This window comes from Chryseobacterium gotjawalense, from assembly GCF_030012525.1.
Taxonomy (GTDB): Bacteria; Bacteroidota; Bacteroidia; order Flavobacteriales; family Weeksellaceae; genus Kaistella; species Kaistella gotjawalense.
This window is the reverse complement of sequence record NZ_CP124855.1, coordinates 1,556,785-1,787,470: the sequence shown is the minus strand read 5'-3', so window position 1 is coordinate 1,787,470 and position 230,686 is coordinate 1,556,785. Positions and strand designations below refer to the sequence as shown.

Below are 230,686 nucleotides of genomic sequence, written 5' to 3'. Positions count from 1 at the left end.
TTTGCCGGATCGCTGTAATATTCTGAACTAGTATTGGAAGGATTGTTTTTAAAGGTTCGGTCTGTGAGATAGAAATTTATTTTCTCTGTATTCTTCGCCGGATAAGTACTGAATTCTTTCCATTCCATTTTCCCGGTGTCAAACATTGTTGCTTCCGGTAAACCTGCGTCAACTTTTGAATTTCCTTTTAAATAATGTTTAAAAAACGGAGTTTCTAATTTGGTTTGATAATAAGTCGCAATACTGTCTCCGAAATAAATGTCATTATGAAAGTGATGTCCGGCTTCCCTTGACCAGCCGCCATGTGAGAAAGGTCCCATCACAATTGTATTCTTCGCTTTTGGACTTGTTTTCTCGATTGTTTTATAAATATTCAAAGGGCCTGATAAATCTTCGGCATCGAGCCAGCCACCAACGGTCATCACGGCATGGTTGATATTTTTCAAATGTGGAAGTATGCTTCTCTTCTGCCAATAGTCGTCATAATTTGGATGATTCATAATTTCAGTCATAAAGAAATTATCATTATAGTATTTTTCATAACCATCTTTCAAAGTTCCCATGTCGCGGTAAAATTTTAATCCATCCTCAGAAGTCTGCTTTACGGAAGTATCCATATACCAGGCTTTATTTTCGGCTTTGGTTTTCTGAACTCCGAATACAGGAAATGTTCTGAAATAGCCAAGCATGAATTTTCCGTTATGAAGAAAATCATCATTCCAAAAATCAGAAATCGGCGCTTGCGGAGAAGATGCCACCAAAGCTGGATGTTCCGAAAGTGTTCCGGCAGCGGTATAAAATCCCGGATAAGAAGTTCCATATTGGCCTACTTTTCCATTATTGTTTTTAATGTTCTTTAGTAACCAGTCAATGGTATCGTAAGTATCTGTACTTTCATCGACATCTTTTTTGGTTTTATGTGCAACCTGAGGTGTCATATTGGTAAATGTTCCTTCACTCATATATCTTCCGCGAACATCCTGATAAACAAAGATGTACTGATCTTTCATTAAATATGGATTCGGACCAAGCGAAGATTTATATTCATTTTCACCATAAGGAGCGACACTATAGCAAGTTCGCTGCATCAGGAAAGGGTATTTCTGGGATTTAGAAATATCCTTTGGGATATAAACTGAAGTAAACAGTTTAACGCCGTCCCGCATCGGGATATAAACTTCTTTTTTGGTATAATGTTCTTTGACAAAACTATTGTCAGCTCTGTTTTGAGCTATTCCTAAGACAAAATAGAACGCAAAGAAAATCTGAAGGTATTTTTTCATGAAAATTATTTTTAACGAATTTATGAAAAAAAATGTAGAAATTTGAAGGAGAAAATGAAACGATGGAATTATTTGAATACCTGCCGGATCCCGATTTTAATTTACTCCCGCAAGATGGGACAGTCAATTATTACGGCAAAATTTTTAATCAGGAACAGGCAGATTATTTTTATCAAAAGCTTTTACAAACAATCGACTGGAAAAATGATGAAGCCATCATTTTTGAAAAAAAAATTTTAACCAAAAGAAAAGTGGCTTGGTACGGCGAGGAGAATTTCGAGTACACTTATTCCAAAACGACAAAAAACGCACTTCCATGGACTGTCGAATTAGTACAACTAAAACAATTGGTTGAAGAAAAAACCGGTGAGCAGTTCAATTCCTGCTTGCTTAACCTTTATCATGACGGCAGCGAAGGAATGGCTTATCACAGCGATGGTGAAAAAGATTTAAAGAAAAACGGAGCAATTGCTTCCTTAAGTTTCGGAGCTGAAAGAAAATTTTCATTTAAACATAAAACAACTAAAGACAAAATTGAACTCGTTTTAGAAAATGGCAGTTTATTAGTTATGAAAGCTCAGACGCAAAGTTTTTGGCTGCACAGGTTGCCGCCAACTAAAAAAATATTCTCGCCGAGAATCAATTTAACTTTCAGAACAATTGACAAAAGCGAAAAATTAATTTAATTTTTAATCGCTATATTTGAGGTGAATGCTTGCCGATTTTGGCAATGAATTCAATTAATATTATCGAAATTTTATAAAAAATTATATTTTATTATGAAAGCGGCATGCTATTTATTATTACATTTGAATAGAATTTTTAACATTAAACAAAATCAATTATGAAAAAAACAATCGCAATGGCTGCCTTGGCAGTCGCAGTATCTTTCGGGTCAATCGCCTGTAAAAAGAAAGTTTCAGATGCAGAACTGCAAACCCAGGCAACAACAATAGTAACTTCTAATCAGAATGCTTCAGTTGAAGTTAAAGATGGCCAGGCTCATCTGAGCGGAACATTCACGGATCAAGCTGCGAGAGACGAAATGATTGCTTCTTTAAAAGCAATCCCAGGGATTAAAGATGTTCATGATATGTCAACAATACAAGCTCCTGTCGTGGTAGAGACCGTTTCAGTTATCGATCCCGTAGTTCAGCAAAAAGTTGCTGATGCTGTGAAAGATTTCCCTTCTGTGAAAGTGGAGGTTGTAAACGGTGAATTAACTTTAACCGGCAACGTTTCTTCGGAGCAGGCAAAAAAAATCAAAATGTCTGTAGATGCTTTAAAAGTTGGGAAAGTTAACTATAATTATACTGTAAAATAATAGAATATGAGTGCTTTACAAGATAAATACGCAAGTGTAATTTCTGCGGCAAATTCAGCCGGAGTGTCCAATTTACAAGTTACTGAAAAAGAAGGAATTCTTTATATTTCAGGTAATACCACTACTACGGCAGCGAAAGATGCAGTATGGAACGCTCTCGGAGCTATCGATTCTACGTATTCCGCTTCTGACATCAATGTAGATGTGCAGGTTGCGGGCTTGGCAGCTGGCGCTTCTCTGACGGTAGCTACGGAGTCTACAAGCCTTAATATGAGACAACAACCTTCTACAGATGCCGCCGTGGTTGGTAAAGCTGAAAAAGGCTCCACTGTAACTTTGATAGAACAAAGTTCAGATGATTGGTGGAAAGTAAGAAATTCTGATGGTGAAGAAGGATATGCTTATGCAAGATATTTGCAGGCGTAGTTTTTAACACTGTAAAAATACGGAACCTCTGATTATTCAGGGGTTTTTATTTATGGTCCTCCCATCAAAAGATTGGCCTGATGCCACTCCAGTGAAAAAATCTCATGACAAAACTGCGGTCTTAATTTCAATCTTTTTATTGCATTTCCCCTTCTAAAAGAAAGGATTTCCATTTCAATTGCTTGTGCAGAGTTTAAATTTTAACCATTTTTTAACAAAATACCATATATTTGTAAATCTTACAAGAAAAAAATCACATGAAAGGTCAAAACAAACTATTCGTCTTCATCATTATCGCTCTCGTAGTAGGTGTAATCATGGGTGGCGTCGTGCATACGCGATATCCTGAGAGTTCCGAAGGATTTTCAAAAAACATAAAACTTCTTGGAACCGTCTTTATCCGTTTGGTGCAGATGATTATTGCGCCCCTGGTATTTACCACCTTGGTCGTAGGAATTGCCAAGATGAGCGATGTCAAGATGATCGGGCGGGTAGGAACCAAAGCCATGCTTTGGTTTATTACTGCTTCATTAGTCTCTTTAATGATTGGGTTGATTTTCGTGAACTGGTTAGAGCCAGGCCGTGTAATGCAGCTTCCTAAACCTGCTGCAGATGCCGCCGGCGAAATGGTTGCACACAGTCAGGGTCTTTCTATGGAGCAGTTTGTGACTCATATTATTCCGAAAAGTTTATTCGAAGCTTTTGCGACCAATGAGGTTTTGCAAATCGTAGTATTCTCTATTATGTTCGGCGTTGCATTAGCCAATATGGGCGAAGAATATACAAAACCTATTGTTAGAGGTTTGGATATTTGTGCCCACGCTATTTTAAAGATGGTGGGATACATCATGTGGTTTGCGCCGCTTGGAGTATTAGGTGCAATTGCTGCGGTTGTTGCTACCAACGGATTTGATATATTCAAGGTATATGCGATTTATCTCCGGGATTTCTTCTTTGCTTTGGCAATCTTGTGGTTGGTGCTTTGTATCGTAGGGTATATGATTTTGGGAAATCGGTTATTCGAATTATTAAGGAGAATCAAAGAACCGTTATTGATCGCATTTTCTACAACAAGTTCAGAAGCGGTTTTCCCAAAATTGGTTGAAGAACTCGAAAGATTCGGATGTAATAATAGAATTGTATCGTTCATTTTACCTTTAGGTTATTCCTTTAATCTGGATGGGAGTATGATGTATATGACATTCGCAGCAATTTTTATCGCTCAGATTTACGGGATTGATATGACTTTAGGACAACAGGTCATTATGCTTTTGGTTTTAATGTTAACCTCCAAGGGAATCGCGGGAGTTCCAAGGGCGAGTCTGGTAATCATTGTAGCAACCTGTACCATGTTTGGAATTCCACCGGAAGGAATTGCTTTGATTTTACCTATTGACCATTTCTGCGATATGGGAAGAAGTATGACCAATGTTTTAGGAAATGCTTTAGCAACTTCTGCAGTTTCGAAATGGGAAGGACAACTGGAAAATCACGGTGGAGATTTGTAAACAAATCGAGTTTTATTAAATAACTCTATTTATTAAGCAACAAAGAAATTAAAGAAGCCGTCTCAAAATAAAATTTGAGGCGGTTTTTAATTTTCTTTTTTAAGACGTTAAATTTTTAGATGATAATGTGGTTTTTCAGAATAGTCTAAAAAAGTGCTCCATTTAAGCACTTTTCTTTCTTAGATTATGTGCTAAAGCGTGTAATCCGAACTCCAGTTCTGCTTTTTCTATTCCGATGTGCGTAAAACGCTTGAAGTTCCGGTTGGATTTGATATGCGCGAATACAGGCTCTACATCGGCAGTGCGTTGTCTGCGTTTTATTTCACCTAGTTCACTTAAGAGATTTTCCCGAACTCTGTCCTTATGCCGTTCTAAATTTTGGTTCCGTTCTATTACTCTGTTTCCCTGGGCTTTATGGCAAGTCCCTCGCAGCGGGCAACCATTGCAGTTTTGAGCTTGGTAAAGTGAGCTTGTCTGAGCATAGCCGCTTTTGGTTTTTCGATTTCGGTTGGTGATTTTGTTCATTGGTTGTCCCATCGGACAGATGTATTGATCTTTCTCTTCGTTATAATAGAGTTTATCGCGATGGAAGTCCTCGTTGATTTTCTTTCTTTTCGATTTTAAAATCCCCTGTTCCTTATCGAAGGTGTTGTATTTTACGAAGGTTTCTATATTTTTTTCTTCCAGAAAATCATAGTTTTCTTCACTGCCGTAACCTGCATCAGCGGTGAGTTCTTCCGGTAAAAACTGATAAAGATCTTCAAAAGTATTAAGGTGTGGTTTGAGCGTATTTAAATCGTTGGTGGTTTGGTGCAAACTATAATGAATGACGAACTGGGATTCGGAACTTACCTGCACATTGTAGGCGGGTTTAAGCTGCCCATTCTGCATATGATCATCTTTCATGCGCATAAAGGTAGCGTCGGGATCGGTCTTGCTGTAGCTGCCACGACCTGCTAAAAGTTTTTCCTGCTCCTCGTATTTATCCAGGTTCTGAGAAAAATTCTTTTGAATGTATCTCAGTTTTGCCTTTGCTTTAGTAGAAGCCTTCGGGTTTTTGCTGATAATCTCTTCTATTTTCTTGGCGGTCTTCTCTATTTTATCTTTATCGATGGTTTTAAACTCCGGTGGCGTAGGATCGCTGTCTTCTTCATCAGCAATGCTTTGAGCATAGTTCCACATTTGCTCAAGTTGCTCTGCCATCTTTTCTTTTCTGGTTTTAATGGCATTGCCCCAAACAAAGGTGTACCTCCCGGCAATAGACTCTATCTTGGTGCCATCGGTAAAAACTTCTTTCAAACTAACGAGTCCTTCCTCGGCTAATAACAGGACGACCTGTTTAAAAATATCTTTGAAAATAGTCTTGAGTTTCTTGCTCCGAAAACGGGCAATAGTATTATGGTCTGCAACCTGTTGAGCCGATAGCCACATGAAATTAATATTCTCGCGCATCGCTTTTTCGATCTTCCTGCTGGAATACGTATTATCCATATAAGCGTAAACCATCACCTTAAGCATCATCTTGGGATGAAAGCTTGGTTTGCCATCTTTGCTGTATTCTTCAATGAGCAATTTCAGATCCAGTTGCTCAATTATTCCATTGACAATCCGAACCGGATGACTCTCAGGAATCAACTCTTCGATTGATGGCGGGAATAACCAGTTTTGTTGTTGGTTATAATCCTTAAATTTAATATTCATGTCATTGATTATCAATACTTAAAGATAATAAAATCTAATAATTTCACCAAAAAAAATGTAGAAAAAAAACAAAAAAAACCGTCTCAGTATTGAGACGGCTTCTTGTTTTATATAGAGATATTATTTCAATGCTTTTTTTGCTTCTTCCGCTTTCATTAGATGATGTTCTAATGTTGGGACAGTGGCAGAAGCAAAGGATTTTAAAGAAGCTTCGGTTCCATTGGATATTTCTTTTTTAAATTCTGCGATATCCATTTTGTGATCGCTGATCATCAGCTCAGTATAAGCTTTGTCAAAATCCATCCCTTTTTTCATTTTTAAATCGTCGACTTTTTTCTGGTGGCTGGCATCCAAAACGGTAGGCAGTTCGTAACTGACTTTGGAAGCCCAATTTTTCAATTCATTATCAATTTTGGTATGATCATCAACCATCAATTTTCCAAGTGCTTTCACGTGCTCATTAGAAGCGTTTGTTTCAGCAATTTTTCCAAGCATTACTTCCATCATTCCGCCTTTTGCGGCGGCTTCAGCGAACTGTTTATCTTGATCGGTCATCGGACTCATATGTTCTTTGGTTCCTGACATATTTGCAGGTTCTCCTGGCGTGGTAGTATGCTCAGCTGGAGCCATCATAGAGGTACTGTCCGCAGAGTGATCAATTGTTGTCGTTTTACTCTTTTTACAAGCGACCAATGTAGTGATAGCGAGAACCGTTAAAATTGAATTTTTCATAATAGTGATTTTAAAAATGTTAATAAATATTATATTTTTATCTTTCTGTATTTCAGCAATTTATTTGCCAAAAAAGGAGTTGCATGATGGGGATGCTTATTTTAAATTTTTAAAATGATTGAGATTTTGCAGTATTGAAAGAAGGCAAAAACGCTTTACTATTCGTTGTTTGCTCTTCGTGATATATAAAATAAAAGACAGCGGGTTACATGTTTTTTATTTTTATTTATATAAATCATTAAAGTAACCGAAAGCAGCATTGAGATTTTTTTCTTTTCTCCATCTTTTGCTTAAAAACAGCTTTATGGGTATTTTAACGGTGATGAATTTCGATGTAAATCTTTGATTTCGTGTTGATGCAGGTAGGTTCAAAATTTATGATCTTAAATTAAACCTTTTTATGAGCCGCTTGCTAAAGTATTCATCCGATATCTGTTAAAACGATGGAGATGTCTTCAAGTTAAATTAAGATAGAAATGTTTATCTTTGCAAAATTATTTTTCTCACTTAACCCGTTTATAGCATGCAACTGTACAACACCTTAAGCGCAGAAGAAAGAGCTCAACTTATTGATGAAGCCGGTAAGCAGCGTCTTACTTTGTCTTTCTATGCGTACGCCAAAATCGAAAACCCCAAAAAATTTCGCGACGAATTATTTATAGCCTGGAACGCCCTCGATGCGCTCGGCCGTATTTATGTTGCCCATGAAGGAATTAATGCTCAGATGAGTATCCCTGCAGAAAATATAGACGGTTTCCGCGAGACGCTGGAAGTTTACGATTTTATGAAAGGAATCCGTTTGAATGTTGCTGTGGAACAAGACGATCATTCGTTTTTAAAACTCACCATTAAAGTCAGACACAAAATTGTTGCCGACGGTTTGAATGATGAAACTTTTGATGTGACCAATAAAGGAATTCACTTAAAAGCACAGGAATTTAATAATTTGCTGGAAGATCCAAATACGATTGTAGTCGATTTTAGAAATCATTACGAAAGTGAAGTCGGCCATTTTGAAGGCGCAATCACTCCCGATGTAGAAACTTTTCGAGAAAGTTTGCCCATTATTAATGAACAGTTACAGGATTTTAAAGAAGATAAAAACCTATTGATGTACTGTACAGGCGGAATCCGTTGCGAAAAAGCCAGCGCTTATTTTAAACATCAGGGTTTTAAAAACGTTTACCAGCTGGAAGGCGGAATTATCGAATATACCCGTCAAATCAAGGAAGAAAATATTGAAAGTAAATTCATCGGTAAAAACTTTGTATTTGATCACCGCCTAGGCGAAAGAATTACCGACGATATTGTTTCGCAATGCCATCAGTGTGGCAAACCTTGTGACAATCATACGAACTGCGCGAATGATGCCTGTCATTTATTGTTTATTCAATGTGACGATTGCAAAGGTGCGATGGAAAACTGCTGTTCTACCGAATGTTTAGAAATAACCCATTTGCCTTTAGCTGACCAGGTAAAACTAAGAAAGGGAAAAGAAGTAGGAAATAAAGTTTTCCGAAAAGGAAAGTCAGATGCTTTGACTTTTAAAAATTCCGGTGATTTACCTGCAAAACCTTTAGCAAAAGCAGAAACGAAAAATATCCGTCAAAAAATATCCGTTAAGAAAGTATTGGTTGGAAAGGCAGAACATTATTACACCAAATCGAAAATTGCCCAGTTTTTAATTGAAAATAAAGAACTTTCAGTAGGAGACAAGGTTCTGATTTCTGGTCCGACAACGGGAGATCAGGAACTGACAATCACTGAAATGTTCGCCAATGGAGGTTCTTGTGAAAACGCTAAAGAAGGCGATCAAGTCACTTTTGAAACTCCGTTTAGAATCCGTTTGTCTGACAAATTATATAAAATTTTAGGATCATGACAAAAAGTGGAAAAATGGAATTAATGTCACCGGCCGGTGATTTTACTTCCATGCAGGCAGCGATTGATAACGGAGCAGATTCCATTTATTTCGGTGTGGAGCAGTTGAATATGAGAGCGAGAGCTTCGATGAATTTCACTTTAGATGATTTGCCGGAAATCTCTAGAAGATGCTCAGAAAAAGGCGTACGCACTTATCTTACTTTAAATACGATTATTTACGACCACGATTTATCTTTAATCAAGGCCCTTTTAGATAAGGCAAAAGCCGCTGATCTTACTGCAGTGATTGCGATGGATCAGGCGGTGATTTCATATGCAAGACAGATTGGGCTTGAAGTTCATATTTCGACCCAAATTAATATAACGAATATTGAAACCGTAAAATTCTACGCGCTTTTCGCCGATACCATGGTGATGAGCCGTGAACTGAGCATGACTCAAATTAAAAAAATCTGTGATCAGATTGTGAAGGATCAGGTCAAAGGTCCTTCCGGAAACTTGGTCGAAGTCGAGATTTTTGGTCACGGTGCGCTTTGTATGGCGGTTTCGGGCAAATGTTATTTGAGTCTGCATTCCTCGAATTCTTCTGCAAACCGTGGAGCCTGCAAACAGAACTGCCGTAAAAAATACACCGTCATCGATCAGGAAACCGGTTTTGAAATCGAGCTGGACAACGAATATATGATGTCGCCAAAAGATTTGTGTACCATCAGTTTTTTAGATCAAATTGTGGACGCAGGAGTCAGCGTTCTCAAAATCGAAGGTCGCGGAAGAGCACCGGAATACGTTGCAACCGTGACAAAATGTTACCGCGAAGCCATCGATGCCATTGCAGATGGAACTTTCAACCAGGTAAAAGTAGCAGACTGGATGAAACAACTTGAAACTGTTTATAACAGAGGTTTTTGGGGAGGTTATTATTTGGGACAAGAACTAGGCGAATGGTCTGTAGACAACGGTTCCGCCGCCACCCAGAAAAAAGTCTATATCGGAAAAGGCAGGCATTTTTATCCAAAATCAAATGTCGCAGAATTTTTAATTGAAGCATACGATTTAAAAGTTGGTGACAAAGTTTTGATTCAGGGACCTACAACAGGTTCCCGGGAAATGATTTTGGAAACAATGAGAGTAGAAGAAAAACCCGAAGCAGAAAAAGCTGCGAAATCCGATGTGGTTACTTTTAAAACGGACTTTAAAGTAAGACCTTCTGATAAATTGTATAAAATTGTGCAGGCTAATTAATGAAGGTGTTTTATATTTGAGGATTTAAGTAAATATTTTCAACTCTGAAATACCCAAATACTCAAATACCCAATTACTCAAAAATGATCATCGTAACGCTTCAACGGGAGAAATGTATCGGCTGTAATTACTGCGCGGAATTTGCGCCGGAGTATTTTCGGATGTCAAAAAAAGATGGGAAATCAGTTTTATTAAAAACGGAAAACAAGAAAGGGTTTTACACTTTGAAAATTCGAAATCCAGAAGCATTTGAACCTTGTGAAAAAGCAGCAAAAGCCTGTCCGGTGAAAATTATTTCGGTGAAAGAAATTTAAATATCAGATAAATAATCAATGGCGTTTCGCAGGAGCGCAATTTTTTTTACTATTTTTGAATATGAAAAAAGCGGAAATCAGAAAAATATATTTAGCGAAAAAGGAGAAATTAAGTAAAGTCGAGATTGAAGCCTTCTCTAAGAAAATATTTACCCGTTTTATGTCTGAATTCCCACTGAAGGAAAATCAGAAAGTGCATTGTTTCCTGTCTATTCCGGAGAAAGGTGAAGTTGATACGAATGAGTTTCTCAACTATTTTTATGAAAATAAAATCCGTGTTTTTGTACCGAAAATGATAAAAACGGAATTAATCGCGCTTGAAATCACAAAAGAAACGCCGTTAATTAAGAATTCCTGGGGAATAAAAGAACCCGCTGGCGAAGTAGATTCTGGAGTCAAAGATTTTGATTTCATCATTACGCCACTTTTATATTCCGATCATTTTGGAAACAGAGTAGGTTACGGAAAAGGGTTCTATGACCGGTTTTTTTCAGAAGTCAATCCGAATGCTGTTAAAGTGGGCGTGAGTTTTTTTCCTCCCCAAGAACAGGTGGAAGATATTGCAGAGTTTGATGTCCCGTTGGATTATTTGGTTACCCCAACAGAAGTACTGTCTTTCGGCAATTTGGAATCAAAATCGACGAAGTAAAATTTAAATTCCTTCTTAAATTTGATGGGTGAAGGCTTTAGTACGTACTGCGCATTTTTTTCAAATGACCCAATTAAGCGGTTTTTGAAATCGAAATATTCGACATAGAATTTTGCAAGATCCAAAGTGTCATTCCCTCTGATTTCTTTGGTCACAGAAATATCGCCGACTTTTGCTGTTTGTACTTTCAAGCTGTCGAGCTGCAGGAGCAGTGGTTTTAATTTATTGGAGTCAGGATCTACGAAATAGCTGTTCATCTGAGCGTAAATTACAGAATCAATTTCGGTATCCCGGTTTCCGGCAGTGTATAAAGTAGAGAGATCGAGCAACTCCTGAATCTTTTGTTTCGTGATAAACGTAATTGCTTGCGCGCTGTCCATTTTGGTAACAGGATAGGATTTTTTATTATTATTGTTTCTAACGATCTCTAAATCAGATATTTGTTTGCTTTCTTTGTTGCAGGAAAAAGTCATTAAAAGTAAACTGATGAGGAGAAGAACAATTTTATTTTGGTTTTTCATCGGTGGCAATTTTAAATTTAATCATTATTATTTTGTTGTTTTTATCGTTCTTTGTGTCGATGACCTGCAGGTTTTCCAGTGAGGTCGAAGGCAGGGTGACCAGGTTGATGTACCGTTGCTTGTCCATCGTTTCTACGCCGTAAGTTTCATTGTCATACACCTGGTAAATCAGAGCATCGTCACTGATAAGATAATTTAATGATTCTCTTTTCTTCTTTAAATCTTTGATCGATTTTGAATAGTAGAAAAGCATAATCGCATAATCATTTGGTTTCAGCTCGATGGTTTCGGCCTCGGGCGCGGTTTCCAAATTCCGTCGTATGGTGTCTGTTTTATAGTAGGGTGAAGATACGACCATCGTCAGGTTTTTCGATTTGGTGGTATATACAAACGCTTCGTTGGGTTTGGCATTATATAAAATAGGAGATTCGTTTTCTTTGAGAATTTGAACTTGCAATTCTGCATTGATGGTGGTATTCCGATCTGCATCAACAAAACTATAATAGAATTTCTTACTGAAGAGTTCCTCTTTGAATACTAAAAGTCCGACCAGAACTGCTAAAATAGCAGAGATTCCCAACCAGATATACTTTTTTACAATTGATATTGTTGATTTTTGTTCAGTGGTATCGTACGTGGTGAATACACCTTTGTTTTCTTTAATGCCTTGACTGTCAGGTGAGGATAATTGTAAATCAGATTCTTCAGCCGCGGTTTCTCCTGGTTTTAGACTTGAAATATCCTGTTTCCGGATAATTCTGGTTTGCTGTTCCGTATTTTCTGCTTTTTCAGGATTATTTTCCAATTCAGCTTCTGGATTGTCGTCATTATCTTCTAATTCCTGTAAGATTTCATGGGCAAAAAGGTGCTTCTTTTTAAAGTCGTACCATGAGACGTAACCCGCATAAATGCTGAGAATGTTCAGCATGTCAATTCTGGGAAGTCGGGTAACCGGCGAGTTTTTAAAATAAGTATAAAACGATTTTTCGCTGATGTTTCCTTTGGCGATTTTCCGCAAATCTTCTTGAAAATAGATGATATCGATTCCTTTCCATTTTGATATATCATCATAGGAAGGAGTGTGATGGTCTAAATATTGAGATTGAACCTCATTTTTTAGCTGTTCGAAGTGTAATAAATCTAAATCGCTCAATTGCTATTTTTATGTAATTTATTGATTTTCAGTCGTATTGTTTTGTAAAACGATTTTACAAAGATATTACAATTAATTTTCGAATGCAAATTTATTTCTCACCCTATCTTTGTCCTGTTCGAAATGATAAATGAGAACAAACAAATTTTAAAATAACAAAACAATTAAATTTAATTTATTATGAAAAAGTCATTATTCGTAGCTGCTATCGCTGCTTTAGCTCTTGTAGCTTGTAACAAAACTGAAACTGTAGAAACTGCTAACGCAACTGATTCTGCTGCTGCTGTAGTTGATTCTGCTGCTGCTGTTGTTGATTCTGCTGCTTCTGTTGTAGATTCTGCTGCTACTGTTACTGCTGATGCTGCTAACGCAACTGTAGAAGGAGCTGCTGATGCTGCTAAAGGTGCTGCTAATGCTGCAACTGATGCTGCTAAAGACGCTAAAGATGCTACTAAATAATTAGTAACTGATTTACAAATTAACCGTTTCTCTTTGAGAAGCGGTTTTTTTATGCCATTTTTTGTCTTAAAATCTCATAACAGGTGATGGCAACGGCATTGCTCAAATTCAAAGAGTCGATACTTCCCGACATGGGAATAACCGTGTTCTTTCCTTTGCCTACCCAGAAATCGGTGAGTCCGGAATGTTCTGTCCCAAAGAGTATAGCGCTCTTTTCTTTTAAATTTCGGACTTGAATATTTTCAGACGCTTTATCCATGATGGTCGTATAAACTGCATAACCGTTTTCAGTGAGAAATTCGTACACTTCATCATTGCTGGAAGAGAAAATGTTCATCCCAAAAAGACAACCTACACTGGAGCGGATCACATTTGGATTATAGAAATCAACTTTCGTATCGGTTACAATTAAAGCATCAATCCCAAACGCTTCGCAACTCCGCAATATGGCGCCCAGATTTCCGGGTTTCTCAATACTTTCTACGATAATCACCGATGAGTTTTTTTTAGGTTTGAAATCCTTTAGATCAGATTTTTTCGTGTGGTAAATTCCTAGGATTCCTTCCGATGAACCCCGATAAGCGATTTTATCGTAGATTTTTTCTGTGACCAAATGTACTCTTCCTTCCGGTAAATTTTCATTAAAAATACTTTCGGCGATATAGAATTCCTGAGCATTAAAACCGAATTGTAACGCTCTTTCATTCTCCTGCTTTCCCTCGATTACGAAAACATTTTCTTTTTTTCGGAAACGATTGTCCGATATCAAACGGGTAATATATTTTATTTTTTCGTTCTGAGTGCTTTCTATAATCATTTTGCAAATGTAGTTAAAAGGTAAATCTCTATAAAGAGGAAGTGAAAAACTTTTGAGAGTTCAATTTTACTCTTTGTTATTCAGTGAGTTCTCCGAGGATTCTTCTAAACTTTGAGGAAGCGATTTTTTATTCTTAATTCCTAAAGATTTAAGCTTTTTTGTTTGGGTAATCAGATTGTCATTTCCAGTAGAAAGTTGTTTAAACGCTTCATTATAAACAGTTTTAGTCTGATCAATATTTTTCCCCAGTTTTTCTAAATTTTCTACGAAGCCTACGAATTTATCATATAATTTAGCACCGCGTTCTGCAATTTCCATGGCGTTTTTGTTTTGATATTCGCGCTTCCAGAGGTCTGACACCAATTTCAGTGAGGTGATGAGATTACTTGGATTAAGCAATAATATTCTTTTGTCATAGGCGAAATTCCATAGATTATGATCTGCCTGCATCGCTGCAATATAAGCTGGTTCACTTGGAATAAACATCATTACAAAATCCAGAGATTTGTCATAATCATCGTAGGCTTTGTCGCTCAGTTGTTTGATATGGTTTTTCACGGAACTCAAATGTTGATTGAGTTTCATTTGATAAAGTTCAGCGTCATTTTCATCGACCAATTCTATAAATGCAGTGAGTGAAACTTTCGAATCGATAATTACATTTCGTTCATCCGGATATTTTACAACCGCATCCGGACGCATTTTTTTTCCTGAATATTCTGAAAAAAGAGCTTTGTTGTCTTCATCCCGAAGTTCATGTTCCAGAAAATATTCTCTTCCTTTTACCAGACCAGATTTCTCAAGAATACTTTCTAAAATCATTTCGCCCCAGTTTCCCTGCGTTTTACTTTCTCCTTTTAAAGCGCGGGTTAATTTTTTGGCATCTTCAGAAATTTGTTGGTTTAGGAGTGCAAGTTCTTTTACTTTTTCACCCAAAGAAAAACGTTCCTTCGATTCTTTATCATAGGTTTCGCCGACTTTATTTCTAAGTTCGGTTATTTTTTCCTGAAAGGGTTCCAAAATGTTTTTAAGATTATTTTGGTTGAGGATGGTGAATTTTTCAGATTTTTCTTCTAAAATTTGATGGGCTAAATTTTGAAATTCATTTTTTGCCAACTCCTGCATTTTTGTAATTTCCTCTTTTTGGTTTTCCCTGAGAATTTGTAGATTTTCATTCTGTGCCGAAAGTTGCGATTTGAGTGCAATTAAATCCTGCCTTTCATTTTGTAAATTTTTTATTTCTGAATTTGCCTCGGAATTGAGTGCGATGAGTTCTCCGATTTTAGCATTTGAATTCTCTAGATCAGAATTTGTTTTAATGAAACTTTCATTCAAATCATCGAATTTCTGTCGGGGAATATGAGAAGCTTTTAATATGAAATACAGAATAACCGCACCGAAAATAGCGCCGAACATTAAGCCGGTGAAAATAGAGATGAAATCCATTTTTCAAAAATACAAAAGTTAATTTCAGTAATGCAGAAAGAAATTAATTCTCTTAGTTTTTAATGCGCAGAAATTCCTTGGCAAGATCGATCATTTTTGGGTCTCCAGTATATTTTCCGTGTTCATCAGAAAGTTTCACTGTTGGAATCCAGTCGCCATTAATAGATTGTGCGGCAATGAGTTTCATGACGATATTCATTGGTTTTAAGCCGACATCGTTTGTTAAATTCGTTCCGATTCCGAAAGAAATTCCGATTCTGCCTTTGCAGGCTTTCGTGATTTCTTCCACTTTTTCCAGATTCAGTCCGTCGGAAAAAATAATGTATTTGAATAAAGGATTGATTCCATTTTTCCGGTAATGTTCGATGGTTTTATTGGCAAATTCGATTGGATCTCCGCTGTCGTGACGAACGCCATCAAATAATTTTGCGAATTTTTTATCAAACTGCTGAAAGAAAACTTCAGTCGTATAAGTATCTGAAAGGGCAACTCCCAAATCACCGCGGTACACATCCACCCAATGTTCCAGCGAAAGCGCATTGGCCATCTTGAATCCGTATTCTGCAGCGTGAAACATAAACCATTCGTGCGCATGGGTTCCAATGGGTTTTATGCCATATTTCATCGCAAAGTGAACATTTGAACTGCCGATGAAATTTCCGGATCGATTGTTGTTTACCAGGGAATCCACCACCAAATCGTGTACTTTATAGGAATGTCTTCTGCGAGTGCCAAATTCGGCGAAAGTAACGCCAAGAATATTGAGTTGATCGGCCTTTTCTAAAGTTGTTTGAATAACTGCTTCATTAGAATTACGCTCCATGTGATTCATCTCATAATGTAATTCTGAAATCAAAGACAAAATAGGCACTTCCCACAGAATAGTCCTGTACCATTCGCCTTCCACGGTAACTTCTAAAGAATCTTCGGTCTGTATAATCTGTACTTCTGAGGGATCGTAATGATAACCTGCTAAAAAATCTAAATAGGGAAGGTCTAAATAAGGACAGGTTTCCTTTAAGAATTGCTTTTCATCTTTGCTTAATTTCAGCTCTGCCATTGCGTTGACAGATTTTCTAAGTTCTTCGGCAAATCCCGGTGGGAAGTTATGATTACCGCGATTGATGAATTGGTATTTTACTTTCTCGTTCGGAAAAAGTTTAATCACCGCATTTTGCATCGTGATTTTATAGAAATCATTATCGAGAATTGACTTTAGACGGACTTCAATCATGGTTTATTATATATTCAAACAAATGTAAAAATTCAAAAACAAAAATCGCCTTTAAAAAGACGATTTCTTCGGTTGGTAATTTTTTTAACCGTTATTTTCCGAGATAGGAGTTGTACATCCACACTTCTTTTTCCTGCTCCGTAATATAATCACTCATCTGGGAATTGGTTCCTTCATCACCCGCTTTTTCAGTAAGATCTAAGAGTTCCCTTTGCAAATCAATAACAGTTTTAAAGGAGGCTAAAATGTTTTCTACTGCTTTATCAGCATCGGAAACTTCTTTACTTTCTTTAATCGTAGAAAGCGTTAAATAATCCGAATAATTATGGTTGGGTGTAGATCCCAGCGTAAGAATTCTTTCTGCGATTTCATCTATTTTTAAAACCAGATTATTGTAGAGTTCTTCAAATTTGGGATGAAGGGTAAAAAACTTATCTCCTTTAATATTCCAGTGTGCGCCCCTCGTATTTTGATAAAAAACAGAATAATCGGCTAAAAGAACATTTAATTTTTCTGAAATTTTTTTACAGTCGGTTTCGTCTAAACCGATAATTTTTGAATTGTTCATAATCTTTATTTAAACTCAAATATACTGATTGTAAAAGGGTTTTCCTATTTCTGGCGATTTACAAAAACTATCGTGTTTATTTTATCAATTGTGGCTTTCTATTAAAGTTTAATGAATTTAAACGATTTCAAGCCATCAGAAGTTTTAATTGAAATGATATAAGTTGCCGATGGTAAAAGGCTGATGTCGATTCTTTTCGATTTGTCAGTTATAATTAATTTTCCGCTTAAATCAAAAATAAATACTTTTTCAATTTCGAGCTTGGTGGTTTTGATGTTAATGAAATCTTTCGCCGGATTCGGGAAAACGGTTAAATCTGTTTTAACTTCGGCGGTGGACAGTTCTATTGCCAAAGTGACTGGTTCCCGAAAGAAAGAAATTTCCATCAGTTCTTTTGGAAGGACTTCGAAAAAATAGGCTTCGCAAGTATAATCCGTAAAATCTTCCTTTGCAACATTGCTAATGAAATATTTTTCTGAATTAAGCAGAGTTTTCTGATCTAAGTTTTTAAACCAGGAATATTGGTAATCATTTCCTGAAAGCGATTGCGGTAAAGCCGCTGCATTTCCAATGCCTGCAAAAACAGTTTTCGCCTCGTCATATCTTTGTGGTGAATAGCTGAAATCTGCCAGTGATTTATTTTTCAATAAAAATGTTCTGATATCCTGCTTTGTAAATCGGTTGTTGTCTATAAAAGTGAGTGCGGGAATAGTTTCCGGTATTTCACCCGACAGCTGATTGTTATTGAGCGACAGCATTTGCAGTTTTTTTAACTGAAGAAGCGCACTTGGGAATGTGCCCGAAATAAGATTTTTATCCAGATAAATCTGTTCTAAGTTTTGCAAACCTGCTAAATTTTCGAATCCGCCCGAAATTTTATTATCAGAGAAATTCAAATGAATTAACTGTGTTAATTGTGAAAGTTGCGCTGGGAAATTCATCATCTGGTTTCCTGCAAAAGACAACCATTCTAAATTTTCTAATTGCGCTAAAGCCGCGGTGAAATTAGGTGAGATGGTATTGTTGCTTAAATCCAGACTGTTTAATTGATTAAGCGTGGATAATTCTGTGGGTATTTTCGTTAACTGATTTCCTGAAAGATTTAATTCTTTTAAAGTGATTAATGTTGAAAGATAATTGAATTTTTGAGAAATCGAATTGTTGCTTAAATTCAAAGATTTGAGCTTCGTTAAAGTGGAAATCTTTTGTGGAACTGCGTTTAAACCAATATGTGCTAAATCCAGAATTTCCACATCCTGAAAATTTTGCAGGAACGTTTCGATATCTGCAAAAACAAATGTATTGTTTCCGAGTGACATTTCCTGAAGTTGCGAAAGTGGTAAAAGAGCCGCAGTCGGATCCCCGGAAAAACGGTTATTGCTTATATCCAGACGGGTTAAAGTAGTTAATCCTGAAACCGCCGTAGAAATTTCGCCAGATAATTGATTAGAACTCAGATCGAGTTTCTCGAGTTTTGATAAACCCGAAACCGCAACCGGGAAATTTCCTTTCAAGGCATTTCCACGAAGATTAATTTCGCTTACGTTTCCTTTTTTGATTTTAATGCCGTACCAAAATTTAGGATCTTTGGTTAAATCCCATTTTATACTCCAGTTTTCGCCGTGAGTACTGTTAAACACGTTGATCAGCGACGATCTTTCAGCAAAAGAAATACTCCAGTTTTGTCCAAAGCAAAAGCTGGAGAAAAGAAAAAAGAATAGAATTTTTTTCACTCAATTTTTAGTTTTTATGCAATACAAATATATACTAAAAGTTGATTTGTGAAATTTTTTTAAATTAAATAGACTTCTTCCTTTTAAATTTCGATAATTAAAAGCTATGAGATTCTTGTGTCAATCTGCATTTGAAAGTTTGATGCCGTCTTCTTCCAGTTTGTTTTTCAGTATCCGTAATGCGTTACTCTTTATTTTCATAATGTTTTCGCCACTTTTCATGAAAAATCGGGCATGAAAATAGAAAATACCCAAGGACTGTTTTAAGATGATAACCTGCGATTCTTCAATATGGTCTGTGAAATCAAAACTTTTGATTTGATCTAGAATAATCTCTCTTGTTTTTTCTAAGTCCTGACTGCCGGCCACCTGCAATTCCAGAAAAACTTTTCGCTGTCCGGAAGATGAATAATTGGTAAAGGGTGCACTGAAAATTAATTGGTTAGGCACGAAGACTTTTTTCCCATCGTCTGTAATAATCTTCGTAGTCAAAAATCCGATTTTTTCTACCACACCGGTTACGTCTTTAATGGAAACATAGTCGCCATCGGCAAAAGATTTATCGATCCCGACCAGCGCTCCGGAAAACATGGAGGATACTAAATCTTTCAAAGCAACACCGGCCACAACACCCGCAACTCCCAAACTCCCGATGAATTTTAGAATAAATCCGCCCAATCCCATTATTTCAAAAGAGATAAATGCACCCGAAAGAATAATTAAAAATTTAAAGACTTTAATTAAAGTAACAATTGAACTGTTGTTGTTTTTTGGGAAGAACTTCTGAAAAATCCTTACCGATATCTTGCTCAGGTAGGTGCTCAGCGCTAAAAAGAGCAGGAATACTAAAATTCCGACCGCAAGTTTAGGGGTCGCCTGTGCAAAGCTTGTGTACCAGCGATCGAGCACAGACATAATGATTTCATAATAATTCATAATTCAAATATACCAATAATTCAAGGTGTCGTAATAGCAAATTTCTTTCCAAAAAAATGTTACTGTAAATTTTCAACTTTATGTATCTTTGTTGCCCACAAGAAAAACGGCTTGTTGATTCCCGATTCGTTGGGGGTAGGAAAGTCCGGACACCATAGAGCAGCAAAGCGGATAACATCCGTCGGTCGCGAGATCAGGACCAGTGCAACAGAAAGTATGTATATTAATTTATAGTGAAACCAGGTAAACTCTTTGCGGTGCAATGTTAAGTATATCGGATTTTTTCAGCAATGAAAATAGGAGTGGCTCGCTCCAAAAACCGAGGGGTAAACAGCAAAAGTTTTGCAGCAATGTAAAGCGTAGATAAATAACAGGCATTTTGACTTCGGTCAAAGTACAGAATCCGGCTTATAGTTTTTCTTGTGGGTTTTTTAAAAATTGAAAAAGCAGAAGTTGAGGTTTCTGCTTTTTTCATTTTGTTTTCATTTTTCAAAACAAATATGAAAACAACTATTTAAAAATTCACCGGTTTAAAATGGATCCTGTATTTTTCGATAAATTCACCATTCACCATTCACCATTCACCATTCACCATTCACTATTCACCATTGACACCATTGCTATTCACTTTTCATCTGCTTCTTCGCATCTGCTAACTCGGTTGTTTGATTTTCTGAAAGGGTGGGATATTGTAAATTCATTTTTTCCATTGCATCGATAATAATCTGAATGGCAGCCACTCTTGTAAACCATTTGTGGTCAGCCGGAAGCACGTACCATGGCGCATAATCTTTTGAGGTTTCGTTGATGGCTTCTTCGTATGCAGACATGTAATTATTCCACAGGGCGCGTTCGGGTAAATCTCCTGCGGCGAATTTCCAGTTTTTGGTGGGATTGTCAATCCGTTCGAGGAATCTTTTTTTCTGTTCTTTTTGGGAAACGTTCAAAAATATTTTAATAATCGTCGTTCCGTTTTCGGCTAAAGTTTTTTCAAAGTTTCTAATGCTTCTGTAGCGGTTTTCCCAGAATTCGTTATCAAAATCATCCACTGATTTCCAGACTTTTTCACTCAGATTATATTCGGGATGAACTTTGCAGACCAAGACACTTTCGTAATGGCTTCTGTTGAAAATGCCGATTTTTCCTTTTTCGGGCAGTGCGATATAATGTCTCCACAGGAAATCATGGGCATATTCTTTATCGTTTGGCGTTTTGAAACTGGTTACTGTACAACCCTGCGGATTTACGCCACCAAAAACATGCTTGATCAGCGAATCTTTTCCGGCTGCATCCATCGCTTGCAAAACAATCAGTATAGATTTGCTGCCATCACTATACAACCGTTCCTGAAGTTCGCGGAGCTTTTCTTTCTCCTTTGCCAGCATTTTTTTTGCAGCGTCTTTCGAGAGTTTTCCCTCGTATTCTGTTGGAAAATCTTTGAGAGAGAATTTTCCGTTCACGATGAAATTATCAGTAAAATCTAAATCCATTGTTGTAATATTTCCACTAAAATAAAAAAAATCATTTCAATGCTGAAATGATTTTAGATTTTTATTTGTTAGCACAAATTACAGTGCCTGTAATTTTCTGGCCGTTGCTTTTTTGGCTGCAGGAACAACTTTCATCGTTTGTGGAGCACTCATCAATTTAGCTTCTGCTTTAATCGCTGTTTGCGGAGCAATCGTAGCTGATGCCTCACCTACATTTCCTTTAATGGTGATTACAGATCTGCTGTTTTCAGCATCATTGGAATATACTTCAATGATTTTTGTGAAAGGTCCTACGATTTTGGTGTCGTAACCTACTTTTAATTCAGCGGTTTTTCCCGGCATGATTGGGTCTTTTGTGACCTCAGGAGTTGTACAGCCACAAGATGCCTGCGTTCTCGAAATAATAAGAGGTTTGTCTCCTGTGTTTTTAATGATGAAAACTCTGTGGCCGTCAGCGCCAACTGGAACATTCCCATATTCGTAAACTGTTTTGTCAAAAGAAATAGTTTGTGCTGATGCCAATGCAAAAGTTACGGCTAAAAATACGCCTGCGAAGATTTTTTTCATTTTTTAATTTTTTAGTAATTGGTTTTTTGATTAAATTTAACAAACAAAGTTAAAAATTATTTTAATAGTACGGTCAATTTTCTTTATTTCCCTATTTTTGCAACTATTAAGCCAAAGATTTTATATATGCAGATTTCAGAGAAATATACGCCCCAGGAAACAGAACAGAAATGGTATGATTTCTGGCTAAAACATAATTATTTTCATTCCGAACCAAACGAAAAACCTCCTTACACGATTGTGATTCCGCCACCCAATGTCACAGGGATTCTTCACATGGGTCACATGCTGAACAATACCATTCAGGATATTTTGATTCGAAGAGCCAGAATGCAGGGGTTTAATGCATGCTGGGTTCCGGGAACTGACCATGCATCGATTGCGACGGAAGCGAAGGTAGTGGCGAAACTGAAAGAAGAAGGAATCAATAAAGCAGATATTTCCCGCGAAGAATTTCTAAAACATGCGTGGGACTGGACTGACAAATATGGCGGAACCATTTTGGAGCAGTTGAAAAAATTAGGTTGTTCCTGTGATTGGGAGCGCACCCGTTTCACGATGGAGCCAAAACTTTCACAGCAGGTGGTGAAGTCGTTTGTCGATTTGTATAATAAAGGATTGATTTACAGAGGATACCGAATGGTAAACTGGGATCCTGAAGCGAAGACCAATATTTCTGATGAAGAGGTTATTTTCAAAGAGCAAAACGGAAAACTGTTTTATTTAAAATATAAAATCGAGGGCACAGAAGATTTCCTTTCTGTTGCGACCACACGTCCGGAAACGATTTTCGGTGATACTGCAGTTTGTATCAATCCTAATGATGAAAGATATGCACATTTAAAAGGGAAGAATGTAATTGTTCCGATCGTAAACCGCGTGATTCCGATTATTGAAGATGATTATGTGGATATCGAATTCGGAACCGGAGCGTTGAAAATTACACCGGCTCATGATACCAATGACTATGAAATCGGAAAGCGTCATCAGTTACCAATGATCGATTCTTTGGATGATGATGCCAATTTGAATGAACATGGTTTGCATTACGCTGGTAAAAACAGATTCGTCGTTCGTAAAGAAATCGTAAAAGAATTAGAGCAAAATGATCTTTTGTTAAAAGCAGAAGATTACGTAAATAAAGTAGGAACATCTGAAAGAACAGGAGCGGTTATCGAACCGAAAGTTTCTGTTCAGTGGTTTTTGAAAATGTCGGAAATGGCAAAACCCGCTTTGGAGGTAGTGATGAATGATGAGGTGAAATTTCACCCGGAAAAATTCAAAAATACCTACAAACACTGGATGGAAAATATCCGCGACTGGAATATTTCAAGACAGCTTTGGTGGGGACAACAGATTCCGGCTTATTTTTATGGTCAGGGTGAAAATGATTTCGTCGTGGCAGAAACCATCGAAGATGCTTTATCTCTTGCCAAAGAAAAGTCTCAAATCTCAAATCTTCAAATATCAGATCTTCGTCAGGATGAAGACGCGCTCGACACCTGGTTCTCTTCCTGGTTGTGGCCAATGTCGGTTTTCGACGGACTTACGGATCCTGAAAATAAAGATATCAATTATTATTATCCAACTTCTGATTTGGTGACCGGTCCGGATATTATCTTTTTCTGGGTCGCCCGGATGATTATGGCGGGAATTGAATATAGAAAAGAGGTTCCCTTTAAAAATGTTTATTTCACTGGAATTGTCCGTGATAAGCAAAGACGCAAAATGTCAAAATCACTCGGGAATTCTCCAGATCCAATTGAGCTGATGGAGAAATACGGAGCAGACGGTGTTCGGGTCGGGATTTTGTTGAGTTCGGCTGCAGGAAACGATTTGCTTTTTGATGAGGATTTAATGTTGCAGGGAAGGAATTTTGCCACCAAAATCTGGAATTCAAATAAATTAATTCAAGGCTGGAAAAAAGAGGATTCGATAAAAGCGAATGAGGCAGATCAACAGGCAATCGCCTGGTTCGGAAATCAAATGGATAAAACCATTGCTGAAATTGCAGATCAATTTGAAAAATTCCGTATTTCTGATGCTTTGCATTTGGTGTATAAATTAATCTGGGACGATTTCTGTTCCTGGTATTTAGAAGCCATTAAACCTAATTTTGGTGAACCGATTTCTACGGAAGTTTATGATCAGACGATTCAGTATTTTGAAGAATTAATGAAATTACTGCACCCGTTCATGCCATTTTTATCCGAAGAATTATGGCAGAATATTTCTGAAAGAACGGTAGAAAATGCGTTGGTAATTGCGCAGCAAAGAAAAGTACAGTCTTATAATTCAGAGGTGATCAAACAGTTTGAAGTTTCGAAAGAATTGATTTCCGGCGTTAGAAATTACCGTCAGAGCAAAGGGATTTCGCCACGTGAAAGTGTTGAAGTTTTCACCAATGCCGCTTCTTTTGACAATGTGAATTTAGTAAAGAAACTGGCGAATATTGAACAAATCCATTTTGCTGAAAAAACAGATAAACCTACTTTCTCATTCTTAATCGGAGGAACAGAAGTTTCAATTCCGTTAAGTGAAAACTTAGATTTAGGAGAAGAGAAAATAAAAACAGAAGAAGAAATCAAATATCTGAAAGGATTCATGATGTCTGTAGATAAAAAATTATCCAACGAAAAATTCATGGCAGGAGCGCCGCAGCAGGTGGTAGATAATGAATTGAAAAAGAAAAAAGATGCGCAGGATAAATTAATCCTCCTCGAAGAAAAACTGAAAACACTATCATGAACCACATCGAAAATATCAAAAAACTTTTCACCAGAAATTTTATAGAAAGTCCTTTGATTGAGACTTTCGACGCAGGAAATATTACGCTTACAAGTGGGAAGCTGGTGATTTGCGATCCTTTGATTACCAGCGAAATGCCGGTTTTTACCACGGATTTTCCTAAAGGGGATTTTTCGGTTTTGGTTCATAAAGAGATCGAAAGCAGTTGCATCGCTTATGTAGAAATCGTTTTCAGTGATTCAGAAATTACAGATTGGAAGCTCGCAACTTCTGAAGGTCAGAATATAGATGATTTACAGGAAGAAGAAATCTTTGGTTTTCCCGTAGAAAGTGGGATGGGATGTTTAATGGATTTCGAAACCCAGCAAAATCTGAATCTTCTGGAACAGCATTTGTTCAAAAGAAAAGGAGACGATTTTATGGGGATTTATGAAGAGTTTTTTCATGAGCATTTTTTTCAGGAAGAAGGCGCTGTCAATCAGTACGCTTTTCTAAAGCCAAACGAAAAAAAACCGGGAAATCTGTTCGCTTTTGAAACGGGTTATGGTGAAGGTTTTTATGCAAGTTATATAGGATTTGACCGAAATAACAATCCTGTAAAAGTCGTTTCTGAATTTGTAGAAATTAATTAGGATGTAATATTTCCTAATCATTCTATATTTAAGTACATTTGAAAGATAAGTTATCAGCACAATGAATATCACTTCCGAGCAACCGAAAATTATTGTAATTGGCAGTTCATCTATCGATTTAGTTTTGAACACCGCACATATTCCACAGCCTAATGAAACGGTTATGGCTGAAAAATCAGAAAGTTTTTTTGGTGGAAAAGGAGCCAATCAGGCAGTCGCAACTTCCAGATTGGGAGCCAGCGTTTATTTTATTGGAGCAGTCGGAATGGATCCATTTGGCCAGCAGATTTTCCGCAATTTAGTGGATGAAGGGGTAAATGTCAGCTATGTTGTCGAAATTGAAGACGCTCCGACAGGAACCGCTTACGTCGTTGCAGCTAAAGGAATTAATTCCATTGTCGTTGTTCCCGCATCGAATTATTGCTTACAGCCAAAACACGTTCAGGAAGCTGAAAAGCTTTTTACTACCGCCGATCTGGTTTTAATTCAGCTTGAAATTCCGATGGACGTTGTAGAGTACACTGCGCAATTGGTGAAGAAAAATGATAAGAAATTGGGGATTTACGCTTCTCCTGCCAAACACCTTTCTTCTGAAGTGATTGAGACCGCCTCTTTCATCGTTGCCAAAAGCAGTGAATTATCAATTATTTTTGGTGATGAGCCTAGAGAACAGATTTTAAGAAAATATCCGAATAAATTATTTGTCCGCGATGATACCAATTCCACAACCTATTTCAATGGTACAGAAATGAAGTATTACCGGAATGATCACGATTCTGTATCTCACAAAATGGGTATGGGCGATGCCTTTACCGCAGGTTTTGCGGTCGCGCTTTGTCACCGGAATAATATCGACGACTGCGTGAAATTCGGAAATGATGTTTCTTTGAAAGTAACCAAAAACAGAGGTTCCCAAAGCGGACTTCCGTACCTGAAAGATATAATTGAAGGATAATTTGCTATATTGAGCATATCGGTTTTTCCTTTTATTACATTTAAAATTTATATTTTTAAAAAACAATTCCACTTATTGAAAGGTGGAATTTTCATTAAATGAAAGAACTTACTTTAAATACTCTGGATGAAATCCACCTTTCCGTAAAGATTTTCGAACCGGAATCTTCAAACGGAAAATTATTGCTCATTAATTCTGCAACTGGAGTGAAACAGCAGATTTATTTTTCCTTTGCAAAATATTTGGCAGAAAACGGATTTGTCGTCATCACCTACGATTATCGGGGAATCGGCGAGTCTAAACCAGAGAAAATGAGCGGTTTCAAAGCCTCAATGAGAATATGGGGAACTTTAGATTTTAAAGCGGTTACTGATTTTATTCAAAAGGAATATCCGGATTATACCAAGTTTTGTTTAGGCCATTCCGTTGGTGCTTTAATTCTTGGGATGAACGAGTATTCGATTAATTTCAAGAAGTTTATTTTTGTAGGAACGCAGGACGCTTATATTGGAAATTTAAATTTCAGCGTTGCGGTTACCGCTTTGCTGGGCTTCGGAATCGCACTTCCGGTGATGACTCATTTTTTTGGATATTTCCCGGCACACCGCTTCGGTTTGGGAGAATCTTTACCCAAAGGAGTTGCTTTCGACTGGCAAACTTTAATTTTAAATAAAAAATCCACAAGTAGACTTTATGAAAAAATTAAAGAAAATCATGCTCTGGAATTAAAACAGGAAACCTTTATTATCCACGCCGAAGATGACACTTGGGTGACTCAAAAAGGAATGAAAAATCTGCTGAAGAATGTTTATCCAAATTTAAAAACAACATTCAGAGAAGTTAAAGTTTACGAGTCTGAAAAAGGCGAAATCGGACACATCAATTTTTTCAGAAGTTTCAATAAAAGCCTTTGGAAGATTGCATTAGATGAACTTTGAAAAAAATCCGGAAGTTTTAGCTCCCGGAATTATTTAAATTAGTGAAATTGATTTTCGAGATTTTTCAGCTCCGAAATGATGTTGTCTAATTTTGCATCCTGTTTTTTAATTTCCTTTTTACCGAGATAAAAATAAGCAAAAAGCATCCATGAATAAGTGATCGCAAAAGCGAGAATCATCTTCCATAAATCTATACTTTTTAGTAATTCATAGAGATAAACTCCCAGTGCAATACTTAGTAAAGTGTAATAAACAGGCATGTTCCAAGATCTCTGTTTTTTCTGAAAAGCTCTGAAATTCTGCCATTGTTTCAAATGAAAACCAGGTGTTTGAGTTTCATCAATTTTACTGATTTCATTTGCTGTGAAAAGCATTAATAACGCTTGAAGAAAACAAGTTGATGAAATAATGACCATTGATGAAATAATAGGAGTGGTTTGTAATTTGGCGTCTAAAAAAAACATTAAAACCAAGATTAAAATCCCTATAAACATCAGTAATATTGCTCCTTTTGTGTAAGTGTTTTTCAGTTTCATACGATTGTTTTTTATTTTTGAAATGTTTGCGTTTTTTGTTGGAACCTTGGTTTCTGATTGTTTCCAAAGGTTTTCCAGTTCGTTAAATTCTTCCATAATTCATATATGTTTCCTGAAGTTCTTTTTTTATTCTGTGAATTTTCACACGCAGATTATTCTCGGTAATTCCGGTGATTTCTGCGATTTCTTCGTAAGGCTTTTCTTCCAAAACCAAAGTGATAATAATTCTCTCACTTTCTTTTAATTTGCTGATGCATTCATACAATCGGCTGATTTCCGTAGAGTTGTCATAAGTTTCTTCATGAACGAGTTTTGATAAAATCACTTCAGAATTCTCCGCTTTGTTTTTTTGCTTTTTAATTCCAACCAAGCAAGTGTTGATGGCGATTCTGTAAATCCAAGTGCTAATTTTGCTTTCGTTCCGGAATTTGGGCAAACTGTTCCAAACTGAAATCCACGTTTCCTGGTGAAGATCGTCCGCAAATAATTTTTCACCCGAGTAACTCAAACATAATTTGTATATTCTGGCAGAAAACTCTTTATAAAGTTGATCAAAATCGTAAGTCATCTTTTGAATATTTTGTAAAGGTCAATTTTGAATTTGTGATTTTTCATTAGAAATGTTTTGGTGTTAATAAAATCAAATTTTCTGGGTTCTGTACATTGGATACAAATATTCTAAAATTATTACAAAAATGGGTGAAAAAAAATTGACCGTGTCAAATAATTAAATTCTTTATTACGGCAACTCTTTTAAAATCATTAAATTTACAACAAAGTAAATCCAATGAAAATCTACACCAAAACCGGTGACAAAGGCGAAACTGCACTGTATGGCGGAACCCGCGTTTCCAAAGCGTCCGCAAGAGTAGAATCTTACGGAACGATCGATGAACTCAACTCTTTTATCGGTGTTGCGAAATGTGAAATTATAGAAGAGGAAATTTTAAATCAACTCAAAAAAATTCAGTTTGACTTATTTACAGTTGGTTCAGAATCGGCAACTCCTACCGATAAATTAACTTTAGCAAACGGTAAATCACGCCTGGCTTTAATGATTACCGATACCGAAATTGAAGAACTCGAACATTGGATGGATGCTTTTGAGAAAGAACTGGCGCCTTTGCAATATTTTATTCTTCCGGGTGGCGGAAAATCTGCCACGGCACTTCATGTTTGCAGAACTGTTTGCAGGCGTGCAGAACGCAGTTTGGTTTTCCTCAATGAATCTGAAGAAGTTCGCCCGGAACTCATCAAATACCTGAACCGGCTTTCCGATTATTTATTCGTTTTGGCACGTTATGTTTCAAAAATAAATGGGGAAACTGAAGAATACTGGAATCCAAATGACCGATAAAGCACTCCTTTTCATCAACGGAATCCCGCCAAAAAATCTTCCGCAAACAGAAGGTTATTCATTAATTGCCTGTTCCGATGGAGCGTTTCATTATTTGAAAGAGATGGATTTCCCATTTGAAAAACTCGATTTTATTTCAGGGGATTTCGATTCGCATTCCGGAAAAGACGAAAAAATTTATCACGATAAATTTATTTACACACCGGATCAGGATAAAACCGATTTTGAAAAATCACTCGAGATTATCAAAGGAAAAGGATTTAAAACGATCGATGTTTACGGTGGAAGTGGCGGTGAAATGGATCATTTTTTAGGGAATCTAACCGTGGCATTTTTATTTAAAGATGATTTAAAGATTACTTTTTTTGATGAATTTTCCACCTATTTTTTTGCACCGAAAAAATTAGTCTTAGAAAACTGTAAGAATTGCATGATTTCGTTATATCCGTATCCTCTGGCAGAAAAGGTGATGACAAAAGGTCTGAACTGGCCTTTAAATAACGAAAATTTAGATATTACCTCCCGAGTTGGAACGCGAAATTTCGCTATAGAAGAGGAGGTGACCATTGAATTTGAAAGCGGAAATTTAGTCGTCTTTGTGGGAAAAACAGACGAACGCTAATTTTTAAGGAATTTTAAAATAAAAACCCAACTTTTTTCCTCAACTTTGCATTTTTAAAACTGTAAAATTTCAGCAACAAAATGAAAATTAAATATTCAGAACTTATCGATCAAACTTTGTATTTTCCAACCGAAGAATTTAACGTCGCGGATAATACTCTTCAATTTCATGACATTCCTTTGATGGAGGTTATTGAACAGTTCGGTACGCCTTTGAAGTTTAATTATCTGCCAAAAATATCTACCAATATTCAGCGTGCAAAAGCCTGGTTCAAAGAAGCTTTTGAAATCAATGATTACAAAAAAAAATACCGCTATTGCTACTGCACCAAATCCAGCCACTTTGCTTTTGTACTGGAAGAAGCACTGAAAAATGATATTTCTCTGGAAACTTCTTCAGCCTACGATATTGATATCGTACGGTCGCTTTATGAAAAAGGAAAATTTGACAAGAGCGTAGAAGTGATTTGCAACGGTTTTAAAACCGATGATTATTTAGCAAAAATCTCTGATTTAATTAATAAAGGTTTTCACAATATTACACCGATTCTCGATAACTATCGGGAACTCGACAAACTGACGGAAAGTATTGATTCTACCTTCAATATCGGGATCCGTATCGCTTCAGAAGAGGAACCGAAATTCGAATTTTATACTTCCAGATTAGGAATTGGATACAAAGATATTATTCCTTATTACAGCCAGAAAATTGCAGACCATCCCAATGCGCGGTTGAAAATGCTGCACTTTTTCATCAATACAGGAATCAAGGATACGGCTTACTATTGGAATGAACTTTATAAATGTCTGCGCGTTTATGCACGTTTGAAAAAAATCGCTCCCGAAGTGGATTCTTTGAATATCGGCGGTGGTTTTCCCATAAAAACTTCTTTGAATTTCGATTACGATTACCAATATATGGTGAATGAAATCGTGTCGCAAATCAAAAAATTCTGTGAAGAAGAAGGCGTAGAAGAGCCAAACATCTACACCGAATTCGGCAGTTTTACCGTTGGCGAAAGTGGCGGACATCTCTATAAAATTATCTCTCAAAAACGCCAGAATGACCGGGAAAAATGGGATATGATCGACTCCTCTTTTATGACCACTTTGCCCGATACCTGGGCGATTTCCCGCAAATTCATTATGCTTCCGCTCAACCGTTGGGAAGATACCTATGAACGTGTTTTCTTAGGCGGATTAACTTGTGATTCAGACGATTACTATAATTCCGAGCAGCATACCAATGCGATTTACTTACCGACTTTCAGCGACACAAAACCTTTATATATCGGTTTTTTCAATACCGGTGCCTATCAGGAAACCATCGGCGGTTACGGCGGCGTTCACCACTGTTTGATGCCTCAGCCGAAACATATTTTGATCGATAAAGATGAAGAAGGCAATTTTTTATATACCGTTTTCCGGGAAGAGCAAAAACCGGAAGATGTTTTAAAATTATTAGGATATTAAAATAAATAAGGAGCATCCAGATTGGTGCTCCTTTTTATTTTTCGGTCCCGCTGTCCACTATATCTTTTTCTTTCACTGTCGTGAAAAGAAAAAGGATGCCGTTTCCATCGGGGCTAAAACAACTTTCAGGTTTTTTTTCAAAGGCAACCTCTCTAAAAATACTTTGCGCCGCTTATGTCTTTAGATTAAAAAAAATAAAATCAACTTTCCGTTAAAAGTATTTAATAATTTTTTCAAACTCAATCTCTGAAAAATCAGAAATCAACAGATTGGCTTTGTCATAATTCTGATTGATGGAATGTTCACTTTTATAGGCGGTACAGAAAATCCCGGCGGAGTGAGCTGCCACGATTCCGTTGGTAGAATCTTCAATGACCATGCAACTTTCTCTTTTTTCGCCAGCGATTTCAGAGGCTAAAAGAAAGATTTCAGGATAAGGTTTCGATTCCTTTAAATCGGCACCACTGATTTTTCCAAGAAAATATTTCCCCAAATCAAATTTTTCAAAAACCATATCAATCGTGGTCATGCTGGCGGACGAAGCCAAAACAAGTTTTATATTATTTTCAAAATAATTTTCAATCAGATTTTTGACACCCGGAATTAAATTAAAATCTGCATCGCTGTAAAAATACTGTTTAAAATATTTTCTTTTAATAACCGCTAATTCTTCGGGAGTATTCTCAAGTCTGAACCTTTCGATAAGCGTATTGGAAACTTTTTTTGTAGATGCACCGGTGAAGGTCGTGTATAACTCTTCGGAAACTTCAATTCCCAAATCGTCGAACATCTGGTAGTAGGCTTTCCTGTGAAGCGGTTCGGTATCAACGATAACACCGTCCATGTCGAATAAAACTGCTTTTAATGGCATTGATTGTTTTTTGTAAAAATAAGGGTTTTTGCAGAGTTTCCGGAATTTTTCACTAAAGATTTAGATGACGGTAATAAATAGCATCAGGCATTTTCTTATCTTTGAAAATCGAAAACTTATCATTTAAAATTTAAAAACTCATGAAAACCTACGCCGATATTCCAGAAGAAAATGCTCAGTTAGAAACCTCGAAAGTAATGCTGGTAACCGTTCCTTATGACGGAACTTCTACATGGGGAAAAGGTGCTGACAAAGGCCCGGAACTTTTTTTAGACGCTTCTGAAAATATGGAATTGTACGACATCGAAACCAGTACAGAACCTTATTTGGAAGGCGTTTTTCTCGCAGGGGAAATCACCGAGAAATCTTCTCCGGAAGCGATGACGGCAGCGGTTTATAATAAAACCAAAGAACTTCTCAACCACGACGGAAAATTATTTACCCTTTTCGGCGGCGAACATTCTGTATCGATTGGCTCCATTCGCGCAGTGGGTGAAAAATATGAAAACCTGACGGTTTTGCAATTGGATGCGCATACCGATTTGCGTCCGGAGTTTCACGGATCTACGTCTAATCATGCCTGCGCGGTTTATGAAGCCAGCCAAAAACATAATTTAGTTCAGGTCGGGATCCGTTCCATGGATATTGAAGAAATGGAATATGTGAACAAAGAGCAGTGTTTTTGGGCGCACCAAATCGCCAATAACGAAAACTGGATTAATGACGTTTTAGAAAAAGTTTCAGGGAATGTTTATATCACGATTGATTTGGATGCTTTTGATCCTTCCATTGCGCCATCAACAGGAACTCCGGAACCAGGCGGTTTGCAATGGTATCCAACTTTGGAGTTACTGAGAAAAGTATTTGAAAAATGCAATGTGGTTGCTTTTGATATCGTAGAATTAATGGATTCTCCGATGCCAAAACCTACGGCGTTCTTAGCTGCAAAGCTGTATTACAAAATGTTGGCGTATTATCATATCAGCAAGAATTAAAAAATTAAACCCCGATAAACATAAAACCCATAGATTTTCTATGGGTTTTGTTTTTTAACGTTCCAGCAGAATGTCATCCACATCTTTCATCCTTTTCATTACCGAACGGGCATAGGAACAGTGTGGATATACTTTCCAGTCGTTTTCCCTGGCGAATTTGATGCCCTCTTCAACTAAATATTTTCCCATTCCGCGACCTTCGAATTTTGGATGAACCAGAACAAAGGAGATGATTAATTTATTTTCTTCTGGAAAAATCGTGTAGGTCAGTCTTCCTACTTCGTCGTCTTCATTGCTTAAAATCAGTACGCCGCCGTTTCCGGATCTGTTATTTTCGTATTTCATGATAATCGATTTTGTTCTTTAAATTTAAGGAAAATAAATTAAAAGACGTTTTTCTGCTTAAATACAGTTTTTCGTTTTGATAAAATCGCTGCACCATAAGGTTTAGATTAAAGATCTTTTCCCGTGTAGAAATTATAATCTTTGATGATGACATTGATGAATTGTCGCTCCGTCATTTTCGTTGGATCTATTTCTAATTTCAGGATTTCTTTAATTTTAGTAGAAAGTTTTGAAACCACTTGTCTGTCGTCTATTTTCAGTGCTTTTTGATAATTTTCTTTAATGATTCTCACGTCGTTATCGGTCAGGGCAATGACTTGTGGAAAAAGGGGGACGTAGTCTTCTTTGAGGTTTTCAAGAATCGTGTGAGAGATATTCACTACATTTTTTAAAGAAATAACTGCCGTTCCGGAAGCGATATCTCCCAACCGCTGGTTGTTTTTTGAAACAATCATGCTGATTAATCCGACCACGCCGGAGTTGGAAAAAACATCGATCAGACGGAAAAACCAGCGCATCAGATAATCGCCAAAGCCGGCCTGAAATCCGTCGATTTTCACCACTTTTATTTTAACGATTTTTTTGCCGAAAGTTTGCCCTTCCATGAGACTTTCGCATACCAAAGTGTAAATATAAATCGGAAAAGTGATGATGAGAATAACCGCCATTCTTGACCAATTGTCCATACCATCGAGGACTGAACCGAGATTTAAGATGCGGAAAAACACTAAAAAAAGAACAAATAAATAGGCTGCTTTTATTAATATATCAATAAAGAAAGCCAGGATTCTTTCACCAATACTTGCCGTATTGAAATTAATATTTACATTTTGTGAAGTATTTATAGCAATCAGCGACATATTTTTATTATTTTAGCCTCGCATGAGAGAGGTTGCATTTATCAAACAAAATAAAGAAAAATGGTTGGGAATCGAGCAGGTTATCGCGGGAAAAGTTAAAAAAAATCCGGATGATCTCTCTTCGCTGTACATTAATTTGGTGAATGATTTGTCGTTTGCACAGACTTACTATCCCAAAAGCAAAACCACGGTTTACCTGAACCATCTTTCTTCCCTTATTTTCCAAAGAATTTATAAAACAAAAAGAGCCGAACAAAACCGCCTGTTTGAGTTTTTCAAAACCGAAGTTCCGCTTTTGGTTCATCAGTACCGACGGTATTTGTTTTATGCGTTCGGGTTTTTTATTTTGTTTACGTTAATCGGTTTTATTTCAGCGTATTACGATAAAGAATTTGTCAGAGTTATTTTGGGTGATGAATATGTCAATACAACGATTGAGAATATTGAAAAGGGAAATGCGGTAGGCGTTTATCAGCAAGGTTCGGATTGGGGAAGTTCCATCGCGATTATTTTTAATAACCTAAAAGTTGGGGCGGTTCTTTTTATTTATGGCGTTTTCGGTGGCGTGGGCACTTTGTATGCTTTGTTGCAGAACAGTATTATGCTCGGCTCATTTCAGTATTTTTTTCACGAACACGGAGCATTGAAAGAAAGTGCGAGTGGAATCTGGCTTCACGGCGTTTTCGAAATTTTCAGCATGGTTGTAGAGGCGATGGCAGGATTGATTTTAGGCGCTTCCATTTTATTTCCGAAAACCTATTCGCGTTTTAATTCCTTTAAATTAGGTTTTAAAGATGCCTTTAAAATATTTTTAAGTACCGTTCCCTTTACGATTGTCGCGGGAATTATCGAAGGTTATGTAACAAGATACGCCCTGCTAATGCCGGGGATTATTAATGGACTTATCATTTTCGGCACGCTTTCATTGGTCGGTTATTATTATTTTATTTATCCATATTCAGTAGCAAAAAAAACAAGAATACATGATGCAGTTTTATCAGAAACGGGACTTCGGAACCTTTATTAGCGACACGTTTGCCTTTTTTAAAGAACACGGAAAAAACTACTTTAAAAATTATCTTTTAATCAATGGGATTTTATTAATTCTAATGGTTCTGATTTTTGTTTTGGGGTATCGTGAATTATTCTCACAAATGATGGGTTCCAATACCAGCGGACAGAATTATTATTTTGAGGCTTATTTTCAGGAAAACCAGGCGATGCTTATTTTCGTTTCCACTATCGTATTTATTCTGTTTTTGGCCGTCACCATGGTTTCCTATTCTTACCCGATTCTGTATCTGAAAAGACTGAGTGAAACCGGTGATAAAAACATTAAAGCCGACGATATTTTAAGTGATTTGAAAAGCAATATCGGACGGTTTCTGAAATTGTTTCTCGGACTGCTTTTTATCGTAACGCCATTGGCAATGATCGTTTTCGGGCTCTCGGTGATGTTGATGTTTATCCTGATCGGATTTTTGCTGATATTTTTAGTCGGACCAGCTTTGATGAACGTCGTTAATTTTTTAATGTTCGATTATTTCAATACCAGAAAAGGTTTTTTTGAATCTTTGAGTTATGCCGTAAGAGCGCAGTTCTCTTATCGAAACGGCAGAGAAAAATCTCCTTTTTGGAAATATTGGGGTTCCACCGTCGTGATGTATTTAATCATTCAAACAGTTTCGTCCATTTTCACGATGATACCGATGATGTTTATTTTTGGCGGGATGATGACCGTTCCGCAATCGGGAGAACTGCAGCAAAACCCTTTTGAAGGTCCGATGGGAATTTTTATTTTTATCATTTACGGAATTTCCCTTCTGTTTTCTTTTTTAATGATCAACGTTATTTTTGTAAACTCCGGGTTGCAGTATTATGACAGCCGCACAGACCTTCACCGGAATATAGATTTATCAGAAATCGATACCATTGGCACTAATGAAATTTAGGATTCTTCTTTTCTTTTTTATAATACAATTTATATCCGGAAATTCTCAGGAACTTCCGCCACCGCCGATTACTCATTTTTCAGATTCTATCACAACCCCTTCTAATGATCAGTATTACAGTGATTCTATATTGCTTGAAAAACCTACAACCAATAATATTGTTTTTCCAAAAAGTTTTGATCAAAAATTTCAGTCCAAATATAAAGGTTCAGATTATGATTACACGACGGTAAAACCCAGAGAATCGCTGTGGCAAAAAATTCAGAAAAGGATTCGTAAAATTCTGGAAGCTGTTTTTGGAAAAGTCGATCCGAACAAATCCGAAAAGTATGCAGAAAATTTGATGCGGATTTTTGCTGTTATTATCAGTGGTTTTGTCCTCTATTTTTTAATTAAATTTTTGCTGGGCAAAGACGGCAATTTCTTTTTCAGCAAAAAGAAAACAAAAATTAAGATTGAAAATCAGGATCTTCACGAGAATATCCATGAAATAAATTTTAGTGAAAGCATTGAAAAATTCGAAAGACAGAAAGAGTACCGTTCCGCGATCCGTTATCAGTTTTTATTGGTTTTAAAGAAACTGGCCGATAAAAAACTGATTACCTGGAATCCCGAAAAAACCAATAAAGATTATCTTTCAGAATTAAAAGTAAAAGATCTAAAAGCAGGTTTTAAAGAACTGGCTTACGTTTTTGAGTATGTCTGGTATGGCGAATTTGAGGTTAATGAAGAGAATTATCTTTATTTTAAACAGAAATTTTTAAATTTTAAGATATAGAAAATCTCAACGGGATCTATTGAAACATGAATAAAACATTCAAATTATATGGCTTGATTTTCATCATCGTGATGGCGGTTTTGGCGTTGCTGGAACTGACGAAATCCGACGTTACCGATTGGCGCAAGAATTTTGATGTTAATGAAAAATCGCCTTTTGGTTTGTTTATCTTTAGCAAAGAAGTGGATCACCTTTTAAAAAATAAAGTACAGCGAACCGATCTTTCACCTTATGATTTCTATAAAACGCAAAAATTAAAACCTCATAATATTTTAATCGTCCAGTCAGAAATCGATTCGGAATCCTGGAATAAAATTCTGCAGAACATCGAAAACGGATCCGATGCATTGATCATTTCAGGTTCTTTCAATAAAAAAGTGGCGGACTCGCTCGGGTTTTCACCTTCAAGAATAAGTTACGAAGGTTCTAACCTGTTATTGTTGACCGACGAAAAATTCGCTCAGGATTCTTTGAAAGTCGATAAATTACCGTCTGGAAAAGGATTTGAACTTATTCTTAAACGCGATGAAATCTTAGGGAAAGAAGAAAGTGACAGCAAAATGGCAAATTTTATTAAAGTCCGTCACGGCAAAGGAAATCTTTATTTACATGCAGAACCATTGATTTTAACTAATTATTATTTGCTAAAGCCCGGGAATGAAAAATATGTTCAGGATGTATTTTCTTATCTTCCGGACCGGGAAACGGTTTGGTTTTCTGGAGCCAATAAAAACAGAACAGAATCCCGGTCGCCACTGCGTTTTATTTTGTCGAAACCCGCACTGCGTTATGCATGGTGGTTGTTTTTAGGCGGACTTTTATTATTTATCATTTTCAATGCAAAACGCAAACAGAGAATTGTTCCCATTATTGAACCCAAGAAAAATAAGTCGGTCGAATTTGTAAAAAGCATCGGGAATTTATATTTACAGGAAGGAGATTTCCATGATATGATGGCAAAAAAAGCGCAGTATTTTCTCAATCGGGTGAGAATGGATCTGTTAATCGATACCAAAGATTTAGATGAGAAATTCATTCATCTTCTCCATCTGAAAACCGGGAAAAGTGTAGAGGAAATTACAGAAGCCACCGAATTGATTAAGAAAGGACAGGATCCTTACGCCAGCGTGATGAAAGAGGATTTAATAAAAATGAATACATTGTTAGACGGAATTTTACAATAAAATGCATCGACTTTAATAAAAAAAAAGACCATTCAACCCAAAATAATTATGGAAAATTTTGTAACTCAAAATCAAGAAAATCTAAATACCGAATTTCAACCGCGATTGGATATGACCGAACTTCAACAAAGTTTGGAACGTGTAAAAACCGAAATAGGGAAAGTGATTATCGGTCAGGAATCGATGATCGAACATTTATTGGTCGCACTTTTATCCAACGGTCACGTTTTGATTGAAGGCGTTCCGGGAGTTGCAAAAACCATTACGGCAAAATTATTGGCGAAAACGGTAGAGGTCGGTTTCAGCAGAATTCAGTTTACACCGGATTTGATGCCGTCTGATATTTTGGGAACCTCAATTTTTAATGTTAAAAATTCTGAATTTGAATTCAAAAAAGGACCGATATTCTCCAGTTTTATTTTGATTGATGAAATTAACCGTTCGCCGGCGAAAACCCAAGCCGCTTTATTTGAAGTGATGGAAGAACGCCAGATCACGATGGATGGGAAACAGTACGAAATGCAGGAACCTTTTTTGGTCGTCGCCACTCAGAATCCAATTGAGCATGAAGGAACGTATCGCCTTCCGGAAGCCCAACTCGACCGTTTTTTATTTAAAATTAATGTTGGTTACCCGAATCTTTCACAAGAAATAGAAATCATTAAAAATCAGCATGAAAATAAACTGGAAGATAAAACCGATGCCGTACAGAAAGTGATTACCGGAGCGCAGTTGAAGTCCTATCAGCAATTGGTAAAAGACGTTGTTGTAGAAACTCAGCTGTTGGAATATATTGCAAAAATTATTGTGAATACAAGAGAAAATCAATTCCTTTATTTGGGTGCGTCGCCTAGAGCGAGTTTGGCCTTGCTGACGGCTTCGAAATCATTTGCAGCAGTTCGCGGACGAGATTTTGTAACGCCGGAAGATATCAAAGAAGCAAGTTATGCCGTTCTTCGCCACCGCGTGATGGTTTCCCCGGAACGTGAAATGGAAGGTTTAACGGCTGACGAAATTATCCGCCAGATTTTGGAGGCGATTGAAATTCCGAGGTAATATATTTTGTGGTGAAAATATTAAAACAGTAAAAAATGAAAAACCTATACCTTAACAACCGTCTTTTCTACGCGCTTTTCGCTGTGGGAATTACTTACGTTCTGGCATTTTTCTTTCCTGTTTTAATGTGGGTTGCGCATGGGATTTTGGTGTTAATTCTCATCGTATTTATCGTTGATTATATGCTTTTATTTAATCAAAAAAATGCCGTTCAAGCGCAAAGAATTTTACCTGAAAAGTTATCAAACGGCGATCAGAATTCTATAAAAGTAGATTTAAAAAACAATTATCCGTTTACCATTAAAACGAAAGTGATTGATGAAATTCCTTTTCAGTTTCAGAAGAGAGATTTCAATATTGAAAGAATCATTAAACCAAATAAAAATATTCTTTTTGAATATCTGCTCGAACCGAAAGAACGCGGTGAATACAATTTTGGAAACCTCAATGTTTTTGTAGAATCGCCTTTGGGATTGGTTTCCAGAAGATTTACTTATCAGAAAGATGCCGTGTTGCCGAGTTATCCGTCTTTTATTCATTTAAGAAAATATGAACTGATGGCGCTTCAGAACGAATTTCTTTTAGGTGGAATTAAAAAGATCCGGAAATTGGGTCACACGATGGAATTTGAACAAATCAAAGAATATGTGCCCGGCGATGACGTGCGAACAATTAACTGGAAAGCGACTTCGAAAAGAAATCAGTTGATGGTGAATCAGTTTCAGGACGAGAAATCGCAACGGATTTTCATGTTGATCGATAATGGCAGAACGATGCAAATGCCTTTTAATGGATTAAGTTTACTCGATTATTCCATCAATGCAACCATGGCTTTAAGTCATATTATTCTCAAAAAAAATGACCGCGCCGGAATGATGACTTTCTCCAAAAAAACGGAACATAAAGTTGCTGCCGACAATAAATCCGGACAGTTGAAAAAGATTTCGGAAGCGCTTTATAATATTCAAACTAATTTTTTCGAAAGTGATTTCAGTAGATTGTATCAGGATGTGAAATATACGGTTGGGCAAAGAAGTTTGATCCTTCTTTTTACCAATTTTGAAACTTTGGATGCGGTAAACCGACAGATGAAATACCTCCGCGGAATTGCGAAAAATCATTTGTTGGTGATTGTTTTCTTTAAAAATGCTGAACTTCAGAGTTTAATCAATACCAATCCGGAAAACATTCAGGAAGTGTATGATGAGATCATCGCTGAAAAATTTGAGTACGAAAAGAAATTAATTATTCAGGAACTTCGGAAGTATGGAATTTACACGGTTTATACTTTACCTGAAAATTTGAATATCGAAGTCATCAATAAATATTTGGAAATTAAAGCGAGAGGGATTTTGTGATTTTTTTAAACATGATATATTTTACCGCAAAAGAGACCAAAGTTTCAGTGTGAAAAACGAGCAAATCGCTTTTGTGTACTGGCTTTTTTATAGAAATCCAATAAAGTTTTAATAAATTTGAGATATGAAAATTACCCTTAATAGAATCAACGACGATTATTTGTTCGAATGTACCAATTCGCTAGGCAACAAAATTCTTTTAGACAATACGTCGCAATCTGAAGGAACGAAAGGCGTTTCTCCTATGGAAACTCTTTTAATGGCTGTTGCCGGTTGCAGCGGAATCGACATGGTTTCGATTTTGAAAAAGCAAAGACAGGAAATTACCAAATTTTCTGCAGAAGTGGTTGGTGAAAGAATTCAGGTTGACGAAGCGAAACCATTTAAAACCATTTTGGTGAAGTTTTTTGTTGACGGAAACATCGAGCCGAAAAAAGCAGAACGCGCCGCTGCATTATCTTTCGAAAAATACTGTTCGGTTTCTAAGACTCTGGAACCCAATGTGACGGTGAATTACGAGGTTTTTGTGAATGGAGAAAAAGTGGGTTTATAATATTTTACCGCAAAAAAGGAATTCTGAAAGATATTAAATCAAAATTTTGTAAAAATGAAATAAGTGTTCACTCTTGCAAACTTTTGGATAACTTAATACCTACTGTATTCTTTTGTTGCTTTTGCGGTAAAAATTTTTCTTTTCTAAAATTTATCTCGGCCTGGAGCCCATTCTTGGCTGTATTAATTTTGCAATCGTCGCCGTCCAGCCGGTTTGGTGAGAAGCGCCGATTCCTTCGCCCGTATCACCGTTGAAATATTCGTGAAACATAATGTAGTTTTTGAAAAATTCATTGTGGTTCAACAGATCATTTCCACCATTGAAAGGTCGGTTTCCGTTTTCATCTTTACTGAAAATAGAATAGAGCCGTTTGCTCAAATCAGTCGCCACAAAATCAAGATTGCGGCTTTGTCCGCTGTTGGTCGGATATTCAATTTGCAAACTGTCGCCATAATAATAATGAAAACGCTGTAAACTTTCCACAATCAGGAAGTTAATCGGGAACCAAATCGGACCGCGCCAGTTGCTGTTTCCGCCGAACATACTGCTGTCACTTTCGGCTGCGGTATATTTAACTTTAAAATCTTTGCCGTCGACAGTAAATAAATAAGGCTCATTTTCATAAACTTTCGACATCGACCGAATTCCGTAATCAGACAGGAATTCATTTTCATCGACCATTCTGCTCAAAACCCTTTTCAGTCTTGTTTTCCGCAGAATACTCATCATGTGTTTACCATCTTTTCCTTCCATTTCCCAATGCGAAACCAAATCTGCCAAATGCGGTTTGTTTTTAAGAATCCACTGCATTCTATCCAGGAAATTCGGAAGTTTTAGCAACATGCTGTGTTCTACAATTTCTACGGCAAACAAAGGAATTAACCCAACGATACTTCTCAGCTTTAATGAAATAGAATCGCCATTGTTTAACTGTAAAAGATCATAGAAAAAACCGTCTTCGTCATTCCATAAACCGTTTTTCGTTTCGCCGATATTTTCCATGGCTTCGGCGATATATAAATAATGCTCAAAGAATTTAATGGCCATATCTTCATAAATCGGATTGTACTGTGCCAATTCCATAGCGATGCGCATCATATTCAAGGCAAACATCGCCATCCAGCTTGTTCCGTCGGCCTGCTCTAAATGGTCGCCATTTTTGAATTCCATATTCCGGTCAAAAGCACCGATATTATCCAAGCCTAAAAAGCCGCCGCCAAAGACATTGTTTCCTTTTTTGTCTTTTCGGTTGACCCACCAGGTAAAATTCAATAATAATTTTTGAAAAACACTTTCCAGAAAAGGAACATCGGGTTTTCCGTTAATCATCTGGTCAATTTTAAAAACCCGGAAAGTCGACCACGCATGAACAGGCGGATTGACGTCGCTGAAATCCCACTCGTAAGCCGGCAATTGTCCGTTCGGGTGAATATACCATTCTTTCGTGAGTAGCCTTAACTGTTGTTTCGCAAAACCTGAATCCAGAATGGCAAACGGGACGCAGTGAAATGCCAAATCCCACGTCGCAAACCACGGATATTCCCATTTGTCGGGCATCGAAATGATATCCTTATTCTGCATGTGTTCCCATTCTTTATTTCTCACATGATGGTTGAAATTTCGTGGGGCATTCTGTTTTGGATTTCCTTTCAGCCATTTAGAAACATTATAATGGTAGAATTGCTTGTTCCATAATAATCCTGCAAATGCCTGTCTTTGAATCAGTTTTTCTTCTTCATCGGTAATCTCTTTTTGGATTACTTCGTAATATTCGTCGGCTTCTTTTTTTCTTAAACTAAAAACGTCGTCGAAGTCAAAGAAAGCATTTTTCATATCATGCGGACTCAATCGGAAATCGAATGTTTTGCTTTCTCCGGCTTCAATTTCTGTATCGATTACGAAACAGGCTTTAGTTCCCGCTTGGTCAGGATTTACTGAATTTCTGTCATTATGGATCAAAAAATTATTGATGCCGTCTTTGTAGTATTTTGGTTCACTGCTCGCACCATGAATTTTAGCCGGATTACTTTCGTTATTGCAAAAAAGGGCTTCTGTATTTTGGTCCCGGGAATATAGTTTTATTACGGGTAAAGATTCATGATGAATCTCAATGTCGCCAGTCGCCGAAGATTTTAGCTGAGGTTCATAATCGCCGTAATCCCAGTTCCAATTGTTTCTAAACCAGATGGTTGGCAAAATAACAAGCGGTGCTTTGTTACCGCTCCGGTTTACTGCAGTGACACGGATCAGATAATCATCATGATTTATTTTAGCATATTCAATGAATAAATCAAAGTAATTATTGTCATTAAATATTCCGGTATCGATCAACTCAAATTCCGGATCATGCTTAGATCTTCTTCCGTTTTCTGCAATTAAATGGTCGTAAGGGAATTCCCTGATTGGATATTTATACACCATTTTCATATAGGAATGGGTCGGTGTATTGTCAAGATAATAGTAGAGTTCTTTTAAATCCTCGCCATGATTTCCTTCATGATTACTCAATCCAAAGAAACGTTCTTTGATCATTTTGTCTTTGCGGTTCCAAAATGAAAAAGCAAAACATAAGCGCTGCTTCGAGTCACAGATTCCTGCGATCCCGTCTTCACTCCAGCGATAAGCTCTGCTGATGGCCTGGTTGTAAGTTGTATATCCCCAGGCATTTCCATCATTGCTGTAATCTTCCCGAACCGTCCCCCATTGTCTGTTACTTACGTAAGGTCCCCACGTTTTCCAGTTCTCATCGAGCATTCTTTCTTTCTCCGTCATCTTTCTAAAATAATTTCTGGTGCGAAATTAAGGAATAAAATAGATTCCTAAAATTTGTGAGGTTATATTTTAATGCTTTCCTTTGCACTGAAATAAGTTCATTTACATATTTGAAAATGTTATTAAGAAAGGTGGAGAGATTAGACTCGATGAAACCTTGGCAACCCTTCGGAAACGGAGAAGGTGCTACATTCTATCCCGATTTGGGAAGAGATAACAGAATCCTATTTTACCTTTCTCAGGTAGCATTTTCAATTTTAATTTTAAGAAAAATTGAAAACTTCGCTACAACATCTCAAACTCAAAAACCACCAGTTAGTATCAGGAAAAATCCTTGATGTCGATTTGTCGTATCAATTATTTGGTAAAGATTTATATTCTGCCCCAATCGTTTTAGTCAACCATGCTTTAACCGGAAATTCTAATGTTGCCGGTGAAAATGGTTGGTGGAATTCTTTAATCGGAGTGGATAAAATTATTGATACGAATATTTATTCTGTCATCTGTTTTAATATTCCAGGAAATGGATTCGACGGAAATTTAGTTGAAAATGAGCAGAATTTTACACCAAAAGATATTGCCGCTATTTTCCTTAAAGGTTTATCATTTTTAAATATTTCCAGACTTCATACTTTAATTGGAGGATCCTTAGGCGGTGCGATCGGTTGGGAAATGTTAGCATTAAAACCCAACTTGGCCGAAAATTTCATTCCGGTTGCGTGTGATTATAAAACCGCCGACTGGTTGCATGCGCAGTGTTTGGTTCAGCAATTTTTATTGAATCAGCCTGATCGACCTTTGCAAAAAGCCAGAATCCACGCCATGTTGTGTTACCGGACGCCGGCATCTTTAAATGAAAGATTTAAAAATGAAATGCATGCAGAAAAGCAGATTCTTAAATCCCACGATTGGCTCAATTTCCACGGTGAAAAATTAAACGAAAGATTTAGTCTAAATGCTTATCGGTTAATGAATCATCTGCTGATGACCATTAATACAGATGAAAAAAAACTAAAGGAAATTACAGCCAATATTCATCTCATCGCTGTCGATTCCGATTTGTTTTTTCCTGCTTTTGAAATGCAAAAATGTTATGAATTTTTACACGAGTCAAAATCAAATACTTACTATCACGAAATAAAATCCATTCATGGTCACGATGCCTTTTTAATGGAATACGATCAACTTAATCAAATTTTAAATACCATCATTCATGAAAAATAAAACCGAAATAAAGATTTTAAAAAACAGATCCATCATCAAATTTGAAGGAAAAGATTTCTCAGGCGAAGTCGGTATCGACGGCAGAATATTCAAAGCACTGACTTACGCGAGAATCAGCGTGGGCGTTATTTCCCAGCAGGCAATAGAAAACGGGATTTCAGTTTTGGTGAACGAAAGTGATTCCGAAAAAGCGGTGAACTGTTTGATCGATGAATTTGAAAAAGAAAGAAAATCCGGAAAAGTAAGTCAGATTTTCAGCATTAATAATGTTTCTGTTTTAGGATTTGTCGCGCAGGATTTTAATAAGATCATGTCGGAATTGGCGCGGAATAATATTTTCCCTTTGATTCTCAATCAGATTGCGGCTGAAAATAGAGTAAATATCGTGGTCACTTCTTTGCAGGACGAGAAAGCGAAAAACATCATCGAAGCCGAAATTAATTTAAAACCTAAAACGGTTCATTTAGCGGTGATCGGACATGGCAAAGTGGGATCGACATTAATTGAGCAGGTTTTAAAAAATTCAAAAGAAATTCGAAGTCGTAAAAATCTCGATTTAAAAATTATTGCGGTGGCAAATTCCCGAAAAATTGCTTTTAATAAAAGTGGATTTAATGAAAACTGGGAACAGGATGTTTTAGTCGCGGAACATGAATCGAACATGGATTCTTTAATACAGTTTTCACAAGTTAATCAACTCGAAAATCTAATCGTCGTCGATAATACCGCAAGTGCCGATTTTGTAAAAAACTATACGCTCTTGGCAGAAAACGGTTTCGATCTGGTTTCATCCAACAAGATTTTCAACACTTTATCGATTTCTGAATACCGGGATTTCCGACGTATTTTAAATAAGAGAAATAAAAAATATTTATATGAAACAAATGTTGGAGCTGGATTGCCGTTAATTGATACGATTAAATTACTGCATTTGTCGGGAGAAAATATTACCAGGATTAAAGGCGTTTTCTCCGGTTCTCTCAGTTATATTTTTAATAATTTTTCAGTTCGGGATGAGAAATTTTCTACGATTTTAAAAGAAGCAATGGAGCAAGGATTCACAGAGCCCGATCCACGTGAAGACCTTTCAGGAAATGATGTCGCCCGAAAATTATTAATTCTGGCCAGAGAGCTCGATTTAAGTAATGAATTTAGCGACATCCATGTTGAAAGTCTAATTCCTGAACATTTGTCAAAGATTGATCAACGTGAATTTCTTAACAATTTAAATCTTTTAGATGCGCATTTTGAAGAATTGAAAAAGAATCAGAAGGAAAATCATGTTCTGCGTTTCGTCGGCGATTTGCATGGCGATTTGCAGCAGGAAAAAGGCGAGCTCGATGTTCAGTTGATTTCTGTTCCTGCCCATTCTGCTCTTGGACAGTTAAAAGGTTCAGATTCTATATTTGAAATCTATACTGAAAGTTATGGCGATAATCCCATTGTCATTATGGGAGCCGGCGCAGGTGCAAAAGTAACTGCTCGGGGCGTTTTCGGAGATATTTTAAGATTGTCGGAAAACAAATAGGTTCCTTTTTTATTTATTTAAACTTAACAAGTCGCAGCGCGACGAACGATATATTAACCTATGAATTCATTCATAGGAAAAAGAAAAAAGATGAAAAATACAACATCACTTTATAAAGCTTTAAACGAAAGAATTCTCGTGCTCGATGGTGCGATGGGAACGATGCTGCAGCGCTATAAATTTTCAGAAGAAGATTACCGCGGCGAAAGATTCATAAATTGGGAACATCCTTTAAAGGGAAACAATGATTTGCTTTCCCTTACGCAGCCTCAGGCGATCGAAGAAGTTCACCGCAAATATCTGGAAGCCGGAGCCGACATTATCGAAACCAACACCTTTTCCGGAACGACCATCGCGATGGCTGATTACCATATGGAGGATTTAGTTTACGACCTCAATTATGAATCTGCAAAAATTGCAAGAAAAGTATGCGACGAATTCACCACAAAAAATCCCGAAAAACCAAGATTTGTCGCCGGATCAATCGGTCCAACCAATAAAACCGCAAGTTTAAGTCCGGATGTTAATGATCCGGGTTTTCGTGCAATTACTTTTGATGAATTAAGAATTGCTTATAAACAGCAGTCAGAAGCACTTTTAGACGGCGGTTCAGATATTCTTTTAGTAGAAACTGTTTTCGATACGCTGAATGCAAAAGCAGCACTTTTCGCGATTGATGAAATTCAGGAAGAAAGAAACATAAAAATTCCAATTATGGTTTCCGGAACGATTACTGACGCTTCCGGACGGACACTAAGCGGACAAACTGCGGAAGCATTTCTCATCTCAGTTTCACATTTAAATCTTTTAAGTGTTGGTTTCAACTGCGCGCTTGGTGCAGAGCAGCTCACCCCATATTTGGAAACACTTTCCAATAATTCTGATTTTTATATTTCGGCCTATCCAAATGCAGGACTTCCGAACGCTTTCGGGCAATACGACGAATCCCCGGAATTTATGGCCGAACAAATCAGAGAATATGCTGAGAAAGGTTTAATCAATATCATCGGTGGTTGCTGCGGAACAACGCCGCCTCACATCAAAGCCATCGCTGATTTGGTGAAAGATTATCTGCCTCGTAAAATTAGTGTAAAATCTTAGATCAATAATTATTGAATGTGATCATAGAGCCACGAAGTGGCGAAATCAAAAGCATTGGGTAAGCGGAGCGCCGCCCAATGAAAATTAGAGAAAATGACTAGAAGAGGTCTGAAAGACCGAAATCTAACGTCACCGATGAAATGGTTAATTAAAAAATATACACAATGGGGCAATCTTTAAATAAAATTTATGTGCATTTGGTTTTTTCAACCAAACACAGAAATCCTATGATAACGGATGCAATACAGGAAGAACTGTTTAAATATTTAGGAGGTATTTGTAAAGGTCTGGAATGCGATCCAGTTCAAGTTGGAGGTTATAGAGATCACGTGCATATCTTATGTTTATTATCGAAAAAAATTACACTAATGAAATTATTAGAAGAGGTAAAATCACATTCTTCAAAATGGATTAAAACAAAAGGTAGTGATTTCCAAAACTTTTATTGGCAAAATGGCTACGGAGCATTTTCTGTAAATCCAAAGGAAATTGAAATTGTGAAAAATTATATAATTAACCAAGAAGAACATCACAAAACGAAATCATTTCAGGACGAATTTTTAGCATTTTTAAAGAAATATAATGTTGAATATGATGAGAGATATATTTGGGATTGAGAGGGAGAAAGGATTGCGCCACTTCGTGGCTTTGATTCCACCTCATATCGATTTCATTGGGCTGCACCCAATGTTGATGATTACGCCACTTCGTGGCTTTTAAATAGATTAAAAAAAAATGAAATATCTAAAACTCTCAGGTCTCGAACCTTTAATTATAACTCCCGAATCCAATTTTATTAACGTTGGGGAAAGAACCAATGTAGCCGGTTCCAAAAAATTTCTCCGTTTAATAAAAGAAGAAAAATTTTCCGAAGCGCTGGATATTGCCCGACATCAGGTTGAAGGCGGCGCTCTGGTGCTTGACGTTAATTTTGATGACGGACTTTTAGACGGAAAAGCATCCATGGTTAAGTTTTTAAATTTAATTGCTTCTGAACCTGATATTTCGCGGATCCCAATCATGATCGATTCTTCAAAATGGGAAATTCTGGAAGCCGGTTTACAGGTCGTTCAGGGAAAATGTGTGGTGAATTCCATCAGTTTGAAAGAAGGGGAGGAAGAATTTAAAAATCACGCAAAAAAAGTAAAACGTTACGGAGCTGCGGTAATTGTAATGGCTTTTGATGAAAATGGGCAGGCTGATAATTACGACAGACGTATTGAAATATGCAGACGGTCCTACGATATTTTGTTCAACGAAATAGGTTTTCCTTCGGAGGATATTATTTTCGATCTCAATATTTTTCCTGTTGCCACCGGAATGGAAGAGCACCGAAGAAATGCGCTGGATTTTATTGAAGCCACAAAATGGGTTAAAGAAAACCTTCCGAATGTTTCAGTAAGCGGTGGAGTTTCCAATGTTTCCTTCTCTTTCAGAGGGAATGATAATGTTCGGGAAGCAATGCATTCGGTTTTTCTGTATCACGCCATCAAAGCGGGAATGAATATGGGAATCGTAAATCCATCAATGCTCGAAGTGTATGATGAAATCCCAAAGGAACTTCTCGACCTCGTAGAAGATGTGATGCTTGACCGGAGAGACGATGCTACAGAAAGGCTTCTCGATTATTCCGAAAGGGTAAAATCAACCAAAAAAGAACTCGTTGAGGAACTGGAATGGCGAAAAGAACCCTTACAAAATAGGATTACTCACGCTTTGGTAAAAGGAACCGACCGTTTTATCATCGAAGATGTTGAAGAAGCGCGGCAACTTTCGTCAAGACCTTTGGATGTTATTGAAATTAATTTGATGACCGGAATGGGCGTTGTAGGCGATCTTTTCGGGAGTGGAAAAATGTTCCTTCCGCAGGTAGTGAAATCGGCGAGAGTCATGAAAAAAGCCGTGGCTTATCTGCAGCCTTTTATTGAAGCTCAAAAAGATCAAACCCAAAAGACTAACGGAAAAATACTGATGGCGACCGTAAAAGGCGACGTTCACGATATTGGGAAAAATATTGTAAGCGTAGTTTTGGGTTGTAATAATTATGAAATTATCGATTTGGGTGTGATGGTTCCGGCCGAAAAAATTATTCAGGCAGCCATTGATAACAATGTGGATGTGATTGGTTTAAGTGGATTAATTACGCCAAGTTTAGACGAAATGGTTCATGTTGCTGACGAACTCCAAAGAAAAAATCTTCATTTTCCTTTAATGATTGGCGGTGCAACTACTTCGAAAGCACATACGGCGGTGAAAATTGCGCCTAAATATGGAAATACTGTGGTTCACGTAAATGACGCTTCAAGAGCGGTTGGAGTGGTGAGTCAGTTGCTTGACAGGAATTCTGAAAAATATCAGGAAGAATTAAAACTCGATTATGACGATTTCAGAGAAAAATTTCTCAACCGGCAGACCGACAAAGAATATGTTTCAATTGAAGAAGCAAGGAATCAAAAATTCAAAATAGATTGGGAAAACGAAGAAATTAAAACTCCTGAAAATATGGGAATTCACATCATCGAAAATCAGGATTTAAATGAACTGCTTGATTTTGTTGACTGGACGCCTTTTTTCAGAAGTTGGGAACTTTTCGGGAAATATCCGCAGATTTTAACCGATGAGGTTGTTGGTGAACACGCCACAGAACTTTTCAGTGATGCACAGAAAATATTAAAGAAAATATTAGATGAAAAACTGTTTACGGCGAAAGGAATTTTCGGAATTTTCCCCGCAAATTCCAGTGAAAATGATGATGTTGAGGTGAAAGATGAACGCGGAAATGAATTGGCAATCTTCCGGACACTTCGTCAGCAACACAAAAAATCTGAAGGAAAAGAATATCTGGCTTTAAGCGATTTCATTGCCCCGAAGACTTCCGGAAAACAGGATTATGTCGGTGCTTTTTGTGTCACCACTGGTTTCGGAACGGAAGAATTGGCCCAGAAATATTACGATGATCAGGATGATTATAACGCGATTATTGTAAAAGCTTTGGCAGACAGGCTTGCAGAAGCTTTTGCTGAATTCTTACATTATAAGGTCCGAACCGAGTTTTGGGGTTATGACAAAGAAGAAAACCTGAGAAACGAAGATTTAATTGCTGAGAAATATTTGGGAATCCGTCCGGCTCCGGGTTACCCTGCTTGTCCCGATCATTTGGAGAAACTGACCATTTGGGATTTATTGAAAGTGAAAGAAAATATTGGAGTAGAACTCACCGAAAGCTTGGCGATGTTTCCCACCGCTGCGGTTTCAGGATATTATTTTGGCAACCCGAAAGCAAAATATTTCGGAGTAGGAAAAATTGCTGAGGATCAACTGAAAGATTTTGCAGAAAGGAAAAATATCGATTTGGAATTTGCCAGAAAATGGCTGAGCCCGAATTTGGCTTAGAAGGAGAGCTGCAAAAAATAAAATTATTACTATTAAGAATGAAAATTACAGAACACATAAAAAACGCCAACGGAAAAACTTTGTTTTCCATCGAAATTGTGCCGCCCACAAAAGGAACGGGGATCGAAGATCTCTATAAAAATATTGATCCTTTAATGGAATTCAAACCACCATTCATCGACGTCACGACTTCCCGGGAAGAATATATTTATCTGGATAAAGGAAACGGCTTGATGGAGCGTAAAATAACCAGAATGCGTCCCGGAACGTTGGGAATCTGTTCTGCTATTCAGCACAAATATAATGTAGATACTGTTCCACATGTTTTGTGCGGCGGATTTACCAGAGAGGAAACCGAGTATCTTCTGGTCGACTGTATGTATCTGGGAATCGAAAATATTATGGCTTTAAGAGGCGATGCGATGAAAGGCCAGCAGTATTTTGAACCAACACAAGGCGGTCATAAAAATGCAGTGGATTTAGTTCATCAAATGAACGATTTGGGACGCGGGAAATATCTTCATGACGAAAAGATCTGTGACGGAAACAACAAATTCTGTATTGGCGTTGCGGGTTATCCCGAAAAACATATTGAAGCACCGTCGATGAATTACGACTTGAAATGGCTCAGGCAAAAAGTGGAGGCCGGCGCAGATTATGTGGTAACACAAATGTTCTTTGACAATAAAAAATTTATCGACTTTGTAAAAAGTGCCCGGGAAATAGGAATTGATGTTCCGATTATTCCGGGAATTAAGCCGATCGCAACAAAGAAGCAGCTGCAGCTTTTGCCACAGGTTTTTAAAATTGATTTACCGGAAGATTTGATTTCTGCCGTAGAAAATGCAAAAGACAATGCTGCTGTAAAGCAAATCGGAATTGAATGGACCATCAATCAATGCAGGGAATTGTTGGCATTTGATGTTCCTGTTTTGCATTTTTACTCGATGGGAAAAAGCGATAATATTAAAAAAATTGCGCGCGAACTTTTTTAATAAATTTACAGGATGAATTTTTATTTTTTCAAAGGTCGGTCGCCTAAAATGATATTGTCAATCTTTATGGTTTTTGGCGCAGTCGTATTATTTGCGTCCATCATTCATGAAATTTTTTTAGAAAAGGAACAGGAAGACGATTTACTGATTTTCGAGTTTTTCAGAACCAATATCATCCGTTCCGGACTTACCCGTTATATGATCGATGTTACCAATCTCTGTTCGCCGGTTTTTGTGAAGATTGCTTTTCCGGTATTGATTGCTGTACTTTTGATTTTTAAATATTACAGAAAAGCTGCTTTTACTTTTTTGGCAGGAATCGGGGGCTTGGTTTTGATTGGTCTGGCGAAGGTTTTGTTTCGCAGGCCAAGACCGCACTATCCTTTAGAATTCCCGGAAACGGGATATAGTTTCCCCAGTGGTCATGCCACTTTCAGTTTTATATTTTACGGGACTTTAGCCTATTTCGTTTGGTTAAGTCGTATCCCGAAAGCATTAAAATTGTTTCTGATGTTTTTTTTAATGTTACTTTCTTTAAGTATCGGAATCAGCAGAATTTACTTACGGGTACATTATCCGAGCGACGTTGCAGCTGGATTCTGCCTCGGGTATTCATGGTTGTTTTTATTGATTTATTATTTCAGATTGAAATATCCTATCGGTTAAAAACCGAATTTGTGGGATGCTTAGAAGTATTTTTGCGATAATTTACAAATTAATCCATTTTGTTGTATTTCCTCATTAAATTCTCATAAAAATTCTGCGCCAGAATCCATTTTAGGGGTATCCCAATTTTCTGTCCGAATTTCCCAAAATAAAAATGAGCTTTCCAGGATTTTTTTTCTAAAAGTTTTTCAATATACGCTGCAACTTCCAGAGGTTCTGTACCTTCATCAACATGAGAATTCATGATGGCATAAATCTTCTCAAATGTTTTTTGATAAGGTTCAGAAACTTTGGTTCTTACTCTGTTTTCAGCAATATTTGTTTTAATGTCTCCTAAATGCAAAGCACAAACCTGAATATTCCAGGGAGAAACTTCGTAGCGAATTGATTCTGTCACTTTATCTAAAGCCGATTTTGAAGCCGAATAAAATCCACGGAACGGCAATCCCATTTCACTGCCGATACTGGAAATATTAATGATTTTTCCGGATTTCTGCTCCCGCATTTTTGGCAGAACAGCGGACATCATTTGAACTGAACCCACTAAATTCAAATTAAATAATTTCAGGATTTCTTCCTGCGTAGAATCTTCAACCGCGCCCACCATTCCCATTCCTGCATTGTTGATCAGAACGTCGATTCGGTTTTCGGTTTTTAAAATTTCCTTCACCGCATTCTGAACCTGAGCATTGTCTGTAATATCGGTCGCTATTGTTTTAAAATAGGTAGAGTCCGCATTTTTTCTGCTTAATCCGTAAACGGTATGTCCTTTCTTTCCGAGATAATTAGCCAGGGTAAAACCAATTCCGGCAGAAGTTCCGGTGATAAGTATTGTCATTTTTGTAATTTAATGTTGTTCAAGAACTTGCGCAAAATCGTCCCAAAACTGCGGATAGGATTTTTCGACCACCTGTTCGTTTTCAATTGTTAGCGGGGTGATGAGGCAAAATGGCGCGAAACTCATGGCCATTCGGTGATCATTATAGGTTTCAATCAAAATATTTTCATTCGGCTCGAAGAATTTTACTGAGTAGATGGAATCCTCGGTGATTTCAGAAATACAACCGATTTTGAAAAGTTCATTTTTTAAAGCGACCAAACGGTCGGTTTCTTTAACTTTTAAAGTTGATAATCCTGTAATTTCAAAAGGGATTTGTAAAGCTGTCGCCGTCACACAAAGCGTTTGCGCAATATCCGGACAGTCATTCATATCCAAAGAAATATGGTCTGGAAAAACAAATGTGCTTTCCGGCATCAGCGAAATCTTACTTTCTGAACCTTGAGAAATCGTGTTGACTCCGAAGAACTTCCAATAAATTTCCTTGATTAGAGAATCGCCCTGAAGCGAGTGTGGCCGAAAACTTTTAAGGTTAATAGACTTTCTGCCGATGGCCGCTAAAGAATAAAAGTAAGAAGCAGAACTCCAATCGCTTTCACAAATACATTTGGTGATCTGCGAACTTTTATCGCTGTGAATATTTGGGAAAATCTTAATCACCTGACCTTCCCATTGCGTTAAAATTCCTATGTTTTTAAGAATTTTCAAAGTCATTTCAAGATAAGGTCTCGATGTTATTTTCCCCACCAAATTAATTTCTAAACCGTTTTCTAATTTCGATCCGATTAACATTAAGGAAGAAATAAACTGACTCGAAATATTCGCAGGAATCGCTACCGAACTTTTTTCTAGTTTTTTTCCGACAATCTTTAGTGGAGGAAAACCTTCTTTTTCAACATAAGAAATATCAGCTCCCAAATCCCGCAAAGCATCGACCAGAAATTGAATCGGTCTCTGTTTCATCCGCTCAGATCCCGTTACAACAGTCGTCTTACCTTCCTGAATTGCAAAGTAAGAGGTGAGGAACCGCATCGCCGTTCCCGCATGATGAATGTCGATAAGGTCGGCATTGCTTTCCAGAGCTTTGTGTAAAAGTTGAGTGTCTTGAGAATTAGAAAGGTTTTCAATTTTCAGGTTTTCAAAAAGAGAGCTTAAAATTAAAAGACGATTCGAAATACTTTTCGAACCGCTTATTTCAATGGTTTCATTGTCTTTTAAGGTTGATTTTTCCAGCCTCATATTCATACTTTTATCGAATTAAATTTTGAATTCTATGATTCTTATTTCAGTTTGTCGTTATTCTGATGGCGGTCTTTGTCTCGGACAGTTTTAACTTTCATTTTCCGGTCAAACGCTTCCTGCAGGTTAGTTCCGGTTTGATTCGCCAAGCATAAAGTTACAAATAAAACATCGGCTAATTCTTCACCGAGATCTTTGGTTTTGTCAGTTTCTTTTTCGCTCTGTTCGCCATATCTTCTGGCGATAATTCTCGCCACTTCGCCCACTTCCTCTGTAAGCATTGCCATATTGGTGAGTTCGTTAAAATAGCGCACGCCTATGGTTTTTATCCATTGATCAACTTCTTCCTGGAGTTTAGTTATTTCCATATTTCTTTTATTTGGGCAGACCTGAATTATTGATAAGCGCCCATACTTGGATTTACCAATCGGGAAATTTTCACAATATCCAAAGGCGCCGTCGCGGCTGTCGCCGTATTTCCTTTTCCTTTTGCCGGAGAATCAGCTTTCAATCTCAGATTCATTTTCTGGGTAAAATAATTCTGGAATTTCGGGTCTTGATTCTTAACCGAACCGGCATCCAAAGTGTAATTTGCGGAACTTCCGTATTTCAGTAATGAAGTCTGGAAACTGTAATTAAAAGTCTGTCCGGCTGTTGGCTTAAAAAGAACTGCGTTATCATTATCGGTATAAATAATCGAATTTTTAACATTTAAAGTTAAAGCTCCCTGTTCAACAGAAGTTCCGTTGTCATACTCATTGGTTGCGTACAATCCAAGTCCCGGAAGCGCTGAATTTAGATTCCAATAATTCGCCAAAGTAGAATGGATGATGTTATAAGTTCCGCCTTTAAAAATGGCAAAGTCAGCATTCCCACAATTATTCATCACCAGATTTTTCGCAGTAACAACCGAGTTGATTGCCATAATTCCAAATTCCTGATGCGTATGGAAAATAGAATTATCAATCATTGCAGTCGTCTGGTTCATTTCTAAACCAACGGTTCCGCCGAAAACTTTCGCATAATTCATATTTAAAATAGAGTTCGCCTCCATTGAAATTCCCTGCCAGTTTTTAGGAATCGTGTCATAGCGCGTATCATTTCGGTCGCCACGGAAAATTACTTCTTCTCCTAAATCACCATTAATATTGAGTTTGGCATTTTTAGAAATCTTCAGTCCACTGTTTTTGTGGAAATAAATTTTAGTTCCTTTTTCAATATTTAAAATTTTTCCTTCCGCCAAAGTCAAATCTCCGAAAATGATTTTCGCCTTATTGTTTTTCCATGATGTATTTGAACTTAAAATATTCGGGTTTGTTTTACTTTCGATATAAAATTCAGCATCCTGAACGACTGAAAACAAAGTCACATGTTGATTTCCGGCCGGCGTTTGAAAATTAATCCGATCTTCGGCAATCGCTTCCGGCGCGTTGGCAATCGGTGCAATTTCTACAAAAATATACAGACTGTCTTTTTTCCGCAAAGGAATATTACTGAAATCTGTCCCTGCTTTGCCATCAACATTGATTCGGTATAAAGAGCCGGCTCCTTTTTCAAGAGAGATTTTGGGAATCATAACGTCCTTGTCTTCGTTGTTGTAAATTTTCACAGCGTAAGTTTCCGAACGGACCTGATTATAAACCGTGTCCAGGAAAAGGGTGTCTTGCGAAAAACGAAGCAGTTGAGTGGGAGATTCAAAGTTGATATCGTCTCTGTTACAGCTTATTGCCGTTATAAGAATCCAAAAAGAAAAAGCAAGAATAAGTTTAAATTTGTTCATTTATGTAGGAATAGATGTAGGTTTCAAATTTAATTAAAATTGTTGAACATAAAAATTATTAATTAAGTTGATATACTATTTGGAGATAAGAAAATTATTTGTACTTTTGCGGTCTAAAATTTAGCAGAGAAATACCATTACTATTTCGAAAGCAAAGCTTTAATTATTAATAATAAAATAAGTTATGAAAAACGGAATCCACCCAGAAAATTATAGACTTGTTGTTTTCAAAGATATGAGTAACGACGAGATGTTTCTTTGCAAATCTACTGCAGATACAAAAGATACAATTGAATATGAAGGTTCAACTTACCCATTGATCAAAATGGAAATCTCTTCAACTTCTCACCCTTTCTATACCGGAAAAGTGAAATTAGTTGATACTGCAGGTAGAGTTGACAAATTCATGAACAAGTACAAAAAATTCGCAAAGTAATTTTTGAATTTTAATGATAATTAAAGTCTTTCAAGTTTTTTGAAAGACTTTTTTTAGTGTAAATTTGATTCACTTTGTCAAACTTTAAATCTTTGATAAAGTTTTTAATAAAAATTGAACTTTAAACTTAAGCCGATATGCAGCTCGTATTTTCAGATGCCCAGTTTTGGGAAGATTTTTTACCGCTTACTTTTACCAAACCTGTCGCAGAAATGCGTTGCGGGATTTTGACTTTTTCGGAAAGATGGCAGAAATTATTGGAATCGTCAGATGTTTCTTATCTTACAGAAGATTATTTGCAGGAAAAATTTAAAAAATACGACCTGAAAGAAAGCCTTTTCATTGTTCCTAATTTTCTGCCAAGTGACAATCTTTTAGCCCAGATCAAGGATTTGCAATTGGGAGAAGCGTTGGTTTACAAAGATGAATTACTCGCGGTTAGAATTAATATGGATAATTTTTCCTTAAGTCACATTAATAAAATGACTGATATTGAGGAAGAAGTTTTGTTTTTTAATCAGCCAACCGATTTGTTTTCATTTAATGAAAAAGCAATCGATTTTGATTTTGAACTTCTTACAAAAGGGCGAACTTCGGCGCCACTTTCTGAAACCAATGGTTTTTTGGGAGACGAAAAAGATTTGTTTATCGAAGAAGGTGCAGAAATTGAGTTCTCTACTTTAAATACCAAAACCGGAAAAATCTACATCGGGAAAAATGCAGAAGTAATGGAAGGCTGTAATCTCCGCGGTCCGATCGCACTTTGCGATGATTCTAAATTTAATTTAGGCGCGAAAATTTACGGTGCGACAACGATTGGTCCGCATTGCAAAGTCGGTGGCGAAGTGAATAATGTCGTCATTTTTGGATATACCAATAAAGGTCATGATGGTTTCATTGGCAATTCGGTCATTGGCGAATGGTGCAATCTCGGCGCTGATACCAATTCTTCGAATCTTAAAAATAATTACGCGATGGTAAAACTGTGGAATTATAAGGCGAAAAAATTTGTGAATACCGGATTGCAATTTGTAGGTTTGATTATGGGTGATCATTCGAAATCGGCGATCAATACACAGTTTAATACCGGAACAGTGGTAGGAGTTGCTGCTAATATTTTCAAAAGCGGCTTTCCGCCAAACTTAATCGAAAGTTTTTCCTGGGGCGGAATGAAAGGCGATGAAAAATTCAAATTGGAAAAAGCCTATGAAGTCGCAGAATTGGCCATGGCTCGGAGAAAAGTTCCTTTTACTGAAATGGATCAGAAAATTCTGAAAACGATTTATGAAATTTTTTAATGTCCAGGTATCAAAATATAAATCAGGATAATTTTTTTGGTCTGTAGCACTACAAAAGCCCGCTCAGTGTATTCGACAAAAAGAATGTTAATTAATTCAACGACAATTCTACCATAACCGGACAATGATCAGAATGAACGGCTTCTTTTAAAATCGCAGCACGCGAAAGCTGCTGCTTCAAGGAGTAAGACACGAAATTATAATCTAATCTCCACCCTTTATTTCTGGCTCTGGAATTTTGTCGGTAACTCCACCAGGTGTAATTATCGGATTGATCATTGAAAAACCTGAAGCTGTCGATTAACTCACATTCTTCGATGAATAGTGTCATCCATTCTCTTTCCATCGGCAGAAATCCGGAAGTGTTCTTTAAGCCTTCAGGATTGTGAATGTCAATCGCGTGATGACAGATATTGAAATCACCAGATATAACCAGGTTAGGGATTGTTTTTTTTAATTCTTTAATATAAGTCAGGAAATCGTAACAGAACTTCATTTTAAAATCGAGTCTTTCGATATTCGACGCGGACGGAACATACACCGAAATCACCGAAAAACCTTCGAAATCTGCGCGCATAATTCTACCTTCGGAATCATAGTCTTCAATACCGCAGCCATATTCAATGTGCTTGGGTTTTACTTTTGAAGCGATCCCAACGCCGGAATAGCCTTTTTTCTGGGCAGAATGCCAATAGCTGAAATAGCCGTTTTTTTCTAAACTTTCGATATCGATTTGGTCATTGCCGGCTTTGCTTTCCTGAATGCAGATTACATCAGGATCGGCAACATTCAGCCAGCCTAAAAAATCTTTGGTAAAAGCCGCCCGAATTCCATTGACATTATAAGAGATGATTTTCATAAAATTGTTTAATGCCCAAAAATACAAATTAGGATCTGTAACTTGTAATGAAAATGAGTTATTCAAAAGAAAATACAGAGATCTCAAAAAATTTTGATTGCTTTATCACGGGTTTATCCAATTGTTTTTACTTTATATTTATATACCTTTGAGACCTGGTTGTTACAGAATTGTTATGGTAAAAGGCTTGATTTTGATGCTCTTGTTTAATTTGGGAACTCTTTCAGAACACTTTCAATCTACGAAAAGCGGTGAAGATTTGTTGTACACCCAGCTAGAAAAAAGGCAGGGAGGCGACAGTTATTTATGGACTTCTTTTTTTAATCAGAAAAGCAATGCTTATTTAATGGCTTTACTAAAGGAATGGAATATCAAAACTCTTTTTCTTTCTGTGAATCCAACGATGGATTTGGCAAAACTGCGTTCTTTTAAAATTCTTGCTTCACAAAATGGAATTAAAGTCGATTTTTTAATCGGAGAAAATTCTTATCTGGAAGAAGCTGATGGATTTACCGCCCTGAAAAAAGTAATGATTGAAGGTAGAGATCTGGGATTTGCAGGAATCCATCTGGATATTGAGCCACATACTTTTGATGATTACCACGACAATATAAAGGTTTATTCGAAAAGGCAAATCAAATTATACACCCAGGCAAAAAAATGGTGTAGCGATAACGGCATGGATCTGAGTACAAGTGTTCCGATGCATTTACCAATTGAGGTGGCAAAAAACTTGCGCAGAAATAATATAACAACCTATATTATGGCCTATGACCACTTGAGTTTAGAAAAAAAGATGGACAAAACAGAAGCCATCAGAAAAATTTTAAAAAATAATTACCGCTGGGTATTTGAGATTGATGATTTTTCGGATTATACCAGCTTGCAGAAAACTGAAAATCGATTAATTGAAAAAGGAATCAGAGATTTTGCCTATCATGATTTGTCTCAGATGAATTTATTTAAAAAATAACGGAAATCTTTAGATCATGTTTATAAAGATTATGCGCGCGAAAATTGCGGTCAATAAAAAAGCGGAAAGAATCTAAAATTCTCTCCGCCCTAGAGCCCAAAATCAAATAAACTATGAAAAAAACTATTTGGGTTCTAATATACTGATCGGAATAATGCATTCCTCCAAAGAAATCCCGCCGTGTTGGTAGGTTTCTTTGTAATAGTTTACAAAATGATTATAATTTTTCGGATAAGCCAAAAACGTATTATTCTTTGCAAAGATGTATTTGGAACTTAAATTTCCTTTCGGTAAAAATAATTTCTCTGGATTGGAAATTGCCCATACATCATTGTTTTCGTAGGTTAAACTTCTACCCGTTTTATACCGGATATTTGTTGAAGTTTCTCTGTCGCCAACCACTTTACTGGGTTTCTTTACATAAATAGTTCCGTGGTCAGTCGTGATGACTAGTTTGAAACCATTTTCTGCGGCCTGTTTAATAATCTTTAATAATGATGAGTTTTCAAACCAGTTATACGTCAATGACCGGAAGGTTTTGTCATCTCTGATCAGTTGATTGACAATGACATTGTCTGTTTTGGCATGAGATAATATATCGATGAAATTATAGACAATGACCAACAAATCGTTGTTTTTATGCTGGTTGAAATCTTCTAAAATTTTGCGTTCGAAATCTGCATTGAGTATTTTCAAATACTTCATCGACTTTCCGGATAAGCCGAGGCGTTTCATTTGATCTTCTAAAAAATCACGTTCGTGCTCATTTTTATTACCGTCTTCGTTATCATTAATCCAATATTGCGGAAATCTCTTTTCGATTTCCGATGGCATTAATCCGGCGAAGAAGGCATTTCTCGCGTACTGGGTTGCCGTGGGCAGAATACTGTAATAATAATCTTCAGACGTTTTCTGGTAAAATTTGGTAAATAACGGCTCGATGACTTTCCACTGGTCGTAGCGCAGATTATCAATCATTAATAAAAGAACTTTGTCTTTTTCTACTTCCGGCTTTATTTTATCTTTAAACAAAGTATGACTCATCATCGGTTTGTCTGATGAATTCAACCAATCTTCGTAATTTTTTTCAATGAATTTTCCGAACTGAATATTGGCTTCCTCTTTTTGAGATTGCAGCAAATCTGAAAACTCACTGTCGAAAACTTTATCAAATTTAATTTCCCAGTTCAGGATTTTCTTATAATATTCTGCCCATTCCTGATAGGTTTTCAAATAAGACAGCTCCATCGAAAGATTTCGGAATTCCTGCTGATATTCGAGTATGGTTTTTTGCTCGATTAAGGTTTCCTCCTGCAAATTCTTTTTTAATGAAAGTAAAATCTGGTTCGGATTTACCGGTTTCAAAATATAATCTGCAATCTGTGAACCAATTGCCTGTTCCATAATCAGTTCTTCTTCGTTTTTGGTAACCATTACGATTTTAATGGCGGAGTCGATATTTTTAATCATCGGAATTGCCTCCAGCCCAGAAATCCCAGGCATATTTTCGTCCAGCAAAGCCAATTGAAAATTTTCTTTTTCAATCATTTCTAAGGCTTCATTCACGTTATTCACCGGTGAAACTTTGTAGCCTTTGTTTTCTAAAAATACAATATGAGGTTTTAGTAAATCTACTTCATCATCTATCCAAATAATTTTTGACATCTATTTCTTAATTTGTTTATTGTTGTAGAATGGAGTATAAATGCTGGATTAATACTCGCAATTCTATTATCTAAGCGCCATCAAAAATACGACCAAAAACTGCCAACTTTTCTGTAAAATCAAGTTAAAGTTGCGTTAAATTTAATCATAATTGATAAATACATGATGCGAATAATTCATATCCCTAACCTCAGCACTTAAAACTAAATTGTAAATTTGCATATCGAAGTTTCTATTATGACCAACAAATTTAAAATCATCAATGATCCGGTACACGGATTTATCAATATTCCCCACGAAATTCTTTTTGATGTAATCGAGCATCCTTATTTTCAAAGATTACGGCGGATTTCGCAGACAGGTTTATTAAATTTAATTTTCCCCGGTGCAACACATACCAGATTTCATCACGCTTTAGGAGCCATGCATTTGATGTTTACCGCGTTGGAAACTTTAAAATTGAAAGGCGTTACCATATCTAAAGAAGAAGAAAAAGCAGCAATGTTAGCAATTCTGCTCCATGATATTGGGCACGGTCCGTTTTCGCACGCTTTAGAAAATATGCTGATGGATGACTGGCATCACGAGAAATTGTCGCTTTTGCTGATGAATAAGATGAATGAGGAGTTCAGTGGCGAACTTTCAATGGCGATAGAAATGTTTCAGGGGAAATACGAGAGAAAATTCTTTAATCAATTGATTTCCTCCCAGTTGGATGTCGACCGTCTTGATTATTTAAAACGCGACAGCTTCTACACCGGAGTCGTAGAGGGAAATGTAAACACCCAAAGAATTATTTCGATGATGAATGTTTCTGAAGACGAACTGGTCATTGATGCAAAAGGGATCTATTCCATCGAAAATTTTTTGACAGCACGGATGTTTATGTATTGGCAGGTGTATTATCATAAAACGTCTGCATTGGCAGAATATCTGTTGGTAAAAATTTTGGCGCGGGCAAAATTTCTGGTTTCTCAGGGCAAAGAACTTCCCGCCTCAGAAAACCTGGCTTATTTCCTCCACAAAAATCAGTTTGAAAAAGCAACCGGAGAAGACATTCAGCGTTTTACAGACCTTGATGATAATGATGTAATTCAAGCTATAAAATTCTGGACAAAAAGTGATGATGTCGTTTTGTCTTATCTGTGTAATTGCGTTATTCAAAGAAAATTTCCGAAAACACTGATGTCTTCCAAACCTTTCGAAAAAGAATTTATTGAGGATAAAATCGCCAGAACAAACCTTAAGTTTGGACAGGATATCGGTTCCGAACTGGTGGATCAGATCTCCAGAAATCTCCTGCCCTATAATGCAGAGCATCAACCGATTTATTTACTGCAAAAGGATGGTGAAAAAACCAAGCTTGACCATTCTGAGAATCAAATTCTTTCTTCCTTTATCAATCAACTGAATACCAAGTATATTTTATCATTTCCCCGAGAAATTTAAAGCCGTTTTTTGTCACTTAAAATGATTTGCAATATTTGGGAATTTGTTATCTTTGCAGGATATGGAATTTACCGCATCGCAGATTGCAAATTTTATTAACGGACGAATCATAGGGGATGAGCACGCGCTAATCACGGGAGTATCGCCTATAGAAAGTGGAGAAGAAGGCCATCTTTCTTTCGTCGCGCAAGAAAGATTTGCAGAGCATATTGATCGATCGAAATGCTCAGTTCTAATCGTTTCTGAGAAACTATTAACCGAAAAATCTTATCAACCCACTATTATTGCTGTCGAAGATGCTTATCTGGCGTTTCAGGTTTTAATGAATCTGTATCAGGAAATGCAGGGACGTAAATCTGGAATTGAAGACGGAGCAGTGTTTCACGAGTCCGCCTCGGTAGGCGAAAATGTATATGTAGGCGCTTTTACCTGTGTATCTGAAAAGGTGAAAATAGGCGATGGTTCACAAATTTACCCGCAAGTATATATTGGTAAAAATGTGAAAATAGGTAAAAACTGTGTCTTATACAGTGGCGTAAGAGTCTACGATCATTGTGTGATTGGCGATAACTGCATCATTCATTCCAATACGGTAATCGGTTCAGACGGTTTTGGTTTTCAGCCGACCAAAGATGGCTATCAGAAAATTCCGCAATTAGGAAACGTTATTTTAGAAGATCATGTAGAAATTGGTTCTAACTGTAGTATTGACAGAGGAACTATCGGATCGACGGTTATTGGGAAAGGAACCAAAATCGATAACTTAATCCAAATCGCTCATAATGTAAAGATTGGTCAGAATAATGTAATTGCCGCACAAGCAGGAATTGCCGGTTCTACGGTAATTGGAGATTGGAATCAAATCGGCGGTCAAGTCGGTATTGTAGGACATATCCAGATCGGCAATCAAGTAAAAATACAGGCACAAAGTGGTGTGAATTCTAACACCAAAGACGGCGAAATTCTGTACGGCTCACCTGCCATCAACGCAGGCGAATACCGAAGAAACTATGTGCATTTCAGAAATTTCACCGATATTGTTAAACGAATAAATAATCTTGAGCTCAACTCAAAAGATAAAACTAATGAGTGATAAACAAAAAACCTTAAACGAAGAGATCTCTCTCTCCGGAATCGGCCTTCATACTGGCCGCGAAGTAACCCTTACCATGAAACCTGCCAAAGAAAATACAGGTTTCGTTTTCGTAAGAACTGATCTTGAAGGAAATCCCCATATCGAAGCAGATGTCAACTATGTGACCACCACTGAAAGAGGAACAACTCTGGAAAAATTGGGCGTAAGAATACATACTTGCGAGCATTTGCTTGCTGCTCTGGTAGGGTGCGATATCGATAATGTCATCTTGGAAATGGATAGTGCAGAACCACCAATTTTAGATGGTTCTTCTAAATTCTTCGTAGAAGCAATAGAGAAAGCAGGAATCAGCGAACAATCTGCAGTAAGAGAATATCTGATTGTAAAAGAGGTACTGAGTTACAGTGATCCTGCAACCGGTTCAGAAATTACAATTATTCCATCCGATACGTATGAAGTAACAACCATGGTCGATTTTGGAACCAAAGTATTGGGAACGCAAAATGCCACTTTAAAGGATATTTCAGAATTCAAAACCGAAATATCATCAGCAAGAACTTTCAGCTTTTTACACGAACTGGAAATGCTTCTGGATGCCGGCTTAATTAAAGGTGGCGATATTTCAAACGCTATCGTGTATGTTGATAAAGAACTTACCCCTGAAACAGCAGAGAGACTGAAAAAAGCGTTCGGAAAAGATGAAGTTTCAATTCGGCCAAATGGGATTTTAGACAATCTCACTTTAAATTATCCTAACGAAGCGGCACGTCATAAATTACTGGATGTGATAGGCGATTTGGCTTTGGTTGGTGTTAAAATCAAAGGAAAAGTTATTGCAAACAAACCGGGACATTTCGTCAATACACAGTTTGCGAAGAAATTAAACAGACAGTGGAAACTCCAGAAAAAGAAAAATGTTCCCGATATCGATATTTATAAAGAACCGGTTTACGACATCAATGGAATTATGAAATTGATGCCGCACAGACCACCATTTTTATTGATTGATAAAATTTTAGAACTTTCTGATTCTCATGTGGTAGGTTTAAAAAATGTAACGATGAACGAACCGTTTTTCGTTGGACATTTTCCGAAAGAACCTGTCATGCCGGGAGTTTTACAAGTAGAAGCTTTAGCTCAGACCGGAGGTATTTTGGTTCTGGCAAGCGTACCCGATCCCGAAAATTACTCGACTTATTTTATTAAAATGGATAAAGTAAAGTTCAAGAAAAAAGTAGTGCCGGGAGACACTATGGTATTTAAAATAGAACTGATTTCACCTATTAGAAGAGGAATTGTGCACATGCAAGGCTACGGATACGTCGGCGACAGCGTTGTGGTAGAAGCAGAACTCATGGCGCAGGTGGCAAAAAACAAACCAGATTAAATGGTACATCAATTAGCTGCCGTAGACCAGCGTGCAAAAATAGGCCAAAACGTTACCGTAGAACCGTTTACAACGATTGCAGGTGATGTGGAAATTGGCGAAGGAACTTGGATTGGATCAAATGTAACCATCATGGATGGAGCCAGAATCGGCAAAAATTGTAGGATTTTTCCGGGCACTGTAATTTCCGCAATTCCACAAGATTTGAAATTCGATGGTGAAGAAACGCAGGTGATTATCGGCGATAGAACAACCGTTAGAGAATGTGTTACCATCAACAGAGGAACAAAAGCCCTGGGTTATACCAAAATTGGTGAAGATTGTTTGATCATGGCTACTGTTCATATCGCACACGATTGCGTCTTGGGTGATCATGTAATCATTGTAAACGGTTCTGCGCTTGCAGGTCATGTGGAGGTAGGCGATTATACCGTTATGGGAGGTCTTTCGGCCGTACATCAATTTGGTAAAATTGGCAAACATGTCATGATTTCAGGAGGAACTTTAGTAAGAAAAGATATTCCACCTTATGTTAAAGTGGCGCGGGAACCAATGAATTACGCTGGAATTAATTCCGTAGGTCTTAGAAGAAGAGGTTTCACCAGTGATAAAATTTTTGAAATTCAAAAAATTTACCGCGCTGTTTATCAAATGAAAATGAATGTTTCTCAAGCTTCAAGTTATATAGAAAAGGAAATGCTGCCTACTGCAGAGCGCGATGAAATTCTTGAATTTATCAGAAACTCACCTCGCGGAATCGTAAAAGGCTATGGCACCGGTAAAGAATAATATCGGTTTTCAGAAATTCCCGAAAGGGATCATTTAATAAAGAACAGGAAATAATCCCGTTACTATTACCAAAAAAAACAACAAATCCCGAAAGGAAAGACAGGATGAAATCCTGTGATTATAATAACATAATATATGGCAACAAGCAACGATATTAAAAAAGGAATGTGTATCGAATTCAGTAACGATATCTTCAAAATTATTGATTTTTTACACGTGAAACCTGGTAAAGGTCCAGCCTTCGTACGAACAAAGATGAAGTCGGTTACCAACGGTAAAGTCTTAGACAATACTTTTTCAGCAGGTCACAAAATTGATGAGGTTAAGGTAATTACCAGAAAATTCCAATATCTGTATGAAGATGATAACGGATATCACTTTATGAATAACGAAGATTTTTCGCAAATCTATCTCGATAAAGAAATGATTGAAAACGCCCAGTTTATGAAAGCAGGCGAAGAAGTAACCATCATTTTAAAAGACAGCGACGAATCGCCTTTGTCAGCTGAAATCCCGCCAACAGTTTATCTGGAAGTAATTGAAGCCGATCCAGGAGTGAAAGGAAATACTGCAACCAACGCATTGAAAAATGCCATCGTAGAAACAGGAGCCAGAGTAATGGTGCCATTGTTCATCGAAGCTGGTGATAAAATTAAAGTAAATACCGAAGATGGATCTTACTTGGAAAGAGTGAAATAATTTTAATAAAACCGACCGATGACTTTTACAAAACCACAAACCCTGAAATCAATCTCAGAAATTATTGGCGCTAAAATGATTGGCGACGAAAATTTTCCGGTTTTAGGAACCAATGAAATTCATAGGGTGAAAAGTGGAGAAATTGTTTTTGTAAATCATCCGAAATATTATGATAAAGCACTCCATTCTGCGGCAACCATTATTCTTATCGATAAGGAAGTAGAGTGCCCAGCCGGAAAAGCACTGCTCGTTTCTGATGATCCGTTCAGGGATTTTAATAAAATCAATACCCATTTTACAAAAATTACCAACTTCGGCGAAACGCTGCATGAACTGGAAGTAGGAGAACGCACGCAAATTCATTCTTCTGTAGTCATTGGTAATAATGTGAAAATCGGAAACGACTGTATCATCTTTCCGAATGTTGTGATTGGCGACCGAACGGTAATTGGCGATAACGTCATCATTCAGTCCAATACAGTTGTGGGCGGTGATGCCTTTTATTACAGAAAATTTAACGGAAATTTTGACCGGTTAATTTCAGTCGGAAATGTCATTATAGAAAATAATGTAGAAATAGGAAACGGCTGTACCATCGACAGAGGAGTTACCGATGCTACGGTGATTGGCGAAGGTTCTGTTTTAGACAATCAAATCCAGATCGGACACGACACCATTATCGGAAAAAAATGCCTCATTGCTTCCCAAACAGGCATTGCAGGATGCTGCATCATCGAAGATGAAGTCACCATTTGGGGACAGGTGGGGATGGCCTCAGGTGTCCGTGTAGAAAGCGGAACGGTTCTTTTAGCAAAATGCGGTGTAAACAGGGATTTGCAAAAAGGAACTTATTTCGGACCCATTGCGGAAGAATTCCGGCAGTATTTAAGAAAGGAAGTGAAGCTTAAGAAGTTGAAATAACGGCTATAGATGCCAGCAAGTTCAAATATTATTAAGTAATTTTGTAATCATTAATTGAATAATAAATTTAAAAAATAAAAAATGTCAGTATTAGTAAACAAAGATTCTAAAGTAATCGTACAGGGATTTACCGGAAATGAAGGAACTTTCCATGCAGGGCAAATGATCGAATACGGAACAAATGTCGTAGGTGGAGTTACCCCAGGAAAAGGAGGTTCTGAGCATTTGGGAAAACCGGTTTTTAATACGGTTGCAGATGCGGTAGAAAAAGCCGGAGCTAATGTGAGTATTATTTTCGTGCCGCCGGCATTTGCTGCAGATGCGATTATGGAAGCAGCAGAAGCAGGAATCAAAGTAATCGTATGTATTACCGAAGGAATTCCGGTTGCAGATATGGTGAAAGTGAAAGCATACCTTGCTGACAAAGATAGCAGATTGATTGGGCCAAACTGCCCGGGAATTATTACTTCTGATGAAGCCAAAATAGGAATTATGCCTGGTTTCGTTTTCAAAAAAGGAAAAATAGGAATCGTTTCTAAATCAGGAACTTTAACTTACGAAGCAGCAGACCAGGTGGTAAAAGCCGGTTACGGTGTTTCTACAGCAATCGGAATTGGTGGTGACCCGATTATCGGAACAACGACAAAAGAAGCGTTGGAATTATTCATCAATGACCCGGAAACTGAAGCAGTAGTGATGATTGGTGAAATCGGTGGTAACTTAGAAGCTGAAGCTGCAAGATGGTACAAAGAAAGCGGTTCTAAAAAACCGGTTGTTGGATTTATCGCGGGACAAACTGCTCCTAAAGGTAGAACAATGGGTCATGCAGGTGCAATCGTTGGTGGTGATGATGATACTGCTCAGGCAAAAATGGCCATTATGAGAGAAAACGGAATTCACGTAGTAGATTCTCCAGCGGAGATCGGCGCTACGGTGGCCAAAGTTTTAGGATAATTTTCCTTAATAATATAAAGCGTCTTGTAATTTTTGCAAGACGCTTTTTTGTTGGTTGCATTTTTTTATATCTTTGTATGAACGCAAGTACAAAACAGATTTTAAAAAACACAATATGAAAAAATTATTACTCAGTTCAGCACTATGTGCAGCTGCCGTTTTATCAGCTCAAATTGATTTCAGCAGCACGCGATTCGGAATTACCGCAGGAGGAACTTATTCGAGGATAAGTAATGCCCATAATCCATCAGGTCCCAGATTTTCTGGTTATGGTGGGGTTTTGGCAATGATCCCTGTAGACAGTAATAACCAGTTTTACATTCAGCCTCAGGTTGAATATCTGGGAGCCGGTGAAACCGGAAAGGATAAAGATGCGAAAGGAAAAATTGGGTACGATGCAGTTTATGCCAACAACTATATCAGTGTTCCTATTTATTTTAAAGCGTATTTTTCTGAAGCCGAGTCCGAGTTTTTTGCAATGGCCGGACCGAAATTTAATTTTTTGGTGAATCAGAAAGTCACCGATCCAAGTAAGCCATATTATGCTGTTGACGAACTGTCTGCTTACCCAGGCGTAAACGGAAAGGCAAACAGTTTTAATTTTGCTTTGGGTTTCGGCGTGGGTTATTCATTGAAGCGGCAACTTGAAATCGCTGCAAGATATGATCTTGGATTGAGCAATACCTACAAAGGTTTAATGAATGAACCGGGATCTGATCCCAATATTGCAAAAAAGAAATCGGAACAGGTGCTTAGCCTGGGCTTAAGTTATATTTTTCAATAATAAATAAAAATTCCATCAATTAATTTTGATGGAATTTTTTATTTTGAAATTTTTGTCTTAAAATGATGTGGTAAATTGCTTTTTTTAAACAACTTCATTTTATTTGAAGTCAGACTTAATTCACCTCAAACTTTCTTTCTCTGATTAACTCTGCGATTGCCAACATATCTTCGCCGATCAGTCGGTCTTCTTCTAATTTGGCTACTTTCGTCCGGATTAATGAATAGGCGTTTTCTACAAACTTTCCGCATTTTGCCGGTCGCCGGAATTCTAATCCCTGCGCTCCAAACATTAATTCTACAGCAAGAATATTTTCTAAATTCCCCAAAACCTGATTGAATTTTCTACCGGAAATACTTCCCATAGAAACGTGGTCTTCCTGTCCCAAACTCGTTGGAATAGAATCTGCCGAAGCCGGAAAACACAAGGTTTTATTCTCCGTAACCAACGCAGCAGAAGTGTATTGTGGAATCATAAAGCCGGAATTTAATCCTGAACTTTCCGTTAATAATCTTGGTAAACCATATTTTCCTTCCAGTAAAAGATAACTTCTTCGGTCAGAAATATTTCCCAGTTCCGCTACAGCTAAAGTGGCGTAATCCAATGGTAAAGCCAATAACTGTCCGTGAAAATTACCACCTGAAATCGACTCTTCCGCACTTAATACAATCGGATTATCCGTCACCGAATTCAATTCGGTTTCTGCTAAATTTTTTAAATGTTCAAAAGAATTTCTGCTCGCCCCATGAACCTGAGGAACACAACGCATAGAATAAGGATCCTGAACACGGTCACAAAATTCATGACTTTTTAAATTGTCAGAATCTTTTAAAAATTTCCGCATCCTTGATGCCACTTTCCGGCTGCCGTCAAACGGACGGATATCATGAAGTTCCTTTTTAAACGGACTTGCCGAACCGCGATAAGCTTCCAAACTTACAGCCGCCGTTAAATCTGCCAGGTCGAGTAAATATTCAAATCGATGCAAACCTAAAATAGCATGTGCTAAAATAAACTGGGTACCGTTAATTAGACCCAATCCTTCTTTCGGACCGAGTTGCAACGGTTTTAAACCATGCTTTTTCAGAACTTTTCCAGTCTCTTGAATTTCATCTTTTTGCCAAACTTTTCCCAAACCTAAAAGCGGTAAAACCAAATGCGCCAGCGGAGCCAAATCTCCGGAAGCGCCTACAGAACCTTGCTCAGGCACCACCGGAATAATATCATTTTCAAGCATCAGAATCAATCGCTCAATCACTTCCAGAGAAACGCCTGAAAATCCTTTTGACAACGCATGAATTTTTGCAATCATCATCACTTTCGAATAATCCTTGGCAATTGGTTTTCCAACGCCTACTGCATGCGAAATAATTAAATTATACTGAAGTTGAGCTGTTTCTTCTTCCGAAATTTTCACATCGCAAAGCGGACCAAAACCTGTATTGATTCCATAAACCGTTCGGTCAGAAGCTACGATTTTCTGCACGTTTTGCTGAGATTTCAGAATTTTCTGTTTGGCTTCTTTGTTGAGTTTTGCTTTTTTAGGGTTGTCTAAAATCGCCATTACATCGGTAATTGTAAAAGTATCTACGCCGTAAATTTTCATTAATTAGATTTTGTCTAAAAATACAATTTTTTAACAATCTGCAGGAATAGTTCGGAGCTTTTTTATTTGCTGACAAAAGTCATACAATCAGCGTATTATTAAAGTTGCTATCCGATACATAATTAAAAATTTAATTCTAATTTTGATGGGTGTTTAAAATTATCTAATTAATAAAAGGACCAATAAAAAATATGAATAAGAAAAAACCCGCGCACAATTTTCACATTCCGGTAATGGGATTGGCATATACAATCGACAGTCCGATTCGAGTTGCACAATACGGAATTTCGTCTGTAATTTCAATTATCGATGACGAGATTATCGAGAAAATGAACTGTCTTTATCACAAAAGAAATAATTTCAGCTATACCGGAATTTCCAATAAGATTGAAGATTACCGTGCCAAAAGAATCACCGCTTACCTGGATATGGTTCACGATGTGGTGAATATGAAATTCGAAAATTTCAAGCAGGAATTAAGTAAAAGCAAGGAAGCACTTAGTCAGTACATCGATATTCTTCCCAACAAATCTGAACTTAAAAAGGGACTGGAGAACCTCGCTGATCAAAAGGAAAATTTCACCGAAAATGTTCGGAAATTTTTAGAAAGTCACCTTTCTCCCGGAAGTATTGATGTGAATATCATGACCAAAGTAGACAAGGATAATTTCGTAAAAGGGGAGCAGTTGCCAGTCATTTATAATGATGCGCACGTTTCTTTGAGAGGTTTTGCCAACAGTAAACTTTCGTCTTCCATTGTACTTTCTGCAGGAATGAATCCGAGATTATACAGTTATTTTGAATCTTTCCCCGATTTTTTTCCAAATGTAAAAGGAGAACTCAAAAAGAAAATTATTTTGAAAGTAAGTGATTTCCGGTCTGCGATGATTCAGGGGAATTTCCTGGCAAAAAAAGGGCTTTGGGTTTCGGAATATCGGGTAGAATCGGGCTTGAATTGTGGAGGTCACGCCTTTGCAACAGATGGTTTATTGCTGGGACCGATTATGGAAGAGTTCAAACAAAAGAAAAACGATCTGATTTCGTCTGCTCATGAATTGATGGTAAATGCTTTGACTCAAAAGGAAATTCCTTGTCCGAGTGAACCATTAGAAATGAAAATCACCGTTCAGGGTGGAGTGGGGACCGCCGAAGAACACGAGTTTTTGCTGGAGAATTACCAAGTTGACAGCATCGGTTGGGGATCGCCTTTTTTACTTGTTCCCGAAGCGACTTCTGTGGACAGAGAAACGCGGGAACTGTTAGCAAAATCTAAAGAAGAAGATTTTTATTTAAGCAATATTTCTCCGCTCGGGATTCCTTTTAATACGATTAAAGGAAGTACGAATGAGTTTTTCAAACAGGAAAAAATTAATAAAGAAAAAGCCGGAAGTTCTTGCCCGAAAAAGTATTTGGCTTTAAGCAAAGAATTTGGACCCGAAGGAATTTGTACCGCTTCCCGAAAATATCAAACCGTAAAACTGAATGATTTAGAGGAGGTTAAAGAGGAAATATCTTTAAAAGAATACGACAAAAGAAAATCAAAAATCACAGAGAAATCCTGCCTATGTGTTGGTTTGGTGAATTCGTCTTATCTCGAAAGCGAAATCCAGATTAAAGGAGAAAAGCAGGGAGTCGTGGTTTGTCCCGGACCTAATCTTGCTTATTTCGACAAAGAAGTTTCGCTTTCTGATATGGTGAAACATATTTACGGAAACGAAAACGTAATGCCGGAGCAGAACCGTCCGAATATTTTCGTCAATGAACTGAAAATGTATGTAGATTATCTGAAAAATGAAATCGAGGAATTCTCCGACAGTTTCACCAATGCTCAGGTTAAAAAATGGAAAACCTTTAAAACCAATTTGATCGAAGGCGTGAATTATTACGAAAAATTATTTGCAGAAACTCCTTTTTTCAAAAAGAATATAAAAACGGTGGAACTTCAGCTGGCTGATTATAAAAATGAAATAATCGCTCTCGAGATTCCTGAAAATGTAAAGCCGTGATCTTTTAAAATTTAATTTTAAACCAGTCTGTCCATTTCGGCAGGCTGGTTTTATTTTTAGCGGTTCTTTTTTACGAAGCAAATCCCTATTTTTGTATCATGAATGCTGATCTTGAACTTCAACTGAAAACTTTGCCATCCGATCCCGGAGTTTATCGGTATTATGATAAAAAAGGTAATTTACTCTACGTTGGAAAAGCGAAGAATTTAAAGAAAAGAGTACTTTCTTACTTTAATAAAAATCAGCCGGGTTACCGTACGAAAATTATGGTCGCCAAAATATTCCGGCTGGAAACTACCGTCGTGAATAGCGAATACGACGCGCTTTTGTTGGAAAATAATTTAATTAAAGAACATCAGCCGTTTTACAATGTCATGCTCAAAGATGACAAAACCTATCCCTGGATCTGCATTAAAAATGAAGATTTTCCGCGTGTTTTTTTAACGCGGACGAAAATTAAAGATGGTTCAGAATATTTCGGACCTTATGCGAAAGTCCGCCCAGCCAAGGTTTTGCTCGATACCATCAAACACCTCTATAAAATCCGGACCTGTAATCTGAACCTTTCACCCAAAAAAATTGCGGAAGGAAAATATAGGGTTTGCCTGGAATATCATATCAAAAACTGCGAAGGTCCCTGCGAAATGCTGGAATTGAAAGAAAGTTATGATAGAAAAATTGATGCGATACGCGGAATTATTAAAGGTGATTTCCGGACGGCGAAAGAATATCTGACCAATCAGATGATAGCTTTTGCTAAAAATTTGGAATTTGAAAATGCTCAGACAATAAAGGAGAAAATCGATTTGCTGGAAGATTTTCAGCACAAGCACACGGTGGTCAATCCAAACATTGATGATGTAGATGTTTTTGGGATGACGAGCGATGAAACTGCGGCCTACATTAATTATTTTAAAATTCAGAACGGAAATATTATCCAGAGTTTCACCACAGAAATAAAGAAAATTCTGGAGGAATCTGACGAAGATATGCTGGAAGAAGCGATGATTGAGATTCGCCAGAAATTTAATTCTGATTCTAAAGAAATTCTGATTCCTTTTCATTTAACATTAGAAATTCCTAACGTGAAACTGATTGTTCCTAAAGTCGGGGATAAGAAAAGAATCGTGGAACTGTCTGAAAAAAATGCCAAAGAATACCGTGTTGAAAAACTGAAACAGGTTCAAATCGTAGATCCCGAAAGACATACCAACCGAATCATGGCAGAGATGCAGAAACTGCTTCGGATGCCTGTGGAACCGCGACATATTGAAGGTTTTGACAACTCGAATATTCAGGGAACAAATCCCGTTTCCGCTTGCGTCGTTTTTAAAGATGGAAAACCCAGCAAAGCCGATTATCGTATTTTCCATCCTAAAACGGTGGTAGGTCCGGACGATTATAAGACGATGGAAGAAGTGATTTACCGGCGGTACAAAAGGCTTTTAGAAGAAGCAGAACCTTTGCCGCAGCTTATTTTAATTGATGGTGGAAAAGGCCAGCTTTCGTCTGCTGTAAAAAGTTTGAAGCTGCTCGGTCTGTACGGAAAAATCACCATCATCGGAATTGCAAAACGCTTGGAAGAAATCTATTTCCCCGAAGATTCTATTCCGTTATATCTCGATAAAAAATCTGAAACTTTAAAAATACTGCAAAGAGTTCGGGACGAATCGCATCGTTTTGGCGTGAAACATCACCGAACCAGACGCAAAAATTCAACCATCAAATCCGAACTCGATGAAATTCCCGGAGTGGGTGAAAAGACGATTGAAATGTTGCTTCAGAAACTGAAATCAGTCAAGAGAATTAAAGAATCGAATTTAGAGACTCTGGAAGAAATTCTGGGAAAATCGAAAGGGAAAGTGGTTTGGGAGTATTTTAATCCGAATTAAAGATTACTTTTTTGAAAAGACCTCTTTTCTGAAACTTCCGTCTGAATTATCTAATTCTACGATGATTTCGCCGTTTTCAAAATAACCCAAAGTTGCCGTTCCATCAGCGAGTTGAACCCGATAAACGTCTTTTTTAGTGGAAGGTTTGAAGGTGGCATACGGAACCGAATTATTTGGATGAACTAAAATAAATTCTCCATTGGCTAGCAAAATTCTGTTCACCGATAAAGTTCCGTTACTGTAAACTTCTGCTTTTTGTCCCGCGGTCGCGCCTTCTTTTGGAGCCGGTACCACTTTAATGTTTTTACTTTCTGAAACGAGCGGCAAATCTTTCTTGACAATTTCTGATTTCTGATTTATTTTTGCAGGTTCTACTTTTTCAGTCACCATCGATTTCTCAACAGGCATTGAAACCGGCACTTTTTTCGCGGCATCTTCTAACGCGTCTCGCATTCCGGGTTCAAATTCCTTGATAGAAGATTTTCCTTCCAAAGAACTGATTGTTGTAGTTTGACAGTCTTTAAATTCAATCTTAAGTCTGTTTTTGAACATATTACTGCTGTTCAATAGTTCTGCTGTTAGAATGTGACAAGGGTTTTGTAATAATTCTGCAGGCCATTTTTCTTTGGATTCGGTAATTACTGTGAATTTTTTCTGTTTTAATTTGAGTTTCAGCAAATCATTCAAACCGAATTTGTTGACTTCGGTATCACTGAATTTTTCCGGAACATAAATATATTGATAATCCGAAACTTGTTGTCCGTATAGAAATGGGATAAAAAACAAGGTGGAAATCTGCAGAATTTTTTTCATAAATTTAATTTGATGAGAAGTTACTATTTTTCTAAATAATCCTTTCTGTTCATTTTATTTTTAATTCAATTAATGTTTTAAAAGCTAAGGTTGTAAAAGTTCTTAAGGAGGATTTGAGTCGAAACTTTTCCACCTGCATTTTTTCATCGTTTTTTTTACCCTAAAAAATCTATTTTTGCAAACCCATGGCCAAGAGAACTGTTAAAAGAAGAACCACCCGGAAAATTCATAAAAAACGCAGGAGACATTTTCTTCTGCGCCGTGAAATTCTGTTGCTGTTTTTAGCTTTGACGTTATTGGGAACCGGCTTTTATTTAAAGCAGAAAATCTCCTTTTACTATGCGATGTATTTCAATAAATTCGAACATAAAAAACTGTCGAATTCGGAAAGGGAAGAAAACAGAATCAACAGGATTATCGGAGATTATGCCGATAAAACTTTCGGAATGGATGTTTCCCATTACCAAAGAAAAGAAGATATTACCTGGGACAGTTTAAGTATCGGAAACCGGGCTATTCCAATAAAATTCGTGGTGCTGCGTGCGACGATGGGCAATAAATCGGCAGATAAACATTTCGATGAATTCTGGACGCTTTCTAAAAAGCATGATCTTATCCGCGGTGCATATCATTTTTACAGAGCCGATGAAGATCCTGTGATGCAGGCCAATAATTTTCTTGAAAATGTGAAATTGGAATCTGGAGATCTGCCGCCGATTTTAGATATTGAAAAAATTCCAAGAAGAAAATCGACCAAAAAATTAATTGAAGATCTGAAGATCTGGTGCCGGATTGTCGAAGAAGCGTATGGCGTGAAACCGATTATTTACACCTATTACCATTACCACAAAGATTTTCTGAAAGGGGAGTTCGATGATTATCCGATGTGGCTGGCCAATTATAATGACGTGCCACAACCGTCGCCCGACGCAGATTGGAAAATCTGGCAGTTCACCGAAAATGGAATCGTCTATGGAATCAATACCAAAGTGGATCTGAATGTTTTCAACGGGAATCTGTGGTCGCTGAAAAGATTGACTTTAGATTAACAGAAAAAGGATGCTTTTGGGCATCCTCTTCGGTATATAAATATAATGAAATGGTCTATTTAAGCTGATCCAGTATAGCCTGAGTTTCTGCATAATCTTCGCCTTCTTTTTTGGCCAGTTCAATGGCTTTCGTTGCCCATGTTTTGGCATTTACTTTATCTCCGGTCTTGAAATAAAGATTGGCTACTGTATCGGTATTTGCATAACCCTCATTGAGTTTCACTGACTGCTTTGCCCAAAGAATCGCTTTCTCTAAAGCTATTTTGTTGGTGACATTTTCAAAAAAGTTCCAGGAAACAGAATTAAGTTCATCCGAAGTAAATTCTGAAGATGCTCCGTCTTTATAATATTCCAAAGCATATTTCTGATAAGCAGCGGTGTCTTTTGCCGAAGCAGCAATTTTCATTTTTGCTTTTAATAATAAGGATTTTGCTTTCTCTTCGGACATTATTTTTTTAGCTTCTGTGATAAATTTTTTCTCATCAAGAACTTTTGTGATTTGGTCAAAAGAAGTATTGAATATAGCGTTCAGTTTAAAATTGTAAACAGTTCTGTTGTAATTTTCTTCTGGCATCAGTTTCAATAATTCGTCTTTGCGCGAGATGAATTCAGGATAAAGGGGAGAGTTGCTGTCTTTTGTCAGTGAAAAAAGATAAGATAAATCTTCCTGAGTCAAAGGATCTGCTTTTTTACCGTCAAAGTAGGTTTTGGCTACTTTTGATGTTAAAGTGGGATCTGTATAAGCATACACTTTAATGAAACTTTTCAGAAATTCCGGATCTTTTTCTCCAGCTTCAAATTTCTTTTTAAGCGCGCCCATTTGTTTGGAAGGATCTATGGCATCTTTTCCAACATTGATGAAGTCCTCCGGTGGATAATACGAAGAGACACGATGAATCAGTTCGCCGTCACCATTAATGAAAAGATAAGTTGGATAAGCTCGCACATTATACTTTTTCGCAATATCAATTCCTTCACCTTTTTCCATATCAATTTTAGAATTGATGAAATTGGCATTGTAGAATTCTCCCACGGAAGCCTGTGGAAAAACATTTTTTGCCATCAGTTTGCAGGGTCCGCACCACGTGGTGTAAGCGTCTAAAAAGAGTAATTTATTTTCTTTCTTAGCAATTGCCAATAAATCTTTAAAGGTTTTGTTTTCCTCAAATTTCATTCCCTGACCGAAGGTGATGATGCTGAAAAGAACCAATAATATCAATGATGTCTTTTTCATTTTTTTAAAATTTATTAGTATGTAAAAATAAGGTATTCTGTAAATAATAAGATTAAAAGTACGACTTATTTTTGAACTTTCACATCGATATTGATTGCCGGACTTACCATCGGGACACTAATCCAGCCACTTAGATAATTTCTGTAAATGGTTTTATTTCCCATATGTGCACCACTCATATAGAAAGAGCCTTCGAAATAATTGAGGAGTTGAATTCCAACGTAGAAGTCTTCATTAATCCATATATTATTTTTAGAAACATCATAAGTATAAGTACCATTTATAATTTTTTCAGCGGTGATTTTATCTGTTATATCTTCATTTAAAATGGAATTGAGCTCTTTATCATAAACAGTAAATCTTATGAAAACCGGTTTGTCCGCTGTAAATCTCGATATATTGATGTTTATTTTTTCAATTTTTGCTGCTTTGTTATTTTTAAAAAGCACCGCTATTTCTTTGGACTGATCTTCTTGACCTTTGGATGGATTATGACCAATTGTTATGCGCTTAGTTTTCGTGTTTATTCCCCAGTTTTCTTGAACAAATTTCCGTGGACTGATTTTAACCTCTTGAATGTCTCGTACCTTTTCTTTTAAAATTAAGTTACGGGGATTTGCTTGACCAAATTCCTTAACTGAAACTGCATATTTTTCAAAACCACCAACTTCAATTTTTAAAGTTTTATTTATGTCGATGTTGGTTAAATCAATTTTAAAATGGCCGTTTTCATCGGCGATGGTTCCGGCATTTTCGTTTTCGATTCCAATTTTCGCGTAAGGAATGGGTTGCCTGTCTTCTTTAGATAAAATGGTTCCGGAGATAATTTGCGCATTTATTAAAAATCCCAAAAGTAGAATAAAAAGTAAAGATGCTTTTTTCATAAATTAATTTTGGCAAATATTCTAAAATTATCTTTAGGCTTGTGCTAAAGAATTGTTAAAGTCGGTGACTTTAACTAAATTTTAGAAATTAAATGTGCTCTCTTTTGATTAAAAACAAAGCGCAAAAAAAGTCTTTTATCTCTCATCTAAAAATCTCTCATCTAATTTCCGTACTTTTGCACCTTTCAAAAATCACTCAGTCCAAATACATAATGAATTACATTTCAGCCGAAAACCTTACGAAATCTTACGGAGTAAAAACACTTTTCAAAGACATTACTTTCCATATCAATGAAGGTGATAAAATTGCCATCGTTGCCAAAAACGGCTCCGGGAAATCTACTTTGCTCAAAATTTTGATGGGAAAAGAAATTGCCGATTCGGGAACAGTTACCATTAACAAAGATATTCAGGTCGTTTTATTTGATCAGGAAATCGATTTCGAAGGCGAACTGAATGTTGAAGAATTCATGATGACTTTGGATTCTGCGCCGATTATGGCGTTGAAAAATTACCATCACGCTTTGATCTCCGAAAATCCTGATGATATGGATAAAGCGCTGAACGAAATGGAAGTTCACGAAGCCTGGGATTTGGAAAATGAAATGAGCCAGATTCTGAGCCAGTTAAAAATCACGGATCTGACTTCGAAAATGAAAACCCTTTCCGGTGGCCAAATAAAAAGAGTTGCGTTGGCAAAACTTTTGGTAGAAACCCGCGCGCAACATCGTCATACTTTGTTGATTATGGATGAGCCGACCAATCACCTGGATGTTGATATGGTGGAATGGCTCGAAAATTATTTGTCGAAAGCGATGGTGACTTTGCTTCTGGTAACTCACGACAGGTATTTCCTGGATGCGGTTTGTGATATTATTTGGGAAATTGAAGATTTTAATATGTATGTTCATAACGGAAGTTACGGAACGTATCTGGAGAATAAAATCATCCGCGAAGACAATATGAATTCTACGATTGACAAAGCGCAAAACCTTTACAGAAAGGAATTGGAGTGGATGCGCCGTCAGCCAAAAGCAAGAACGACGAAATCTAAATCAAGACAAAGCGATTTTTACGAAACCGAAAAAGTAGCAAAAACCGATACCCGAAAAGAAAAATTGGAACTTGATTTTGAAATGAAGCGACTCGGAACAAAGATTCTTGAATTACATCATATCAGTAAAAGCTACGGAGATAATTTATTATTAAAAGATTTCTCTTACCAATTTCAACGCGGCGAAAAAGTGGGAATCGTTGGAAAAAACGGTGCCGGAAAATCGACGCTTTTAAATATTATTCAAGGTTTGGAACCTTATGATTCCGGATCTATTGAAACCGGTGAAACCATTAAATTCGGTTACTTCGCCCAAAAAGGTTTAAAATATAAAGAAGATCAAAGAGTGATCGACTTTATCAAAGATATTTCAGAAAATTTCCCGTTGGCAAACGGACGGACGATTTCTGCCTCGCAGTTTTTACGTTTGTTTTTATTTGATGACCAAACACAATATTCGCCGATTTCGAAATTATCAGGTGGCGAAAAAAGACGTCTGCATTTGATGTATGTCTTGTATCAGAATCCGAATTTCCTGATTTTCGATGAGCCGACCAATGATTTGGATTTGCCGACTTTGACGGTTTTAGAAAATTTCCTTTTGCAGTTTCAGGGAAGTTTGATTATCGTTTCTCACGATAGGTATTTTATGGATCGTATTGTAGATCACGTTCTGGCTTTTGAAGGCGACGGAATCATCAAAGATTTTGTTGGAAACTTCTCAGAATACCGTGAAAAGAAATCTCAGGAACAGAATAAAAAAGTTGCTGCTCCGGTAGTTGAAACTCCTAAAAAAGTAGAAACTGTGGTTTCAGCGCCAACAGTGATCACCAGAAAATTATCGTTCAAAGAACAGCAGGAACTTAAAGAAATCGATAAAGAAATTCCCAAGTTAGAAAAACAGAGAACTGAAATTCTGGAAAAATTAAATAACGAAACAGATTACGGAAAAATCGCAGTCTATTCGAAAGATTTAGAAACCATTGCAGAGAAGCTTCAGTCTTTAGAAATGCGTTGGCTGGAACTTCAGGATTAATGGCGGAGGGAAAAGCCACGAATGCACGAGTTTTTTCTTTCTAAAGGGATAAAGTTAATTTTAGATTCGCGGTCTTTTTAAAGCAGTAAAAAGCATTTTGCAAAGAAATTCGTGAATTCGTGGCAAAAAAAATAATACGGAAAAATCGCGGACTATTTGAAAGCAGAAGCCACGAATGCACGAATTTTTTCTTTTTAAATGGATAAAGTTAATTTTAGATTCGCGGTTTTTGTAAAAGCAGCAAAAAGCATTTTGCAAAGAAATTCGTGAATTCGCGGCAAAAAAATAGTACGGAAAAATCGCGGACTATTTTGAAAGCAGAAGCCACGAATGCACGAATTTTTAGTTTTATAAGTGATTAACTTTGATTAAGATAGCGGGTTTTTTACAAACAATAAAAGCATTTTGCAAAGAAATTCGTGAATTCGCGGCAAAAAAATAGTACGGAAAAATCGCGGACTATTTTGAAAGCAGAAGCCACGAATGCACGAATTTTTAGTTTTATAAGTGATTAACTTTGATTAAGATAGCGGGTTTTTTACAAACAATAAAAGCATTTTGCAAAGAAATTCGTGAATTCGTGGCAAAAAGATAGTACGGAAAAATCGCGGACTATTTTGAAAGCAGAAGCCACGAATGCACGAATTTTTAGTTTTATAAGTGATTAACTTTGATTAAGATAGCGGGTTTTTTACAAACAATAAAAGCATTTTGCAAAGAAATTCGTGAATTCGTGGCAAAAAGATAATACGGAAAAATCGCGGACTATTTTGAAAGCAGAAGCCACGAATGAACGAATTTTTCTTTTCAAAAGGATAAAGTTAATTTTAGATTCGCGGTTTTTTTTTAAGCAGTAAAAATCATTTTGCAAAGAAATTCGTGAATTCGTGGCAAAACAATAAAATGGAAAAATCGCGGACTATTTGAAAGTAGAAGCCACGAATGCACGAATTTTTCTTTCTAAAGGGATAAAGTTAATTTTAGATTCGCGGTTTTTTTAAAGCAGTAAAAAGCATTTTGCAAAGAAATTCGTGAATTCGTGGCAAAAAAAATAATACGGAAAAATCGCGGACTATTTGAAAGCAGAAGCCACGAATGGACGAATTTTTCTTTTTAAATGGATAAAGTTAATCTTAGATTCGCGTTTTTTTTTAAAGCAGCAAAAAGCATTTTGCAAAGAAATTCGTTAATTCGTGGCAAAAAAATAGTACGGAAAAATCGCGGACTATTTGAAAGCAGAAGCCACGAATGCACGAATTTTTCTTTTTAAAAGGATAAAGTTAATCTTAGATTCGCGGTTTTTTTTAAAGCAGTAAAAAGCATTTGCAAATAAATTCGTGAATTCGTGGCAAAAAAGCAATGTTTTTTTTCAGGATCTTATGCTTTTTATTTAATAACTAAAATGCTTTTGCTTTCTTTGTGTTAAAATTTTTAAAAATGAGCAACGATCAGAAACTGGAAGCCAAATACGGATTGTTTACCGCCATTTCGATGGTGATTGGCCAGGTAATTGGTTCCGGCATTTTCTTTAAAGTAGACGATGTTCTATTGGCAACACAGGGAAATGTTCTGGCCGGGCTTTTAGGTTTTATCATTGTAGGCGTCAGCGTTGTGTTCGCGGGAATTTCAATGGCGAATTATGCAGAACTTTTACCGAAAGATGGGGGAATTCTAAATTACGTGAATTACAGATTCGGCGAAACGACAAGTTACTTTGTGGGCTGGATGTATATGAGTTTATTCTATCCCGCTCTTACAGCCGTTCTATTCACGGTTTCCGGAATTTATATCGCACACTTGCTGGCAGAGTTCATGAATTTCGAACCCACACCTTTGCACTTTGCACTGATTGGGTTTGTTAATTTAGTGATCTTCTTTTTCATCAACATTTTCCGACCGAAAAGCAGTGGAGTTTTTCAGCAGCTGACAACGGTTTTGAAAGTTTTACCTTTAATATTTATCGCCTCAATAGGAATTTTAAGTTTATTTAAAGGAGAGGTAAGTGAGGTGAACACTTTTACTCAGGTTGGAAGCGGGCTGCAAAATCAATCGTTTATTCTTCTGGTGGCGGCGAGTTTTATTCCTATTTCATTTGCATTTGACGGTTGGTATATTGCCACGCAGATTTCTGGCGAGATTAAAAATTCAAAGAAAAACCTGCCGAAAGCTTTAATTATAGGAACTGTTTCAGTGATGGTGATTTATATCGCTTACTATTTGGGAATCGTTCTGCGGATGAGCGGCGAAGAAATTATTCAGTTAAAAGATACTTATATCACAGAGTTTGCACGGAAAACTGCATCGAATTCCGGGGCGATACTAATGCAGCTTTTTATTATTATTTCGGTTTTAGGAACTTCGAATGGATTATTGTTGGCCACGATTCGGGTTCCGTACCAGTTTTCAAATTTAGAAAAGTCGAAGAAATTTCTGAATTTAAATAAAATCAATGAAAAAACAAAAATGCCCGTTAACAGTGCGGTTTTCGGAACATTAATTATTATATTTTACCTCTTCGTCTATTATATCAACAATACCCATCCTTATCTTACGCAGATTAACTTTGATCTTTCTGCCATTCCTATTGTTTTTATTTATTTGGTTAATGGGGCTTTATTTCTTGGTTTATTTCAATTGTTTAAGAAAAAGATATTTACCAGCAATTCTTTTTTCAAAAAAGTGATTACCATTATTGCTGTTTTAGGAAATGCAGTGGTGCTGTTTGGGACGGCAACTGCACCGAATGGACTCACTTACTTCGTCATCAATATTGTATTCGTTCTCGCAGGTTTTCTGCTGATGAAACGAACATGATAAAAATCACGGTCTTTAATTTTGCTCATTTTCAGACTTTTAAGCATTTGTCCTAAAGTTTATTTAGAATAATTACAAATAGCCTTGTCTAATAGTAAACTGTTTTTTACTTTTGCGCTGTTATTTTAATTCAGTCTAAATAAAAACGTCTTATGAAAAAACAGATTATTTCACTTGGAGCTTTAATGATTGTCGCCACACTAAGTGCGCAAATGAAGTATGAGCCAATAAGTGATACTCTTAAAATCCAACAAATAGAAGATATCAATCTTCATAAAACTGGGAATCCAAATAAAGCAAGACCAATGTCGTCGAAATCGAATTTGACGATGATGGAAAACCCACAGCCTGTGGCAATTGTTACCCACGAAATTATCGAGCAGCAACAGGCAAAACAGCTGAGCGATGTTCTGCAAAATGTAAATGGATTGTATATTTCTTCTTCCAGAGGAAATTCTCAGGACAGTTTTGGCGGACGTGGATTTAATTTCGGGAACGATAATATTTTCAAAAATGGAGCTCGGGTAAACAGCGGTGTTTTTCCTGAAGTTTCCGGCTTAGAAAGAGTAGAAGTATTGAAAGGTGGAAATGCCATGTTGTACGGAAACGTAGCAGCGGGTGGCGTGGTCAATTTAATTACGAAAAAACCGAGATTCGACTTTGGCGGAAGTGTCGGATTGAGTGCCGGAAGCTGGAATACCTATAAACCAACCGTTGATTTTTACGGTCCATTATCTAAAAATGTAGCTTTTCGAGTCAATGGAGCTTATGAAACGGCTGACAGTTTTAGAGATGTGGTTTCTTCGGCAAAATATTATTTCAATCCATCATTCTTATTTAATATCGGGGAAAATTCTCAGTTGATTTTAGAAGCAGATTATTTGAAAAATGATTTTACACCGGATTTCGGAGTTGGCTCAATTATCAATAAAGATGATTCTTACTCCATAAATACTTTATTGCCAAGAAATGCATTTTTTGGCGCCGACTGGCAATTTCAAAATGTACAGCAGGCCACGACGGGAATAACTTTTAATCATCAGTTTAATGATGTCTGGACTTTAAACGCGGTTGCATCTTATCAGAATTATACTAAGGATTATTTTTCAACAGAAAGAGTGCAGTGGAGTTATGATGTGGCAGACCGATTGAATTGGAAACGTCCGCTCAACAGAACTTATAATGAACAGAATTATACTTCATTACAGGTGAACCTAAATGGTGAAGTAAAAACCGGAAGTGTCAGTCATAAAATTTTGGTGGGTACCGATGGAGACTACGGAACGGCTGATTCTTACACTTATCTTGATCCCAAAAACGGAAAAACTTTTGGAACCTCTTATTTATACGGAACGAATGGCGCGGCTGACGGTACTGTTTATTTAGAAGATCCAACAACCTGGACTGCAGGCGCAATGCCGGACGCCATCAAAAAAGACAGAAACAGAATTCCAACCCAAAGATTCGGAATTTACGCTCAGGATTATATTGAACTTTCAGATCAATTTAAAGTATTGGCTGGTTTAAGGTGGTCGTACATTGAAAATAAAGAATCTGAGAAAGTAAATTTTGCCGATGGAAAAATCACTCCCGGAGCAGGAACTGTGGATAGAGCTTTTTCTCCAAAAGGAGGTTTGGTTTATATGCCCAACAATAACTTATCACTTTTCGCAACTTATACCAATTCCTTCTCCGCCAATACGGGACAGGATATCAATGGGAATTCTCTGAAACCTTCGTTAATCGACCAGTTTGAAGTGGGAATGAAACATAATTTCTGGAATAACGCAGTCGCTTTAAATCTTTCCGTTTATCAGATTGAGAACAGAAATTTTTATCAGACAGCAGAATTTAAAGCAGATGGAACGCCGAATGTTGATTCAAACATTAAAGATTTTGCGGGTAAAATGCGTAGCCAGGGTGTAGAATTAGATATTACAGGAAATCCTTATCCAAACCTGTCGATTATCGCGGGAGCATCTTATAACCATTCAGTTTATTTGGATACGCCTGCTGATTTCGGATATGTTGAAAACCAGCGACTCGTGAGAACTCCTGCCACCACAGCAAACGCATCCGTTTTCTATACCTTTAATCAGTATGTGAAAGGATTAAAATTAGGCGCAAGTGTTTACTTCGTAGGAGACAGACTTGCCGGCTGGAATGATACAAAAGCCACCAATGCTACAAGAGACGGCGTTTCCAGATTATTCAAAGTGGATGATTATGTAACCGCATCTTTATCTGCCGGATATGACTGGAAGAAGTTTTCCATCATGGGAAAAGTTGGAAATCTGTTTGACACCGTGAATTACAATGTTCACGAAAATTACTCGGTAAACCCGATTACGCCAAGAAATTTCTATGTGACCTTAACTTATAAACTATAATTTAAAACCTTCATATCATCTTAAATTCATAGCAACAGCGGTGGAAATTTCGGTTTCCACTTCTGTTATTAAAAGTAAAAAACAAAAAACAAAAACAGAAAACTATGGCAGCAATTAAGGACACCAAGTCATTCATGCGGATCACGCACCGTTATCTAGGTTATTTCGCAGCGGGAATTATGGCCGTATATTCCATCAGTGGAGTATTGTTAATTTACCGCGATACCAATTTCCTGAAAAAAGAAAATAAAACCGAAATCGTATTGAAACCCAATATGACGGAAAAAGAACTGGCCAAGGAAATCAAAATGAAAAATATTGAGTTCCAGCCAGGGGAAGGTGATCTGAAAATTTTTGAACAGGGAACCTATAATCTCCAAACAGGCGAGGCAAAATATACTAAAATGCAGTTGCCGATCGTGCTGGAGAAATTTAATCAGCTGCATAAATCAACCTCGAAACACCGATATGCTTCTTTGAATGCGGTATTTGGACTTGTCTTATTTTTCTTTGTGATCTCCTCATTCTGGATGTTTAATTTCAAATCAAAAGCCTTCCGAAGAGGAATGATTTACGCCGGAATTGGATTTGTTCTGGCTTTGATTATGGTATTCTTTCAATAGAGAATTATAAGTACACGAAGTGTAAATTTTTTAATGAGAGTTTCTGAAGAGAAAAGAAATTGTCTTCTTTGATCTTAAAGTTGAATTATATTTTAATATTTTCTAACGGTGTAAATCTCAGTTTAGAATCTAATTTTCTTTCGGAACGTCCTTCATAGTCCTGATTGCAGCGGCATCCTTTTATGGAGCTTCAGCGGAATAAAAGATACAGCGGAAAGCAGGTTCCCGACTCCTGAAAAAAAAAATCTTACGCTGTAATTATTTAAATATTAGGACTGGTGAATGAGAATATTTCATTATCTTTGCAGCCTTAATTAATCGGGACGAGTTCCCACAAATTCAAACATTTATGTCAGTAAAAATCAGATTACAGAGACACGGTAAAAAAGGAAAACCTTTTTATCACATCGTAGTTGCCGATGCAAGAGCAAGTAGAGATGGTAAATTCATCGAAAAAATTGGTACTTACAATCCAATCACTAATCCAGCGGTAATTGAACTTAATGTAGATGCTGCAGTAAAATGGTTAGGAAACGGAGCGCAACCTACCGATACGGCTCGTGCAATCCTTTCTTACAAAGGGGTACTTTACAAAAGACACTTACAGGGTGGAGTAGCGAAAGGTGCTTTTGATCAGGCTGAAGCCGATAAAAAATTCGCAGCGTGGTTAGAAGGAAAAGAGCAAAAAGTTCTTGGTAAAAAAGACGGTTTGGCAAAATCTAAAGAAGATGCTAAAAAAGCAGCTTTAGATGCTGAAACAAAAGTAAACCAAGATAGAGTAGCTGCTGCACAGAAATTAGTTGATGACGCAAAAGCTGAGGCTGATGCTAAAATCGCTGAAGCAAAAGCAGCTGAAGAAGCAGCTAATGCACCAGTTGTAGAAGAAGCAGCTCCGGAAGTTACTGAAGAACCAACTGCAGAAGCAGAAGGAACTGAAGAAACTCAGGCTTAATAAAATTTCTTATCTTTAAGAATTATGGAGACGTCATTATTGACGTCTCTGTTATTTTAAAACACTTTATATTTGCACCATGAAAAAAGAAGATTGCTATTTTTTAGGAAAAATTACCCGAAGACACGGATTACATGGAAATGTATTCCTGAAATTAGATACAGATCAACCTGAAATGTACTCTAAATTAGACACCGTATTTGTGGATATCAACGGTTTATTGGTGCCTTTTTTTATTGCCAGACAGTCTTGGAGCAAAGGCGAAACGCTGATTGTTTCTTTCAAAAATTCTACTGAAGCATTGGTAGATCAGGTGGTGGGTAAAGATGTTTACCTTCCGCTTTCCGGTTTGCCGAAATTGACGGGTAACAAATTCTATTACCACGAAGTTATAGGTTTTGAAATCCGCGAAGAAGACGGTAAATCCTGCGGTATTATCGAGTCGGTCAATGACCAAACCGGCCAGCATTATTTCGTGCTTACTTTGGCGGGCAAACAAATCGTTATTCCGATTATCAAAGACTGGATTCTGGAAATAAACCGCGAAGAAAAGTTTCTGAAAATGTCTTTGCCAGAAGGTTTGATGGATGTTTTCTTGATTCCTTCTAAGAAAGACGAGTAAATCTTTTTCTATTTTTTTTCAACAGCTTATACCTTCGAAAGTTAATTCGTTAATTTTTTTGGGCGACAATTTCCGCCTACCGTTCCCGCTTTTTTGCTCCACTGCGTTTCGCAAAAAGAGCTCCACTCAAGTCGGGTCGCAACTGGGATTTCAAAATAAATTTTCATTGCTTATTAGTTAGGTTACTAATTCGATATTATGGGAGGTTACATTTAAAATGATTTCATTATATTTATGATGCATTTCCCCATAAATGAAAGTAGAAAATTGAAGAATTTACAGACCTAATTTTCCCAAAACAGCAAGATTATCTTCGGAAATATAATAATCCAATCGAGCTTGATAAAGCAATCTTATATCCAGTCCGATCAATTCAAATGCTTTTTAACAAGCGTTTTTTTTATGATAATTTTTGCCTAAGAGCAAATTTTACGCCAATTTTTAGTAAGTTTGCATATATAGGATTATGAAATGCGGAGCCTGGGCGATTCGCAGGACACATTAAAATTGAATACTTACGAATGAGAACGACTATTAAAGAATTATTAGGAGATTATAAAAAACTGATACACCACGATATCACAGTGCAGGGCTGGGTAAGAGCATTCCGCTCCAACCGGTTTATCGCTTTGAATGATGGTTCCACGATCAACAATTTACAGGTGGTTGTCGACTTTGAACAGTTTGATGAAAACATTCTTAAAAACATCAGCAACGCGGCTTCATTGAAAATTGTCGGTGAGGTTGTAGAAAGTCAGGGAGCGGGACAAAATATCGAAATCATTGCTAAAAAGATTATCATCTTAGGAGATAACTTTACCGAAGAAAGAGATAAAACGATTCTTCAGCCAAAGAAACATTCATTGGAAATTTTGCGTGAACAGGCGCATTTGCGTTTCCGTACGAACTTATTCAGTGCGGTTTTCAGAGTGAGGAGTTCGGTGAGTTTTGCGATTCATCAGTTCTTTAATCAGAACCAGTTTTTCTATATGAACACGCCGATTATTACCGGTGCAGATGCGGAAGGAGCTGGGGAAATGTTTGGCGTTACCAATTTCGATATGAATGAAATCCCGCGTGATGAAAATGGTGCGATCGATTTCGCAGAGGACTTTTTTGGTAAGAAAACCAATTTAACGGTTTCCGGTCAGTTAAGTGCAGAAACGGCAATGATGGGTTTGGGCAGAGTGTATACTTTCGGACCAACCTTCCGTGCAGAAAATTCGAATACTACCCGTCACCTTGCAGAATTCTGGATGGTAGAACCTGAAGTTGCTTTTAATAATTTAGAAGACAATATCGATCTTGCAGAAGATTTCTTAAAATACGTCATTAATTATGTTTTGGAAAATTGCAAAGATGATCTGGAGTTTTTAGACAAGAGATTTGCAGAAGAGCAAAAACAAAAACCTGAGAAAGACAGAGCTTCCGAAGGATTAATAGAGAAACTGCAAAACGTAATTCAGAAAAGATTCAAACGGGTTTCTTATACCGAAGCGATTGATATCCTGAAAAATTCGAAAGAAAATAAAAAAGGTAAATTCCAGTTTCCTATTGATGAATGGGGCGCAGATTTGCAAAGTGAGCACGAGCGGTTCCTGGTAGAAAAGCATTTTGAAAGTCCGGTCGTTCTTTTTGATTATCCGAAAGATATCAAAGCATTTTACATGAAACTGAATGAAGACGGCAAAACTGTTGCAGCGATGGATGTTTTATTCCCGGGCATTGGTGAGATCATCGGAGGTTCTCAGAGAGAAGATAAATTCGATGTGCTGAAAGCCAAAATGAAAGACATGAACGTAGATGAGGAGGAACTTTGGTGGTATCTGGATACCAGAAAATTCGGTTCTGTGCCGCACGCAGGTTTCGGACTGGGATTAGAAAGGCTGGTGCTTTTCGTAACGGGAATGACTAACATCAGAGATGTAATTCCTTTCCCAAGAACGCCTAATAGTGCAGAGTTTTAAGGAAATTTTTTTTAATTTTATCTTTAATATAAATGTTGTTATGCTTTTAAAATTCAGCAATAGTGATATTGCGGAATTCGATGAAGCACTAACACGAGACTCAAGATGAAATTTAAGCATATCATAAAAAGAAAAACAGTAAATAAAAGCACAAAAATATGTTGAAACAAAATCTTCAAATGAGACTCGGCCAGAAATTGGCCCCGCAACAAATTCAGTTGATGAAGTTGATTCAACTTCACACGCTGGAATTTGAAGAAGAATTAGAACGCGAACTCGAAGAGAATCCTGCCTTGGAAAAGGTGCAGGAAGAAAATAAAGAAGAGGATTATGCTTCGCTCGATGAGAAATTTGAAGAGGAAGGCAATGAAAGTATCGACACCGATTTCGATGTGAATGACTATATTTTCGATGACGAACCTGCCTATAAATCATCCGCCAATAATTATTCTGCTGACGATGAAGAGTTTGATAATCAATCACTTTTAACCGAAGGTGAATCTTTATATGATTACCTTTTAGAGCAAATTCGTTTGGCAAATGTAGATGGTGATGATTTGAAAATTGCAGAATATATCATCGGAAACCTCGATAACGATGGCTATCTTCGTAGAGAAGTAAAGCAGTTGGTAGATGATTTGGCCTTTTCACAAGGTTTGATTACAACTACAGAAAGAGTAACTGAGATTTTAGAAAATTACGTGCAGAAATTAGATCCACCGGGAGTGGGCGCCAGAGGTTTGCAGGAATGCCTTCTGCTGCAGATTGAGAAAAAAGTAAGTGCCGATAAAGCGGTAATTTTAGCGGGAAATATCCTGAGAAATCAGTTTGATGCGTTAACCAATAAGCATTACAATAAGATTATCCAGAAATACGATATTGAAGAAGACGATCTAAAAGCTGCTTTGGAAGTGATTTCAAAATTGTCTCCGAAAGTGGGTGGAAACTATGATACGCAGACCATTACCATTAATAATGAAATTATTCCGGATTTTTTAATTACCGTTAAAGATAACGGACCGAGAGGCGTGGATGTTATTCCTTCTTTGAACAGTAAAAACGCCCCGTCTTTGAGGGTTTCAGATGAGTACAAAGATATTTTAACTACCTATTCCCATGATAAAAAATCGGCGGAACACAAGCAGGCAGCACTTTTTATTAAACAGAAATTAGATGCGGCGAAATGGTATATCGATGCGATTAATCAGCGCCAGAATACTTTACTGCAAACGATTTCTGCCATCGTTCAGCTACAGAAAGAATATTTCATTACCGCGGACGACAAGTCGCTGAAACCGATGATTCTGAAAGATGTGGCAGATATTACGGGTTTCGATATTTCTACAATTTCCCGTGTGGTAAAAAGCAAATATGCCGATACACCGAATGGAATCGTTTATTTGAAAAGTCTCTTTTCAGATTCGTTGACAAATGATGACGGTGAAGAAGTTTCTACCAAAGAAATCAAAACCCATTTGATGGAAGTGATAGAAAATGAGAACAAAAGAAAACCTCATACAGATGATGCTCTGGTTGGCCTTTTGAAAGAAAAAGGATATAATATCGCCAGACGTACAATTGCGAAATACCGCGAGCAGCTGAATATTCCGGTGGCCCGGTTGAGAAAAGAATTGTAAAATTTCACAGTAAAGAACAGAAAAAGAAGAGGAGGATTTTAATTAATTCTCCTCTTCTATGTTTTGTAGCTGTTTCAGATTTTTCCCCAATCTTCGGAGGATGAATCCGTAAACGATGCGGTAATAGATCCAGATTAAAACAACGCTGATTCCCATGGTTAGGATTAAACCTGTGATAAAACCAGTTATTGTGGGATTTGTAAATTCAACATTTTGTTCGATTAAAACCGTGATCGTGAATACTCCTAAAATCAGCGTAAATAAGATCACCAAACCGATATTGGCAACGATAAACAGTTGAACCGTTTTTTTGAATTTAATAATCTGTAGAATCAATTTTTTAAGATTCGATTCGATTTTTATTTTTCGGTAATTTTGATAGAATAAGTACACGAAAATTCCTGTGAGACCTAGACTGACCATTTTTAAAACAAGATAAAGATTAGATATTGTTCTTTCAAAACCCGCAGAATGATCGATTCCTAATTTGCCCAAAACGCTCATTAAATCCGAAGTGTCGTCTCCTAAAAAAGAATAGTACAGGTTAGCCAAAAGAATAATGATAAATTCAGCTAAACTGATCCAGAGAATATATTTCACATAATTACGCGACGATTTGTTCAGCATCGATTCTATATCTTTGCTGTCATATTTTGGCCGGACAGGTTCCTGTTGCCAGGTTTTTTTGAAATTATCTAAATCAAATTCAGGCATGTTTTTCCATTAGTTGTTTTAAAGTTTTTTTCAACCGGTTCATCTTTACTCTTGCATTAACTTCTGTAATTCCTAAGTTTCCTGCAATGTCGCGGTAGGGCAAATCATCCAGATACATGGTTACGATTGCCCGTTCTACAGTTGGCAGCATTTTGATGACTTTATAAAGGGTCGAAATGTGCTGTTGTTTTTCATCGTCAATTTCCACAAAATCGCTGTGATGATAATCCATCAGTTCATCGGTTTGCGGGGACTTTGTTTTTTTTCTGAAAAGCGTAATGGCAGTATTCAGAGCCACGCGGTACATCCAGGTAGAGATTTTCGATTGTCCTTTGAATGAGTCGTAAGAACGCCACAGTTGTAACACAATCTCCTGAAAAAGATCCTGCTCATCTTCCAAAGTATTGGTGTAAAGTCGGGAAACCTTGATAATCAAACCTTGATTATCCTTAATTAGTTTCGCAAATTCCTTTTCTTTGGCACTCAAATCTGAAGATTTTTCTAAAAAGCGAAGATAATTTTTTTAAATTGAAAACTAAAGAAATTCAGAGACAAACATTCAATTATCGATTTCACTCGCGGAGGTTTTCACTCAATCTTGCATCTAATTTATTATATTTGCTCCATGATTCTACGCGGAGAAAATTTAATTAAAGAATACGGCCCGAAAAAAGTGGTAAAAGGGGTTTCTGTCGAAGTCCGGCAAGGTGAAATCGTAGGACTTCTGGGTCCCAACGGAGCCGGGAAAACCACCAGTTTTTATATGATCGTGGGTTTGGTAAAACCAACTTCAGGTAAAATTTTCTTAGACAATAAAGAAATTACCAGCGATGCAATGTACCGTAGAGCTCAAAAAGGAATTGGTTATCTGGCGCAGGAAGCATCTATTTTTAGAAAACTTTCGGTAGAAGATAATATTTTGGGCGTTCTGCAGCTGACGAAACTTTCAAAGCGGGAGCAACAAATCAAGTGCGACGAACTCATCGAAGAATTTTCCTTGCAGCATGTTCGCAAAAACCGTGGTGATTTATTATCCGGTGGTGAAAGAAGAAGAACGGAAATCGCCCGGTGTCTGGCGACCAACCCGAATTTTATTTTACTCGATGAACCTTTTGCGGGCGTAGATCCGATTGCAGTGGAAGATATTCAGAAAATTGTGAGAAGTTTGGTGGATAAAAACATCGGGATCTTAATTACAGATCACAACGTTCAGCAGACTTTAGCGATTACGCATAAAACCTATATCATGTTTGAAGGCAGAATTTTGAAAGAAGGTCTTCCGCATGATTTGGCCAATGATCCGCAGGTTCGAGATGCTTATCTTGGCGAAAACTTCGTTTATCAGGATATTTTAAATAAACCGAAGAAAAAATCTTTTGTCTATAATATCTGGGCCGGAAATTTTGATTCTAAAAATCAGTTTCAACATTTTGTAGATGAAAATTTTCAGAATACCGATAATCTGCGGTTGATGTACGGTTTTGAAGACATCAGTTTTGCATCGTTAGCGAATTCTGAAATTGAACATATCTTTAATGAAGTGGTAGACAAAAATTCCAATAATTCTTTTCTGTTTCAAAAGAAAGAAATCAACAGCAATTATTCTTTGGAAGAAGCAGAATCAAATTCAAAACTGGTCAGCAAACCCGAACTGCATTATTTAACCAGTTTCAGTTTTGAATTGTAAAGGATTGTTTTTTATTTTTTATCGCTTTCATTTTTATTAATTGATCGTGGTCGGTTTTTTGTAGGTTAGAATATTTCCAATTTTTTCTATTTTAAACGATGCCTAAACCATTCAACAGAACGATTACGCTTTATAATATTTATCAGCAACTGGTGCCTTTCATTAAACCTTACCGGTTGATGATGTACGGCACTTTATTTCTGACATTTATCGGTGCCCTGATGGCGCAGGTGAATCCTTTGGTTTTAAAATATACCGTTGACGAAGTCACCAAACTTACGCTGCTTCCAAATCCGATGGACGAAGGGATTCATGTTTTGGTTATCATATCCGCCATTTTACTTGGGAAAGAAGTCATGAATATTTTCATTCAGTTTGGCCAGAAATTCTATGGGGAGAAAATCAGAATTAACACGAGTTCAGTTCTCGCTCAAACGGCCATTGATAAAATACTGACGTACAGTGTTGCCTTTTATAATGATGAGAACCACGAGTCCGGAAAACTTCAGCAAAGGATAGACCGCGGAATTGAAAGTTTAACCAAATTAGTTCAGAATTTCTTTATCGATATTTTGCCCATGTTTTCCAATGCGCTGATTGCGTTGGTGATTATGTATATGCAAAATGTGTATGTAGGTTTAGTTTCTACGATTGTGGTTCCTGTTTATTTTGCTATAAGTTCTTTACAGGCTAAAAAATTATCAGGCGTCCGCCGGCAGTTGCGTAATCAGCGGGAGCAAAAAACTTCCGGACTTTTAAATTTGATCAGTTCGATTATGGTGATCAAAAGTTTCGTTCGTGAAAAGTTTGAAGGAAAAAAACAGTACGATTTGCAGATGCAGTTGATGGATAGTCAGATGTTTACCCGAAGAACCAATTTTATTTATGACGGTTTAAAAACTTTTATCGAACAGATTGGAGTGGTTTTAATTATTCTGCTCACTGTTTATCTGGTACTCGATCAGCAGATGACCATCGGGGCAATTATGCTGCATATTCTTTTATTTAATAATGTTTCTGCGCCCATCCGCCAGCTTCACCGTATTTATGATGATATGAATGACGCGATGATTTATGCGGAAGGATATTTCGATATTTTAAACGCAGATGAAGAAACCGAACCGAACGGAACTTTCATTGAAGAAAATATCAAAGGAAAATTTCAGTTACAGAATGTCGATTTCACTTATCCTAATGGAACGAAAGCTTTGCATAATGTTTCTATGACCATAGAAAACGGAAAAACTACGGCGCTGGTCGGTCTAAGTGGCGCCGGGAAATCAACCATTATAAATCTTTTGTGCAAATTTTATTTTCCGGATTCGGGCCATATTTTATTGGATGAGGTCGATTTAAATGATTTCAATAATACCTCGTTGCGAAACGATATCGGTTTGGTTTTACAGAAGAACCATATTTTTCAGGGAAGTATTGAGGACAATATTCGCTACGGAAATATGAGCGCCACTTTTGAAGAAATAGAAACTGCGGCGAAAAAAGCGTACTTGCACGAGCAGATTGTCGATTTGCCGCAACAGTATAATCACGATGCAACACAGCTTTCGGGTGGACAACAGCAGCGTATTGCCATCGCCAGACTGTTTCTGAAAGATCCGCCGATCATTTTTCTCGACGAACCAACTGCAAGCCTGGATTCCGTTGCTACAGAACAGATAAAAAATTCGCTGGATGCCATTAAAGAAGGCAGAACCGTCGTTATCATTTCGCATTCTTTATCGCAGATTTTAGATTCGGATTGTATTTACGTTATGAAAAAAGGAATGGTCGTGGAAAGTGGAACGCACGACGAACTCATCAGTCTTCACGGCTCATACCGCGAAATTTTTGATGCTTCTGCACGGAGTCTTAATCTCGATAAACTCATCAGTTCCTTTAAAGAAAATTAATTTTAAAATTTAAAAATGAAAAAATATATTGTCATCATCCTTCCATTATTCGTATGGACTTCTTGCTCTAAAATCGAAGAAACAATTACTGAAACCATCGATAAAACCACTGAAAGTGTCAAACAAAAAGCACAAAATGCAGTTCATGAAACCTTGAATGAAACCGTGAGTAATTCTATAAATTCGATAACCGGTGCTGAGAATGCTCAGTTTCAGGAAGTATTTCCTCAGAGTGAACCAACCATGATTTCTGATTTTAAAGGAAAGAAATTCAGTTTCCCGAACGGATCGCCCGCTTATTTTTTTAAGTATAAAGCTGATAAAGAACTGTTGATTCCTTTTCTGGAGCAACAGGAAACTTTAAACGAAGAGAAATCTGATCAAGTGGTCAAAAAAATTGATGGTAAAAGTATCATTGACCAACTGAGTTTTGTAGAGAAGTTTCTGCCTGCAAATACCATCGATATGAGTTTTCTGGAAGATCTGAAAAATGATAAAAGCATTGAATATTACAAACTGAAAAGATTTCCAAACAGCAGCACGGTTATTTATAATCCTAAAACTCAACAGGTTTTTCAGTTTGTAGAAGTTTCCCAATAATTTAAAAAAGAAGAATGTCCCAAAATTTAATTCAGAATACACTTTCTTTTGTTAAAGAAAAATTAGAAGGTGCCGAAGCCGGTCACGATTGGTTTCATATCGAAAGAGTTTGGAAATTATCGCAAAAAATTGCTGCTGCAGAAACCTGTAATCTGGAAGTCGTTGAACTTTCTGCGCTGCTTCATGATATTGCAGATCCGAAATTTCACGACGGCGATGAAACTTTGGCTCTTAAAATATCGCGGGAATTTCTGGAAAGTCAAAATGTTTCGGATGACATAATCGAACAGGTTTTATTCATTATTAAAAATATTTCCTTTAAAAATAGAGGCGAGATTCCAGATGTTTTACCCATCGAATTGCAAATCGTTCAGGATGCCGACCGCATCGATGCCATTGGTGCGATCGGGATTGCAAGGACTTTTAATTATGGTGGCTTTAAAAATAATTTAATGTATCATCCCGATATTCATCCAAAACTGAATATGACGAAAGAAGAATATAAAAAATCGAACGGAACAACCATTAATCATTTTTATGAGAAATTGTTGCTGTTAAAAGATTTGATGAATACCGGCACCGGAAAAAAATTAGCAGAAGAACGACATGATTTTATGCTGAATTTCTTAGAACAGTTCGATCGGGAATGGAATGTAGACTAAGAGGCAGCTCTTTTAAATTTTAAACGGGTACTTGTTAATTTTATTTATCTTTACGCCATGTTTTATTTGTTTTTTCTGCTTGCAGTATTGCTTTCCTTTGGCTTGTTTTTTTCGGTGATCAAAACCGGCAGGTTCAGTATTTGGGCGAAGGTTTTTCGAATGATAATCGTCGGGATTTCCATCATTGTTTTCTCTTATTATTTCATTCAGAAAAGTCTAGATCACTTTGTAGCGGATTCTATGACCGTTCAGGTGGTCAACAAACTGCCTTTCCCGCTGGATTTTTATCTTATCAAAGTAAACAACCATGCCGATCCTGATTTGCGGTACGAAACCAGACACGTCGGAAATATCAGAAACAATTATTACAGAATTGATTATTTGAAAATGGATTCCGCCGATCAGTATTGGATTGCCGGCTATATGGGAAAGAAAAATATGGTTTATTTCTCCCAGCATTCAGTGCCAAATAAAAATGAAGACCAGATTATTGAGGTTCAAAATTATATTGTTCAGAGTTCTAAGTTGGCAGAAATTGCAAAAACGCATATAGAACAACTCAAATTCGACAATATCAAAACGGCGATCTGGATGACTTTAGGCTTGCTTCTTTTATTCTTAAACCTGGGCTTGCTGCTCAGAAAAGCCAAATCAAAAATATAGTCCTTATTTTTTAGGAAAAAATAAGGACTATAAATCGATAGTTTGGTTATAAAAATATTTTCAAATAAAGAGTTTTACAAAAATTAGTAATAAAGCAAATTCAAATTTTTCATATAAAGATATTTTCTTTTTTTTCGTTACAAAGAATTTTTTATCTATGCTTAAATGTGAATTTGTTTTTGAAGAAATTCCCATTTCTTTGCCCAAAGAATTACAGGCAGCATCAAAGCAATCGTCTATATCGTAATTAAAGGTTTTCATAACTGTGATTTATTTACATTTCATTTGAGGTCAAATAAAATGTTCTGTTTTTCTTATTGCAAAGATGAGCATAATGTGGGCCGAACTATCGGAGGAAACCACCTAAGTTGAAGAGAGACAACACCTTTTTTTTTATAGGTCTTTTTTCTAAACCATAATTAAAAATTGCTACAACAAGTTTTATCAGGAAAATATAGTTCCTGCTTTTTGATTAAATGATCTTATCTATTTCGTTTTTACAAATACTTAAAACAACTATCCAGAAAAATTGAAAATAAAAAAATCCCGGGAATTTCCGGGATTATCTGTTGTTGAACTAAGAATCGTTGTTTATTTACCTTTCTTTTCTTTCAAAGCTTCTTTATCTTTATCAGACGGATTCCAGACTTTCACTTCAGCATCTTTGTTGATGCCGGATAAGATCTGAACATTTATTCCATCACTTGCGCCGAGTTTTACATTTACTTTTTTAAATTTTCCGTCGGGCTGTTTCACTTCTACAAAGGAATTGTCTTTTCCGTTTACTTTATCATATTGAATTAAAGATTCATCCAAAAGCAAAGCGTTTTTCTGCGAACTCAGTATAATTTCGCCGTTTGCTGAAAATCCGGCACGGATATATTCATTGGTTTTATTAAAAACATCGGCTTCAATGGGGAATTTAATCGTTCCATTTTCTTCTTTTCCTTTTGGTGCAATCATCGTTACACGTCCCGGGAAAGATTTGTTTTGCAAAGCACCAATTACCACGTTCATCTCCAAACCTTCTTTTAATTTCCCGGCTTGTGCTTCATCAATCGTGCCCTGGAAAATGAGAGAATTCAAATCTGCAATCGAGCAAATCGTACTTCCGGCATTAAAGGAGTTGGCTTCGATGACCTGGCTGCCGACTTTTACAGGAACTTCCAATACGGTTCCATTGGCTTTAGATCTGATTTGTGTCGTTGCCAGACCTGCCAATTCCGGCGTCGCTCCGGTTTTTGCAATCTGTAGGTTTTTCAGGGCGGTCTGTCTTTGCTGCTGCGCATTTTTCAACACTTGCTGTGTTGACTGCAACTGCTGTTGAGCCGAAATATATTCCTGTTTAGAAATCACACCCTGGGAATACAGTCTTTCCTGCATTGCAAACTGTTTTTGCTGTTGCGAAACATTAATCTGCGCATTGTTGATCTGCAGATTTGCATTATTAATTTCCTGTTGCGCTGCGTTCACATTTTGGATACTTGGGACGATTCTTATCGTTGCAACCAGCTGTCCGGCGGTTACTTTGTCACCTTCTGTCACCAGGATTTTATCGATAATTCCTGAGATATTCGGTTTGATTTCAATTTCCTCCCGCGGTACAATTTTTCCGGTTGCCATTACCTTGTCGTCCATATTTTGAACAAATGGTTTTTTGGTTAGGAATGCCTCGCTTTCTTTGGTGTTCGACGAAATCAGATAGCTAATTCCCGAAATCAATGCCACCGCAAAAACTAATCCTAAGAGGATATAAATTGCTTTTTTTAAAGTGAACTTCTTTTTCATATACTTCGTTTATTTTTTAATATTTTTTGGGCGACTGTTTCCGTACTCCATTCCCGCTTTTTTGTTCGTCGTGCCTCCTCGCAAAAAGAGCTCCATTCAGGCCGGGTCGCGATTTCGTTTTATATACAAAATCAGGTATTTATTTAGAATTTATTAGTTTTAAATGGAAAGCTTTATATCACAAAAACCCAATCACTCAAAAATCCAATTACTCAAAAACTTCCTACTCCGACCTCAATGCCTCAATCGGTCGAATCTTCACCGCTCTTTGTGCCGGAATCATTCCGACAATTAAACCTAAAATAACCATTATTGCCATCGCGCCGAAAACCTGTCCATAATTCACCGTCGGATTATAAAAAGGAAAAGAATCCTGGCCTTTGGTCACCGCATTGAGAATCATCAGCAGAAAAATGCCCAGCATAAATCCCAAAAGTCCTGATGATAAAGTAATCACCACGCTTTCTAATAAAATTTGATTTCGCACTTCAGCCGGTTTTGCGCCTAAGGCACGACGAATGCCGATTTCTTTCGTTCTTTCTTTTACTGTAATTAATAAGATATTCGAGATGGCGATTACGCCGGCTAAAATGGTTAAAGTTCCCACGGTAATGGTCAGCAACTGCATTCCTGTAAGGAAGCCAGTCAGTTTTCCGAATTCTTTTCCGAGGTTAAAGCTTCCAAAAGCATTAGTGTCTTCCGGCGAGACATTATATTTCTTTTTGAGTTCAGCTTTTACCTGATCTTCAACAATTTTTAAGTCTGCATTTGGTTTACTTACGATTGCGAAGAATCCCACTTTGTCCCCATTGTTATACATTTTAGAAAACGTTGTAAAAGGAATAAAAGCGGATTGGTCATTTTCCATACCGCCTCCTTTTTTTACCCGGAAAACACCGATGACGTTAAAGAAAATACCTTTTATATTAACGGACTGTCCGATTGGGTTTTCGTTCTTTTTGGCATCGAAAAAGTTTTTATAGATTTCTTCACCGATGACGGCTACATTTTTATTCCCGGAGATGTCGGCATCATTGATATACCTTCCGAAGATGAGTTTTTTTTCAGAAATTTTATTTCCTACCGGAAAATCACCGGTCAAAGTGTAAGTTGCATTTTTTCCGTTTCTGGAAAAAGCTTCACCCGGGGTACCGAAATTTCCGCGGGTACTTTGAGGGGAAATATAATCAATGGCCGGAATTTTTTGGGGAAGTAAATCAAGATCGCTTAAATGCAGATCCATTTTTCTGCCTTTCGGAAATCCATCATAAGGAATCGAGGTATTCTGCGCCCACAGGAAAATAGAGTTGGTTGCGAAGCCTGAAAACACTTTATCAAATCCATTTTCCATCCCTTTCGCCGCACCCAGAAGGGCAACAAAAAGAAACATTCCCCAACCCACGCCAATCATGGTAAGAAACGTTCGAAGCTTATTATTCTTCAGGGAATAATAAATTTCTTGCCAGGTATCTATTTTGAAAATGATGTTCATGATGTCGATTTCTTTAAGTGAGTAAATTCACTAATTAATTCGAAATTAATTTAAATGGTGTTTGTAATATCTATTTATGTTCTTTCTCAAAAAAATCTATTCGCTTCTCAACGCTTCAATCGGTTTTATTCTACTGGCACGATAGGCAGGTACAAATCCTGCAATCAGCCCTGAAATGACTAAACTGATAAAAGCCACGATCACTAATCCCCAACCAACAGAAGGGTCTACGATGAAATATTTTTCTAAACTGTCGCCGATTAAATGCAAAGTGAGAATTCCGAGACCAACACCTATTAAACCGGAAATTACGGTGATGACAATGCTTTCCTGCATAATCAAACTGACGATACTGCTCGGTTTGGCTCCGATGGCTTTCCTGACTCCTATTTCCTGCGTTCTTTCTTTAACAATATAAACCATGATATTGCTGATTCCAATAATTCCGGCGAGCAGTGTTCCCATGCCGATAAAACCAACTATAAGCGTAATGATGAATAAGAACTGAAAAGTTTGACCCATATTTTTAGCATTGTTTCTTACGACAACGCCGTTCTCGTCATCGGGAGAAACTTTATGTTTGGCTTTAAGCTCTTTTTCCAGTTGTTCACCATATTTAATCGCCTGGTCGGGTGTAAGGTTGGTATTATAAGTCAGAAAAATAGTGCTTACGGTATCTGAACCTTTTTTCAGTTGCTGCAAAGTGGTGATGGGAATGGTTATCATTCGTTCGTCGAAATCGCCTCCGTCATCAGAAAAAACACCCACGATTTTAAATATGCTGCCATTAATATCTAAGTTTTTTCCAATGGGACTTCCGTTTTTTATTAAATCGCGCTGAACCATTCTTCCAATCACAGCAACATTTTGTTTGCGGTTAAGATCCAAAGGGTTGAGGTAACGGCCTTCCGTCACTTTACGGTTTTCGATGATAATCTCATCAGGATTCGCGCCACTGATTTGATAGTTGCCGCTTTCTTTACCGTATTTTACAGTCATGTTTGCGGAATATCTCGGCGTTGCACTTTCTAATTTTTCAGGTTGCTCACTGGTTATTTTCTCGTAATCATCATTTTTAAGAATGATTTGCCGGTCAGATTGTAAACCGCCATAAGCGATGGTTGTTTTTCTGGTGAAAATAGTGATCAGGTTGGTTGCATCCCGGGCAAAACCTTTGGTAAAGGCGTTTTGTAAACCGGTTCCAATACCAAAAAGTACGATGAAAATATATAAACCTAAAGCGACCGTAAACCCAGAAAGTACCGTTCGCAATATGTTACTGCGAATCGATTCGAATATTTCTCTCCAACGGTCCAGGTCAAACATAATTTCTAATTCTATTTATTTTTATAATGAACTTCACCATTTGCTTATTTAATGCGAAGTGAATTTGTTATTGTAAAACCCTTTGAGTAATAAATTTGTCACTTTCGATAATGCCATCTTTCAGGATGACGTTTCTTTTTGTTTCAGCAGCAACATCAGGTTCGTGGGTGACTACAATGATGGTTTTTCCCTCACGATTAATCTCCTGAAGGAGCTTCATAATATCATAGGTTGTTTTAGAATCCAGAGCTCCTGTGGGTTCATCGGCCAAAATTACTTTTGGGTCTGTAATTAAAGCACGGGCAATGGCAACTCTCTGTTTCTGCCCACCTGAAAGTTCATTGGGCATATGGGTCGCCCAGTCTGCCAGTCCTACTTTTTCCAAATATTCCATGGCTCTTTGGTTGCGCAGTTTTCGCGGAACATCTTGATAGTAGAGTGGAAGGGCTACATTTTCCAGAGCGGTTTTGTAACCGATGAGATTAAAGGACTGGAAGATGAAACCCAGGAATTTACTCCGGTATTCTGCGGCTCTTATTTCGGATAAATCCTCAATGGGAATCCCGTCGAGGTTGTAAATTCCGGAATCTTTCTCATCTAAAATTCCAATAATATTCAATAAAGTAGATTTTCCAGAACCCGAACTACCCATAATCGAAACAAATTCTCCTTCATCAATCGAAAGATTAATTCCTTTCAGAACATGAAGTTTGCTCTTTCCGGTGTCGTATGATTTATTGAGATCCTTAATTACTAACATCAAGTGGAGATTTATTTTATAATAAGTAGGCAATTTATTTTAATTGTTACATCACTGGGGATAATCCTTATATATTCCGTGATCCTTTAATAATGATAAGGCAGAATGCTACTGATTATTTTTAATTTGCTCTGGGTGATTTGTTCCACAGAAAATTATTTTTCAAATAAATTAGCATTTAAATCGGTGTATGTCAGAAAAATATATTAATTTTACGATCGTAAAGACACAAACACACAAATAACACAACAAATGATGAAATTAATTAAATTACCCACTTCTTCTTACGGATAAATTTTTTCAATTATTTTTTCTGCTTCGTAATTTATTACAAATAGAATTTTGAAAAAAATTTATACTTCAGCGTATGATTTATACAGATAATAGTTTTAATTAATTCCAGAAATTTAAATGATGGAATTGTTAAAATAATTTTCTATTGTCAGGGAATATATCCTTTTCAATTTTCTCTTTCGTAATATCTTGCCAAAAAAAAGTTTTGAAAAAAATTTATACCTCGTTATGTTATTTATCGAGATAACACTTTTTATTCATTTTTTAAAACACAAATAATTATGAAACTTAGGATTATATTCTTTTTAGTATTAGCCATGGCTGGGATGTCTTCAGCCCAATCGGCTCCGGCACCACAAATTGGTGATTATCAATCAGTTGCTGTTACAGGCGCCTGGACTGCTACCACAACCTGGAATGTTTACACTTCTACAGGGTGGGCTACGGCCACTCAATATCCGGGACAGAATACGACCGCAACTGCACAAGGGACTTACAAAGTATTTATAGCACCGGGAACAAATGTAACGGTTACTGGTACGCAAACTTATTATTTTGGAGATTTATATGTTCTTGCTGATTTGCCGGTAACGAATTTAACGATTGATAAAGGAATAATTACTTTATCTGCCAATATGGCGACATTGGCTCTCTTAGGAGCAAATCAGGATGTATATGTTTTGGGGGGTATTATAAACTTTTCCCAAAATAGTACGACACTGAAGCTTAAATTAGGTTCAAGTCTAATTTTAACGAACTATAACGGGGCAACTAGTAATACAGGAACTAATCTAATTCAGCCAGAAAGGTCAGTGTTAGGAAATTGTACCGGAAATAAACAAATTAAGTTTGTAGACGGAACAACGGAGTTAAATTTTGCTGTGTGTGGAGGTTCGAATTCTACCTATAATTTTTGGCAATTAAATTCTAATGGAGGAAGTATTAACGCTATACCTTCTGCAACCCCTAACTCAGTTTGTTTAGGAAGTGGTGCAACTTCTGTCACTTTATCCGGGTCATATACCGGTTTTATACCTGATGCTGATGTGCGTGCTGATAAAAATTTTCTCTGGACTTTGGTAAGTGGTCCTGCTGGGGGTTTTACTCCCCCGCTTCCCACTATAGGATCTACAACTGCAACACAGATTGTCACTTTTACTATAGCTGGTACGTATGTTTTTAATCTTAAAGTGTATTATAGATCTACATTGGGTTATGATATTTCCGGTAACCAAACGGTAACTGTAACGGTATATCCTGCGGGAGATCCTGCATGTGCATGCTACAAACCTGCAACTATGGGTACAGGATTGCCAACCAATCATGGCATTACAGCACTACAGCGTGCAGGTTCCCAGAATGGTAACTGGCCAATGATCCGGTCTGGTGCGCATACGGCCCTGGAAGCAAAAACAAAAGGTTTTGTAATTAATAGAATGGTTTCACCAGAAACAACCATTTCTAACCCCGTAGAAGGAATGCTGGTATTTGATACCGACGAAAATCTTGGTCAGGGCTGTTTGAAAATCTATAAAGGAACAGCTTGGACCTGCCTCGAAACACAAACATGCACAAACTAATAATAAAAACACAAACATGAAAAATACAACATTTATAGCATTGGTTTTGTTTTCAACTTTAACTTATGGCCAGGTCATCATCGGAACAGGCAAGACATCACCAACCAACACTTCGGTGTCTCTGGAATTTGGGACCGAAAATAAAGGAATAATTTTGCCCTATGTAGATGCAGCTGCTTCCGTAACAGCAGCAGTTCCTGGAACAATTATTTTTGATGCTGCTGATAAAAAAATCAAGGTGAAATTAACCGGTTCCTGGAAAGACCTGACAATTGTAAACTCGGGTGTTGTGCCCGCCACACCTGCTTTCGAATCAGAGCAGACAAGTGCTAAAGTAATCATCGGATCTAATCCTGCAGCAGAAACAGCCAACGGTATCCTGATTTTGTCTGATGCGAATAAAGCCATGATTTTGCCCACCGTCAATGCTTACACTGATATTGTAAGTCCTTCGCCAGGAATGATGGTGTATCTCTCCGGAGCAAAACAGGTTGCTTGCTACAATGGGGCAGTCTGGAGCTTTTGGAAGTAGTAACCTGGTACGATAATTTTTAAAATGTTTTTAAAGATACAAGTACTGTTTTTTTTTAAAATACAAATAAAAGTAAATACAAAAGTTTCCAATTTTTATATTGGGAACTTTTTTTGGTCTCAAAATCGAAATGTATTAAAACCAGAAGCGCTCTTTTCACGTGAACTAATTGGTGTTGAAATGGCTAATATCATAATCTGGAAATAGAGTGTTTAGTTCCTATATACATTGTTTAGGTGTTTTGTAGTGTTTTGTTTGATGTGTTTTTGCGCTTTAGGACGTAATCCGGTTAGCTTCGTCAGATAAAGGTAATGGGAAAGCAAGGTCTGTGTGATTGTGGAAAACTTTTACCCCTTGTAGTCAGTTAATTAATGATTGTGACTTTCTTCTTACGGTTTCATTTCCTATTTTTGTACGGAACGCATTAAAGGTAAAATACGCTGTTTTTGGGTTCATTCATTTTGTAAACAGCTAATAATCATTTCGTTATATAATTTCACTTTTCCAGGAGAAGTGCTCTAAAAATTAAGTTTTACTATGGGAATTTTTGACAAAAGAATTGGATATAAACCATTTGAGTATCCCGAAATCTTACAGTTTGTGGAAGCTATTAACAAATCATTTTGGGTGCATTCAGAGGTGGATTTTACCGCTGATGTCCAGGATTTCCACTCTCAGTTAGAACCCCATGAAAAAAACGCGATTAAAAATGCGCTTTTGGCCATTGCTCAAATCGAGGTTTCTGTCAAGACTTTTTGGGGGAATCTTTACAGTCACATGCCAAAACCGGAACTTAACGGATTGGGTGCTACTTTTGCAGAATGCGAATTTCGCCATTCCGAAGCCTATTCCCGTTTGCTCGAAGTTTTAGGATATAATGATGCTTTTAACCAGGTTATCGAAATTCCTGCCATCAAAAAAAGAATTGATTTTCTTTCCAATGTTTTAAAGCACGCAAATTCTACCTCGCAGAAAGAATATGTATCGTCTTTATTGCTGTTCAGTATTTTAATAGAGAACGTTTCTTTGTTTTCTCAGTTTGCCATTATTTTGTCGTTTACACGATTCAAAGGATATATGAAAAATGTGTCCAATATTATTGCCTGGACTTCCGTAGATGAGCAGATTCACGCCAACGCCGGGATTTATCTGATCAACAAAATCCGTCAGGAACAACCGGATTTGCTAACCGATTCCGATATCGAAGATATTTACACTTTGGTTGATCATTCAATCAATGTAGAAGAAGAAATTCTGGATTGGATCTTCGAAATGGGCGAAATCGATAACGTCAGCAAAGAAAACTTGTTGAACTTCATGAAATTCCGTGTAGATGACAGTTTGAAGAAGATCAATATGAAAACCCGTTACAATATTACGCCGGAACAATACCGACCAATGGTTTGGTTCGAGGAAGAAGTTTTCGCCAATTCGATGGATGATTTCTTTGCTAAAAGGCCGGTAGATTATACCAAACACGATAAGAGTATTACGGAAAACGATTTGTTTTAAAATTTTTATTTGGGCGCCTTAATCCGCCTTCCACTCCCAATCTTTTTGTTCCGCTTTGCTCCACAAAAAGGATTTCCGTTCAAGTCGGGGCGCAACTGGGAATGTAAAAGGTGATTGGTGTTAAAAAAAAGAAAAGTGCAATGCCAAAGATTTAAGATAAATCATTATCAATACGAACTGGCCTTAGCCGAAACTTATTTGTAGATAAGAAATCTTCGAAAAACAAAAGACAGAAATTAATAGCCCCGATTGGAACGGCATCCTTTTTATTTTTTCTCGGAAAAATAAAAAGGTACAGTGAAAAGCGGGACTGAACTTTAGAAGAAGCAAACATTTAATGCTTCAAAAAAATTAATAAAAAAAACACATTTGTACGCGGTACATTTTTAGAGAAAGAGAATTATGGAAGAACAAAACAAAATTTGGTGGCTGAACGAAGAGTCGGAGCAAATGTTGAACCGGGGATATTTATTAAAAGGAGAAACTGTTGACGGTGCAATCCTCAGAATTACTTCTGCTGCCGCCAAAAGATTATATAAACCTGAATTGCAACCTGCTTTCGAAGAAATGATCAGAAAAGGTTGGATCAGTTTTTCATCACCGGTTTGGGCCAATATGGGAACGGAAAGAGGTTTGCCAATTTCCTGTTTCAATGTTCACGTACCGGATAATATCGAAGGAATTACGCACAAATTAGGCGAAGTGATCATGCAGACCAAAATTGGCGGCGGAACTTCCGGCTATTTCGGAGAGCTGAGAAATCGGGGAACCGCAGTAACCGATAACGGGAAATCTTCGGGTGCCGTTTCTTTTATGAAATTGTATGATACTGCGATGGATGTGGTTTCGCAAGGTGGCGTTCGGCGTGGTGCTTTTGCTGCGTATCTGGATGTGGACCACGGAGATATCGAAGAATTTTTATCGATTAAAGATATTGGAAGTCCGATCCAGAATTTGTTCACCGGAATTTGTGTGCCGGATTACTGGATGCAGGACATGATCGATGGTGATATGGACAAACGCAAAATCTGGGCGCGGGTGCTTGAAAGTCGCCAGCAGAAAGGTTTGCCGTATATTTTCTTTACCGATAATGTGAATAGAAACAAACCTCAGGTTTATAAGGATTTAGGAATGACCGTGAATGCGAGTAACTTGTGTTCTGAAATCATGCTGCCTTCCAGCGAAGCAGAATCTTTTATCTGCTGTCTTTCTTCGATGAACTTAGAATTGTATGACGAATGGAAAGATACCGATGCCGTGAAATTGGCGATCTATTTCTTAGATGCTGTTTTGTCTGAATTTATTGAAAAAACAGAAGGGAATTATTATTTAAATGGCGCCAGAACTTTTGCTTTGCGTCACAGAGCGCTTGGTTTGGGAGTTCTTGGATATCATTCTTATCTGCAGAAAAATAGGATTCCGTTTGAAAGTTTTGAGGCAACTCAGTTTAATGCAAAAGCGTTCAGACAGATCAAAGAACAGTCGGTGATCGCGTCTCAGGAATTGGCAAATATTTACGGTGAACCGGAATTATTGAAAGGTTATGGTTTAAGAAATACCACCACCATGGCGATTGCGCCTACCACTTCCAGTTCTGCAATTTTAGGACAAACTTCGCCGGGAATCGAGCCGTTTGCTTCCAATTATTATAAGGCAGGTTTGGCGAAAGGAAACTTTATGCGTAAAAATAAATACCTCGCAAAATTACTTCAGGAAAAAGGAATAGACAACGAAGATACGTGGAGAACCATTATGTTGAATCACGGTTCTGTTCAGAATATCCCGGAATTAAGTGACGAAGAAAAAGCAGTATTTAAAACGTTCAGAGAGATTTCTCCAATGGAAATTATTTCTCAGGCGGCACAAAGACAACAGTACATCGATCAGGCGCAATCATTGAATTTACAGATTCCATCGACCATGCCCGTGAAAGATGTGAATTACCTGTATATCGAAGCCTGGAAAAAAGGAGTAAAATCTTTGTATTATCAAAGAAGTTCTTCTGTTTCTAAGGAAATGATGGTGAATTTTGTGACGTGTTCAAGTTGTGAAGCGTAATTTAGAGCAAAGAGCAAAGAGCAAAGAGCAAAGAAAAACCACGGAATTATTTCTGTGGTTTTTTAATTAAAATTGGTTTAATGATGACCGGATAAATTCAAAATTCCATAACTTTAAGCCTCAAATTATAACCATTATGAAATTCGGACAAGTTGAAGACCCATCGCAAATTGATTTTACCCTTCCCAAAGATCATCCGAGAACGGAAGAAATTTTAAAGGACAATAAATCCAAAAAATTAAATGTTTTTATTGGATGTGCCAAATGGAACAAAACCGATCTGAAAGGATTTTATCCAAAAGGAACCAAAGACGAATTAACCTATTATTCTACACAGTTTAATTCGATTGAGCTGAATGCAACTTTTTACGGAATGCCTTCACCGGATCAGGTGCTGACCTGGAAAGAAAAAACACCTGCTGATTTTAAATTCTTTCCGAAAATCCCAAATACGGTTTCACATTTTCGAAGATTGTTAAACATTACAGATGTCGTTACGCAATTTGCAACCTCCGTTTTAAATTTTGATGAAAAACTGGGAATGGTTTTCCTTCAGCTTCACGATAATTTTAAACCAAAAGATTATGAGCGGTTGGAAAAATTTGTGCACGACTGGCCAAAAGAAGTTCCCCTCGCCATAGAGTTACGAAATAGCGAATGGTTTGCAGATGAAGAAATTTTCAACAAAACAATGGATCTTTTTGAAAAATATGCTGTTACCAATATCATCGTAGATACGGCGGGCAGAAGAGATATGCTGCACATGCGTCTTACCACACCGACTGCATTTATCAGATACGTCGGAGCCAATGCAGACAGCGATTACACGCGACTCGATGATTGGATAGACCGCATTAAAATTTGGGAAAAAGAAGGTTTAGAAAATCTGTATTTCTTTGTCCATCAGAATATCGAAAAAGCATCTCCGCTTTTATCCGCTCATTTTATTGAAGCCATCAATAAAGAATTCAAAATGAATATTCATATTCCTTTGATGGCTTAAATTAAAATTCCATTTATTTTTAAATTCAAAGAAAAATAATAGAAGACGGTGTTGTCTTTTATTATTATTTTTTCTACATTTGTTGTTACTTAGTAAGATATGTTTTCAAAATCATGCGAATATGGAATTCGTGCAGCCATTTATGTCGCTAAACATTCCCGCAATAATCATAAAGTAAGTCTAATAGAAGTTGCAAAACATACTGATTCTCCGCCTGCATTTATGGCGAAGATTTTACAGAAATTAACTAAAACCGAAATACTTTCTTCCTTAAAAGGTCCTACCGGAGGTTTTTTTATAACGGAAGAACATTTAAATACAATATCACTCTTAAACATTGTGTTGGCGATTGATGGTGATGGGATTTTTGAAAATTGTACTCTTGGTCTTAGAAGATGTGATGGACAGAAGCCTTGTCCAATGCACTTCAATTTTAGAAAGATTCGGGAGGAAATGAAAGAAACCTTGAGTAATACTTCTTTGAAATTACTGGCTGAAGAGGTTTCTGATGGAATAACGTTTTTGAAACGGTAGCTTTTTTTACTGCAATAAAGGACAATTTTATCTTTTAATATTTCCATATGAATAATTCAATATTTGGGGAATCCGGAATTCAGATTACCGTACTGCTTATTTTAATACCGGTACTTGTTGGTTTGCTGATCGCCGTCGTGAAGACTTATGCTACGTACAAAGACCTGCGTAACCGGCGCAAGCTGTCTGAATTCAACAAAAAATTAGAAAACCTTTCTCCCGAAGAACTTGCGTTCTACGAAAAAAGAAAAATCGAGGAGGCTTATCAACTTCCGCCCAATCAACTCTCTGGTAAAATTCCTCCTTCAGACGAAAAGGGAATTATCCATAATATCAACGCCATCGAAGAGTTGAGGGTTATTCCGCATAAAAAAAGTTTCGTTCCACAAAAGTATATTTCTCCGGAATTAGCAAAATTGATTCTTTATTTTCTGGGCTTTTCTGTTTTCTGGTTGCTTTTTGGGACTACAGTCGGGGAGTATCTGGGTATTAAATTTGTTGCGCCGGATGCGGATCATGTCAGCTGGTTAAGTTTTGGGCGGCTTCGTCCCGTGCACACCAACATGGTTTTTTGGGGCTGGGCATCAGCTGCCATGGTAGGACTTTCCTATTATGTAATTCCACGGGTGAGCAATGTAGAGATTCACAGTCTTAAAATAGGGTGGTATACATTAATCCTTATGAACGTTGCAGTATTGGCGGGAACGGTTTCATTAATGGCAGGAATTAATAATGGCGGTGGCGAATACCGCGAGTATATCTGGCCGATAATGGCAATTTTTGCTGCAGGAATTGTTCTTTCACTTTATAACTTTCTGATGACCGTAGCGAAACGTGTTACCAAAGAAATCTATGTTTCCAACTGGTATATTATTGCCGCAATGATGTACGTTATTGTTATTTTGGTCGTGGCTTATATTCCTTTGTGGCAAGATGGACTGGCAGAAACAATCATTCAGGGTTATTATATGCATCAGGGCGTAGGAATGTGGTTCATGTTTCTCACATTGGGTTTGATGTATTATTTTCTTCCCCAACAGCTTAATAAACCGATCTATTCTTACAGTTTAGGAATTCTGGCCTTTTGGACCCAAATTATATTTTATACTTTAATCGGAAGTCACCACTTTATTTTCAGTGCCATTCCGTGGTGGATGCAGACGGTTGCTATTGTGGCGAGTGTTGGTATGGTGATTCCCGTCGTGGCAGGGACGGCCAATTTTTTACTTACTTTTAATGGAGCTTGGCATCAGGTGAAAACTTCTTATACTCTTCCATTTTATCTTATAGGTATTGTCTTCTACTTCACGGGTTCAATGCAGGGAACTGTAGAAGCATTTAGGTTTACGAATTTAATTTGGCACTTTACCGATTTTACAGTCGCTCACTCGCATTTAACGATGTATGGGATTATCACCTTTATGCTTTGGGCATTTATTTATACTTTGGTTCCAAGAATTACCGGAAAAGAACCACCCAAAACGATGGTAGGTATTCACTTTTGGTTGGCCTTAATCGGATTGCTGTTTTATACCGTTTCACTCATGATCGGCTCTACACAGAAAGGATTGCTTTGGATGGACAGTAAACCGTTTATTCAAAGTGTGGTACTCATGGCTCCATACTGGTTATGGCGGGCAATTGGCGGTACAATGATGTGGATATCTCACTTTGTATTTGCGTATAATTTTTATATAATGGTCAATAGAAAACAAAAGATCATCATTCCAAAAACGCCCGCAGAAATTTTGGAAGCCAAAAGACAGCTTAAAAACTTCCCAACAAAATAAATTGGAAATAATGGAATTTTTAAATAATCATAAAACTTTGTTTTGGTCAGCCCTGATCTTATTTCTGTTCCTTACTTTACAGATCGCGATTTTGCCTGCTTTTACCAATCAGCAAATTTATAAACCCCTTCCCGATGCAAAACCTTTAACCAAAGATGAGCTTGCCGGAAAAGCAATTTATGTGGAAAATGGTTGTATCGCTTGCCATACGCAGCAAGTAAGAGAAGTTGAAATGGACAAAGTATTCGGAAGCAGGCCAAGTATTCCTGCAGATTATGCTGGCAATCACCGGATGGATTTTTGGAGAAATACGGCCAATTTATTAGGGTCAGAAAGAACCGGTCCGGATTTAACTGCTATTGGCGAAAGACAACCGAGCAGCGATTGGCAATTGCTTCATCTATACCAGCCCAGAGCCGTGGTGAAAGAATCAATAATGCCTTCTTTTTCATTTCTTTTTGAAGAAAAAGATTATTTAGACAAAGGCGATATTGAAGTTAAGGTACCACCGGAATTTCTTAAGAATAAATTTAAAAAAATCGTTCCTACCAAGAAAGCACTTCAACTCGTTGCGTACCTATTAAGTTTGAAACAGACAAAATTACCGGAAGGTATCAAACCGCAGGAATTTCTTTATAAAAAAGAAGTAAAGAAAACGGCTGGCGGTAGCGGTGCAAGTGCTCTGCCAGATGGCGGAGAATTATTCACTGCGAACTGCGCAAGTTGTCATCAGGCTACGGGCGAAGGATTACCGGGAGCTTTCCCACCACTCAAGGGAAGCCCGATTGTTACAGGGGACGATATTTCAGTGTACGTGACTATTATTATGACCGGCTACACCGGAAGACCAGGATATGGACCAATGCCTGCCGTCGGGAAGAACGCCAACTTTACACCCGAAATGGTGACAGCACTTATGAATCATGAAAGATCTTCGTGGGGAAACAATGCCAAACCGGTGACTTTGGAACAGGTAAAAGCGGTCATGGACCAACTCAAGTAAATGAAGATAATAATTGCTTTTTACTAATTAAATAAACATTAAATCAAACCGATGAAAAATATTAGAAATACCGCAGTTGTCTTTTTTTTACTAATGATAAATTTTGCGTTAGCATGTGAAGCCTGTAAACTTCAGCAGCCAAAAGTAACCAGAGACTTTACCCACGGAGTAGGACCCCGTGGTGATTTTGACTGGATAATCGTTGCTGTGATCGCGGCTCTTACCGTATTTACTTTTATTTATTCTTTAAAGTATTTGGTAAAACCCGGGGAAAAAGACCAAGATCATATTAAGAATTCTATTTTAAATTAATCCCATAAAAAAGCAGAAGATGACTAAAGATAGAAGTTCCGTTTTCCTCTTTATTGATGACGATGCAAAACCGCTGGCAGAATTGAAGACGCCAATAGTATTTGATTTTGATACCTCGAAATTAACGGATGGAGATCATGTTTTGAAAATAGTGAGCAAGTCGCCAGCTGGCCGGGAAGGAATTCGGAAAATAAATTTCACCGTTAGAAACGGTCCCTCGATCAGTGTTGAAGGACTCAGCGAAGACGATGTCGTTGATGGTATTCTGCCTTTAATGATCAATGCGTACGACAAAGGAAATCAAAAAAGTTTCGTCATCAGAGGAAGTGAAACTCAACAGACCATCCCTGTCTGGATGTGGATTATTATCATTTTAATCGCGGGTTGGAGTGCCTATTATTTAATCACCTATTTCAGTGGACTTCCTTATTAAAAACAGGTGTTTTTTTATTTTTTTTAAATAAAAGAAATTTAATTTGAGATCAAGACCATACTTTCTAAATTTTAATAAAAAAAACGGCCTCAATTTTATTGAAGCCGTTTTTTATTTATGAACATAATCTTATGCTAAAAATTCGATTTCTTTATCTTTGAAATCGTTGTTTTCAACCAGTTTTTGCATAGTTTTCACAATTTTTTTGCGAAGCTTGGCGACTCTTCTCACATTTTTGTCGTCACTGTAATCAAAGATGTTATCGTCAAAAGAAAAAGTGTCTCCTTCTTTGAATTCAATTTGATTTTCTTTTAGTTCTTTCAGTAACATTAAATTAGTCATTGTTTCTAATAGAACATGTTCAGTTTTAGCCAATTCCTCCAATGATGCCAGAACCTGCTTCTTATATTTCTTATTCGTTTTATCCATTTTCTATTTATTTATATTTAGAAATTAATGATTGGCCTATAATCAGTTTTATACATTTAATTTATAGTCATGCAAGATAAGATTTTAAAGTAAATTTATCAAACTAATTTAGCGCCGATTCTACTGAAGTTAATTCTGCAATTCCTTATCTTTGTTTCATTCATGAAAAACACAGACCTTTTAACCCTGATTGCTTTTGCCAAAAATAAAAATCAGAAAGCACAAACCCAGCTTATCAATCTGTTTTGGGTAGATGTTTTCAGTTTTGTAATGAAAAAAGTACAGGACGAATATGTAGCTGATGAACTTACAGTTTCTGTATTTTCAAAAGTATTGGCAAAGCTGGATTTATTTGATCCAAATTTTCAGTTTAAAACATGGATTCTCACCATTGCGCAAAATTCTATCATCGATTACTGGCGAAAAAAATCCAGGGAAAATGAGGATTCTACCGATAATTTTGACGGGTTCAAAAATCATCTGGCACTTTCACCGGAAGAACTTCTGATTTCTGAAGAAGATCAAAAACAAATCCTATCCATTATCGAAAGTTTGGATTCTAATTACAAGGATATTATTCAACTTCGCTTCTTCGAAGAAAAAAGCATTAAAGAAATCGCCGAAGAACAGAATATCACCGTTGCCAATACGAAAGTCAGGATTATGCGCGCTAAAAAATTACTCGCTGAATTGCTCAGAAATAAAGAATTTGATGATTGATTCGGTATTTTCATAGAATATACTACCTATTTAATCTCTCAAAATTATTCCAAAGCCAATATGTCAACCACGGATTTCATTCCATAGAGAAAGAAATTTGTAAATTTGCTTTTTATCTTTAAAAATGAACGAAATACTTACCGATACAACGATACAAAAACCAAAATGGATTCGCGTAAAACTTCCTACAGGAAAAAATTATCGAGAGCTCAGAACCTTGGTTGATAAATATAAACTCAACACCATTTGTCAAAGCGGAAGTTGCCCGAATATGGGTGAATGCTGGGGTGAAGGGACTGCGACCTTTATGATTCTGGGAAATATCTGTACCAGAAGCTGTGGATTCTGCGGTGTGAAAACAGGGAAACCCTTGGATGTCAATTGGGATGAACCGGAAAAGGTAGCGCGATCTATAAAGTTGATGAAAATCAAACATGCAGTTTTAACTTCTGTAGATCGTGATGATTTGAAAGATATGGGCTCCATTCTGTGGGCAGAAACGGTAAATGCTGTGCGCCGGATTTCGCCGGGGACAACCATGGAAACTCTGATTCCGGATTTTCAGGGAATCACCAAACATATTGACCGTTTAATCGAAGTTCATCCGGAAGTGATTTCCCATAATATGGAAACCGTGAAAAGATTAACCAGAGAAGTGAGGATTCAGGCTAAATATGAAAGAAGCTTAGAGGTTCTATCTTACTTAAAAGAAGCCGGACAAAAAAGGACGAAAACCGGGTTAATGCTTGGTTTAGGTGAAGAAAACGCTGAGGTTTTCCAAACCATTGAAGACATAAGAAATGCCAACGTAGATGTCATTACCATCGGTCAATATTTGCAGCCGACGAAGAAACATTTGCCCGTGAAAAAATTTATTACTCCGGAAGAGTTTAATGAATTCGGTGATTTTGCCAGAAGTCTGGGATTCCGTCACGTAGAAAGTTCGCCATTGGTGAGAAGTTCTTACCATGCCGAAAAACATATTCATTAAAAAATCAACTTTAACAATAATAAAAAAACGCAGCGATACCGTTGCGTTTTTTTATTATTTGAACTTTAGAATTCTTACCTTTAATCAATCAAATTTAAAATATTTTAATCATGAGAATACTCAAAATATCCGCGGTAATCGTTTTGCTGCTTTTTATTTTTTCCTGTAAGGAGAAAAAAGACGACGTACGAAATGGTTTAAATTCTGTAAAATCTACCACCGGAAAAATGACTACGGAAGAAGTGACCTATGATATTGATGGTAAAAGTTATCAGTCGTTTGTCGCTTATTTAGGAGACGCAAACGAGGTGAGGCCAGTCGTGATGGTTCTTCCGGAATGGTGGGGCTTAACTGATTATGTGAAAAATAGAGCTAAACAACTGGCTGAATTAGGCTATTTTGCAATGGTCGTGGATTATTACGGCGATGGAAAGACCGTTGATAATCCCGAAGAAGCCGCAAAATTATCTGGAGAATTCTATAAAATTCCCATCGATGCAAAATTGAAATTTGATAAGGCAAAGGCGCAGCTTCTGAAATTCCCTAATGCCAATTATGATAAAATTGGCGTAATCGGATATTGTTTTGGTGGAGCGCAAGCTTTAAATATGGCTCGGTTGGAAGATGAATTGAAAGGCGCTGTTTCGTTTCATGGAAATTTAATGACCGGAATCAAACCCAAAAATCACGATGTCAAAATTTTAGTTTTAAATGGCGCCTCAGATACTTATGTTCCCGCCAAAGAAATTGCTGCCTTCAAAAAGCAAATGGATTCTGCCAAAATAGATTATCAGTTCATCGATTATCCCAACGCCATTCATTCATTTACCAATCCTGCGTCTACCGCAATTGGCCAGAAATTCAATTTGAAAGTCGCTTACAATAAAGAAGCCGACGAGAAATCCTGGGAAGCCATGAAAACTTTTTTAGCTAAAATTTTTAAATAGTATTTCAATTCTTATTAAAGATTTTTTCCCTTTCGTTTTCGGAAGGGAAATTTTTATTTTGTGGGATTATTTATGCGTTGGCCCATCTTAAACCAGAAATAATATTTACATTCTATATAAAAAAGTACAGCTGATTTTTTTTTCAACTGTACTTTTTATTTCAGTAAGTTATCTTAATTAATAATAACAGTAAATGTCATGCAAACTTTGATGGTTTTAGGTCAAAGACGAATTTTATGATTCTTTGAAGTATTTCCTTAGTTTCCAGGCCATTTTTTCGTGCTCCTGCATTAATCCATTTAAGAAATCAGCCGTTCCTGCATCATTGTGATCTTCTTCCACTTTATCTAAATTATCACGTAATGATTTTACGATTGTTTCGTGATCAGCCACTAGCTCTTTCAGCATTCCCTGTGTGTCAGGCACTTTTCCAGGAGTTTCCTTCAGCTGGGATTCCTTTGCGAATTCAATCGAGGTGCCGATTGCAGTTCCACCCAAAGTGCTGATTCTCTCTGCAACTTCGTCTACGGCTTCACCCACTTGAGTGTACTGGTCTTCGAACAAAAGATGTAATTCCATGAAATTATCACCGGATAAATTCCAATGAAATTTTCTCAATTTAATGTAAAGAATATTTCCGTCAGCCAGGACAGCATTTAAAATTTTGTGAACGGCGTTTAAGTTTTTTTGCGTAATTCCTAAGTCTGGTTTCATAATTTATATTTTAATGAGTTAATATTAAATGTGTAATGTTCCTTCCCTTCCATCATCATTATCAGATTTTTGCCCGGTAATGGCCGCGGTTGCAAAATGAAGCATTGAAACAAATTTCCCAACTTTCGGTTCCCAATAATAGGTTTCATCTGGAGTAACTCTGATGATAGAGACATTCGGATCGTCTTTCCCATCGAACCAGGCATTTGCCATTGCACTCCATTTTTCTTCAATCGTTTCTTTATCTTTATAAATAAATGCTTTGCCCAAAATTGAAAGATATTCAGAATCACTGTTGTTCATAAAATACAGTTGTACCCGATTGTCTTTTTGAATTTCAAAGTTCTTATGACTCTGATCGCTGCTGATAAACCATAGATTCCCCTGATCATCAGTTTCCCGTAAACTCATGGGACGGCACGAATTAGGATGAGAATCTAAATCCGTACAGAACATACATATTCTTGCGCTTTCAGAAAGTTTTTTCAGTTTTTCAATCGCTTCTTTTTGATTTAAGTTTTCGGTAGACATATTATCGGTTTTTTGATGATTAAATAAAATTGATTCCTGCGAAAATGAATAAATCAATTTTTTAAAGGTGCTCAAATCCATTCAAAAAGCAAACCAAAACGCAATAACAAAAATTTTAGTATGTTAAAGTTTTATTAAATAAGCTGATTTGATAAAATAACAAAGCTTTGTTTGTGGATTTGATACTGCGGCTTAGTTTTTGATTTTCAGCATTTCAAAATAAGGAGTATGGATTTAAAATCAAATGAACCTTTTTGGCTGGTGAAGAACGGATTGCTTTCTTCGTATCCTTCTTTAAAAAAAGATGTGGAATGTGAGATTCTTATTATTGGTGCAGGAATTACCGGAAGTTTAATTGCTCACCAGATGACAGAAGAAGGCTGCAAAACCATTCTGATCGACAAACGCGAAATCTGCAATGGAAGCACGTCTGCTACCACATCAATGTTGCAATACGAAATCGATGTGCCACTTTATAAATTGAAAGACGAAATCGGAAATGAGGCAGCACTCGCAAGTTATCAGGTGTGCTCAGCTTCCATCGATGCATTGGAGAAAATTTCAAAAAAAATAAAATCAAAAGCAGGTTTTAAGCGGAAAGAGTCACTGTATTTTGCCTCGAAGAAAAAAGATGTTTCCTGGTTAAAGAAAGAATTTGACGCCAGAAAAGAAGCGGGATTTAAAGTGAAATGGCTGGAGCCCGGCGAGATTGAAGATCAGTTTGGTTTGAAAAAAACGCATGGCGGAATTTTATCGAAACAGGGAGCAAGCGTCGATGCCTTTAATTTGGCTCACGAACTTTTGCAGTATAATGAAAAGAAAGGATTGAAAATTTTTGATAAAACGGAAATGAAATCCGTCAGATATCATCCGACTTATAATGAAGCGGAATTAACGACAGGATTTAAAATCAAAGCCAAGAAAATTATTTACTGTATCGGTTATGAAAGCAAAAATCTCATTAAAGAAGATTTTGTGCAGCTTAAAAGTACATTTGCGATGGTTTCTGAAATGGGACAGATAAAAAACAAAAACTTTTCGAAAACCCTGTTTTGGAATACCGATGATCCGTATCTTTATATGAGATCTACTGATGACGGCAGGATTCTCATGGGCGGCGGCGATGAAGATTTTCAAAATCCGGAAAAGCGGGATCAACTTTTGAGCAAAAAGCAAAAAGAAATTATTAAAATCTATAATAGCGTTTTACCGGATCAGCCCTTTGATACCGATTTCGTTTGGGCAGGAACTTTCGGGGAAACCAAAGACGGATTACCGTATATCGGTGAACATCCAAAATTTAAAAATTCTTATTTCGTTCTTGGTTTCGGCGGAAATGGCATCACTTTTTCTGTAACCGGAATGAAAATGGTTTCTGATTTTCTGAGGAAAAAAACACATCATCTGGCCGAATATTTCAGGTTTGGCCGTTAAATAAAAGTATGAAAAATTTAAATAAACTAGCAATCCCCGTTGCGCTTGGGATTTTGGGTGTCGCATTTCTACATTCCTGTTCTGTGGGAATTCCTAAAGGAGCAACTGCCGTTCAAAATTTTAACGCTAAAAAATATTTGGGAAAATGGTATGAGATAGCCCGTTTCGATTACCGTTTTGAGAGGAATATGAAGAACGTCACCGCAACCTATTCCATGAAAGACAACGGCAATATCAAAGTGGATAATAGAGGTTATGACCACGTGAAAAATAAATGGAAAGAAAGTATCGGCGAAGCCAAATTCGTAGAAAACGAAAATGTGGCGAGGTTGAAAGTTTCTTTTTTTAAACCAATTTGGGCAGGCTATAACATCATCGATATCGATGAGGATTACAAATATGCCTTAGTAGCTGGCAACAATCTCGATTATTTGTGGATTCTTTCACGGGAGAAAACCATTCCCGTTTCCTACAGAGAAAGGTTTTTGGAGAAAGCTAAAAAATTGGGTTATCAAACAGGAAATTTGATTTGGGTGGAACAGGATGAGTAATATTTTTTATTTAGCCAAACCATTGACAAAGCAGGATCTATTTTGATTTTTTATGGCAGCATTTTTCGTCTTCCATTCCCGCTATTTTTTTCATGGCTGGTTCTTGGCTAAAAAATGAGTTTCATTCAATCCGGGCTGCAGATTCGGCATCCAAAAATTACTGGATTTTATTTCGGTGGCTGGAATATAATTCAGTAATTTTATCGTCTTAAAATTTGATATGAAAGCAGTTCTCATCACCATAGGCGACGAAATTTTGTCGGGAAATACAGTCGATACCAATTCTAATTTCATCGCAGCCGAACTCAAGAAAATCGGAATTCCGGTGGTGCAGATTTTAACGGTTTCCGATGAAATAGAAAGCATTAAAAGAAACCTGAAATCAGCTTTTGAAATGGCAGATTTGGTGATTACGACCGGCGGTTTGGGCCCTACCAAAGACGATAAAACCAAAACCGCTTTTAAAGAATTCTTTAATGATGAAATCATTCTGGATCCCGAAACTTACGACCATTTGCGGAGGTTATTTGAGAAAAGAAACCGTGCCCATCTTTTAGAACTCAATAAACCACAGGCCGAAGTCTTAAGCAAAGCCTTTATTTTTCAAAACGAGAACGGAAGCGCGCCCTGTCAGATGATTCAGGAAAATGGAAAGATTACCATTTGTATGCCCGGAGTTCCGTTCGAGGTAAAACCTTTGATTAAACATAAAATCATTCCTTTTCTCGCCGAAAAATGGAGTTTGAATTACATTGTAACGCACACTATTTCTGTGGTCGGAATTCCTGAAAGTGTATTATCTGAACAAATTGAAAGTTGGGAATTGGCTTTACCAAAGGATATTTCGCTTTCATATCTTCCCGTGGGAAACCGAATTAAATTGCGCTTAACTGCTCAGGGTAAAAATCAGAAAGAACTCGAACTGCGGATTGAAGAGGAAGTTCAGAAATTAAATCCTTTAATCGGCAATCATGTCATTTCCTGGAACGGTGACGATATTCAGGAAATTTTAAAAGAAATTTTAGATGAAAAAAAGCTCACGGTTTCTACAGCTGAAAGTTGTACCGGCGGCGAACTTTCAAAATTACTCACTTCAATTTCAGGAAGTTCTACTTATTTCCTTGGTGGAATTATCGCTTACGATTATCACAAAAAAATAGAAATTCTGGGCGTTTCTGAAAAAACGATTCAGGAGAAAACAGTGGTTTCTGAAGAAGTTGCACAGGAAATGAGTTTGGGTGCTCAAAAGCTTTTCAAAACGAATATATCGCTTTCTACCACAGGTGTTTCCGGACCGAATTCTGATGAATTCAATAATGAAATCGGAACTGCTTTTTACTCGATTCGGGTTAATGATTTCGAAAAAACCAATCGTTTACATCTTCCACATTTCGAGCGAAATGATTTCGTCAATTTTGTGTCGCAGAGAGTTTTACAGGATTTGGTTGAGATTTTAATTCGGGAGCAATATTAGAAATTTTGATTAATCATCAAGTAAAAGGCTCTATTTTTTCAGTCATCTAAAATTCAGCTTTTTGAACTTGAATTTAAAGTTCGAAAATCAAATCTTCCGTAAAGGCAATACATTCAAAATCCTGACAGGACTGCGTGTCCAGGCCGGTAAATTTACTGAATGCCGGAAGAATTAACTGATTTTCTGAAAGCCGAAAACAAGGCAATCTTACAGTTTTTCGTTTTTCCAGTTTTACCGTAACTCCGGGATGAAGATGTCCGGAAATTGAAAACTTATTTTCTGAATTTTCCGGGATATGAATAAAAGTAAAAGGTTTGGTATAAAGAGAATTTTCAATGATGCTGATGTTTAAATCAAGTAAAAAGTCAGCATTTTTTATATCATGATTTCCTTTAATTAAAATAATTTTCAGGGTACTATTTAACGTTCGCCATTCTTCAAATATTTTGAAATCTGCGTTTTTTCCGGCGTGCAAAAAATCACCGACAACGATAAGTTGCTCTGCTTCAAAATGTTGAATTAAAAAATCCAGTCTTTCCAGATCATCTTCTAAAATATCCGACGGAACCGGAATACCGTTTTTTCTAAAATAAGCGGTTTTTCCTAAGTGTAAATCACTGATAATTAATGATTTGTTTCCCGTCCAAAAAAGAGCACGCTGATTGGTGAAAATGAGGTTTTCTTTCTGAACGGTTTTTTCTATAGTCTGCAGATTCATTTTTTCATTTTCTTTTTCAGGGCTTCCATTTTCATTCTCAGAATGCGGGCTTTCAGATCTTCGCTGCTCAAACTTTGGCGCAGACTGTCAACTTTAATTGGAAAACTTAAGGGCGTAAAGGTATTTGAATTTTTAATAATAATTTCACTTTTATGAATGCGATCAAAGGCTGAAACCAATCTCGCTTCATCGATCTGCTGAAAAAAAACTTCGGAATATGCCTGCTTTAATAATAAATTTTCGGGATCGTAATCCTCCAGCACATTAAATATTAAACCTGAAGAGGATTGTAAATTTTTATTGTTTTTCTGCTGTCCGGGATAAGTTCTGATGACCATTCCCGAAATTACTGCGATGTCCCGAAACTTCCGTCTGGCCATTTCGGTGGAATTGACCGACGCCATAACATCGCGGATTAAATGTTCTTTGGATAATATTTCATGAATATTTTCTTCACTTAACGGAATTTCTATTTTCGAAAATAGTTCAAAACCGTAATCATTCATCGCAATTGAAAAAGAAATGGGTGAAATCCTGGAAATTCGGTAGGCAACCAATGCCGACATCACTTCGTGAATCAATCTGCCTTCAAACGGGTACATAAACAGATGATGGCCTTCGCGGGTTTTGATGCGTTCAACCAAAAACTCGTTTTCGCTTGGAATATGTGAATTTTCCTGTTGGCTTACCAGAAGTGGATGCAAAAACCGCAGTTCTTTTTCAGAAGATTTCGCGTTGAGAGATTCCGAAAGTTTTTGTCTCAGAAAACCGCTCAAATAGGAGGATAACGGTAATCTTCCGCCCAAATAACTCGGGACGATTCCTTTTCCGCTGGAGTTCCGAACGTAGACGGTCATTTCTTTGACGTGGGAAACTTCAAGAACTCTTCCGGCCAAAACAAACTTATCGTTTTTCTTTAATTTAGAAATAAAATACTCTTCGATCATTCCTACGTATCCGCCACCAAAAAACTTGACTTTTAGCATGGAATCACTCACAATCGCACCAATATTCATGCGGTGTAACATTGCAATTCTGCGCGAAGTGACTTTATATAAAGAGTTTTCGATAACAACTTTATGATATTCTTCGTAGTTTTTTAATTTTCCGCCAACGGTAATGAATGTCAAAATCCAGTTCCATTCTTCAGGTGAAAGTTCTTTAAAAGCGTTGGTTTGGGTGATTTGATTAAATGTTTCATTTTCATTAAAGCCATCGCCAACCGCCAGAGTTAAGACAAATTGAAGTAAAACATCATAACATAAAACGAGCGGTTCCCGCGGTTCGATTTTATTTTGTTTCACGGCTTCCTTTAAAGCTGCAACTTCGATTAATTCTAAAGAATGGGTCGGAACAAAATAGATTTTTGAAGTTTCGAAAGGCGAATGTCCGCTTCGGCCGGCGCGTTGTAAAAATCTTGCAATTCCTTTGCTGGAACCAATTTGAATAACAGTGTCAACGGGTTTGAAATCTACGCCCAAATCCAGCGATGAGGTGGATATGACGGCTTTTAAATATCCTGAAGATAAATTTTCTTCAATCCAAATCCGGATATCTTTATCCACCGAACTGTGATGAATAGCGATCTGTCCCGCAAAATCGGGATGCTCAGTCAGCAAAACCTGATACCACATTTCGGCCTGACTTCGGGTATTGGTAAACACCAAAGTCGTTTGACTTTCCAGAATAATAGGAATTATTTTATCAGCGAGTTTCGTTCCTAAATGTCCGGCCCAAGGCAAAACTTCGACATCATCGGGGAAAATAGATTTGATTTCGATTTTCTTTTTTTCTTTGGCAACAATTTTAGTTTTTTTAATCGGGTAGGGAATGAGGACTTCCATGGCTTCGTCCAGATTTCCGATGGTTGCCGTGATTCCCCATATTTTTAATTTTTTCTGATAACTAAAAATCCGTGAAACGACCAGTTCGGTCATCACGCCTCGTTTCGAACTCAGCAACTCATGCCATTCATCAACAACGATGCACTGAAGATTTTTGAAAAATTTCTGGTGTTGTTTTTGGGCTAAAAGCAGATGCAGACTTTCGGGCGTTATGATCAAAATATCAGGCATTTTTTTGGTCTGCTTCGCCCGAATTTCTTTTGGCGTATCACCATTTCTCACGGCAACTTCCCAGTCTAATCCGATTTCTTCCAAAGCTTCGCTCATCGCTTTTGCAATATCTTTTGCTAAGGCGCGCAGTGGCGTAATCCACAGAAGTTTCATGCCGGATTTGTAATGGTCCGGATTGTTCATATAATCGATGACGACGGCTAAAAAAACCGAGAATGTTTTTCCAAAACCTGTTGGCGCGATCACCATTCCCGAATAATTCTGGGAAAATTTATACCACGTTTCAGACTGAAAACCAAAGGGTTCGCGGTCTTTGTCTTCCATCCATTTTTCGATGATCTGGAAACCTGTGGAATTTTTAAATTTTTCGGTCATTCAGAATTTAAATATATTTTGAAACACCAGTTTCACTACTGTTTTTCACTATTAAAATAAACGAATTTTTTTTTTTTAATGGTACCATACGTCTTACTTTTTAACAAAATTATATTAAAAAATTATGAGGTCTTTCGGGGTTTTAAAAATTAAGTAATCAGTTTCTTAATTTCCTCAAGGTCATCAATTTCGTCGGCTGTTTTATCCCGGCGCCAACGGACGATTCGCGGGAACCGCAATGCCACGCCACTTTTATGCCGGCTGCTGAAACCGATTCCTTCGAAAGCGATTTCAAAAACCAGTTCAGGTTTTACAGTTCGGACCGGCCCAAATTTTTCGATGGCGTTTTTGTTCACAAATTTGCTGACTTCCATAATTTCTTTGTCTGTCAAACCTGAATAAGCTTTCGTGATGGTGACGAGTTTATCATCATTTTTTACTGCAAAAGTATAGTCAGTATAATAGCTGCTTCGGCGGCCGGAACCTTTTTGAGCGTAAATTAATACCGCATCAATCGTGAGAGGACTGACTTTCCATTTCCACCAGTCGCCTTTTTTTCTGCCGGCATGATATCGGGAATTTGTCTCTTTTAACATTAAACCTTCAGAATTATTGTCCCGAGAGTTTTCCCTGATTTGGGCTAATTCTTCCCACGTTTCAGTATGAATGATTTCTGATATTTTAATATTCTGGACTGGGGAATCTGCAAGTAAATTTTCTAAAAGCAGTCGTCTTTCGGACAAAGACCTTTCTCTGAGATCCTCAAATTCCAGTTCCAAAATGTCATAAACAAAAATATGAACCGGAAGTTCTTCCAGCATTTTTTTAGGAATTGTTTTTCGGTTCAGGCGCTTCTGCAGTTCATTAAAATTAAGAACTCTGTCGTCTTTCACCACGAGAATTTCACCATCGATTACAAAATTACCTTCCACTTCTTTTAACGCGGAAACAATTTCGGGAAACTGTTCTGTGACCAATTCTTCGCCGCGCGACCAAATAAATATTTCTTCATTTCGCCTGATGAACTGTCCGCGGATGCCATCCCATTTAAATTCTGCCTGCCAGTTTTTTCGGTTGCCCAATTCCTGAATTTCTTTTTCTAAAGGATATGCCAGACAAAAAGGATAAGGTTTGGAAGCATCCGGATTGATATGGGTTCCCAGGATTAAATCGTCAAAATTCTCTTCGTCAATTTTCCATTTTCCCATAATGCTGTGCATCAGAATATTGGTTTCAACACCGGAATATTTTGACAGTGCATTGATCAACAGTTTTTTAGAAACTCCGATTCGAAAACTTCCGCCAATTAATTTGTTAAAGATGAATCGTTCCACATGATTCAAACCGTTCCAGGATTCCAGGACATACTTTTTCTTTTCATCATCGGTTTGGTCTTTTAAGGCATTCAATTCGGTCATCCATTGTGTTAACGGTTTGTCGGTTTGGTTTTCGGCGTTGGGAAGGATCAGTGATAATGTTTCGCCCAAATCGCCCACGGCAGCATACGATTCTACAAAAAGCCACTCCGGAAGTTGCGTGATTTCTAAAGCCCATTGCTTTAAAAGATTGGTGTTTACCGGTCTTTTCGGTCTTTTGCCGGTAAATAAAGCCAGGAACCACAACTTGTCATTGGCATTTGCGGTGTTCAGGTAAGAAACCATCGCCTCTACTTTCGCGGTTGTTTTGTTGGTGCTGTCGAGCGCATTGATGAGTTGGGCAAAATCTTTCATTTAGTTTCTAGGAGTTCTTTTTCGGTGGTTTCTTCATCTCCGAAAATGGTTTTTAATTCTACGGCATTGATTCCAATTTCGTTTAAATATTTAGAAAATATGGCGATTTGTCCATGGGTGACATATACTTTTTCGGCTTCGGTGGCTTTCACGGTTTCAATTAATCCGTTCCAGTCTGCGTGATCGGAAATTGCAAATCCGGCGTCGGCGGAGCGCCACCTTCTGGAACCCCGAACCTGCATCCAGCCGGAACAGATCGCGGTGGCACGATTCGGTATTTTTTTAATGATGTTGGAATCAAATAATGCGGGCGGTAAAATCACGATTTCGCCATCGGTTGATTTTAAACTCTCCTGAAAATTCAGCGTTTCATATTCAGGTAAATGAATTCCCACAGATTCTATTCCTTCATTGAGTTTGCCGATCGACTGATGAACGAAAATCTTTCCGCTGCCTTCGATGGATTTCATAATCCGTTGGGCTTTTCCTAAAGAATAACCGATGAAGACGGACGTTTTACCGTTTTCACGATTTTGTTGAACCCAGTTTTGCATTAATTCTGAATATTCCTGCGGTTTTAACCAGTTATAAATTGGTAATCCAAAAGTACTTTCTGTGATAAATTCGTGGCACTTAACCAATTCAAAAGGCGTAGACAATCCGTCGTCGTCTGTTTTATAATCTCCGGAAAAGACAATCACATACCCTTTGTACTCCATTCTGATCTGCGCTGATCCGATGATATGTCCGGCAGGATGTAAGGAAACTTTCACTCCATTAATAATAATTTCCTGTCGATATTCCACCGTTTGAATTTCAATATCTTGCCCAACTCTATGTTTTAAAATGGGCTTCGTAAATTGATGGCACAAATATTTTTTCATTCCCCAACGTGCGTGGTCACCATGCCCGTGAGAAATTACGGCCAGATCAACGGGTTTCCAGGGATCAATGTAGAATTTACCCGGAATGCAGTATATTCCTTTGTCGGTGAGGCGAATAAAAGTAGGGTTTTTCATTAACAGTTTATAAATTAAAAGCGAAAATTAAGCCAATATTTTCCGGTTATTTCCTGGTTTAAAAAAAATGGGTTTACCTTTTTTATTGCCTTAAATGTGAGTTACTGTCTTTAAATTGTGGGCATAAAACCATTTTGAATAATGAAAAATAGAAGTTTGACCTTTTTATTATTAAGCATAACTAAATAAAAGTTCAATATATTTGTTCTTTGAATTTATGTAAAATATCTCTTTTAACCTTTATTTAAAATTTGATGAAAAAATATCTTGGTTTTTTAATGCTATTGTTATTTCATTTTGCAGCCTACAGCCAACAAAGTTTAAGTGCTGATGAATTGTTCGTTGAAGCCCGGAACGCAGCTTTTGAACAGAAAGATTATCCCACCGCCATTAAACTTACAAAGGCAGCATTGGAAAAAGCGCCGGATTATACAGATATTTCTGTTTTTTTAGGAAGACTTTATACCTGGACCAATGATTTAAGTTCTGCAAGAGAGGTCTTTGAAGGACTACAGAAAAAGGAAGTTCACGATGAAGATTTTTTTATAGCGTACGGTTCTCTGGAGTATTGGAATGATCAAAATGCAAAAGCAACAGAAATTCTGAATAAAGGACTGGAATACCATCCTCAATCGGAAGCGCTGCTATTGCTGAAGGCGAAAGTCGATTTTAATAATTCAGATTATGCGGGGGCGGAAAAAACAATCAACACTCTTCTGCGAATTAATCCTAAAAATACAGAAGCCAGAGCTCTTTCCATTAAAATAAATGATTTTACTTCTAAAAATGCCATAGGTATTACCTATAATTTTTCTCATTTTGATAAACAGTTTGATGATGACTGGCATATCGTGGGGCTAAGTTACAAAAGAGTTACGCCAATCGGGTCGGTGATTCTGAAAGGGAATTATGCCAATAAATTTGCGGCAAGCGGTACTCAGATTGAACTTGAGGCTTATCCGAAATTGTCTAAAATGTTTTATCTGTATGTTGGAGCGGGCTATTCCAATGATGTCGGAATCTTTCCGAAATATAGAAGCGGTGTTTCTTTAAATGCGAATCTTCCGAAAAGTTATGAAGCTGAAATAGGCTACAGACAACTTTACTTCAGCAATAATATTTGGATGTATACCGCCTCGGTCGGGAAATATTACAAGAATTTCTGGTTTAATTTAAGGACTTATATTACGCCGGATAATGATAATATTTCTCAGTCTTATACGGGGACGGTTCGCTATTATACCAAAGGAGCTGCGGATTATTTTGCTTTTCAAATCGGAACCGGAATCAGTCCGGAAAGTTATCTCAGCAATTTATTGGAAAATGAAATCTATAAACTGAAAACTTTCAAAATTGGCGGAGAATATAATTTTGCCCTGAAAAAAACAAACCTCTTCTCTATTTCTGCAATGTATTATAATACAGAATATTTGCCTAAAACCAAGGGAAATCAGTATGATTTTTCATTAGGATATACCAAAAAGTTTTAAAATTTTGATCGCGTGTTTTTGATGAAATTGGCGATCACGGAATCCGGCATCAGCTTTTTAGTGCGGTAAAACTGGGAATTCATATTTTTGAACTCTTTGAAACTCTCGGTGGCTTTGTTAAAAGCTGTTTCATTATTTACACCATCTTCCTGCAGATTATTTAAAAGTAAAAGCTGGTTGTTTTGCAGGTGATATTTCCCGTAAACGTAGTCAATCAGTTGATTTTTACTCTGCATTAATGGAATTCTTAGTTGGTCAGTTCTTGGTTTTTCTGAAAGACCTCTGCCCATCCAGGTGACGGTAGACGGAGTTGAAATAGTATAATTGTCTCTATAATAAGCCAGAATTGAAGGCGCCACATCAAAATGACTTACGGTATTTTTAAAATGTTTCGATTCCTTTAGAAGAGGCGAATACACCAACAAAGGAACATGGTACCGGTCTATTTTCGACTCCAGCGTAATTTCCGGCATACTGTGGTCACCGGTGATCACAAAGATGGTATTTTTAAAATCATCGCGTTTGCGGTAACTTCTGAAAAAATTATTTAAGGCATCATCCAGATTTAATACTGAAACCAATTGCTTTCTGTTATCCAGCGCCCATTTTTTCTGTTTGTTTGACAACTGATTTGAATTCACCCGCTGCGTAAACAACTTCTCGTAATAAGGAGCATTATTAATTAAAAACGGATTATGCGTTGATAAAGTAAGAATAATATCGAAATACGGTTTTGGCATTGGTTTCTGAACCTGCAGCATTTTTCCGAAAACAGCCTGGTCCTCATAACCCCAACTTTCGCCGCCCACGCTTGACGGCAATTTTTGATACGGTGTATCATACGAAAACTCATCTACTATATGATCTACTTTGCTGTATTCCAAAAATTCTTTTATACGGTCAAAAGCACTGTTGCCGCCGTAGAAAAATCCTGTTTCAAATCCGTTTGATTTTAAAACAGTGTACAGATTAAAATGGTCGGGAGTTTTTTCTATTTCCAAAAATCCGTTTTTTCCGAAAGGTAAAGAACCTGTAATCGTGGGTAGAACCGCAAATGTTCGTCCGGAGGAACTTAAATTATTTTCCCAATAAAGGCTTTTGCCTGCCAGCGAATCGATGAAAGGAGTGAAGTTTCCGACATAGCCGTTTGGCGAACTGTAGGCATGCCCTAAACCTTCGACGAGGACGAAAACGAGATTCGGTACTTTATCAGATTTGTTCAGATACGAGCCTAAAAAGTCCGGGGTATTTTCTTTCCGCCAAAATGGGAACGATTGGTCGAGCATCTCCGAATTTATTTCAAAATTATTTGAATCACCACCAAAAGCAGTTAATTCCGGATGTTCACTAATGAAGTTATCGATGTTAGAATTTAAAAAATAAGCCCATTTGCTTTTCGCGGCGTTCTGATCAAATTCATTTAAACCGTTTGAATGATCTGACTGCATCATATCATTAGGGAAGGAAAAACTGATTGCTCCGAGACCTAAAAATACTGCGGCAACATATTTGGGCTTAAAAGAGGATTTAGAAGCGAACCAAAAAGGAATAAAGGAGATTGCAATTAAAATTCCTATTAAGGCAAAATTTTTAAAATTAAGCATTCCACTTGCCTCTAAAATCTGTTTCATTTCCGCTTCACTGTAATAAAGAATATCAGCACCCAATAAATTATGCGATTCTGAAAAATATATGAATAACAGGTATTGGCTTACGACGACGAAGGTGAATGAGATGATGATTAAAGTTTTCGCCCAGCTTTCGTTCAGGAAATTTAAAATTAAATAAATGAGACCAGAACCCAATATCAATTTTAATACAAATATCAGATTGTTTAGTAAAAGATTCTCACCAAGGACTGAACTGTTCAGCGTTTGAAAAGTATGCCGGTACCAAACCCATTCTGCAAAGGTTCCCAATGAAAACAATAATAAAAAGACACCTGCAAATATGGCCCACTGATGAAGTCCACGTTGCAGCATTGCCCAAATCCGCTTTTTGAACGGTAAACCAGAATGGTTCTGATTAAAGCCCTGTCTGGTCATTTCGCCCCAGGCATGGGATTTTTTAAAATAATCGATAAACCCACTCACTCCCGCTTTTACCACAAGAGGATGAAAATAGAAAGGCTCTGAAATGGCGACGCCGATTAAGGTCAGGAAATCTTTCCTTTTGGCGTAAACCTGATGACATAAAAGATCTACCAAAATACCGTAGATTGAAAAAAGAAATCCTGATGATATGACCAAGGCGAATAAAATAATAAAGAAAGGCCAGTTGATAATTCCTAAGATCAAAAATAGGATAAAAATAACGTAACCTAAAAATTCTATAAGTGGACCCAGCAATTCAAAAAAGAACCAGTATGGAAGACTGATCATTCCCAGTTTTCCGTATTTTGGATTAAACATTAATTTACGGTGTTTCCACAGGGTTTCCATGGTTCCGCGCATCCATCTGTTTCGCTGCTTTTTAAGAATAGCCTTTGTTTCCGGTGCTTCGGTCCAGCACAAAGGATCGGGAATGGTGATGACTTCGTAGGGTTCTTTCTTTTCTTCCATATACTTTCGCATACGGACTACCAGCTCCATATCTTCGCCAACGGTGTTTCGGTCGTAACCACCGCAAGCGAGAACTATTTTTCTGTCAAAAACTCCAAAAGCCCCCGAAATTAAAATTAATCCTGAAGCGCGTGACCAAGCCATTCTCCCCAATACAAAAGCTCTGATGTATTCTAAAGCTTGGGTTCTTCCTAGCAGTGTTTTAGGAATATTAACATCGGTGACTTTGCCATTTTCAATTTTACAGTTATTGGCCAGACGGATAACTCCGCCACAGGCAATAAGCTTTTTATCAGTTTGTTCCAGAAAGGGTTTTGCTAATTTCAAGATCGCATCCTGTTCCAGAATACAGTCTACATCGATACAGACAAGATAGTCACCGGAAGATATATTAACTCCAACATTTAGTGCATCTGCTTTACCGCCGTTATCTTTGTCTACGATAATTAATTTTTTGAAGGCGGGATTTTTACTTTTATAAACTTCGCGGATCTTGTTGGTTTCTATTTCGCCCTGTACAAAAAAAGAAACCGCTTCAAGTTCATAAGCCTCAATCAGCTTTAATATCGAATCGTCTTTGCTTCCATCATTTATGATGATGATTTCCAGATTGTGATAATAAAGAGACAACAGAGATCTTACATTTTCTACGATGGTCATACTTTCATTATAAGCGGGAGCTATAACGCTGAAAGTCGGGGCATTTGGATTAGCTGCAATCATGCTGTAATCGGTGAAAGCATTCTTTTTTTTATAACGGATAACAGCACCTAGCGCGTAAATTCCGATCCATCCGTATACAAGAAACACCGCTGTTCCATACAACAGGAACAGCCAGATTATAAGCTCATAAATGATTTGAGAAAATACTAGCATACCTTTTCCTGCATGGAATGTTTAATAATTTGGATGAGTTGTTCCGGAGAAGATTCGTTTTCTGCCAAGCTCATTAAAAAAGTTTCATGGCCGAGCGAGAAAAGAGCTTCAGCTGCGAAGATTTTTAACTTCGGAAAAGGGTGGTCAATCAGCTGTTTTTTTAAAAAAACTACAGCGCGCTGGTCTTTTGCAATTTTTAAAACCTTAATGATTTCAACCTGCACATCGGGAGTTTGGTTTGTATAAGATGCGGTAAGATCATTCACGGTAGAAGGGTTTTCCAGGGACTGCAAGGTTTGTACCGCCTGTATTCTTACTTGTTCTGAAGAATGGTCCAGTAAATTTAAAATTTCAGAATAAAATGATAACATCTGGAACTTTCTCGCTAACCGAAGTGTAAAAATAATTACGGAATTATTTTCACTTCGTAGCCAGTTCTTAAAGGAGTCATCACCGTTTTCAGGAATATGAGAAACTGAAAGGAGCAAACGCAATTGTTGCCATTCTGAAATCATATTAGAAGCGGTATCCAAAAACTGCAGGCCGTCGAAACCTTTAAAACTAACCATTGCGTATTGCGCTTCCTGGTAAACAAGAGATGAAGAATGTGTTAAAAGAGAATTTATTTTTGGGACTGCTGTTTCTACCCGCATGGAAGTAAGTTCCTGTATGCCGCCCGCAATAAGGTAAGGTTTTTTTTGATCTAATTTTTCAAAGGCCTCTTTTTCGAGGTTATAATCCTGAAAAAGTTTATTGATTTCATTTTGTGCTGCCCCCGAAAATTTCTTTTCTGAATCGACCAGTTTTTCTAGAAATAAATCGCGGAAAGAGGAGTTATTAGAAAACTGACTGAAACGGTCAGCGTCTGTTTTTTCAAGTTCATCACTACCATGAACGATTACCTGTGTAACTTTGTAATCTATTTCCTGTGACCAGTTTATAAGATCAATGAGTTTTTTGAAGAGATAAAAACTGTAGTACAGTACCCCCAAAATTAACAGGAAAACGATTAACAGTATTCCCAGAAAGGTGTCGAAAAGAAAATGCAGTGAAATGTCTAAAAACAGCATAGTACTTCTATTTTGAAATCAATCTTTTGATCCTTAACATCAATTCATTGGGACTGAAAGGTTTCACGATGAAATCGGAGGCGCCTAAATCAAAAGCATTAAGAACCACTTCTTCCTGGCCCATACTCGAAAGCATGATGACCGGTGTTTTCTTTCCTGTTGATTTAATGGCGGAAAGGATTTCTATTCCTGAGGCAAAAGGCATCATAATATCTGTAATGATAAGGTCTACGTTTTTGTTTTGTATATTGTCAATGGCTTCTCTGCCATTTCGGCTTAAAATAACTTCATATCCTTCTTTGAGTAATTTATGTTCTATTGTTTTTAAAATCAATTCGTCGTCTTCGGCGATTAAAATTAACATATTTTTATTTTTTAATTTAGCAGTCCTTTCATTAAATCTAGCCCAATTGCTATTTCTATTTTTATCTCTTTCTCCAGGGAGTCATAATCTGACGGTTTTTCTATTTTATTTTCCCAGTTTGCAGAAATCTCCGCAAGTTTAAAAAGACCTGCGGTTCCGGCGGTTCCTTTCAGTTTGTGTAATGTTTTTTTAAGATCATTAATATCGTTTTCTCTTATTGCATTTTTTAATTTTTCCTGAGAAAGGGTAAGTTCCTGCAGGACCAAATGTAAGAACATTATTCGGAACTTCTCATCTTCGCCCACTTGTTCATTCAGCAGATGGAGATCGAGATGTTGATCGTGTTCTACGATTTTGTTGGGTTGTTCATTTTCATGAAGCGCAACATGTTGAACTAGTTTTTCTAAAAGGTCAGCTTGTCTTAAAGGTTTAGGTAAGAAATCAGTCATTCCGGCGGCGAGGCATTTTTCTTTTTCACCCAAAATATTTCCTGCCGTAATGCCAATTATAGAAACTTCTTTGTATTGAGGTAATAAACGGATTTGTTTTGTTGCCTCTATTCCGTCCATAACCGGCATTTGAACATCCATAAGGATAAGATCGAAGGTGTTGTTTTTGCAGGCATTCAGTGCTTGCAGACCATCGACCATTTCAGTTAAATGGGCTTGCGGAATAAGTGACTGCATCATCTTATTGTTCAAAACCATATTCACCGGATTGTCATCAACCAAAAGAACATTCAACGCATCTGGAAATAGAGACTGCTTATTTTCGCGGGAATTATTGAGTTCTTCAGTCTGCTTAAATTTATTTTTTACGGCGCGTCTCAGCGTAGTGTAAAGTTCTTCAGATTTAATAGGTTTTAACAGACAGAAAGATTTTTCATCCTGGCGGAAAGAATTTATGACTTCGTGTTCTTCTGAGGAGGTATGTAAAACAATCAGTGGGGAAAGCTCATCCTTCTTATTGAATAACTCTTTTATTTTTTCTATCGTTTCCAAACCGGAAATTAGCGGCATATGGTAATCCATTAAAATGACATCAAAACGCTCTCCTGTCATTAAGATATGAAGTGCTTCCATGCCATTGGCAGCTAATGTTGAACGGATGTTTTTGTAGGCCAGCATATGTTGCAGAATGATACGGTTGTTTTCATTATCATCTACAATCAGTATATGATCTATATTCAAATCCTCTTCTTCATCAAAGCTTTCAGTTTCATAAGGAACGGTAAGGTCGAAATAAAATATAGAACCTTTTTGTAGTTCACTGGAAAGCGATAGATGACTGTCCATATATTTTAAAATATTGTTAGAAATGGTAAGTCCTAAACCTGTACCGCCATATTTTTTACTTACGGAACTGTCTTCCTGCGTAAAAGCATCAAAAATACGGTATTGTTTTTCAGAAGGAATACCTATTCCGGTGTCCCTCACAGCGAATCGTAAAGTGATGTTTTCGTTTCCGATCTTCAGCTTCTCCACTTTCAGTTCGATTTCTCCAGAGTCTGTAAATTTAACTGCATTGCCGAGAAGGTTAATCAAGACCTGTTTAATTCGGGATTCATCCAGCCACAGCGTTTTTGGCAATCCCTGTTCTATATTCAGAAGCAATTCAATATCTTTTCTCTGGGACTGGTAAAGGATGACATTCATCACCTGACTTACCATATTATAAATATTGGATTTATCTTCCAACAGTTCCATTTTTCCCGATTCTATTTTCGAAAAATCAAGGATGTCATTGATGATATTGAGCAGACTTTCACCCGACTCATTAATATAGTTGAGGTACTGCGTTTGCATTTGATTGAGCGGAGTTTTTAATAAAAGATCTGAAAATCCAATAACTCCATTGAGCGGTGTTCGGATTTCATGACTCATATTGGATAAAAACTCAGATTTGGCTCTGCTGGCAATATCTGCCATTTTTTTCGCCTTTTTAAGATTTTTGTTTACTTTTATATAATCCGTGATATTCTTGGCTGAAACAACGATGCCCCCTATGTTGTCTTCTGAAAGATACCAAGGACTTACTTCAATATCATAATTTTGCGGTTCGTCATGACCAGCAAGTTTAATCTGTAAGTTTTCATTTTTATAGGTTTTGCCTATTAAGGCATCTAAATATATTTTGGATCTTTCTTCGGGGATATGAGGTGATATGGTATAAATATGCTTTCCGATGATTTCTAAATCATCCATGTAAAACTCTTTTTCCCACGATTTACTTACCGCGAGATAATTGAGTTTACGGTCAAACATGGCGACGGAAGCGGGAGTGTATTTTATAAAAGACTGCAGCATTGCTTCTTTTTCGGCCAGTTCAAGAAAAGTTTTCTTAGACGCATCAATATCCTGAATAATCCCAAAAACTTTGGTGCAGACGCCATTGTCGAACTCAGGTACTCCTTTTACTCTTACCCAGATCAGCACACCGTCTGTGCGTAAAAGCTGAAGTTCGTCATCGTAGGAAATTCCTTTTTGTATCGCCTCTTGCAGTAAAAAATTAAGTTTTTTATTATTTTCTCCCGTATAGAATTCTACGGCATTATCCAAAGTGGGTACGAAATCCGGTTGAACTTTATGAATCTCCTTTACGGATTGCGACCAGTAAACGGTGTTTTTTCGCAGATTTACTTCCCATCCTCCTACTTGCGCAACATCACCGGTCTGCTCAAGTATTTTATTGGCATAAATTAAATCTTTTTCTAAAGTCATTTTTTCAGTGACATTCAGGGCGGTGCTCATTATATAAGGGTTGCCCTCTTCATCGGTTTCCAGTGTATTGTGGTACATCCAGATCACTTCCTCGCCGTTTTTCTTCTGCAAAAGCATATTTCCTAAGTCTTCCTTATTCGCCGCAATTCTGGTGAGATAATCATTGAGTGATGGCCAGTTTGCCTGCGGAACGAGATCCTTTAAATTCAACCCTTTGATCTCTTTTTCGGAATAATTAAGCAATTCGCGCCCTTTTTGGTTAACATCCAATATGTTCCCCTGCAAATCGTGCATGCTCATGAGTCCGATCGCATTTTGGAAAAAATTTCTAAACCTTTTTTCAGAGTTTTCGCGTTTCAGATTCTGTTCGATCTGAGAGGTGATGTTTCGTCCAAAACAAAAAATATCAGAATCATTTTGTTTGAAGGACCATTCCACGGTTATCGTGTTTTGCAGATCAGTAACAGTGGAGGTCGTGCATAATACTTCATCTTTTCTGGGAAAAGTTCCCGCCAGGGCTTTGAGTTCGGTATTGTGATGTCCTAAAATATTTACCAAAGATTGACGGAGCGTACTTTCTTTTTTTTGATTGAAAGCTTCTTCAAAAGCAGGATTCGGGTCTTTCAGTTTAAAATCCGAATCAAGTACACAAACTAAATTATTGGTAATGTGAAAAATCTGTTGAAAGTAATCGGCCTGAACATTCTTTTTCTTGTTAATTAAAAGTTTTGTTACCGCTTCTCCCATTTTTTGAAGGGTGATGATCTGATTTTCTGAAAGTTTTTTAGGCTGGTAGTCAATCACGCAAAGCGTTCCCAGCACAAACCCTTCATCATCAATAAGTGGAATCCCCAAATAGAAGCGGATTCCTGCCTCTATAATCAGCGCATTGTGAGAAGAGCGCTCGTCCAGCAAAGTGTCATGAATGATCAGTATTTCCTTATCAGCGATTACATATTGGCACATCGTATCCTGCCGGTTTACAGAATCGAACTGCAGGCCGACGCAACTGTTTATATGCTGTGAATCTTCTGCCATAATAGCGATCAGGGAAACCGGGCAATCCGCGATAAGACTGGCTCCCTCGGCAAAAACATTCAGCTCTGGGTCTTTTTCCAAATCCAACAAATCCAAAAATTTTAATTTTTCGATACGTTCTTTTTCGTTATCGGGGATCGGATATTGCTTCATTTATTTTAAAGGGCTTGTAGTGATAGTATATTAGGAAAAACCGGAATCAAAGATAGTGTTTCGCAGGTAAATTCAAATTTTTTTTTAAACTTAAACAAACTTATTATTACACAATCATTTCTTTGAATAAATTTAATTTTTAAATATAACATTACATTTTCAGCCAACATGATCAGATGATTTAAATTATTTATGAAAAAATTTTAAAAAGATTTTAAAATAAATTCTGTCGCAAAGCGTTATCTTTACTTAAATAAATTCGAAATTATGAAAAAAATAGCTGTGGGCTTGATGATGTTGATGATGCAATATTCTTTTGCGCAAGTGACAAGAAATGTAGGGGAATTTTCATCGCTGAAAGTATATGATAAAATCAATGTGGTAATCATTCCATCGAATGAAAATAAAGTAGAAGCCGAAAGTGCAGATGTAGAAACGGTGAACAAAAATGGTGAGCTGAAAATCCGAATGGCTCCCGCCCGGATATTGCAGGGAAATCAGGTTTCCGTGAAAGTATATTATCAAACGCTCAATGATTTGCAGGCCAGTCAGGGATCTTCAATCAGTTCCACCGAAACTTTGAAATCGAGAATGTTGAGTTTAACCTCCAATGAAGGTTCAAGAATTAATTTAGGAATTGATACCGGAAAACTCAATGTGAAAATCAATTCAGGTGGAGAAATTAAAGTTTCCGGGAAAGCAGACCATCAGGATATCGTAGTGAATTCTGGCGGTAAATTTAGCGGCGAAAATGTAGAATCTCAAAGCGCAACGGTTGCCGCAAATGCCGGTGGAATTGCTGAAGTATTTGCCGGTGAATCGGTAAATGCAACCACAAGAGCTGGCGGAATCATCGATGTTTATGGTGACCCCGATGATCGGAAATTTAAAAATGTGATTGGCGGCAAAATCACCTTTAAATAGATAACTTAAAGTCATTCAGTTAAGAATGGCTTTTTTATTTGTAGAATGATGTAACAAATAAAAAAAACAACAGACTAAATAAGAAAGTATGCCTAATGAAAAATATAAACATTGGTATTCTGGCTTTTGCCGGAGTAATCGCCCTGAATTCATGTGCCTCTAAAGTTGCAAGTCCTGCAGAATCACCTGCGCCGGCGATGGAAACTGTAAAAGAAACGCCGGAAAGAGGTTTAGATTTCACCACGTTTGATAAATCTGTTCGTCCACAGGATGATTTCTATAATTTTGTGAACGGAAGTTGGATGAAAACTGCAGTAATTCCGGCAGATAAATCGACTTGGGGTTCGTTTAATAAACTGGCGGAAGACACTGATAATAATTCAATGACAATCCTTCATTCTTTGCTGAATGACAAATTTGCGCCTGGAAGTGAAGGAAAAAAAATCCAGGATTTGTACGGGACCTATATGGATCTGACCAAAAGAAATGCCGATGGAATTTCACCTGTCAAAGCCGATTTAGCAAAAATAGATGGAATTAAATCACTTTCAGATTTACAGGATTATTTAATCAAAGCGACTAAAAATGGAGAAAATCCTTTTTACTCCTGGGCAGTGTTTTCAGATTTGAAAGATTCGAAAATGAACGCGATCTATTTAGGAGATGCCAGCCTTGGACTAGGAAGGGATTATTATCAGAAGGTAAATCCCAAAAACACAGAAACGTTGGCAAAATATACAGATTACGTTTCTTCGATGTTAAACGTTTTAGGGTATAAAAACTCAGAGGCAACGGCAAAGAATATTGTTAATTTCGAGAAAAGTATCGCTCAGACTTATCTGACCAATGAGCAGATTCGCGATGCTACTTTGCAGTACAATCCGCGTACAATGCCGGAACTGTCGAAGTTGGTGAAAAATGTGAACTTGCCAAAATATTTGACAGCAGTTGGTGTAAATACGGATAAGGCCATTATCGGGGAATTAAAATATTACCAAAATTTAGACCGGTTCATCAATGCGAAAAATCTTCCTTTGATTAAAGATTATATGAAATTTCATCTTCTTTCGGGAAGCGCAAGTTATCTTTCGAAAGATTTAGATGATATGAAATTTAATTTTTACGGTAAATATTTAAGAGGTCAGGATGTTCAGAGAGCTCAGGATAAAAGAGGGTTCGAATTGATCAACAGCTCGTTGGGTGAAGCATTTGGAAAATTATATGTTGACAAATATTTCCCGGCTGAAGCAAAAGCTCAGATGGTAGAACTGATCGGTTATTTGAAAAAGAGTTTTGCTGAGCATATCACGAATTTAGATTGGATGTCTCCCGTTACCAAAGAAAAAGCTTTAAACAAGCTGAATAAATTTACCGTAAAAGTAGCTTATCCAGACAAGTGGAAAGACTATTCTAAACTGGCCATTAATTCTAAAGAAACCGGCGGCACTTTATATGGAAATCTACAGAATTTAACGTCTTGGCAATATGACAGAGAACTGGAGAAAGTTGGGAAACCGGTTGACCGTACCGAATGGGGAATGACTCCTCAGACGGTGAACGCTTACTATAACCCGGTAAACAACGAAATCGTTTTTCCGGCCGCGATTTTACAGCCGCCTTTCTTTAATCCAAATGCAGATGCAGCCATTAATTTCGGCGGAATCGGAGCGGTTATCGGTCACGAAATTACCCACGGTTTTGATGATTCCGGAGCACAGTTCGATGCGGATGGGAATTTGGTAGACTGGTGGACTCCCGAAGATAAAGCCAATTTCGAGAAAGCCACGAAAGCGCTCGCAGCGCAGTATGACAAATATGAACCTGTTAAAGGAACTTTTGTAAACGGAACTTTTACCAATGGTGAAAATATCGCAGATTTAGGTGGAGTAAATATTTCTTACGATGCCTTGCAGATGTATTTAAAAGACCACGGAAATCCAGGATTGATCAGTGGTTATTCACAGGAGCAAAGATTCTTTATGAGTTGGGCAACGGTTTGGAGAACCCTTCAAAAAGAAGCTGCGCTGATTAATCAGATCAAAACCAATGAGCATTCGCCGGGATTGTACCGGGCATTTGGTCCACTCGTAAACACCGATGCTTTCTACAAAGCATTTAATGTGAAAGAAGGAGATCAACTTTACAAAAAGCCAGAAGAGAGAGTGATAATCTGGTAATACATTAGGAAATTACTTTCGAAAAATCACTTCAATTATTTGGAGTGATTTTTTTTTAGAGCGTAACCCTTGCCAGTCCAGCGCTAATACCGGTCGAAGCACTGTTAATGCTTCCAGGCGCTCGGGTTGGGCTTTCCGCTGTATCTTTTTTGCCAAGGACTAACCAGCAGCAAAAAACGATGCCGCTTCAATCTCTTGCACAATAACAAATTGAGTGATTATAGCACTTGTAAACAATAAATAATCATTATCTTTGAAATAATCTTAATAATAATCAATAAAGTCTTATGAAAAGAATTACCATCGCTGCGCTCGCTTTTACGGGAGTTGTTTTACTAAATTCATGTACAACTGCGAAAGTTGCAACTACAGAAACAGAAACGACAGTAACTACTGCTGAAAAGCCCGCACCGACCAAAGATGAGGGAATCAATCTTGCCTATATGGACACCTCGGTTCGTCCGCAGGATAATTTCTTTAATTATGTCAATGGGAACTGGATGAAAACTGCCGAAATCCCTTCTGATAAAACAAGCTGGGGAAGTTTCAACGCTTTGAGAGAAGATGTTGACAATGCTTCTTTAGGAATTTTAGATAAAATATTAGCCGACAAATTTGCAGCGGGTTCCGAAGGTCAGAAAATCCAAAATCTGTACGGAACATTTATGGACTGGAACAAGCGAAATGCTGACGGAATTAATCCTGTTAAAGGTGATTTGCAAAAGATTGATCAAATCAAAACTGTTGCACAGTTACAAAGCTATTTAACAGAAGCAACCAAAACCGGAGATAATCCTTTCTACGCCTGGCGGGTAAGTCCGGATATGAAAAACTCCGTGATGAATGCTGTTTACTTTGGTGGCGCATCATTAGGTTTAGGCCGTGACTATTATCAAAAAGACAACGAAGCGAATAGCAAAACGTTGGCGGAATATAAAAATTACCTTGCGCAGTTGTTTACCATTATTGGTCAGAAAAACGCAGATCAAACGGCACAGAACGTTGTGAATTTCGAAAAGAAACTGGCGAAAGATCTTTTGACCAACGAGCAGAACCGCGATGCGAATCTTCGGTACAATCCGAAAACATTGCCTGAGCTTTCAAAATTGGTTAAGAATGTTAACTTGCCAAAATACCTGTCCGATGCCGGGGTGAAAACTGACAAAGTAATCGTAAGCGAGTTGAAATATTACCAGGATATGGATAGCTGGATGACCGATAAAAACCTTCCGCTGATCAAAGAATATATGAAAGCCAGATTGATTGCTGGTAACGCAGGTAATCTTGACAAGCAATTGGATGATTTGAATTTTAATTTCTTTTCTAAATATCTCCAGGGCCAGCAAGAGCAAAGAGCCATGAACAAAAGAGGTTTAGGCGTTATTAATGGAGTCTTGGGCGAAGCTTTTGGTAAATTGTATGTGGACCAATACTTCCCGGCTGAAGCGAAACAGCAGATGGAAACCTATATCGGTTATTTGAAAAAATCATTCCAGCAGCATATTGCAGAAAATGATTGGATGTCGCCCGAAACGAAAGTTAAAGCACAGGAAAAATTATCAAAATTCTCTGTGAAAATCGCTTATCCCGATACCTGGAAAGATTATTCTAAACTGCAATTGACCGGACCGGCCGAAGGTGGAACGTATTATAAAAACTTACAGAATATCACCGAATGGTCTTATGCAAAGAATTTAGCTAAAGTTGGAAAGCCAGTTGACAAAACCGAATGGGGAATGTCGCCGCAAACCGTGAACGCTTATTACAGTGGTTCTAACAACGAAATCGTGTTTCCAGCAGCTATTCTTCAGCCTCCTTTCTTTAACTTCAAAGCAGATCCTGCGGTTAACTTCGGTGGAATTGGGGCGGTAATCGGTCACGAGATTGGTCACGGTTTCGATGATTCCGGTTCAAGATTTGACGGTGATGGAAATTTGAATAATTGGTGGACAGATGCTGACCGTAAAAACTTCGATGCAAAAGTGGGACAACTTGCTGCGCAATACGATAAATACGAACCGGTGAAAGGAAGTTTCGTTAACGGTAAATTTACCAGCGGCGAAAATATCGGTGATCTGGGTGGAGTAGCAGTTGCTTATACGGCGCTTCAAATGTATTTGAAAGATCATGGAAATCCGGGATTAATCAGTGGATTTACACAGGATCAAAGATTCTTTATGAGTTGGGCAACGGTTTGGAGAACAAAGTCTACAGAGCAATATATGGTGAATCAGGTGAAAACCGATCCGCACTCGCCAGGTTATTTCCGTGCGTTTGCGCCTTTGGTGAATCAGGATTCATTCTACAAAGCGTTCGACATCACACCGGCTGATGAATTGTATAAAGCACCAAATGACAGAATAAAGATCTGGTAAAATAGGATACCAGACACATTTTGAACCCTTTCAGCCTTTAAAAGGATGAAAGGGTTTTTTAATTAAAAATAATATCTTCATGATTTTTGCTAAAACGTCAGTGTTATAGCAATGTGGAGTCCTTATTTTTTATATTATGTAACATTTTGAGGAATTTAATTACCAATTATATAATGAAGTAAAGGTTAAGTCTTACTTGGTTATTAATTCTGAAACATTTTAATAAATTAGAAATGATCAACAATATAATTGAAATTAGAAATTTGAATTTTGGCTTCGATAAAAATAAACCGATATTAAAAGATGTCAATTTAATGGTACCGAAAGGATCGATCTATGGTTTTCTGGGTTCCAACGGTGCTGGAAAATCCACAACGATGCGATTGATAATGGGACTTTTTAATGATGATGCAAATTCTGTAAAAGTATTTGATACGTTAGTTTCAAATTTGTATCCGGAAGGTTTTAATAAAATTGGTTCACTCATCGATTATCCCGCTTTTTACGATCATCTTTCCGGCTATGATAATTTAAAGATCGTATGTATTTTGAGGAACTTGAACATTAGTAGAATAGATGAAATTTTAGAGCTGGTCGGACTAACAGAGGCGGGAAATATAAAAATGAGAAAATATTCTCTGGGCATGAAACAACGATTAGCAATTGGTTTGGCTTTAATCAGCGATCCTGAACTGCTGGTTTTAGATGAGCCCGTAAATGGATTGGATCCGAATGGAATGAAGGAAGTTCGGGAACTACTGATTAAATTAAATCAGGAATATGGCGTCACAGTTTTTATTTCAAGTCACTTGCTTTTAGAAATCGAAAAAATGGTAACACACATTGGTATCATTTCAAATGGTGAGATAAAATTTCAAGGCAGTAAAGAGGATCTTAATGAACTCTACCGATTTCAGAAGACAAAATTCAGCTTGAAAAATGCCAAAAACTTTGAAGCGCTTTTAGCAGAAAATTATCAGGTAGAATTTAAAAATGAGACGGATTGTGAAATCGTAACCAATTCACCCAAGCAGATCTCTGAGATCAATAAAATTTTAGTAGATCATGGCGCAGAGATTCATCAAATCTCTCCTGCAGGAGGTTTAGAAGAATGGTTCATGGAAATTTCAAAACAAAATTAGAAAGATGAAGAAAAGATCTACTTTAGCAATGGCTTTCAAAGCAGAATTACTTAAAACCAAGGGTTTAGGATTAGTCACAATTGCAATTGTTTTTGCGCTGTTTCTTCCTGCATTATTTTTCACTATTGGTGTTTTTAGTGAAAATTCACGCCTTTACGATGGTTTGTTAACTAAGGTCGTCACCAAGGACATTAAGGAATCCATTGGGCAATTTGGCGGTTTCTTTATGCTGTTATTTATCATTATTGCGGCAACCAGAATTACCCAGAGCGATCATAAAAATAACGGCTGGACCTTCCTGGAAACACAGCCAGTTTCAAAATTAAATATCTATAGCGCTAAATTTTTAGTCCTCACGCTATTAAGTTCTATCATGTTTGTGGTTTATTTTTTATCATCCACATTATTTTCAAATCTTACCCTATTTATTTTCCCGCAGAAAGAGCTGCAGATGGGCGTAGATTTTTATTGGCAGTTTCAGACATTTTCGAGAGTTTTCCTTTTAAGTCTTTGTGTCATTTCTTTCCAGTTAATGCTTTCGACTATCATAACTGGTTTTATCTGGCCTTTTGCTATTGGATTTTTGGGATTTGTTATCAATATTGTGGCATTTGTTCGACAGGAAACGTATGATTTTATTCCTTACAATGCTGTACAAACGGGTTTAAAATTTAAAGATTCTTTTCAGCTTAATCATTTTTTTAACTATACGGAATATCTGAGTTTATTTTGGACATTATTGTTTTTCATTATCGGATATTTTTGGTACAGTCGAAGAGGATTTAAAAATGCTTTTCTGAATAGCAGCAAAGCGAAAGTTTCTACAGTAATCGGAATAATCGTCTTTGTGAGTATGTATTTTTTCATAACAAAGCCTATTCATCCACAAAAATTTAAAGATCATTCTATGATCAGTGGTTCAATCCAATCTCCAAAACCGATTAAAAGTGTTACCATAACTTCTCAAGAATTCGGCGATAAAATTGTTCAGATCCCAGTGATAAACGGTGAGTTTACCTGGAATACTAAAGAAGAAATTCCCTTCGCTCAATATGCTATCAGCTATGAAGGTAAATCTTATCCCTTCGTATTTTCTAAAGGCGACAATTTACACTTCGATATAAAAATGGATGATAAACAATCAGTTGTTGTAGTGAAGGGCACGAGAAAAGCCGAAGATCTATTCAGCAAAAACGAAAAGTATAATTCTTCTTTTTACGATTATATTGTAGCGGATAAATTGTATAGCGATAATCCATCATTGTTTTATAAGGAAGCGCAGGAACAATGGAAGAATGAATTAAAGGATTTAAAAGATTTTAGAACAGCCGAGAATATATATCTTGGAAGTGATTTTAAGGAATACCAACTACAGAAAAAAGCGACAAAAATGCTATCTGCTTTTTATGATTATCAAAAAATAACCTCCTTTACCGATAAAAAGTTTGCCCCTGAACCGTCCTTCATCACCGAATTAGAAAATATTATTCGGAAACCTAGTCCTTTACTATATGGGACCGATACTTATAATTCCTGGAAATTGAAACAATTATTGCCAAAAGAAGGAAGTGTAAATCCGGACAGTATCGTATTTGTTAAATTAGCAGCAATGGTTTCAGGTATTGCGAAAGATCAACTTTTAAGTACCCAGATCATTAAAATGATAAAGATGGAGAATGATGAAGTTAAGAGGAATTTAATATTTCAGGAAAATATTGGTGGTATTAAAAATCTCAAGTTTAAAAATTTTGTAGCGAAAAATTTAGAAATTGTCAACAATCAACAAAAAGGAAAAGCGTTTCCAGCTTTGGCGTTCGAAGACACCGACGGAAAGAAAGTTAATATGTCTCAATTCAAAGGAAAATTTGTCGTCATTGATTTCTGGGCAACCTGGTGTGCACCCTGTAAAGAAACTTCTCCCGTTTTTGCCTATCAAGCCAAAAAAAATAAATATAATAATAACCTAGTTTTTCTGGCCGTAAGTTTAGACCAGGACCAAAATAAATGGAAACTGGACTTGAAGAACACACGGTCTAATGTGAAACAATGGTGGCTTTCTGATGCAAAAGCTTTACAACAGCTTGGTGTAGAAGGTATTCCTAGATTTATGATGTTGGATTCTGACGGTAAAATTTTCAATGCAAATATGCCGCGTCCCAATGAAACCAATTTCGTGGATATTATAGAAAAAGTCTCCCGTAATTCCACCAACCAAATGGTTCAGATCTATTAAATATTTATAATTAACATCAAAATTTAGTTTTGTTATTGAATTTGAAGTGCTTTCACCCTATTCAGGTAAAAGGATTTTTATTTTTAATCCGTAATTTTAAAGAACATAAAACAAATTCAAATGAAACTGAATATCGAAAAAAACATCCTCATTAAAAATACAGAAACCCGTGATTTTTTAGCCGACGCCTATTACCCAGAAGATGCTGAGAAATTACCGCTCGTTATTTTTGCGCACGGTTACAAAGGTTATAAAGATTGGGGCGCCTGGGATTTGATGGCGAAGAAATTCGCAGAGTCCGGATTTTTCTTTGTTAAATTTAATTTTTCGCACAACGGAACAACAATAGATCGACCCAAAGATTTTGCGGATTTAGAAGCTTTTGGACATAATAATTTTTCTAAAGAAATGTCGGACTATGATGAGGTTTTGAATCACTTTTATAACCATCCGAAAATTGATAATGAAAAAATTTGCGTCATCGGTCACAGTCGTGGTGGCGGAATTACCGTTATTAAAGCATTTGAAGATGAACGAATTAAGTTACTTATTTCTTTGGCTGGCGTAAGTAATTTTAAATACCGGTTCCCGACGAAAGAACGTTTTGAAGACTGGAAAAGAGAGGGCGTGATGTACTCCGAAAACAAGAGAACACATCAGCAAATGCCGCACTATTTTCAGTTTTTTGAGGATTTTGAGAAAAATGAAAGAAGATTTGATATTCAATATGCTGCGCAACATTTAGCAAAACCTTTCCTTATTATTAAAGGAACCAATGATGAGGCTGTGAAAGATAAAGAGGCATTTCTATTAAATGAATGGTGTAAAACCTCAGAACTTATTCTGCTGGAAAATGCTAACCACACCTTCGGAGCCAAAGAACCCTGGACAGAAAATAAGCTCCCGGAAGATTTAGAAAAAGCATGCTCAAAAATGATTCAATTTATCAGGAACCATTTTTAAAGTTTCAATGTAAATAAAACTTAATATTTGACAAATTCAGAAATTCTCTATTTTTACCGACCAAAATTTAATTTATGATGTTATTGTCGGTGCTCGAATTTCCAGATTTTACCCAACCACAAATCTGGATCAGTTTGTTAACCCTTACTTTTTTAGAAATTATACTTGGGGTTGATAATATTATCTTTATTTCTATCATTTCTGATAAATTACCTAAAGCCAGACAAAAATTTGCCAGAAATATCGGGTTGACATTTGCGATGGTTTTCCGGGTAGGATTATTATTAATGATCAACTGGATTATCGGTTTGAAAGAACCTGTTTTAACTTTACCGTTTTTAGAGGAACCGGGAACTGATATCGCATTAGCACTAAGTTGGAAAGATTTAATCCTGCTGCTCGGAGGGATTTTCTTGATTGGAAAAAGCACCTTTGAAATCCATGGAAAAATGCAGGTTCACGATGAAAATAACAAACCAAAATCTGCAGGTTCTTCCCTGATGACCATGGTGATTATTCAGATTATTTTAATCGATATGGTTTTTTCCCTTGACTCCATTCTTACCGCGATTGGTTTGGTAGATAATGTAGTTTTGATGATTATTGCCGTAGTTATCTCCATCGGAATTATGATGGCTTTTGCCGGTCCAATTTCTGCGGTTATCAATAAATATCCAAGTTTGCAAATGTTGGCACTTGCGTTTTTAGTGGTAATTGGGGTAATGTTGGTGGCAGAAGGAATTCATCAGCATGTGAGTAAAAATATTATTTATTCCTGTCTAGCTTTCAGTTTATTGGTAGAAGTTTTAAACATCAAACTGAGAAATAATCAAAACAGGAAAGCGCTGAAATTAAATCCGGATTTGAATAAAGATTTAAGCATAAAAGATGAAAACGATTAATACAGGTTTTTCATTTTTTGAAAATTAAAATGAACCGATCGAATCTTCTGATAGAATAAAAAAAATCCTGCTTCGAAAATTGAAGCAGGATTTTTATTTTAGGAATTATTCTTTAATAATTTTTGTGGCATAATTGGATCCTTTATCAGTGAGTACTTTCACGAGATAAAAACCAGGTTTTAAAGTAGGTAGAGCGATCTCTTTTCCAGCGATTTTGTTTAAAAATAATTAAAAAGATCTGAGTTTTTATTTTTCGTTTATAATCTTAATTAGTTACATTCCAATATTTTCCACGCTTCCTCAATCTGATGTTGATGAAGAAGTTTCTGTGCTTCTAGGTGAATAGCTTCCTCAGAAGTGTAATTTCCACTAGGTAATTCTTCAGTATTAGCCAGCATTCCCAAGTCATTTCCCGTGAAAACATCGCTGAGCTTGATTTCATCGGGTAATCTGTCAAAGCCAATTCCTTTGGTTATTAAAGGTTTTGGAACTTCAAACAGATTATCTGCATTATTTCTGGAATACCAATTTCCGCCCAATCTTGCGACGAGATCCAATTTTTTCTGGTCAAGATTTCCCTCTTCATTCAAATATTCTTCCCGAACATGAATTTTTATTACTTCGCAGATGACTAAATTTCCGGCGCCTCCTTCAGATCCTAAATGTTTAATTTCTATAACTTTACATTCCAGGTTGACGGGACATTCTGCGATCAGTTTTGGCTTTACCAGATCTGCGTCTTTCATGGTCAAGCCTGATTTTACAAACTCGTTGACTTCTTTCTCATACTCCGTAGAAGCGAGTGAAATCTGCTGCACAATTTTATAATTTACAATTCCAATCACAACTTCAGGAACATTTAAAACATTTTCTAAAGTATGTTTCGTGGTATTGTCCCGAACTCTCCGCGCCGGCGAAAAAATCACAATTGGCGGATTAGAACTGAACATATTAAAGAAACTGAAAGGACTTAAATTCACATTACTGTCTTTATCAATTGTTGAAGCTAACGCAATTGGCCGTGGTGCAATCGCGGTCTGCAAAAGCGTTTGTAATTCGAAGTTGTTTAAGTCTTTAGGAGAAATTGTTTTCATTTTTATGGTTTTAAACCACAAAGTCACAAAGTGTTTATGGTCTTATTTTGTTAAAGATATTGTTTTAGATCATCAAGATTATGGGTTACATCAATGTTTTGTAGTATTCATTAACAAAGGTTTCCTGACCTTGGTGCATTATGTTTTTCACATTAAAATTAATTAATATTCCTTTCGGTTTTTTCATCAAATTGATATAATTAAGGATTTGTGCTCGATGAATATCATTTAATTCTGAAACAGATTTCAATTCTATTACAATGCAATCTTCAATTAAAAAATCACATAAGAAATCACAGAAAAGTTCTTTCCCTTTATAAAAAAGCGGAATTTTGAATTGAGATTTAAATTTGATGTCTCTTAATTTAAGTTCCTCTTCTAAACATTTATGATAAACACTTTCGAGTAATCCTGGTCCGATTATTTTGTGTACTTCAATACACGCTCCATTAATTTTATAAGTTAACTCATCAACTTGAGATTGTGTAATCATAATTTTGAAATTAAAATTTTGTTGATTATTCAATCAATCTTCCTGAACTTTTATGAAGTATTAATTTCACTTTAGTCTTTGTGCCTTTGTGGTTTAAAATCACTTCGCAGCCAACACTTTCCCTCTAACCTCGCCAAAACCTACCCGCATTCCTTCTTTTTCCGCGTAACCTCTCATGATCACCGTATCATTATCATTAATGAATTGACGTTCGGTTCCATCTGATAATTGTAAAGGTTCCGTTCCCCGCCACGTTAATTCCAGCATAGAGCCGAAAGAACTCTTTTCGCTGCCTGAAATGGTTCCTGATGCATATAGATCACCAACTTCTACATTACAGCCATTCACGGTATGATGCGCCAATTGCTGCAGCATGTTCCAGTACATGAATTTGTAATTGCTTTTAGAAATCAAATTTTCTTTTCCGTTTTCCGGTTGAATATAAACCTGAAGATGAATGTCAAAGTTTTGCTGTCCTTCAAATTTCAGATAATCTAAAACTTCCGGTTCCTGTTTTGGAGAATCGGTTTTAAAAGGTTTTAAAGCTTCTAAAGTGACCACCCAGGGCGAAATCGTCGAACAGAAATTTTTACCTAAAAACGGTCCAAGCGGAACATATTCCCAACTTTGAATATCTCTTGCCGACCAGTCATTAAACAGGACCAATCCGAAAATGGCGTCTTCGGCTTCAGCAGTTGAAATACTGTCGCCCATTTCGGTATTTTTATTCACGATGAACGCCATTTCCAGTTCGAAATCGAGTTGTTTACAGGGGCCGAAAATTGGATTTTCCGCTCCGGCAGGTTTCGTCTGACCTTTCGGCCGGTGAAATTCTGTGCCGGAAACCACGATAGATGAAGCGCGGCCGTGATAGCCAACCGGAAGATGTTTCCAATTCGGAAGCAGGGCGTTTGCCGGATCACGAAACATTTTCCCAACATTGGTGGCGTGTTCAATACTGCTGTAGAAATCGGTATAATTGGGAACGTGCACCGGCATCATCATCTGAACTTTGTCAAAATCATAAAAGCATTCTTCGATCGTTTTTTTATCGCCCGCCAATTTGGAGTTTTCGCCCAACATTTCCTGGAGTTTCAAACGTACCGCTTTTGTCACCGGTTTTCCCAATGCAATAAATTCATTTAAAGTAAAGGCCTCGAAAACATTTTCGTCAATACCTTCGATTTCATCAAAAAAACCATAATCGTACAAAGTGGCCAGATCAATTATCTGATCGCCAATCCGGGTGCAACAGGCAATGTATTCTTTGTTGAAAACTCCTACACCAAAGGGAATGTTATAGATTGAAAAGTCTGAATGTTCGGGATATTTGATAAATGATTTCATATTAAATTTAATTAAAGAAAAGGTTCAAAAGAATGAATTTACATTGCTGTTTTGAACCTTATTTTGTTTGCTGTTTATTTTTTGTTAATGGCACTTTCCTCGATCCATCTTTCCTTAGAGTTGATGTCGATGAGGTAAAGAATTTTTTTCTGTTCGGTCATTAAAAAAGTTTTGGTCACCGGAATTGGGATTTTTCTGCCTTCCAGTCGATCTGCGCGGAGAGAAATAATCTGATGAGCGGACCGGACAATATCACCGGTGAAAACATTGGCCGAGGATTCCCCGGTTTTCTTATCATCGAAAATTTCTACATAGGTTGCCAGATTCCCTTTAATAATGATGAAATTCCTTTCGGTATGATCATCGAAATTTTTAATCAAAACAAATTTGATATCGTTGATACTTACGTTTTCCAGATTGCGGTTGATGCCTCTTTTTTCTTCGAGTCGGTCTAAGATTGCGTTGATGGAACCATACTGCGCTTTCATTCCCAATGCTGAAAAGGTAAACAGAATGATGAAAAATATTTTTTTCATGGTAAATTGTAATTTAAAGTTCGCGGCAATTTTAGGTTGATATTTTAAAGATTTCCTCTTTTTTCCTGTTCTCTTTCCAGAGCTTCAAATAAGGCTTTGAAATTTCCGGCACCGAAACTTTGTGCGCCATGTCTTTCGATAATTTCGAAGAAAAGGGTAGGGCGGTCTTCAACCGGTTTGGTGAAAATCTGGAGCAAATAACCTTCTTCGTCATGGTCGATTAATATTCCCAGTTCCTGAAGTCTCTTTAAATCTTCATCGATATGGCCAACTCTTTCGGGAACCATTTCGTAATACGCTTCTGGTGGAGCAGAAAGAAATTCGATTCCTCTTGCTTTTAATTCAATTACCGTTTTGATGATGTCTTTGGTGGCCACTGCAATATGCTGAACGCCTTCGTCTTCGTAAAAATCCAGATATTCTTCTACCTGAGATTTTTTCTTTCCTTCCGCAGGCTCATTGATCGGGAATTTTGCAAAACCGTTTCCGTTGCTCATTACTTTAGACATCAAGGCAGAATATTCGGTATTGATCTGTTTGTCGTCAAAACTTAGAATATTCACAAATCCCATCACGTCTTCATACCATTTTACAACCGGAAGCATTCTGTCCCAACCGACATTGCCAACGCAATGATCTACATATAAAAGTCCTACATCAGATGGATTATAATCACTTTCCCATTTTTGAAAACCTGGCATGAATGGACCTTTATAATTTTTACGTTCTACAAACATGTGAACGGTTTCGCCATAAGTGTAAACTCCCGACATTCTTACTTCGCCATTTTCATCGGTTAAAGTAGTTGGTTCCAGATAAGATTTAGCACCTCTTTTTGTTGTTTCTTCGAAAGCAGAATAAGCATCATCCACCCAAAGTGCAAGAACTTTCACGCCATCGCCATGTTTTTTTTGATGTTCACAAATCGGGGAATCAGAATTGAGTCCGGAAGTTAGTACGAGTCGAATTTTACCCTGTTGCAAAACATAAGAAGCCCGGTCTCTGATACCTGTTTCCGGTCCGGCATAAGCTAACGACTGAAAACCAAAAGCTGTTTTGTAAAAATGGGCTGCCTGCTTGGCATTTCCGACATAAAATTCGATGTAATCTGTTCCGTTAATCGGCAGGAAATTCTCTGCTTGAGCGATCTTCTCGGCAAATGTAAGTGTTGACATTCTATTCTTTTTTTAGATATTGCAAAGTACAAAAATTTCAGGAGTACAAAAATGGTGTGAAATAAAATGTAAATACTGATATGTTTTTTTAAGTTTTTTTATGTCTAAAATTTCCTGATCATTCAACATATCTTTGCAATGATAAGCGTAGAGCCTCGACGATTCTAAGAACACAAATAATTTAAACTAAGCCAGTCCTGAGGCTTAGTTTATTTTTAAAATATTTCCATAATCGGGATTGAAGTTGTCCCAGATTTTCCAATGGTTATCCAGGTTTTTTATAAAATAAAACTGCGTATTCAAATGATGGACGATGAAGCTGTTTTCCTTATCATCTTTGAAAACCAAATTCCAAAATTCCCGTGTTTTAATGACTTTAAGTTCCTGATCTTCTGAGATTTTAGTAATTTGAAAAATCTCGTAGTTCGAGCGGTTATTTTCGGTGACAAAAACCAGGTTCTTATTTCCTTTTTCCTGAAGATATTGAGTGGTGCGTTCTAAAATGGGTGAATCTTTACAGACTATCGTTGAAAATTCCTCCACATTGATTGCCGGCAAATATTTCAGAGCATCAAACTGAAACTGGCAAAACTTGGTGACCAGCTCTTTATCAGACAAATGAGTGTTGGTCTCATCATTTGGTGCACTGTTGTCCTTTTGAAAATTCTTATGAATATAATCATTCAGACCAGTTTTGCCCAGAAAGATGCAAAGCTTATCCAGTGTTTTGATAAAACGCAAATCGTTATGCGTCTTTATTTGATATTCGTTTTCATAAAAGCGTTGCAGGGTAATCGGTGAAATCGTAGTTCCCAGACTGAGCCTTTTCTCCTCAGTTAATATCGGAGACTGAGCCAGATGTTTAGAAATAAGATCTGCGAGAATAACATACTGGCTTCTTTTCCAGTCATCAACTATTCCCAAAAGTGATGAATTTACCTCCGGATGACTCTTGATGTCTCCTTTTATTGCGTTATAGATTTTTTCCAAATTTGATGTTTTTGTTTCACAAATATAGTATTCTTTACCTGATAGGGATACTTAAGTGATTATTTAATAAGTTATTTCAAAAAAACCATGATTCAGCATAAAACATAAGATGAACAATAAGTCTTCAATTTTATAGAGGATTTATAAGAATCTACTTTTTTTAAATTAATACTTTAAATCTTTCAAAAGCTGCTGCATCAAGCATTTCTCTGTCATCAGGATGTGCGATTTCAATTAGTGCTTTTGCTCTTTGACGTAAATTTTTACCATACAGGTAAGCCACGCCATATTCGGTGGCTACATAATGAATGTGTCCTCTGGTAGTTACCACTCCTGCGCCTTGTTTAAGGAAAGGAGCAATTCTCGGGATTCCTTTTTTGGTCCTTGAAGAAATGGCAATAATTGGTTTTCCACCATCAGAAAGTGCAGCGCCACGCATGAAATCCATTTGACCGCCGATTCCACTAAACTGATAGGTGCCAATAGAATCTGCACAAACCTGCCCCGTTAAATCAATTTCAATGGCGGAATTAATCGCGACCATTTTTTTATTTTTCATGATGTTGATCGGATAATTCACGTGCTCCACATCCATAAATTCAAAGGATGGGTTGTCATCGATATAATCGTACAATTTTCTTGTTCCAAAGGCAAAACTGGTAATTGTTCTGTTACAATGGGTTCCTTTAAATTTATTAGTAATGATATCATTGGTGACCAAATCTACAATCCCATCACTGATCATTTCGGTGTGAATTCCCAGATCTTTATGGTTATGAAGACATTTAAGAACTGCATCAGGAATAGTTCCGATTCCCATTTGCAAAGTGGATCGGTCGTCAATTAATTCAGCCACGTTTTTACCAATCAACATTTCATCGGCACCTACTTTTGCGCCGTAATCTACGGTTAGCAACTCTTCTTCATGCCACACCATTCTATGGATTTTCGAATAATGAATCATTCCGTCACCGTGAGTTCTCGGCATTCTCGGGTTTACTTGCGCGATGATTATTTTTGCAGTATCCACGGCACTTCTCGCCACATCTACGGAGGTTCCCAAAGTGCAGTATCCGTGAGCATCCGGTGGTGAAACAGTGATCATCGCAACATCCAGTGACAATATTCCCCGTTTAAAAAGTAGAGGGATTTCACTTAAAAAAACAGGTACGAAATCGCCTCGGTCAGAATTTACTGCTTCCCGAACCGGCGTCGATACGAAAAGTGAATTGATATAGAAACTGTCTTTATACTGGGGTTTCGCTACTTCTACATTCCCCTGCTGCGTAATCGAAACGAATTCTATATCCCGTAATCGGGAGGCTTGATTGGCTAGTTCGCTGATCAAAAGATTGGGAGTGCAGGCACTTCCGTGAGAAAATATTCGGTCACCACTTTTAATTAATGAAACTGCTTCTTCGGCACTGAAATATTGAACCATATTTTTTATTTTTTAATTGCTATTGTTTACTTCTCAAAAGTAATCCTTTCATTTCAGATTTGAAATGAGTAAAATCAGTTTTGATAAAAGTCATAAGAAAAGTCATTCCTGGCTGCGATCGGACAAATGATGATCTTCATCTTCAAGCCAGGAAGTTTTATAAGAAGGATCCTCTACTTTCATCGCTTCTTCGGTAATTTTAAAAGGGCGGAACGGATCGACCATTACGGCAAATTCTTCGGTAGATTTCTTGCCGATGCTGCGTTCCATCGCACCGGGATGTGGACCGTGAACAACTCCGCCCGGATGAAGCGTGAAATCCATTAAATCAATATGATTCCGGCTCATAAAATCCCCTTCTGTATAGAACAGAACTTCATCTGAATCGATATTGGAATGGTTGTACGGTGCCGGAATTGCTTGCGGATGGTAGTCGTACATTCTGGCAACAAACGAACAAACCACGAAATTATGCGCTTCGAAATTCTGATGAATCGGCGGCGGCAAATGTACGCGTCCCGTAATCGGCTCGAAGTTCTTGATATTGAATTTATAAGGATAAAAATAACCGTCCCAACCGACAACATCAAATGGATGTGTGGCATAAATGAAATCCCAGATTTGATCTTCCTTTTTTACTTTAATTAAAAACTCTCCTTTTTCGTCAATCGGTTCTACAAAAGTAGGCGCGATCATATCTCTCTCGCAAAATGGCGCGTGTTCCAGCATTTGGCCGAACTCATTTCGGTAGCGCTTTGGTGTATTGATTGGCGAGTGACTTTCAATAAAAAGAAGCGTGTTTTTTTCATCATTAAATTCTATCGCATAAATGGTTCCCCGGGGAATAATGAGATAATCTCCGTAGGAAAATTCCAGGTTTCCCAGAAAAGTTTTCAATGTTCCGCTTCCTTCGTGAATAAAAAGAAGTTCGTCACATTCTGCATTTTTATAAAAATAATCGGTTGATTTTTTAGGTTTTGCAAGACCCAGCTTCAGGTCGTTGTTGACCAATAAGATCTTTCGGCTCTCCAGAAAATCGTTTTCCGGAGCAACGTTCATTCCTTTGAACATTCGTGGAGTAACGTTTTTGGCAACCGCAATTTTCGGGCTTACATCTTTGGGTTCGCTGATTGATTTAATCTGTGTTGGCCGGTGAATATGATATAAAAGAGAGGAAATACCGTGAAATCCTTCAGTCCCGAATAATTGCTCATAGTAAAAGTGATTATCCGCTGATTTGAAAACCGTATGTCTTTTCGCGGGAATTTTCCCGGATTTCTGATAACTCATTTTTTTACAATTTTAGATTGATAAAATTAATGAATTTTTTCTTTCCACGGATTCACGAATTTCTTTTAATTATTTGCCACGGATTCACGAATTTTTTTGTGGACGCTCATGCTGGAAATGTTGCATGTTTTTTATTCGTGCATTCGTGGCTTATTATTTTAATTATTCGCCACGGATTCACGAATTTTCTTGCTACAGTAATTGGAAGTTTATGGTAGAGGTTGCGCAGATTGCTTATTCGTGCATTTGTGGCATTCTATTCAAAATTCATCACCGGCTCGTAAAAATCCTCTTCCATCACCCCAAACTGTTGAGAAAGTAATTTTATACCATCGATATTTTTAATTAAATTTTCATCAGAAGACGAAATGGGAATTGCCCCAATATTGGTGTGCAAAGTAAAATGAGAATTTGATTTTGAAAAACTGGTTCCCGAATATTCTAACTTTCTGAAAAAGTTTAATGATTTTTCTACGGTTTCAGCTAAGCTTGAATCGTAGACCAAAATACCGCCCGGAATGATGTTTTCTAAAACAGAAATTGCCTGTTCACTGGAGATTTCAGAGCTCATCAGAACGATATTCGGTTTAAACAAAGTTGCTTTTGCGATATCTGAAGTTTCAAAAATAACGAAATCATTATTTGAATTAGTAAAGACACCGTTGTCAGAATAAAAGTCAAAATCTTTTCCGTGGAACTGGAGTATTTCAAGAAATAGTCTGGCTACAGAAGCTTGGGTACTTAGAATGAGAACTCTTGTTTTATTTTTTGATTCCTCGAAGAGATTTTCCATCAGTAGAGTCGAATTGTTATTAGGATTCGGTTTTTATATTGGTGTTTATGATCTGCTGAAAAGCACTGACGATTTTTTCCCAATGCTGTTGGTTTTTTTGCATAATTAAAGAAGCATCGCTTTTGTTGCCTGCATTATTTCCTTTTTTAACATTGATTTCAACAGAAATATTATCGTATAATTTTTTATAATCCTCCTGAATTTTTGTAAACTTATTTTCGGTGAGTGTATTTTCTATTTTTATCAAATCTTCATTAGAAATGCTAAAGTTTTTTTTAATGTTCTTTCCCTGCCCTTCAAATGAATAATGAACTTTATTCCCTTTAATAAGCAAGTTTTCATAAATCGGTGAGATGCCGCCACTTCGCGCAAAACTATAATCGAAATCAGAATATTTGTTTTGATTACTGCTACTGTTGCATCCTGCTGCAATAATTAATAAAAAGACAAAAATCAGTTTTTTCATAATGAACTATAATTAACTTTTAACTTCGGTTTTCTGTGCTTTTCGTTCTTCATCGTAATCATGCAGAACATTAAAATCCTCGGTTTGTTCTATGGCCACCATGATTTTATGCATGATGGTTCGCGAGTCGTCCTTATCGTAATCAATATCCAGAGCCGGTTTGAATTCCATCGTTGGTGTACAGCCAGTTACTTTTACCCGCAAACCTTTTTTGTCGAATGCGCGGCGAAAGCCATTTATTTTTATGGGAATCACAATCGGCTTTTGGTTTTTAACCAGTTTAGCCGTTCCTTTTCTGCCTTGTGCAAAAGCTGAAGTTGTGCCCTGTGGAAAGGTAATTACCCAGCCGTTGTCCAGGGCTTTCATAATATTTTCAACCTCGGTTAAATCCACCATTCTGTTTACGTTGTGCCCTTCTGCCCGCCATGTTCTTTTTACCGTAACCGCTCCTGCCAGTTTAAAAAGTTTCGTCATTAAACCTTTATTCATGGTTTCTTCAGCAGCAACGTAATAGAAATCTACTTTTGGATTAAGCAGATAAATCGGATTTTTAATGGAGTTTAAATAACCATTGTTTACCGCACAAAAAGCGTGATACATCGCTGCAACATCTGCAAAATAGGTCTGGTGATTTGAGACAAAAAGCACATTGGAATCCGGAAGATCCACCAGGTTTTCAGTACCGGAAATCTTCAGTTTATTAAAACCATTGAACCTTCTGTAGGAAATCATTCCTAAGACGAAAATAATCAGTCTTTTAAGGAAATACAGATTACCAAAGGCATCCGTGAAAATATTTTTCTTGGCCATTATCTAATTAACATAGTCCGCGAATTTACAAATTTTTCAGCAACTGACTAAACTCGCTTAATATCATCGAAGTCGCGCCCCAGATGATATAGCCGTTGAAATCAATTACCGGAACTTTCACACCGCGGGAACTCGGTAAAACTCTCATTTCCGGTTCATTATCCAGACTTAGAATAGAGGATATTGGAAATTCGATCAATTCAACCGCTTCACTTTGCTGAAGAATAAACTCGGGATTTTTCTTCGTGTAAGAAACAAACGCTTTCACGTAAAAATTGCTCGGCGGAATGTAAATGGGGGAAAGCTCGCGGATAATTCTAATATAATGTTCCTTAATTCCTACTTCTTCCGAAGTTTCCCGTTTGGCAGTTGCTCCAAAATCAGGATCAAAATCTTCTTTTTTTCCGCCTGGTAAAGAAATTTGACCGCTGTGCCGGTCACGTTCATTTTCACTGCGCACGATGAGAGGCAGATACCATTCGTTATTTTTTAAATATAATAAAATATTGACAGCCGCGAATTTTGGATTTTTTGTTAAAATTTCATCGTAGGAATAAAGCGGCCGATAGGGAGGCGAATAAATTTCGTGCGCAGCTTCACCCTGAAGTTTTGCCTGCTGTATTTTTGTGAGTAAATCTCTGCCAAAGGTTTTCATGACGTAAATTTAATAAAAATTGTCTTTGAAAGTATTGTAAAGGAAAGTTAAATTTTTTAAGATCTAATGCAAAAATTTGCGCTCACAGCAACCGGGAAAACAGGAATTATCGTTTTTAACTAACGCAAGTTAATTAAGGGTTTGGTATTGAGTATTTTAATGTTTTGAAAAATACTGCGAACAGAATTGCTGAAAAGAAGGTCAGCGCGTTGGTAAGAAACTTTTTTAAGTTTTACTTCGCGATCTGCCGGAATGATAACCGTTTGCCGATAGTGTTCATTTTGTTTTTTTGAATTGAACTATTATAGGATGGAATTACCCGTTAATTCTCAAAAACACATTTTTTTTAATTCTCTATCTTTTTTATTTTCGCTACTTTTGCACATCTTAATAAATACCCTCTTTGGAAACTCAGGAACTCATTTTTAATCCGCAGGATATTGCAGAAACGCTCAGCCAACTTCGCGCTGATGAGCGTCTTTTGGCATTTCTAAAAGTTCCGAAGGAATACAAAGCAGATGTATTCTCCCATTTAGATCCGGATTTCCAGGAAGAAACCATTCGCGGAATAGGCAGTGAGGAGGTTTCTGAGATTCTGAACGCCATGAGTCCGGATGACAGAACCGCACTTTTAGAGGATTTTCCTGATGAACTGATCAGATATTCCATCAATCATCTTAATCCTCAGGAAAGAAGAATCGCACTGAAGCTTTTGGGGTATCACGTAGATTCCATTGCGCGTCTGATGACGCCATATTATATTCAGATCCGTAAAGAATGGACGGTAAAAAGATGTTTTCAACAGATAAAAAAAGTAGGTAAAAAGGTAGAAACCATGAACCATCTTTATGTGGTTGATGAACGAAACCGCCTGGTAGACGATATCGCAATCGGTTCCCTGTTATTGGCAGAAGAAGATACGCTGATCTCAGAAATTACCGATAATCATTTTGTTGCCATTACAACCACCACTACGAAAGAAGATGCGGTCACCTATTTCGAGAAATATGACCGGTCTGCTTTGCCGATTGTCACAGAAAGTGGCGTTCTGGTGGGGATCGTAACCATCGATGATATTTTGGATCAGATCGAAGCACAAAATACCGAAGATATTCAGAGATTCGGGGGTGTTGATGCGCTCGATATGCCTTATACCCAGACTTCATGGACGGAAATGATCAAAAAAAGAGGAACCTGGTTGGTGATTCTTTTCTTTTCTGAAATGTTAACGGCTTCGGCCATGGGATTTTTCGAACATGAAATCGAAAAAGCAGTGGTGCTTGCATTATTTGTACCCTTGATTATTTCCAGTGGCGGGAACTCCGGTTCTCAGGCTGCAACCTTGATCATCCGTGCCATGGCGCTCCAGGAAATCGGGTTGAAAGACTGGTGGTACGTCATGCGGAAAGAAATTGTCTCCGGAGTTTTCCTTGGTGGAATTCTGGGAGTTATCGGTTTCATCAGAATCATGATCTGGCAGGAAACAGGTTTGTATGATTATGGAGAACACTGGATCTATATTGCATTCAGTATCGCGGTTTCCCTCTTATTAATAATATTGTGGGGTACCCTTTCGGGGTCGATGATTCCATTTGTTTTGAAAAAATTCAAACTCGATCCTGCGACTTCTTCGGCACCTTTCGTCGCCACTTTAGTCGATGTAACCGGTTTGATTATTTACTTCACCGTCGCAGGTATGTTTCTGGCGGGTAAATTACTTTAACTTTCATGAAAATCATTTCACTGGTTCCCAGTATTACCGAAACATTATTTGATTTTGGTTTAACGGCTGATGAAGTTATCGGAAGGACAAAATTCTGCATTCATCCCTTAGATCTGGTGAGAAATGTGGAAATTATCGGTGGAACTAAAAATTTGAATATTGAAAAAATTAAATCACTGAAACCTGATTTGATCATTGCCAATAAAGAAGAAAATGAAAAACTTCAAGTTGAAGAACTGATGAAAGATTTTAAAGTTTGGGTCACCGATATTGAAACTTTAGAAGACAATCAGGATTTCATTTCTGAGCTCGGAAAACTTTTAAATAAAGAGATTTCAGCACAAGATTTTAATCAGAAAATCAATTCTGTTTTTAATGATATTAAGGTTTCTTCTCCGAAAAAAATCGCCTATTTAATTTGGAAAAATCCTTATATGAGCGTAGGTTCTGATACTTTTATTAATGAAGTTTTACAGAAATCGGGATTCGAAAATTTATTTAAAAACAGAAAAAGATACCCTGAAATTTCGATGGAAGAATTGAAGGAAGCAGACCTTATTTTTCTTTCCTCAGAACCATTTCCATTTCAGCAAAAACATATCGATGAACTTCAGAAACAAATGCCGACAAAAGAAATCATCTTAGTTGATGGTGAAGCATTTTCGTGGTTCGGCACCCATTTAATGAAGGTAGATAATTATCTGAAAGACCTATCTTTAAAATATTCTGTCTGATTTTTTCGATTCAAAAAAAATCGTCTTTTTTACTAAAGTGAAACGGTATTATAATAATGTCTTTTATTAAAGTATCTTGAATGAACTTAAACTGAACTCTTTCTTTTGTAACATGAAATGTAACTGCAAAAAAACGGAATTCCTTCGAAAAAGCTGAGAATAATTTCAGATGGAAAAAGGCGTTCAAATAAAAACGAATCAGGCTTTTTTAAACATTCCCGGTTTGTAATTGGTGATGAAAACTCCTGTGATAATCAGTGCTGCCGCGACAATAAACTGGAGTGAAATGGGCTCGCTTAAAACCAGCCAACCCAGAAAAATCGCAATAATCGTATTCACGTAAGAAAGGATCGAAATCTGGATAGTTGAAATTCTTTTTAAAGCGAAATGAAAGGCAAAAAAAGCAATCACAGAACCAAACAGAGCGAGATAAACCGTAGCAGACAAACTCTTTAAAGTCCAGCTGTAAATATTGATGTTTTCCGACAAAAGAAATCCGAAAATAATCTGTACAATGCCGGCGAAACTAAACTGATAAAACAGATTGAGCGATATATTCTGCGGCTGATGAAGCATTTTTTTTGAGAAAACCGTTCCAAATGCCCAACCGAAAATGGCAAAAAACATGTAAATGATTCCCATTCTATATTCTGCGTGGAGTAAATCCTGCAGGCCGTTTTTGAAGATCAGCAAGATCCCCGAAAATCCTAACAGCACGCCAATTAATCCCCGAAAAGTAAATTTTTGTAAACTGAAAAACAGGCTCAAAATAAAAACCAGAAGTGGAGAAGTGGAGCTGATGAGTGAGGCCAAACTGCTTGTCAAATGTTTTTCGGCGACGGTCGTCATTCCGTTTGCGACGATTAGCATTAAAGAGGCGAGGATAATTTGATTTTTTAAACTTTTCCAGCCGATCCATTTTAAGTTTTTTGAAAACAGCAGATACACCAATAAAATAATCCCGGCTAAAAACTGACGGATTCCGGCGACAAACCAAGGCGGAATCGTTTCTACGGCGATTCTGATTCCTAAGAAAGTCGTTCCCCAAACCAAGGCGACGGTGACAATTGCGAGAACTAATTTGGGGTCTTTGAACATGAAAATTGTGGAATTGTATTTGGTGGAATTAAAAGTATCGCTAAAAAAATTGTTTTTTGTAGTCGTGCAAAGGTAGATTTTATGGGAGAATTGAACAATGAATAAGGCAAATTGTTGAAAATTATCCTTGTTAATTTTGGTTTTCGGAGAAAATATAAAGCAATTGTATTTCAACTTTTTAAAATTGCACAATCTGTTTTTTGTACGTAAATTTGTACAAATAAAAACGCATAATTATGTTTATCGCTAGTGTTTCTGATTTTAGAAAAGATATCAAATCCTATTTAGACCGCGTTTCAAAAAACTTTGAAACCTTGATCATTAATCGTGGCAAAGATTCTGGAATCGTTGTAATGTCCTTGGAAGAATACAACTCTTTGATGGCAACCAATTACGAGCTGTCTTCGCGTAAGAATGAGATGCGATTAGATGCTGCCATCGAGAAATTGAAAATTGGAAAATCTTATTCTAAAGAATTAATCGAAGAATAAGATGAAATATATTTTCGTGGATGAATCCTGGGAAGATTATTTGTACTGGCAAAAAATCGATAAGAAAAAACTGAAACGGATAAATGATTTGTTAAAGGATATTTCACGAACTCCTTTTGAAGGCATCGGAAAGCCAGAACCGCTGAAACACAAATACGCTGGATTTTGGTCGAGAAGAATCGATGATGAACACCGCTTGATTTATAAATTTCAAGAAGATGAGATCTTGATTGCTAAGTGTAGATTTCATTATGATTAAGTGAAATTTTCAGAATTAAATATTAAGAAAAGGAATAAAAGAGTTGAGAAAAACAAGCATAAAGTTTGTAAGAAAATAAATATAACTTTAGAACAATCTCAAGATGGGAATAGAAATAGAAAGAAAATTTTTAGTCAACAAAACCAAATGGCAACAACTCGAAAAACCAGCAGGTGAATTTTACAGACAGGGTTATTTGCTGACCGATCCCAATAAAACAATTCGCGTGCGACAAACTTCTGATAAAGGATTTCTTACCATTAAAGGAATTTCAGTCGGTGCAACAAGAGCAGAATACGAATATGAAATCGCTGTCGGTGAAGCCAAAGAACTGCTGGATCAGTTTTCTGTGGCGGAACTTTCCAAAATCAGATTCAAAATATCCGTTGGCGGACACGTTTGGGAAGTTGATGAGTTTTTGGGAAATAACGCAGGACTTCTCGTAGCAGAAATCGAATTGACAAGCGAAGACGAAACCTTCACTCTTCCTGACTGGATCGATAGCGAAGTAACGGGAGACGAAAAATATTATAATTCAAATTTGGTGAATGATCCGTATAAAGATTGGCAATCATGAAGGATAACCGACAGATGAAATTCTCATTGTTATCAAACAAAATCCGAATTGTTGAATCATGAACGAAGATCAAATTATCATTATTGGAGCCGGTCCCGCCGGATTAATGGCGGCACAGATTTTAGCCGAAAAAGGATTTAAAGTTCAGGTCTATGAACAGAATAAAGCGGCCGCCAGAAAGTTTCTGGTCGCTGGAAATGGCGGATTTAATTTGACGCACAGCGAAGAAACCGAATCTTTTGTAAAGAAATACGAAGCCCCGGAAATTCAGGAAATTGTTCGCCAGTTTGATAATCAAAAAGTAATTCAGTGGCTTTCGGATCTTGGGATCACCACTTATGTCGGAAGTTCAGGCAAGATTTTTCCGACCAAAAATTTCAAACCGATTCAGGTTTTAAAGGCCTGGTTGAATCATCTGGAAAAAATTGGAGTGGAAATCCATTATGAATATACTTTTATAGATTTTGATGATTCTTCAGTTTATCTTAAAAATAATGATAAAAATGTAACTGTCAAGTATTCAAAATTAATTTTAGCCCTGGGTGGTGGTTCCTGGAAAAAAACCGGTTCTGATGCAAAATGGGTCGAAACTTTAATGGCGAAAAATATTGGAATAACGCCTTTGCAATCTGCGAATTCCGGATATAATACTCCCGAAAAATATCATTTACTACAAGGTCAATATCTAAAAAACATCAAAGTTTCTTTTGATGATCAAAGTAAAACTGGCGAAATCGTATTCACCAAATATGGTATTGAAGGAAGTCCGATTTATTATTTAAACCGATTTACCAGGAAATATGATTTTCCTGTGATGATCCATATTGATCTGAAACCCAATTTAACAGAAAATGAAATTCTATCAGAATTAGAAAGGTCCGATAAAATAAGTCCGGTTTTAAAAAGAAATTTAAAATTATCGACCACCGCCATTAATCTTTTAAAAACTTTAGACAAGGAAACCTACACCGATGTTGAAATTTTATCAAAAATGATTAAAAAATTTCCGATTGAAGTTTTAAGTTTCAGACCGATTGATGAAGTTATTTCCACTGCAGGCGGCGTTGCTTTTTCGGCGTTGAATTCCAATCTTGAATTGAAAAACTTTCCCGGCATTTTTTGCGCAGGAGAAATGGTTGACTGGGAAGCGCCAACAGGAGGTTATCTTTTGCAGGCTTGTTTCAGTACGGGTTTTTGGGTGGGAAATTCGATTGCTGATTCTGAAAATTCCACGTCTTCAAAGTTTCCCGGTTAAAACATCAAATTTTCTTATCTTTAAACCTTAAAATTTATACTAAAAATGGTCGGAATCATCATGGGAAGTCAAAGCGATTTGACAATTATGGAACAGGCAGCAGATTTTTTAAATTCAATGGGAATTCCTTACGAATTGACCGTGGTTTCTGCACACCGTACGCCGGAGAGAATGTTTGAATATGCAAAAACGGCAAAATCCCGTGGCCTAAAAGTGATTATTGCCGGTGCAGGCGGCGCAGCTCATCTTCCGGGAATGGTTGCCAGTTGTACCACTTTGCCCGTAATTGGCGTTCCGATTTTATCCTCAAATTCTATTGATGGCTGGGATTCTGTGCTGTCTATTTTACAAATGCCATCGGGAATTCCTGTGGCGACCGTTGCTTTAAATGGCGCTGCAAATGCCGGAATTTTAGCGGCAAAAATTCTCGGAACTGCCGATGAAGAAATCGCAAAAAAATTAGAAATTTATCAGAATTCTTTAAAAGATAAAGTGTTGGGAACGGTTTCGGAAATTCAGAAGAAACATCCTAACCGTTTTGATTGATGTTTTGAACAGGTTTTAAACGGGTAATTGCGCTGCTCAGTGTTGCTCAGCGATTTAGATAAAAGAAAACAACCACTGAAGTCGTGGTTGTTTTCATCAAGAAATTAAATTAACATTTCATCATTATAAAAATTTTAACTCAGGATACCGACCTGCTGCATACACCATTTCATTTTCCCATACGTTCTTTTGATATCATGGTCTAAACCGATTGACATTCTGATTAATCCTTCAGAAAGTCCCATTTCTTTTTGTTCTGCTTCCGGGATTTCAGATGAAGTTGAGCTTCCTGAGCACGAGAACAGTGTTTTATAAAAACCGAGACTTACTGCGAGATAACCGAGATTTTCTTTCTGCATTAATTCCATTAACTCATTGGCTCTTTTCATGGTTTGCACATCCAAAGTCAATAAACCGCCGAAACCATATGCCGGATTCATCATGCTTTTGAAAAGTTCGTGCTGTTTGTGGCTTTTTAAGCCTGGATATTTTACGGTCAATCCGTCTTTTTCAAATTGTTCGGCCAGATATTGTGCATTCTCACTGTGTTTCTTCATTCTGATATGAAGCGTTCTTAAGTTTTTTAGAATGCTCGCTGCACGGAAACTGTCTAAAGTTGGCCCTAGTAACATACAGGCTCCGGAATTCACATCTTTTAAATCATTAATGAACTGAGCCGATGCGCAAACAACTCCGGCAACGGCATCACTGCTCCCGTTAATGAATTTTGTTAAACTGTGAATCGTAATGTCTGCTCCCAGCATTTGCGGACTGATTGAAAGCGGTGAAAAGGTATTGTCAACAACCAGTTGAAGATTATGCTTTTTAGCCAGTTTAGCCAGTTCACAAAGATCTGCTATTTCTAAAAGGGGATTGCTTACCGTCTCACAAAAAAGAACTTTGGTGTTTTCAGTAATGGCGTTTTCCACGGCAGACAAATCGGTGATATCGACAAAGGAAGTTTTGATCGTGTAATCATGCAGGAAATTTTTCATAAATGCATAAGTTCCGCCATAAATGGTGCGGCTCGAAATGATATGATCGCCCGCTTTGCAAAGCTGAAAAAGGGTAGAAGTGATTGCGCCCATACCCGATGCGGTAACATTGGCGCTTTCGGTGCCTTCCATTTGCGCTAATGCTTCGCTTAGATATAGATTGCTTGGTGTGGAATGGCGGGAGTATAAATAACAGCCTTCTGTGTTTCCTTCGAACGTATCGAACATGGTTTTTGCAGAAAGAAAAGTGTAGGTTGAACTGTCAGATATTGAAGGGTTTACACCTCCAAATTCTCCAAAATATTGCAGATCCTGAATGTTATTGGCTGCATCAAAGTTTTCCATAATAGTAATTTTTGTTTTGATAAAAGTGAACGTTCTTAAACTTAAATACAATAATTTTAAATAAATTCAGAAAATAAATCGGCTGTTTTAATTATTGATAGATTTTAATTTTATATTTGATGAATAATAAAAGTAATAACCGAAAATATTTCATTTCATGCTGGATACAAAAGATAAAAAATTACTGATTTTACTGCAGAATGATGCCAAGAAAACCACCAAACAATTGGCTGGTGAATTGGATTTATCGGTTACCGCTGTATTTGAACGGATTAAAAAACTTGAGAAACACCAGGTTATCAGGAAATATGTAGCTTTACTGAATACCGAAAAAATTCAGAAAAACTTCATCGTTTTATGTCATGTAAAACTGGTTCAGCATAAGAAGGAATATATCTCCCAGTTTGAACGCGAAATTACCCAGTTCCCCGAAGTCTTAGAATGTTTTCATGTCTCTGGAGATCACGATTATATCCTCAAAATTTGTGTTCGGGATATTCAGGAATACCGTGAATTTATGGTGGGAAAGCTCACGAATCTTCAGCACATTGCCAGTACCCAAAGTTCTTTTATGATTAAGGAAGTGAAAAATTCTACGGTGATCGAACCTTAAGTTTAAAAGGAATTGGTAGTGTTCCTGGAAAAAATAAGCGGTTCTGAGAATGGAATTTGAAGAAAGAAAATCTGCCTTTAATTTTTAAACAGCCACAGATAAGCAGCTCCGAATTCCCGTGACCAATAGGATTCGGAATGGGTTCCGTCTTTATCAAATTTAGTTTTGATATGCACCGCCGGAACTCCTTTTTTAATTAAAACCGGTATCATTGTCTGAATATCCGAAACCATGTTTTCTGATTCTTTTGTTCCGCTGAGAAAATAAAAATGAGTGTTTTTTAAATTTTTAGCACTTTTGTTGACATAGAGATTTAATGCTTTAAAATCAAACCAGAAACTGGGACTGAAAATCCCGAGTTTTCCGAATTTTTCAGGATATTTCAAACCTGCATAAAAAGAAATTAAACCGCCCATCGAGCTTCCTATGAGTGCTGTGTTTTTTGCCTGTGGCAAAGTCCGGTAGCTTTTATCGATGTAAGGTTTCAGTGTTTTTGCCAGAAATTCGGTGTAGGCGTCGCCTTTTCCGCCACCGTATTTGGCGTTGTTCCAGGGCGAATATTCATTCAGCCTTTCGGCGCCTCCGTTTTCAATTCCCACCACAATAGCAGCCTTGTGTCCTTCCGCAAATAATTGATTTAAGGTTTCATCAATCTTCCATTCACCGGAAAAAGAATTGGCATCATTAAATAAATTCTGTGCGTCCTGCATATAAATGACAGGATATTTTTTGGTGGAGGTGAAATAATCCGGTGGGAAATAAATCCAGATTCTGCGACTGGTATTTAACTGTGGAATGCTGAAGTTTTCGCTTAAAATTTTTACATTATCGGTCGCGGTGTTCTTTTTTGTCGCGGCATGTTCCCATGAAAGTATTTTGTTTTCAATGGTCTGGGAGTTTTTACCGAAGGTGAGTTTTCTGTTGTCAGAGTTGTTTCCATTGCTATCGCCTTCCGCCGTTTCCCAATTTCCCTGTGTAAATTTATATTCTAAAGTGCCCTCATTTTCGGGGATTTGTAAAATGTAATTTCCGTCGCTGTCTTTTTTTAATTCAAAATCAGGATCATTGGGAGTCCAGTTATTCAGAGAATTGGCCATGAAGATCCTGGCATTATCGGGAGTTTCCTTTGGCACGGAAGTGATTTTCATGAGAACCTGACTTTGCAAATGGATCCCCATACCCGCAAAGAATACAAAATACAATTTTAGGTGTTTTAAAATTCTCATATTCAAAAATTATTTTCCGAAAAAATCCATCAGATCCATATAGTTTTTCTGATTCACGCCATGCCCGCTCATATACTCCCGAAACGAAAAATAGGCGCCCAGTTCATATAATAAATCTGCGGCTTTGCGGCCCCAGTCCAGCGGGATAATCGCATCATCAGTGCCATGAGAAATGAAGAATCTTAATTTTTCAATTTTCTTTTTATCTTTTGCGATGTTTGTTAACAGTTTTTCTTCGGCATAACAGCTCATGCAGGCAACCTTTGTGAATAAGTCGGGATGATTTAGCGCCAATGCATAACTCAGGATTCCGCCTTGGGAAAATCCGCACAAATGGGTTTGGTTTTCGGTTAAACCATATTTATTGGTGATTTTCATTATGTTTTCCAAAATTGCCTGCTCTGATTGTTTGGCTTGGGCAACATCAATTCTGTTTTCTTCATTCATTAAATCAATATCATACCATGAATAACCTTCGTAATTGGTATTGAAAGGTGCTCTGAAACTGACAATCAGCCAGTCTTCCGGCAGCGTTGGCGCAAAGCTGAATAAGTCCTGTTCATTGCTTCCGTAACCGTGAAGTAAAATAAGTAAAGGTGTTTTCGAATTGATGTTTTCGGGTTCGCGAACGGTATATTGTAAATCCATGGAGCAAAGATAATAATTTAGGCTGAAGATTGGCGGTCAAAATCAGCAGCCGGTCAGCGGTTTTATGAATGAAATCTGTATTCAAAGTTTCAGAATAACGAAACAGGATTTGTGGAATCACTGCCAACTTGTAATGTCTTTATTTTAATAATATCTTTGTAAAAATTATAATTATGAGCGATACAATAGTATGTCCGAAGTGCCAGTCGGAATTCACTTATGAGCAGGATGGCAAAATGGTTTGTTCACAGTGTTTCTACGAATGGACGCCGGGTGAGACAGCAGATGAAGATAAGATTTTAGATGCCCACGGACACGAATTACAAAATGGGGACTCGGTAGTGGTGATCAAAGATTTACCGGTGAAAGGCGCCCCAAAACCGGTAAAAGCCGGCACTAAAGTGAAAAACATTAGATTACGTCCAGGCAGCGATCACAATATCGATTGTAAAATCGACGGATTTGGGTCAATGGCCTTGAAATCTGAATTTGTGAAAAAGGCGTAAAAAAAGGAAAAATTTGGACAGGGTTCCGTTTCGAAGACTAGTTGTACAAATGAATCGTACTAATTTCGTCTTAGGGGCAGAAAGAGAATTAACCAAAAATTTCCTTACGTTTTGAATAACAAAGCTAAGAATTATTTTCAATAGATAAAAATGAACTGAGAAAAGTCAGGCCTTGATTCGCAACCGCTGAATTGGCCTGGCTTTTTTTATTTCTAAAGATTTATTTTAATCAAACCTTCCACTTTTTCTGCCGTGTAAATAATCAGATGTTTTCCATTCAGTGAAATTTTAGTCCAGTAATAGCTTCCGGCAAAACGGCTATCTAAAACGGCTGCTTCTTTTCCATGATCTGAAATGGTTATTTCGTGTGGATACCAGAACTTTTTAGAAATACGTAACGCTGATTTTTCTTCCTCCGAAAAAACATTTACCTCACCGAAAAGTGATGCAACATATTGATTGTAAGGATTGTTGTAGGTTTCTTCAGCATCGTCGTTTTGGATCAGCCGTCCGCCTTGCAGAACAATGATCTGATCCAGCCACGGCATTACTTCCTGGATTTCATGCGTAGAAATAAGCAGTGAAATGTTCTTTTCCCGAACGTAATTAAACAGGCGTTCCCGCAGTTCTATTTTCCTGGAAAAGTCGATATTGCTGAAAGGTTCATCGAGCAGAAGAAGTTTTGGCATCACCGAAAGAGCTCTCGCAATGGCGACTCTCTGCATCTGTCCACCACTCAGGTATTTGGGTAATGTGTTTTCATATTCTTCAAGTCCAACCACGGTTAAAAGTTCCTGAACTCTTTCTTTTTTCTCTTTTAAATTGATATTAGAAATAAATTTCCCCACATTATCCGCCACCGTAGAATAGGGCATCAAATCGTAATTCTGAGCGACCAGTTTCATGTTCTCTTCGCCGGGAACCAAATTTTTTGTAGGGCCCAAAATCGGTGCGCCATTAAAAATAATCTGGCCTTTTTCCCATTCGAGAAGTCCGTAAATTAAATTTAAAATAGTGGATTTTCCACAGCCGCTTTCCCCTGCTAAAGCGATGATTTTCCCTTCCTCAACTTTAAGGTTAAAATTCTGGAAAAGCCTTTGCTCTGGGCGATGGGAAAAAAATAAATTCTTGATTTCTAATAGCATATTGCAAAAATAACATATTTGTCTGTAATAAAAATATTTTTGTTATTTTAGCCAAAACAATTTAATTTAAGCTATTTAATGATGAAATCAATTACCAATTCAGTTCTCTTCGTACTTTTTTCGTTTGTAGTCGCATCATGTACGAAGGATAAGCCCCTGACCAGCGAGGTTACGGAAGTTTCTACCACCAACCGCGGTGCCACATATGAACTTGATACTTTAAACAGCAGAATCGAATGGAAAGGATACAAAGTACTGAAGTCTGAACAATCGAGCCATTTTGGAATTATTAAATTCGAAAGTGGTGATCTGACCGTGAAAGATGGCGTTTTGGAAAGCGGCAAATTCGTGGCAGACATGAATTCTTTGACTTCTGTAGATTTAAAAAACGATCCGGAACAACTGGCGAAACTAAACGGTCATTTGAAAAGTGGAGATTTCTTCGAAGCTGATAAGTTCCCGACTGCCTCGTACGAAATTACCAAAGTCACTCCCAATCAGTCTGGTGACTATAATACCCTTCTGGATGGAAATTTAACCATCAAAGGAATTACAAAACCGGTGCAGTTCAATGCAAATGTTTCTGTAAAAGGTGCAGAAGCGAGTATTGCGACCGAACCTAAAGATATTAAAAGAGAAGATTTCGGCGTGAAGTTTCAGCTGCCACTGGCCAACGGTTTGATCAAAGATGAGGTGAATCTTCAGATTTTAATTAAAGCTTTGGAAAAGAAATAGTATTTAATATTTTGAACTGGTTTTAAAAAGCAAATCCGTCTCATTTAAGGGACGGATTTTTTAATGTAAATGGATCTCCGGGATGTCTAAAAAGCAACTGTTTTACATAGTATTGGGGAAATAAGGCTTCGATATCAGCTTTAGAATCACTTAATGGAGCTCATATGGAATTGATCTGCTTTTATTTTCCTGGTTCATTTTCCTTTTTACCAGGCTCTTATTTGGGGTCAGTTAAATCCTTCCAGCACTTCCTCCACGGTGACTTTTCCAAAATACCCTGTCAGGTCAACAGCGGTCAGGAGTTCTTTTAAAGCAGAGATTTCATGCTTTTGTCCGATGAGCTGTTCTTCCAGTTCTTCAATCGGTTTTGAGGCGAAGAAGTCGCCGAATATTTTGGCTTTTTCAATGAAACCCTGTACGACGTCTAAATGGACTTCAATAAAACCAGCTGGAACTTTGATGGCTTTCTTGAAATTATAATTGGGTGAAAATCCAAAATTCCAGTCCCAGGTTTCGTATTTCTCTGCCATTAACTGATGGATTCCCTGTAGGTCTTCTGCGGTCAGTTCATACCGTTCTGCGCCCGGATTATTTTTGATGATCTCTTCGGTGAGCAGGTTTTTAAGGTGATCTGTAGTGGTGTCTTCGGGCAGATAATTGATGAGGTTGGTCACACGCGAGCGGGTAGATTTAATGGCTTTGTCGATGAATTTCAAAGGATTGACTTTCAGCGCTTCACCCAGCACTTCCATTTCGGAATTCAGCAGGATGGTGCCATGCTGAATCATTTTTCCATGGCGCGCGAGTTTGGCGTTGCCACTGAATTTTTTACCCTCTACCAATAAATCATTACGGCCTTTTAATTCTGCGGGCACATTTAACTGATTCAGCATATTGAGCACGGGTTGGGTGAAAAAAGAAAAGTCACCAAAATCATTCTGACCCAAAAGGGTATGGAAGGAAAAGTTGAGGTTTCCCAGATCGTGATATACTGTTCCACCACCCGACATCCGGCGCACGACTTTGATTTCTTTTTCCTTGACATAGTCGAGATTAATTTCGGCCAGGGTATTTTGAAATTTTCCTACGATAATCGAGGGCGCATTGACGTACAATAAGAAAATATCTTCCGTCGGGAAGCGGTGAAGCAGGTATTCTTCCGAGGCAATATTGAAATAGGCATTCTGAGAAGGGGAATCGATGAGAAGCATGTTTTTTTCTTTGGTGCAAAATTAAGGGAATTTTCTGAGATGGGGGGGATGTCGGATGCTGGGTGTTTGATGCTGGATGTGAGATGGTGAATGGAGTCAATGGTGAATTGTGAATGGTGTCAATGGTGTCAATGGTGAATTGTGAATGGGGTCGATAGTGAGTCGTGTGAATGGTGAATGGGGTCAATGGTGAATTGATATTTCTTGTTTTAGCGGTGGTTGGGGGTAATAGAATGTATTTCGATATGAGGCAAATGCAGAGTGTGGATGGTTCAGAAAATTGATGATGTTCCGAAATGTTCCGCAATCTTCCGAAATGTTCCCTTTTGGCAGGCGAAATGGCAAGTTTGGAGTGGTTGGCTTCTGGTTGGCTTCTGGTGTTGGGGTGGTTGTGGCTATAGACTGTGGTGGGTAGGGAGTGGTTGTGGAGTGGTGAAATGGTGTCAATGGTCAATGGTATATTGTAAACGGTGAATGGTGTCAATAGTGGGTGGTGAATGTTGAATGTGTGCCTCAAAAAGATTTGTGTTGTTTGATGTGTGCATGGTATCGAAAATTTTCACCGTTGGAGATCCTTTGTGGCGATAGGGAAGGGTTTTTGTGTATTAACTTGTTGAGCAGTAGCGGTTTGATTGTTAGTAAATTTTTGAAAATACAGGTTTGTATTCGAAAAAGAAGTAATTTTATACTCCAAAACACAAAGCCATGAAAAAATATTTACTTTATTTTTATAGAATAATAGTGCTCTTTGCTGTGCTGTTTTCAGCTGCAATCTGTGGGCAGATATCAATGTCAACCACAGGATCTTATCAACAGGATTTTAATACATTAATTTCTACAGGTACCGGAAATTTTACAGATAATACTACTTTGCCGAACTGGTACGCACAAAGAACAGGGACGGGTTCTACAATTGTTGCAAATACAGGCAGCTCAACCAGCGGTAATCTTTACAGCTACGGATCAGGTGATTCAGATAGGGCTTTAGGTTCATTAGGATCTGGCACCACGGGAAATTTCGCTTGGGGAACTTTGTTGCAGAATAATTCACCGTACGCCATCACCGATATCAGAATTTCTTATACCGGCGAACAATGGAGGAACTCTGCCGCAGAGGCTCAAACGGTTGCTTTCTACTATAAGATTTCGAGTTTACTGAGTTCTGATTTACAGCCAAACGTAAATGAGGGTTGGACCGCTGTCACATATCTGGATTTTACAAGTCCGGTCACGGGCGGAACAGCAGGTGTGTTAGACGGAAATAATGCTGCAAACAGAGTGGTGAAAAACAGTATTTCAATTCCTTCTATAATGCTGCCCACAGGTTCTTATATTCTGCTCAAATGGGATGATCCTGACCATATTGGAAATGATCATGGGTTATCAATAGATGATGTTAAAATTGAATGGACAGTCAACAGTGTGGCGCAACCCGAGCCCACTAATTTTCCCATCAACTTCTCCTGCGGCGTTACTACCCATTCTACGATTCCCCTTTCCTGGACAGATGCAGCAGGAACCACTCCTCCGGACGGGTATCTGATCCGGTGGAGCAGTACTTCTTATACTGACATTGCAGATCCGCAAGATGGAACAGCAGCTGCCAACGGTACAAATACACAGAATGTTTTGCAGGGAACGCAGACTTTTACTGCCTCCGGACTTTCTCCCAATACGGCTTACTTTTTTAAAATCTGGTCCTACACCAATTCTGGAACTGCGATTGATTACAAATTAGTTGGTGAGCCGAAAACGAGTTGTGCTACGCTTGCTCCGCCATGCAATTTTTCAGAGGATTTTTCCAAATCAAATGCTAAAGCGTCTTATACCGATGGCTCATTCGTGGGGAATAACTCGATTGTCTGGACTTATACCAAAGCAAGAGACGAAGGAGATTTCGGAATAAATGGGAAAGGAATCATGTTGCATACTACAAACAGTAAAATAATTTCATCCTCCATTAATAATGGCATTTCAAGTTTCACATGCAGTTTAAAAAAAGGATTTACGGGGGCTGGAAACAGGCAGGTTGAACTTTTAATCAATGGTGTATCCGTAGGAAGTTCTGTTGCCTGGGATAATGCCGATGTACAAACTTTTACAATTAATAATCTCAATATTGCCGGAAGTATTACTATAGAAATTAGAAACAGTAAAAATGAGCAAGTTGTTATTGACGATCTTTCCTGGATCTGCTTCACCGGAACACCCAAACCCAGGATCAGTATTCAGGGGAATGGCGTGACCATTACCGATGGAGATACAAGTCCCTCGGCAGTGGACGGAACCGATTTCGGCACCGCAATTCTTTCCGGTACGGAGGTCGTGAAAACTTTTACGCTGCATAATGTCGGCTCCGCAGATTTGGTATTGGATGATCCCGCAGTGGTGTTGCTGGATGGTTCGAAAGGATTTACCGTTTCTGCGCAACCTGCTGTCAACCCGATCCCCGGCTTTTCCAACCAGATTTTCAAAATCAAATTTAATAATGCTGTTCCCGGAACTTATACTGAAACAGTCATGATTGGCAGCAACGATGCTGATACTCCGGTGTATTCATTTGATGTAAAAGCGATTGTTTCTCAACCTGCCATTACCCTCGGTAAAACCGCCCTTTCCGGATTTTCGTATCCTTTTGGTCAGGGGCCTTCTGTCACTCAGAATTTTGTAGTGAACGGTGTGAATTTAGGAGAAGATATTAGAGCGGAGGCTTCCTCAGATTGGGAAATCTCCACCAACCAGACTTATGACGGGGGAAATGCAGCTCCTTTTTCCAGCATCGTATTTTCTAAATCTTTGGCCGGTGCGGTCACGAATAAAACAATTCATGTCCGCCTTAAAGATGGTTTGGAGGTTGGCTCTTATGCTGGAACCGTTAGATTAACTTCCTCCAATGCTGCGACTAAAGTAGTAATGCTCAGAGGACAGGTTGTTGCGGGAGTTTCCGATATGAAAGTTACCGGAAACGGAAGTTCTATTGCGAATGGAAGTATGAGTCCGAATGGTCTAAACAATACCCTGTTTGCCAGCCAGAATTTAGGTGACTCCCAAACCAAGGCTTTCGAAATTAAAAACCTGGGTGGTTATCCCCTTACCATCGGAGCCATCACTCTTTCCGGCCCAGATGCTTCTTCTTTTTCTGTTTTGAATGGTCCCGCAGCAGGAACGGTCCTGAATCAAAATGGAACGGCAACCTTTGAAATTAAATTTGCACCTACCGCAATTGGTGCGAAAAACGCGACCCTGTCTGTTACCAACAACGATCCAAAAGACAATCCTTACGTATTTGCGGTGAGAGGGGCAGCGACCTACTGTTCCTCTGTGGGAGAAATCATCATCGCACGGCAGAATTTTGAAACGGTGCCTGCGAGTCCTGCAATGAATTACACGCTCACCCACTTTGGCACCATTGCACCGGGACCGAATACGGGATTTTCCAGTGGAAACAGTGGCAGCAACAGTTTTCCTAAAGCCAATAATCTCTATTCGGAGGGGGCAAGAGGCTACCGGATTCAGGGCGCAGATCCCTTAGCCGAAATTCCGTCCGGTGTTACTTTCATTTTTGATGAGGTAGATACTTCCATTTACGACCATATCAATCTTTCGTTTAAGATTGCCGGCTTTTCCCTGGGAAGCACCGGTAATGGGATGGATGATTTAGATGCTTCCAACACCAGTACCGCCATTCATGCGGATAAACTGGATTATGTACTGGTGGAGGTCAGTCCGGACGGAGGTGCTACGTGGTATCCGCAGGCCAAAGTGGTGTCCGGAGAAATGAATCTGGCGTGGAGTTTTGGAAGTGCCGGAACTGCGACGGGAACCCGTGCGTATACAGCAGATAATCATTTAACCTATTTCAGTTCTACCGCTAAAAATCGCTACAGCGCAATATCTATTACCGGTCTTCCTGCGGTTGCGAAGCTCAAACTAAGAATTTCTGCGCAGGATAATGCGCTGAATGAATCCTGGATTTTAGATGATGTACGCATTACGAGTACCGGTTTGGTTCCTAAAATATGGAATGGAGCATGGTTTCCCTCTGCGCCACAAACTTCCGATAAGGCCATTATTCAAGCAGATTACAATACAGCAGACTTTGGCGGTTTTAAAGTCTGTCAGTGTGAGATCGGTAAAAAGGCGACCCTCACCGTTGCGGCAGGTACCGAAGTGAAGATTTCTGATTTCATGGTGAATGACGGCAGTGTGATTGTTCAGAATAAGGGGAATCTGATTCAGGTCAATGAAAGCGATACCAATTCGGGAGCGGGAAATTTTAAAGCCGAACAGCTTATTACCCTTTCTGCCGGGCGGCAGCAGTACAATTACCTCCATTCCCCGGCCGAAGGTTTTAACATGAAAGACCTTTATAAAAATGCACGGGACGAGAATCATCTGCCGGTCACCGCCCCATTTGTCCTCTATCACAACGAGGGAACCAATACTTTTCTGAATTCTTCCGGAGCGTATATCAAGGGTCGGGCTCTGGCGGTAAAAGAACCGGCAATTGGTTTTGCGCCGGCCCAGATCACCGCCGTTTTTGAAGGCAGGCCAACCAACGGAACTTTCATTTATACCTTGGTCAATTCGTATCCTGCCAATATTCAGCGGGGATATAATTTGATTGGGAATCCCTATTCTTCCAATATGGATCTTGTTCAGTTTTATCAGAATAATGTGGCTTCCGGAAAACTAAGCTCCACTTTTTATTTATGGGATCATAATGCCAATCTTCAAACCGCGCAGTTTGGGGATTCATACGGCGGACAGGCTTATGCACAGTTCAATGCCGCAACGCCCGCAGGAGTAGGGACTCCTGTGAAAGCAAGTGGAGATGCAGGAACATCGGTATTGAAAACTCCATCACGGTATGTAAGTGTGGGGCAAGGTTTTATGGCTAAGCTGACTGCTGCATCGAGTCAGAATATTATATTCAGTAACAGCACCAGATCGTCCGGTTCTTCTCAGGCTTATTTTGGTAAAGGGGCGGGTGGGAATTCTGAGAAAGCAGTGGATCGCTTCTGGCTCAATATGATCAGCCCCCAAAATATCGCATCCAATATCGCGATCGTTTATTCTGAAAAAGGCACCGATGGGTTTACCGAAGAAGACAGCCGTTCTATGGGCGGTTCTGATGCGCTGTACAGTTGTGTAGAAGGAGAAAAGCTGTCTGTCAACGGAAAGAGCGGTTTTATGAATACGGATGCTGTAGAATTGGGAACTGCGCATTTCGCAGCGGGAAATTATACCATCGCACTGGATAAGGCAGAAGGAATCTTTGAAGACGGCCAAAATATCTACCTGAAAGACAGGAAAACCGTTATCATTACCAGTCTGAGTCAGGGCAGTTATTCTTTTGCAGCTGATGCCGGCGAAACAACAGGTAGATTTGAAATTGTTTATCAGCCGGAAATCATTTTGGTAACCGACCGTAAAGTAAAAGAGGGAATACTGGTGTACCAGGATGCCGGGGATTTTGTCATCAGAGCCCAAACTGAGAAAATAACACAGGTTGAGGTTTATGATGCCGTTGGCAGACTTGTCTATAAAATACAACCGGAATATACCAGAGTTGTCATCCCGGGCCACTATTTTGTTCAGGGTCTTTATATTTTAAAGATCCATCAAAAAGAACAGTTGACGGTGAAGAAAATCGTGAGATAATGACCCCTGAATATTTGAATTACCCCATCTCCAACTTTATAAGAGTTGGAGATTTTTAGATTCAAACTTAATTCATTCTATAAAAAAGCTGATAGAAATTTTATCTAAAATTAACAATAGAGATTCTCTCTTTTGTTTTTGGGGATTTAATAATAATTAAATTTTCTTATGTTATGATAAGAAGTGAATGTTTTTCTATAAAAAATCCCCTTTTTTCAGACGTCTTTGTTGCGGAACGGTTGCGGACTCGTTGCGGAATGGTTCGGAAAAAAAGGGATTTACCGAAGAAGTCCCGAACAGAGCCCGAATAAATCCTGAAGGAAGGCAGGAGAAAAAGCGGAAGCAAACGGAGGTCCGAAGTCTTGTTTCTTCTGATGGACCGGCCTGTTTTGTTGGTATTCAAAGTGCATCATCTCCCGGTGAGGTATTATGAAATCCGTATCAATGTATTGTATATTATTAAGATATTATGTTAAATGATTTCATGTGGCATTGAATGATTTTTATTTGCATTAAAAAAATAAAGATAATGTATTCGTTATGTCAAAATAATTATTAGCTTTGTTGTCTGGAAATGAAGGGTTGAAGAAGTGTTTTATATTGTTATCACTGCATGACGCCGTAATTTTTGATGAAGGCAATCCGTTTTACAGGATGATCAAGTCATAAAAGCACTTTTTTAATTTCTTTTTCAGTTTAAGATAATGGGTCACGGTAATCATGACTGGTTAAAAAAATGAAGTGTAAGAAAATAGATTACACTTAACACACACACAAATGATGAAAAAAAATTACTTTCCCTCAACGGGTAGGCATTCTGCTGGGTGCTATGAATGGTCCGGATGCTGGCCATCCTGCCAATTGCTCAAACCTTTTTTCCGCCGCGAATTTTCAATAACTCCCTGAAGTGTAGAATCATCGCAATCCCCTGTGTTCGACATAGCGGGTGTCTTTTGCTGTGCGCGAAATGTACATGATGTAACCGAACCGGGGTTCTTTAGAGCCTTGCATATCTCTTGTTTTAATTTCTGATTAGCATAAATATAAACACAAACACAAATGAAAAAAATTAACTTTTTAAGAAAAACAGGGTTTCTTCTGTTCTTTTTCTTTTTCTCGCATTTTGCACTGGCACAGGCTATTGGTGATTTTAGAACTAAAGCAACTGCCGACCAGGATGATGATACCATATGGCAATTGTGCAATGGAAGCAAGGGGTCTGATGTAAATGTAATTATCTAAATACAAAATGATGACAACTACCAATATTTTTTTTATTTCTTTTAATAAGAATTTTTTATTTACCTTTTTATTTCTGCTGGCTTCTATTTTTAGCCATGCCCAGAATGTAGGGGATTTTCAAACCCGCCCCAGCGGAATTACCTGGCCGCAAAACTGGACAAGTAGTGTCTGGCAAATATATCAGTCGGATGGGCAATGGCATGATACAACTGCTTACCCTGACAATACAGCCAGAACGGTAACGATCTTAGCAGGTGCTGAAATAAATACAGACATTGCATCTGTAATCATTGGAAACCTGTATGTCAAAGGCAAGTTGAATGTCACCCGAGATTTTACTATTAAGACTTTCGGAACTGAAACTGATCCCATTTTGTTTATTGAAAATGGTACCGTTACCTTAACAGTTGGTAACACACTTTATTTGCCTGCCGAATCTAATATATTTATAAATATTGATCAAGCAACAAAAGGTATTCAAACCACAGGAGGGTGTAATGGCAATACGCGAGTAAAAATTGGTCTTGCAACTTTTTCTGCTTGTCAAGGAAATGGTCAGGGTGATGGGACTTTTTCTACAATCAATCAGGCCGCGGCGGATGGTACTGCATTTACGATTGCAGGTCCTACATTATTTTGCGCCGGTACCTCATCTGTGGGCCTTACTGGCCGTAAACTAGGTCTACAAGTAGCATCAAATATTAAGTGGGAGCTTACCGCTAAGCCCACTGGAGTAGGAACATTTGTCGTAACCAGTAGTGACAGTACCTTTCCTTTTTCTACTACAGTACCAGCTACTTTGTTTACTGCTGCGGGCGATTATGTCTTTACCTTCAGTTTTGAGGTACAGGTTGATAAGAAAACAACTAAAACTTTTCAAGATTTTGTTACGGTTTCTGTAAATGGTCCTACTTTTACATCTAGGCCAGCTCCTTCCACCACCTATTGTCAAAATGATGTGGCAACAGCTTTATCTGTTGTAGCTTCCGGTACAGGAACACTTACTTACCAGTGGTACAGCAATTCCGCTAATAATAATACAGGAGGGGCACCTATTAACGGAGCTACTGGTTCAAGTTATACACCGCCGACCAATACGGCGGGGACGGTGTATTACTATGTGGTGGTAGCGGCAGGATGCGGAGTAGTAGCGTCAAACACGGCGCAAGTTACTGTAAATGCGTCAACCGCAATAATCAACACCCATCCACTCGCAGCTTCATATTGTCAGAATAATGCGGCCATCGCAATGTCGGTTGCAGGAAAAGGTTTCACCGGATACCAATGGTACAGTAATACCACGAACAGTAATACAGGTGGAACGGCAATCAGTGGCGCAACTTCTTCCTCTTATACTCCGTCCACTGCAACAGCAGGAATCATGTATTATTATGTAACAGTGAGAGGCAGTTGTGGATCGGTAACCTCCAATACAGCATTGATTACAGTAACGGCTAATAATACGGTTGAGTTAACCTCAGCTGCGGGAACAAACAGCCAAGCGAAATGTATCAGTACTGCAATTACCCCAATTGCTTATGCTACAACAGGAGCTACGGGAGCGACAGTGACCGGACTTCCAGCGGGAGTGACCGGAAGCTGGTCAGCCAACGTGGTTACCATCAGTGGGACGCCAACAGTTTCAGGGTCATTTTCTTATACCGTTACTTTAACGGGCGGCTGTGGTGCCATCACTTCAACAGGAACGATTACAGTTACGGTTAACAATACCGTTACTTTAACCTCAGTTGCGGGAACAAACAGCCAAACGAAATGTCTCAGTACAGCAATTACCCCAATTACTTATGCTACAACAGGAGCTACGGGAGCGACAGTGACCGGGCTTCCAGCGGGAGTGACCGGAAGCTGGGCAGCCAACGTGGTTACGATCAGTGGGACGCCAACAGTTTCAGGGCCATTTTCTTATACCGTTACTTTAACGGGCGGCTGTGTTGCCATCACTGCAACAGGAACGATTACGGTGACGGCAGCGAATACATCAGGAGTGCCTTCGTCCTCTCCTACAGTGTGTATTAATACAGCAATTCCAAATGTGACGATAATGACTACAGGTGCCACCGGCATTGGTTCGGCTACAGGATTACCTATAGGAGTTTCTGCAAACTGGTCGGGAAATGTGATTACGATCAGCGGAACGCCGACGGCATCAGGAACATTTAGTTACAGCATACCATTAACAGGCGGATGCGGAAGTGTAACTGCAACAGGAACCATTACGGTTACAGCAACGAATACTGCAGGAGTAGCTTCTTCCACTCCAACATTATGTATCAATACGGCACTGATAAATATTACCCACTCCACAACAGGAGCGACAGGCATCAGCAATAGCGGAGTTTCAGGAGCGAATGGTTTGCCAGCAGGAGTTTCCGCAACCTGGTCAGCAAATGTGATTTCGATCAGCGGAACCCCAACAGCATCAGGAACATTTAATTACAGTATTACATTAACAGGGGGCTGTGGATTGGTGAGTGCAACAGGAACAATTACAGTTTTTGCCGGCAATACCGTTGGTGCTGTTTCATCTTACCCTTCGTTATGTTTAGGAAATTCCCTTACTATAACCCACGCAACTACCGGATCAACTGGTTTGGGAACGGTGACGGGATTACCTATAGGCGTTAACGCTTCCTGGTCAGGAAATGTTCTTACCATTAGTGGAACTCCAACTTCATCCGGCACATTTAATTACAGTATTGCTTTGACAGGAGGTTGTGGCACTGCAAATGCAACCGGTACGATAACCGTCAACGCCTTACCCACCGCCTCTGTCACCGGCAATAACCAAATCTGTAAAAACACGGATGCGGTATTTAATCTGACAGGAACACCGGGGGCGACAGTCATGTACAATATCAATGGAGGAGGCAACAGCAGTGTTGTTCTGGCGGGGGGAACTGCTTTGGTAACAGTACCTTTAGCAACGGTAAACCAAACACTGAATATTGTTTCAGTCTCCAACGGGACCTGTATCAATTCAACTGGCTCTTCTGCAACCGTAAAGGTAGGTGAGGATTCTGTATATACCGGAACCGTTCCCACCGGTTCATGGAGCAGAGGTCTTCCAAACGACGACGGCTTGAATGCGGTGATTGCGGGCAACTACAACACTTCGGAAGGAGATATCAAAGCTTGTAACTGTACCGTCCAAAGTGGAGGTGTCCTGGCCATCAGTGCAGGGACTTTTGCTGAATTTGAAAACAATATTACCAACAACGGAACCCTTACCGTAGAATCCGACGGTAATCTTATCCAGGTCAATAAAAATGCGGTAAACTCCGGAAATATTGTGGTGAAACGCGATATTAAATTCTCCGCAGGTAGACAGCAGTATAATTATTTGATTTCTCCTGTAAAAAATATGGGTTTAAAAGATATCTATAAGGATGAGAAAGGAAATCCAGTTGCTGTACCGTTTGTTTTGTATCATAACGAAGCCGATAACAAATTTTATAACTCTTCTGGTGCGTATATTCCAGGCAGAGCTTTGGCTGTGAAAGAAGCAACAGGTGTTTTTGCCCCGTCTACCATGACGGCGATCTTCACAGGAGAACCCATGAACGGTGATTTACTCTACAACCTGGTGAATTCCAGTACCACCAATACTAATCGGGGCTACAATTTAATTGGGAATCCTTACCCTTCCAATTTAGATCTTGCTGCTTTCTACAGGGATAATTCTGACGGTTTAAGTCCGACCTTCAATTTGTGGGACAGTACTGCCAATACCCGAACCACCCAGGAAGGAGATAATTACGGCGGACAGGCATATTCTCAATGGAATGCAGCAACCCCACCCGGAAGTGGTTCTGGAGTAAACGCGAAAGGTGATGTTGCTACGGCAAAAATACCAACAAAATATGTGAAAGTAGGTCAAGGATTTATGGCTAAAAGTTTAGTCAGTACCAAAAAGGTTACTTTTACCAACACCATGCGTTCCACCGGAGCAGCGGAAGGATTTTTTGGCAAAGAAGCAGTTTCATTTGACCGTTATTGGTTGAATCTTACAAGTCCTGCCAATATCACTTCGCAGATTGCAGTGGTGTACTTCCCGGGTGGAAATGATGCTTATACCCTGGAAGATTCCAACTCCCTTTTGGGTACCGATGCGATCTACAGTTTGGTAGAAAACCAACCGGTCTCTATCAATGGTAAAAGCAGTTTTAGGAATACCGATGTGGTTTTATTGGGGACCAACCATTTTGCCAACGGAAATTATACCATTGCTTTAGGAAATCAAAAAGACGGTGTCTTCGCCAATGGACAAAACATTTACTTGAAAGACAAACAGACCGGAGTGATCACCAATTTATCTGAAGGCAATTATACCTTCGCCTCCAACGCGGGAGAAAGTACCGGCAGGTTTGAAATCATTTATCAGCCAGGAGCGGTTCTTGCTACCGATGCCGCAACCAAGGAAGAACTGGTAATCTACAGAGACAACAGCGACTTTGTGGTTAAGGCCCAGACTAAACAAATCACGGCTATTGAAGTCTATGATGCAGCCGGAAGATTGATCTACCGTGTACAGCCCAACAGCAAAACGGCGGTGATTGCTGCAGACCGTTTAGTCAACGGAGTTTATATTTTGAAGATCAGTCAAAACGGGCAGCTCACCTCCAGGAAAATCGTGAGGTAGCCCTTTGGGATAGGGTGTCCAAAAGAGTGTTCCAGAAAACGGGTGTTTTTTATGGATATTTCCTGATGATTACAGGTGTTTTTCAGGCTTAGATATTTTGTTATCTAATTGATATTCAGTATATTTACATTTAATTATAGCTGAATTTTAAATAATGAAAAAGATCAATATCGAAGAAGAAAACACCCGTTTAAAAGAAGAAATTTTAAAATTCCAAAAAGCAAATAAAAAGCTGTCTGAAGAATTGGAAAAATCAAAAATACAAACCGATCAATTAAAGAAAGAATTAAAAAAAAACGACGCTCGAAAAATAATATTGAGCAAAGAACAAGAACAATTACTTTTGAACCTATCAAAAGACATCGGTATTCCGAATTTATTGTCCGATTAAGCAGCCTGCTTTACACTCGTGTTAACTGTGGTTTTCGGCAAGTGGTGAAAATTTTGGGTGTAATTGATGACGCCTTTAGTGGTTTTTTAGGTAAAATTCCTTGCCATAATACCATTGAGAATTGGGTAAAAAAAAGCGGATTAAAAGCTTATGAAACATCCGGAGAAGAATTGCAAGGAACGCAATATGCCCAAATTGTTGATGAAAGTATGATGATTGGTAGCGAGAAATTGCTTCTCACGCTCGGAGTTCCGGCTTATCATCAGGGAAAACCTTTGGATTGTAGTAATTCTCACATCCTCAATATAGCGGTGGCGGAGAGTTGGAATGGCGATAGAATCGGGAAACAGCTCAAAACAGCGGCTCAAAAAATAGGGTACAATCCGCTCTACGTTATTAGCGACAATGCTTCTGTGATGAAAAAAGGAATAAGAGTTGCAGAATTGTGCCATCAACTTGATATAAGCCATTCCTTGGGTATGTTTTTGGAAAGAACCTACAAGAAAGAGCCTGATTTTGTAGCCTATTTAAAAGCAATGGCGGATTGTAAATTTAAGTTCTGCATGAAAAAAATAGCTTATCTACTTCCTCCTACACAGCGCACTGTTGCTCGTTTTCTTAATATTTCACAATGGGTCAACTGGTCATCGAAAATACTTGCTGTTTATCACACTTTGAATAAAGAGGAACAGAAAGTATTCTCGTTTATTCCCGCAAATGCATCACTGATAGATGAATTGACTGAGGTTATAAAATGCGTAAACAGTATTGAAAAACGCTGCAAAAACAAAGGCTTATCGCAGCAAACAGTAAGTAAATGCCAACAAGAAATCAAACGACATCTTTTGTGTGGCAGCTTCAGGATGATTGCGTTGGGAGAATCGATATCCAAATTCCTTGCGCAGGAAGTTATAATAATAACCTCCAATGCAGCCCATCATAATTCTTCAGATATCATTGAATCTATTTTTGGTAAATATAAAGCTCGAAAATCTCCCAATAAATTAAACGGAGTAACTTCATTTGTCCTATTTTTACCACTTTACACGAAACTTAGCAATAAAGCCATACAAAAAGAATTTAACTTCAAAAAAGCCTTAGAAGACACGCTATTATCACAAATAAAGGTTTGGGAAAAAGAACATCTCACCAAAAATCTCACCCAAATGCGAACAAAATGTTTCCAAAATGCAGCCTGATTTGAGGAACATACAATTGGACACCCTACCTTTGGGATATCACCCTATACAAAGCCGGACGTACTGTCCGGCTTTTTTGTTTGATGAGGTTCAATCGAACTAATCACTTTTATTTTGGAGACTGCTTTATCCGGCCTGAACACTCAGTTGCCCAAACATCCAATTAATCAAGCACTTAAGTTCATGCCTACCGTGTTTACATTGGATATTCATCAGAGAAACCAATTTCCGCAGTTTAGTCTGTCCATAAAAAAGTCATTTTTAAAGCTGATTCTCATAAAACGCGAAAATATTCCCTCCATCGAAGGGGTATTGCGAAACAGAAGAATCGTTTAGGGATGGGTGTTTCCGCCATAAGATCCATTCATCCAGCTCACTAACTTGTTAATTAGCGTTAAATCACCTAAATTTTTTAAAAAAATAGTTTTTATTTATTAGTTAAAAATGACTAAGTTTGTACTTTAAAGGATCAATAACAATGTGAATCCTTTAATAACAAAAACACAAATAAGATGAAAAAAGAAAAAGGATGCTACTTCGGTATGCATTATACTCTGGGGGGACATTATTTTCTCCAACCACACTACCAAATTCGCAACAGATGCTCTTCACTCTCCGGTGCAGCGCATTCACCCTCCCTGCAATAGCCTGCGATGTCTTTTTAAAAGATTTTTTCAGCTGCCAGGACGCAACATAGAGTTTGCGGCCTGTATCGGCCTGCCCCGCTAAAATTACGAAGTTTTAAAATTGAAGATGATATAGCGCGTTATAAAAACGCCTGCCATTACTCTTTCTGAACATACACCAACACCAACACCAACACACACCCAACATGAAAAAAAAATATGCTATACTCAAAAAGGGCTGGATCTTACTGCTGATTTTGATTTCTTCTTTTGCTTTTGCACAAAAAACATGGACTGGTGCAACCAGTACAGATTGGAATACAGCAAGTAACTGGAATACCAATGGAGTTCCTACAGCTGCAGATAATGTTGTGATACCGAATGTGAATAACAAACCAATAATTTCAGTTGCAGGTGCAGTTTGTGCTACTTTAACGATAGATAACACTAGTAACAGTGATAATACACTAACTATAAATTCACCGGGTACTTTGGTGGTTTCGGGAGCAATAACTATGAGATGCCCGACTAATAATAACAGAAAAACAGTGATCGCTGTTGGTAATGGCTCTCTTACAGCTGGATCAGTGAATATGAATGATTCTGCGGGTAATGGTAATAATTGTATTTTATCTCTTTCCACAGGTACCATCAATATTAGTGGAGATATAACAATGAGTGGTAATAATGCGAGAAATCAAGTAACTTTTACTGGTGCAGGTGGTGATTTAAATATAGGAGGCACGATGACAGGTGGTGGATTAACGCCAGCGAATGGGACGGTTAATTATAATAATCATGGTGATCAGAGTATAGGAGCATACGGTTATAACAATCTTACCACCTCAGGAAGTGGATATAAAACGTTGGCAGGAGCTGTTACGGTTACCAACATTTTAACAATGACCAATGGTATTCTTACGACATCAACAACTAATTTGTTACATGTTACTAATCCTGCAATAACAGCTATTGTCGGAGGTAAGCCCACTTCATTTATCAATGGTCCTGTTAAATGGACCACTTCTTTAAAGTCAACCTATAATTTTCCCGTTGGAAAAGGGACAACTTATCTTCCTTTTGTTTTAAACAACTTAACTGCTCCAACGAGTTCTCCGACGGCACAGGTAGAGGCTTTTGATTCTGATAATGGAGGAACCCCTAATTTTACCATTCCGACAGTCGATTCAACGGTAGGAAGTCTAAGCGATACCGAATATTGGTCACTGGCAACGAGTGGAACTTTTTCAAACAGTACAGTATCTTTAAGCCGCCAAACTTTCATTTCACCATTGGATCTCATTGCGGGAAGTGGAACTCCAAGTGGGATTTATTCGTCATTAGCGGGAACTACAAATACAAAAGGAGTCGATAATTCCACAGGGATAGGAAGCAACAGGTTTTTTACTTTTGGCAGAAAAAATGGAATACGCATCGATGGTCCTATTGCGGGTGCGCCGTTTTGTGTTGGAGCCAGTGTGTCGGTTCCATTCAAGGTTACGGGAGCTTATACAGGGACTAATACTTTTAAAGCCCAGTTGTCTAATGCATCAGGGAGTTTTGCATCGGCAGTGGATATTGGTCAGGTAGTGATGACCTTAACGGGAGCTACAGATCCCCCACAGTCCAGAGGGATGATTCCAGCTACTATTCCACCAGGAACTCCGGCCGGAACGGGATACAGAATCCGTGTCATGAGCAGTAATCCTGTGGTGGTGGCGAGTGATAATGGAACTAATTTAACGGTAAATGATAAACCAACCATTGCAGCAATCACAACACCAATAGCATTATGCGCAGGAGGTTCTTTGAGTCCAACAGCTCCAACAGTTACGGCTAATGGTTCTGCGGTAAGTTTACAAGGTTGGGAGATATCTACAACATCAGGAGGCAGTACTTATACCGCTTTAACCGTTCCCTATACCGTTCCCTTTTCAGACAACGGAAAGAATATCCGTTACACCGCAACAAATAGTTGTGGTATTACTACTAGCAATATTGTTGTTTTAACAGTAAATGATAAACCAACCATTGCAACAATCACCGCGCCGGTAGTATTATGCGCAGGAGGTTCTTTGAATCCAGCAGCTCCAACAGTTACGACGAACGGTTCAGCAGTTACTGCCCAAGGTTGGCAACTGGAAACCGGTGTTGGTAGTGGGACATTCGCCAATCTAACTCTTTCTTATACAGTTTCATTTGCAGACAGTGGCAAGAAGATTCGGTATTATGTGATCAATGGTTGTGGAACGACTACCAGTAATACGGTAGCGCTTACGGTAAATGATAAGCCAACCATTGCGGCAATCACCGCACCGGCAGCATTATGCGCAGGAGGTTCTTTGAATCCAACAGCTCCAACAGTTAATACGAACGGTTCAGCAGTTACTGCCCAAGGTTGGCAACTGGAAACTGGAGTTGGTACTGGATTATATGGAAATTTAACAGTCCCTTACACGGTTACATTTGCAGACAATGGCAAGAAGCTTCAATATTATGTGACCAATGGTTGCGGAACGACTACCAGTAATCAGGTAACGCTTACCGTAAATGATAAGCCAACGATTGCAGCACTCACAACCCCCACAGTATTATGCGCGGGAGGTTCTTTGAATCCAGCCACACCATCGGTTACCACGAATGGTTCTGCCGTTACTATCCAAGGTTGGCAACTGGAAACTGGAGTTGGTACTGGATTATATGGAAATTTAATGGTGCCTTATATAGTTACATTTGCAGACAATGGCAAGAAGCTTCAATATTATGTGACCAATGGTTGCGGAACGACATATGGAAACTCAGTCGTTTTAACTGTCAACCCCATCTTAACCGCAAGCGTCTCCATTGCCACTCCAACCAACATCATCTGTGTGGGAGCTAATACACCGTTAACTTTCACCGCCACGCCAACCAACGGCGGAACTACGCCTGGCTATCAGTGGAGAGTAAATGGAAGTCCTGTAGGAACAAACAGTGCTACTTTTACGACCTCAACATTAGCACCGGGCGATTTGGTAACGGTACAAATGACTTCCAATGCAGGTTCATGTTTAATGACTGCGCAGCCAACATCGAATACTTTAACAATCGCAACGCAAACAGCCGTTTTCAAATACGGTATATGGACTCCCGCGCCAGCACCGAATCTTTCGGCAGAAATACAGTCGGCCTACAGTTCCACAACAGCAAATTTGGATGTCTGTGCTTTATCCATAACAAATGGTGCAGCGGTCACCATTAAAACCGGAGAATTTTTCAAAATCCAGAACGGTATCAACACAACCGGCGGAAGTCTGACTTTAGAATCCGACGGCAATCTGGTACAGGTGAATGACAACGCCGTAAATACTGGAAATGTTCTGGTGAAGCGGAACATGACGTTCAGAAGTGACGAAAGAAAGGAATACAATTATTTGATGTCTCCCGTGGAAGATGCGAATCTTAAAACAAATATGTACCGGAAAGCTGATGGTACCTCCGTTGTTGCTCCGTTCGTGCTGTACCATAACGAGGCCAATAATTTCTTCTATACTTCCAGTGGCGCCTACATCAAAGGGAGATCGCTGGCTGTTAAAGAACCGCTGCTCAGTTCAGAAGCGGTAGCTACCGCCTTCTTTGAAGGGAAACCGACTAACGGTCTCATTAATTATGGTTTGGCGTATTCCGGTGCGGCATTTGGGTACAACCTCGTGGGCAATCCGTATCCTTCCAATTTGGATTTAAATGCATTGTATGCAAATAACAAAACGGAAATCGAATCCACTTTCAGATTCTGGGATAATACGGTTAATTCAGTGTATGAGCAGCAGGGAAGTGGTTACAGTGGCAATGCGTATGCCATTTACAATGCTGCATCGGGAACGAACGGGACAGGACTGCCTGCTCCAGGGACTGATCTGCCCGCACCGGGACTTCCAAAAGGAAGTAAGACCCCTAATAAGATTGCGAAGACCGCACAGGGATTTATGGTTAAAGCATTGGGAGCGGGTAAGATTTTAAAGTACTCCAATACCACCAGATTGGAGATTAATACCGATGCTGTATTCTATGGCAGACAGGGTACAGATGACCGGTATTGGCTTGCCATGAAAGCGCCTTCGGGCATCACTTCCATGATTGCGGTTGTGTATTTCGGGGCAGGAAATATGGCATTCGGTATGGATGATTCCCGTGCGGTCAGCAGTTCGGATGGTCTGTACAGCTACGCCGAAAACGAAAAAGTGGCCATTAACGGCCGCAGTACTTTCGTGAATACGGATAAAATCAACTTGGGCAGCAGTCATTTCGTACAGGGAAACTATACCATCGCGCTGGGTGACAGAGAAGGCACCTTCGCCAATGGACAAAACATTTACCTGAAAGACAAACAAACCGGAGTGATCACCAATTTATCTGAAGGCAATTATACCTTCGCCTCCAACGCGGGTGAAAGTACGGGCCGGTTTGAAATCATCTATCAGCCGGAAGCAGTTCTTGCGACCGATGCCGCAACCAAGGAAGAACTGGTAATCTACAGAGACAACAGCGATTTTGTGGTTAAAGCCGAGACTAAACAGATCACGGGTATTGAAGTCTATGACGCAGCGGGAAGATTAATCTACCGTGTACAGCCCAACAGCAAAACGGCGGTGATTGCTGCGGACCGTTTAGTCAACGGTATGTATATTCTGAAAATCAACCAAAATGAAACAATGTCCGTGAAGAAAATCTTGAAATAAGTTATTTTTACAGGGATACAAAGCCGGACGTACTGTCCGGCTTTTTTTGTGATACAGTTCAAGTTACGTCTAAGTTACGACGGGGTTCGTGCTTCGCTTGAAATCAATGTCGATGTTCAGTCGGACGGGCGTTCCGTTATTGCAAAGCGGTATCCACACTTATCTGCCCGCCATTCTTTTCAAAGCGATGAAGCAACCTATTGGTTATTGAACAATAATAGTAAAAATTTACAATACCTACCTTTTTGAAACCAATTTTGTCGGTGGTTTTTTAGCTGAAAATATTAAATGCATAATAATGTGTATTTCATTAAATGTTTTCCTGATATAGGTGTTTTCACCTTGTTTTTTTTCGTTTTTAAGTCTATTTTTACAATGACACAAAAACATGAATGATGAAAAAAAATACCTCTTGGGGAGCATCGCTCCTGATGTATTTCCTGCTTGCTTTTCAGTTGCTCAATGCGCAAGCCGCAGGAGATTTTAGATCGAAAATTAGTGGAGATTGGATTACTCCAGGCACATGGGAGAAATGTACTTCAATGTCACCTGAAACTTGGGTAGCATCTACCACAGATTATCCAGGGAAAACAGCTGGCAGTTATTCGGTGACCATCGTAAATTGTCATACCATATCTACTCCTTCGTCTCCATCAGCTTTCAAAATTGGAGATCTCACCGTTTCAGGAGTATTGATGATTAAAAGTCAACTTACCTTAAGTACTACAAATAAATTATGGATAAAAGGAGGATCTATGGTATGGGCCGATAAGATTGGCGTATATCTTGCGAATAATGCCGCGTTAATTATAACCGGTCCAAAGTTATGTTCCAATACTTATGTTTTGGGACTTGATTCAACAGATAACAGTACTTGTAATGCAAATACTGCTTTGTTTATGGGTGATATTAAATATACCTCGTGCGTAGGAAAAGGAAAAGGAAATACCGCAGCCGGAGACTTCAATATGGTAAACGGACTTGGAGGAAGTTTGCGCGCCAGCCCCGGCGCTTACCCCTCCGCTTTGTGTTATGGTAGCGCCATTCAACCCACTTTATTTGGAAACGCAGTGCAATATGGAACTAATCTTGGAGTGATCACTTATACCTGGAGTTTGGTCTCAAAGCCTTCTGGTTCTGGTTTAAATTTTCCCACCACGAATACCCGGAATCCCGTTCTTCCAGCTTTGACCGTTGCGGGTGATTATGTTTTCAAATTAGTGACTTCGATTCCTTTACCGTTTTCTAATGAACAATTGGTGACTATTACGGTGGGTGGCGAAACGGTATATAAAAGTGGAGTGTGGTCAGCTGACATCCCTTCTTTTGCCAACCATCGTACGGCTAAAATCCAGGAGAATTACAATACCGCTTCCGAAGGCTCTTTCGATGCGTGTTCCTGCGAGGTAGCACTTGGTAGTACGCTTACGGTTTCAAAAGATACTTTTGTACAAGTGCTCAACAATATCACCAACTATGGAACGGTTACCGTAGAAAGCGACGGAAACTTAATACAGGTAAATGATAACGGTATTTTTACAGGCCAACCGATTACCTCTAAACGTGAATTCAAAATAAGCGCCACCAGAGAACAATACAATTTTGTGGGCTCCCCTGTGGCTTTTCAATCAGGAGAGTCTTATAAAACCATTTATCCCGGAACCACTTATGTGCTTTACCATAACGAAACCAATAATATGTTCTATAATTCCTCGGGCGTGAATGTTCCGGGCAGAGGTTTGGCAGTGAAAGAACCTACAGGAAGCGGAATAGCTACCGTAACAGCAACCTATAAAGGCGTGCCACAAAACGGAATTATTACTTTACCTATTACCAACAAAGACTCGAATCCCACAGTAACTACCTATGGCTATAATCTCGTGGGTAACCCTTATCCTTCCAATATCGATCTGCAGCTATTGTATAATATCAATGGGGGTAAAACAGGCAGTTCACAAATTATATCCCCGAATATCAGTCCCACTTTTTATTTCTGGAATAATAATGGCAATACGCTCTTTGAGCAGCAGGGAAGTGGTTATAGTGGAGTAGCTTATGCGATATACAATGTATTGACCGGTCCCGATGGGACAGGAACCCAATCAGGTCTGTCTTCTAAAGTTCCTTCAAAAATTGTGAAAGTAGGGCAGGGCTTCATGACGAGATCATTAAAAAGCAATTATGATTTCATATTCAACAACAGTATCAGAACGAAGGACGCTTCACCTGTTGATTTTCTCGGAAAGGGGAGTCCGGCTCTTCAGGTTGACAGGTACTGGCTTCAGATGAAGACACCTTCGGGGATTGCTTCTACGATTGCAGTGGTACATTATGCCGCCGGGAACAATCTTTTCGGTCCGGAAGACTCCAGAACCATGGGCGGTTCAGATGCCGTCTACAGTCTTGCCGGTGGTGAAAAATTAGCCATCGACGGCCGGAGCAGTTTTGAAAACACGGCGGTCATTCAACTCGGAATGCAGCATCTTGTTAATGGGGATTATACCATCAGTATTGATACTGCTGAAGGGATCTTTGCAGAGATGCAGCCAGTTTACCTTAAAGACAAACAGACCGGAACTATCACCAACCTCAGTCAGGGAACTTATACTTTTTCCGCAAACGCGGGTGAAAGTACGGGCCGGTTTGAAATCATTTATCAGTCCGATACTTTTTTGGTTACAGATTCAACCACCAGAGAGGAATTGGTGGTGTACAGAGACGGTACCAGTTTCGTGGTCAAAGCACAAAACACCAATATCAAAGATCTGGAACTGTATGATCTGACCGGCAGGTTGCTGTATAAAGTGCAGCCGAACAGCACAACGGCGGTCATTGATTCAGGTTTTATGGTAAACGGGATCTATATTCTTAAAATTGACCATAACGGGCGGATCACCGCGAAGAAGATTATTAAATAGCAGTTTTTTCAGGATAAAATGCCGGTCTCAGATCTTTTCGAAGGTCTGAGACTTTTTTGTTTCTGCCGCGCCAATTTTCTGCCGCCTGACAGGTTTACTTCCTGGCTTTCCGCATACTGCAATTTACAGGATTCTGAAACTTTTAATCTCCTTGGAGATACAATAAAAAGATACTGGAATTAGTTCTGCAATTACAACGATCAAATCAAAATGAAAGAGAATGCCTGTAAAGGCTTATAAATAATTCAATTAAAATACAAGACGTAGTATAACAAGGCGGAAATCTGATTTCAGAAACATATTTGGTACATTGGATAAAACTATTATCTTTGCAGTTCACAAATGATGATCTAATCGCTTTAAAAATACGATATGAATAATCATTTATTCTTTGCATACCGGAGTCAAAACATGGCGTTGTACCGCCTAAGTAATACCGAACTGCGTGCTCTATTTAATTATTCTTTCAACTTTTATAAAGTGCCACTGCCTAATTAGCCATTGTGGTTCTTTATTTCGTTAATACAACACACAAATCCTGAAAAAAAAATTTGATATTGAGTTCTTTGGAAGTTTTTCCAAAGTAATAATGTGGTTATATGCTAAAAAAAACTGAGTAACTCTATATGAAAAAAATTATTATTCTTTTGTTCCGAAAGCTTTTTGCTTTTATTTTATTCACTTCTTTTTTATCGCTTTTCCAGGCACAGACCACTGTAACGCTTTCTTCTCCTGGATCTGGTACCTGGACGGCTCCCTGCGATGTCAATTCTATTACAGTTGAAGTATGGGGCGGTGGCGGCGGTGGCCAAAGAGTAACTGGTAATAAACAGAGTAAAGCCGCATTAGGCGGCGGCGGTTCCGGCGGTGGATTTGTAAAAACGACTTACGCGGTAACACCGGGAACGACGTATAATTATTCTGTTGGATCAGGAGGTGACGGAAGTGCCAGCACAGCAAACAACGGAATTCCTTCGTGGTTTGTAAATAATACGACTATTTTGGCAGTAGGCGGAACCGGCGCGGCAACGAATGCTACCGGCGCAGGAACGGGTCAAACTGCTCCCAGTACTGGTAACAGAGGAGGAGCTTTGATTTCTACTTACGGAGGGAGCGGCGGAACCGCCACTGCCACAAACAGCGGCGGAGGCGGATCAAGTGCTGGTAATACCACTGGTAATAATGCCTCTGGCATTACAGGTGGTGCAGCACCAGCTAATGGCTTTGCCGGAGCTAATGGTGTCTCCGCTACTGAAGCAGATGGAGGAGGTGGAGGAATTGGCGCTGGTGGATCGGGTGCGAAAAAGCCGGGAGGTAATGTTACTTATTCGGGTGGCGCTGGTGGTGCCGGTCAAATTAAAATCTCTTATACCTCGGCCCTTAAAAGTTACTGTACAAAGACTTTTAGCACTGTGGAACCTATCACGAATGTTACTTTTGCCGGAATTGACAATACTACTTCAGGAACGGTAGGAGGCACCCCAGCCTTTGAAAATTTCTGTATTGCTGCTAATGTAATTCAGGGAAACACCTATACCATTTCGGTTCGGGGCAATACGAACGGTAATTTTACGGATTATTTCAGGGTGTATTTTGACTGGAATCAGAACGGAACTTTTGGTGATGCCGGGGAAGCTTATGATATTGGAACCATTACCAATTCATTGGGTAATACCGTCACGGCCACTGTTAATATTCCGGTTCCGGCAGGTGCACTGCTGGGGACTACAAGGATGCGTGTTGTTAAAAACCTCAATGCATATACTGATGCCTGTACTGCAGCATCTAACGGACAGGCAGAAGGTTATAATGTGAATGTTACCACCGCTACACCTTGTACTGTACCTGCTGCGCAACCTACCGGGCTTGTCTTCTCAAGTGTGTCGTCTACCCAAATCAACGGCAGTTTTACGACAGCATCTCCGGGATCAGCGGGGTATCTGGTTGTAAGAAGTACTTCAAGTACGCTGTCAGCAAATCCAACCAACGGTACTCCTTATATTGCCGGTAATGCTTTGGGAGGCGGCGTGGTGGTTTCCTCGGGAGCAACGACTTCTTTTTCAGATACTGGTTTAACCGGTAATACGCGATATTATTATTTCATTTTTTCCTATACTTCGGGGGCATGTTTTGGCAGTCCTACCTATTTAGTGACTTCCCCATTGCAGGGAGACCGAGTCACGTGTCCGTCAGACCCCACCGGAAATTCTGTCTCGGCAATTTTACAATCCGGAGCTACCATCAGCTGGAGTGCATCAACAGGGGGAAGCGCAGCAACCATCAATTATTTTTTAGAGGTTGCAACCAATTCTGATTTTACAGGTCTTATTGCCGGCTCTCCTTTTAATAACGGAACTGTTTTAAGTAAAGTACTTACCGGCTTAAGTTCCGGAACAACCTATTATTACAGGGTGCGCGCTAATAACGGTTGTGTTAGCGATCTGGGTATAACGGGTAATTTCACGACCCAGCTTGCCCCATGTGCAGGAACACCTGCGGCAGGAACAATTATTTTATCTGCAACGAACGGAGCTCCTTCCACTGTCTTCACGGCCACTGTAACAGGAGATGCAGCCGGGGTAAGCGGGCTTTCCTATCAGTGGCAGATTGCGGACTCTGCAACCGGACTTTGGACCGATATCGCAGGTGCAACCGGTGCATCGGCGCATATCACCGCAGTTGCAACGGTGAGTACAACCAAGTATTACCAACGCATCATCAGATGTTCAAACAGTGGTTTGCAGTCCGTATCCAACGTGGTTTCTTTTAGAACGAACAATCTTTCCTATTGTCTGCCGACCACTACCCCGGCCACTGCGGCTGACATGTATATTACCGAAATTAAATTTCAGGGTACGCTTAATGATGTATCGAATGTCAGTACCTACAACGGAACGGGTTATCAGGATTTTACAGGACTTCCCAATAAAGCCATACAGGCTGCAGGCGAGGGGATTAATATTTTCTATAAAGGCCTGGAGCCGATTGATGCACGAATCAAAGTCTGGGTTGACTGGAATAGAGACGGAATCTTTAATAACACAGCGGGTAATTCCGAGATTGTCTCTAACAGTACCACCTCCGCCTTTTCCACTTCATTCGGCTTTATTATTCCGCCCGGTACTGCGCCGGGTGATTATACCATCAGATTCCGTAACCGCATCGGAGGGGATGCTACACCGTGTGAAAATTTTTCAACCGGGGGAGGAGAAACTGAGGATTACCTTTTTACGGTGATTGCTAACTGTGCTTCCAGCATTGTTTCTCTAACACCGGTAGAAACCTGCGGATCTGCCTCTTTTGCTATTACTGCAAAGGGAAATTTAGGCACCACTAAAATAAGATGGTATGATGCTGAAACCGGAGGCGAGATGGTAGCAGAAACCACAGTTGATGGCTCGTTTCAGTCGACCTATGTTACACCAACTCTTTCCGCAACCAAAACCTATTGGGTGACGTCTTTTAACGGTGCCTGTGAAACGCTTTACAGGAAACCGGTAAGCGCAACCATTAAGCCAATTCCTCAGTTTACCTTCAGTTTACCTCCCGGAAATGCCAACTTTTGTGGGGATGAAGATCGTTTGGTATTGTCCACCGCCGGAGCGCTGGAAGAGGTGATGCTAATTAATGAAGATTTTGAAGGGGGTGCTTTGGGCGTATTTACCCGTACGACAGGGGCTGATGATAATTCGACGGTTGCCAATACTGGTTGGCAAAATAAATCCAGTATTTTTTCGCCAGTGGGAGCGATCTGGAAACCTGCTATCAGTTCAGGTTATGGAGGTAATAAATTTGCTTACAGTACATCTGATTATGGCACAAGAAAAGTGCACAGTATACTAACTTCTATCGCAGCATTTAATACCACTGGATTTACTAATCTGAAACTTGACTTCTCAGCTTATTATTCTTTTTACGGAGATACTTCACCCGCAGCGGGAGGGACAGTAGAGGGTCTTTATGTCGAAGTATCCACCAATGGCGGAACGACCTGGGTACCTGCCAACACCAGCTATAATCAAAATGAAAGTTTGGGTTATGGTACTGCTTTTCAGGATGTGACCATTAACCTTGATGCGTTCATTAATGTAGCTTCCCTCAAGGTACGTTTCCGTTATAATGCGTATTGGGGTGATGGAGTCGCTATTGATAATATCAAATTGTATGGTAACCGACCTTTAACGACCTCGTTTGTTTGGACGGCTCCGAATATTGGAGTTTATCAGGCGAACTGTACCACTCCTTACGTGAACGGTACCCCGACCGCTTCCGTATGCATCAAACCAAGTGATGTGCAGATGCAGACCATTTCCGACTGGAATATTTCTGCCCAGCAGACCGTAAGTAACGGCTGTACCACCTCTGCAACCATTTCGATTCATAACCAAAATAAAGTATGGGATACCACAGCTTCCACCAATTGGGGAGTTACAAACTGGCAGCCAACCACTGCTGTTCCTGCCATTGATAAATGTGTACTGATTAAAAAACCTGTTAACATCTTAACAGGCGGTAATTTTGAAGCTAAAAATGTGAAAGTGGTTACCGGAGGAACATTAACCATCAATAAAGATGCTTCACTGAAGATACAGGATTATATTAGGAACGAGACCGGAAGTGCGGCAACTGTCGTGGTCGAATCCGACGGAAGCCTGGTGCAGATTAACGAGGATACTGCCATCAACACCGGTTCCATTACGGCCAGACGAACCATTAACCTGTCGGGCGGAAGACAGCAGTATAACTATCTTATTTCTCCACTGGAAGGACAGTCTTTGAAAAATATTTATAACGGGATTGATTATGTCCTTTATCATAATGAGGCGAATAACTTTTTCTATAACTCCAGCGGTGCCTACATCAAAGGGCGTGCTCTCGCCGTAAAAGAACCCAATAAAACAGGGGTTCCGGGGACACCGGCTACCGTAACGGCCACTTTTACCGGTTATCCTACGAACGGCGCTTTTACTTATAGCATCGTGAACTCTGGACCTGCCAATCTAAGCCGTGGGTATAATTTAGTCGGAAATCCCTATCCGTCAAACATTGATCTTATTACTTTTTATAACCTTAATAAAACAGGGGGGACACTAAGCCCTACTTTTCATCTGTGGGACAACCGTGCGAACAGCCAGACGGTGCAGATGGGTGATCAGTACGGAAGCCAGGCCTACGCGGTTTTCAATGCGGTAACTCCGCCTGAAGTTGGGACAGGCACCCGGGCAGCCGTCGGTGATTTTGGACTAGCCGGTACCACAGTGCCGACGGAAAGCGTTAAAGTCGGACAGGGCTTTATGGTCAAAACCAGTGCAGAAAACCAGCAACTGATCTTTAATAATACCATCCGGACCAAAGAAAGCGGCACTGCTTTCTTTGGTAAAAGAGGAAACCGGCCTCAAGTGGACCGCTACTGGCTGAATATGATTACGCCAAAAAATACCGCTTCCAACATCGCAGTCGTATATTTTGAGGGTGGAAATAACAGTTTCACCCAGGATGACTCACCCTCTCTTGGAGGCTCAGATGAGCTGTACTCGGTGGTGCAGGATCAAAAAGTAGCAATCAATGGACGCAGTTCCTTCAGCAACAGTGATTCAGTTCCGCTGGGCAGCAGGCATTTCGAGGCCGGCCAGTATAAAATTGAACTTGACACTACCGAAGGCATCTTCGCTAATGGGCAGATTATCTACTTAAAAGACAAACAAGCGGGAATCATCACCAACTTAAGTGCAGGTAATTACACTTTTGAAACTAACGCAGGAGAAAGCACCGGTAGATTTGAAATTATTTACCAACCGGAAACGGTTTTGGCAATGGACTCAAATATAAAAGAAAACATTGTTGTTTACAAAGACGGTGATGATTTTGTCATAAAATCACAAAGCAAGATAATTACCGCTTTAGAGGTTTATGACGCCGCGGGAAGATTGATAAATATCTCAATTCCTAATCAGAAAGAAGTCCGCCTACCTGCCGATTCTCTGGTTAACGGAATATATGTGCTGAAAATTGTCTGTAATGGTGCAGTTATAACCAAGAAAATACTGCGCTGAGAAATTCAAAACCCAATGATTATAAAAAAGCAATGTCCACAGACGTTGCTTTTTCAGTTCTTAATTTCTGATAATAGTAATGAGGTATGATTTATCTTGAATAGGAAGAGAAAAAGGGAAAAATGATTGGGTTGTTAATAGCTGTTTTGTGAAATATAGGGTATCATTGTTTACTTTTGTAAAGTATAGATAAAAAACATGATTTTAAGAACAATAGGCTTTTTCGCGAAGCCTGAAAGTAGAGATTGAGCATGGGTTTCATAATGATTTTAATCAAAAGATCTATTTTAGGTATTAATCGATGAGATTGCCTTATTATCAACAAAATAATAAAAAATTAGCTTATAAAATAGGTATCTTTAATATTGAATTAATATATTTGCCAAACACTATAATGAAAAAAACTTTTTATATATTTATTTTACTGCTCGGTACCTTGTATTTTGCACAGGGTACTGCCAATCCATTTGAAGAATCTGAGAAAGAACATAGTGCTTTCGAACCAAAGACAGCTACTGAAAATGGATCAGAAATTCCGACCCAACCTACTAATGGTGGTAACCCTGGTGATCCCACCCCCATCGACGATTACCTTCCCGCACTCGCCATTGCAGCCGTAGGCATCATTGTTTATTCCGTACGTAAGAAAAAAACCACTTAACTAATAACCACTGAAAGTGTTGCCGAAAGTTGACGCTTTACAACTAAGCACATGTATCGAAATGTTCTAAAACCAATTTTGGACCGCTCTATTGCCAGCTGCGCATTACTGGTAGCGAGCCCTTTATTTATAGTAATAACCGTTGTGTTATTCTTTAACAATAAAGGGAGTGCATTTTTTGTGCAGAAAAGACCGGGTAAAAACGGCGCTATTTTCCACATCATCAAATTCAAAACCATGAATGATAAGGTGTGTGAAAACGGGGTTTTGCTCTCCGATTATGAGCGTTTAACTTTCATCGGAAAAGTCATACGGAAAACGTCCATGGATGAACTCCCACAATTAATCAATGTTTTGAGAGGTGAAATGAGTCTGATAGGACCCAGACCGCTCTTACCCGAATATCTGGAACTGTATAATGAGGAACAGAAAAGGAGGCACGATGTAAAGCCCGGGATAACCGGTTGGGCACAGGTTAACGGCCGCAACGCATTGTCATGGGACGAAAAATTCAGGTTTGATATAGAGTACGTCGATAAAATATCTCCGAGGCTCGATGCGCAGATCGTTTGGATTACCCTGTCAAAAGTAGTGAGAAGACATGGTGTCAATGTGAATAATTATATGACTATGGATGCTTTTAAAGGAAACACAGCATGATTTTATACGGTGCCAGAGGACAGGCAAAAGTTATTTATGACCTTATTCTTTCGAATAACCAACTGTTAGAATATCTGGTGGATGACAATCCGCCTGATAACTTTCCACACCATCTCAATATTTTTAAACCCAGCCAGGCGCTGCTTCAAAATAAAGAAGTGATTATCGCAATTGGTGACAACAAAGTAAGGGAGGCAATATATCATCAGATAAAAGAGTGGTGCCGGTTTGAAATCATGCAGCATTACAGTGCTTATGTTTCCAGGTTTACGGAGGTGGGAGAAGGCACGGTGATTATGCCCAATGTCTGCATCAACGCCGAAGTTAAAATTGGAAAGCACTGTATTATTAATACCGCCTGCGTGATTGAACATGAGACCGTGATTGAAGATTTCGTACACATTTCGCCCAATGCGGCGCTGGCCGGCAATATCCTCATTAAAAAAGGAGCTCATGTAGGTTTGGGAGCCAATGTAATCCAAGGGGTTACCATTGGCCAAAATGCCGTCATTGGAGCAGGGGCCGTCATTCTTTCGGATGTGCCTGATGATGCGGTGGTGGTTGGAAATCCCGGAAGAATTATTAGATTTGTCGGAACGCCATATGAGGATGAAAAAGCAAGGCTTTCTTCCCTTTAAATAAGAAAGGTGGAGATTAAGTAAATCGCCCGGGAGGGCGGTGAAAGGGTGCAATTGTGATTTAGGCTGCCGTCAATAGCATGATTGGGAAGCCTTGCTGGGTTATTGTGGCGCCATCGCCGTCGGGATCAAAGTCGGCAATCCTTTGAAAGATTGTCCGAAATACCGACGATGGTGATTTATTCCAGCTGTTTTAATAGGGCGGTGATTACTTTTTGCCTGGTAGGTGTCAGGTGCGTGATCAGGGTGTAATTCGTGCACGAACTGTAATCGTCCGGATTGCCCTTACCGCATGAAGGCTCGGTGTACTTGTTAGATTGAAATGAGATTAGAGTGATGGATAAAAAAATATGGCTTTCTTCGCCTCATATGGGAGGTTCGGAAATGAACTATGTTCAGGAGGCTTTTGACAAAAACTGGATTGCCCCTTTAGGCGAAAATGTCTCCGGACTGGAAAAAGATTTAGAAGATTTTCTCGGCATGGGCGTTCATGTGGCGGCGCTCAATTCGGGTACCGCTGCCCTGCATCTGGCTTTAATCCTACTGGATGTGAAGCCTGATGATTTTGTGATCTGTCAAAGCCTTACTTTTTCTGCTTCAGCCAACCCTATTGTTTACATGGGGGCGGTTCCTATTTTTGTAGACAGCGAAAAAGACACCTGGAACCTTTGCCCCAACGCTGTAGAGGATGCCATTAAATTCGGGATTTCTAAAGGCAAAAAGCCCAAAGCCATTATCACCGTCAATCTTTATGGGATGCCCTATAAAGTTGATGAAATAGCAGCGCTATCCAGAAAGTATGAAATTCCCGTGCTCGAAGACAGTGCAGAAGCTTTGGGAAGTACTTATAAAAATCAGCACTGCGGCACTTTCGGTGATTTTTCTGTCATCAGTTTCAATGGCAATAAAATCATAACCACTTCCTGTGGTGGTGCATTGATTTCGAAAGATCCTGCCATGAAAAGCAAGACGATATTTCTTTCTACTCAGGCAAAAGATGAAGCTGTGCACTACGAACATACGCATATCGGGTATAATTACAGAATGAGTAATATCTGTGCCGGTATTGGACGAGGGCAGATGGAAGTGCTGGAACAAAGGGTAGCTCAACGAAGGCAGAACCATTTTTTTTATCGGTACCTGCTGGGTGACGATGACCGTTTTGAACTGCATACTGAACCTACAAACGACTATTTTTCCAATCACTGGCTTAGCGTGATCCGGTTGAAACCGGGTCAACCTATTACGAGCGAGGTCATGAGACAACATTTTGAAGCGGCTGCTATCGAAACGCGGCCGATTTGGAAACCGATGCATCTTCAGCCTGTTTTTAAAGGAATGCCCTATTTTGGCACGGATTTGGCGGGAACGCTTTTTCAAAGTGGGCTATGCCTGCCGTCAGGGTCTAATTTAACGGATCACGATTGGCAAAGAATCTCCTCCTCCTTTGAAAATATCAAAAAAAATACCGCAAAACAGGGTGGTTAAACTGTAATTTTGTGTATTTTTGCAGCACTTGATGAAAAAAACGATGAAAAAATTTGATATCAGCAATGATACGGGATTAATATGTTTAATATTATGAATTACCGCAAGAAACTTAAAGATAAAATTTATGGTGGCGATAATATTGTTAATCTCTCGGATGTAAGATATCTGCCGCGTTGGATCATCCTGATCATTGATATCCTGTTGGTTTTCCTGGCTTCTCTTGTTTCCTGTTATATTATAGGAAAACTCAATGGTAACAAGGCTGTTTTTTATAATGAACTCTACATGTTTGCTTTCATAGTCGGGGTGAATGTCTTCTTTATGTATGTGTTCCGGACCTACGCCGGAATCATCCGGCATTCCACGTTTATTGATTTGTTTAAACTTTTGCTGGCCACTTTCTGCAGTACCTTAACCATCGGCATCATCACTTCTGTTTATTTTTTATGGAAGGGTTTTGAACTCATCAAAAGCGATGTGCCCTTTCTCACCATTTTCTTTGTCACTTCTTTCATGGTTCTTTCTATGTTCCGGCTGTTTGTGAAGGAATTTTTTCATATTCTCAGAGAGTTCCGCAGAAGCACGCTCAAAAAGAGGATTCTGGTACTCGGCATCGGCGAAAGTTCGATTGCTATCGCACGTGCCGTACTGGATAATCACAATCTGCCTTACCAAATCGTAGGATTTCTGACGCAAAGGGCAGATTCCCACCGTGCCAATCTATTAGGCAAACCGATTTATACGCGTGCGAAAATTGAGCATAACAGCAAAGAAGATTTGGCCCTTGATGGCGTATTGATCCTCAAAGAGATGATGACGAAAGAAGAGATGAATTTCTGGGTAAACCTGTTTCTGGAAAAAGACCTTCAGGTCTTTAAGGCGCCCACCGTGCAGAAACTCCGTGATAATGATTTCGGCGTCTCCATTAAAAGTCTGCAAATAGAAGATCTGCTGAACCGGAAACCCATTGTTATAGAAAATGAAGAGGTGAAAAGAAGGCACCATGGGAAAATCGTTTTAATTACGGGGGGAGCAGGATCGATCGGAAGTGAAATCGTGCGGCAGGTTGCTCAGTTTAATCCGGAAATGATTGTAATACTGGATCAGGCGGAAACTCCTCTTCACGAAATAGAGCTGGAAATGCGCAGTAAATATCCGCAGATTAAATTTAAATTTGTCTTGGCAGATATTTCCAACCGATATCGGATTGAACCTTTGTTTCAGAAATACCAGTTTTCGATGGTATATCATGCGGCGGCTTACAAACATGTTCCGATGATTGAAGAAAATCCTCACGAAGCCATCCTCGTCAATATTTTGGGCAGTAAAAACCTGTCCACTTTAGCGAGCAAATACAAGGTGAACCGTTTTGTAATGATATCGACCGATAAAGCGGTGAAACCCACGAATGTGATGGGCGCTTCCAAAAGGGCGGCAGAACTGTTCGTGCAGGCGCTCCAGGATTCGGAAGGCAATGTGACTAAATTTATTACGACCCGCTTCGGGAATGTACTGGGTTCGAACGGTTCTGTGATTCCGCATTTTAAAAGACAGATTGAAAATGGCGGGCCGGTCACCATTACGCATCCCGATATTGTGCGCTATTTCATGACCATTCCCGAAGCCTGCGAATTGGTACTGCATGCCGGGACCATGGGGAATGGAGGAGAAATTTTCGTTTTCGATATGGGGGAGGCCGTCAAGATCCTCGATCTGGCGAAACGGATGATCAAGCTGTCAGGCTTAGAGCCGGATGTGGATATCAAGATTATTTATACGGGACTGCGCCCGGGGGAAAAGCTTTATGAAGAACTCCTGAGCGATGATGCCACTACGCTGCCGACGCATAATGAAAAAATCATGATTTCCAAAGATCGCCATATGGAATTTGAGGAAATCGAACAGTTTACCCAACTCATCATCAAATCTGCGTTACGAGGAGAAAAGGTGGAAGTGGTACAGTTATTGAAAGAGATCGTTCCCGAATTTAAAAGCAATAACTCCGTTTATGCGGTGTTAGATTAATAATTGAATTGTATATTTGCCCTGCTATTATAAAAAAATGAAATATTTAATTTACCTCTTTTCCTTTTCGCTGCTGTGTTCCTGTGGGATCTTTCCGAGAAAGTCCGTAGACGACGGTTTAAATTATCTCAATAATATTGACAGTGTTGCCCTGAAGGCTTCGCAGAATGCGTCACTGAGCACCATTCAACCGGGTGATCAGCTGGTCATTGTGGTTTCTGCCAAAGATCAGGACGTCGTAAGGCCGTTTAATCAGAATTTTTCCTCCGGACAGTTGGTCGAGGAAGCACTTGCAGGAGGGAATTCAAGACCTCAGCCCACTCCCGTGGCCGGACCAACTTATATGGTAGATTCCCAGGGTAATATTGATTTTCCAATTATTGGTACTTTAAATACTGACGGAAAAACACTGGAAGCGTTTAAAGGCGTCCTAAAACGTGCGATAAGCCGCTATATCAAAGAGCCGGTCGTGAGTATCCGCAACACCAATTATAAGGTTACTGTGTTGGGAGAAGTCAACAAGCCGGGACAATATATTATCCCGGACGGTAATGCGACCCTGCTGAATGCCTTAGGACTGGCAGGAGATTTAACCATATACGGTAAAAGAAACGACGTTCTGCTGGTGAGAAATGTTGACGGTATTACTACCAAAGAGCGGATCGACCTGAGTAAGGCGGACTTCATCAATTCTCCTTATTATTATCTGAGACAGGGGGACGTTATCTATGTATCACCGAATAAAACAAAAGAGAAGACTGCCCGTTTGGATCCCAACGCAGGATTATATATCTCTATCGCCTCAATCGCCATTACCATCATCGCACTTATTATCCGAAAATAAGAATAACGCTCAGCTCAACTATGGAGAACAATGCTCAACCGACTGTGGACCAAGACGCACAGGAAATCAATATTCAGGAAATTATCAAGCCTTATGTCCTCAAGTGGCCGTGGTTTATTTTAAGTGCTTTAGTAGCGCTGTTACTGGCTTGGTTTTATCTTAAAATAACAACACCGATTTATAATGTGCAGTCTACTGTTTTGATTAAAGACGCCAAAAGTTCAGGTTCTGCCGCCGGGGAGATGGGTGTGTTAAAGGACCTGTCAGGACTTGGAGGTATGGGGACCAACAGTGTGGATAATGAGATTGAAATTTTCAAATCCAAAAAATTGCTCCGCGAAGTGGTAAAATCAAAAAACCTTCAGACTTCTATTCTTTCAACAGAAGGTTTGAAATCGCGGGAATTGTATGGTGACACTGCTCCGTTTTTAGTGAGTGTAATTACCGAAAAAAAGAATGCTGAGTTTCCTAAAGAGCCCTTAACAGTGGAAATGAAAGGTAGTAAAATTACACTTTCTTCAGATGAGCTCCAACAGCCTATTGAAACCTCGTTGAATAAGTCAGTCAATCTTCCGTATGCGGTGATTATGCTGAGACCTAATCCAGCTTTTGACCAGATAAAAGCAGGCGATCTTGGCGAACTGCATCTTTCCATCAGCACTCAGGAAGCAAAAGTAAATCATCTGCAGGAGAATATTAATGTAAGTCTTGTTAATAAAGATGCTACCGTAATTGCGTTGGCCATGAACAGTCCCCAGATAGACCAATCCAAAGATATCCTTAATAGTCTCGTATTAGCGTATAATAAAGATGCCATCAATGATAAAAATCAGGATTCGAAAATGACGATGTCGTTCATCGAAGACAGAATCAATAAAGTTTCCCAGGAATTGGGGGATGTGGAGAGTAGGAAGGAACAGTTCAAATCCGCCAACCGGTTAACCGATATCGAAACCGAAGCGAAACTGAGTCTCGAAAGTTCGGCAGCTGCCCGTGCCAAGCAAATGGAGGTAGAGGCGCAACTCGAACTGACCGATGCTTTACTGGGCTATGTTAATAATTCGAACTCCTATCAGGTTTTGCCGTCCAACGTAGGATTAGCGAATCCAGCGTCTACGGTTAATATTACCAGCTATAATGCGCTTGTGCTGGAACGCAACCGTTTACTCGAAACCGCGACGCCACAGCATCCCGCGGTCGTTGAAGTGACCAAACAGATCCAGAACCTGCGGGGAGGGATTGTTCAAAGCTTGCAGAAAAGCCGTACCGGCCTTCAGATGAGCCGCAACCAATACCAGTCTGAGCAGAATCAGGTGGGCGGGAAAATCACCAAATTACCTGCGATTGAAAAAATGTTCCGGGGGATTGAAAGACAGCAACAAATTAAGGAAAACCTGTATCTTCTCCTTCTTCAGAAGCGGGAGGAAACAGCGATTTCTCTTTCGGTCGCTGGAAATAAAGCCAGGGTCATTGATAACGCTTATGCGTCAGAGAAACCAGTAGCGCCTAAAAAGCAAATTATTGTGTTGGCGGCTCTGGTGATTGGACTTTTACTGCCTTTTGCCATCATCTATCTGAGTGAATTATTTAATAACAAAATCAAGACGAAGCACGATCTGGAAAAACTGTCTCATGTACCGGTCATTGCAGAATTACCGCGAATTGAGAAAGGGCAGAACGAACTGGTGGAACTGAATGATCTCTCCCCAATGGCAGAAGCATTTAGAATTCTGATTACCAATATGAATTTCATCCTGCCTAAAAAAGAAAAGGGGAAAGTGGTATTCGTAACGTCTACAGTGAAAGGAGAAGGGAAGACATTCACTTCCGTTAATCTGGCACTGACTTTAGCAACGCCTTCCAAGAAAGTAGTGATTATCGGATCGGATATCCGTAATCCACAGTTGCAGCGCTATAATGAATCGAGAAGAGGGCTGAAAGGACTCACCGAATACCTGTATGACGACAGTACCCGGATTGATGACATTATACATGTCACCTCCTTCAATCCGTACTGTGATGTAATTTATTCCGGAAGTATTCCGCCCAATCCGACGGAACTGTTAAGCAATGGCAGATATGAGCAACTAATCGCCCAGTTGGCAACTGAATATGATTATATTATTCTCGATACCGCTCCGCTGATGTTAGTGGCCGATTCCTTCTTATTTGCCGGAGTGGCCGATGCGACCATTTATGTGACCCGATCAGGTTATACAGAAAAGGGGTTAATCGAATTTGCCAACAAAAATATCGACCAGAAGAAAATTAAAAATGTAGCCTTTGTGCTGAATGATGTGGAGAAAGATTATTTTGGGTATGGGAATAAGTATGGGTATGGGTATGGAGTGAAAGAGAAAAATTGGTTAGAACAACTTAAAGACAGATTATAAATGGAACATGATATAAGGCCATGGGGCGAATATTGGGTGTTAGAAGATGCGGAAACCCATAAAGTAAAAAGAATTTTAGTTTACCCGGGACAAAGATTGTCCCTTCAATATCATCATCATCGTGCAGAAGTTTGGACAGTTGTTTCTGGAGTTGGTACCATTACGATTAATGAAGAAATTGCAGATTTTAAAGCCGGAGAAGTTGCACAAATTCCTTTAGGAGCACATCATAGAATGGAAAATAAAACGAGTGAGTCTGTAGTTTTTATCGAGGTTCAGCATGGAACTTATTTTGGTGAAGACGATATTGTAAGAGTTGAAGATGATTATAATCGTTCATGAAAGTATATAATGTAATATTATCTGGAGGTGTTGGAAGCCGACTTTGGCCACTTTCCAGAAAACAACATCCTAAACAGTTTCTAAAGCTTTTTTCGGGAAAATCATTGTTTGAATTGACTGCTGAGAGAAATGAAAATGTTGTGGATGAATTAATGGTGGTAGGAAATACTGACCATATTGAATGGAGTACTCAACTTTTAAAGGATATAGCTTTACCTCAAACATTTATCGTTGAAACTGCTGCAAGAAATACAGCTGCGGCAATTGCTTTTGCTGCATTGGCAGTTGATACGGATGATGTCTTGATCATTACGCCATCTGATCATTTGATACAAAACCAGGATGCTTACGAAAAGGCTCTTAAAGAGGCTATCGATTTAGCAAAACAGGATTTTGTTGTAACTTTTGGTGTTGTTCCTTCCAAGCCTGAAACTGGGTATGGTTATATTGAATATGAAGGAAAAGATGTTCTTTCTTTCAGAGAAAAACCAAACACAGAAACCGCTCAAGAATTTTTAGAGCGCGGAACGTTTCTTTGGAATTCAGGTATGTTCTGCTTTAAAGCAGGTGTGCTTTTAGATGAATTAAAACTATATCAGCCGGAGGTTTACGAACAATGCGTTGCAACATGGGAGAAATCTGAAAATAAGCATTTAAATGCTGAAGCTTCTTTTCAGATTCCGTCGATCAGCATAGATTATGCGGTCATGGAGCGTTCAAAAAGGATAAAAGTGGTACCTGCTCATTTCAGATGGAATGATTTAGGATCCTTTGAATCTTTGTATGATTATTTAAGAACAAATGGTCATGCTGTTGATGATAATGGAAATATGATTATCGGAACAGATATTTTTACTGCTTTTGTAGGAATGAAAAACTGTATTTTAGTTCATACGGTAGATGCGATTATGATTCTTCAGAAAGAGAAATCTCAGGATGTTAAAAAGATATATAATCAGCTTGAAAAATATAAATCAACATTAAGATAGAATAAATGTTTAAAGATAAAATTTTATTAATTACTGGCGGAACAGGATCATTTGGTAATGCAATGTTAAAAGGTTTTCTTAATTCTGATTTAAAAGAAATAAGAATTTTTTCTCGTGACGAGAAAAAACAGGAAGATATGCGAATTGAATATAAAAATGACAAACTAAACTTTGTGATTGGAGATGTTCGAGATTTCAACAGTATTAATGCGGCGATGAATGGAGTGGACTTTGTATTCCACGCGGCCGCATTGAAGCAAGTGCCTTCTTGTGAATTTTATCCCATGCAGGCGGTACAAACCAATATTTTAGGAGCCGAAAATGTATTGGAAGCTGCGGCAAGAAATAACGTGCAAAGGGTAGTTGTATTGAGTACTGATAAAGCTGTTTATCCGATCAATGCTATGGGGATTTCTAAAGCAATGATGGAGAAAATGGCGGTTGCAAAAGCAAGAGACCAACGAGTTAAAAATATCAACGCAATATATACAGGAACCCGTTATGGAAACGTAATGTGTTCGCGTGGTTCTATTATTCCTCTTTTCATCAAACAAATAAAAGAAGGAAAGCCTTTAACGATTACCAATCCCGAAATGACCCGTTTTATGATGTCATTAGATGATTCTGTTGAGTTGGTAATGTTTGCTTTCACCAACGGTAAACCAGGCGATATTTTCGTTCAAAAATCGCCGGGCGCTACGATAGAGGTTCTTGCTCAAGCTTTGAAAGAATTGTTTAACGCAGATAATGAGATCAATATCATTGGCGAAAGGCATGCAGAAAAAATGTATGAAACATTATGTTCGAAAGAAGAGATGTCCAAGGCAGAAGATTTTGGTAGATTTTACAGAGTTCCTGCTGATTTCAGAGACTTGAACTATACCAAATATGTACAAGAAGACGGTCCAAAATTATTAGATTCCGAATACAACTCCGATACTACCGAAAGACTAAATGTGGAAGAATTAAAACAACTTCTTCTTACTTTAGATTATGTAAAAGACGAATTAGCCACCCATAATAGATAATTAAAGATGCTACCATTAGTTCAAACCTCTATTCCACCAAGAGAAACTTTGATGCCGAAATTGGAGGAGATTTTATACAGCGGCTATGTTGCACAAGGCGAAGCAGTAGAACAATTTGAAAGAAAATTTGAAGAATATATTGGCGGTGGTCACACCCTTTCTCTAAATTCTGGAACGGCGGCTTTGCATATTGCTTTAATATTAGCTGGTGTACAAGCTGGCGATGAAGTAATCAGTACCGCTTTAACAGCAGAACCTACGAATACATCTATTAAAGCAGTTGGTGCAAAAATTAGATATGCAGATGTAGATATTGCTACAGGAAATATTTTACCAGATGCGATAGAAAAATCTATCAATTCTAAAACAAAAGCGATTATTGTAGTAGATTACGCAGGAATTCCGGTTGATATCAAACACATCCAGGAAATTTCTGAAAAGTACAATATTCCTGTAATTCAGGATGCAGCTCATGCTTTAGGTTCAAAATTTAATGGCAAAAAAGCAGGTAATCATTTTCCATTTACGGTATATTCTTTTCAGGCGATTAAGCATTTAACAACTATTGACGGTGGTGCTTTGCAAATTCAGGATAAAGAATTGTACGAGAAAGGAAAAATCATCCGGTGGTTTGGTTTAGATAAAAAACTGAGCCGTATGGAGAATAATATTACCATGCAAGGCTACAAATATCACATGAATAATGTGAATGCTACCGTAGGATTAATTCAGTTAGAAAACATCGAAGAGCTTGTACAAAAGTACATTACCAACGGAAAATATCTTGACGAGCAATTAAAAGATGTAAAAGGTGTTGAATTAATTCAATACTATCAAAATACAGAACCTTCATACTGGTTGTACACCATCAAGGTTGAAAACAGAGAAGCATTCATCACAAAAATGGAAGCCAACGGAATCATGGCTTCAGAACTTCATAAAAGAAGCGATTCTCATACGTATCTGAACGATTTTAATTTAGAATTGCCCAATTTAGATGAATTTTACAGCAAAATGGTACATCTTCCTTGCGGATGGTGGGTTACCAAAGCAGATTGTGATAAAATGGTGGAAGTTATAAAAGGCGGTTGGTAATGATACCAATCTACAAACCTTTTATGCCAGAAAACATTACCGAAGGCATCAACGAAATTTTATATTCCGGCCAATTGGCGTACGGAAAAAAATATGGTAGAGAATTTGAAAAATCACTCTCTCAATTTATAGGAAATCCAAATATTCTGACTACAGCGACGTATAACCAAGCATTGATGATGGTTTTGTCTATTTTGGATTTAAAACCTGGTGACGAAATCATTGCAAGCCCTGTAAGCTGTTTGGCGAGCAATCAACCATTTGCGGTAAAAAATCTCGAGATAAAATGGATTGACGTTGACCCCAAAACCAGCGCAATGGATATTTCTCAACTGAAATCGCTCATTACAAAAGATACAAAAGCGATTTTCAACAATCTTTTTTGTGGATATGCAGGAGAATTAGATGAAGTTTACAACGTCGCAAAAGAATTTGGAATTCCTGTAATAGATGACTGTATTGAAGCTTTCGGGACAGAATACAAAGGAAAAAAAACAGGAAACACCGGCGCAGATATGACGGTTTTCTCTTTCCAGACCGTTCGTGTGCCGAATACCATTGATGGTGGCGCAATTGCTTTCAATAATAAAGCTTTTTATGAAAAAGCAAAATTGGTAAGAGATTACGGAATTGAAAGAGCCAATTTCCGTTTGGAGAATGGCGAAATTAATCCTAATTGTGACATCTCTATCGAAGGATATGGTGCTACGATGAGCGAAATAAATTCGTACATCGGTTTAAAACAAATGAAAGAAATCGAAAGTTTATTTGCTAAGCAAAAAGCCAATGCAGAGAAATGGAATTCGCATTTTGAAAACCAATTGGATGCAAAAGCTTTAAAGATTAGTAAAAACGTAAACCCAAATTATTGGGTGTATGGTGTTTTGGCAGAAAACAAAACTGAGTTTTTACAACAAATGAAAGATAATGGTTTCTATGCAACCGGAGTTCACATCAACAACAATATTTATTCTGTTTTTAATAACAATAAAGATTTACCGGGAGTGAATGAGTTTATGAAAAAATACGTGGCAATACCATCAGGTTGGTGGGTAAATTTATAGAAAAAGGAATGAAATTTTTAACTTCAGTCATTAAGCACTCTGAGATATCTGAGGAACAATTGATAGAGATCTGTAGGCTCAAATCAATACGTTGGGACTATAATTTGGATCAGCACAAAAGATGGATGATTGAGAATATCCAAGCTAATGATTTCCATATTCTAATAAAAGATGAAGAGAAACCGATTGCCTATACTAATCTAGTAGATATTACTGCTATCATCAACGATAAAAATATCAAAGTAAGAGGAATAGGGAACGTTTGTACCTCAGAAACTGGAAAGGGCTTTGGAAATATTTTAATGGAAGAAGTAAATGCTGTTTTAGCACAAAATCAATGGAAAGGGATTTTACTTTGCAAAGATAATCTTGTTCCCTATTATGAAAAATTTAATTGGAAGCTCATCAATAGCGATAAAATAATGACTAAAAAATTTGAGAATACTAATTTCATGAATATTAATTTTTCAATTGAAATAGATTCATTAGAATATAACGACCGAAACTTTTAATCATAATTGTTCAATTAAATCTAATTATTGTCCACATCTGTGTAATTTTAATCTTTCCGTGATTAATTAATAAAAAAAAAAATTGAATTTAGTAACAAAAAATATATTTTCTAATTATATCGGAAAAATTTGGTCGTTTGTTTCGATATATTTATTCATTCCGCAGTATGTGAAATTATTAGGTATTGAGTCATATGGTATTATTAATTTCTATACAGTTCTTCTATCTATAATGCTAATAGCAGACTCCGGATTATCAGCTTCTCTTAACAGAGAGATGGCTCGTTCAAATGACATAAATTACAGAAGAAATCTTTTGAAAACAATTGAGAGACTTTATTATTTTATTAGTTTTTTTATTTTTTGTATTATATTCTTTTCATCAAAAATTATTGTAGATAACTGGTTAAATGTTGGGGGGAATTTTGATTTAAATGCATTATATTTTAGTGTTAAACTAATGGGAGTTTCAATAGCTCTTCAAATGATGTTTATAATGTACTCCAGTGGATTAATGGGTTTGCAGAAGCAGATATTGTCAAATAATATACAGATTCTGATGAGTATTGTAAGGTCTGGAATTGTTTTAATACCATTGTACTTTTCCCCCAATATTGAAGTATATTTTATTTGGCAATTATTATCAACTTTACTATTTACCCTCATCATTAGATTTAATTTATGGAAAGTATTAAGGTCAAATGTAAAAGCTTTTTTTAAGCTCGATTTATTAAAAAATGTATATAAATTTGCTTTAGGCATGCTTTTTATGGCTCTTATCGCTGGTATAAATACACAAATTGATAAGTTATTCGTAAGTAAATTATTAAGTATAAAAGATTTTGGATATTATTCATTGGCAGGAGTTTTTGGGCAGACAGCGACTATTCTCATATTGCCAATTGCAGTTGCAATTTTACCAAAAATGACAATTTATGCAGAAGAAAAAAATATTGCAGATCAAATTAAAAATTATCATCAATATTCTTTTATTATTGCAACTCTTGTAAGTATTATATCGGGCATATTAATAGTTTTTACTGGTACGTATATTTTTCTATGGACAAAAAACATCGAAACTACAGAGGCTATTACTAGCGTAGCCAGAATCTTATTATTAGGAGGTGCTTTTTTAGCACTGCAATATATGCCCTATCATTTAGCTATAGCACACGGCCATACAAAAACAAATATTCGATTTGGAGTAGTTATGATTATAATAATATCACCTCTGTTGTATTTTTCTATAAAACATTATGGATTAATAGGTGCAACTTATGCTTGGTTGTTTATAAATTCAGCTGCTTTTTTATACTTGGGCTATTTTCTGACGAACAAATTTTTAAAAAATCATTTTTATAAATGGTTTTTTAATGATACCTTATTACCAATTATTATATCATTAACTATTTTAACAGCATTTATTTTTATATTCCCAGACTATGGAAAATGGAGCATTCTTTATAGTGTGCTAGCAAGCGTTATTCTGTCTGCAATCATATTCTCTGTAAATGGTTTGTTTTTTTATAAAAAATATTTAAAAAAAGCATGAAAAATATACTTCTTTCTGTAATCATCCCCACAAAAGATAGATATACAACATTAGTACCTGTAGTTACTTCTCTTTTAAAATATATAGATTCAGATAATGTAGAATTTATTATCCAAGACAATTCTGAAATCAAGGAAGATTTAGGAAATTTGTTATTAGATGATAGAGTTATATATTCTCATACTCCCAATCCTATATCAATAAAAGAAAATACAACAGCAGCTATATCTAAAATTAAAGGAGAATATACAATTTTTATTGGAGATGATGATTTACTATCACCCTACATAATAGATATTGTTAAATCAATGAAAGAAAAAAATATGAATTGTTTAATCTATAATGCTGCATATTATTGGTGGGATAGTGTAGATTTTGTAAACGAAACATATTATCATAAAAAGAAAGCTTTTTGGGAACCAATGAATTTGAATCTTGAATTCATAAAAAAGGATTCAGAGAAGGAGCTTGAAAATGTACTCGTAAATGGTGCTGTCGGAATGCTAAATTTAGCGCGTTATTACCATGGAATTATTAAGACATCATTATTGTTTGAAATAAAAAATAAAACAGGTCAATATCTTAATGGTTCTAGTCCAGACATGGGGTTTGCAGTAAGTCTTAATTTAACTATAAAAAATTACTTTTTTATAAACTTTCCCGTTAGTATTTATGGTGCCTCAAAAAATAGTGGAGGAGGATGGACAGCAGCTAAGAAACATTATGGGAAAATTGAAGAACAAAAACATCTCCCTTTAAATATTAAAGAAGTGTGGGATGAAAAAATACCTTATATTTGGTCGGAAACTTCAATATATGGTCAAACAGCTTCTGAAATTTTAAAGAAATTTGAAAGAAAAGAGAAAATTAATTATACTGCTTTGTATGCAACAATGTTAGCTAATGAGCCTTATTTATTTTCTTACATCAAACCAAAGCTTGTTAGTCATTTTTCTAATACTCCATTTACAATTATTTCTTTTTTTAAGTATTATGCAAAAAGAAAAATTGGTAATTATTTAAGAAATCAGAAGTATAAAAATCAAAAGATGGAATATAAAGTAAGTTTGATTGATAATGTTGATTCATTGATGTCTCATATGAAAAATAACAGTAAATACATTAAATAATGATTATTGCGGCAGAATTGCAAATGCAAGGTAATAAGCATATTGGTGTAAATTCCAGTATGTTAAAAATTTTAGCTGATGAATTAAATGATGAAATTATCATTTTTTGTGATACCTTGCACAAAGATATTCTAGCAGAAAAATATGAATATAATAACATAAGTTGGAGAACATTTAAGTATAGTGGTGAATTTGAGTTAAAAAAGATAGCAATTCCTCTAAAAGTTATGAGAGAGGTATTTCTAAGTTTTAAGATTTTCATTTTAGCACATAATAAAAAGTCTAACTTAATTTTCTTTTTTTCATCTTATCCTTTTACTCAATTTTTTTTAAATATTTTTTCTTTCATTTTTAATCAAAAAATTATCGTTTGTCAACATGGAGATTTAGGGGTTTTATCAATGCGGAAGCCAAAAATTTTAAGTAAAATTTTTGGCTATGCTCAGAGATTTTTTTTTAATTTCCGATTCAATAAAGTTATTGTTTTATTTTATGGTGAATCGGTTAGGAAACTTTTTTTTAGCAAATTTAAAAAATACAACTCTAATAACGTAATCAGTATTGACCATCCTTATAATTTTAGGAGCGATTTACCAGTTAAAATTAAGTCAAGACCAATTAAAATATCAGGCATAGGTACTGGGTTGATTAATAAAAATTCTCAATATATATACAAACTAGCAAAGTTATTAGAAGAAGAAATCAAAAGAGGTGAAATAATATTTCAACATATTGGCAATATTTCGCCAGAAGTTTTATCTTATAGGAACGGATTAGTTATAGAAAAAGGAAATAAATTTATGGATTATGATATTTTTAAAAAAGAATTGAACGAATCAGATTTTTTTATTTATTTTTTTGAAAAAGATACTCTTTATGATTTATGCCCTAGCGGAACATTTTTTGATGCAATTAAATACCAAAAACCAATTTTAGCCATTGAAAATCCTTTTTTTAGCCATTATTTTGAAAAATTAGGAGATATAGGTTTTTTAGCAAAAGATTTGAATGAACTAAAAGACTATATAGCTAAAGGGAGTATGAAAAATGATAATATTTTCTTATCAAATCTGGAGAATGCTACTTATTTATTAGATCTTAAGGAGATAGGTAAATCTTTCAAAATACAGTTTGATGAAATTAATAATTAGTAATACGCAAAAAGGAAAATCTTTAGTATATATATTTATATTTTCTGCTATAATTAGTTTTTTCTACGCAATATTTACACAAACCTATAATGGTGATTTTCTTGGTATTGAAGTGAAAATTACTACAGTTGAATTGATTTTTAATTTATTTACCAGCATAATACCATTCATTTTTTTGTATTTCATATACCTACGTTTTAGTAGAACAAATCGTTTTAGAAAAAAAATTCAGGTACCTATGAATTTCTTTTTTAAATTTCTGGTTATTATAATGGGTTGGAATATTATAGTTACACTTCTTTATGGTGTGGGGATAATGGGTGCTGATGCATATACTGCACCGCAAGGTATAAAACTAGTCATACAGATTATGAACCGATTTAATTACCTGTATGGAGCTTTTGTTTTTATTTTATGCACTAAAAAAAGCGATAAGAGAGATTTAATAATTCTCTTACTTTTACTTATATTGGCATATTTCAGAGCCGGTTTAGGGTCATTTATGTACATCGGAATGATTATGTTTATTAAATATAATTTCGAAGTGAGAAAATTGTATTCTAGAAACAAAATTAAATTTCTCGTTTGCATTATTTGTTTTCCTTTAATAGTTTCAACATTGTATGCTGTAAGAAATAGCTTGAGGAATCAAGAAGAAGATTATTCTAATCCGGTTACAGGTAAATTTTTCGGAAGAATGTCAAGTTTTTCTGATTCTGCAATGATCTTACAGGAGTCAGCATACTTCAGTGATTCAGTTAAAAATTTGGATTTCTTCTACTTTCAAAAACAAGCTTTAGGAGTTTTTAGTGTAGAACTGATTCCAAAAGTAAGACCAGAAATTATGGTTTTTAAATTGTATTATGGCGATTTGGAAGATAATGTTGCCTACATGGCAGGTACACAAGGTAATTTATATATATCATATCTCAAATCTCCTATTCTTTTAGTTATAAATATATTGAGTTTTTATGTGTACATAATAATTATTTTCAGATTATTTCAGGTTTTAAAATTTGAATATAATATGGAACTGGCATTGATACTGTCATTGTATGTTGTAATGAGTGGGGTTTCTAATGAATTTGCTTTTATAATACTATCCATTTTAGTTTATATTATCTTATTCTATTTTATAAATACATTTACAAGAACTGTAATCTTCCCCAAAAATAGGATCATTTAAAAATATAGTTTTTAAATTTGAAAGACTATGAAAAACAGTAAATTTTCAGAAGTTCAGATCATCAAGATATTATCTGAACAAAATCAGGGAAAAACGGTAAATGAGATTTGCCGGGAGCATGGAATTAGCCAGCCAACCTTTTACAAGTGGAAGAGCAAATATGGTGGATTGGATGTTCAGCAACTTTCAAAAATAAGGAAAAAGCGGCTTCCAGCACGGATAAAACAACCACTGGTTCGCCCCATCTATCCGAACGTTACTTGGAGCATGGATTTTATGCACGAAAGTTTGGAAAATGGCAAAAGCGTGAGAACCCTTAATATCATTGACGATTTTAACAGAGAAATTTTAAACATCACTATTGACAGCAGCTTGCCCTCTGCAAAAGTAATCTCGCAATTGGAACAATTAATTGAATGGCGGGGAAAACCTGAAAAAATAAGAATGGACAACGGACCGGAATTTATTGCAGGAAAGATGAAAGATTATTGCAACAAAGAGAATATCGAACTAAGCTTTATTCAACCAGGGAAACCTACACAAAACTCATTGATTGAGAGATTTAACAGAACATTCCGGACAGAGTTTTTAAGTGTTTACCTCTTTGAGAACATCAAACAAATGAGAAATTATGCAGAAATATGGATGTGGATGTACAATAATGAGAGACCGCATAGTGCGTTACAATACCTTACACCACGGGATTTTTTATTGAAATATGGAAAACTCAATCAAAATAGCGCAAATGAGTTTCCCACATTCCAACAAAATTTCAACAACGACAACAATAAAATATTAACAAAAAACTCTACTTTTGAGTGTGCCTAAACAAGGGAAGATTACAGAAAAACTATATGAAAATTGCATTTATTTTACCCTCTTTAGCAAATCAGGCCCCCGTCTTAGTCTGCAAGGATATTATCGACTATTTACCTAATGTGGTAGAATGTAAAGTTTTTTATTTTGATTCTATTGAAGAAGTTAAATTTAATTGTGAGATAGAGAGAATAGGTTTTTTCGACAAAATTGATTTTGGAAAATATGATATTATTCATAGTCATATGCTTAGACCTGATTTGTTTTTAGCAATAAATTCTTTAACAAATTTATCAATCAAAAAAAAGTTAATTACAACAATTCATACTGATATTTTCAAAGACTTAGCATATGCATATGGTTATCTATATTCTAAGATTGTTCCTAATCTCTGGTTACAAGCTTGGAAAAGATTAAATAAATGTGTTGTTTTAAGTCAAAGTATTAAGGATAAATATCAAGTAATTGATAGTAAAACTGTAGTTATAAAAAATGGAAAAAGTATTAGTCATGATTTAGTAGATGAAGAAGATAAATTATTGCTAAATCAACTAAAAAATAATTACAAAATTATAGGAACAGTTTGCTTTTATGATGATAGGAAAGCTCTTCATCAAGTGATACAAGGTTTAGTGCATTTCAAAGATTTAGTATTTGTTGTTGTTGGGAGTGGTAAAGATGATGTTCATCGTAAATTAGTCAAACTAGCTAAAGATCTTAACGTTTTAGATAGAGTATTTTTTTTAGGCTCTAAAATTAAAGGAGATAGATATATGGAATATTTTGATTTTTATGTAATGTCATCCACATCAGAATCTGCACCGTTAGCTTTAATAGAGGCGATGGGGCATGGTAAACCAGTTATTTGTTCTGATTTAAATGTTTTTCGTGATAATTTCAATGATGATGATGTTTGTTACTTTGAATTAGAAAATATTAATTCATTTAAAGATGCTTTGGGAAAAGCTATCAATAATTACGATTTATATACTGAGAAATCAAAATTTTTATATTCTTCAAAATACTCACCTAAAAAAATGTCAGAGAGTTACTATAAATTATATGAGAGTATGTACAATGAAAACAATAATTAGAAAATATACTATACTTGATTATTTTATTCTTGTAAAATATAAAATTTTTACGCTTTTTTTTCTAAGAAAAGCACGATTAATTAGAACACCAATATTTGTTAGGGGCAAATTTTTAATAGACTTTGGCTCGGGTTTAACTACTGGAAGAAGTTGTAGAATTGATGCATTTCTAACAAATGATAATTTGAATAGTCAAAAAATTATTAAAATTGGAAATAATGTGGAGATTAATGATAATGTCCATATAGCTGCAACCGATAGAATTGATATAGGCAATAATGTATTAATTGCAAGTAATGTATACATATCGGATCATAATCATGGTATTTATAAAGGAATTATACAAGATTCTCCTTTGTCTAAGCCTAATGATAGAGATATTTATTCTTCTCCAGTAATTATTGAAAAGAATGTTTGGATAGGACAGTACGTTTGCGTTTTACAGGGAGTAACTATTGGTGAGGGAAGTATTATTGGTGCTATGAGTGTTGTTAACAAAGATATACCTCCCTACAGCATAGCAGTAGGGAGTCCTGCTAAAGTGGTTAAAAAATATGATTTTAAAAATAAAATATGGATTTCTGTAAGTCATGACTAATATCTCTATCGTTTTATACAATACTAACACAGAAGAATTAACCAAACTTATCAAATCATTTACTGATTATGAAGAAAGTTTCAATAAAATTTATGTTGTTGATAATTCAAAAAAAAATACATTAGAAGTTTTTTTTAAATCGTTTGATTTCATTAAATATATACATAATCCATCGAATCCTGGATTCGGTGCGGCACATAATTTAGCTATTCAAAAGTCTATTGAAGATAATGCAAAATATCATTTTGTTGTTAATCCCGATATTCATTTTAGTGAAGATGTGATTGGGCCGATGGTGGCTTACATGGAAAATAATCCGGATGTTGGCATGATGATGCCTCAGATTTTAAATGAAGACGGTACGGTACAGAACCTTCCTAAACTATTGCCATCACTCTATAGTGTTCTGATGCGAAAGTTTAAGAAACCGAGTTTCATTTACAATGACTTTATAGAAAAATATGAATTGCGGTTTGTGGACAATGATATGATTTATAATGCTCCGATTCTTTCAGGGTGTTTTACGCTTTTGAATTTAGGTGCTGTTAAAAAAATTGGCCCATATGACGACAAATTTTTTATGTATTTTGAAGATTGGGATTTATCAAGAAGGATGCATCAGAAATATAAAACAATTTACTTCCCAAATGTTTCCGTTTATCATGGTTATCACTCTGGGGCAAACCGAAATAAAAGGTTATTTAAAATATTCTTAAATTCAGCACAAACTTACTTTAATAAATGGGGTTGGTTTTTTGATGAAGAACGAACTAAATTTAATAAAGAGACGCTGAATCAGTTTAAAAAATAATGAACAAACTTATCATCACAGGTGCATCTGGCTTTGTAGGAAGAAATCTATCTCAATTTTTGAAAACTAAAAATTGGGAAATAAATGAATTATCTCTGCGAAATAAAGATTGGTCAAATGCAATTCCAACGGAAGCAAAAGCCATTATTCACCTTGCTGGAAAAGCTCATGATACAGCCAACTCATCAGATGCTTCCTCTTATTTTGAAATAAATACGGAGTTAACAAAACGGATTTTCGAGTTTTTTTTAGAGAGCAAAATTCATGATTTTATTTATTTCAGCAGTGTAAAAGCAGTTGCCGATACTGTGGAAGGAACCCTTCTCGAAAATGTAATTGGAAATCCGAAAACACTTTATGGTCAATCGAAGTTGTTGGCTGAAGAATATATTTTGGAGCAAAAATTGCCAGAAGGAAAGCGAATTTTTATCATTCGTCCTTGTATGATTCACGGGCCAGGAAACAAAGGGAATTTAAACTTACTGTACAAAGTCGTCGAAAAAGGAATTCCCTGGCCTTTGGCAGCTTTTAACAACCAGCGCTCTTTTTTAAGTATTGATAATCTTAATTTTTTAATTTTAAAAATGTTGAAAAATAAGGATATTCCTTCAGGCGTCTACCAGTTCGCCGATGATCACAATTTATCAACGAATGACCTGGTAAAAATTATTGCTGATGTTTCAGGTAAAAAAGAAAAGTTATGGAAAATCAATGCAAATCTCATTTCCGCTTGCGCTAAAGTCGGCGATGTTTTAAAATTACCACTTAATTCTGAACGGCTAAAAAAACTGACAGAAAGTTACGTCGTATCCAATACTAAAATAAAAGCGGCATTAGGCATCACCCAACTTCCCATTTCAGCTAAAGAAGGTTTAGAAAAAACTATTAAAAGTTTTCAAAAATAAACGGATATAGAATTTTTCTGGAGATGACTAATCTCCTGTCACAGTGAAGATTAGCTTCAGAATTTTTGAAAGTTATGGTTTTAAGAAGAGAAGTATCCCTTAAGTGAGCCATATTTATTTGCAAAATTTTTATAAATATATTAGCGATCGGATAATTATCCATAATTTTAGCAAAACATTCAAGATGTTCCATTACAGTTGACGCAAGAATATCAAAAATTTAAAGATGCTTGTCTTTGCTGTTATTAGCTGTTGTTTTTCTTTACATTAATCATTGAATTCAGGGTAACAGTGTCTTTACAAAAAAACTTTCTCTACAATCTCCTTTTAATCGTCAGTCAGTTGCTCTTTCCGCTGCTGATTCTGCCTTATGTCAATAGATTGTTGGGGCCTTCGCAGATGGGGCTGTACAGTATGGCGGACAGTCTTGCCCAATACTTTATCACTATTGCGGCTTTAGGGATTCCCATTTATGGGGTCCGGGAAATCGCGAAGGCAAGATCAGTGTCTAATTCTAAATTCAACGCGGTGTTTTCGGAACTGTTGACCATCAATAGTCTGTTTACCGGTGTATTTCTGCTGGTGTACGCAGCATTCTTTTATTTCAGTGAGGTTGTGTCGGTGAACCGACTGGTTTATGGAATCGCATCACTTCAGGTATTGGCCGGACTGTTTTCGTTAGAATGGTTTTTTCAGGGGATAGAAAATTTTAAGTTCATCGCATTAAGAACCTTTATCATCAGAATGGGCAGTATCCTGTTGATTTTCATTTTCGTCAAAGATGCGGGCGATGGGATTGTTTATTTTTCAATTACCACGGGGACGATGGTCTTGTCTGCAACCGTCAATCTGTTTTTCCTGCGAAAAGCTGTCCGTTATCAGCTGCCTTCTCAACTGCATTTAATGAGGCATATCAAGCCACTGCTTACTTTTTTTTCCACGAAGTTCATGATCAGCGTCTATGTAACGTTGACAACCGTGTTGTTAGGGTTTTTAAGCACGACCACCGATGTGGGTTATTTTTCATTGTCCTTTAAAATTTTTAATATTATTGTCATCATTGTTTCTTCCCTCACCACCGTCGCCTTAGCAAGAACCTCCAATGCCGCCGGAGACCGGGACCGTTTAATGGTTATTGTGGGTAAAATAAGTTCATTTAATTTGGTAGTGGGTTTGCCGGCGGCCGCCCTGGTATTTCTGTATGCTAAAGAACTGGTGCTTTTACTGGGTGGTACGCAGTTTATTGCTTCTATTGTTTCATTACAATATTTTGCGGTGCTTGCTTTTATTATTCCGTTCAGTAATTTATTTGCGCTCAATATTCTTACGCCCTTAAAAAAAGAAAAATTATTTTTAACTGCCACCATCGTTGGAACCGTGGTCAGTTTAACACTCAATATTCTGTTAATGCCGACTTATGGGTATCTGGGGGCTACCTTTTCCTTTGTGGTGACTGAGCTTATTGTCTGCATATTACTATACCGTGCTGTGATTAAAGTAAGTCCCTACAGGTTTGATTTCTATTTACTGGCAACGTCTTTTATAGGGTGTTTGCTGTTAATACCCATTTATTTTTTGGTACCCGAAATGAATAGCTATATTCGGCTGATCGTTAGTTTAACCGCTTCAGGAATTGTATATTTGTCGTTTCACCTATTTGTTGCAAAAACGGAACTTGTAAGAAAAATTTTGAAATTCGGTAAGTAAAAATGAGTCAGATGTCTACCAATGTAACACCTTTCGTTTCGGTAATTATACCCTGTTATAATGTGGAGAATTATATACAGCAGGGTCTGGATTCTGTTTTGAAGCAAACCTATGCCCGGATAGAAATCCTGTGTGTGGATGATGGTTCTTCGGATAACACCTTAGAGTTATTAAACGAATATGCAGCGAAAGACGGGCGTATAAAGGTGTTCACCAATGACAAAAATAAGGGCTTGATATATACCTTGAACAGGCTGGTAGAGTTAGCCTCCACTGAAGTTTTGGTTCGGTTTGACCCTGATGATATTTGCGAAACCGACCGGATTGAGAGGTTAATGAAAGTTTATACTGAAAGTAACGCCAATTTAGTTTCAAGTGACTATGCTCTAATTAATGAACAATCTCAATGTATTAAAAAAAGAGGGTTTGATTTAATGTCTACACCATTAGGAATAAGATATACTGCCATTTTCAACTCCCCTTTTCCCCATCCACAATCATTGATTGAAAAAAAGATATTTTACAATCACCAATATAATGATAATTTTAAGGCCGCAGAAGATTATAAATTATGGTGTGATCTGCTCCTCGATAAGAAGTTTAAGGGGGTAATCGTTCATGAAAAATTGTACAGATACAGGTTAAATACACAGGGGGTATCCAATATACACTCCACGGTACAAATAGAGAATCACATCAAGGTTGCTCAATTCTATTTAAACCGTATTTTGGATTTACCGGAGAAGGAAATTAATTTTTGGTCTATCGCAAAGAAAACAACAGTAGATTTCAGCAGAAAGAACCTTATGAAAGAATTAAAGAATGTTCAAAGGGTTAGGAAGCTTTTTGTAAGGAAATATTTCCCTAGTAACAAGGAATTAATTGAAATTAATAGCTATACTTTCCAGTATTTTACATTTTTATTTAAAAATATCTATCACTTCTCGATCGATTCAAAAATTCCTAAAATGGAAGCGGTATTAATCATCCTTATAGCGATGTGGAAAAATATTGGTCTTGTTTCCTTAAACAATATAAGATGGCTCCTGAGAAACCTATAAAATTATCCATCATTATTCCTACCATAGGGAGAAAGAAAGAATTGCAGTTGCTGTTGAATTCAATAGTGAAGGCGTCTTTACCTTTCAGTTTTGAAGTAGTAATTATCGATCAGAATCCTGCCGGTTTCTTAGAGGAATTGGTACTCAGTTTTGCCGGTGTATTGCCTGTTCAACATCATGTGGTAGATTTTAAGGGACTGTCGAAAGCCAAAAATTATGGAGTGCTTCATTCTTCGGGACAATATGTAAGTTTCCCAGATGATGACTGTATTGTTTTTAAAAATACGTATCCAGCAGCGTTTGCTGTTTTAGAAAAGACGGCTGCTGCATTGGTTTTCGGAAAATGTATTGATGATCACGGAAAAGACAGTGTGCTGAATTTTCAAAAAAAACCTTCTTTCTTAAGTCCTAAAACCATGGCTGGTGGCTTTGTAGAAGCGACTGTCATTGCGGACCGGGAAGTACTCCTTCATTTCACTTTTGATGAAAATATGGGGGCGGGAACCTTCTTTGGTGCGGAAGAAGGTTTTGATTGGCTGTACAGAATTTTAACTGAATCAGACTACACAGCCTATTATACGCCAGAAATTCATTTTTACCATCCACAGGTTATTTTATCCAAAGGGGATTTGGCTTCTTTAAACCGGGTCTTTCAATACCGCTGCGGTACCGCTTATCTATGCGTGAAACATGGTTTGCATTACAAGTTTTATAAAAGATTGATCATGGCTCAGATGGCCTGCTATATTTATTTTTTCACAAATCGCTCTAATGCAGATTATTACAAAATTGAAGTCCTTGCTTTAAAAATTGGTAAAATATGTTCGAAAAAGAAATTATTTTAGCAGAATGAACAAATTAAAGAAAATATTTGTTTTAACCGGTTTTATACAGGCTGTTTTGTTGATAATAGGTTACGGATTACTGTATACTTATCCCAATGATCTGCTGCTTATTTTATTATTTGTCTATTCTTTATTTTTAGGATTTTTTGTTATAGAAAACCGTTCTCCTAAACTGTTAGCCAATAATACTGCTATTATCTTTCTTATTTTTTTATTTCTTTATGGCATTTATAATGCGGTTATTTATACTGTAATACAAGGGGAGATGCCGGCTGATATCTATTTGGCTTCCTTAATATATGCTCTTACAATTCCAGCCTTTATAGTGACCTGGTTAATTCAAAAACCTATACGGTATGATACTGCCTACCAGGAACAAATCAGTATTAAAAGAGTAAATAAAGCATATAGTTCTTTATTACTTATCTTACTCACCTCTCTTATAGGATACAAATCTTATTTTTTTATTTCTATAGGAATGTTTTTTAACCCCAGCGCAATGTTAGGGGGTAATAGATTTGATCTGTTTAAAAACATAAGCCAATTAGATGTTATCTTTGGTTTACTTATCACCAGCATATATTTGTACTTTATATTCTTTTATAAACAATTATCAAAGAAAACTTTAGTTTATATAAGTGTCCTTCTAATATATTATATTCTGTTACAATTGAGTGCGGGAAATCGCAGAGATTTCATACCTATTGTTTTAGGAGCTTATTGGGTATATGTAAATATCAAAAAAATTAAATTTAATTTTTTAGGATTTTTGGGTATTCTGCTTATGGTTTTATTCTTTAATTATTTAGGAACAATAAGGGCACATCTGTTTTCCGATCACACATCCAAACAGAATGATTTCATAATGACCATGACGAGTAACGAATTTGTGTACCCTTTTTTTACCCTCAGTTTTGAAGTAGATGATTATTTAAGAAGCAGTAATTATCAATTTAAAAATGGTGAAACTTTTGTTACTTATCCAGTATTGACTTTTATTCCTCGTGATATTTACAGTGATAAACCAATATCCTTAGCCAATTCCTTTATCAGAAAATTTTACGGAAATAGAACGGTTATAGGATTTGCTTACACGCCGGTTTCTGAAGCTTTCATCAATTTTGGTATTTTGGGGCCTTTTTTTATTTATTTAATATTTGGGTATTTAATTTCAAATATTCAAAGAAATAGAAATCAGATTTTAAATTTTATTTTTTTTGCAATGATTATAGATTTCAGCAGGGGGGAGATAGCAACCTTCTTATATCAATTTTTTTTTACTGCTTTCTTTTTATTAATTTTACCTCAATTTTTTTATTATTTTTTTTTAAGAATTCATCATGATCAACATCATCTTCGATAATATCATTTTTTCTTTGCAGCGTTCAGGAGGGGGTTCTGTATATTGGAACGAGTTGATCAAACGATTTATTATTTCTAAAGAAAATTG

Annotated in this window: 193 protein-coding genes, 1 other RNA gene, 1 pseudogene and 1 riboswitch (2 of these 196 running past the window's edge); of the genes and pseudogenes, 129 read left to right on the top strand and 66 right to left on the bottom strand. The window is 37.7% G+C overall.

The annotated features are described in order from the left end of the window. Positions 1-1,283: the 5' portion of a CocE/NonD family hydrolase gene (locus tag QGN23_RS08155; protein WP_282903846.1), read on the bottom strand. Its footprint begins 574 nt before the window's first position; the window shows 1,283 of its 1,857 coding nt (coding positions 1-1,283); its start codon is at positions 1,281-1,283; its stop codon lies beyond the left edge, outside the window. A gap of 62 nt (positions 1,284-1,345) precedes the next feature. Here QGN23_RS08155 and QGN23_RS08150 point away from each other — a divergent pair, with 62 nt between their 5' ends. The 4 genes from QGN23_RS08150 to QGN23_RS08135 all read left to right on the top strand — a co-directional run bounded on the left by QGN23_RS08150 (position 1,346) and on the right by QGN23_RS08135 (position 4,541). Continuing rightward, positions 1,346-1,969, top strand: coding sequence for an alpha-ketoglutarate-dependent dioxygenase AlkB family protein (locus QGN23_RS08150; RefSeq protein ID WP_282903845.1), 624 nt, complete (start codon positions 1,346-1,348; stop codon positions 1,967-1,969). 158 nt (positions 1,970-2,127) lie between these two features. Next, on the top strand, positions 2,128-2,607 hold the full coding sequence (locus QGN23_RS08145; RefSeq protein WP_282903844.1) for a BON domain-containing protein: 480 nt from the start codon (positions 2,128-2,130) through the stop codon (positions 2,605-2,607). Between the two features lie 6 nt (positions 2,608-2,613). Further along, the gene (locus QGN23_RS08140; RefSeq protein WP_282903843.1) at positions 2,614-3,033 is read left to right on the top strand and encodes an SH3 domain-containing protein; all 420 of its coding nucleotides are present in this window, start codon (positions 2,614-2,616) and stop codon (positions 3,031-3,033) included. 257 nt (positions 3,034-3,290) lie between these two features. Continuing rightward, the gene (locus tag QGN23_RS08135) at positions 3,291-4,541 is read left to right on the top strand and encodes a dicarboxylate/amino acid:cation symporter (protein WP_282903842.1); all 1,251 of its coding nucleotides are present in this window, start codon (positions 3,291-3,293) and stop codon (positions 4,539-4,541) included. A 162-nt stretch (positions 4,542-4,703) separates the two neighbouring features. Here the strand turns inward: QGN23_RS08135 and QGN23_RS08130 are convergent, their stop codons facing one another. Beyond that, positions 4,704-6,251 (bottom strand): IS1182 family transposase, encoded by a 1,548-nt coding sequence (locus tag QGN23_RS08130; RefSeq protein ID WP_282906372.1) that lies wholly within the window; start codon positions 6,249-6,251, stop codon positions 4,704-4,706. A gap of 111 nt (positions 6,252-6,362) precedes the next feature. Continuing rightward, positions 6,363-6,974 carry a DUF4142 domain-containing protein gene (locus tag QGN23_RS08125; RefSeq protein ID WP_282903841.1) on the bottom strand — a complete coding sequence of 204 codons (612 nt, stop codon included), beginning with the start codon at positions 6,972-6,974 and terminating at the stop codon, positions 6,363-6,365. A 523-nt stretch (positions 6,975-7,497) separates the two neighbouring features. On the opposite strand from QGN23_RS08125, the gene trhO reads away from it, so the two are divergent. The 4 genes from trhO (at position 7,498) to QGN23_RS08105 (ending at position 11,063) form a co-directional block, all read left to right on the top strand. Beyond that, positions 7,498-8,856: an oxygen-dependent tRNA uridine(34) hydroxylase TrhO gene (gene trhO, locus QGN23_RS08120; RefSeq protein WP_282903840.1), complete on the top strand. Its 1,359-nt coding sequence runs from the start codon at positions 7,498-7,500 to the stop codon at positions 8,854-8,856. After that, positions 8,853-10,100: a peptidase U32 family protein gene (locus QGN23_RS08115; RefSeq protein ID WP_282903839.1), complete on the top strand. Its 1,248-nt coding sequence runs from the start codon at positions 8,853-8,855 to the stop codon at positions 10,098-10,100. Before trhO ends, QGN23_RS08115 begins: the two co-directional genes overlap by 4 nt. 83 nt (positions 10,101-10,183) lie before the next feature. Next, positions 10,184-10,414: a ferredoxin gene (locus tag QGN23_RS08110; RefSeq protein ID WP_282903838.1), complete on the top strand. Its 231-nt coding sequence runs from the start codon at positions 10,184-10,186 to the stop codon at positions 10,412-10,414. A 61-nt stretch (positions 10,415-10,475) separates the two neighbouring features. Continuing rightward, on the top strand, positions 10,476-11,063 hold the full coding sequence (locus QGN23_RS08105) for a 5-formyltetrahydrofolate cyclo-ligase (RefSeq protein ID WP_282903837.1): 588 nt from the start codon (positions 10,476-10,478) through the stop codon (positions 11,061-11,063). Here the strand turns inward: QGN23_RS08105 and QGN23_RS08100 are convergent. Both QGN23_RS08100 and QGN23_RS08095 read right to left on the bottom strand, forming a co-directional pair. Then, positions 11,000-11,584: a hypothetical protein gene (locus tag QGN23_RS08100; protein ID WP_282903836.1), complete on the bottom strand. Its 585-nt coding sequence runs from the start codon at positions 11,582-11,584 to the stop codon at positions 11,000-11,002. The genes QGN23_RS08105 and QGN23_RS08100 overlap by 64 nt on opposite strands. After that, positions 11,568-12,737, bottom strand: coding sequence for a hypothetical protein (locus tag QGN23_RS08095; protein ID WP_282903835.1), 1,170 nt, complete (start codon positions 12,735-12,737; stop codon positions 11,568-11,570). The genes QGN23_RS08100 and QGN23_RS08095 overlap by 17 nt, the downstream gene beginning before the upstream one ends. A gap of 180 nt (positions 12,738-12,917) precedes the next feature. Here QGN23_RS08095 and QGN23_RS08090 point away from each other — a divergent pair, with 180 nt between their 5' ends. Continuing rightward, positions 12,918-13,196, top strand: a complete 279-nt coding sequence (locus tag QGN23_RS08090) for a hypothetical protein (RefSeq protein ID WP_282903834.1) — start codon at positions 12,918-12,920, stop codon at positions 13,194-13,196. Between the two features lie 49 nt (positions 13,197-13,245). Here the strand turns inward: QGN23_RS08090 and QGN23_RS08085 are convergent, their stop codons facing one another. The 6 genes from QGN23_RS08085 to QGN23_RS08060 all read right to left on the bottom strand — a co-directional run bounded on the left by QGN23_RS08085 (position 13,246) and on the right by QGN23_RS08060 (position 19,930). After that, the gene (locus tag QGN23_RS08085; protein ID WP_282903833.1) at positions 13,246-14,013 is read right to left on the bottom strand and encodes a TrmH family RNA methyltransferase; all 768 of its coding nucleotides are present in this window, start codon (positions 14,011-14,013) and stop codon (positions 13,246-13,248) included. Positions 14,014-14,079: 66 nt separating this feature from the next. Then, entirely contained in the window at positions 14,080-15,459 is a 1,380-nt protein-coding gene (gene rmuC / locus QGN23_RS08080; RefSeq protein WP_282903832.1) for a DNA recombination protein RmuC, read from the bottom strand. A 52-nt stretch (positions 15,460-15,511) separates the two neighbouring features. Continuing rightward, positions 15,512-16,693, bottom strand: coding sequence for a nicotinate phosphoribosyltransferase (pncB, locus tag QGN23_RS08075; RefSeq protein ID WP_282903831.1), 1,182 nt, complete (start codon positions 16,691-16,693; stop codon positions 15,512-15,514). 91 nt (positions 16,694-16,784) lie between these two features. Beyond that, positions 16,785-17,261 carry a Dps family protein gene (locus QGN23_RS08070; protein WP_282903830.1) on the bottom strand — a complete coding sequence of 159 codons (477 nt, stop codon included), beginning with the start codon at positions 17,259-17,261 and terminating at the stop codon, positions 16,785-16,787. A 101-nt stretch (positions 17,262-17,362) separates the two neighbouring features. Further along, complete coding sequence (locus tag QGN23_RS08065; RefSeq protein ID WP_282903829.1) at positions 17,363-18,994, bottom strand: T9SS type A sorting domain-containing protein; 1,632 nt, start codon at positions 18,992-18,994, stop codon at positions 17,363-17,365. Positions 18,995-19,114: 120 nt separating this feature from the next. Then, positions 19,115-19,930, bottom strand: a complete 816-nt coding sequence (locus tag QGN23_RS08060; protein ID WP_282903828.1) for a mechanosensitive ion channel family protein — start codon at positions 19,928-19,930, stop codon at positions 19,115-19,117. A 98-nt stretch (positions 19,931-20,028) separates the two neighbouring features. Here QGN23_RS08060 and rnpB point away from each other — a divergent pair. Continuing rightward, positions 20,029-20,357, top strand: an RNA gene (gene rnpB, locus QGN23_RS08055) — RNase P RNA component class A. A 193-nt stretch (positions 20,358-20,550) separates the two neighbouring features. On the opposite strand, the gene QGN23_RS08050 is transcribed toward rnpB, so the two are convergent. Both QGN23_RS08050 and QGN23_RS08045 read right to left on the bottom strand, forming a co-directional pair. Then, on the bottom strand, positions 20,551-21,420 hold the full coding sequence (locus QGN23_RS08050) for a polyphosphate kinase 2 family protein (RefSeq protein WP_282903827.1): 870 nt from the start codon (positions 21,418-21,420) through the stop codon (positions 20,551-20,553). 78 nt (positions 21,421-21,498) lie between these two features. Further along, positions 21,499-21,987, bottom strand: a complete 489-nt coding sequence (locus QGN23_RS08045) for a DUF1573 domain-containing protein (RefSeq protein WP_282903826.1) — start codon at positions 21,985-21,987, stop codon at positions 21,499-21,501. Between the two features lie 126 nt (positions 21,988-22,113). Between QGN23_RS08045 and QGN23_RS08040 the strand changes: the two genes are divergently transcribed. The 4 genes from QGN23_RS08040 (at position 22,114) to QGN23_RS08025 (ending at position 27,260) form a co-directional block, all read left to right on the top strand. Beyond that, positions 22,114-24,735 (top strand): valine--tRNA ligase, encoded by a 2,622-nt coding sequence (locus QGN23_RS08040; protein WP_282903825.1) that lies wholly within the window; start codon positions 22,114-22,116, stop codon positions 24,733-24,735. After that, on the top strand, positions 24,732-25,367 hold the full coding sequence (locus QGN23_RS08035) for a DUF4241 domain-containing protein (protein WP_282903824.1): 636 nt from the start codon (positions 24,732-24,734) through the stop codon (positions 25,365-25,367). Before QGN23_RS08040 ends, QGN23_RS08035 begins: the two co-directional genes overlap by 4 nt. A 61-nt stretch (positions 25,368-25,428) precedes the next feature. Continuing rightward, on the top strand, positions 25,429-26,322 hold the full coding sequence (locus QGN23_RS08030) for a ribokinase (protein ID WP_282903823.1): 894 nt from the start codon (positions 25,429-25,431) through the stop codon (positions 26,320-26,322). 98 nt (positions 26,323-26,420) lie between these two features. Then, positions 26,421-27,260: an alpha/beta hydrolase family protein gene (locus tag QGN23_RS08025; protein ID WP_282903822.1), complete on the top strand. Its 840-nt coding sequence runs from the start codon at positions 26,421-26,423 to the stop codon at positions 27,258-27,260. 38 nt (positions 27,261-27,298) lie between these two features. Here the strand turns inward: QGN23_RS08025 and QGN23_RS08020 are convergent, their stop codons facing one another. Continuing rightward, positions 27,299-27,796, bottom strand: a complete 498-nt coding sequence (locus QGN23_RS08020; RefSeq protein WP_282903821.1) for a hypothetical protein — start codon at positions 27,794-27,796, stop codon at positions 27,299-27,301. Positions 27,797-27,878: 82 nt separating this feature from the next. Then, the gene (locus tag QGN23_RS08015) at positions 27,879-28,364 is read right to left on the bottom strand and encodes an RNA polymerase sigma factor (RefSeq protein WP_282903820.1); all 486 of its coding nucleotides are present in this window, start codon (positions 28,362-28,364) and stop codon (positions 27,879-27,881) included. A 219-nt stretch (positions 28,365-28,583) separates the two neighbouring features. Here QGN23_RS08015 and QGN23_RS08010 point away from each other — a divergent pair, with 219 nt between their 5' ends. The 3 genes from QGN23_RS08010 to QGN23_RS08000 all read left to right on the top strand — a co-directional run bounded on the left by QGN23_RS08010 (position 28,584) and on the right by QGN23_RS08000 (position 31,247). After that, on the top strand, positions 28,584-29,153 hold the full coding sequence (locus tag QGN23_RS08010; RefSeq protein ID WP_282903819.1) for a cob(I)yrinic acid a,c-diamide adenosyltransferase: 570 nt from the start codon (positions 28,584-28,586) through the stop codon (positions 29,151-29,153). Next, positions 29,113-29,775 carry a thiamine diphosphokinase gene (locus QGN23_RS08005; RefSeq protein ID WP_282903818.1) on the top strand — a complete coding sequence of 221 codons (663 nt, stop codon included), beginning with the start codon at positions 29,113-29,115 and terminating at the stop codon, positions 29,773-29,775. Before QGN23_RS08010 ends, QGN23_RS08005 begins: the two co-directional genes overlap by 41 nt. Before the next feature lie 80 nt (positions 29,776-29,855). After that, positions 29,856-31,247 carry a type III PLP-dependent enzyme domain-containing protein gene (locus QGN23_RS08000; protein WP_282903817.1) on the top strand — a complete coding sequence of 464 codons (1,392 nt, stop codon included), beginning with the start codon at positions 29,856-29,858 and terminating at the stop codon, positions 31,245-31,247. 211 nt (positions 31,248-31,458) lie between these two features. Here QGN23_RS08000 and QGN23_RS07995 read toward each other — a convergent pair whose 3' ends face one another. Then, on the bottom strand, positions 31,459-32,118 hold the full coding sequence (locus QGN23_RS07995) for an HAD family hydrolase (RefSeq protein ID WP_282903816.1): 660 nt from the start codon (positions 32,116-32,118) through the stop codon (positions 31,459-31,461). Positions 32,119-32,258: 140 nt separating this feature from the next. Between QGN23_RS07995 and speB the strand changes: the two genes are divergently transcribed. Continuing rightward, the gene (gene speB, locus QGN23_RS07990) at positions 32,259-33,113 is read left to right on the top strand and encodes an agmatinase (RefSeq protein ID WP_282903815.1); all 855 of its coding nucleotides are present in this window, start codon (positions 32,259-32,261) and stop codon (positions 33,111-33,113) included. A 54-nt stretch (positions 33,114-33,167) separates the two neighbouring features. On the opposite strand, the gene QGN23_RS07985 is transcribed toward speB, so the two are convergent. Further along, positions 33,168-33,458 carry a GNAT family N-acetyltransferase gene (locus QGN23_RS07985; RefSeq protein ID WP_282903814.1) on the bottom strand — a complete coding sequence of 97 codons (291 nt, stop codon included), beginning with the start codon at positions 33,456-33,458 and terminating at the stop codon, positions 33,168-33,170. A 107-nt stretch (positions 33,459-33,565) separates the two neighbouring features. Continuing rightward, complete coding sequence (locus QGN23_RS07980; RefSeq protein ID WP_282903813.1) at positions 33,566-34,318, bottom strand: RDD family protein; 753 nt, start codon at positions 34,316-34,318, stop codon at positions 33,566-33,568. Between the two features lie 22 nt (positions 34,319-34,340). On the opposite strand from QGN23_RS07980, the gene QGN23_RS07975 reads away from it, so the two are divergent. The 7 genes from QGN23_RS07975 (at position 34,341) to QGN23_RS07945 (ending at position 41,199) form a co-directional block, all read left to right on the top strand. Next, positions 34,341-35,345 (top strand): stage II sporulation protein M, encoded by a 1,005-nt coding sequence (locus QGN23_RS07975; RefSeq protein WP_282903812.1) that lies wholly within the window; start codon positions 34,341-34,343, stop codon positions 35,343-35,345. Next, entirely contained in the window at positions 35,302-36,270 is a 969-nt protein-coding gene (locus QGN23_RS07970) for a DUF4013 domain-containing protein (protein ID WP_282903811.1), read from the top strand. The genes QGN23_RS07975 and QGN23_RS07970 overlap by 44 nt, the downstream gene beginning before the upstream one ends. Beyond that, complete coding sequence (locus QGN23_RS07965; RefSeq protein WP_282903810.1) at positions 36,260-37,048, top strand: DUF4129 domain-containing protein; 789 nt, start codon at positions 36,260-36,262, stop codon at positions 37,046-37,048. Before QGN23_RS07970 ends, QGN23_RS07965 begins: the two co-directional genes overlap by 11 nt. A gap of 26 nt (positions 37,049-37,074) precedes the next feature. Further along, on the top strand, positions 37,075-38,232 hold the full coding sequence (locus QGN23_RS07960) for a DUF4350 domain-containing protein (RefSeq protein WP_282903809.1): 1,158 nt from the start codon (positions 37,075-37,077) through the stop codon (positions 38,230-38,232). Positions 38,233-38,280: 48 nt separating this feature from the next. Then, positions 38,281-39,288 (top strand): AAA family ATPase, encoded by a 1,008-nt coding sequence (locus QGN23_RS07955; RefSeq protein ID WP_282903808.1) that lies wholly within the window; start codon positions 38,281-38,283, stop codon positions 39,286-39,288. A 35-nt stretch (positions 39,289-39,323) separates the two neighbouring features. Continuing rightward, positions 39,324-40,646, top strand: coding sequence for a DUF58 domain-containing protein (locus tag QGN23_RS07950; RefSeq protein WP_282903807.1), 1,323 nt, complete (start codon positions 39,324-39,326; stop codon positions 40,644-40,646). Between the two features lie 124 nt (positions 40,647-40,770). Beyond that, positions 40,771-41,199, top strand: coding sequence for an OsmC family protein (locus tag QGN23_RS07945; RefSeq protein WP_282903806.1), 429 nt, complete (start codon positions 40,771-40,773; stop codon positions 41,197-41,199). Between the two features lie 150 nt (positions 41,200-41,349). On the opposite strand, the gene QGN23_RS07940 is transcribed toward QGN23_RS07945, so the two are convergent. Then, on the bottom strand, positions 41,350-43,971 hold the full coding sequence (locus QGN23_RS07940) for an MGH1-like glycoside hydrolase domain-containing protein (protein ID WP_282903805.1): 2,622 nt from the start codon (positions 43,969-43,971) through the stop codon (positions 41,350-41,352). Between the two features lie 116 nt (positions 43,972-44,087). Next, a riboswitch (SAM riboswitch) is annotated at positions 44,088-44,191 on the top strand. Positions 44,192-44,244: 53 nt separating this feature from the next. Here QGN23_RS07940 and QGN23_RS07935 point away from each other — a divergent pair. The 8 genes from QGN23_RS07935 (at position 44,245) to QGN23_RS07900 (ending at position 52,878) form a co-directional block, all read left to right on the top strand. Further along, positions 44,245-45,195: an alpha/beta fold hydrolase gene (locus QGN23_RS07935; RefSeq protein ID WP_282903804.1), complete on the top strand. Its 951-nt coding sequence runs from the start codon at positions 44,245-44,247 to the stop codon at positions 45,193-45,195. Beyond that, positions 45,185-46,723 (top strand): ACT domain-containing protein, encoded by a 1,539-nt coding sequence (locus tag QGN23_RS07930; protein WP_282903803.1) that lies wholly within the window; start codon positions 45,185-45,187, stop codon positions 46,721-46,723. The genes QGN23_RS07935 and QGN23_RS07930 overlap by 11 nt, the downstream gene beginning before the upstream one ends. Before the next feature lie 90 nt (positions 46,724-46,813). Next, entirely contained in the window at positions 46,814-47,824 is a 1,011-nt protein-coding gene (locus tag QGN23_RS07925; protein WP_282903802.1) for a homocysteine S-methyltransferase family protein, read from the top strand. Between the two features lie 164 nt (positions 47,825-47,988). Further along, positions 47,989-48,441, top strand: a complete 453-nt coding sequence (tnpA, locus tag QGN23_RS07920) for an IS200/IS605 family transposase (protein WP_282903801.1) — start codon at positions 47,989-47,991, stop codon at positions 48,439-48,441. After that, positions 48,416-48,544, top strand: a complete 129-nt coding sequence (locus QGN23_RS07915; protein WP_282903800.1) for a hypothetical protein — start codon at positions 48,416-48,418, stop codon at positions 48,542-48,544. Before tnpA ends, QGN23_RS07915 begins: the two co-directional genes overlap by 26 nt. Before the next feature lie 15 nt (positions 48,545-48,559). Continuing rightward, positions 48,560-51,217 (top strand): methionine synthase, encoded by a 2,658-nt coding sequence (gene metH, locus QGN23_RS07910; RefSeq protein WP_282903799.1) that lies wholly within the window; start codon positions 48,560-48,562, stop codon positions 51,215-51,217. A gap of 38 nt (positions 51,218-51,255) precedes the next feature. Further along, positions 51,256-52,212 (top strand): methylenetetrahydrofolate reductase [NAD(P)H], encoded by a 957-nt coding sequence (metF, locus tag QGN23_RS07905; protein ID WP_282903798.1) that lies wholly within the window; start codon positions 51,256-51,258, stop codon positions 52,210-52,212. 48 nt (positions 52,213-52,260) lie between these two features. After that, positions 52,261-52,878: a phosphatase PAP2 family protein gene (locus QGN23_RS07900; protein WP_282903797.1), complete on the top strand. Its 618-nt coding sequence runs from the start codon at positions 52,261-52,263 to the stop codon at positions 52,876-52,878. A gap of 49 nt (positions 52,879-52,927) precedes the next feature. Here QGN23_RS07900 and QGN23_RS07895 read toward each other — a convergent pair whose 3' ends face one another. Genes QGN23_RS07895 through QGN23_RS07880 form a run of 4 tightly spaced genes read right to left on the bottom strand, consistent with a single transcriptional unit; the run spans position 52,928 to position 56,735 of the window. Continuing rightward, entirely contained in the window at positions 52,928-53,716 is a 789-nt protein-coding gene (locus tag QGN23_RS07895) for an SDR family oxidoreductase (protein ID WP_282903796.1), read from the bottom strand. Positions 53,717-53,725: 9 nt separating this feature from the next. Then, positions 53,726-54,955, bottom strand: a complete 1,230-nt coding sequence (locus tag QGN23_RS07890; protein ID WP_282903795.1) for a 3-phosphoshikimate 1-carboxyvinyltransferase — start codon at positions 54,953-54,955, stop codon at positions 53,726-53,728. Positions 54,956-54,996: 41 nt separating this feature from the next. Next, the gene (locus tag QGN23_RS07885; RefSeq protein ID WP_282903794.1) at positions 54,997-55,323 is read right to left on the bottom strand and encodes a nucleotide pyrophosphohydrolase; all 327 of its coding nucleotides are present in this window, start codon (positions 55,321-55,323) and stop codon (positions 54,997-54,999) included. A gap of 26 nt (positions 55,324-55,349) precedes the next feature. Next, positions 55,350-56,735: a hypothetical protein gene (locus tag QGN23_RS07880; protein WP_282903793.1), complete on the bottom strand. Its 1,386-nt coding sequence runs from the start codon at positions 56,733-56,735 to the stop codon at positions 55,350-55,352. 184 nt (positions 56,736-56,919) lie between these two features. Here QGN23_RS07880 and QGN23_RS07875 point away from each other — a divergent pair, with 184 nt between their 5' ends. Next, the gene (locus QGN23_RS07875) at positions 56,920-57,171 is read left to right on the top strand and encodes a type B 50S ribosomal protein L31 (protein ID WP_133438841.1); all 252 of its coding nucleotides are present in this window, start codon (positions 56,920-56,922) and stop codon (positions 57,169-57,171) included. 137 nt (positions 57,172-57,308) lie between these two features. Beyond that, complete coding sequence (locus QGN23_RS07870) at positions 57,309-58,469, top strand: GlmU family protein (protein WP_282903792.1); 1,161 nt, start codon at positions 57,309-57,311, stop codon at positions 58,467-58,469. A gap of 91 nt (positions 58,470-58,560) precedes the next feature. On the opposite strand, the gene QGN23_RS07865 is transcribed toward QGN23_RS07870, so the two are convergent. Continuing rightward, complete coding sequence (locus QGN23_RS07865) at positions 58,561-59,328, bottom strand: exodeoxyribonuclease III (RefSeq protein WP_282903791.1); 768 nt, start codon at positions 59,326-59,328, stop codon at positions 58,561-58,563. 196 nt (positions 59,329-59,524) lie between these two features. Here QGN23_RS07865 and QGN23_RS07860 point away from each other — a divergent pair, with 196 nt between their 5' ends. Continuing rightward, positions 59,525-60,301, top strand: coding sequence for a hypothetical protein (locus tag QGN23_RS07860; protein ID WP_282903790.1), 777 nt, complete (start codon positions 59,525-59,527; stop codon positions 60,299-60,301). A gap of 123 nt (positions 60,302-60,424) precedes the next feature. On the opposite strand, the gene porX is transcribed toward QGN23_RS07860, so the two are convergent. Beyond that, a complete protein-coding gene (porX, locus tag QGN23_RS07855) occupies positions 60,425-61,966 on the bottom strand; it encodes a T9SS response regulator signal transducer PorX (RefSeq protein ID WP_282903789.1) in 1,542 nt (513 codons plus the stop codon). A gap of 237 nt (positions 61,967-62,203) precedes the next feature. Here porX and QGN23_RS07850 point away from each other — a divergent pair, with 237 nt between their 5' ends. The 8 genes from QGN23_RS07850 to QGN23_RS07815 all read left to right on the top strand — a co-directional run bounded on the left by QGN23_RS07850 (position 62,204) and on the right by QGN23_RS07815 (position 70,045). Continuing rightward, positions 62,204-63,415 (top strand): HD domain-containing protein, encoded by a 1,212-nt coding sequence (locus tag QGN23_RS07850; protein WP_282906382.1) that lies wholly within the window; start codon positions 62,204-62,206, stop codon positions 63,413-63,415. 61 nt (positions 63,416-63,476) lie between these two features. Continuing rightward, positions 63,477-64,508: a UDP-3-O-(3-hydroxymyristoyl)glucosamine N-acyltransferase gene (gene lpxD, locus QGN23_RS07845; protein WP_282903788.1), complete on the top strand. Its 1,032-nt coding sequence runs from the start codon at positions 63,477-63,479 to the stop codon at positions 64,506-64,508. Continuing rightward, positions 64,501-65,898, top strand: a complete 1,398-nt coding sequence (locus tag QGN23_RS07840) for a bifunctional UDP-3-O-[3-hydroxymyristoyl] N-acetylglucosamine deacetylase/3-hydroxyacyl-ACP dehydratase (protein ID WP_282903787.1) — start codon at positions 64,501-64,503, stop codon at positions 65,896-65,898. Before lpxD ends, QGN23_RS07840 begins: the two co-directional genes overlap by 8 nt. Further along, the gene (gene lpxA / locus QGN23_RS07835) at positions 65,899-66,687 is read left to right on the top strand and encodes an acyl-ACP--UDP-N-acetylglucosamine O-acyltransferase (RefSeq protein ID WP_282903786.1); all 789 of its coding nucleotides are present in this window, start codon (positions 65,899-65,901) and stop codon (positions 66,685-66,687) included. 135 nt (positions 66,688-66,822) lie between these two features. Beyond that, complete coding sequence (gene efp, locus QGN23_RS07830; protein ID WP_133438832.1) at positions 66,823-67,386, top strand: elongation factor P; 564 nt, start codon at positions 66,823-66,825, stop codon at positions 67,384-67,386. An 18-nt stretch (positions 67,387-67,404) separates the two neighbouring features. Next, positions 67,405-68,307 carry an LpxD N-terminal domain-containing protein gene (locus QGN23_RS07825; protein ID WP_133438831.1) on the top strand — a complete coding sequence of 301 codons (903 nt, stop codon included), beginning with the start codon at positions 67,405-67,407 and terminating at the stop codon, positions 68,305-68,307. A gap of 81 nt (positions 68,308-68,388) precedes the next feature. Further along, on the top strand, positions 68,389-69,261 hold the full coding sequence (gene sucD / locus QGN23_RS07820; protein WP_133438830.1) for a succinate--CoA ligase subunit alpha: 873 nt from the start codon (positions 68,389-68,391) through the stop codon (positions 69,259-69,261). Between the two features lie 115 nt (positions 69,262-69,376). Then, positions 69,377-70,045, top strand: a complete 669-nt coding sequence (locus tag QGN23_RS07815) for a porin family protein (RefSeq protein WP_133438829.1) — start codon at positions 69,377-69,379, stop codon at positions 70,043-70,045. A gap of 115 nt (positions 70,046-70,160) precedes the next feature. On the opposite strand, the gene hutH is transcribed toward QGN23_RS07815, so the two are convergent. Then, complete coding sequence (gene hutH, locus QGN23_RS07810; protein WP_133438828.1) at positions 70,161-71,651, bottom strand: histidine ammonia-lyase; 1,491 nt, start codon at positions 71,649-71,651, stop codon at positions 70,161-70,163. A gap of 191 nt (positions 71,652-71,842) precedes the next feature. Here hutH and QGN23_RS07805 point away from each other — a divergent pair, with 191 nt between their 5' ends. Further along, positions 71,843-73,657, top strand: coding sequence for a hypothetical protein (locus tag QGN23_RS07805; RefSeq protein ID WP_133438827.1), 1,815 nt, complete (start codon positions 71,843-71,845; stop codon positions 73,655-73,657). Between the two features lie 98 nt (positions 73,658-73,755). Beyond that, positions 73,756-75,549 (top strand): excinuclease ABC subunit UvrC, encoded by a 1,794-nt coding sequence (gene uvrC, locus QGN23_RS07800; protein WP_133438826.1) that lies wholly within the window; start codon positions 73,756-73,758, stop codon positions 75,547-75,549. 3 nt (positions 75,550-75,552) lie between these two features. Here uvrC and QGN23_RS07795 read toward each other — a convergent pair whose 3' ends face one another. Then, on the bottom strand, positions 75,553-76,362 hold the full coding sequence (locus tag QGN23_RS07795) for a hypothetical protein (protein ID WP_133438825.1): 810 nt from the start codon (positions 76,360-76,362) through the stop codon (positions 75,553-75,555). A 185-nt stretch (positions 76,363-76,547) separates the two neighbouring features. Between QGN23_RS07795 and QGN23_RS07790 the strand changes: the two genes are divergently transcribed. Beyond that, positions 76,548-77,411 (top strand): glycoside hydrolase family 25 protein, encoded by an 864-nt coding sequence (locus tag QGN23_RS07790; RefSeq protein WP_282903785.1) that lies wholly within the window; start codon positions 76,548-76,550, stop codon positions 77,409-77,411. Positions 77,412-77,466: 55 nt separating this feature from the next. On the opposite strand, the gene QGN23_RS07785 is transcribed toward QGN23_RS07790, so the two are convergent. Then, positions 77,467-78,645 carry a thioredoxin family protein gene (locus QGN23_RS07785; RefSeq protein WP_282903784.1) on the bottom strand — a complete coding sequence of 393 codons (1,179 nt, stop codon included), beginning with the start codon at positions 78,643-78,645 and terminating at the stop codon, positions 77,467-77,469. 65 nt (positions 78,646-78,710) lie between these two features. Further along, a complete protein-coding gene (locus QGN23_RS07780; RefSeq protein ID WP_282903783.1) occupies positions 78,711-79,529 on the bottom strand; it encodes a carboxypeptidase-like regulatory domain-containing protein in 819 nt (272 codons plus the stop codon). 212 nt (positions 79,530-79,741) lie between these two features. On the opposite strand from QGN23_RS07780, the gene QGN23_RS07775 reads away from it, so the two are divergent. The 6 genes from QGN23_RS07775 (at position 79,742) to rimM (ending at position 89,020) form a co-directional block, all read left to right on the top strand. Further along, the gene (locus QGN23_RS07775; RefSeq protein WP_282903782.1) at positions 79,742-81,619 is read left to right on the top strand and encodes an ABC-F family ATP-binding cassette domain-containing protein; all 1,878 of its coding nucleotides are present in this window, start codon (positions 79,742-79,744) and stop codon (positions 81,617-81,619) included. Between the two features lie 1,437 nt (positions 81,620-83,056). Further along, the gene (locus QGN23_RS07770) at positions 83,057-84,433 is read left to right on the top strand and encodes an APC family permease (protein ID WP_282903781.1); all 1,377 of its coding nucleotides are present in this window, start codon (positions 83,057-83,059) and stop codon (positions 84,431-84,433) included. A gap of 152 nt (positions 84,434-84,585) precedes the next feature. After that, positions 84,586-86,823 carry a TonB-dependent siderophore receptor gene (locus tag QGN23_RS07765; RefSeq protein WP_282903780.1) on the top strand — a complete coding sequence of 746 codons (2,238 nt, stop codon included), beginning with the start codon at positions 84,586-84,588 and terminating at the stop codon, positions 86,821-86,823. 104 nt (positions 86,824-86,927) lie between these two features. Beyond that, positions 86,928-87,446 (top strand): hypothetical protein, encoded by a 519-nt coding sequence (locus QGN23_RS07760; RefSeq protein WP_282903779.1) that lies wholly within the window; start codon positions 86,928-86,930, stop codon positions 87,444-87,446. 349 nt (positions 87,447-87,795) lie between these two features. Further along, the gene (locus QGN23_RS07755; protein ID WP_282903778.1) at positions 87,796-88,398 is read left to right on the top strand and encodes a 30S ribosomal protein S16; all 603 of its coding nucleotides are present in this window, start codon (positions 87,796-87,798) and stop codon (positions 88,396-88,398) included. A 79-nt stretch (positions 88,399-88,477) separates the two neighbouring features. Further along, positions 88,478-89,020, top strand: a complete 543-nt coding sequence (rimM, locus tag QGN23_RS07750) for a ribosome maturation factor RimM (RefSeq protein ID WP_282903777.1) — start codon at positions 88,478-88,480, stop codon at positions 89,018-89,020. Positions 89,021-89,061: 41 nt separating this feature from the next. On the opposite strand, the gene QGN23_RS07745 is transcribed toward rimM, so the two are convergent. Continuing rightward, positions 89,062-89,187, bottom strand: coding sequence for a hypothetical protein (locus QGN23_RS07745; RefSeq protein WP_282903776.1), 126 nt, complete (start codon positions 89,185-89,187; stop codon positions 89,062-89,064). Positions 89,188-89,541: 354 nt separating this feature from the next. On the opposite strand from QGN23_RS07745, the gene asnS reads away from it, so the two are divergent. Further along, positions 89,542-90,987, top strand: a complete 1,446-nt coding sequence (gene asnS, locus QGN23_RS07740; protein WP_282903775.1) for an asparagine--tRNA ligase — start codon at positions 89,542-89,544, stop codon at positions 90,985-90,987. A gap of 158 nt (positions 90,988-91,145) precedes the next feature. After that, the gene (gene rpoN, locus QGN23_RS07735) at positions 91,146-92,624 is read left to right on the top strand and encodes an RNA polymerase factor sigma-54 (protein WP_282903774.1); all 1,479 of its coding nucleotides are present in this window, start codon (positions 91,146-91,148) and stop codon (positions 92,622-92,624) included. Positions 92,625-92,666: 42 nt separating this feature from the next. Here rpoN and QGN23_RS07730 read toward each other — a convergent pair whose 3' ends face one another. Both QGN23_RS07730 and QGN23_RS07725 read right to left on the bottom strand, forming a co-directional pair. Continuing rightward, positions 92,667-93,338 (bottom strand): beta-carotene 15,15'-monooxygenase, encoded by a 672-nt coding sequence (locus QGN23_RS07730; protein WP_282903773.1) that lies wholly within the window; start codon positions 93,336-93,338, stop codon positions 92,667-92,669. Continuing rightward, complete coding sequence (locus QGN23_RS07725) at positions 93,331-93,825, bottom strand: RNA polymerase sigma factor (RefSeq protein ID WP_133438813.1); 495 nt, start codon at positions 93,823-93,825, stop codon at positions 93,331-93,333. Before QGN23_RS07725 ends, QGN23_RS07730 begins: the two co-directional genes overlap by 8 nt. A 138-nt stretch (positions 93,826-93,963) precedes the next feature. Here QGN23_RS07725 and lptB point away from each other — a divergent pair. The 5 genes and pseudogenes from lptB to QGN23_RS07700 form a co-directional block, all read left to right on the top strand. After that, positions 93,964-94,689 (top strand): annotated as a pseudogene (gene lptB, locus QGN23_RS07720) (LPS export ABC transporter ATP-binding protein); the annotation flags it as partial. Between the two features lie 515 nt (positions 94,690-95,204). Then, positions 95,205-96,932 carry an ABC transporter ATP-binding protein gene (locus QGN23_RS07715; protein WP_282906381.1) on the top strand — a complete coding sequence of 576 codons (1,728 nt, stop codon included), beginning with the start codon at positions 95,205-95,207 and terminating at the stop codon, positions 96,930-96,932. 15 nt (positions 96,933-96,947) lie between these two features. Continuing rightward, positions 96,948-97,532 (top strand): hypothetical protein, encoded by a 585-nt coding sequence (locus QGN23_RS07710; RefSeq protein WP_282903771.1) that lies wholly within the window; start codon positions 96,948-96,950, stop codon positions 97,530-97,532. Between the two features lie 14 nt (positions 97,533-97,546). Beyond that, complete coding sequence (locus tag QGN23_RS07705) at positions 97,547-98,194, top strand: HD domain-containing protein (RefSeq protein ID WP_282903770.1); 648 nt, start codon at positions 97,547-97,549, stop codon at positions 98,192-98,194. 57 nt (positions 98,195-98,251) lie between these two features. Continuing rightward, positions 98,252-98,857 carry a hypothetical protein gene (locus tag QGN23_RS07700; RefSeq protein ID WP_282903769.1) on the top strand — a complete coding sequence of 202 codons (606 nt, stop codon included), beginning with the start codon at positions 98,252-98,254 and terminating at the stop codon, positions 98,855-98,857. A 60-nt stretch (positions 98,858-98,917) separates the two neighbouring features. Here the strand turns inward: QGN23_RS07700 and QGN23_RS07695 are convergent, their stop codons facing one another. The 5 genes from QGN23_RS07695 to QGN23_RS07675 all read right to left on the bottom strand — a co-directional run bounded on the left by QGN23_RS07695 (position 98,918) and on the right by QGN23_RS07675 (position 104,223). After that, positions 98,918-99,118, bottom strand: a complete 201-nt coding sequence (locus QGN23_RS07695) for a hypothetical protein (RefSeq protein WP_282903768.1) — start codon at positions 99,116-99,118, stop codon at positions 98,918-98,920. A gap of 330 nt (positions 99,119-99,448) precedes the next feature. After that, the gene (locus QGN23_RS07690) at positions 99,449-100,645 is read right to left on the bottom strand and encodes an efflux RND transporter periplasmic adaptor subunit (protein WP_282903767.1); all 1,197 of its coding nucleotides are present in this window, start codon (positions 100,643-100,645) and stop codon (positions 99,449-99,451) included. Between the two features lie 223 nt (positions 100,646-100,868). Next, the gene (locus tag QGN23_RS07685) at positions 100,869-102,137 is read right to left on the bottom strand and encodes an ABC transporter permease (protein WP_282903766.1); all 1,269 of its coding nucleotides are present in this window, start codon (positions 102,135-102,137) and stop codon (positions 100,869-100,871) included. A gap of 96 nt (positions 102,138-102,233) precedes the next feature. Next, positions 102,234-103,463, bottom strand: coding sequence for an ABC transporter permease (locus tag QGN23_RS07680; RefSeq protein WP_282903765.1), 1,230 nt, complete (start codon positions 103,461-103,463; stop codon positions 102,234-102,236). Between the two features lie 67 nt (positions 103,464-103,530). Next, complete coding sequence (locus QGN23_RS07675) at positions 103,531-104,223, bottom strand: ABC transporter ATP-binding protein (protein ID WP_133438804.1); 693 nt, start codon at positions 104,221-104,223, stop codon at positions 103,531-103,533. 575 nt (positions 104,224-104,798) lie between these two features. Between QGN23_RS07675 and QGN23_RS07670 the strand changes: the two genes are divergently transcribed. From QGN23_RS07670 to QGN23_RS07625, 10 genes are all read left to right on the top strand, one after another. After that, a complete protein-coding gene (locus QGN23_RS07670; RefSeq protein WP_282903764.1) occupies positions 104,799-106,097 on the top strand; it encodes a hypothetical protein in 1,299 nt (432 codons plus the stop codon). A 16-nt stretch (positions 106,098-106,113) separates the two neighbouring features. Next, the gene (locus QGN23_RS07665; RefSeq protein WP_282903763.1) at positions 106,114-106,629 is read left to right on the top strand and encodes a hypothetical protein; all 516 of its coding nucleotides are present in this window, start codon (positions 106,114-106,116) and stop codon (positions 106,627-106,629) included. Between the two features lie 537 nt (positions 106,630-107,166). Beyond that, positions 107,167-108,141, top strand: coding sequence for a ribonucleotide-diphosphate reductase subunit beta (locus QGN23_RS07660; protein WP_133438801.1), 975 nt, complete (start codon positions 107,167-107,169; stop codon positions 108,139-108,141). A gap of 402 nt (positions 108,142-108,543) precedes the next feature. After that, the gene (locus QGN23_RS07655; protein ID WP_282903762.1) at positions 108,544-110,199 is read left to right on the top strand and encodes a ribonucleoside-diphosphate reductase subunit alpha; all 1,656 of its coding nucleotides are present in this window, start codon (positions 108,544-108,546) and stop codon (positions 110,197-110,199) included. Between the two features lie 136 nt (positions 110,200-110,335). Continuing rightward, positions 110,336-111,202, top strand: a complete 867-nt coding sequence (locus QGN23_RS07650; RefSeq protein WP_282903761.1) for a DUF72 domain-containing protein — start codon at positions 110,336-110,338, stop codon at positions 111,200-111,202. Between the two features lie 99 nt (positions 111,203-111,301). Next, on the top strand, positions 111,302-111,736 hold the full coding sequence (locus QGN23_RS07645) for an RrF2 family transcriptional regulator (RefSeq protein ID WP_282903760.1): 435 nt from the start codon (positions 111,302-111,304) through the stop codon (positions 111,734-111,736). Between the two features lie 47 nt (positions 111,737-111,783). Next, positions 111,784-113,526: a cbb3-type cytochrome c oxidase subunit I gene (locus QGN23_RS07640; protein ID WP_282903759.1), complete on the top strand. Its 1,743-nt coding sequence runs from the start codon at positions 111,784-111,786 to the stop codon at positions 113,524-113,526. Between the two features lie 10 nt (positions 113,527-113,536). Beyond that, positions 113,537-114,529: a cytochrome c gene (locus tag QGN23_RS07635; RefSeq protein WP_282903758.1), complete on the top strand. Its 993-nt coding sequence runs from the start codon at positions 113,537-113,539 to the stop codon at positions 114,527-114,529. A gap of 51 nt (positions 114,530-114,580) precedes the next feature. Beyond that, the gene (locus QGN23_RS07630; protein ID WP_282903757.1) at positions 114,581-114,841 is read left to right on the top strand and encodes a hypothetical protein; all 261 of its coding nucleotides are present in this window, start codon (positions 114,581-114,583) and stop codon (positions 114,839-114,841) included. 19 nt (positions 114,842-114,860) lie between these two features. Further along, positions 114,861-115,274: a cytochrome C gene (locus QGN23_RS07625; protein WP_282903756.1), complete on the top strand. Its 414-nt coding sequence runs from the start codon at positions 114,861-114,863 to the stop codon at positions 115,272-115,274. A 129-nt stretch (positions 115,275-115,403) separates the two neighbouring features. On the opposite strand, the gene QGN23_RS07620 is transcribed toward QGN23_RS07625, so the two are convergent. Next, positions 115,404-115,703 carry a hypothetical protein gene (locus QGN23_RS07620; protein WP_282903755.1) on the bottom strand — a complete coding sequence of 100 codons (300 nt, stop codon included), beginning with the start codon at positions 115,701-115,703 and terminating at the stop codon, positions 115,404-115,406. A gap of 162 nt (positions 115,704-115,865) precedes the next feature. Here QGN23_RS07620 and QGN23_RS07615 point away from each other — a divergent pair, with 162 nt between their 5' ends. From QGN23_RS07615 to QGN23_RS07605, 3 genes are all read left to right on the top strand, one after another. Next, positions 115,866-116,423 carry an RNA polymerase sigma factor gene (locus tag QGN23_RS07615; RefSeq protein ID WP_282903754.1) on the top strand — a complete coding sequence of 186 codons (558 nt, stop codon included), beginning with the start codon at positions 115,866-115,868 and terminating at the stop codon, positions 116,421-116,423. 124 nt (positions 116,424-116,547) lie between these two features. Beyond that, a complete protein-coding gene (gene lipA / locus QGN23_RS07610; protein ID WP_282903753.1) occupies positions 116,548-117,414 on the top strand; it encodes a lipoyl synthase in 867 nt (288 codons plus the stop codon). Between the two features lie 110 nt (positions 117,415-117,524). After that, entirely contained in the window at positions 117,525-118,361 is an 837-nt protein-coding gene (locus tag QGN23_RS07605) for a dienelactone hydrolase family protein (protein ID WP_282903752.1), read from the top strand. 234 nt (positions 118,362-118,595) lie between these two features. On the opposite strand, the gene QGN23_RS07600 is transcribed toward QGN23_RS07605, so the two are convergent. Further along, a complete protein-coding gene (locus QGN23_RS07600) occupies positions 118,596-119,075 on the bottom strand; it encodes a Dps family protein (RefSeq protein ID WP_282903751.1) in 480 nt (159 codons plus the stop codon). Between the two features lie 24 nt (positions 119,076-119,099). After that, a complete protein-coding gene (locus tag QGN23_RS07595; RefSeq protein WP_282903750.1) occupies positions 119,100-119,606 on the bottom strand; it encodes a pyridoxamine 5'-phosphate oxidase family protein in 507 nt (168 codons plus the stop codon). Positions 119,607-119,834: 228 nt separating this feature from the next. On the opposite strand from QGN23_RS07595, the gene QGN23_RS07590 reads away from it, so the two are divergent. The 3 genes from QGN23_RS07590 (at position 119,835) to QGN23_RS07580 (ending at position 123,065) form a co-directional block, all read left to right on the top strand. Further along, on the top strand, positions 119,835-121,040 hold the full coding sequence (locus QGN23_RS07590; RefSeq protein ID WP_282903749.1) for an NAD(P)/FAD-dependent oxidoreductase: 1,206 nt from the start codon (positions 119,835-119,837) through the stop codon (positions 121,038-121,040). A gap of 8 nt (positions 121,041-121,048) precedes the next feature. Then, a complete protein-coding gene (locus QGN23_RS07585) occupies positions 121,049-121,591 on the top strand; it encodes a lipocalin family protein (protein ID WP_282903748.1) in 543 nt (180 codons plus the stop codon). Between the two features lie 220 nt (positions 121,592-121,811). Continuing rightward, positions 121,812-123,065 carry a CinA family nicotinamide mononucleotide deamidase-related protein gene (locus QGN23_RS07580; RefSeq protein ID WP_282903747.1) on the top strand — a complete coding sequence of 418 codons (1,254 nt, stop codon included), beginning with the start codon at positions 121,812-121,814 and terminating at the stop codon, positions 123,063-123,065. Positions 123,066-123,138: 73 nt separating this feature from the next. Here the strand turns inward: QGN23_RS07580 and pdeM are convergent, their stop codons facing one another. The 4 genes from pdeM to QGN23_RS07560 all read right to left on the bottom strand — a co-directional run bounded on the left by pdeM (position 123,139) and on the right by QGN23_RS07560 (position 128,982). Further along, positions 123,139-123,783, bottom strand: coding sequence for a ligase-associated DNA damage response endonuclease PdeM (gene pdeM / locus QGN23_RS07575; protein WP_282903746.1), 645 nt, complete (start codon positions 123,781-123,783; stop codon positions 123,139-123,141). Continuing rightward, positions 123,780-126,233 carry a ligase-associated DNA damage response DEXH box helicase gene (locus tag QGN23_RS07570; RefSeq protein ID WP_282903745.1) on the bottom strand — a complete coding sequence of 818 codons (2,454 nt, stop codon included), beginning with the start codon at positions 126,231-126,233 and terminating at the stop codon, positions 123,780-123,782. Before QGN23_RS07570 ends, pdeM begins: the two co-directional genes overlap by 4 nt. Before the next feature lie 149 nt (positions 126,234-126,382). After that, on the bottom strand, positions 126,383-127,963 hold the full coding sequence (locus QGN23_RS07565; protein ID WP_282903744.1) for an ATP-dependent DNA ligase: 1,581 nt from the start codon (positions 127,961-127,963) through the stop codon (positions 126,383-126,385). Further along, entirely contained in the window at positions 127,960-128,982 is a 1,023-nt protein-coding gene (locus QGN23_RS07560) for a ligase-associated DNA damage response exonuclease (protein ID WP_282903743.1), read from the bottom strand. Before QGN23_RS07560 ends, QGN23_RS07565 begins: the two co-directional genes overlap by 4 nt. A 254-nt stretch (positions 128,983-129,236) precedes the next feature. Between QGN23_RS07560 and QGN23_RS07555 the strand changes: the two genes are divergently transcribed. Then, entirely contained in the window at positions 129,237-130,472 is a 1,236-nt protein-coding gene (locus tag QGN23_RS07555) for a YaiO family outer membrane beta-barrel protein (protein WP_282903742.1), read from the top strand. Here the strand turns inward: QGN23_RS07555 and QGN23_RS07550 are convergent. The 4 genes from QGN23_RS07550 to QGN23_RS07535 are packed head-to-tail and all read right to left on the bottom strand — an operon-like array spanning position 130,469 to position 139,254. Further along, positions 130,469-133,909 (bottom strand): sulfatase-like hydrolase/transferase, encoded by a 3,441-nt coding sequence (locus QGN23_RS07550; protein ID WP_282903741.1) that lies wholly within the window; start codon positions 133,907-133,909, stop codon positions 130,469-130,471. The two genes, QGN23_RS07555 and QGN23_RS07550, sit on opposite strands and share 4 nt — an antisense overlap. Continuing rightward, the gene (locus tag QGN23_RS07545; RefSeq protein ID WP_282903740.1) at positions 133,903-134,979 is read right to left on the bottom strand and encodes a HEAT repeat domain-containing protein; all 1,077 of its coding nucleotides are present in this window, start codon (positions 134,977-134,979) and stop codon (positions 133,903-133,905) included. Before QGN23_RS07545 ends, QGN23_RS07550 begins: the two co-directional genes overlap by 7 nt. A gap of 7 nt (positions 134,980-134,986) precedes the next feature. Beyond that, the gene (locus QGN23_RS07540) at positions 134,987-135,343 is read right to left on the bottom strand and encodes a response regulator transcription factor (RefSeq protein ID WP_282903739.1); all 357 of its coding nucleotides are present in this window, start codon (positions 135,341-135,343) and stop codon (positions 134,987-134,989) included. An 11-nt stretch (positions 135,344-135,354) separates the two neighbouring features. Continuing rightward, positions 135,355-139,254: a response regulator gene (locus QGN23_RS07535; protein WP_282903738.1), complete on the bottom strand. Its 3,900-nt coding sequence runs from the start codon at positions 139,252-139,254 to the stop codon at positions 135,355-135,357. A gap of 267 nt (positions 139,255-139,521) precedes the next feature. Here QGN23_RS07535 and QGN23_RS07530 point away from each other — a divergent pair, with 267 nt between their 5' ends. The 7 genes from QGN23_RS07530 to QGN23_RS07500 all read left to right on the top strand — a co-directional run bounded on the left by QGN23_RS07530 (position 139,522) and on the right by QGN23_RS07500 (position 149,970). Then, on the top strand, positions 139,522-140,178 hold the full coding sequence (locus tag QGN23_RS07530; protein ID WP_282903737.1) for a head GIN domain-containing protein: 657 nt from the start codon (positions 139,522-139,524) through the stop codon (positions 140,176-140,178). Positions 140,179-140,273: 95 nt separating this feature from the next. Continuing rightward, positions 140,274-142,355, top strand: coding sequence for a M13 family metallopeptidase (locus QGN23_RS07525; RefSeq protein WP_282903736.1), 2,082 nt, complete (start codon positions 140,274-140,276; stop codon positions 142,353-142,355). A gap of 287 nt (positions 142,356-142,642) precedes the next feature. After that, complete coding sequence (locus tag QGN23_RS07520; protein WP_282903735.1) at positions 142,643-144,730, top strand: M13 family metallopeptidase; 2,088 nt, start codon at positions 142,643-142,645, stop codon at positions 144,728-144,730. Positions 144,731-144,963: 233 nt separating this feature from the next. Further along, on the top strand, positions 144,964-145,872 hold the full coding sequence (locus QGN23_RS07515) for an ABC transporter ATP-binding protein (protein ID WP_282903734.1): 909 nt from the start codon (positions 144,964-144,966) through the stop codon (positions 145,870-145,872). A 4-nt stretch (positions 145,873-145,876) separates the two neighbouring features. Beyond that, complete coding sequence (locus tag QGN23_RS07510) at positions 145,877-148,105, top strand: thioredoxin-like domain-containing protein (protein WP_282903733.1); 2,229 nt, start codon at positions 145,877-145,879, stop codon at positions 148,103-148,105. A 120-nt stretch (positions 148,106-148,225) separates the two neighbouring features. Next, on the top strand, positions 148,226-149,068 hold the full coding sequence (locus QGN23_RS07505) for an alpha/beta hydrolase family protein (protein ID WP_282903732.1): 843 nt from the start codon (positions 148,226-148,228) through the stop codon (positions 149,066-149,068). Between the two features lie 74 nt (positions 149,069-149,142). Further along, the gene (locus QGN23_RS07500) at positions 149,143-149,970 is read left to right on the top strand and encodes a TerC family protein (RefSeq protein WP_282903731.1); all 828 of its coding nucleotides are present in this window, start codon (positions 149,143-149,145) and stop codon (positions 149,968-149,970) included. A gap of 269 nt (positions 149,971-150,239) precedes the next feature. On the opposite strand, the gene QGN23_RS07495 is transcribed toward QGN23_RS07500, so the two are convergent. From QGN23_RS07495 to QGN23_RS07440, 12 genes are all read right to left on the bottom strand, one after another. Next, positions 150,240-151,064, bottom strand: a complete 825-nt coding sequence (locus QGN23_RS07495; RefSeq protein WP_282903730.1) for a flavin reductase family protein — start codon at positions 151,062-151,064, stop codon at positions 150,240-150,242. An 85-nt stretch (positions 151,065-151,149) separates the two neighbouring features. Continuing rightward, complete coding sequence (locus QGN23_RS07490) at positions 151,150-151,557, bottom strand: GxxExxY protein (RefSeq protein ID WP_282903729.1); 408 nt, start codon at positions 151,555-151,557, stop codon at positions 151,150-151,152. 99 nt (positions 151,558-151,656) lie between these two features. After that, positions 151,657-152,904, bottom strand: a complete 1,248-nt coding sequence (gene fahA, locus QGN23_RS07485; RefSeq protein ID WP_282903728.1) for a fumarylacetoacetase — start codon at positions 152,902-152,904, stop codon at positions 151,657-151,659. 74 nt (positions 152,905-152,978) lie between these two features. Next, entirely contained in the window at positions 152,979-153,440 is a 462-nt protein-coding gene (locus tag QGN23_RS07480; RefSeq protein ID WP_282903727.1) for a hypothetical protein, read from the bottom strand. A gap of 44 nt (positions 153,441-153,484) precedes the next feature. Next, positions 153,485-154,615 (bottom strand): 4-hydroxyphenylpyruvate dioxygenase, encoded by a 1,131-nt coding sequence (gene hppD / locus QGN23_RS07475; protein WP_282906354.1) that lies wholly within the window; start codon positions 154,613-154,615, stop codon positions 153,485-153,487. A gap of 204 nt (positions 154,616-154,819) precedes the next feature. Then, positions 154,820-155,605: a hypothetical protein gene (locus QGN23_RS07470; protein WP_282906353.1), complete on the bottom strand. Its 786-nt coding sequence runs from the start codon at positions 155,603-155,605 to the stop codon at positions 154,820-154,822. Between the two features lie 160 nt (positions 155,606-155,765). Continuing rightward, complete coding sequence (locus tag QGN23_RS07465; protein ID WP_282906352.1) at positions 155,766-157,046, bottom strand: acetyl-CoA hydrolase/transferase family protein; 1,281 nt, start codon at positions 157,044-157,046, stop codon at positions 155,766-155,768. Positions 157,047-157,148: 102 nt separating this feature from the next. Further along, on the bottom strand, positions 157,149-158,336 hold the full coding sequence (locus tag QGN23_RS07460; RefSeq protein WP_282906351.1) for a homogentisate 1,2-dioxygenase: 1,188 nt from the start codon (positions 158,334-158,336) through the stop codon (positions 157,149-157,151). Positions 158,337-158,592: 256 nt separating this feature from the next. Continuing rightward, positions 158,593-159,129, bottom strand: coding sequence for a hypothetical protein (locus tag QGN23_RS07455; RefSeq protein WP_282906350.1), 537 nt, complete (start codon positions 159,127-159,129; stop codon positions 158,593-158,595). Between the two features lie 19 nt (positions 159,130-159,148). Beyond that, positions 159,149-159,595, bottom strand: coding sequence for a hypothetical protein (locus tag QGN23_RS07450; protein ID WP_282906349.1), 447 nt, complete (start codon positions 159,593-159,595; stop codon positions 159,149-159,151). A gap of 12 nt (positions 159,596-159,607) precedes the next feature. Then, positions 159,608-160,405, bottom strand: coding sequence for a lysophospholipid acyltransferase family protein (locus tag QGN23_RS07445; RefSeq protein ID WP_282906348.1), 798 nt, complete (start codon positions 160,403-160,405; stop codon positions 159,608-159,610). 25 nt (positions 160,406-160,430) lie between these two features. Next, complete coding sequence (locus tag QGN23_RS07440) at positions 160,431-161,060, bottom strand: NUDIX hydrolase (protein ID WP_282906347.1); 630 nt, start codon at positions 161,058-161,060, stop codon at positions 160,431-160,433. 403 nt (positions 161,061-161,463) lie between these two features. Between QGN23_RS07440 and mgtE the strand changes: the two genes are divergently transcribed. Then, positions 161,464-162,783 (top strand): magnesium transporter, encoded by a 1,320-nt coding sequence (gene mgtE / locus QGN23_RS07435; protein ID WP_282906346.1) that lies wholly within the window; start codon positions 161,464-161,466, stop codon positions 162,781-162,783. 5 nt (positions 162,784-162,788) lie between these two features. Then, a complete protein-coding gene (locus tag QGN23_RS07430) occupies positions 162,789-163,517 on the top strand; it encodes an ABC transporter substrate-binding protein (RefSeq protein WP_282906345.1) in 729 nt (242 codons plus the stop codon). A 198-nt stretch (positions 163,518-163,715) separates the two neighbouring features. Here QGN23_RS07430 and QGN23_RS07425 read toward each other — a convergent pair whose 3' ends face one another. Beyond that, positions 163,716-164,615, bottom strand: a complete 900-nt coding sequence (locus tag QGN23_RS07425) for a DMT family transporter (RefSeq protein WP_282906344.1) — start codon at positions 164,613-164,615, stop codon at positions 163,716-163,718. Between the two features lie 236 nt (positions 164,616-164,851). Between QGN23_RS07425 and QGN23_RS07420 the strand changes: the two genes are divergently transcribed. The 5 genes from QGN23_RS07420 to purE all read left to right on the top strand — a co-directional run bounded on the left by QGN23_RS07420 (position 164,852) and on the right by purE (position 167,743). Continuing rightward, positions 164,852-165,106, top strand: coding sequence for a type II toxin-antitoxin system Phd/YefM family antitoxin (locus QGN23_RS07420; protein WP_282906343.1), 255 nt, complete (start codon positions 164,852-164,854; stop codon positions 165,104-165,106). Position 165,107: 1 nt separating this feature from the next. Beyond that, a complete protein-coding gene (locus QGN23_RS07415) occupies positions 165,108-165,365 on the top strand; it encodes a Txe/YoeB family addiction module toxin (RefSeq protein ID WP_282906342.1) in 258 nt (85 codons plus the stop codon). Between the two features lie 103 nt (positions 165,366-165,468). After that, a complete protein-coding gene (locus tag QGN23_RS07410) occupies positions 165,469-165,942 on the top strand; it encodes a CYTH domain-containing protein (protein WP_282906341.1) in 474 nt (157 codons plus the stop codon). Positions 165,943-166,000: 58 nt separating this feature from the next. Continuing rightward, positions 166,001-167,197, top strand: a complete 1,197-nt coding sequence (locus tag QGN23_RS07405; RefSeq protein WP_282906340.1) for a BaiN/RdsA family NAD(P)/FAD-dependent oxidoreductase — start codon at positions 166,001-166,003, stop codon at positions 167,195-167,197. A 45-nt stretch (positions 167,198-167,242) separates the two neighbouring features. Then, positions 167,243-167,743, top strand: coding sequence for a 5-(carboxyamino)imidazole ribonucleotide mutase (purE, locus tag QGN23_RS07400; protein WP_282906339.1), 501 nt, complete (start codon positions 167,243-167,245; stop codon positions 167,741-167,743). Positions 167,744-167,877: 134 nt separating this feature from the next. On the opposite strand, the gene QGN23_RS07395 is transcribed toward purE, so the two are convergent. Further along, positions 167,878-169,083, bottom strand: coding sequence for an aminotransferase class I/II-fold pyridoxal phosphate-dependent enzyme (locus QGN23_RS07395; protein WP_282906338.1), 1,206 nt, complete (start codon positions 169,081-169,083; stop codon positions 167,878-167,880). Between the two features lie 157 nt (positions 169,084-169,240). On the opposite strand from QGN23_RS07395, the gene QGN23_RS07390 reads away from it, so the two are divergent. Then, positions 169,241-169,696, top strand: a complete 456-nt coding sequence (locus tag QGN23_RS07390; RefSeq protein ID WP_282906337.1) for an Lrp/AsnC family transcriptional regulator — start codon at positions 169,241-169,243, stop codon at positions 169,694-169,696. Between the two features lie 77 nt (positions 169,697-169,773). On the opposite strand, the gene QGN23_RS07385 is transcribed toward QGN23_RS07390, so the two are convergent. After that, positions 169,774-170,844 (bottom strand): alpha/beta hydrolase, encoded by a 1,071-nt coding sequence (locus tag QGN23_RS07385; RefSeq protein ID WP_282906336.1) that lies wholly within the window; start codon positions 170,842-170,844, stop codon positions 169,774-169,776. An 87-nt stretch (positions 170,845-170,931) separates the two neighbouring features. Next, positions 170,932-171,570, bottom strand: coding sequence for an alpha/beta hydrolase (locus tag QGN23_RS07380; RefSeq protein ID WP_282906335.1), 639 nt, complete (start codon positions 171,568-171,570; stop codon positions 170,932-170,934). 173 nt (positions 171,571-171,743) lie between these two features. Here QGN23_RS07380 and QGN23_RS07375 point away from each other — a divergent pair, with 173 nt between their 5' ends. Then, complete coding sequence (locus tag QGN23_RS07375; RefSeq protein ID WP_282906334.1) at positions 171,744-172,076, top strand: zinc ribbon domain-containing protein YjdM; 333 nt, start codon at positions 171,744-171,746, stop codon at positions 172,074-172,076. Between the two features lie 212 nt (positions 172,077-172,288). Here QGN23_RS07375 and QGN23_RS07370 read toward each other — a convergent pair whose 3' ends face one another. Continuing rightward, positions 172,289-173,221, bottom strand: coding sequence for a sulfate/molybdate ABC transporter ATP-binding protein (locus QGN23_RS07370; RefSeq protein ID WP_282906333.1), 933 nt, complete (start codon positions 173,219-173,221; stop codon positions 172,289-172,291). 78 nt (positions 173,222-173,299) lie between these two features. Here QGN23_RS07370 and QGN23_RS07365 point away from each other — a divergent pair, with 78 nt between their 5' ends. After that, on the top strand, positions 173,300-173,956 hold the full coding sequence (locus QGN23_RS07365; protein WP_282906332.1) for a YceI family protein: 657 nt from the start codon (positions 173,300-173,302) through the stop codon (positions 173,954-173,956). A 227-nt stretch (positions 173,957-174,183) separates the two neighbouring features. On the opposite strand, the gene QGN23_RS07360 is transcribed toward QGN23_RS07365, so the two are convergent. Further along, complete coding sequence (locus QGN23_RS07360) at positions 174,184-175,167, bottom strand: lipoate--protein ligase (protein WP_282906331.1); 984 nt, start codon at positions 175,165-175,167, stop codon at positions 174,184-174,186. 705 nt (positions 175,168-175,872) lie between these two features. On the opposite strand from QGN23_RS07360, the gene QGN23_RS07355 reads away from it, so the two are divergent. The 35 genes from QGN23_RS07355 to QGN23_RS07185 all read left to right on the top strand — a co-directional run. Then, the gene (locus QGN23_RS07355; RefSeq protein ID WP_282906330.1) at positions 175,873-180,831 is read left to right on the top strand and encodes a choice-of-anchor D domain-containing protein; all 4,959 of its coding nucleotides are present in this window, start codon (positions 175,873-175,875) and stop codon (positions 180,829-180,831) included. Between the two features lie 1,059 nt (positions 180,832-181,890). Further along, entirely contained in the window at positions 181,891-182,073 is a 183-nt protein-coding gene (locus QGN23_RS07350) for a hypothetical protein (protein ID WP_282906329.1), read from the top strand. 7 nt (positions 182,074-182,080) lie between these two features. Further along, positions 182,081-186,733: a T9SS type A sorting domain-containing protein gene (locus QGN23_RS07345; RefSeq protein WP_282906328.1), complete on the top strand. Its 4,653-nt coding sequence runs from the start codon at positions 182,081-182,083 to the stop codon at positions 186,731-186,733. A 154-nt stretch (positions 186,734-186,887) separates the two neighbouring features. Beyond that, a complete protein-coding gene (locus QGN23_RS07340) occupies positions 186,888-187,124 on the top strand; it encodes a hypothetical protein (protein ID WP_282906327.1) in 237 nt (78 codons plus the stop codon). Between the two features lie 53 nt (positions 187,125-187,177). Further along, on the top strand, positions 187,178-188,323 hold the full coding sequence (locus QGN23_RS07335) for a hypothetical protein (protein WP_282906326.1): 1,146 nt from the start codon (positions 187,178-187,180) through the stop codon (positions 188,321-188,323). A gap of 832 nt (positions 188,324-189,155) precedes the next feature. Next, a complete protein-coding gene (locus tag QGN23_RS07330) occupies positions 189,156-193,667 on the top strand; it encodes a T9SS type A sorting domain-containing protein (RefSeq protein WP_282906325.1) in 4,512 nt (1,503 codons plus the stop codon). A gap of 392 nt (positions 193,668-194,059) precedes the next feature. After that, the gene (locus QGN23_RS07325) at positions 194,060-196,585 is read left to right on the top strand and encodes a T9SS type A sorting domain-containing protein (protein ID WP_282906324.1); all 2,526 of its coding nucleotides are present in this window, start codon (positions 194,060-194,062) and stop codon (positions 196,583-196,585) included. A 626-nt stretch (positions 196,586-197,211) separates the two neighbouring features. Further along, complete coding sequence (locus QGN23_RS07320) at positions 197,212-202,638, top strand: GEVED domain-containing protein (RefSeq protein WP_282906323.1); 5,427 nt, start codon at positions 197,212-197,214, stop codon at positions 202,636-202,638. A 301-nt stretch (positions 202,639-202,939) separates the two neighbouring features. Next, positions 202,940-203,299 carry a hypothetical protein gene (locus QGN23_RS07315; RefSeq protein WP_282906322.1) on the top strand — a complete coding sequence of 120 codons (360 nt, stop codon included), beginning with the start codon at positions 202,940-202,942 and terminating at the stop codon, positions 203,297-203,299. A gap of 51 nt (positions 203,300-203,350) precedes the next feature. Next, positions 203,351-203,959: a sugar transferase gene (locus QGN23_RS07310; RefSeq protein ID WP_282906321.1), complete on the top strand. Its 609-nt coding sequence runs from the start codon at positions 203,351-203,353 to the stop codon at positions 203,957-203,959. Next, positions 203,956-204,597 carry an acetyltransferase gene (locus QGN23_RS07305; protein WP_282906320.1) on the top strand — a complete coding sequence of 214 codons (642 nt, stop codon included), beginning with the start codon at positions 203,956-203,958 and terminating at the stop codon, positions 204,595-204,597. The genes QGN23_RS07310 and QGN23_RS07305 overlap by 4 nt, the downstream gene beginning before the upstream one ends. 336 nt (positions 204,598-204,933) lie before the next feature. After that, a complete protein-coding gene (locus QGN23_RS07300) occupies positions 204,934-206,085 on the top strand; it encodes a DegT/DnrJ/EryC1/StrS family aminotransferase (protein ID WP_282906319.1) in 1,152 nt (383 codons plus the stop codon). 93 nt (positions 206,086-206,178) lie between these two features. Then, a complete protein-coding gene (locus QGN23_RS07295; protein ID WP_282906318.1) occupies positions 206,179-208,113 on the top strand; it encodes a polysaccharide biosynthesis protein in 1,935 nt (644 codons plus the stop codon). 37 nt (positions 208,114-208,150) lie between these two features. Continuing rightward, positions 208,151-208,957, top strand: a complete 807-nt coding sequence (locus QGN23_RS07290) for a polysaccharide biosynthesis/export family protein (protein WP_282906317.1) — start codon at positions 208,151-208,153, stop codon at positions 208,955-208,957. A gap of 20 nt (positions 208,958-208,977) precedes the next feature. Further along, positions 208,978-211,350 (top strand): GumC family protein, encoded by a 2,373-nt coding sequence (locus tag QGN23_RS07285; protein WP_282906316.1) that lies wholly within the window; start codon positions 208,978-208,980, stop codon positions 211,348-211,350. Continuing rightward, positions 211,351-211,692: a phosphomannose isomerase type II C-terminal cupin domain gene (locus QGN23_RS07280; protein ID WP_282906315.1), complete on the top strand. Its 342-nt coding sequence runs from the start codon at positions 211,351-211,353 to the stop codon at positions 211,690-211,692. After that, positions 211,689-212,681: a mannose-1-phosphate guanylyltransferase gene (locus QGN23_RS07275; RefSeq protein WP_282906314.1), complete on the top strand. Its 993-nt coding sequence runs from the start codon at positions 211,689-211,691 to the stop codon at positions 212,679-212,681. The genes QGN23_RS07280 and QGN23_RS07275 overlap by 4 nt, the downstream gene beginning before the upstream one ends. A 5-nt stretch (positions 212,682-212,686) precedes the next feature. After that, positions 212,687-213,709, top strand: coding sequence for a polysaccharide biosynthesis protein (locus QGN23_RS07270; RefSeq protein WP_282906313.1), 1,023 nt, complete (start codon positions 212,687-212,689; stop codon positions 213,707-213,709). 6 nt (positions 213,710-213,715) lie between these two features. After that, entirely contained in the window at positions 213,716-214,804 is a 1,089-nt protein-coding gene (locus QGN23_RS07265; protein ID WP_282906312.1) for a DegT/DnrJ/EryC1/StrS family aminotransferase, read from the top strand. Then, positions 214,804-215,868, top strand: coding sequence for a DegT/DnrJ/EryC1/StrS family aminotransferase (locus tag QGN23_RS07260; protein WP_282906311.1), 1,065 nt, complete (start codon positions 214,804-214,806; stop codon positions 215,866-215,868). Before QGN23_RS07265 ends, QGN23_RS07260 begins: the two co-directional genes overlap by 1 nt. Positions 215,869-215,876: 8 nt before the next feature. After that, positions 215,877-216,380: a GNAT family N-acetyltransferase gene (locus QGN23_RS07255; protein ID WP_282906310.1), complete on the top strand. Its 504-nt coding sequence runs from the start codon at positions 215,877-215,879 to the stop codon at positions 216,378-216,380. A gap of 82 nt (positions 216,381-216,462) precedes the next feature. Beyond that, the gene (locus tag QGN23_RS07250) at positions 216,463-217,932 is read left to right on the top strand and encodes an oligosaccharide flippase family protein (protein WP_282906309.1); all 1,470 of its coding nucleotides are present in this window, start codon (positions 216,463-216,465) and stop codon (positions 217,930-217,932) included. Further along, entirely contained in the window at positions 217,929-219,062 is a 1,134-nt protein-coding gene (locus QGN23_RS07245) for a glycosyltransferase (protein ID WP_282906308.1), read from the top strand. Before QGN23_RS07250 ends, QGN23_RS07245 begins: the two co-directional genes overlap by 4 nt. Continuing rightward, a complete protein-coding gene (locus tag QGN23_RS07240; RefSeq protein WP_282906307.1) occupies positions 219,062-220,213 on the top strand; it encodes a hypothetical protein in 1,152 nt (383 codons plus the stop codon). The genes QGN23_RS07245 and QGN23_RS07240 overlap by 1 nt, the downstream gene beginning before the upstream one ends. Continuing rightward, entirely contained in the window at positions 220,197-221,399 is a 1,203-nt protein-coding gene (gene wzy / locus QGN23_RS07235; RefSeq protein WP_282906306.1) for an oligosaccharide repeat unit polymerase, read from the top strand. The genes QGN23_RS07240 and wzy overlap by 17 nt, the downstream gene beginning before the upstream one ends. Before the next feature lie 27 nt (positions 221,400-221,426). Then, the gene (locus tag QGN23_RS07230) at positions 221,427-222,227 is read left to right on the top strand and encodes an IS3 family transposase (RefSeq protein ID WP_396127348.1); all 801 of its coding nucleotides are present in this window, start codon (positions 221,427-221,429) and stop codon (positions 222,225-222,227) included. A gap of 26 nt (positions 222,228-222,253) precedes the next feature. Next, on the top strand, positions 222,254-223,309 hold the full coding sequence (locus QGN23_RS07225) for a glycosyltransferase family 4 protein (RefSeq protein ID WP_282906305.1): 1,056 nt from the start codon (positions 222,254-222,256) through the stop codon (positions 223,307-223,309). Next, positions 223,293-223,907 (top strand): DapH/DapD/GlmU-related protein, encoded by a 615-nt coding sequence (locus tag QGN23_RS07220; RefSeq protein ID WP_282906304.1) that lies wholly within the window; start codon positions 223,293-223,295, stop codon positions 223,905-223,907. Before QGN23_RS07225 ends, QGN23_RS07220 begins: the two co-directional genes overlap by 17 nt. After that, positions 223,900-224,718 carry a glycosyltransferase gene (locus QGN23_RS07215; protein ID WP_282906303.1) on the top strand — a complete coding sequence of 273 codons (819 nt, stop codon included), beginning with the start codon at positions 223,900-223,902 and terminating at the stop codon, positions 224,716-224,718. Before QGN23_RS07220 ends, QGN23_RS07215 begins: the two co-directional genes overlap by 8 nt. After that, positions 224,718-225,623: an NAD-dependent epimerase/dehydratase family protein gene (locus tag QGN23_RS07210; protein WP_282906302.1), complete on the top strand. Its 906-nt coding sequence runs from the start codon at positions 224,718-224,720 to the stop codon at positions 225,621-225,623. The genes QGN23_RS07215 and QGN23_RS07210 overlap by 1 nt, the downstream gene beginning before the upstream one ends. A gap of 291 nt (positions 225,624-225,914) precedes the next feature. Beyond that, positions 225,915-227,330: a flippase gene (locus tag QGN23_RS07205; protein WP_282906301.1), complete on the top strand. Its 1,416-nt coding sequence runs from the start codon at positions 225,915-225,917 to the stop codon at positions 227,328-227,330. A gap of 11 nt (positions 227,331-227,341) precedes the next feature. Further along, positions 227,342-228,391: a glycosyltransferase family 2 protein gene (locus QGN23_RS07200; RefSeq protein ID WP_282906300.1), complete on the top strand. Its 1,050-nt coding sequence runs from the start codon at positions 227,342-227,344 to the stop codon at positions 228,389-228,391. Continuing rightward, a complete protein-coding gene (locus QGN23_RS07195; protein WP_282906299.1) occupies positions 228,370-229,236 on the top strand; it encodes a glycosyltransferase family 2 protein in 867 nt (288 codons plus the stop codon). Before QGN23_RS07200 ends, QGN23_RS07195 begins: the two co-directional genes overlap by 22 nt. Positions 229,237-229,240: 4 nt before the next feature. Beyond that, the gene (locus tag QGN23_RS07190) at positions 229,241-230,599 is read left to right on the top strand and encodes an O-antigen polymerase (RefSeq protein ID WP_282906298.1); all 1,359 of its coding nucleotides are present in this window, start codon (positions 229,241-229,243) and stop codon (positions 230,597-230,599) included. Beyond that, on the top strand, positions 230,577-230,686 hold the 5' portion of the coding sequence (locus tag QGN23_RS07185; protein WP_282906297.1) for a glycosyltransferase family 4 protein. 979 nt of this gene lie beyond the right edge of the window; 110 of the gene's 1,089 nt are visible here — the first part of the coding sequence; it begins with the start codon at positions 230,577-230,579; its stop codon lies beyond the right edge, outside the window. Before QGN23_RS07190 ends, QGN23_RS07185 begins: the two co-directional genes overlap by 23 nt.

Coding starts and splice junctions, on each gene's coding strand:
- QGN23_RS08150 (WP_282903845.1), top strand. CDS start 1,346: ATGGAATTATTTGAATACCTGCCGGATCCCGATTTTAATTTACTCCCG.
- QGN23_RS08145 (WP_282903844.1), top strand. CDS start 2,128: ATGAAAAAAACAATCGCAATGGCTGCCTTGGCAGTCGCAGTATCTTTC.
- QGN23_RS08140 (WP_282903843.1), top strand. CDS start 2,614: ATGAGTGCTTTACAAGATAAATACGCAAGTGTAATTTCTGCGGCAAAT.
- QGN23_RS08135 (WP_282903842.1), top strand. CDS start 3,291: ATGAAAGGTCAAAACAAACTATTCGTCTTCATCATTATCGCTCTCGTA.
- QGN23_RS08125 (WP_282903841.1), bottom strand. CDS start 6,974: ATGAAAAATTCAATTTTAACGGTTCTCGCTATCACTACATTGGTCGCT.
- trhO (WP_282903840.1), top strand. CDS start 7,498: ATGCAACTGTACAACACCTTAAGCGCAGAAGAAAGAGCTCAACTTATT.
- QGN23_RS08115 (WP_282903839.1), top strand. CDS start 8,853: ATGACAAAAAGTGGAAAAATGGAATTAATGTCACCGGCCGGTGATTTT.
- QGN23_RS08110 (WP_282903838.1), top strand. CDS start 10,184: ATGATCATCGTAACGCTTCAACGGGAGAAATGTATCGGCTGTAATTAC.
- QGN23_RS08105 (WP_282903837.1), top strand. CDS start 10,476: ATGAAAAAAGCGGAAATCAGAAAAATATATTTAGCGAAAAAGGAGAAA.
- QGN23_RS08100 (WP_282903836.1), bottom strand. CDS start 11,584: ATGAAAAACCAAAATAAAATTGTTCTTCTCCTCATCAGTTTACTTTTA.
- QGN23_RS08090 (WP_282903834.1), top strand. CDS start 12,918: ATGAAAAAGTCATTATTCGTAGCTGCTATCGCTGCTTTAGCTCTTGTA.
- QGN23_RS08085 (WP_282903833.1), bottom strand. CDS start 14,013: ATGATTATAGAAAGCACTCAGAACGAAAAAATAAAATATATTACCCGT.
- rmuC (WP_282903832.1), bottom strand. CDS start 15,459: ATGGATTTCATCTCTATTTTCACCGGCTTAATGTTCGGCGCTATTTTC.
- pncB (WP_282903831.1), bottom strand. CDS start 16,693: ATGATTGAAGTCCGTCTAAAGTCAATTCTCGATAATGATTTCTATAAA.
- QGN23_RS08070 (WP_282903830.1), bottom strand. CDS start 17,261: ATGAACAATTCAAAAATTATCGGTTTAGACGAAACCGACTGTAAAAAA.
- QGN23_RS08060 (WP_282903828.1), bottom strand. CDS start 19,930: ATGAATTATTATGAAATCATTATGTCTGTGCTCGATCGCTGGTACACA.
- QGN23_RS08050 (WP_282903827.1), bottom strand. CDS start 21,420: ATGGATTTAGATTTTACTGATAATTTCATCGTGAACGGAAAATTCTCT.
- QGN23_RS08045 (WP_282903826.1), bottom strand. CDS start 21,987: ATGAAAAAAATCTTCGCAGGCGTATTTTTAGCCGTAACTTTTGCATTG.
- QGN23_RS08040 (WP_282903825.1), top strand. CDS start 22,114: ATGCAGATTTCAGAGAAATATACGCCCCAGGAAACAGAACAGAAATGG.
- QGN23_RS08035 (WP_282903824.1), top strand. CDS start 24,732: ATGAACCACATCGAAAATATCAAAAAACTTTTCACCAGAAATTTTATA.
- QGN23_RS08030 (WP_282903823.1), top strand. CDS start 25,429: ATGAATATCACTTCCGAGCAACCGAAAATTATTGTAATTGGCAGTTCA.
- QGN23_RS08025 (WP_282903822.1), top strand. CDS start 26,421: ATGAAAGAACTTACTTTAAATACTCTGGATGAAATCCACCTTTCCGTA.
- QGN23_RS08020 (WP_282903821.1), bottom strand. CDS start 27,796: ATGAAACTGAAAAACACTTACACAAAAGGAGCAATATTACTGATGTTT.
- QGN23_RS08015 (WP_282903820.1), bottom strand. CDS start 28,364: ATGACTTACGATTTTGATCAACTTTATAAAGAGTTTTCTGCCAGAATA.
- QGN23_RS08010 (WP_282903819.1), top strand. CDS start 28,584: ATGAAAATCTACACCAAAACCGGTGACAAAGGCGAAACTGCACTGTAT.
- QGN23_RS08005 (WP_282903818.1), top strand. CDS start 29,113: ATGGGGAAACTGAAGAATACTGGAATCCAAATGACCGATAAAGCACTC.
- QGN23_RS08000 (WP_282903817.1), top strand. CDS start 29,856: ATGAAAATTAAATATTCAGAACTTATCGATCAAACTTTGTATTTTCCA.
- QGN23_RS07995 (WP_282903816.1), bottom strand. CDS start 32,118: ATGCCATTAAAAGCAGTTTTATTCGACATGGACGGTGTTATCGTTGAT.
- speB (WP_282903815.1), top strand. CDS start 32,259: ATGAAAACCTACGCCGATATTCCAGAAGAAAATGCTCAGTTAGAAACC.
- QGN23_RS07985 (WP_282903814.1), bottom strand. CDS start 33,458: ATGAAATACGAAAATAACAGATCCGGAAACGGCGGCGTACTGATTTTA.
- QGN23_RS07980 (WP_282903813.1), bottom strand. CDS start 34,318: ATGTCGCTGATTGCTATAAATACTTCACAAAATGTAAATATTAATTTC.
- QGN23_RS07975 (WP_282903812.1), top strand. CDS start 34,341: ATGAGAGAGGTTGCATTTATCAAACAAAATAAAGAAAAATGGTTGGGA.
- QGN23_RS07970 (WP_282903811.1), top strand. CDS start 35,302: ATGATGCAGTTTTATCAGAAACGGGACTTCGGAACCTTTATTAGCGAC.
- QGN23_RS07965 (WP_282903810.1), top strand. CDS start 36,260: ATGAAATTTAGGATTCTTCTTTTCTTTTTTATAATACAATTTATATCC.
- QGN23_RS07960 (WP_282903809.1), top strand. CDS start 37,075: ATGAATAAAACATTCAAATTATATGGCTTGATTTTCATCATCGTGATG.
- QGN23_RS07955 (WP_282903808.1), top strand. CDS start 38,281: ATGGAAAATTTTGTAACTCAAAATCAAGAAAATCTAAATACCGAATTT.
- QGN23_RS07950 (WP_282903807.1), top strand. CDS start 39,324: ATGAAAAACCTATACCTTAACAACCGTCTTTTCTACGCGCTTTTCGCT.
- QGN23_RS07945 (WP_282903806.1), top strand. CDS start 40,771: ATGAAAATTACCCTTAATAGAATCAACGACGATTATTTGTTCGAATGT.
- QGN23_RS07940 (WP_282903805.1), bottom strand. CDS start 43,971: ATGACGGAGAAAGAAAGAATGCTCGATGAGAACTGGAAAACGTGGGGA.
- QGN23_RS07930 (WP_282903803.1), top strand. CDS start 45,185: ATGAAAAATAAAACCGAAATAAAGATTTTAAAAAACAGATCCATCATC.
- QGN23_RS07925 (WP_282903802.1), top strand. CDS start 46,814: ATGAAAAATACAACATCACTTTATAAAGCTTTAAACGAAAGAATTCTC.
- tnpA (WP_282903801.1), top strand. CDS start 47,989: ATGGGGCAATCTTTAAATAAAATTTATGTGCATTTGGTTTTTTCAACC.
- QGN23_RS07915 (WP_282903800.1), top strand. CDS start 48,416: ATGATGAGAGATATATTTGGGATTGAGAGGGAGAAAGGATTGCGCCAC.
- metH (WP_282903799.1), top strand. CDS start 48,560: ATGAAATATCTAAAACTCTCAGGTCTCGAACCTTTAATTATAACTCCC.
- metF (WP_282903798.1), top strand. CDS start 51,256: ATGAAAATTACAGAACACATAAAAAACGCCAACGGAAAAACTTTGTTT.
- QGN23_RS07900 (WP_282903797.1), top strand. CDS start 52,261: ATGATATTGTCAATCTTTATGGTTTTTGGCGCAGTCGTATTATTTGCG.
- QGN23_RS07895 (WP_282903796.1), bottom strand. CDS start 53,716: ATGACAATACTTATCACCGGAACTTCTGCCGGAATTGGTTTTACCCTG.
- QGN23_RS07890 (WP_282903795.1), bottom strand. CDS start 54,955: ATGAGGCTGGAAAAATCAACCTTAAAAGACAATGAAACCATTGAAATA.
- QGN23_RS07885 (WP_282903794.1), bottom strand. CDS start 55,323: ATGGAAATAACTAAACTCCAGGAAGAAGTTGATCAATGGATAAAAACC.
- QGN23_RS07880 (WP_282903793.1), bottom strand. CDS start 56,735: ATGAACAAATTTAAACTTATTCTTGCTTTTTCTTTTTGGATTCTTATA.
- QGN23_RS07875 (WP_133438841.1), top strand. CDS start 56,920: ATGAAAAACGGAATCCACCCAGAAAATTATAGACTTGTTGTTTTCAAA.
- QGN23_RS07870 (WP_282903792.1), top strand. CDS start 57,309: ATGCAGCTCGTATTTTCAGATGCCCAGTTTTGGGAAGATTTTTTACCG.
- QGN23_RS07865 (WP_282903791.1), bottom strand. CDS start 59,328: ATGAAAATCATCTCTTATAATGTCAATGGAATTCGGGCGGCTTTTACC.
- QGN23_RS07860 (WP_282903790.1), top strand. CDS start 59,525: ATGCTCTTGTTTAATTTGGGAACTCTTTCAGAACACTTTCAATCTACG.
- porX (WP_282903789.1), bottom strand. CDS start 61,966: ATGTCAAAAATTATTTGGATAGATGATGAAGTAGATTTACTAAAACCT.
- QGN23_RS07850 (WP_282906382.1), top strand. CDS start 62,204: ATGACCAACAAATTTAAAATCATCAATGATCCGGTACACGGATTTATC.
- lpxD (WP_282903788.1), top strand. CDS start 63,477: ATGGAATTTACCGCATCGCAGATTGCAAATTTTATTAACGGACGAATC.
- QGN23_RS07840 (WP_282903787.1), top strand. CDS start 64,501: ATGAGTGATAAACAAAAAACCTTAAACGAAGAGATCTCTCTCTCCGGA.
- lpxA (WP_282903786.1), top strand. CDS start 65,899: ATGGTACATCAATTAGCTGCCGTAGACCAGCGTGCAAAAATAGGCCAA.
- efp (WP_133438832.1), top strand. CDS start 66,823: ATGGCAACAAGCAACGATATTAAAAAAGGAATGTGTATCGAATTCAGT.
- QGN23_RS07825 (WP_133438831.1), top strand. CDS start 67,405: ATGACTTTTACAAAACCACAAACCCTGAAATCAATCTCAGAAATTATT.
- sucD (WP_133438830.1), top strand. CDS start 68,389: ATGTCAGTATTAGTAAACAAAGATTCTAAAGTAATCGTACAGGGATTT.
- QGN23_RS07815 (WP_133438829.1), top strand. CDS start 69,377: ATGAAAAAATTATTACTCAGTTCAGCACTATGTGCAGCTGCCGTTTTA.
- hutH (WP_133438828.1), bottom strand. CDS start 71,651: ATGAAAATTTACGGCGTAGATACTTTTACAATTACCGATGTAATGGCG.
- QGN23_RS07805 (WP_133438827.1), top strand. CDS start 71,843: ATGAATAAGAAAAAACCCGCGCACAATTTTCACATTCCGGTAATGGGA.
- uvrC (WP_133438826.1), top strand. CDS start 73,756: ATGAATGCTGATCTTGAACTTCAACTGAAAACTTTGCCATCCGATCCC.
- QGN23_RS07795 (WP_133438825.1), bottom strand. CDS start 76,362: ATGAAAAAAATTCTGCAGATTTCCACCTTGTTTTTTATCCCATTTCTA.
- QGN23_RS07790 (WP_282903785.1), top strand. CDS start 76,548: ATGGCCAAGAGAACTGTTAAAAGAAGAACCACCCGGAAAATTCATAAA.
- QGN23_RS07785 (WP_282903784.1), bottom strand. CDS start 78,645: ATGAAAAAGACATCATTGATATTATTGGTTCTTTTCAGCATCATCACC.
- QGN23_RS07780 (WP_282903783.1), bottom strand. CDS start 79,529: ATGAAAAAAGCATCTTTACTTTTTATTCTACTTTTGGGATTTTTAATA.
- QGN23_RS07775 (WP_282903782.1), top strand. CDS start 79,742: ATGAATTACATTTCAGCCGAAAACCTTACGAAATCTTACGGAGTAAAA.
- QGN23_RS07770 (WP_282903781.1), top strand. CDS start 83,057: ATGAGCAACGATCAGAAACTGGAAGCCAAATACGGATTGTTTACCGCC.
- QGN23_RS07765 (WP_282903780.1), top strand. CDS start 84,586: ATGAAAAAACAGATTATTTCACTTGGAGCTTTAATGATTGTCGCCACA.
- QGN23_RS07760 (WP_282903779.1), top strand. CDS start 86,928: ATGGCAGCAATTAAGGACACCAAGTCATTCATGCGGATCACGCACCGT.
- QGN23_RS07755 (WP_282903778.1), top strand. CDS start 87,796: ATGTCAGTAAAAATCAGATTACAGAGACACGGTAAAAAAGGAAAACCT.
- rimM (WP_282903777.1), top strand. CDS start 88,478: ATGAAAAAAGAAGATTGCTATTTTTTAGGAAAAATTACCCGAAGACAC.
- QGN23_RS07745 (WP_282903776.1), bottom strand. CDS start 89,187: ATGAAAATTTATTTTGAAATCCCAGTTGCGACCCGACTTGAGTGGAGC.
- asnS (WP_282903775.1), top strand. CDS start 89,542: ATGAGAACGACTATTAAAGAATTATTAGGAGATTATAAAAAACTGATA.
- rpoN (WP_282903774.1), top strand. CDS start 91,146: ATGTTGAAACAAAATCTTCAAATGAGACTCGGCCAGAAATTGGCCCCG.
- QGN23_RS07730 (WP_282903773.1), bottom strand. CDS start 93,338: ATGCCTGAATTTGATTTAGATAATTTCAAAAAAACCTGGCAACAGGAA.
- QGN23_RS07715 (WP_282906381.1), top strand. CDS start 95,205: ATGATGTACGGCACTTTATTTCTGACATTTATCGGTGCCCTGATGGCG.
- QGN23_RS07710 (WP_282903771.1), top strand. CDS start 96,948: ATGAAAAAATATATTGTCATCATCCTTCCATTATTCGTATGGACTTCT.
- QGN23_RS07705 (WP_282903770.1), top strand. CDS start 97,547: ATGTCCCAAAATTTAATTCAGAATACACTTTCTTTTGTTAAAGAAAAA.
- QGN23_RS07700 (WP_282903769.1), top strand. CDS start 98,252: ATGTTTTATTTGTTTTTTCTGCTTGCAGTATTGCTTTCCTTTGGCTTG.
- QGN23_RS07695 (WP_282903768.1), bottom strand. CDS start 99,118: ATGAAAACCTTTAATTACGATATAGACGATTGCTTTGATGCTGCCTGT.
- QGN23_RS07690 (WP_282903767.1), bottom strand. CDS start 100,645: ATGAAAAAGAAGTTCACTTTAAAAAAAGCAATTTATATCCTCTTAGGA.
- QGN23_RS07685 (WP_282903766.1), bottom strand. CDS start 102,137: ATGAACATCATTTTCAAAATAGATACCTGGCAAGAAATTTATTATTCC.
- QGN23_RS07680 (WP_282903765.1), bottom strand. CDS start 103,463: ATGTTTGACCTGGACCGTTGGAGAGAAATATTCGAATCGATTCGCAGT.
- QGN23_RS07675 (WP_133438804.1), bottom strand. CDS start 104,223: ATGTTAGTAATTAAGGATCTCAATAAATCATACGACACCGGAAAGAGC.
- QGN23_RS07670 (WP_282903764.1), top strand. CDS start 104,799: ATGAAACTTAGGATTATATTCTTTTTAGTATTAGCCATGGCTGGGATG.
- QGN23_RS07665 (WP_282903763.1), top strand. CDS start 106,114: ATGAAAAATACAACATTTATAGCATTGGTTTTGTTTTCAACTTTAACT.
- QGN23_RS07660 (WP_133438801.1), top strand. CDS start 107,167: ATGGGAATTTTTGACAAAAGAATTGGATATAAACCATTTGAGTATCCC.
- QGN23_RS07655 (WP_282903762.1), top strand. CDS start 108,544: ATGGAAGAACAAAACAAAATTTGGTGGCTGAACGAAGAGTCGGAGCAA.
- QGN23_RS07650 (WP_282903761.1), top strand. CDS start 110,336: ATGAAATTCGGACAAGTTGAAGACCCATCGCAAATTGATTTTACCCTT.
- QGN23_RS07645 (WP_282903760.1), top strand. CDS start 111,302: ATGTTTTCAAAATCATGCGAATATGGAATTCGTGCAGCCATTTATGTC.
- QGN23_RS07640 (WP_282903759.1), top strand. CDS start 111,784: ATGAATAATTCAATATTTGGGGAATCCGGAATTCAGATTACCGTACTG.
- QGN23_RS07635 (WP_282903758.1), top strand. CDS start 113,537: ATGGAATTTTTAAATAATCATAAAACTTTGTTTTGGTCAGCCCTGATC.
- QGN23_RS07630 (WP_282903757.1), top strand. CDS start 114,581: ATGAAAAATATTAGAAATACCGCAGTTGTCTTTTTTTTACTAATGATA.
- QGN23_RS07625 (WP_282903756.1), top strand. CDS start 114,861: ATGACTAAAGATAGAAGTTCCGTTTTCCTCTTTATTGATGACGATGCA.
- QGN23_RS07620 (WP_282903755.1), bottom strand. CDS start 115,703: ATGGATAAAACGAATAAGAAATATAAGAAGCAGGTTCTGGCATCATTG.
- QGN23_RS07615 (WP_282903754.1), top strand. CDS start 115,866: ATGAAAAACACAGACCTTTTAACCCTGATTGCTTTTGCCAAAAATAAA.
- lipA (WP_282903753.1), top strand. CDS start 116,548: ATGAACGAAATACTTACCGATACAACGATACAAAAACCAAAATGGATT.
- QGN23_RS07605 (WP_282903752.1), top strand. CDS start 117,525: ATGAGAATACTCAAAATATCCGCGGTAATCGTTTTGCTGCTTTTTATT.
- QGN23_RS07600 (WP_282903751.1), bottom strand. CDS start 119,075: ATGAAACCAGACTTAGGAATTACGCAAAAAAACTTAAACGCCGTTCAC.
- QGN23_RS07595 (WP_282903750.1), bottom strand. CDS start 119,606: ATGTCTACCGAAAACTTAAATCAAAAAGAAGCGATTGAAAAACTGAAA.
- QGN23_RS07590 (WP_282903749.1), top strand. CDS start 119,835: ATGGATTTAAAATCAAATGAACCTTTTTGGCTGGTGAAGAACGGATTG.
- QGN23_RS07585 (WP_282903748.1), top strand. CDS start 121,049: ATGAAAAATTTAAATAAACTAGCAATCCCCGTTGCGCTTGGGATTTTG.
- QGN23_RS07580 (WP_282903747.1), top strand. CDS start 121,812: ATGAAAGCAGTTCTCATCACCATAGGCGACGAAATTTTGTCGGGAAAT.
- pdeM (WP_282903746.1), bottom strand. CDS start 123,783: ATGAATCTGCAGACTATAGAAAAAACCGTTCAGAAAGAAAACCTCATT.
- QGN23_RS07570 (WP_282903745.1), bottom strand. CDS start 126,233: ATGACCGAAAAATTTAAAAATTCCACAGGTTTCCAGATCATCGAAAAA.
- QGN23_RS07565 (WP_282903744.1), bottom strand. CDS start 127,963: ATGAAAGATTTTGCCCAACTCATCAATGCGCTCGACAGCACCAACAAA.
- QGN23_RS07560 (WP_282903743.1), bottom strand. CDS start 128,982: ATGAAAAACCCTACTTTTATTCGCCTCACCGACAAAGGAATATACTGC.
- QGN23_RS07555 (WP_282903742.1), top strand. CDS start 129,237: ATGAAAAAATATCTTGGTTTTTTAATGCTATTGTTATTTCATTTTGCA.
- QGN23_RS07550 (WP_282903741.1), bottom strand. CDS start 133,909: ATGCTAGTATTTTCTCAAATCATTTATGAGCTTATAATCTGGCTGTTC.
- QGN23_RS07545 (WP_282903740.1), bottom strand. CDS start 134,979: ATGCTGTTTTTAGACATTTCACTGCATTTTCTTTTCGACACCTTTCTG.
- QGN23_RS07540 (WP_282903739.1), bottom strand. CDS start 135,343: ATGTTAATTTTAATCGCCGAAGACGACGAATTGATTTTAAAAACAATA.
- QGN23_RS07535 (WP_282903738.1), bottom strand. CDS start 139,254: ATGAAGCAATATCCGATCCCCGATAACGAAAAAGAACGTATCGAAAAA.
- QGN23_RS07530 (WP_282903737.1), top strand. CDS start 139,522: ATGAAAAAAATAGCTGTGGGCTTGATGATGTTGATGATGCAATATTCT.
- QGN23_RS07525 (WP_282903736.1), top strand. CDS start 140,274: ATGAAAAATATAAACATTGGTATTCTGGCTTTTGCCGGAGTAATCGCC.
- QGN23_RS07520 (WP_282903735.1), top strand. CDS start 142,643: ATGAAAAGAATTACCATCGCTGCGCTCGCTTTTACGGGAGTTGTTTTA.
- QGN23_RS07515 (WP_282903734.1), top strand. CDS start 144,964: ATGATCAACAATATAATTGAAATTAGAAATTTGAATTTTGGCTTCGAT.
- QGN23_RS07510 (WP_282903733.1), top strand. CDS start 145,877: ATGAAGAAAAGATCTACTTTAGCAATGGCTTTCAAAGCAGAATTACTT.
- QGN23_RS07505 (WP_282903732.1), top strand. CDS start 148,226: ATGAAACTGAATATCGAAAAAAACATCCTCATTAAAAATACAGAAACC.
- QGN23_RS07500 (WP_282903731.1), top strand. CDS start 149,143: ATGATGTTATTGTCGGTGCTCGAATTTCCAGATTTTACCCAACCACAA.
- QGN23_RS07495 (WP_282903730.1), bottom strand. CDS start 151,064: ATGAAAACAATTTCTCCTAAAGACTTAAACAACTTCGAATTACAAACG.
- QGN23_RS07490 (WP_282903729.1), bottom strand. CDS start 151,557: ATGATTACACAATCTCAAGTTGATGAGTTAACTTATAAAATTAATGGA.
- fahA (WP_282903728.1), bottom strand. CDS start 152,904: ATGAAATCATTTATCAAATATCCCGAACATTCAGACTTTTCAATCTAT.
- QGN23_RS07480 (WP_282903727.1), bottom strand. CDS start 153,440: ATGAAAAAAATATTTTTCATCATTCTGTTTACCTTTTCAGCATTGGGA.
- hppD (WP_282906354.1), bottom strand. CDS start 154,615: ATGTCAACACTTACATTTGCCGAGAAGATCGCTCAAGCAGAGAATTTC.
- QGN23_RS07465 (WP_282906352.1), bottom strand. CDS start 157,046: ATGGTTCAATATTTCAGTGCCGAAGAAGCAGTTTCATTAATTAAAAGT.
- QGN23_RS07460 (WP_282906351.1), bottom strand. CDS start 158,336: ATGAGTTATCAGAAATCCGGGAAAATTCCCGCGAAAAGACATACGGTT.
- QGN23_RS07455 (WP_282906350.1), bottom strand. CDS start 159,129: ATGGAAAATCTCTTCGAGGAATCAAAAAATAAAACAAGAGTTCTCATT.
- QGN23_RS07450 (WP_282906349.1), bottom strand. CDS start 159,595: ATGAAAAAACTGATTTTTGTCTTTTTATTAATTATTGCAGCAGGATGC.
- QGN23_RS07445 (WP_282906348.1), bottom strand. CDS start 160,405: ATGGCCAAGAAAAATATTTTCACGGATGCCTTTGGTAATCTGTATTTC.
- QGN23_RS07440 (WP_282906347.1), bottom strand. CDS start 161,060: ATGAAAACCTTTGGCAGAGATTTACTCACAAAAATACAGCAGGCAAAA.
- QGN23_RS07430 (WP_282906345.1), top strand. CDS start 162,789: ATGAAAATCATTTCACTGGTTCCCAGTATTACCGAAACATTATTTGAT.
- QGN23_RS07425 (WP_282906344.1), bottom strand. CDS start 164,615: ATGTTCAAAGACCCCAAATTAGTTCTCGCAATTGTCACCGTCGCCTTG.
- QGN23_RS07420 (WP_282906343.1), top strand. CDS start 164,852: ATGTTTATCGCTAGTGTTTCTGATTTTAGAAAAGATATCAAATCCTAT.
- QGN23_RS07415 (WP_282906342.1), top strand. CDS start 165,108: ATGAAATATATTTTCGTGGATGAATCCTGGGAAGATTATTTGTACTGG.
- QGN23_RS07410 (WP_282906341.1), top strand. CDS start 165,469: ATGGGAATAGAAATAGAAAGAAAATTTTTAGTCAACAAAACCAAATGG.
- QGN23_RS07405 (WP_282906340.1), top strand. CDS start 166,001: ATGAACGAAGATCAAATTATCATTATTGGAGCCGGTCCCGCCGGATTA.
- purE (WP_282906339.1), top strand. CDS start 167,243: ATGGTCGGAATCATCATGGGAAGTCAAAGCGATTTGACAATTATGGAA.
- QGN23_RS07395 (WP_282906338.1), bottom strand. CDS start 169,083: ATGGAAAACTTTGATGCAGCCAATAACATTCAGGATCTGCAATATTTT.
- QGN23_RS07390 (WP_282906337.1), top strand. CDS start 169,241: ATGCTGGATACAAAAGATAAAAAATTACTGATTTTACTGCAGAATGAT.
- QGN23_RS07385 (WP_282906336.1), bottom strand. CDS start 170,844: ATGAAAATCACTTCCGTGCCAAAGGAAACTCCCGATAATGCCAGGATC.
- QGN23_RS07380 (WP_282906335.1), bottom strand. CDS start 171,570: ATGGATTTACAATATACCGTTCGCGAACCCGAAAACATCAATTCGAAA.
- QGN23_RS07375 (WP_282906334.1), top strand. CDS start 171,744: ATGAGCGATACAATAGTATGTCCGAAGTGCCAGTCGGAATTCACTTAT.
- QGN23_RS07370 (WP_282906333.1), bottom strand. CDS start 173,221: ATGCTATTAGAAATCAAGAATTTATTTTTTTCCCATCGCCCAGAGCAA.
- QGN23_RS07365 (WP_282906332.1), top strand. CDS start 173,300: ATGATGAAATCAATTACCAATTCAGTTCTCTTCGTACTTTTTTCGTTT.
- QGN23_RS07360 (WP_282906331.1), bottom strand. CDS start 175,167: ATGCTTCTCATCGATTCCCCTTCTCAGAATGCCTATTTCAATATTGCC.
- QGN23_RS07355 (WP_282906330.1), top strand. CDS start 175,873: ATGAAAAAATATTTACTTTATTTTTATAGAATAATAGTGCTCTTTGCT.
- QGN23_RS07350 (WP_282906329.1), top strand. CDS start 181,891: ATGAAAAAAATTAACTTTTTAAGAAAAACAGGGTTTCTTCTGTTCTTT.
- QGN23_RS07345 (WP_282906328.1), top strand. CDS start 182,081: ATGATGACAACTACCAATATTTTTTTTATTTCTTTTAATAAGAATTTT.
- QGN23_RS07340 (WP_282906327.1), top strand. CDS start 186,888: ATGAAAAAGATCAATATCGAAGAAGAAAACACCCGTTTAAAAGAAGAA.
- QGN23_RS07330 (WP_282906325.1), top strand. CDS start 189,156: ATGAAAAAAAAATATGCTATACTCAAAAAGGGCTGGATCTTACTGCTG.
- QGN23_RS07325 (WP_282906324.1), top strand. CDS start 194,060: ATGATGAAAAAAAATACCTCTTGGGGAGCATCGCTCCTGATGTATTTC.
- QGN23_RS07320 (WP_282906323.1), top strand. CDS start 197,212: ATGAAAAAAATTATTATTCTTTTGTTCCGAAAGCTTTTTGCTTTTATT.
- QGN23_RS07315 (WP_282906322.1), top strand. CDS start 202,940: ATGAGATTGCCTTATTATCAACAAAATAATAAAAAATTAGCTTATAAA.
- QGN23_RS07310 (WP_282906321.1), top strand. CDS start 203,351: ATGTATCGAAATGTTCTAAAACCAATTTTGGACCGCTCTATTGCCAGC.
- QGN23_RS07305 (WP_282906320.1), top strand. CDS start 203,956: ATGATTTTATACGGTGCCAGAGGACAGGCAAAAGTTATTTATGACCTT.
- QGN23_RS07300 (WP_282906319.1), top strand. CDS start 204,934: ATGGATAAAAAAATATGGCTTTCTTCGCCTCATATGGGAGGTTCGGAA.
- QGN23_RS07295 (WP_282906318.1), top strand. CDS start 206,179: ATGAATTACCGCAAGAAACTTAAAGATAAAATTTATGGTGGCGATAAT.
- QGN23_RS07290 (WP_282906317.1), top strand. CDS start 208,151: ATGAAATATTTAATTTACCTCTTTTCCTTTTCGCTGCTGTGTTCCTGT.
- QGN23_RS07285 (WP_282906316.1), top strand. CDS start 208,978: ATGGAGAACAATGCTCAACCGACTGTGGACCAAGACGCACAGGAAATC.
- QGN23_RS07280 (WP_282906315.1), top strand. CDS start 211,351: ATGGAACATGATATAAGGCCATGGGGCGAATATTGGGTGTTAGAAGAT.
- QGN23_RS07275 (WP_282906314.1), top strand. CDS start 211,689: ATGAAAGTATATAATGTAATATTATCTGGAGGTGTTGGAAGCCGACTT.
- QGN23_RS07270 (WP_282906313.1), top strand. CDS start 212,687: ATGTTTAAAGATAAAATTTTATTAATTACTGGCGGAACAGGATCATTT.
- QGN23_RS07265 (WP_282906312.1), top strand. CDS start 213,716: ATGCTACCATTAGTTCAAACCTCTATTCCACCAAGAGAAACTTTGATG.
- QGN23_RS07260 (WP_282906311.1), top strand. CDS start 214,804: ATGATACCAATCTACAAACCTTTTATGCCAGAAAACATTACCGAAGGC.
- QGN23_RS07255 (WP_282906310.1), top strand. CDS start 215,877: ATGAAATTTTTAACTTCAGTCATTAAGCACTCTGAGATATCTGAGGAA.
- QGN23_RS07245 (WP_282906308.1), top strand. CDS start 217,929: ATGAAAAATATACTTCTTTCTGTAATCATCCCCACAAAAGATAGATAT.
- QGN23_RS07240 (WP_282906307.1), top strand. CDS start 219,062: ATGATTATTGCGGCAGAATTGCAAATGCAAGGTAATAAGCATATTGGT.
- wzy (WP_282906306.1), top strand. CDS start 220,197: ATGAAATTAATAATTAGTAATACGCAAAAAGGAAAATCTTTAGTATAT.
- QGN23_RS07230 (WP_396127348.1), top strand. CDS start 221,427: ATGAAAAACAGTAAATTTTCAGAAGTTCAGATCATCAAGATATTATCT.
- QGN23_RS07225 (WP_282906305.1), top strand. CDS start 222,254: ATGAAAATTGCATTTATTTTACCCTCTTTAGCAAATCAGGCCCCCGTC.
- QGN23_RS07220 (WP_282906304.1), top strand. CDS start 223,293: ATGAAAACAATAATTAGAAAATATACTATACTTGATTATTTTATTCTT.
- QGN23_RS07215 (WP_282906303.1), top strand. CDS start 223,900: ATGACTAATATCTCTATCGTTTTATACAATACTAACACAGAAGAATTA.
- QGN23_RS07210 (WP_282906302.1), top strand. CDS start 224,718: ATGAACAAACTTATCATCACAGGTGCATCTGGCTTTGTAGGAAGAAAT.
- QGN23_RS07200 (WP_282906300.1), top strand. CDS start 227,342: ATGTCTACCAATGTAACACCTTTCGTTTCGGTAATTATACCCTGTTAT.
- QGN23_RS07195 (WP_282906299.1), top strand. CDS start 228,370: ATGGCTCCTGAGAAACCTATAAAATTATCCATCATTATTCCTACCATA.
- QGN23_RS07190 (WP_282906298.1), top strand. CDS start 229,241: ATGAACAAATTAAAGAAAATATTTGTTTTAACCGGTTTTATACAGGCT.